We start from the raw sequence: 230,686 nt of genomic DNA on the forward strand, positions 1-230,686 counted from the left end.
GGTTGTTGCGGGAGGTGAGAGTGGAGGGGTGGTCCTCGCCCAGCACCCGCACGGAGGCGGTGAGGGTCTGTTCGTACAGCGGGATGGCCCGCCCGAGGTCCCCCGCCCCCTGGTACGCACCCGCGAGATTGCTGCGGGAGGTGAGAGTGGAGGGGTGGTCCTCGCCCAGCACCCGCACGGAGGCGGTGAGGGTCTGTTCGTACAGCGGGATGGCCCGCCCGAGGTCCCCCGCCGACATATAGGCGCCGGCGAGGTTGTTGCGGGAGGTGAGCGTGTCGGGGTGGTCCTCGCCCAGCACCCGCACTCGGTCACTGAGGGTCTGTTCGTACAGCGGGATGGCCCGCCCGAGGTCCCCCACCCCCTGGTACGCACCCGCGAGATTGTTGCGGGAGGTGAATGTTTCGGGGTGGTCCTCGCCCAGCACCCGCACGGAGGCGGTGAGGGTCTGTTCAAACAAAGGAAAGGCCTTTTCCAGCTCACCGAGCGTGCTATAAGCACCCGCAAGATTGCTTCGCGCGGCGAGGGTATCCGGGTGATCGGAGCCGAGAAATTGCTCGCAGCCGGCCAGTGTGCTCTGATAAAGCTGGATGGCCTGTGTTAGATCACCTTTCATTTCGTAGGCGTACGCCAAATTATTCAAGGACGTCAAGGTGTCAGGGTGGTCGCTGCCGAGGATCCGTTGCCGGTCGGTCAGCGTTTCCTCCAACAACGGAAGCGCACCGTTAACGTCGCCTAGCGAAAGACGGGCATAGGCGAGGCTGTTGCATGACGCGAGAGTGTCTGGATGGTCGCTACCAAGAATCCGCTCCCGTGTCGCCAGATTCTGCTCTAGAAGCTGTACTGCGTTCCCAGCCCGGTTCACAAAATGAAGGGAGGTTGCGAGATTATGACGGGAAGCCAAGGTATCGAGGTGTTGATCACCCAGTACCTGTTCCCGCTTAGATAGAGCTTGCTCGAACAACGGAATAGATTGCTCTATATTTCCGGCCACCTGGTGTGCGTATGCCAGGTTGTTTAGAGAAGTCAGAGTATCGGGATGCAGGTCGCCCAGTACGCGTTCGCGGTCGGTCAGCGTTTGTTCATACAATGGAATGGCAGCATCCAGGTCGCCAGATGCCAGGTATGCGCCTGCTAGATCATTCCGAGTACTCAGGACAACAGGGTCTTCATGCCCGAGTGACTGTTCGCACTCAGCGAGAGTTTGCTCGTACAGAGAGAGAGCTTTTTCGAGATTACCCGCTGCTTGGTAAGCGCCAGCCAGATTCCCGAGAGCTGCCAGCGTATCGCGGTGAAGGCGCCCATAATGACGAGAATACGCGGCGTGGGAACGCATGTGATATGGAATGGCGTCGGTTGGATCACCTTGCTCGTTTAGGAAAAGGCCCGCCTGATTGAATAGGTGAGCCGACACGGCAGTATCGGATTCTGACGTCGCACGGTCAGCAAGGGTCGTAATGTGCGGAATAAGACGTTGCCAAAGAGGCCAACCCTTGGGTTCGTACACTTGCGGGAGGGCTGCATCCAGCAACTCCGTTGACTGCCGCAGCCCAGTCGTGATGTCGACCGGCAGGCGATAGGGATCCTGAGGGTCAACGGTCCGGACAAACGTCTGCAACAATCGATGCATGGAGATTGAAGTTGCATCGGCATCAAGCAATCCGTGGGCCGCGAGCTTCATCAAGGTCTGCTGCAACGTTTGCTGATCAACTGATAAAGTCAAGTTATCAAGCAAGCTGCGCGGAATTCCTTCATGGGCATACCAGGAAAGAATGCGTAGTAGAGGCAGCGCGAATGGCGCATCTGTGAGCTGCTCGAAACTGGCATGAAATGTTCGATTAAGCGGGCTCCGGGCAGGTGAAGAATCGTCTAAATCGAGAATATCCGACTCAAAATTGGAGAGTCGGTGAAGGTACTCTGCTGCATCAATATGGGTCGCTGAGATGTACTTGGCGGCTGCCCGGATAGCGAGCGGAAGCCCTCCTAGGCGCGAGACTAGATCCGCCCTTTGATAGAGATCTGGTTCTCCAGTTGGTTCGCCAGATTGTACGGTCCGCGTAAATAGTTCGAGGGCTTCATGGCGAGGAAGGGGGCCCACTTGAATCATTGTGGCATTGATGCGGTGCCAGCGTGAACTAAGGCGGCTCGTCACAATGATGTGACCACAATTCAGGCGATTAATTAGCGATGCAATATCTGCTGAATCTGTCACATCATCTAGAATGAGGAGCCAGTCATCATGAGTGCTCAACCACTGGGTTGCGCGTTCAGCTGATTCATCCATAGGCCAGGCTTGGGACAATTCCGGTTGCAGAGTAAAAATCAAACGTGCGAGGCCGGCCTCAAGTCCAGCAGAATTATTCGCAGTGATCCACCAGATTGGATTGTAGGTCCTCACGCGCCGTGACGCATAGTGTGCGGCAAGTGTGCTCTTCCCTACCCCTCCTAGTCCACTCAAGACCGCTACACTGCCCGGCGCGGCGAGGCTATCTTCCATATGCGAGATTTCAGAAGTGCGACCTACAAGGAGATCCCCTCTGGGAGGTAGATTTACAAGGTCGCTGGGAGCATCTACGTTCGAAACAGGGCGCAAAGACTGGCTAGATAGAGCAGTCTCATGAATGTACTGGTCACGTCCAGCTTGGTAAATTCGACCGTGTCCAGATGCAGCGGCCGAGATATTCAGTTCACCTCGTTCATTCACTGGAGTTTCCTCCTTGTTGTGATCGAAGAAATTGCAACAATACGCGCTCACTCCGAATCTCGATCCCCTTGTATGTGCCTACGACCGGAGGGAGTCCACGGTCCGGCGGCTGTAGCGATGCGGGGGCGGCTGCCAGAGTATTCAGGGGGTAGGAATCGGCCATGTCGATCGGCACTTCATTTTCGTTTATCGCCGCGGTAAATGCGCGGTTGCGTGCTAATACAATATCGGCACCATGGCCCCGGGTACCGAATTGAGGTTCCGGCACACCCTGGCGATTAGCCAAGCGGTCGGATACTGCATCGTAAATCATGGTCATATCGAGGAACTCGCCGCTCCCGGAAACTCCATTGCACAGGACATGGATAAGCTCACCTGTGAAAGCCGTAAATTTTTCCCCGATGGGAGCTAAAGCTTTTCGAGTGGCGGCGGAGGCCGTTAATACGCAAACGCCCTCGATATCTGCCTTTTGAGCGACCACTCTTTGTAGATCCGGTACAGTGCAAGGAGATTCTGGGCTCATTTCGCCAAGCGCCTTGCCGCTATAACAGCAGTCCAGGATAACTACAGTGCGACGAGCCCGTATTCCTGCTTGTCGCAGTCTGGCGCGAAGCTTAGAGTAACTGAGGCAATCGTCATCCCATTTAACGCCACTCAGGGCCAGGTGGAGATCTTGCTCTTCCCCAACGAGTAGTCCATGTCCGGCGTAATACAACAGGAGCGTGTCGGTAGCCTCGGCGGCTGCCCGTTCGACTTCTGTCAGCACCTCATGAGGGTAGGTGGGTTCTGGAATGTAGAGGCAGTGCTCATCAGGAAGACCCCAAACGGTACCGTCAGTCAAGACTCGCCGGAGTTCTGCGAGATTCTTTTCAACGGCAGGCAGCTCTCCGAGCCCGAGGGCGTCCGCGGAGGAGTGAACGCCGATCAAAACAGCGCGGGAACCAGCGGGATCCGGGGTGGTCATGATGCGTTGGAGTTATCACCGCCGCGGGGCTGTTCCGTCCGCTTCAAGGTGTCAATAATCTCCTGGACTTTGGCTGGGTCGCTGGTGTTGATGGTCACTACGGCACCATTGCACTCGATTCTCACGCCAGAGCCCGTTCCTGGCGAACGTGCAGTACGTCTGGCGTCCCACCATGCCGCTGTTGAAATGACCAGGCCACCGATCGCAGTAGCGTTGTCGACTACTGCCTGGACGATTTCGGCGGCACCCATTCCATCGTCGTCCGATGCTGCTGGTGCGGCTGACAGCTTGGCGTGCGCGGCCACGGGATCGCTCTTCAGCCAACGCAGTAGGTCAGGGCCGTCCCCGTCCTTGCCCGCCTGGATCAGTACGAGCACATCCATCCCTTTTCCTCCCCTACCCCCGTAAGACCTCAGTTCGAGTCTTCCGGTTGGATGGACCAAGCCGATTGGCGGCGTCGGAACGCAGCGTAGCTGGTGCTACCCAGATGGATGCCGCTCATCACCGAACTAGCACCCTCGTATGTCTAGTTGCCAGTGCTCAACCGGCGCACACCAGCTTGATGACGTGTCTGATACATACCTCCTCAAGCCTCCTGAACAGCGAAGTTATTACTGCATCAACAGGGACTTGACCGAGGGTTTCGAAGGGGCAGTCAGTTGACTGACCTGGCCTCCCACGGCTGAGGTGGCTTTCCGATCTCTCGTTTCCACCACTGTCCATCTGCGTCCCGAAACCCAAAGACGATCACCAGGCTGGCGTCAGGGGCTGGGCGGACTGGCTCACTGAGTGGATCAATCAGTTGCACTCTCGCCGTCAGCTCCTCCTGTGGTTGAAGGATGCATGCGATCTTTACGTTCGGTCTGATGTTGGGGTTTAAGCGCCAACTCACTGCGCCTTGTGAAGGAGCCTGCCGAACGTCCAGGATCTCGACGTCACCGATCGGGCTTGTACCTCCGTTGGCGATGCAAACGTCAAGGGTCGTACTGCTGGACCACGGCACTGAGGCGGTCACCAAGGAGGCTCGGCCCTGGGCCGCCTTAGCCACTCGATCCGTGTCTTCTTGATCAGCCCTTACGGCCCGTCGGTGCGGTATCCACATCGACGCGACAGCAACGCCCACACCGCCAGCTGCACTCACGGTGCTCACCACGTTCCAAAAATCTGCCATGAACCCACCCCATATGCGGCTATGTCGGGAGGATCGCAGAAGTCTCGGTTACTCCTCAACAGTCGCGATGCCTATCGGGCACCAGGCCCCGGAGCTGGCCGCCCATCAAGCATGCCGAGCGGTAAGACTATTACCGCATGAACCTTGCTTGACCGACGATTCCCTGAGCGCCGCCACCGGGGCGAGTTCCGCCCGGGTCTGCGCCCACAGCACGAGGCCGTACGCCGTCACGGACAGCGCGCCGCCGAGCAGCCCGACTGCGGCGAACGGCCGTACCGTCGCAAGGAATTGGCCCCGCCACCGGTACAGCGCGTAGGCGGGGACGGCGATGCCCTCCAGGGCCATCAGCCAGGCGATGTAGGAGAGCGCGGAGCCCGAGGCCCGTACGCCCAGACCGTCGACGACGGTGTACGCGGCGATGGACAGCCCTGTCGCCAACGCGGCCCCGATCGCCGCCCAGTTGGGCCGCCGCCCGCGCATCCCCCACAGCGCGACCCCGGTAAGTCCCGCACAGGACACGACGATTCCGGCCGCCGCCCAGCCGTTGGGCACCTCGTGGGCGAACACGGCGGCGAGCACGGTGACGACGAGGGGCGCGGTACCGCGCGCGATCGGATACGCCTGCCCGAAGTCGCCGAGCCTGAACGACCGCATGAGCAGCACGTAGTACGCGATGTGGATGAGGGCAGACGCGACGAGATACGGCCACGCCCCGGCAGCGGGAAGCGGCAGGAACGGCACGGCGACCAGCCCGATCAGCATTCCGCCGCCCGCGATGAGCGTGAACCCGACCAGCTTGTCGATGATGCGGTGCGCGAGCGCGTTCCAGCAGGCGTGGGTGACGGCGGCGAGCAGTACGGCGGCGGTGACTGTCGGGGTCACGGAGCCGCCGACTCGCGTACGTCCACGAGAGTCGCGCCGGCGTGGGCGATCAGGGCCTTCGGCTCCATGGGAAACACCGTGTACGGGGTACCGGCGGCGGCCCAGACGACGTCGTGCTCCAGCAGCGAACGGTCCGCGAGGACACGGGTTCTGGTCCGGTGCCCGAAGGGCGGCACACCCCCGATGGCGTACCCGGTGGTCTCGCGTACGACGTCCACCTTGGCGCGGGTGACCTTCGCGGCCATGAGTTCGCGCCGGACGAGCTCGACGTCGACGCGAGAGGCGCCGTCCATGAGGACGAGCACCGGCACCCCGTCGGCGGAGAAGATCAGCGACTTGCAGATCTGGCTCAGCTCACACCCGATCGCGGCGGCGGCCTCGGCGGCGGTACGGGTCTCGTCCGGAAACCGGCGAATACGGGAGTGGAGTTCGCTGAGGCCCAGCTCATCGAGGGCCTCGGCGAATCGGGAGGACGTGGTCATGCCCGGCACGTTAGCTGCCGGACAGATGCACCACGAACGAATTCCAGGTGGTGGGATCGAGGGTGAGGTGCGGGGTGTGGGTGGGGCTGGGGGTCTTGGAGTCCCGGACGTGGATGGTGTGCGGGGTGGTGGCTACTTCCACACAGTCGCCGGGTTCGCTGCTGTCGCTGTAGCTGCTCTTGAACCAGCGGAGTTCCGAGGTGCTCATAACGCTCCAAGCGCTCGCTCGATGAAGGCCAGCGACTCCCCAGGCGGGAGAGCCTGCGCCCGGATCATCCCATAACGGAGTTCAAGGACCCCAAGATCCCTGGGACTTGAGATCGGACGGGCATTGAACGCACCTTCGCAACGCCCGACCGCCGAGCCATCGGCGAACTTCAGCACCTGGATCAGGCCCTGCATGCTGGCGTGATCCTCACGGTCGGTCGGCATGACCTGGATCATGACGTTCCGCAACTCGCCTACCTCCAGCAGGTGTTCGAGCTGTCGACGTAGCACCATTTTCCCTCCGATGGGTCGCTCAAGCGTCACCTGCTCCTGGATGAAGCTGAACGAAGGTGTGGGCTCCCGGTCGAAGACCGACTTACGGGCGACGCGCGCGGCAACTTCCCGTTCCACCTCGCCGGAAGAGAGCGGCGGCTGCCGTGTCTCGAACAATGCCTTCGCGTACTCCGGTGTCTGCAGCAGGCCGTGGATGTTGTGGTTGCCGTACAACAACAACTCGACCGCCCGCCCCTCCAACTCCTTAAGTGCCCGCACCTTCTTCGGGTACTGCGCGTCCTCCACGTACTTCCGCATGGCGGTAATCGCGCCCCGCGCGTTCACCAACTCATCCGCGCTGTAAAGGAATTCGACCCGGGGAATCCGTGCCCCGCGTTCGACCTTCCGGATCAGGTCCTCGCCGTACCGCATGGCCGCCCCGAAGTCGGCCACCGACATTCCGGCGGCCTCCCTGTGGAACTTGATCACGCCGCCCACGACCTCGATCATCGGCGCCATCTCGTCGCCGGGCTCGATCGCCCAGCCCACCTCGTCCACGTCCTCGCTCATACCCACCTCCAACGGCGACCCGTACCCGAACGGCACTGTCGACAGCCGGGACAGGCGGGACAAACACCGGAAAGGGGCACCCCGCAGCGCGGGATGCCCCTTCTCAGCTTGCTCGCGGCCGACTCAGACCTGTACGAGCTCCCGGTCCTCGTCCTGCGGACGGTTGTCGTCGTCCAGGGTCCGCAGGCTCTCGCCCTCCACGTCGACGTTGGGGAGTACGCGGTCCAGCCACTTCGGGAGCCACCAGGCCCGCTTGCCCAGCAGGGCCAGCACGGCCGGGACGATCGCCATGCGGACCACGAACGCGTCGAAGAAGACCGCGATCGCCAGGCCGAAGCCGAAGAGCTTGATCATCGACTCGCTGGAGCTGATGAAGCCGCCGAAGACGGCCATCATGATGATCGCGGCGGCGACCACGACCCGGGCGCTGTGCTTGAACCCGGTCACCACGGCGTTGGACGGCGACTCGCCGTGGACGTACGCCTCCCGCATGCGGGTCACGAGGAACACCTCGTAGTCCATCGCGAGACCGAAGACCACGCCGACCATGAAGATCGGCACCATGGACATGATCGGGCCGGTCTCGTCGACGCCGAGCAGGCCGCTCAGCCAGCCCCACTGGAAGACCGCGACCACGGCACCGAGCGCGGCGAGGACGCTGAGCAGGAAGCCCAGGGCCGCCTTGAGGGGGACCAGGATGGAGCGGAAGACCAGGATCAGGAGGAGGAAGGCGAGGCCGACCACCAGGCCCAGATACGGGATCAGGGCGTCGTTGAGCTTCTGCGAGAAGTCGATGTTCATCGCGGTGGTGCCCGTGACCAGCACCGTCGCGCCCGTCTCGGCCTTGACGTCGGCGCTCTGGTCGCGGATCGCGTGCACCAGGCCCTCGGTCTGCGTCGAGGACGGCTTGGAGTCCGGGATCACGGCGATCGTCGCGGTGTCGCCGGCCTTGTTGAACTGAGCCGGGGCGACCGTGACGACGTCCTTGAGGCCCTTGATCCGGTCGGCCAGCTTGTCGACGCCGGCCTGGGGGTCGGCGGTGCCCCGGGCGTCGTAGACGACCATCAGGGGACCGTTGAAGCCGGGGCCGAAGCCCTCGGACAGCAGGTCGTACGCCCTGCGCTGGGTCGTGGACGTGGGCTGCGAGCCGTCGTCGGGCAGGCCCAGTTCCAGCTGGGTGACCGGGAGCGCGATCGCGCCCAGACCGAGCACACTGAACATCAGTACGGCGACCGGCCGGCGGATGACGAAGCGCGCCCACCGGGTGCCCATGTTGGGCCCGGCGACCGGCTTGACCTGCTCGTTCGTCTCGCTCTCGGTCTCGCTCTCGCTCGTGCCCTTCTTCGCCTTCTTGCTCTTCTTGTCCTTCTTCTGGCCCGCCGGCTGGACCTTCCGGCCCGCGTATCCGAGCAGTGCCGGGATCAGGGTCAGCGCGATGAGTACGGCGACCACGACCGTGCCGGACGCCGCGAGGCCCATCTTGGTCAGCATCGGGACGTTGACGACCGCGAGGCCCGCCAGGGCGATCACGACGGTGAGGCCCGCGAAGACCACCGCCGAGCCGGCGGTGCCGGTGGCGCGGCCGACCGCTTCCTCGCGGTCACGGCCGTCGGCCAGCTCACCGCGGTAACGGGAGACGATGAACAGCGCGTAGTCGATGCCGACCGCGAGACCGATCATCAGCGCGAGCGTGGACGTGCTGTCGCCGAGGTCGAGCGCGTTGGCCAGGGAGGTGATGGTGGCGCCGGCGATACCGACGCCGATGATCGCCGTCAGCAGCGGCAGTCCGGCCGCGACCAGCGAACCCAGGGTGATGACGAGGACGATCGCGGCGATGGCGATGCCGACGGCCTCACCGATCGCGCCCGGCTCGGACTCCGCCTGCAGCGCGTCGCCCCCGACGTCGACGGTCAGCCCGGTGGCCCGGGCCTGGTCGCCGGCCTTCTCCAGGGCGTCCTTGGTCGAGTCCGCGAGCTCCATGCCGGGCAGCGTGTACTTCACCGACGTGTAGGCGACCGTCCCGTCCTTGCTGACGGCGCCCGTCGTGAACGGGTCGGAGACGGCGACGACTTCGGAACCGTCGCCCAGTTGCTTGACCGTCTTCGTCACGGTCGCCTTGTTGGCGGCGTCCGTCATCTTCTGGCCCTCGGGCGCCTTGAAGACCATGCGCCCGGTCGCTCCGTCGGCGCTGGCGCCGGGGAAACGCTGTTCCAGCAGGTCGAAGGCCTTCTGGGCCTCCGTACCCGGAATGGAGAAGGAGGTGGTGCCGGCGGCGGGCGCGCTGGCCGCGCCGACTCCCGCGAGCGTCAGCAGCGCCACCCATATCAGGGCGACGAAATGCCGTCGCCTGAAGGCGAGCCGGCCGAGTTTGTAGAGGAACGTGGCCACGAGGGGCGTACTCCCGGTCAGGTCGTTGAACAGCAACAGGGCAGGGTTGATCGGCCTGTTGGGGCGCAGGAGTGATCAGCCCGACGACGTGAGCGGTCGCGTCAGGTACGAGTCAGGTACGAGTCAGGTACGAGTCAGGTGCAAGGTGGGGTAACAAGTGGGGTTGTTCAAGGGCTGGTTCGGGCTGATTCGGAGACAGGCTGCCCTACGGAACCGACACGCCGAGGGCGGGGAGCACCACGGCGTCGATGTAGTCACGCAAGTAGGCCTGGGTCGGGGGCCGTTCGTCGATGAGCGAGCGCGCGATGAAGCCGCCGATCATCATGTGCAGCACATAACCCATCGCCGGGTTGTCCGCGCTGACCTCACCCCGGTCGACAGCCCGCTCCAGCACCTTGCGGAACTCGGCCATCTCAGGCTCGATGAGCAGTTCCCGAAGTGCTTTGAGGAGATCGGGGTTTCCGTGGACCGCCATGCCCAGAGCCCGCATCAGCGCGGAGGTCTGTTCCATGGCGCAGTCGTTCTCGCGGAGCAGCAGGTCGTGGAAGTCGCCGCGCAGGGACCCGGTGTCGACGTCCGCGATGGCGGTGCCACCCGGCTTGAAGTGCCGCATGGCCCTGACGACCAGTTCGGCCTTGCCACCCCACTGGCGGTAGAGCGTGGCCTTGCTGGACTTCGTACGGGCGGCGACGGCGTCCATGGTGAGGGCCTCGTAGCCGACTTCCCGGAGCAGGTCGAGCGTGGCGCCGTACAGCTCGGCCTCACGCTCGGGCGTGATCCGACTACGACGCGCCGTTGCGACCTCGGTCATGTCACTCACCCTTTCCTGTTCCGGTTTCGGACGACACCGTTTCGTACAGCTCCGCCCTACGTCAATGAACATACCCCGAGAATCATAGAAACGAAACCGTTTCGTACGTGCCCTCGCTCACGGGCCTCACCCACTCGTATCCACGTTCCCGATATTTCACAAGTTGCCCGGGCCCGTTTCCCGGAAAAGCATGGGGAGGTGAGCTATCTGCGCCTGCCCCACCTCAGCGGTGACCTGCTGTGCTTCGTCGCCGAGGACGATCTCTGGCTCGCCCGCCTCGACGGAGACGGAGACAGAGACGGAGACAGAGATGGAAACGGAGATGGAGCCGGAAGGTCGGGGTCTTCAGGGGCCGACGGCCGTGCCTGGCGGCTCACCGTCGACCGTACGAAGGTCGGGCACCCGCGGTTCTCGCCCGACGGCCGGCACATCGCGTACACGAGCTGGCGCAGCCTCGTGCCCGAGATCAACCGGGTGCCGGTGGACGGCGGCCCCGCGCAGCGGCTCACCTACTGGGGCAGTGCCGACACCCAGGTCTGCGGCTGGTCCCCGGACGGCGACATCCTCGCCGTCGCCTCCCACGGCCAGCCCTTCTCCTACTTCACCTGGGCCTACAGCGTCCCGACTGGCGGCGGCCCCGGCGGGCGGCTCCCCTGGGGTCCCGTCTCCGACATCCAGGTCGCGGACATCGGAGGGGAACGGAAGACCCTCCTCCTCACGGGCACCCCGCCCCACGAACCGGCCGCCTGGAAGCGTTACCGGGGCGGTGCGACCGGCCGCCTCTGGCTGCACGGCGAGCGTCTGCTGCCCGACCTCGACGGCCACCTCCACTCCCCCATGTTCGTCGGCGACCGCATCGCCTTCCTCTCCGACCACGAGGGCGTCGGCAACCTGTACTCGTGCGCGTACGACGGTTCCGGCCTGCGCCGCCACACCGACCACGACGCCTTCTACGCCCGGCACGCCTCCAGTGACGGCACCCGGGTCGTGTACCAGTGCGCCGGCGACCTGTGGATCGTCGACGACCTCGCCGCCGACTCCGTCCCCCGCCGCCTCGACGTACGGCTCGGCGGGCCGCGCGCGGGCCGTCGTACGTACCAGGTACCCGCCGCGCAGCACGTCGACGGCATCTCGGTCGACGAGACGGGCCGCGCGAGCGCCGTCGTCGTACGCGGCAGCCTGTACTGGCTGACCCATCGGGACGGCCCGGCGAGGACGATCACGGACACACCCGGCGTACGGGTCCGGCTGCCCGAGATGCTCGGCTCGGGCGGGCAGGTCGCCTACGTCACGGACGCCGAGGGCGAGGACGCGATCGAGATCGCCTACCTGCCGAGGGCCAGCGGGGAGCGGGAGCCGAGACGGCTGGCGTCCGGGCGGCTGGGCCGGGTACTGGAACTGGTGCCCGACCCGGCGGGCGAACGCCTCGCCATCGCCGCCCACGACGGCCGACTTCTGCTGATCGACGCCTCGGAGGAGCCGAACGAGGAGCCGGACGAAAAGTCGCACGGGGAGGTGACCGGGGAGGTGACCGAGCTGATCTGCTCCCTCAACGGGCCGGTCACGGACCTCGCCTTCTCCCCGGACGGCGCCTGGCTGACCTGGTCGCACCCGGGCATCGGACGCTCCCTGCGCCAGATCAAGATGGCGCGCATAAAGGACCGTCTGATCGTCGACGTCACCAACGGCCGCTTCGAGGACGAGAACCCGGTCTTCACCAGGGACGGCCGCTATCTGGCCTTCCTGTCGTGGCGGGGCTTCGACCCGGTGTACGACGTCCACACCGGCGACCTCTCCTTCCCGCTCGGCTGCCGCCCGTACCTCGTCCCCCTCTCCTCCGCCACGCCCTCCCCCTTCGCCCTCTCCCCCGACGGGCGACCGGCCGCCGGTGGCCTGGACCCCGGCGAGGACGAGGGCGCCGACGGTACGGACGGCACAGTGATCGTCGAGGCCGAGGGTCTGGAGAGCCGGGTGACGCCCTTCCCGGTCGCCGCCTCCAAGTACTCGGCGCTGTACCCGGTCGCGGGCGGCGGACTGGTGTGGCTGCGCTGGCCGATCTCGGGCGCGCTGGGCGAGACGTTCGCGAACCCGGCCGACACGAGCGGCCGGCCCACGCTCGAACACTTCAACCTCAGCAAGGGCAAGAAGGCCGAACTCGTCGACCACCTCGACTGGTTCGCGGTGAGCGGCGACGCCTCACGGCTGGTCGTCGTCGACGAGGACGAGCTGCGCGCGGTGCCCTCCACCGACCCGGGCGACGGCGACACGACCGTCTGGATCGACCTGCGCCGGGTCCTGCACGAGGTCGACCCCCCGGCGGAATGGCGCCAGTCGTACGAGGAGGCCGGCCGCCTGATCCGGGCCTACTTCTGGGAACCCCGGATGTGCGGCATCGACTGGGACGCAGTGCTGGAGCAGTACCGCCCGCTCGTCGAACGGGTCGCGTCCCCCGACGAGTTCGCGGACCTGCTCCGGGAGGTCCTGGGCGAGCTGGGCACGTCCCACGCGTACGTGACAGCCGCCCGCCGCAACGAGGGCCCGCCCCACTACCAGCGCCGACAGGGCCTGCTGGGCGCCAACTTCGTGCGCAGGGAAGGCGGTTGGATGCTGGACCGGATCCTCCCCGGCGACTCGTCCGACTCCAAGGCCCGCTCCCCGCTGGCCGGTTCGGGAATCCGGGAGGGCGCGCTGCTCACGCATGTGGACGGGCGCCCGGTGGACCCGGTGACGGGCCCGTTCCCGTTGCTCGCGGGAGCGGGCGGTACGACGGTGGAGCTGACGTTCACCGCGTCAGACTCCGCTTCGACCGACGCTGGTTCGACCGGCGCTGCTTCGACCGACGCCGCTCAGGCCGAGGGCGCGGGCAGGGCGCGGAGGGTCGCGGTGGTCCCCCTCATCGACGAACGTCCGTTGCGGTATCAGGACTGGGTGGCCAAACGCCGAGAAGTGGTGCGGGAGTTGAGCGGCGGGCGGTGCGGTTACCTGCACATCCCCGACATGGGCGGCTCGGGCTGGGCCCAGTTCAACCGCGACCTGCGCATGGAGGTGTCGAGGCCCGCCCTCATCGTCGACGTGCGCGGCAACGCGGGCGGCCACATCAGCGAACTGGTGGTGGAGAAGCTGACGCGCACGATCCTGGGCTGGGACCTGACGCGCAACGCCCAGGCGGTCTCGTACGCCTCGAACGCCCCCCGGGGGCCGGTGGTCGCCCTCGCCGACGAGGCGACGTCCTCCGACGGCGACATGATCACGGCCGCCTTCAAACTCCTGGAACTCGGCCCGGTGGTGGGTCAACGGACCTGGGGCGGAGTGGTCGGCATGACCGGCCGCCACCGCCTGGGCGACGGCACGGTGATCACGGTCCCGATGAACGCGGCATGGTTCAACGCGTATGGCTGGACAGTCGAGAACCAGGGCGTCGCCCCCGACCTGGAGGTCCTGCGCACCCCCCTCGACTGGGCAGAGGGCCGCCACGTCGAAACGGACGACGCCATCAAACTGGCCCTGGCCCTACTGGAAACCCACCCGGCGGCAACTCCACCGGACTACACCGAGGTCCCGAACAGGGCCAGGCCAACACTTCCCCCGCGTTCGTGAACCAGCACTCCGGCCCGCATTCTTGACGAGCGCTGGGGTCACCCGCCCAGGGGCGCGGGGAACTGCGCGACAAGCCCCCACGGCCCCGCACCCGACAGCGCACCCCAACACCCCAGACAAAAACGCAGGGTGCCCTCGAAAAACAGAGGGCACCCCACGTCGAAGCTCGCTCAAACAGGACTACGCGTCGTAGTCCCGATTGATCCGCTCCGCTTCCTCCCGCATCGCCCGCTCCGTCTCCTCATCACGAGGACGCCCGCGCTCCGGAGTCTCCTGACCCTGCTTACCGGGCCGGTCCTCCTGGCCCTGCTGACGCTGGCCCTGCTGACCCTTCCGGGCCTGCTCCATCTTCTCCTTGGCCTGGCGGGCCTTGTCCTGCATCTCGTCCTTCATGCCCATGTGGGTTCACTCCCGTAAGTGGGTGAGGGGATGGGGGCTCGACCAGATTTGCACGCCAGGACAACGCACGCATTTCGATCAGTCACGTTCAGTCACTGACCGCGTCCGGCCCCCGCCCTGCCCCCGCGCCGCGGGCTTCCTCGTCGGCCGCGCCACCCGCGCCCACCAGCCCGGTGCCCATCCCCTGCAACCGCCCCGAGTACCGCCCGACCTCGCGCTGCCCCACCGCACCGATCAGCCCCGGCAGATATCCCCGTATGCCCTGCATCCCGCGCAGCCACCCCTGCCCGTACACATGGCTGGACCGCCGCTCGATCCCCGCCACGAGCCGGTCGACGGCGGGCCCCAGCGGATACGTCTTGCCGGCCGGCCACGGCAGCCGCTGCCGCAACTCCCGCATGACGTCGTCCTGGTCGGCCCCGCGCACCATGTCGGTGTCGGTCCACGACAGATACGCGACCCCCACCCGGACGCCCTTGTAACCGACTTCGGCCCGCAGACAGTGCGCGTACGCCTCGACGCCGGCCTTGGACGCGCAGTACGCGGTCATCATCGGCGCCGGAGTGAGGGCGGCCAGGGACGCGATCTGGAGGAGATACCCCCGGCTCTCCATCAGCACCGGCAGGAACGCCCGAGCCGTAACCGCCGACCCGATCAGGTTGACCTCGATGACCCGCCGCCACGACTCCGGATCGGAGTCGACGAAGGGCCCGCCGCTGGCGACCCCGGCGTTGGCGACGACGATGTCGACCTTCCCGAACCGCTCCTTGACCTCCTCCGCCACCCGGGACATCGCCTCGTGATCGGTGACGTCGGCGTACCAGTACGCACTGTCGGTGTGCAGCCGTTCCGAGACCTGCTTGAGCTCGTCGGCCTCCAGCCCGACCAGCGCGACCCTCGCCCCGCGGGCGGAGAGCTTGCGCGCGAGCAGCTCACCGACCCCCCGAGCGGCCCCCGTGACGACAGCGACCTGCCCGTCCAGACTGACCTTGCTCATGCGCTCTCCTCGATGGGTACGCTGCTGTCGACCTGAGTGCCGTGCGGCCCCAACTGCCCGTACGCCGCGACGAGTTCACGGATCGCCCCGGTCACCGCCCCCGGCCCCTCGACCGGCGTCATGTGCCCGAGCCCGGGCAGCTCGGTCACACCGTGACACTGGGGCAGTGCTGCGGCCAGTGCGCGTGCGTGAACGGGCGGGGTCATCCGATCCGCCGTACCGACGACGACAGCGGCCGGAACAGTCAACTCCCCTATCTGCGAGTCGAGTTGCACCCCGTCCAGGACTCGCGCCCACGCGTACCGCACCTTGCGCGGGCACGCGTGCACGATCCGGGCGCACGCCTCGACCATCGCGGGCGTCGAACCGGCGCCCATCGTCGCGTACTTGAGGATGCGCCGGGAGACCGGCGTGACCGGCCCCATCGGGGCGCGGGAGCTGAGGCCCCGCCGGGTGAGCCAGGTGCGCAGCCGCCCGGCACGCATCGGAACGACCAGCGATTCGGCGACGAGCCGCGAACTGCCGGTACTGCACAGCAGTACGGCCGCCGCATGCTCCCGGAACCCCGGCCGCGCGGACGCTGCCAGCACCGTCATCCCGCCCATGGAGTGTCCCACGACCACGGCCTTCTCGCCGGGCGCGAGGGTGGCCGCGAGGACGGCCTCCAGGTCGTCGGCGAGTACGTCGGTACTGCAGACGGGGCTCGCCGGGCTGCGTCCGTGGCCGCGCTGGTCGTAGGCGACGACCCGGTGATCGGGGGCGAGTTCGCGGATCTGGGCGGCCCAGAAGGCGGTGGAGCAGGTCCAGCCGTGCGCGAGGACGACCACGGGCCCGTCGGCCGCACCGTGCACCTCGACATGCAGCCGGGCCCCGTCCGCCGAAACGGCGGTGAGCTCACGGACAGGGACGGGCGGGGTGTACGGACCGTCCGCCACGGACATCAGCCGGCTCATGCGTCCACCCCTACGGTCGAGTTGATGTCACCGATGCCGGCGCCGGTGCCGCTGCCAGTGCTGTTGCTGCTACCGGTGCTGCTATCGGCGCTGTTGCTGCCGGTCGCCCGCAGGACCTCGTACTCGGCGAGATCCACGCTCCGCGTCGCCCGCCGGAACTCGGACGTCGTACCGGGCCAGACGGTGGTGTTGCGCCCGTTCGCGTCGAGGTACCAGCTACTGCACCCGCCCGTGCTCCACACCGTGCGCCGCATCCGCTCCTGGACCCGGTCGTTCCACGCGTCGACGGCTGTGGGCCGGGCGTCAAGCGCCACCCGCCCCCCGAGCACACCCAACTGCCGTACGTAGTCGGCGAGATAGTTCAGCTGGGACTCGATCATCAGGATCATGGAGGAGTTCCCGAGGCCGGTGTTGGGCCCGATGATCGTCATCCAGTTGGGGAACCCGGCGGCCGAGGCCCCGCGCAGCGCCCGCATCCCGCTGTCCGCCCAGGCCTCGGCGAGCGTACGCCCGTCGGCACCGACGACCCGGTCGGCGATGGGCATGTCCGTGACGTGGAACCCCGTACCGAAGACGATGGCGTCGACCTCGGCCGTACTCCCGTCGGCGCCGACGACGGTGGAGCCCCGTACCTCGCTCAGCCCGCTCGCCACGACATCCACGTTGGGCCGGGTGAGCGCCGGATAGTAGGCGCTCGACAGCAGGATGCGCTTGCAGCCGATGCGGTAGTCGGGGGTGAGTTTGGCACGCAGGGCCGGATCCTTGATGGCACGGTGCATGTTGCGCTTGGCCAGCGCCTCCACCGCCCCGAGCTCGCCCGGATGCTTGGTGAACGCCTGCACCTGCAACTCCCGTACGCCCCACGAGAGTCCGCGCCGCAGCCGGGTGGTGAAGGGCAGCGCGCGGTGCACGGCTCGCTCGGCGTTGCCGATGGCCCGGTCGATGCGGGGCATCACCCACGGCGGGGTGCGCTGGAAGAGGGTGAGGCGGGAGACGTCGGGCTGGATGGCGGGCACGATCTGGATGGCGGAGGCCCCGGTGCCGACCATCGCGACCCGCTTGCCGCGCAGGTCGTAGTCGTGGTCCCAGCGGGCGGAGTGGAAGACCTTGCCGGGGAAGGTGTCGAGCCCCGGGACGTCCGGCACCTTGGGATCGGAGAGGGGCCCGGTGGCGGAGACGACGAGATCGGCGAGCAGGGTCCCGCTGCTGGTCTCGATGACCCACGCCAACCGGTCACCGTCCCAAGTCATCTTCTTCACCTCGGAGTTGAGGCGGAGATGGGGCCGCAGCCCGAAGACGTCGGTGACGTGCTCCAGGTAGGCACGGATGTGTTCCTGCCCGGAGAAGGCGCGCGGCCAGTCGGGATTCGGTGCGAAGGAGAACGAGTAGAGGTGGGACGGCACGTCACAGGCGCATCCCGGATAGCTGTTGTCGCGCCAGGTGCCGCCGACGCTGCCGGCCCGCTCCAGGACGACGAAGTCGGTGACACCTTCGCGGCGCAGCCGCACAGCGGCCCCGAGCCCCCCGAACCCGGACCCGATCACCGCCACCCGCACATGCTCGTGTTCGGCTTCCTGTTCGGCCATACCGCTGCCTCCGACCCTCACCCACGACTCCGCCAGTGAACACTGGCGCAATGGGGAGAGTAGATGAGGTCCGTACCGATGGGTAGGGTCCGAAGCAAGGAAAGTTACCGCCGGTACGACTTAGGGTTCCGACGTGGCAGACGCAGAGAACGCCGAACAGCGTGAGTACCGGATGGAGGAGCTGGCCGGGCTGGCCGGCATCACCGTCCGCACCCTGCGCTTCTATCGCGAACGCAAACTGATCCCGCCACCCCGCCGCGAGGGCCGCATCGCCTGGTACGACGGCCACCACCTGGCCCGCCTGCGCACGATCTCGGCACTGCTGGAACGCGGGCACACCCTCAACGGCATCGCGGAACTCGCCGAGGCCTTCGACAACGGCCGCGACGTCGCCGACCTGCTCGGCCTCGGCGCCCCCACCGAGGAGACCCCGGTCCGCCTCACCCCCGAGGAACTCGCCGACCGCTTCGGCCCGGACGCCACCCCCGAGAACCTCGCGGCCTCGCTGGACCTCGGCTACCTGGGCACCGACGGCGAACAGATCGTCCACATCAGCCGCAGCCTCCTGGACGCCTCGTCGGCGCTGGTCCAGGAGGGCATCCCACTCTCAGCCGTCCTGGCGGCGGGCAAACGGGTACGCGACCACGCGGACGCACTGGCCGAGATCTTCACGAACGTGATCCTCACCCACGCCCCACAAGCGGACCCGGCACGCCTGCGACCACTGGCACAACGGGTGGTGGAGGCGGAACTGTCACTGGCGCTGGACCGCCGGATGCGCCAGGACACCTGAAGCTCCTGAGGCCCTGAATTCTGATGTGCGGCGACTCAGAGGTCGTAGACGACTGTGACAGGCGCGTGGTCCGACCAGCGCTCCTCATGCGTCGCCGCGCGTTCGACGTACCCCTTGACCGCCTTGGCGGCGAGCCCCGGCGTCGAGATCTCGTAGTCAATTCTCCAACCTGAATCGTTATCGAACGCCCGCCCCCGGTAAGACCACCACGAGTACGGCCCCTCGACCTCCGGATGCAGCGCCCGCACCACATCAACGAACCCCCCGTCCCCCTCGTCGAGCACTCGCCCGAGCCACTCCCGCTCCTCCGGCAGGAACCCTGAACTCTTCTGGTTGGCGCGCCAGTTCTTGAGGTCGGCGGGCTGGTGGGCGATGTTCCAGTCGCCACAGACGACGACCTCGCGCCCGTCGGCGGCGGCCCGCTCCCGCAGGCCCTTGAGATAGGCGAGGAATTCACCCATGAAGCGGATCTTCTCGTCCTGCCGCGTGGTACCCACCTCGCCGGACGGCAGATACAGGCTGGCGACGGTGACGCCGGGCAGGTCGGCCTCGACGTACCGGCCGCTGCCGTCGAACTCGGCGGAGCCGAAGCCGATCTGGACGCGGTCGGGCTCGCGGCGGGTGTAGAGGGAGACGCCGGCGCGGCCCTTGGCGGCGGCGGGCGCGTGCGTGACGTACCAGCCCTCGGGCGCGCGGACCTCCTCCGGCAGCTGCTGCGGTTCGGCGCGCACCTCCTGGAGGCACAGCACGTCGGCGGAGGTTCCGGCGAGCCACTCCACGAAGCCCTTCTTCGCGGCGGCGCGGAGTCCGTTCACATTCACAGAGGTCACAGTCAGCACGCGGGCACGATACCGGCAGAACGCAAACATCTGGCGGCAAGGACATGCATACATGTACCGTGTATGGAATGAATATCCGCCGGGTCTCCTTCGACCACCCCGACGCCGTCAAGCTCAACGACCAGGTCCAGGCCGAGTACGCCGCCCGCTACGAGGACGAGGGCGACGCCACCCACCTCGACCCGGCGATGTTCGACCCGCCGTCCGGCCTGTACCTGATCGCGTACGACGAGCAGGGCCGCCCCGTCGCCACTGGCGGCTGGCGCGGCCACGACGACGACAACGCGAACGACGAAGGGTATCTGACCGGCGACGCCGAGCTGAAGCGGATGTACGTCGTCGCGGAGGCGCGCGGACTCGGCCTGGCCCGCCGCATACTCGCCGCCCTGGAGGAGGACGCCCGCGCCGCCGGCCGCACCCGTATGGTCCTGGAGACGGGCGACAGGCAGCCGGAGGCCATCGCCCTGTACACCTCAAGCGGCTACGAACCCTCCGCGAAGTTCGGCTACTACCGCCACTACGAGGCCAGCCGCTGCTTCGCCAAGAGCCTGTAGGACCCGGTTTCCCGATATCCCAACAGGGAACCGGTTGCTCACGCCCGCAGAAACGCCAGCACCGCCAGCACCCGGCGATGTGTCTCGTCCGCCGGAGGCAGGTCCAGCTTGGCGAGAATGCCGCCGACGTGCTTGCCGACAGCCGCCTCGGAGACGACCAGCTCACGGGCTATCGAACCGTTGGACCGGCCCTCCGCCATCAGCGCCAGCACCTCGCGCTCACGCGGGGTCAGCCGCTCCAGCGGGTCGCGACGCCGGCGCAGCAACTGCCGTACGACCTCGGGGTCGACGACCGTGCCGCCGTCCGCGACGCGTCGCAGCGCGTCGACGAACTCCTCGACCTGCCCGATCCGGTCCTTGAGCAGATAGCCGACGCCCGTGCCGTCGCCGGAGTCGAGCAGTTCGGCTGCGTAGGCCCGCTGGACGTACTGGCTGAGGACCAGCACGGGCAGCCCCGGCCGCGCCTCGCGCAGCTTCACCGCCGCGTGCAGCCCTTCGTCCTGGAAACCGGGCGGCATGCGTACGTCCGTCACCACGATGTCCGGTTCCTGCTCGGCGACCGCCGTGAGCAGCGCATCCGCGTCCCCGACGGCTGCCACGACCTCGTGGCCGACCCGGGTGAGCAGCCCGATCAGCCCCTCCCGCAGCAGCACGCTGTCCTCGGCGAGGACTATGCGGAGCGATGGGCGCGATCCGTCGACCGGCTCAACTGGCTCAACTGGCTCAACTGGCTCAACTGGCAAGGAATCTCCACCCGCAGCAACGTCGGTCCGCCCGGCGGGCTGGACAGGGAAAGTCTGCCATCGAGCACTGACACCCGGTCCGCGAGCCCGGTGAGCCCGCTGCCGCCCCCGGCGTCCGCGCCGCCCCGCCCGTCGTCCCGCACGGTGACGAACAGCCGTCCGTCACGGTGTCCGCCGCCGACCTCGGCCCGGCCGGCCCTGCTGTGCCGGTCGACGTTGGCGAGCGCCTCGCAGACCACGAAGTACGCGGCGGACTCCACCGCTGGGAGAAGGCGGCCGGGCAGGTCGAAGGTGACGTCCACGGGCACCGCCGTACGGTCGGCCGCGTCGGCCATTGCCGCCTGGAGCCCGTAGTCGGCCAGGACCTGGGGATGGATCCCGTGGATCAGCTCGCGCAGTTCCTCCAGCGCGCGCCCCGCCTCCCTCTGCGCCTTGGCCAGTTGCTCGGCGAGCGGCCCAGGCGGTGCGTCCAGTCGGGCCAGCCCGAGTGTCACTGACAGTGCTACCAGGCGCTGTTGGGCCCCGTCGTGCAGATCACGCTCGATCCGCCGCCGCTCCGCCTCGAAGGCGTCCACCAACCGGACCCGGGACCGGGCGAGTTCGACGACCCGCTGCCCCAACTCGACGTCCCTGGCGGCGATCAGCAGCCGCGTCAGCCCGGCTCGCGCACCGGCGGCGACCCCGACCGCGTATGCGCCCAGGGCCAGCAGAACCAGCCCGCCGACCGAGCAGCCGAAGGCGGTCGGCCAGTCGGTGACCGTCCACTGCTTGAGCACCTTCACCTCCTGCCCGTTGCCAACGGTGGCCAGCAGTAAGGGAGTTGCCATCAAGGACGCCGGAACGAACAGCGCGGCGGCGACGACCAGGGCATCCACGGGCCACAGCAGGCCCACGAACAGCAGCATGTACCCGAACTCCCGCCAGGTCGCCGCCTCCCGCAGCCGGACCGTCAGCCAGGGCCGCAGACCGGGCACGACCGGCTCCCGGTGCGGATCGGGCACCAGTTCCTGATCGACCAGCCGCAGCCTGAGCCGCTCGACGCGGGCCACGGGAAGCCCGGCCAGGGTGAGGGCGACCAGCAGCGGCAGCCCCACGAGCACGACGGCGAGGACTCCGCCGACCACCGCCAGGAGCACGACCGAGACGAGGACGAGGAAGCCGGTCGCCACACCGCTGACGAGATAGCCGGCCGACCGCCAGGGCCACCACGACAACAGATAGCCCGGCCGGGTCATGGCCTGCCACACGTTCCTCGGATGCATAGGGATCACGGTAGGAGGCAGCCGCCCGCGGGGACCATCGGTCCAGCCGGCGAATCGAGGGTATGCCTGGCCCTACCCCAACTCTCGCCCCTGCCGCACTGCTTCGGCGCACCACGCACGGTTGCCTTGAGCCCATGAACAGCGACGCGATTCAACTCCGCTCCGTCACAAGGAAGTTCGGCACCGGCGGAAGGGCCGGGAGTGCGGTGACAGCCCTCGACTCGATCACCCTCGCCTTCCCCCAGGGAACCTTCACCGCCGTCATGGGCCCGTCCGGCTCGGGCAAGTCGACGCTGCTGCAGTGCGCGGCGGGGCTGGACCGTCCCACGTCCGGCTCGGTCACGTTGGGCGGCACCGAGCTGACCTCCCTGAACGAACGGAAGTTGACCCTGCTGCGGCGCGACCGCGTCGGCTTCGTCTTCCAGGCCTTCAACCTGATCCCTTCCCTGACCGCCGAGCAGAACGTGGCTCTCCCTCTTCGTCTGGCCCGCCGCCGCCCCGCCAAGTCGCAGGTACGACAAGTTCTGACGCAGGTGGGCCTCGCCGACCGGGCCTGTCACCGCCCACCGGAACTGTCCGGCGGACAGCAGCAACGAGTGGCCCTGGCCCGCGCGTTGATCACCCGTCCCGAGGTCCTGTTCGCCGACGAGCCGACCGGCGCTCTGGACTCCCGGTCGGGCCACGAGGTACTCCGGCTGCTGCGCGCGATGGTCGACGCGGACGGCCGTACGGTCGTCATGGTCACGCACGACCCGGTTGCGGCGTCGTACGCGGACCGTGTGGTCCTCCTCGTCGACGGCAGGCTGCACGACGAGATGACGGCCCCGTCGGCACAGACCGTCGCCGCCCGCATGGCGACCCTGGAGTCCGCGCAGGCCACTCGTCCGGAGACCGCCCGCCCGGAGACAGCCCCATGCCGATGACGACGACCACCCTCCGTACTCGCTGGACGGCTTTCACCGGCAGCTTCGTCGCGCTCTCCCTCGGCGTCGCCCTGATCGCCGTCATGGGCCTGGCCCTGGCCGCCACCCTGGACGCCCCCGCCCGCGGCCCCGAACGGTTCGCCGCCGCACCGCTGGTCGTACGAGGCGCGGACACCCTCCGCGTACGGACCCCGAACGGCCCCAAGACACAGCAACTCGCCCATCCACGACCCGTACCGAAGGAAGTCATCGCTCAACTACGCATCTTGGGAAGGGTCGTTGAGGACAGAGCATTCGCCGTACGAGCAGACACGAGCACCGCCCCCGACGACCTGCTGGCCCACCCCTGGTCGACCGCCGCCTTCGCCCCGTACACACTCACCGAAGGCCGGCCCCCGAGAACCGCCGGGGAGGCGGTCGTGACCGGCGACTGGGCGAAACCCGGCGACCGTGTGCCCACCGCCTACGGCACGGTACGGATCGTCGGCACGGTCAGCCCCCCGGGCACTGCGCCCGGCTTCGAGGACGCCATGTTCCTGACGGACGCCCGGGCCGCCGAACTCGCCCCGTACAGCGCCCAGTTGGTGGTGGACACCGATGACGTGACGGCCGTACGGGAGGCAGTGCGCGGGGTCGACGGCGTCACGGTCCTGACCGGCGGCGCCCGACGCCTCGCCGACGCGGACCCCGGCCGGGACAGGGAAGCGCTCACCGCCCTGAACGCCTTGTTCGGCACGGCGGGCGGGGTCACCGGCTTCGTGTCGGTGTTCGTCGTGGCGTCGACGTTCGCATTCACGGTGGCCCAACGGCAACGTGAGTTCGGCCTGTTGCGCACCGCCGGAGCGACTCCGGGACAGCTCCGCCGCATGGTCCTCGCGGAGGCCCTGGCCGTCGGTGTCCTCGCCTCGGCCACCGGCTGCGCACTCGGCGCGTACGGTGCGCCGCGTCTCGTCGAGTGGACGGTCAAGGCCGGTGTCGCACCGCGCTGGTTCGTGCTCGGCGATCAGGTGTGGCCGTACCATCTGGCCTTCTGGACAGGGCTGTTGGTGGCTCTGTGCGGTGTGGTGAGCGCGTCGTGGCGCGCGGGCCGCATCGCCCCGACGGAAGCGCTGCGAGAGGCCGCGCCGCACACCCGCCCGCTGCCCCGCACCCGCCTCCTGATCGGCGCGGCCCTTCTGCTCACAGCCGTACTGACCCTCGCCATCTCCCTGTTCACGGACCCCGGCGATCTGCTGCACCGCAAGACGTACACCAGCCGCCCCCTGCTCCTGATCACCGCGACCGCACTCCTCGCACCGGTCCTGATCCGGCCCCTGATCAGCCTCCTCACCCGGCCGCTGGCCCGACTCCCGGGCGCCACAGTGCTGCTGGCCCGCGCGAACACCACCGCGAACGTCCGCCGCACCGCCGCGATCGCGGCCCCCGTCCTGGTCACCGTGGCCCTCACGGGCTCCCTCCTGGGCGCCACCGCGACTCTCACCGGGGCGAGGGCGACCGAGCTGCGCCACGCGACGACAGCCGACCTCGTCGCCACCGCACCCCCTGGCGCGGCCTTCGACACACAACTGGCGACCCGTCTTCGCACCCTGCCCGGAGTGGCCGAGGTCTCCGCGACCGCGCCGACCGCCGTGTACGTCCTGGAGGAGGGCGTGGCCCTCGTCAAGTCCGAGGCCCGCACGGCCGATCCGGTACCCCTCTCCGCGACGGCCGACCTGCCGGTGACCTCGGGCCGGGTGACCGACCTCGACGACGACTCGATCATCGTCAACGAGGAGTGGGAACGGCACACGGTGGGCGAGCGGGTGACGGTGTGGCTGGGCGACGGCACGAAGCGGTCACTGCGGATCGCCGCGACCATGGCCACCGGTACGGGAGACAACGGCGCGTACGTCACCCCTGCCAACGCCCGGGGAGCACGGCCCGACCGGCTGGACGTGACCCTGGCGGCCGACGCGGACACACCGTCGACGACAGCGAACCTGCGCAGGGCCCTCAAGGGAACGGGCGGCCGGCTGCTCACCAACCCCCAATGGATGAGCGCCAGTTCCCCGCCCTCCGCCGCCAACCCCGCAACCCGCGTCGGCCTCTTCCTGGTGCTCGGCATCGCCCTCGCCTACACGGGCATCTCCCTCGCCAGCACCATGACCATGGCAACCTCCGACCGAGCCCGCGAACTGGCCGCACTGCGCCTGGCCGGCGCGACCCGCAGGCAGGTACTGGGAGTGGTCGGTGCGGAGGCGCTCCTGATGGTGACGGTGGGCGCGGTCCTCGGCCTGCTGGTCGCCGCGCTGAACCTGCTGGGCATGTGGAGCGCGCTCCGCGTCCTGTCCGTACGGACCTCGCTCGAACTCCCGTGGCCGGCACTCGCCACGACGACAATGGCCTGCGCGGCACTGGCTGTGGCCTCGGCCCTGGCCCCGGCGGCGCTGTCACTGCGGCGAAGGCCGGTGGACCTGGCGGGAATCCGGGAATGACAGCCCCGAACATGTCGAAGCCCGGACGACCGCTGGAACTCAAGCCAGAACTCAAGAACCCGCCGGGGCTTCAAGTCGTGTGTGACCTCTCATGGTCGAGGTTCCTCCGGCCCGGGCACACGGGGCAGCCGGGCCTTGGCGAACGCTCCACTCCGAACCTGAAGCACCCCACCAAGGACGACGAGCCCCAGAGCCACCGTGGAAAGAACCAGCGCCACGCCGGCAGAGAAACCGAGGAGTTTGGGTCCTCCGTCCAAGACGAAGCCGACGCCTACCGCTATCCAACCCCAACCAGCCCTGGGCGGCCGCGTGTACGCCGCAGCTCCCCGCCCGGTCAAGGTCAACACGCCCAGCACTACGAGAAAGCAGCCGGAACCCAACATGATCCACGCGGACATGGCACCCCTGTCGCGGGAAGGCTACTTCACGGCGGAACGGCTTTGGGCAATGGCCAGGCGCCGCCGTAGAGCACCAGCTCGGAAGATGCCGTATCGGACGGCTCCTGACTGACGAGACGTTGACCTGAGGACCCTCCGCCCTCTGCCCTCTGCCCTCTGCCCTCTGCCCGAGGTTCCCCGTGAGTCACCGCTGTGTCCCCTCGGAGGCGACTCACCGAGCGCTGCGCAAGCTGGGCACGCGCCTTGAGCAGCAAGATCGGAAGTAGCAGTCGCTGCACTTCGCTGCCGTACGACGCCAAAAAAAGCCCCAGCCGGATCTCTCCGACTGGGGCTCTGAGCTGCGGTGGACCTGTGGGGATTTGAACCCCAGACCCCCTCGATGCGAACGAGGTGCGCTACCAGACTGCGCCACAGGCCCTTGCAACGAGTGAAACTCTAGCATCCCGGTCCGGGTGCTCGGAAATCCGTTCCGCGCCGGTCGACCGAGGCCGCCGCATGCTCTCCCACCTGCTGGTACCGCTCACTACTCGTTCGCCGCGCGAGGCCGCTCGCCGTCCTCGTACTGGTCGAACAGCGGCGTACGGCCCCGTTCCCGGGCCCGCCGGGCGGAGGCCGCGCGACGTGCGTCGGTACGACCGTCCGAGTCCTCCAGGTCCAGCTCCGAGTCGGACTCCGGCCCCTCCGACAGGTCAGGCCGCTCCGCCTCCGTCGCGTCCCCCGTCGTCGACGGCTCGTCCGCCGACGACTCCGACTCGCGGCCCACCGTGCTGGAGCGCGCCGAGCTCCAGGCGTCCGGTGCACCGAGGTCCACCTCGGACGTGGCGCGGGGGGCGACCGGTGCGGTCACGTACGTCGGCAGCGGTACCGGGACCGGGTCCCAGCTGTCGCCGTGGCCGGGGCGGCGCTGGCGTTCGCGCTGCTGGTCGACCCACTCCGCGTGGTCGGTCTGCTCGACGAGCGCACGCCTGTCGGCGGCGAGCGCGGACAGGCCGGGGTCGGTCACCGGCTCCGGGTGCTCGTCCTGCTCTTCGCCCCCGGGGTCGGTGGACGGCCGCCGCCGGGGCTGGCGCTCGCGCAGTCGCTGCGCGGCGAGCTCGGCCTGGCGCCGGTCCATCTGGTAGGTGAAACGGCGCCGTTCCTGCGTACGCAGATAGGCGATGTATCCGCTCAGCAGGGCCGCCGGGACTGCGGGGGCCCAGAGGAGGGCGAGTCCGCCGACCGCCGCGACGATCGTGCCGAGCGTGAAGGCGAAGAACAACATCACCGTCGTACGCCGTCGGCGCGCGAGCACCTTCGAGCGCCGGGCGCGCGCGGCGGCTTCTGCCGATGCGCTCGCGCTCCGACGAGCCGCCGGTACGCGCGCACGCTCCCGTTCCCTGACCGGAGCCGGAGCGGACGCCTGTGCGTGCTGCTCCCGCTTCGGCGCCCTCGGCTGTTCGTGCGCCTGGGCCGGCGACTGCTCCTGGTGCGCCTGTTCCTGTGCCTGTACCTGGACCTTCGCCTTGGGGCGGGTCGGGGGCGCGGCGAAGGCCCGGACGTCCACCGAGTCGGTGACACCCTCCGGGTCTCCGGCGCTGTGCTCCCCCTCGTCGGTGGAGCGCGCCCGCAGGTCCTTGGCGTACCGGCGCTCCATGCCCGCCCGTCCGGACAGGAGCCGGATGGCGGTGCTGAAGCGTTCCGTCGGACGAGCTTCGTTCAGCTCGTCCTGCCTACGGAGCCACATCGGCACCAAGTAGGCGGCCCAGGCCCCGACAATGACTGCGTAGATGAGGCCGCTGCTGCTCACGCCTCACACGGTAGAGGGGTTTGTGTGAGGCCATCTGCCAATTGAGCCGGTGTGTCGCACGATCTGGCTGATATTTCGAGCTTTTTTTGTGATCGATGCGATCAGCGGGTCATCGAGGGCGCGAATTTGGCACCCCAAGTCGATCGCCACTCGGTCGCCACTCAGTCATCCACCGATCACTTTCGAACACTTATTCAATTTACGCCGGATTCCGTGGCGTGTTCCGGGAGCGTGCCCGCTGCCAGCGGCTGAGCAGCCCTTCCGGTACCTCTTCCGCTGTCAGCGCGAAGACGAGATGGTCGCGCCAGGCCCCGTCGATGTGGAGATAGCGGGGCCTGAGCCCCTCGTCGCGGAATCCGAGTTTCTCCACGACCCGGCGGCTGGGCCCGTTCTCCGGGCGAATGCAGACTTCGACGCGGTGCAGTCCGACCGTACGGAAACAGTGGTCGACCGCCATGGCGACCGCCGTCGGCATGACGCCCCGGCCTGCCACCGCCTCGTCCACCCAGTAGCCGACGTGTCCCGAACACATCGAGCCCCAGGTGATGCCGGCGACCGTCAACTGGCCTACCAACTGCCCCTGGTACTCAATGGCGAAGGGCAGCATCCGGCCCGCGTTCGCCTCCGCGCGCAGATGGCGGATCATCTGACGGTAGGTCGGCCGGTGGGCGATCGGGCCGCTGGGCGTCGGCGGCGGGATCGTCGCCTCCCAGGGCCGCAGCCAGTCCCGGTTGCGCCGGTTGATCTCGCGCCAGATCCGCTGGTCGCGCAGCCTGACGGGCCGGAGGACGACATCGCCGTCCACCAGCTCGACCGGCCAGGACGGGCTGTTCAGCTCGCACCCCCACTGCTGGCCCCGGGTCTGGGGTGATCGCCGCCCCGGATCTGGTCGACGGCGTGTTTCAACAAGGGCTCCAGGACGGCCAGTCCGTCCTTCACCCCGCCGGTGGATCCCGGCAGATTGACGATCAGTGTCCCGGCCGCGACGCCGGCGAGGCCGCGCGACAGCGCCGACGTCGGCACCTTCTCGCGGCCGAACGCCCGGATGGCCTCGGCGATGCCGGGCACCTCCTGGTCGAGCACCGCGCGGGTCGCCTCCGGGGTTCGGTCGGTGGGCGATACGCCGGTGCCTCCGGTGGTGACGATGACGTCGTACCCGGCCTCGACACCGGCCCGCAGGGCGTTTTCCACCGGGTCTCCGTCGGGCACGACCCACGGTCCGTCGACGGCGAAGCCGAACTTCTCCAGCCCGGCCGCGATCAGGGGGCCGCCCTTGTCCTCGTAGACGCCCGCCGCCGCGCGGTTGGAGGCGGTCACGACCAAGGCGGAGTAGGGCGTGAGCAGCGGATCCCCGAACCCGGTAGGCAGCGTCGATGTCATGCCCGACTCCAGTCGCCCGACTTCCCGCCGGTTTTCTCCTCCACCCGGACGTCCGTGATGACCGCCCCCTTGTCGACCGCCTTGACCATGTCGATCACGGTCAGCGCGGCGATCGAGACCGCGGTGAGGGCCTCCATCTCGACGCCCGTGCGGTCCGTCGTCCTCACGGTGGCCAGGATCTCGACGGCGTCGTCCGCGACCGACAGATCCAGTTTCACGCCCGACACCGACAACGGGTGGCAGAGCGGGATGAGGTCCGGGGTCCGCTTGGCGCCCATGATGCCCGCGATCCGCGCGGTGGCCAGGGCGTCCCCCTTGGGGACCCCTTCCCCGCGCAGCAGTTCGATCACGCGCGGCGAGACAAGGACACGACCGCTGGCGCGGGCGGTGCGCGCGGTCACGTCCTTGGCGGATACGTCGACCATGCGGGCGGCGCCCGCCTCGTCGATGTGCGTCAGTCGGTCGTCCTGCGTGCTCATGTGCTGCGGCGCTCCCGGTCGGGCCTGTTGTGCGCGACACGGTACTCCCAACCGGCGCCCTTCAGCCGCCCGCGCCCACCGGTCAGCCGAGCAGGACGACCTCTACCTCGGCGCCGGGCTCCACGGACTCCTGCTCCTCGGGTACGACGATCAGCGCGTCGGCGTGGGCCAGGGCAGCGATCAGGTGCGATCCGGCGCCGCCGACCGGCGTCACCCGGCCGTCCGCGTACGTGCCGCGCAGGAACTGGCGGCGCCCGGCCGGCGAGGTCAGCGCCTTGTCCGTCACCAGGACCGCTTTGGTCGTGGGCCGGTGGATGTCCGTCACCCCCATCAGGGCACGGATCGCGGGCCGCACGAACAGTTCGAAGGAGACGTACGACGACACCGGGTTGCCCGGCAGGGCGAGCAGCGGGGTGTGGTCGGGGCCGACGGTGCCGAAGCCCTGGGGCTTGCCGGGCTGCATGGCGAGCTTGCGGAAGTCGACGCCGGCGCCGGGTTCGTCCTCGTCGGCGACATGCGCGAGGGCCTCCTTGACCACGTCGTACGCGCCCACGCTGACGCCTCCGGTGGTGACGACGAGGTCGGCGCGGACGAGCTGGTCCTCGATGGCGGAGCGGAGGGTCTCGGCGTCGTCGGCGACCGCACCCACGCGGTAGGCGATCGCCCCGGCGTCCCGGGCGGCGGCGGTGAGGGCGAAGCTGTTGGAGTCGTAGATCTGGCCGTGCGCGAGCTTCTGGTCGGGCTGGATCAGCTCGCTGCCGGTCGACATGACGACCACGCGCGGGCGCGGGCGTACACGTACGGTGCCGCGGCCGATCGCGGCGAGGAGGGCGATCTGCGGCGGGCCGAGGACGGTGCCCTCCGCGAGGGCGCGGTCGCCGGCCCGGACGTCGCTGCCCTGTGCGCGCACGTGCGCGCGTGCCGGTGCCGGGCGGTGCACGCGCACCTGGCCGTAGGCACCGTCGGGGTCGGTGCTGCGGGCACGCATCCCGGTGACGGGGCCCTCACCGAGGCCGCCGTCGGTCCACTCCACGGGGACGACGGTCTCGGCGCCGGGCGGCAGCGGGGCGCCGGTCATGATGCGGGCGGCCTGGCCGGGACCCACGTGGAGCAGTCCGTCCTGGCCGGCCGCGACGTCCCCGATCACCGTCAGGGCGGCCGGGTACTCCTCGCTCGCGCCCGCGACATCGGCGACCCGGACCGCGTACCCGTCCATGGAGCTGTTGTCGAACGGCGGCAGGGAGATCTGCACCGTGACGTCCTCGACCAGGACGCAGCCCTGGGCGTCGAGGAGTTGCAGCTCGATGGGTTCGAGGGGGCGGACGGTCGCGAGGATGTCCTCCAGGTGCTCGTCCACCGACCACAGGTGGTCCTGGCCGGCGGTGCGGGGCGCGGCGCTGCTCAACGTTGCTACATCTCCTCGGCTACGTAACTGCGAAGCCAGGTCCGGAAGTCCGGGCCCAGGTCCTCACGTTCGCATGCGAGTCTGACAATGGCACGCAGGTAGTCGCCGCGGTCCCCGGTGTCATAGCGGCGACCCTTGAAGACCACGCCGTGCACGGGGCCGCCGACCTTCTCGTCCTGGGCGAGCTGCTGGAGGGCGTCGGTGAGCTGGATCTCGCCGCCGCGGCCGGGCTCGGTCTCGCGGAGTATGCCGAAGATGTGCGGGTCGAGGACGTAACGGCCGATGACCGCGTAGTTCGAGGGGGCGTCCGCGGCGTCCGGCTTCTCGACCAGGCCGGTGACCTTGACGACGTCGCCGTCGGCGGTGGTCTCGACGGCCGCGCAGCCGTACATGTGGATCTGCTCGGGGGCGACCTCCATGAGGGCGATCACGCTGCCGCCGTGTTGCTCCTGGACCTCGATCATGCGCTTGAGCAGAGGGTCGCGGGGGTCGATGAGGTCGTCGCCGAGGAGGACGGCGAAGGGCTCGTGGCCGACGTGCGGGGCCGCGCACAGGACGGCGTGGCCGAGGCCCTTGGGGTCGCCCTGGCGGACGTAGTGCATGGTCGCGAGGTCGCTGGACTCCTGGACCTTGGCGAGTCGCGCGGCGTCGCCCTTCTTCTGAAGGGCGGACTCCAGCTCGTAGTTGCGGTCGAAGTGGTCCTCGAGGGGGCGCTTGTTGCGTCCCGTGATCATGAGGACGTCGTCGAGGCCCGCGGACGCGGCCTCCTCGACCACGTACTGGATCGCGGGCTTGTCGACGACCGGCAGCATCTCCTTGGGAGTGGCCTTGGTGGCCGGCAGGAACCGGGTGCCGAGGCCTGCTGCGGGGATGACAGCCTTGCTGATCCTGGGGTGCGACTCAGTCATGCGGCAACCTTATCCGCAGCCTTTGTGCCGATTCCGTGGCACCGATTAACTAACACTCATATCTACATATGAAGCACATGAGAACACTGGCCGCGATAGTGGGAGAGCCATGGGGGCAGAGCCTGACAAGCGAACGTTGCGACGGGACCTCCTCGCGGTGAGAAGCGGGTTGACGGCCGTCGACGTCGAGGCGGCGGGGGCCGCCCTGGCCTCCCGCGCGCTCGGCCTGCCCGAGCTCGCGCACGCGCGCGTGGTGGCCGCGTACGTCTCCGTCGGCACCGAACCCGGCACCCGGGCGCTGCTCGACGCCCTCCACGCGCGCGGGGTACAGGTCCTGCTGCCGGTCCTCCTCCCGGACAACGACCTCGACTGGGGCACGTACGCCGGGGAGGGGTCCCTGGTGGAGGTGCGGCACGGCGGCCGGATGGCCCTCCTGGAGCCGGCCGGCGACCGCCTCGGAGCGGACGCCGTGACGGGCGCCGACGCCGTCCTGCTGCCCGGCCTGGCCGTGGACGGCCTCGGGCTGCGCCTGGGGCGAGGCGGAGGCTCGTACGACCGCGTGCTGGCCCGGCTGGAGCGCTCGGGCGCCGATCCTGCCCTGGTGGTGCTGCTGTACGACTCCGAGGTCACCGCCCGGGTCCCGGCCGAGCCGCACGACCGTCCGGTGCACGCCGTGGTCACTCCGTCGGGAGTACGCCGCTTCCCCGGCCCCTCCTGAAGCGGAACGGCGCTGAACAGAAAGGCCCTCCACGCGCGTGGAGGGCCTTTCCGGATTACCGCGTGCTCACGGTTTCAGCAGCAGCGTGTCGCTCGTGCTGTCGTCGACCGCCTTGTCCGTGAAGGACCAGTCCAGCAGTTCGCCGTTGACCCACTTGCCCGTCTGGTCGGTGTAGTGGTCGCTGAAGGCGTGCCCGGAGGCTCCCGTCAGGTTGATCCACTTCGACTTGTCGAGGTCGCCGAGGTTGACCACCATCCGCATCGACGGCACCCAGACGACGCCGTAGCCGCCGGCCGCGTTCCAGCCGGTCGCGTCGACCGCCGCCTCGCCGCCGCCGAGCCTCCAGGGGCCGCGGTTGAGGATGTACTGCACGAATTCGGGGCCCTCGGTGCCCAGGGTCTGGTTCTTCAGGAACAGGCGGTGCAGCCGGCCCCAGCTCCAGGTGTCGATGTCCTTGCCGAGCTTGGCGGTCAGCTCCCAGCGGGCGTCCGACAGGGCGCGCCCGAACAGCTGGTCGCGGTTGGTCGCGGCCTTCTCGGTGCGGGTCCTCGGCGTGCTCCACCAGTCGTTGTCCTGGTCGTTGATGAGCCTGCGGACCACCTCGAACCAGCGGTCGCCACCGTCCGGCTGCGCCTGGTCCGCATCCCGCTGACCGCATTCGAGCACCGGCTGGTCCGCGTCGGCGGGGCTGGTGGTGCTGACCGGCTTGACGTACAGGCACTGGCCCTTGACCCGTACCTCCTTGGGCAGCTTGTTGCCGAAGGCGAGCTTCAGGATGTTGCGCCAGACCGAGTTGAAGTAGGCCGCCGCGGCCGAGTCGGCGTCCTGGGTGTAGTCCCAGCCCACGAGGAGCTTCTGCGCCTCACGGACGTACTTGTCCTTGACGTCGATCGCCAGCAGCTTGGGCACCAGCAGCTTGGCGATCTCGCTGCTGTTGTCCAGCTGCATCTGACGCATGTCGTCGGTGGAGATCTTGCCGCCGCCCTTGATCTTCGAGGCGATCAGGTCGGCGATGCGCTGGCTGCGGGTGCCGTAGCCCCAGTCCGTGGTGAGCGTGTACGGGTACTTGGCCTTGTCGACGACTGCCTGGTTGGCGGTCACGATGTAGCCGCGCTTCGGGTTGTACTCGAAGGGCAGCTCGGCCTGCTTGAGGTAACCGGTCCAGCGGTACTTGGAGTCCCAGCCGGGGACCGGCAGCGAGCCGTCGTCGCCCGCCGCGCGCGTGGGGATGCGTCCCGGCAGCTGGTAGCCGATGTTGCCCGCGGTGTCCGCGTAGACGAGGTTCTGCGAGGGCACGTCGAAGGAGGCCGCGCCCGCGCGGAACTCGGTCCAGTTCGAGGCCTTGTCGATCAGGAAGACGGCGTCCATGGAGGTGCCGGGGTCCAGTGCGGTCCAGCGCAGCGCGAGGCCGTAGCCGTCACCGCGGTCGGGGGCCGCGGCGTCGACGGTGGCCTTCTGGCCGACCTTGACGAGCTCGTCGTCGCGGTCGGACAGCAGGGGCCCGTTCTCGGTCTCGCGGACGACGATCTTCTTGGACGCGCCGCCGGCGACCTCGATGGTCTCCTCGCGCGTGGTGAACGGCTTCGTCTTCCCGTCGTACAGGTAGCCGTCGCCGGAGAGCTTCTCCAGGTAGAGGTCGGTGACGTCGGCGCCCGAGTTGGTCATGCCCCAGGCGATGTCGCCGTTGTGGCCGATGACCACGCCGGGCATGCCCGCGAAGGTGTACCCGGAGACGTCGTACTGGCACTTGCTGGAGACGCTGCGGCAGTGCAGGCCCATCTGGTACCAGACGGACGGCAGCGACGGCGACAGGTGCGGGTCGTTGGCCAGCAGCGGCTTGCCGGTGATGGTGTGGTCGCCCGCGACGACCCAGGAGTTCGAGCCGATGCCGTTGCCGTTCACCCCGACGGCCGCCGGGACGTCGTCGAGAACCCGGTAGAGGCCCGCCAGCTGGCTCTGGAAGGCCGCGGAGTCGGCGGCCGACGTTCCGGACGTACCCGAGGACGCGGACTCCGTGCTCGCGGCGCTGCCGCCCTGCACGTACGTCTGCGTCGCGGCGTCGTACGCGCCTTCCTGCACGATCGGCTTGTTCCGGCTGTACGGGTACTCCGGGTACAGGTCGGCGATCTGCTGCGGGCCGAGGCGGCTGGTCAGCAGGGAGCGGTCGATCTCGTCCTGCATGTTGCCGCGCAGGTCCCAGGCCATCGCCTTCAGCCACGCGACCGAGTCGACCGGGGTCCACTCCTGCGGCTTGTAGTCGTTCTCGAACCCGAGGGCCGCGTATTCCAGGGAGATGTCCGCGCCGTCCTTGCCCTTCAGGTAGTCGTTGACTCCCTTGGCGTAGGCCTGGAGGTACTTCTTGGTGGCGGCCGACAGGGTCTTGTCGTACTCCTCCTTGGCCACCCGGTCCCAGCCCAGGGTGCGCAGGAACTCGTCGTTCTCGACCTGCCCCTTGCCGAACATCTCGGAGAGCCGGCCCGACGTCATGTGCCGGCGTACGTCCATCTCGTAGAACCGGTCCTGCGCCTGGACATAGCCCTGCGCCATGAACAGGTCCTCGTCGGAGGAGGCGTAGATCTGCGGGATGCCGTAGCTGTCGCGCTTGACGTCGACGGGTCCGGAGAGGCCTTCGAGGGAGATTGAGCCCTTGGTCTGCGGGAAGGAGGCCCGGACGGTACTGACGGACCAGTAGGCGCCGAAGGCGATGCCTCCGACGATGGCCAGAACCAGGACGATCACGAACAGTCGGGCTTTGCGCCCCTTCTTCCTGCCGGACTTGCCGGACTTGTGGCCGGAAGAGCTGGTGGTGGTGGGGGGCATCGCTGTCCTTGCTGTCCTAACGCGAGCGGCAGGCGGTACTGGAGTGCTGGAGCAACCATAGGCGCAGGGCCCGACGCGACTTGACGCGGAGTCGGGTACGCGAACGAGCAGGCGTTCGATCATGCCCGTGGAAGTGTCAAGAAATCGTCAAGAGTTAGGTAAGGTAACGAAGTACTTGGGTGCGCGGTGACTTCACCTCGTGTCCGATGTACGTGAGCCCCCGCGCGTGCCGCGCCCGGGCCAGGGAAGGGAACGGCCACTGACTGTCCACCACCTCAACCAGCTCCTGCTCGTCTGCTCGCTCGTCCTCCTCATCGCTGTGGCAGCGGTCCGGATCTCCTCGCGCAGCGGGCTCCCCAGCCTGCTCGTGTACCTGGGGATCGGCGTCGCCATGGGCCAGGACGGCATCGGCGACATCCACTTCGACAACGCCGAACTGACCCAGGTCATCGGGTACGCGGCCCTGGTCGTGATCCTGGCCGAGGGCGGACTCGCCACGAAGTGGAAGGAGATCAGACCCGCTCTCCCGGCCGCCTCCGCGCTGGCGCTGGCGGGGGTCGCGGTGAGCGTCGGGGTCACGGCGACGGCCGCGCACCACCTGATCGGTCTCGAGTGGCGGCAGGCGTTCATCATCGGCGCGGTGGTGTCCTCGACGGACGCGGCGGCGGTCTTCTCCGTCCTGCGGAAAATTCCCCTCCCCGCGCGCGTGACGGGCACCCTGGAGGCCGAGTCGGGCTTCAACGACGCCCCGGTGGTCATCCTGGTCGTCTCGCTGTCCACGGCGGGCCCGGTCGAGCACTGGTACACGCTGCTGGGCGTCATCGTCCTGGAGCTGGCCATCGGCGCGGCCATCGGCATCGCGGTCGGCTGGCTCGGCTCCTGGGGCCTGCGGCACGTGGCCCTGCCCGCGTCCGGCCTCTATCCCATCGCCGTGATGGCGATCGCGGTCACCGCGTACGCCGCCGGCGCCCTGGCCCACGGCAGCGGTTTCCTCGCGGTCTACCTGGCCGCCATGGTCCTCGGCAACGCCAAGCTGCCGCACTGGCCGGCCACCCGAGGCTTCGCCGACGGACTCGGCTGGATCGCCCAGATCGGCATGTTCGTCCTGCTCGGCCTGCAGGTGACCCCGCACGAGATGGGCGACGACATCTGGCCCGCACTCGTCATAGGCCTGGCCCTGACCATGGTCGCGCGCCCGCTGAGCGTGATCGTCAGCCTGACGCCGTTCCGGGTCCCGTGGCAGGAGCAGACCCTGATGTCCTGGGCCGGGCTGCGCGGCGCGGTGCCCATCATCCTGGCGACGATCCCCATGGTGAGCGGCGTCGAGGACAGCCGTCGCATCTTCAACATCGTCTTCGTCCTGGTCGTCGTCTACACCCTCGTCCAGGGCCCGACACTCCCCTGGCTGGCCCGCAAACTGCACCTCGACAAGAGTGCGGAGGCCGCCGACCTCGGCATCGAATCAGCACCCCTGGAGCGGCTGCGCGGGCATCTGCTGTCCGTCGCGATACCCGACGGCTCCAAGATGCACGGCGTGGAGGTGGGCGAGCTGAGGCTGCCTCCGGGCGCCGCGGTCACCCTCGTCGTCCGCGATGAAAAATCGTTCGTTCCGCTGCCGACGACCATCCTGCACCGCGGCGACGAACTCCTCGTGGTGACCACCGACCCGGTCCGCGACGCGACCGAACGCCGGCTGCGCGCGGTCGGACAGGGCGGCAAGCTGGCGCAGTGGCTGGGGACGGGCGGGAACGGAGCAGAGGCGTGACGTACCCCGCTTCTTGCTTTCAGAGGCCTATGGGCCCGCTTCCCCTGTACAGTGAAGGCGCACCCTGATCGAACCAACTCTGTCTGAAGCAGAGCTGGCGCGACCGTATGGCGGCCGGGACATCCTCTGCGGGGGCGTCGGCATCTACCGCAGTCCGCGCAAGAGGACAGCTCTCGGCGCCGCCTCACGCAAGGGGGCCGCGCTACCAGGCGGCAGAAAGGCACGGCCGTGGCATCCACGGTCACCTACGGACAGCTGCTCCGCACCCCCGGCGCCTGGACGTTCCTGCTCCCCGGTTTCGCCGCGCGACAGCCGTTCGCGATGCTCACCATCTCCATCGTGCTGCTCGTCCAGCACACCAGCGGCTCGTACGGGACCGCCGGCGCCGTGGCCGCCGTCACCGGCGTCTCCATGGCCCTGTGCGCGCCCTACGGGGGCCGCCTCGCCGACCGCCACGGACAGCGCGCGGTCCTCGTCCCCGGCGTCGTCCTGCACACCCTGTCCGGCCTCACCCTGACGGCGCTGGCGCTGACCGGCGCCCCCCTGTGGACGCTGTTCGCCGCCGCCGTCCTGACCGGCGCCTCCACGCCCCAGGTCGGCCCCATGGTCCGTGCCCGCTGGGCGGCGAAGCTCCAGGACTCGCCCCTGACGCCGACGGCTGCGGCCTTCGAGTCCGTCACCGACGAGCTGACCTTCGTCTTCGGCCCGCTGCTCGCCACCGCCCTGTGCACAGCCGTCGACCCGGCGGCCGGCCTGGTCACCGAGGCCGCGCTGACCCTCCTCGGCGGCCTGCTGTTCGCCGCGCAGAAGAGCACCCAGCCGCGGGCCCTCACCGACAGCCCGCCGGGCGGGCCGCACACGCGCGTGGAGCGCGTTTCCGCACTGGGCATCCCCGGGGTCCGCGTCCTGATCGTCGCCTTCCTGGGCATCGGGGCCGTCTTCGGCGGCATGCAGGTCTCGCTCGCCGCGTTCAGCGAGTCCATCGGCAACCCCGGCCTGAACGGCGTCCTGTACGGGGTCTTCGCCGCCGGCAACATGCTCTCCGGCGTGGTCTGCGGAGCCGTCGCCTGGCGCATGGCCCCGCAACGGCGCCTGGTCGCCGGATACGCGGCCCTCGCGGTCACCGCCTCCGGCCTGTGGACGGCGGAGTCCGTGCTGACGCTGGCCGGGCTCGGCCTCCTCGTCGGCATGTGCATCGCGCCCGCGCTGATCACCGGCTACACCCTGGTCGACAGCCTGGTCCCGGCCGGCGCCCGTACCGAGGCGTTCACCTGGCTGACCGGCGCGGTCGCCCTCGGCCAGGCGGCGGCCGTCACCGTCGCCGGCCAACTGGAGGACCGCCTCTGGGACGGCGCCGGATTCCTGGTCCCCATGGGCGGCACACTGCTGGCCCTCGCGACCCTCGTGACCCTGCGTTCACGGCTCGCGCCGAAGGCGAGAATCCGCCCGGCGAGCCGGACTCTCGCACGTGGCGTCGGTCACCGCGTGCCGGTGACAGTGGACTGATCCTCGGGAATACGTCACACTGGACCGTCGTTAGCACTCATCGAGTGAGAGTGCCAGGAGGAAGACAAGTGCCGACCTACCAGTACCAGTGCACAGAGTGCGCTGAGGGCCTCGAAGCGGTGCAGAAGTTCACCGATGACGCCCTGACCGAGTGCCCCAGCTGCGGTGGCCGCCTGAAGAAGGTGTTCTCCGCCGTCGGCATCGTCTTCAAGGGCTCCGGTTTCTACCGCAACGACAGCCGCGGCTCGTCGTCGAGCAGCGCGCCCGCGGCGAAGCCGTCGACGTCCTCCGCCACGACGTCGTCCTCCTCGGACTCGTCGTCGAGTTCGTCGAGCTCCTCGTCGTCCGGCTCGTCCTCGTCGTCCAGCTCCTCGTCGGGCTCCAGCAGCTCGTCGAGCACCAGTTCGGCCGCGTAAGCACCGCCTCTTGGCCCACGCCTACGGGACCCTGTCGTCGTACGACGACAGGGTTTTCGGTGTTCTCGCTCGCTCAAGTCCGCTTGCTGACGAGGTTTCTCCGCGCCGGGCTAGGGTGCGTGCATGGTGAATCAGGATCAGGCGAGTCCCGCGGGTGCCGAGATCGGCGTGATCGGTGGCTCCGGCTTCTACTCCTTCCTCGACGACGTGACCGAGGTACAGGTCGACACGCCGTACGGATCCCCCAGTGACTCTCTGTTCCTCGGCGAGGTCGCCGGTCGCCGGGTGGCCTTCCTGCCCCGGCACGGACGCGGCCACCATCTTCCGCCGCACCGCATCAACTACCGCGCCAACCTGTGGGCGTTGCGCTCCGTCGGCGTACGCCAGGTGCTCGCCCCGTGCGCGGTGGGCGGGCTGCGGCCCGAGTACGGCCCGGGCACGCTGCTCGTGCCGGACCAGCTGGTCGACCGTACGAAGTCCAGGGTGGGGACGTTCTTCGACGGCCTGCCGCTGCCCGGCGGCGCCGTCCCCAACGTGGTGCACGTGTCCCTCGCCGACCCCTACTGCCCGGTCGGCCGTGAGGTCGCTCTGGCGGCGGCACGTGGGCGCGACTGGGAGCCGGTGGACGGCGGCACGCTGACCGTGATCGAGGGGCCACGGTTCTCCACCCGCGCCGAATCCCTCTGGCACCGGGCGCAGGGCTGGTCGGTGGTGGGCATGACGGGCCATCCCGAGGCGGCGCTCGCCCGTGAACTGGAGCTCTGCTACACGGCGTTGGCTCTCGTCACCGACCTCGACGCGGGCGCGGAGACCGGCGAGGGCGTCTCGCACGAGGAGGTGCTCCAGGTGTTCGCGGCGAACGTGGACCGGATGCGAGGCGTCCTGTTCGACGCGGTGGCCGCGCTGCCCGCGGGCGAGACGCGGGACTGCCTGTGCACGAAGGCGCTGGGCGGGATGGACCCGGGGTTCGAGCTGCCCTGACGGGGCCGGGTAAGGGGTAGGGGGAGCGAGGTACGAGGGTCTGCGGGGGCGGAACCTCCCGTTCGGGTGAGCGAGTTGTCCACAACCGGCGAGTAGCACACAGGCCTCAGCAGGGTTCGCCGAGAAGCCTCATCGTGGGAGCGCAAGCAGCTCCCTCGTCACAGGTGGTGGTCCCCGTGTCCGTGTCCTCCGTACGTCCCGCGTCTTCCGTACTTCCCGTGTCCTCCGCGCATCCCGTACGTTCCGTGCGTTCCGTTCCGCTCGTTCCCGCGCCCTGCGAGGTGCCGCACTTCGCCCCCGTGCGGGTGCGCGGCGGGCGGTACCGACTGCGGCGCCTGGTACGGCACCGGAGGCGGGCGCTGGCCGTCGGCCTTGCCGTCACGGCGGTGGCGATCATTGCTGCGGGCCCACGCCAGGCGGCGGGGCCACCGCCCGATGCCGGCCGGGTCCGGGGCCACCCCGTGGTGGATCCCGTACGGGCGCGGCCGACGGTGCAGATGGTGACAGCGCCGGTACGGATCGCCGACGCGGCCACGGTCCGGCTGCTGCGGCCCGGTGACCGGGTCGACGTCATCGCGGCCGAGGAGTCGCCGACGGGCACCGACGCCCGGGTGGTCGCGCGCCGGGCACTCGTGACGCAGGTGCCGCAGGTCCCGGCGTCCCAGGACGGCATGGCCGAGGGCGGGGCCCTGGTCGTGCTCTCGGTGCCGCATTCCACGGCGTCCCGGCTGGCCGGCGCGGGTGCGACGGCACGGCTGGCGGTGACACTGTGGTGAGCCGTAGCGTGATTGCCTCGAACCGTCAGACGTCAAGTCCCTCGTTGGAGTTACCCAATTGGACATGCCTGCCGGGCGTTGACGTAGGTTGCGGAACTGTTTGTTCCACCAGTTGCGTGTACGAGGAGAGGTCCCGCCGTGAGCGAGAAGAAGCAACCGAGCGTCCTGGACGGTTTCAAAACCTTCCTGACGCGCGGAAACGTCGTCGATCTGGCGGTCGCGGTAGTCATCGGTACCGCCTTCACCAACGTCGTCAACTCGGTGGTGAAGGGCATGATCAACCCCATGGTGGGGGCGTTCGGGACCAAGAACCTGGACAACTACAGCTCCTGCATCAAGGACCCCTGCACCGGCACGGGCGACACCGCGACCGGCGTCCGCGTCATGTGGGGTTCGGTCCTGGGCTCCACGCTGACCTTCCTGATCACCGCGGCCGTCGTCTACTTCCTGATGGTCCTGCCGATGTCGAAGTACCTGGCCCGAGCGGCCGCACGCCAGAAGGCGAAGGAGGGCGCGCAGGAGGTCATCGAGGTGAGCGAGCTGGAGGTCCTCAAGGAGATCCGCGACGCGCTGGTGACCCAGCGGGGCGCCGGGCACAACGAGGCCCTGGTGGCCCAGCGGGACTCCGAGCACAAGGAGCGGTAGGCGGCGCGCTCGGCGGCCTCGCACAGAGGCCGTTCGGTGTGGTTCAGATGTGGTGGGGCGGCTTCTCGTCGAGGAAACGCCTCAGGTCGGCCGCGCTGTCGCCGCCGCCCTCGCCCAGGCGTTCGCCCCACCCCCGGTCCGTGTCGTCCGACGACTGCTGGTCCAGCGGGTCGTCGAAGACCAGCGCGGGCTTCGGGTCGCGCGGTTCGGGGGCGGCGGGGCTGCTCATGACTCCAGGGTACGTCCCACCTGCCGGGCCCGGTCCGGGGCGTGGGGCGCCCGCCGGATCACACTCCGGCGGCGCCCTTCGGCCTGCCAGCGGTGGGTGGCACGTTGCCGTGACGCCTTGGCGTCGGCTTCCTCTTCGACCTCTGCTTCTTGACGTCCTCTCCGTCATCAAGGACGGAAGACACGGAAGCGGTGAGGTAGGCGGAAGGAGCAGGACAGGCGGTGCTGGACAACACTGGGCGTCATGACAGTTGACGCTCTGACAGATGTCGCCGGCCTGCGGGTGGGGCACGCGACCCGGATCGGCGACGGGTGGCTCACCGGGACGACGGTCGTGCTCGCACCGGAGGGCGGAGCCGTGGCGGCCGTGGACGTGCGGGGCGGCGGACCCGGCACCAAGGAGACCGACGCCCTGGATCCGCGCAACGTCGTGCGGAGCGTCGAGGCGGTGGTGCTGACGGGCGGCAGCGCGTACGGGCTGGACTCGGCGTCGGGCGTGATGGCCTGGCTGGAGGAGCGAGGGCGCGGGGTGCGGGTCGGGCCCGGTCCCGGGCACGTCGTGCCGGTGGTGCCCGCCGCCTGCGTCTTCGACCTGGGCCGGGGTGGCGACTTCCGGGCCCGGCCGGACGCGGCCACCGGTCGGGCGGCGGTCGAGGCGGCCGCCGCGAGCGAGCCGGGCGCGCCCGTGCCGGAGGGGTGCGTGGGCGCCGGTACGGGGGCCGTGATCGGGTTCCTCAAGGGCGGGGTCGGCACCGCGAGCACCGTGCTGCCGTCGGGGATCACGGTGGCGGTGCTGGTGGTGGCCAACGCGGCGGGGTTCTCGGTGGATCCGGAAACGGGGGTGCTGTACGGGGAGTTGTTCGAGGGGCGGCGGGTCGCCTATCCGGAGTCCGGTGTGCACGAGGTGGCGCAGCAACGACTGGCCGAGGTCGCCGCGCAGACTCCCCTGCCACCGCTGAACACCACGCTCGCGGTGGTCGCGACCGACGCGGCACTGTCGAAGGCGCAGGCGCAGAAGGTGGCCGGCACGGCGCACGACGGCATCGCGCGTGCCGTACGACCGGTGCATCTGCTCACCGACGGGGACACGGTGTTCACGTTGGCGACAGGGGTGCGTCCGCTGGACGGGGACGACCCGCTCGCGCTGAACGAGATCCTCGCGGCGGGCGCGGACCTGGTGACCCGGGCGATCGTCCGGGCGGTGCGGGCAGCGGAGTCGGTGGCGGGGCCTGGCGGGGCGTGGCCGTCGTACGGGGAGCTGTATGGAGAACTGCGCGGGGAGCGGTACAGGGAACCGTACGGGGAGCGGTAACTCCAGGCGTTTTCTTCTTGGTTGAGGTGCGATTGTCGCGGTTCTGTCACGTGATGGACGTGAGCATGATCGGTGGGAACCCGGGCCGGGGGTGTTCCCCTCTTTCCTCACGCAGTGGAGCGGATCACCCACATCACACAAAACTGGAGCAGCCCGTGACAACGCCGAACACAACAGCTCGGCGCGCACTGGGGGTATGTGCCGTCCTGATGGTCGGCGCGCTGTCCCTCACCGCGTGCGGTGGCAACAACAGCGGAGGCGACGACGGCAAGGGAGGCAAGGACGGCAGCGGTAGCAGCAGCGGCAAGGGCGGTAGCGGCTCCGTCGCGACGTCGGCCGTGCGGATCGCGATCTCCGCGAAGGACGGCTCGGCGGGCGCGTCGATCAACACGACCGGTGTGAAGGTCAGCGGTGGCACGCTGACCGACGTGCGGATGACCGTCGCGGGGACGGGGGCCGCCGTGGCGGGGGCGATATCGGCGGACGGGCAAAGCTGGCTGCCGGGGCAGCAGCTGGAGCGTGGGACGCGGTATCGAATAGCGGCGACCGCGAAGGACGCCGACGGGCAGGCCCAGGCCGCCGACTCGACCTTCACCACGGTCACCAAGGCGAACAGCTTCATCGGGTCGTACACGCCGGACAACGGGACGACGGTCGGGGTGGGGATGCCCGTGTCGTTCACCTTCGACAAGGCCATCAGCGACCAGGCGGCCGTGCGGTCGCACATCACGGTCACGTCGAGCAGCGGGCAGCAGGTGGTGGGGCACTGGTTCGGGGCACAGCGGCTCGACTTCCGGCCCGAGGAGTACTGGAAGGCCGGCTCCAAGGTCACCATGAAGATCGACCTGGACGGGGTCAAGGGCGCCAACGGCGCGGTCGGGGTGCAGAAGAAGACCGTGAGCTTCACGATCGGGCGCTCGCAGGTGTCCACGGTCGACGTCAACACGCAGACCATGACGGTCGTACGGGACGGGCAGACCCGCAAGAACATCCCGATCTCGGCCGGCAGCCCGGAGTTCGCCACGTACAACGGTCAGATGGTCATCTCCGAGAAGCTGCGGGAGACGGAGATGGACAGCCGTACGGTCGATCTGGCCAACGCGTACGACATCAAGGACGTACCGAACGCGATGCGGTTGACCACGTCCGGGACCTTCATTCACGGCAACTACTGGTACGAGCCCAAGAGCAACCCGCCCTTCGGGCGCACGGGTACCAGTCACGGCTGTGTGGGGCTGCGGGATGTACAGGGGGCCCAAGGGGACACGCCCGCCAAGTGGTTCTTCGACAACTCGATGATCGGGGACGTCGTCATCGTCAGGAACTCCGCCGACAAGCAGGTCGCGCCGGACAACGGTCTCAACGGCTGGAACCTGCCGTGGAGCGAGTGGACCGCCGGGAGCGTCTCCTGAACTACCTTCCAAGCAGGGCGTGTTGACGGATCATCGACGGTTTTCGGGGCCGTGCGGGAACTTTTCGCGCGGCCCGGGCGTCTTCTGGACGTATGTTTTCTCGGTTCGCGGACATGATGTCCGACCGAGGGGCTACGGTATGCACCCACAAGGTGACATGCAGCAACGCCGGGAGAAGCCTTGAGCGTTCCGTACGAGACGGCAGCGTACGAACCACCCGAGTCGCCCGAGTCTCCGGAGGAGCACCTCGAGCGACTCCTGGGCCGTGCGCTGAACTCCTTCGAACTGCCCGATGAAGCGATACGCCGGCTCGACTGCGCGCTGGCGCACGACAGTTCGCTGCACTCCGCGCACCACAGCGCGGGGCTGCACCGCGAGACGTACCGGCACACCTGGCTGCTCGCCGACGGCTCGGCGCTCACCCTCTGGGAGCTGGTGCACAACACGGCGCCCGGGTCGGGTCCACAGGCCGAGGTGTACGTGGACGAGGAGGAGCTGCGCGCCGCGACGGCCCGGCTCCCGCTGCCGGCGGACGCCCCGGACTTCGAGCTGCCGGTGACGGTGCAGCTCGCCGCGGTGGTCCAGCCGCGGCACAGGTACGTTCCGGACGACAACTCGGCTGACCACGCGCGCCGGTTACTGAGGCGTGCGGAGAACACCGACCGGCCGGGGGCGGAGATCGCCGACCTGCTGCGTACGGCGTTCGCGCACCGGATCACCCAGGCGTTCGGGCGCCCGTGCCGCGCCGGCCGGGCCGGTATCGGCTTCTCGCTCTACGAGCACGCCTTCCTGTTGCCCGGTGGTGAGGAGATCTCCCTCTGGGAGATCGAGCACACGGCCACACCCGACGGACGGCACATGTGCGAGGTGTATCCGACGGAGGACGGGGCGCGGGACGCGATGGAGCGCCGGGCGGCACGGACGTAACCGAGCTGGTCGTACGACGCGGGAACCCGACCCGGACGTAGCAGTGCGGACGTAGCAGCGCGGAAGGCCGCCGCGGCTCTTGGCCGCGGCGGCCTTCCGTCTGTCCGGTCCGGGGAACGGAACTCCCCCGCTCCGGTGCGGTGTTACGCCGCCACCGGCTCCTTCTTCCCGGCCGCCTGCGCGGCGCCCTCCGGCGACTCGGCGGCCGTGGCCCCCGGTGCCTGCTTGCGCATGCTCTTGAGGAGGATCACCAGCGCCGTCGTCACGCAGGTGCCGACCGCGATGGCGATCAGGTAGAGGAACGGGCTGCCGATCAGCGGGACCACGAAGATGCCGCCGTGCGGGGCGCGCAGCGTGGCGCCGAAGGCCATCGACAGTGCGCCGGTGACCGCGCCGCCCGCCATCGAGGCAGGGATGACGCGCAGCGGGTCCGCCGCCGCGAACGGGATCGCGCCCTCGGAGATGAAGGACGCGCCCAGTACCCAGGCGGCCTTGCCGTTCTCGCGCTCGGCCGGGGTGAAGAGCTTCCTGCGGACGACGGTGGCCAGCGCCATGCCCAGCGGCGGAACCATACCCGCGGCCATCACCGCGGCCATGACCTTCATCGCGGCGTCGCTCGGGTCCTCGACGGCGATACCGGCGGTGGCGAAGGCGTACGCGACCTTGTTGACGGGGCCGCCCAGGTCGAAGCACATCATCAGGCCGAGCAGGATGCCGAGCAGGATCGCGTTGGTGCCGGAGAGGCCGGAGAGCCAGTCCGTCATGCCCTTCTGGGCCTCGGCGATGGGCTTGCCGACCACGACGAACATCAGGAAGCCGACGATCAGCGAGGAGATCAGCGGGATCACCACGACCGGCATGATGCCGCGCAGTGCCGTAGGGATCTTGATGCGCTGGATCGCCAGGACGATCCCACCGGCCAGCAGACCGGCGACCAGGCCGCCGAGGAAGCCGGCGTTGATGTTGAACGCGATCATGCCGCCGACGAAGCCGGGGACGAGACCCGGCCGGTCCGCCATGCCGTAGGCGATGTAACCGGCCAGCACCGGGACGAGGAAGCCGAAGGCGACCCCGCCGATCTGGAACAGCAGCGCGCCCCAGCTGTCGACCTGGGTCCAGGAGAAGTGCTCCATGACCGAGGGCGCCTTGTCGATCTCCCAGCCGCCGATCGCGAAGCCGAGGGCGAGCAGCAGACCGCCCGCGGCGACGAACGGGACCATGTAACTCACGCCGGTCATCAGCCACTTGCGCAGCTTGGTGCCGTAGTTGTCACCGGACTCGCCGGCCCGCTCGACGGGCGTACCGCCGCCCTGGGCACTCGCGGTGACCTCGCCACGCTCGGCCTTGCCGCGTACGTCGGCGATGAGCTGGGCGGGCTTGTTGATGCCTGCCTTGACGCCGACGTCGACGGTCGGCTTCCCGGCGAAGCGTTCCTTCTCCCGTACGGGCACGTCGTGGGCGAAGATCACGCCGTCCGCATCGGCGATGGCCACCGGGTCGAGGCGGGTGAACCCGGCCGAACCCTGCGTCTCGACGACGAGCTCGACGCCCGCCTCGCGGCCCGCGTTCTCCAGCGACTCGGCCGCCATGTACGTGTGCGCGATACCGGTCGGACAGGAGGTGACGGCGACGATACGGAACGGACGCTCGCCCCCGCCCCCATCCGCACTGGTACCCGCGGCGGTTTCGGCGGAGGCCGCCGCCGAAACCGCCGCGGAGTCATCGGCGTCGGCGGTGCCGACGGTCGGCGCCTCGTCGCCGCGGATCAGCGCGGCGGCGCTCGCCGCGTCGCCCACCGACCGCAGCGCCGCTGTGAACTCGTCGTTCATCAGCTGGCGGGCCAGCGACGAGAGGATCGTCAGGTGGGCGTCGTCGGCGCCGGCCGGGGCCGCGATCAGGAAGATCAGGTCGGCGGGTCCGTCCGCCGCCCCGAAGTCGATCCCGGCGGCACTGCGCCCGAAGGCGAGGGTCGGCTCGGTCACGTGTTCGCTTCGGCAGTGCGGGATGCCGATGCCGCCGTCGAGGCCGGTCGGCATCTGCGCCTCGCGGGCGGCCACGTCGGCGAGGAAGCCGTCGAGGTCGGTAACCCGCCCCTTCGCCACCATGCGCTCGGCGAGGGCACGGGCAGCCGCGTCCTTGGTCTGGGCGGACAGGTCGAGATCGAGATCGACCAGGTCCGCGGTGATCATCTCGCTCATCGCGGGCTCCTTCGCACGAGTTGCGCCCTGGGCGTGGGGTGGGCGGGGCTGGGGACGGGGTTGGTACGGGTACTGCGATGGGGGTTCCTGGGGGTGGCTGCGGCGGGGCCGGGGGAGCCCCGCCGCGTCAGGGCCGGTTCAGGGGGGACGCGCGGTGGGGAACCCATGACGCGGGCTCCCTCAGCGGCATCACACTGCCGGGCAGCCGGACGGCTGCGGCGTGCTCGAAGACAGCGGGCCGGATCAGGGAGGGCGGACAACCGGGAGCTCATGACACCGGCTCCCTCAGTACGCGGTCCACGGGTACCTCGCTCGTCACCGTCACGGCAGACAGGTCGAGGTCGGCCGGCGTCGGCATCACGCTGCCGGGCAGCTGGACGGCTGCGGCGCCGTGCGCGACGGCGGAGGCAAGGGCTTCGGGTCCGCTGCCGCCTGCGATCAGGAAACCGGCGAGCGAGGAGTCACCGGCGCCCACATTGCTGCGTACGGTGTCGACGCGCGCGCTGCCGAACCAGGTGCCGGAGCCGTTGACGAGCAGCTGCCCGTCGGCGCCGAGGCTGGCGAGGACGGCGCCCGCGCCGAGTTCGCGCAGTTCCTCGGCGGCCTTGACGGCGTCGCCGATCGTGGCGAGGGGACGGCCGACCGCTTCGGCGAGCTCCTCGGCGTTCGGCTTGACGACGTCGGGCCGCTCGCGGAGGGCCGCCAGCAGGGCCGGTCCCGAGGTGTCGAGGGCGATCCGCGCGCCCGCGGCGTGCGTACGGGCGACGAGGTCGGCGTACCAGGAGGGGGCGAGACCGCGCGGCAGGCTGCCGCAGCAGGCGATCCAGTCTGCCTCGGCCGACTGCCGGCGCACGGTCTCCAGGAGCAACTCCTGCTCGGCGGCGGAGAGTTCGGGACCCGGTGCGTTGATCTTCGTCAGCACACCGTCGGCTTCGGCGAGCGCGATGTTGGAGCGGGTGGCCCCGGAGATCGGCACCGGCGCGACCTCGATGCCCTGGGCGTCGAGCAGGGCGGCGACGAGCGCTCCGGGCGCGCCGCCCAGCGGCAGCACGGCCACGGTGCGCTGCCCGGCGGCGGCGACGGCCCGCGAGACGTTGACGCCCTTGCCGCCCGGGTCCATGCGTTCGCCGGTGGCCCGGATGACCTCGCCGCGGTCGAGCGACGGCACCTCGTACGTACGGTCGAGGGACGGGTTGGGGGTGACGGTGAGGATCATGCGCACTCGTTTCTAGACACAGAGCACTTCCGTGCCGCCGCTGTGCTCGAGGCTGGTGACGTCCTCGGGGCTCAGCCCGCTGTCGGTGATCAGCAGGTCCACGTCGCCCAGGTCGCCGAAGCGGGCGAAGTGCTCCTGGCCGTGCTTCGTCGAGTCGGCGAGGAGCACCACTCGGCGGGCGGCCTCCACGGCGGCCCGCTTCACGGCGGCCTCGGCGAGGTCGGGCGTGGTCAGCCCGCGCTCGGCGGAGAACCCGTTGGCGGCCACGAACGCGACGTCGGCGCGGATCTCGCCGTACGCCCGCAGCGCCCAGGCGTCCACGGCGGCGCGGGTACGGTGCCGGACGCGCCCTCCGACGAGGTGCAGCTGGATGCCGGGGTGGTCGGCGAGGCGGGCCGCGATCGGGAGGCTGTGCGTGACGACGGTGAGCGTCGCGTCCAGCGGGATGGCGGCGGCGAGGCGTGCGACCGTCGAGCCGGCGTCGAGGATCAGGGTGCCCTCGGCGGGCAGCTCGGCGAGGGCGGCCTTGGCGATGCGGTCCTTCTCGTCGGCGTGGGTCGACTCGCGCTCGGTGAGGTCCGGCTCGAAGTCGAGGCGGCCGGCCGGTATGGCCCCGCCGTGCACACGCCGTAGGAGTCCCGCGCGGTCCAGCGCCTTCAGGTCCCGCCGGACGGTCTCCGCGGTGACCTGGAACTGCTCGGCGAGGGACAGCACGTCCACCCGCCCGCCGTCACGGGCGAGCCGCAGGATCTCCTGCTGCCGCTCCGGTGCGTACATGTCCGTTTACCTCCGGCCGATGCCCACTGATGCCCGAACTTGTGGATTCATTCGGAGGCTACGCCCGGATTTCCGGAAAGTAAACAGATTCGGGCGTGATGCGGACACAATCAGGCTTCTGTGGAGATACTGGGCTGGATACGCGCAGCGGAAAGGGCCCGGCACCTGGTGCCGGGCCCCGCTCCACCGCTCTTGGTCGGTTCTGCTCGCTCAGCCGACGAGCACCTTCCCCCGCTCCTCCCCGGCCCCGGCCTCCGCCGCGTCCGGCCCGTCCGGCCCGTCCGCCACCACGCCCCGCGCCGGCAGCGCGAACATCACCAGGAAGATCACGCCCATCAGCCCGGCCACCCACCCCAGCGCGTTCTGGAAGGCGTCCACGAACGCCGGCCCCACCTCGCTCGGCGCGAGCCGGTCCCCCATCGCCCCGAAGAACACCACCGACACCAGCCCGAGCCCGAGCGCATAACCCACCTGCTGCACGGTGTTGATCAGCCCGGACGCCGACCCGGCGTGCTCCTTCGGCACCTCCGAGAGCACCGCGTCCGTCAGCGGGGCGACGATCAGGCCCATGCCGGCACCCATGACGACCAGCGGGAGCGCCATCTGCCAGGAGGCGATGGCCAGGCCGTAGCGGCCGGACTCCCAGATGTAGATCAGTACGCCGAGGCCCATCACCAGGGCGCCCGCCTGGAGCACCTTGCGGCCGAAGTGCGGGACCAGTTTCTGGACGGACATCCCGGCCGCCACCGACACCGCGATCGAGAAGGGCACGCCGGTCAGCCCGGCCCGCAGGGCGCTCCAGCCGAGCCCGATCTGCATGTACAGCGTCCACACCAGGAAGAAGATGCCCAGGCCGACCCCGAAGACGGTCTGCACGGCGATGCCCGCGGCGAAGCTCTTCACCCTGAACAGCGACAGCTCGACCAGCGGCGAACCGTCGATCCGCGTCTTGCGCTTCTCGTACGCCACCAGCGCGCCGAAGACACCGAGCGAGCCCGCCATCGACAGATACCCCCACAGCGGCCAGCCCAGCTCGCTCCCGCGGATCAGCGGGTAGAGCAGCATCAGCAGGCCCAGGGTCACGAGGGCGACGCCGACGAGGTCCAGCTTCATGGCCCGCGGGGCCTTCGACTCCGTGATGAAACGGTGGCCCAGGATCAGTCCCGCGATGCCGACCGGCAGGTTGATCAGGAAGATCGGCCGCCAGCCGAGGCCGAACAGGTCCCACTCCGTCAGCAGCGCGCCCAGCAGCGGACCGGTCACCGCGCCCAGGCCGACGATCGCGCCGAAGAGGCCGAACACCTTGCCGCGCTCGTGCGCCGGGAAGGTCGCGTGGACGATCGACAGGACCTGCGGCACCATCATCGCCGCCATACCGCCCTGGAGGATGCGGGAGGCGACCAGCATCTCCGGGTTCACGGCGAAGCCGCAGAGGGCGGAGGCGAGGGTGAAGCCGCCGATACCGACGAGGAACAGCCGCTTGCGGCCGTGGATGTCGCCGAGCCGTCCGCCGGTGACGAGGCCGGCGGCGAAGGCGAGCGCGTAGCCGGCCGTGATCCACTGGATCTGGCTGAAGGAGGCACCGGCCTCGCGCTGGATGGACGGGATCGCGACGTTGACGATCGTGACGTCGACGAGGTCCATGAAGGCCGCGGTCATCACGATGGCGAGGGCGAACCAGCGTCGCCGGTCCGGCACGACAGCGAGGCCGGGCGGTGTTTCGGTGGAGGTCATGTGTTCAACCTAGAACCCCATTAGGTCAGATCATGTCCTAGTGGTGCGGCATCCTCGAACCCATGACGACGGACACACCGGCCCGGCTCCTTCAGCTCCTCTCACTCCTCCAGACGCCCCGCGAGTGGCCGGGCAGCGAGCTCTCCGACCGGCTCGGGGTGTCCCGGCGCACCGTGCGGCGGGACATCGACCGGCTGCGTGAACTCGGTTATCCCGTGCAGGCGACCAAGGGTTCCGACGGCGGGTACCGGCTCGTCGCGGGCAAGGCGATGCCCCCACTGGTGCTCGACGACGAGGAGGCGGTGGCGATCGCCGTCGGGCTGCGGGCGGGCGCCGGGCACGCGGTCGAAGGGCTGGACGAGGCCTCCGTACGGGCGCTGGCCAAGCTGGAGCAGGTCCTGCCGTCCCGACTGCGCCGCCGCGTGTCCACCCTCCAGGCCGCGACCACTCCGCTGACCAGCGGAGACGGTGCGGTCATCGCGCCCGAGACACTGACCGTGATGGCATCGGCGGTGGCCGGTCAGGAGCGGCTGCGGTTCGCCTACCGTGCCAAGGACGGCACCCCCACCAAGCGCCTGACCGAGCCCTTCCGGCTCGTGTCGACCGGCCGCCGCTGGTATCTCGTCGCCTACGACCTCGACCGCGCCGACTGGCGCACCTTCCGCGTCGACCGGGTCAGCGACCCGGTGGCGACGGGCGCCCGCTTCACCCCGCGCGAGCTGCCGACGGGCGACGCGGCGGAGTATCTGCGCCGCTCGATGTACGTACGGCAGGAGGCCTACGTGTTCGAGGCGACGTTCGCCGCCCCGGCCGCGTATGTCGCCGCCCGCATCCCGGTCTGGATCGGCACCCCCGAACCCGTCGACGAGCGCAGCTGCCGCATCCGTTCCTCGGTCAGCGACCCGGTGGAGTGGCTGGCGGTGCGGCTCGCGTCGGCCGACTGCGAGTTCACGGTCCGGGAACCGGCCGAACTGGTCGAGCGGGTGAGGGATCTGGGGGCCCGGATGACCCGGGCGGCGGGCAGCTGACCGGCAGCCCATGGGAACTCGTGCCTCAGGAGCTCGCGCCGCTCCACGGGAAGTCCCGCAGTGTCCCCAGGTTGCGCACCGCCAGTGCCGCCGGGCCGGTCGGACCGTCCGCCGGGGCGTCCCCGGCCGACCAGGACTCGAAAGCGACGCGTACGGCGGCACTGGCGACGGCGGCGGTGAAGCGCGTCTCGGGCGAGCCGGCCGGACCCAGGCCCCGGGAGGCCAGCGCCTGGGCCAGCGCACGTTCCGACGTGAGGCACCGCTCCGCCCACACCCGCAGCAGACCGGGGCTCTCCTCTGCCAGCCTGAGCAGGGTGCGGGCCCGGTCCAGGGCGCCCAGCGACACCCCGGCGCCGGGCGTCAGCACCTGCCGTGCCCCGTGCTCCAGGGCCTGCGGTACGGACAGCGCGGCCGGGGCCTCGCGCACCGCCTTGGCCCAGCGCTCCGTGCCCGCGCCGAACAGGGGGCCGATGGCCTCTTCCTTGGTGGCGAAGTAGCGGTAGAAGGTGCGCGGAGCGACTCCGGCGGCCTGGGCGATGTCCTCGGCGCGGGTTGCCCGCAGCCCGTGCGTCACGAAGAGCCGCCCCGCCACCAGGGCGATCTCCATCCGGGTCTCGTGCTTTCGCCGTTCGGTGAGGGAGCTTGGGTGGGACACGGACGTCACGTTATGCCGCTGTGGCACAATCTGCCATTCGGCGGGCCACCCCGGGGTTCAGGTACGGGGTGCCCCGCCCTTGGACCGACTGTCGGGCACCTCAAGCGATCCACCAGGCAGCAGAGAGCGCAAAAGAGAGCCGGGCCCCGGCACCTGGGGGGGGTAGGTGCCGAAGCCCGGCTCGGGGAGAGCCCCGACGCTGGGGGGGGTTGCGTCGGGACTCGGCTCAGGGGGTCCGAGGCGTCACCGCCCGGACCCGAGTCCTGGGCCCTGAGGTCTTGTGCCCCGGACCCGGTGGTTTGAAGCAGCCTTGCACCGCTGTCTTTGCGCGGCCTTCCGCCACCCCGCGCACGCGACCACCAACAGTCGTACGCCTCCCGGCGCGCGAAGCCCCCGAATGCGCCCCCTGAGGGGTGCGGGGAACTACGCCACCGCGTCGAACCCGGTGTCCCGGGCCAGCTTCTTCAGCTCCATCAGCGCGTGCTTCTCGATCTGCCGGATCCGCTCACGGGTCAGCCCGTGCTCCTTGCCGACCTCCGTCAGCGTCCGCTCCCGGCCGTCGACGATGCCGTACCGCATCTTGATGATGGAGGCCGTGCGCTGGTCGAGGCGTCCGATCAGGTCGTCCAGTTCCTCGCTGCGCAGCAGGGTCAGCACGGACTGCTCGGGCGACACCGCCGACGTGTCCTCCAGGAGGTCGCCGAACTGGGTCTCACCCTCGTCGTCCACCGGCATGTTCAGCGAGACCGGGTCGCGGGCCCAGTCCAGGACGTCGACCACGCGCGCCGCGTTCGTGTCCAGTTCGGCGGCGATCTCCGCGGGTTCCGGGTCACGCCCGTGCTTGCGGTTGAACTCGCGCTGCACGCGACGGATCCGGCCCAGCTCCTCCACCAGGTGGACGGGGAGGCGGATCGTGCGCGACTGGTCGGCTATGGAACGGGTGATGGCCTGCCGGATCCACCAGGTGGCGTACGTCGAGAACTTGAAGCCCTTGCGGTAGTCGAACTTCTCGACCGCGCGCACCAGGCCGGCGTTGCCCTCCTGGATCAGGTCGAGAAGGGGCAGGCCGCTGCGGGGGTAGCGGCGCGCCACGGCGACGACCAGCCGCAGGTTGGAGCGGATGAAGACGTCCTTGGCCCGCTCGCTGTCGGCGACGAGCGCCTCCAGCTCCGGGGCGGTGGCTTCGGCGTCGGCCTCTGTCTCGCCGTCGAGGATCTGACGCGCGAACACACCGGCCTCGATGGTCTGCGACAGCTCGACCTCCTTCGCGGCGTCGAGCAGCGGGGTCCGGGCTATCTCGTCCAAGTACATGCCGACCAGGTCGCGGTCGGCGATCTCGCCGCCATGGGCGCGAACACTGCGTGCGCCGCCGACGGTCCCGCCGGTGGCGGACGACGTACGACGGGCGACGGCACGGGTTGCCATGCTTGCTCCCTTGCGATGGTGGGCCAGCGGGTGGTCCTGGGTATCTCTGTTGATTACTGAACGCTCAGCACACTCCTCGCGTGCCCAGCTTCTGAACAAAACAACGACTGGAATCAGGACAGAATTCCCAACCCGTCCCCATGTTTTTCTGATCTTGCAGTATCCTGCGCCGCCACAGAGGAGGTCCAATGTCGCCGGAACGCACAAAAGTGCAGGTCAGGCCGGGTGTCGAGGATGATCTCGTCGCCCTCACCGATCTCTACAACCACTACGTGCGGGAGACACCCACCACTTTCGACATCAAAATCTTCACACCTCAGGAGCGTCGCCCTTGGCTGCTCTCCTACCCTGAAGACGGCCCGCACCGCCTGATGGTTGCCACAGATGTGGACTCACAGCGGATTCTGGGGTATGCCACATCCGGCCCCTTCCGCGCGAAGCCGGCCTACGGCACCACCGTCGAGGTCACCGTCTATCTCGCCCCGGACGCGGGCGGGCGCGGTGTCGGCACCCTGCTCTACGAGGCTCTCTTCGAGGCCCTGTCCGGCGAGGACGTGCATCGCGCTCTGGCGGGGGTCGTGCCACCGAACGAAGCGTCCGTGCGGCTGCACGAACGCTTCGGGTTCCGGTACGTCGGCACGTACCGCGAGGTGGGCCGCAAGTTCGGCCGTTACTGGGATGTGGCCTGGTACGAGAAGGAGCTCTGATGCCCCTTCCCGCACCCGATCCGGTGGCCCTTCCGGCCGCCGGGCACCTGCCCGAAGGGGCAGACCGCCGGCCCGCAGGGGTCAGCCGAACTGGACCGACCGCTTGGCCATTCCCAGCCAGAAGCCGTCGATGACCGACTTCTGGGAGTCCAGCTCGCCGGCCAGGTCGGCGGCGCCCATCGTCACGAAGAGCGGGGCGAAGTGCTCGGTGCGCGGGTGGGCGTACCGGCCCGCGGGAGCCTTGTTCAGGAAGTCCAGCAGGCCGTCCACGTCGCGTGTCTCCAGCGCACGACGGCCCCAGTCGTCGAACTCGCTCGACCAGGTGGGCACTCCGGGGCCCGAGTGCCGCAGGGCGGCCAGATTGTGGGTGAAGAAGCCGGATCCGACGATCAGCACGCCCTCGTCACGCAGTGGGGCGAGTTTGCGGCCGATGTCCATCAGTTTCACCGGGTCGAGGGTCGGCATCGAGATCTGGAGGACAGGAATGTCCGCCTCGGGGAACATCTCCACCAGCGGGACGTACGCGCCGTGGTCGAGACCGCGGTCCGGGACGTCCTGGACGGGCATACCGGGGGCCCGCAGCAGCTTGCGTACGGACTCGGCGAGTTCGGGGGCGCCCGGGGCGGCGTACTCGACCTGGTAGTAGTGCTCGGGGAAGCCCCAGAAGTCGTAGACGAGGGGGATCGTTTCGATGGCACCGAGGGCGAGCGGGGCCTCTTCCCAGTGTGCGGAGACCATCAGGATCGCCTTGGGGCGGGGCAGGTCGGCCGACCAGGCGGCGAGTTCGCCGGGCCAGATCGGGTCGTCCGCCAGCGGAGGGGCGCCGTGACTGATGTAGAGCGCGGGCATGCGCTCCTGGATGTCGGCGGACATGTCGACTGCTCCCTTCCCGGGACCTTTACCGTTCCCACTTCAAGTCTGCATCTTGAAGTCTCAAGCTTCTCGCATACTGAACATACATCGTTTTGGTTTAAAATTCAAGGACGGGGAACGTAGAGTGGAGTACATGAATACGGCATCTACATCTGACGAGGAGCCCCGCTGGCTCACCGACGAGGAGCAGCGCACGTGGCGCGCCTACATGCACGCAGTCACCCTTCTCGAGGACCATCTCGACCGCCAGCTCCAGCGTGACGCGGGCATGCCGCACGTCTACTACGGCCTGCTGGTCGGCCTCGGCGAACAGGCGGACGGACGGCTGCGCATGACCGAGCTGGCGATGAAGGCCAAGATCACCCGCTCCCGTCTCTCGCACGCCATCGCCCGGCTGGAGAAGAACGGCTGGGTGCGCCGCGAGGACTGTCCCTCGGACAAGCGCGGCCAGTTCGCGGTCCTGACCGACCAGGGCCAGGAGGTGCTCCGGCGCACCGCGCCCGGCCATGTGAGCGCCGTACGGCAGGCCCTGTTCGACCGGATCAGCGACGAGCAGCGCAAGACACTCCACGACGTCATGGACATCGTTGCCCAGGGCCTCCAGCCGAAGGACGCGAACGCGGATCTGCCCTGGCTCCGTTGAGCGGAACCAGGGCAGATCCTGGGGTCGTACGTCACGAGGTGTCCCCACCCCGCGTGACGTACGCAGTGGCCCGAAGGGTACGACGGGGACGGCGGCCGGGGTCAGTGGGCGACCACCGGAACCTTCAGCTCCTCCTCGGCGCCCTCACCGCTGACCGAACTCATGTCCGGGGCACCGGCGGTGATGAAGGTGAACGCGATGGCCGAGGCGGCGACCAGGATGCCGACGGCGAACCAGATGGCGCTGGTGTAGCCCTCGACCATGGCTTCGAGCTGGACCAGCTGCTGCTGGGAGCGGGAGGTCGCGTTGCCGATGTGGTCGGCGAGGTACGACGTGGTGGCGGAGGCGGCGATCGTGTTCAGCAGGGCCGTACCGATCGCGCCGCCCACCTGCTGCGAGGTGTTGACCATCGCGGAGGCGACACCGGAGTCACGCGGCTCGACGCCCAGCGTGGCCAGGGACATGGCCGGCATGAACGCCGTACCCATGCCGAGGCCGAGCAGGAGCATGGCCGGCAGGAGCAGGGCCGCGTACGAGGAGCCGATCTCCATCTGGGTCAGCAGCAGCATGCCGAGCGCGGCGACCAGGAAGCCGGGGCCCATCAGCAGCCGCGCCGGGACGCGGGTCATCAGTCGGGCACCGATCTGGGTGGAGCCCGTGATCATGCCCGCGATCATCGGCAGGAAGGCGAAGCCGGTCTTGACCGGCGTGTAGCCCTTCACGATCTGCAGGTAGTAGGTCAGGAAGAGGAACAGGCCGAACATCGAGATGATCGCGAGGCCGAGCGAGAGGTAGACACCGGCGCGGTTGCGTTCGGTGATGACACGCAGGGGCAGCAGCGGGGCCTTGACCTTGGACTCGACGAACACGAAGGTCGCGAGGAGGACTGCCGAGGCGACGAACAGGCCGATCGTCAGGGAGTCGCTCCAGCCCTCGGACTCGGCCCGCGTGAAGCCGTAGACGAGGGAGACCAGACCGAGGGTGGACAGGACGACACCCGGGATGTCGAGCGGCGAGCGGTTGCGGCTGCCGGACGGCTCACGGATGACGAAGTACGCACCGAGGGCGGCGACGATCGCGAACGGGATGTTCACGAAGAACGTCCAGCGCCAGTTCAGGTACTCGGTGAGGAAGCCGCCGAGGATCAGGCCCACGGCGCCACCGCCACCGGCGATCGCACCGTAGATGCCGAACGCCTTGGCGCGTTCCTTGGCGTCGGTGAACATCACGGCGAGCAGGGAGAGCGCGGCGGGCGCCAGCAGCGCGCCGAAGGCACCCTGCAGTGCGCGGGAGCCGAGCAGCATCGCCTCGTTCGTCGCGGCGCCGCCCAGGGCGGAGGCCGCGGCGAAGCCGATCAGACCGGTGACGAAGGTGTTCTTGCGGCCCCAGATGTCGGCGATCCGGCCGCCGAAGAGCAGCAGTCCGCCGAAGGCCAGGGCGTAGGCCGTGATGACCCACTGGCGGTTGCCGTCCGATATCCCCAGGTCCTGCTGGGCGGAGGGAAGCGCGATGTTCACGATGGTCGCGTCGAGCACGACCATCAGCTGGGCGAGCGCGATAAAGGTGAGCGCTTTCCAGCGGTTGGAGTCGGGAGCCGACGCCTTGGCGGCGACAGCCTGGGCTGTTTCGGACATGGAGATACCCACTTCGGGACTTCGTGAGGAAAAAGGACGTGAAAGGGATCAGTACGTCGACGTTGACGACTGGAAGCTTGGCGTGAGGGGCGACTCGGGTGATGCGCTGGACTAATCGGTCAGGAGCCGCGCAGGTCCTCCATCGTCACGGTCGTGCCGGGCAGTACGGAGGGCGCCGGGGACCGCAGCCCGTCCAGGAAGATCTGCAGGTGCCGGTGCACGAAGCCGTCGATGTTTGTGCACGCCGTGCCCGCCGGAGGGCGGCTGAGCTGGGACACGACGACCATCACGTCGCCCACGCCCACGTCGGTGCGGAGCCGGCCGGCCGCCTTGGCGCGGTCCATGATCTCCCCGGTGAGCTGTTCGACCCGCTCCCGCGCGGCCTCCAGGTCCGGGTGGTGCTGGTCGAAGGTGCTGGACATCATCGGGCAGAGCGCGCCGATCCGCTCGTCGGCGGTGACGTGCACGAAGCGCTCCAGCGCCGCGAAGGCGTCGCCGGTCTCGGCGAGCGCCAGCTCCGCCGCCTCGGACGTACGGTCCATGACCGAGCAGACGACCTCCCGCACGAGGGCCTCCCGGTCCGGGAAGTTGCGGTACACCGTGGCATTGCCGACCCCGGCCCGGCGGGCGATCTCGTCGATCGGCACCTCGGCGCCGAACTCGACGAACATCTCGCGGGCGGCGGTGACGATCCGCTCCCGGTTGCGCAGGGCGTCGGCGCGGGGCCGGGTCACCTTCTGCACGGGGATCGCGGTCTGCACGGCGTACTCCTTCATGAATGGTGTTCGTGAACGTTGTTCGTGAACCCTGTGTTGCGATCCGGGGAAACAGTCCCCGTTTCGCTCGGACACATGGCTAAACGGGGAATCGGTCCCCGGTTATTTCCCGGATCGGAAGAGATTCCATGTGACCTGGGTCACATGCGCTTCGGCGAGAAACCCACGATCGGTCTCCTCCAGCGCGCGCCCGCGCCGACCTCGACACAGGGTGATCAAAAGGGTGCAGTCCGAGACCGGCGGCTGCCGTGGCGCGAGGGGTCCGTGCATGCAGCAGCCGTCCAGCCGTCGTCGGATACGCCCGCCGGGTCCCCTGCGCCCCCGCCGGGCAGCGGCCCTGGTGTCCGTGGCCGCGCTGACCCTCGCGGTCAGCACCTCGGCCGGCACCGGGCACCTCACCAGGGGGTCCACGACGGCCGCGGGCTCCGTCGCGCTGGCCCGCACCTCCCCGATCGGCCCCTGCGCGATCCGGGGCGGCCTCGGCGTCCAGATGTCCGAGGGACTGCCCACCCCGGCCGGCTACTCCCGCTCCACCGGCACCGTCCGCGCGCTGAACCTGATGGTCGACTTCTCCGACGCCCCCGGCCAGGGCAGCGCCCTCGACCGGCTCTCGGAGTTCTTCCCGCAGACCCGGGACTGGTTCACCACCAGTTCGTACGGCCGCCTCGACTACCGCCCCGAGGCCCCCATCGCCGGCTGGCTGCGGATGCCCCGGACCTTCCGCTCGTACGGCATAGAGCGCGGCGCGCCCTTCGACCCCGGCTACCGCAGACTCGTCCACGACATCGTGGCCGCCGCCGACCCGACGGTCGACTTCCGCTCGTACGACCTGCTGAACGTGCTGGTCACCCCGAACGCGGGCCCCTCCGCCCTGGACACCGTCCTGTCCGTCACCTTCGCCGGGAACAGGGAGGCGCCGGTCGCGGACGGGGTGCCCGTCGCCAACGCGTCCTTCGTCTACTCCCGGCAGGACGACGGCTCCGGTTCGTACGACACCACGGGCTACCGCGTCCTCCCGCACGAGAACGGCCATGTGTTCGGGCTGCCCGACCTGTACACGCAGGCCGGCGGGGGCGCGGTCGGCCACTGGGACATCATGAGCGAGGACTGGGGGGCCAACAACGACCTGCTCGGCTGGCACAAGTGGAAGCTCGGCTGGCTGGACCCCTCGCAGGTCGGCTGCGCGGTGACGGCCGGGACGACGGAGTACATCCTCACCCCGCTGGCCCGTCCCGGCGGCGCGAAACTGGTCTTCGTCCCGGTCAACTCCCGTACGGGGTACGCCCTTGAGCTGCGTACGCGCGAGGGCAACGACGAGACGGTGTGCCGGCCGGGCGTGCTGATCTACCGGGTCGACGCGAACGTCGACACCGGCCGCGGCCCGGTCACGGTGTACGACTCCCACCGGGGCAGCGGCGGCTGCACGCGCAGCCCGAACGTCCACGCGGAGCTCTCCGACGCGCCCTTCGCACCCGGCGAGACCTTCAAGGACCCGAGGCGCGGCATCCAGATCGCCGTGACGAGCGCGGACCTCGACGGGAACTACCGGGTGACGATCACCCGGCGGTGAGCCGGGAGCAGGTCGGGGGTGCCGGGCGTACGCCTCAGGGGTCTCCGTGCGGGCATTACGGTGTGCCCATGGTTGCCCCCGCCACGAATGTCCCACCGGTCCTGGACGGTCCCGTGCCCACCGAGGCCGTCGCCCCGCTGATGCGCGGGATCGCCGTGCTGCGGCGACTGACCGAGGCGGGCGGGACGCTGAGCCTGAGCGGTCTTGAGCGCGCGACCGGCCTGGCCCGTTCCACGGTGGACCGGATCACGGCGACGCTCGCCCGCATGGGGTACGTCCGTCTCGACGGCCGGGACGCGGTTCTCACCCCTCGGCTGATGGAACTCGGCAACGCCTATCTGGCTGCCCTCCGGTTGCCCGCCCTTCTCGACGCGCACGCGGACGCCCTCGCCGACGAGCTGGACGAGTCGGTGTCGCTCGCGGTCGGCGACCGGGACGGCATCCGGTTCATCCACCAGGCCACCCGCCGCCGCGCGATGTCCCTCAGCTTCCGCATCGGCGACCTGCTCCCCGCCGAACGCACCGCCCCCGGCCCGCTGTTCGCCACCGAGTGGACGGCCGCCGACTGGGACCACTGGCGCGAACGCCGGTCGGCGGACCCGGGCGACCACGGCTTCCCCGCCGTTCCGCCCCGCCCCTCCGACTCGGGCGCCGTCTCGGGCGCCGACTTCGAGGCGTCCGTCGAGCGGGCCCGCGTCGCCGGCTGGGCACTGGACGACCAGCTGATCGAGCCGGGGCTGGTCGCCGTCTCCGTACCCGTACGGGACCCCCGTACGGGCCGGGTGGCCTGTGTCGCGAGCGTCGTCAGCCACACGAGCCGCCGTACGGCGACCGATCTGCGCGACGACCTGCTGCCGCGCCTTCGCGCGACGGTGGCCGCGATGGAGGCCGAGCTGCGGGTGCGCCCGCCGGCCGGGACACCGGCGCCCCCCTCCGGCCTGGCCGCCTGGACCGGAGCCTCGAAGCAGGAACTGGGCCGGGAGTTCGTCGAGTCCCTGGCCAGGGGCCTCACCGTCCTGACGGCCTTCGGCGAGTCCCGCGCCGAGCTGACCCTGACCGAGGTCGCGCGGGCCACGGGCCTGGCGAGGGCGACCGCACGCCGGTCCCTGATCACCTACGAGCACCTGGGGTACGTCGAGGCCCACGGCCGCACCTTCACCCTCACCCCCCGGGTCCTGTCCCTGGGCTTCCCGCCCCTCTCCCACACCTCCCTGCCCGAGATCGCCGCCCCTTACCTGGCCGAACTCGCGGGGCGCGTCGAGGAGTCGGCGTCACTGGCGGTCCTGTCGGGGGATGCGGGGGCGGGTTCCGGGGCGGATTCCGGGGCGGGTTCCGGGGCGGATTCGAGGGCGGGTTCGGGGGCGGAGATCCAGTACACGGCGAGGGTGGCGACGAGGCGCATCATGAGCGCCAACATCACCGTCGGGACGCGGCTTCCGGCGTACCCGACCTCGATGGGCCGGGTACTGCTGGCCGACATACCGGAGGCGGAGCGACCGGTGCGGGACCTGGCCCCGCTCACTCCGCACACCGTGACGGACCCGGTGGCCTTCGCACGGGTGCTGGCGGAGGTGCGGGAGCAGGGATACGCCCTGGTGAGCGAGGAGTTGGAGGAGGGACTGCGGTCGATCGCGGTCCCGGTGCGGGACCGTACGGGACGGGTCGTCGCGGCGGTGAACGTCGCGATGCACACGACCCGGCGTACGGCGGAGCAGTGTGTGTCGGAGGTACTGCCGGAGCTGTACGGGACCGCTTCGCGGATCGAGGGGGAACTGCGGACGGCGGGAAGGTTCACCCGGGTGCCGTTGGCGTAGCCGCCCCTCCCGTTGCCCCCGCTCGTTCACTCATTTAGTCTCTATCTACATACATGGACAGCATCCACATACGCAGTCTGCGCGCAAGGATTTCGATGACCATGAGTACGCGTACGAGTACCGGCACGAGCCCGCCGACCGTCACCTCCTTCTCCGTCTATCCGGTCGCGGGCCGGGACAGCATGGAGCTGAATCTCTCCGGCGCCCACGGCCCCTGGTTCACGCGCAACATCGTGATCCTCACCGACTCGGAGGGCCGTACGGGACTCGGTGAGGTCCCGGGCGGCGAGCAGATCACGCGGACGCTGCGCGACGCCGAGTCCCTGGTCGTCGGGGCGAAGGTGGGCGACTACAAGCGCGTCCTGGCGGAGATCGGGGCCCGGTTCGCCGACCGCGACTCGGGCGGACGCGGCGCCCAGACCTTCGACCTGCGCACCACCGTGCACGCGGTGACGGCCGTCGAGTCGGCCCTCCTCGACCTCCTCGGCCAGCACCTGGACGTACCGGTCGCAGCCTTGCTCGGCGACGGCCAACAGCGTGATTCCGTACGGGTGTTGGGCTATCTCTTCTACGTCGGCGACCCGGACCGGACCGACCTGGACTACGTCCGCGAGCCGGACTCGGACGTCGACTGGTACCGCGTCCGGCACGAGGAAGCCCTGACCCCGGAGGCGATCGTCCGCCAGGCCGAGGCCACCCACGCCCGCTACGGCTTCCGCGACTTCAAGCTCAAGGGCGGTGTCCTGGAGGGCGCGGAGGAGGTCAAGGCCGTACGGGCGCTGAAGGACCGCTTCCCGGAAGCCCGGATCACCCTCGACCCGAACGGCGCGTGGTCGCTGCGCGAGGCGATCGAGCTGTGCACACCCCTGAACGGCACGCTGGCCTACGCCGAGGACCCCTGCGGCGCGGAGGACGGCTACTCCGGGCGCGAGATCCTCGCCGAGTTCCGCCGGGCGACCGGCCTGCCCACGGCGACCAACATGATCGCCACGGACTGGCGGCAACTGACCCACGCCCTGGCCCTCCAGTCGGTCTCCATCCCGCTGGCCGACCCGCACTTCTGGACCATGCAGGGCTCGGTACGCGTGGCCCAGCTGTGCAACGCGATGGGCCTGACCTGGGGCTGCCACTCCAACAACCACTTCGACATCTCCCTGGCCATGGTCACCCACTGCGGCGCGGCGGCCCCCGGCGAGTACAACGCCCTCGACACCCACTGGATCTGGCAGGAGGGCCTGGAACGCCTCACGGTCGCTCCACCGCAGATCGTCGGCGGCGAGATCGCGGTGCCGGACGCGCCGGGGCTGGGCGTCCAGGTGGACATGGAGCGGGTGCTCGCGGCACATGAGCTGTACCGGGAGAAGGCACTGGGGGCGCGGGACGACGCACTCGGGATGCGGTATCTGGTACCGGGGTGGGAGTTCGACGGGAAACGGCCCTGCCTGGTCCGGTAGGGACACGGCCCCGGTGGGAGGTCAGGGGGCCGCGAGCTGCTGGCGCCCCCGACGAGAACCTCACCGGGCTCTCCCTCCGGCCGTCGGCGGCGGCTCCGGCCCGAGGCGGGTTCAGCCCTTGAGCGTGAAGGTGAAGTCGCCGGAGAGCCTACCGCCCAGCCGGACTGCCGAGACGAGACTCCCCTCCGCGACCAGTCTCTCGACCTCGGACCGCGAAAGACCGCACCCTTCAGCGATCAGCCGCACCGGCCGGACAGGGATCCGCGCCGCGAAGCGGACCGAGACGTCGAGCACCTCGCGGTCCGCGCGGTCCAGTCGGTCCGGGTGGCCCGGTCCGCCGGTGTCGAGGCACCAGGCGCCGTCCCAGTCGAGGGCGATGCGATTACGGCGCCTTACGACCGGATCCTGGAGCAACTCAGCTGCTAGGCCGGGGTCGTTGTCATGCAGCCGGTCCAGCAGCTCAGGTCGTACGGAGCGCACGTTCATCCGCTCCAGGACCGTGAGCTTCGCGGTGTCCCCGCACGCCGTACAGAGCACGAGGAGCCAGGCGTCGATGAGCTTGTGGTGGGCGTTGACGCGGAATTTGCCGCTTGCCCGGAAGCGCTCCGACGCGCACACGTGACAACGGCGGAGAACGAGAGGCAGGCAGGTGGGCGTGACCACCCAGTTTTCGAGCACAGAAGTACACCGGTTCCAGTGAGAAGTCCGCAGCAAAAAGCAGCACGGCGCACATACGCGACGCGCGACGAATCAGCACTCGGGAGGTCTCACACGGTGTACAACGGCACGTCCTTGCCCAGACGACTTGGTCCGGCAGCACGGTAACGGCGCACAGCGGCGCCGCTCCACTGGTTTTCACGCGGTCCCGGGGCCGGGACCTGCACTGGGACTATGACTTCGGGTACGGCTGTCCGCGCGCGGGCGCGGTTGGGCTCCGTCCCGGTCGGAGTGTTCGCCGTCAGGACGCTCGGTACCACCGTCGCCGCGACCGGTGACGCAGTCACAGAGGACGTGCACGTGATCGACAGTGCTCTACCAGTGGGCCAGGTCGAACACTTTTGAGCAGTACGGGTCCACGGCGTCCGAAGGGTTGTACCGCAACTGGTCGTCGGCGACGAGAGAGGGCAGGGCCGCGGCCAGGCCCGTGACACCCACGGCCACGGTTCCTGCCTCGTCGCGAAGTGACACGTCGAGGCCGACCACGTCGACCAGCCCCTCGCCGGTCATGTAGAGACGCGCGCTGTACCGGTCGAGGAGAAGAAAGCCGAGCAGACACAGCTCCCCGGCGGATTCGCACCCTCCGGACGGGGCGATTCCCGCGGCTGCCCCGTGGAGGGCGTCCGTGAGGTCGAACTCCGGGCCGTCCTCCAGGAGCAGCCCGATGTTCTCCGCGGCCACGACGGGGATGCCGTGCCCGTCACGGTCGTGCCCCGCTCCCGACGCTGTCCGTTGAGCGCCGGGCGCCTGCCACCCGCGCACTGCCTGCCGCAGAGCAGCAGCCAGATCGCAAACAGGGATGTTGTCACCGTGACGGTCGAGCAGAGGCAGGTCGTACGCCACCGAGGTCCCGAGGTCGTGGCCGTCCCAGACGACCACCCTCCCCACGCCTCGCCCGTCCGGGCCCGGAAGCACGCCCCGGACGACAGAGCCGTCCCCCAGGGATGCCGCCGTGAATCGGAGCATGTCCCGCACGAGAGCGGCTTGCAGCCGCGCCAGCCCTTCCTTCTCCCACCGCTGCACGGGCGCGGGCTCCTGACTGCCGCCGGGGAGTGGAGATGTCATGTCCCGTCCCCCACATCGGACACTTGTTGCGCGTAACCCGCTCACGGTACTCGGCGATCGTTCCGTGGCTGTGGCTGTGGCGTTGGTTGTGGCGGTAGTTGTGGCGAGGTCGTGGTCTTGGTGCTGCACCGGGGCGATCACCTGGATCCGGGTCAGAGGCCCTCTGACCCGCCGTTCCGCTCCGCAGCCCCCTATACGGCGGACACTCGTAGGCGCACATCCGCTAAGGTTTCCTATTAGCCCCGCCTTCGTCGCCTTCGTGGGCCTTGCGGAAAATTACTAAGCCGCAGGTCAGGGGCTCGTCTCGATTGACCCTGGGAACGCTCCTCATTGATTTCGGGAACGCGTGGGGCGTCTTCGCAGGTCAGGCCTGTTGCTCTGGGGCACTGGGAAATACGTCTTCTCGGTCGGCTCCTGTTCCGTGTGATGGCTCGGACGGGACGGCCACTCGATGCCCCCGCTTACGACTTGGCCGTCCCACGCTGCCATGACGTCTTCTACCTGATGGTGCTGCTCGGGCGGCTCACTCGGTGTTGCCGCCAGGTCGGATCGGCGAAGGCACGTCCCCCGTCCCGCGAGCCAGTTGCCCGGAGCGTGCGGGTCGTCACCGGTGTACAGGTCGATGGTGGCCTGCCGGAACTCGTCCCGGCCGATGGCCCCGTCGCCGTCCTGGTCGGTCCGGCCGAAGGCCTCCTGCGCGGCGTCCGGGGGCAGATGGAAGCCGCCCATCATCCGGGCGAACTCCTTCTGGTCCAACTGCCCGTCGCCGTCGAGATCGAAGATCGCGTCGGAGGTGGCACTCACTCCGCGGACGATGACGTCCGGGTGCAGTTCCACGGCGTCGACGAACTCCACGAGGTTCAGCCGGCCGTCGCCGTCGGTGTCCGTCTGCGCCAGCTCTCACCAAACGTTCCGCAGTGCGGTCTCGGCGAGCCGAGCCTGGCTGGGGCGCGTCCGCTGCCCGGCCGATCGCCGCGGCCATTCTGGCGACGGCGAGTACGTAGTCGGGCTCGTCGACGTAGCCGTCGCTGTCCGGGTCGAGCCGACTGAACCGGAGTTCGAGCTTGGCTCGCTGAAGATCGGTCAGCATTCCCGGTCGTGTTCCCCTGAACGTGGTTGATCGGGATGCCCTGACGGGCATGCCGCTGATGTGGCCGCGCGGTCAGGCTGAGCGGGTGATGACTGCTGAACGAGGATGTTCGGTGAGGTCGCGCACAGCACCTCTGCGGTGAGAAAGGGATCAGTCATGTTCCCAGGCTCGGCGGCGCCTCACCCGTGCGCGAGTTGACCGTGCCAATGGAGTGCTGCCGCGCGCTCCACCAGCGAGCGGGCGGCGCTGTGCCTGTGATAGGGGTTCAGACGGCGGAGCATCCGCTCGGCTCGCAGCAGGACCTGGCGGGACGCTATCTGCGGAGCCTCATGGAGAAAGCTCTCCCAGTGCGCGCAGGCCATGTCCAACTCGCCGCCGGCGCAGTGGAGTTCCGCCGCACGGGCCCGTGCCAGGGCCCGGCCCCGGCTGGGTGCCGGGCCACGGCCGTTCAGGGCCGCGTGAAGGGCGGTCACGGCCCCGGTCCGGTCACCGAGGGCCGCCAGCGTCTCGGCCTTCTGGTAGGCGAAGGCGGAGGGAGAGTACGTGGTGAAGGGCTCTGCCGTGGCGTCGGACGACCATGCCCGCAGTACGTGGCGCTCCGCGCGTGACAGTGTGTGGACGGCGCCCCGCCGGTCCCCGCTCCAGGCCCTGACCACTGACAGTTGCGCCAGCAGGAAGGCCCGTACTGCCGCCGGGCCCTGGTACTCGGCGGCGGACTCGGCCAGGTTCCGGGCGAGTCCGAGATGGCCGAGGCGCAGTGCCTGCACGCTCAGCGCCCGCAGGCCGAGCGCACGGGTGACGGGATCGCCCGCACGGTCGGCCAGCCGCACGGCGATGTGGTGGTAGCGCTGGGCGAGTCCCTCGGAGCCGGCGTCGGCGTGCATCTGGGCGAGGACATGAGTCAGCCTGGCCGTCGCGACGGCCAGCGCGGGAAACGCGGCCGTGTCCGCGGCATCGCCCAGCCAGGCCGAGGCGTGTTCCGAAAGCAGGACGGCGACGGAAGTCCGGCCCACCGCCCCACCGAGAGCGTCCATGTCGCGGAAGGACGCGTGGGCGAGGCTCTGGAGGAAGCCCGTACGGGCCGACCAATCGGTTTCCCTGGCCGCTCTGTCCGGGCCAACCAGGATGATGTCCGGGCCGGACGGGCTGGGCACGGAGGCGCCCACATCGTGAGGCAGACCGCGCAGGGACGCACGCATCGTCAGGTCACTCTCGGCGCCGGACAGGTCGCAGAGCAGGGCGACCGGGTCGCTGGCCGCAGTGGCCCGGTGAGGGTCCGTCGGCGGCCCGAACCCCGCAGCGAACGCCGACACGGGCCGGCCGAGGCGATCGCTCAGCGCCCCGAGGATCAGTTGCCTGGCCGGGTGACGGGGCAACGACCCGGCAAGCCAGCGCGCCACCGTCGCCCGGCTGTAGGTCGAGGGCATGCCGCGCAGGGTGGCCAGCCGGTTGACGGACCGGGCCAGCACCTCGTGGGTCCAGCCCGCCTCTGCGAGCAGGGCCCGTAGCCGGAGATTGGGTCCGCGTGAGGTACCGGGACCGTGTGGGGCGAAGGGCGTCGTGTCGTCGGCGTGAAAAGGGGCCCGGTGTTGTGGGACGGGGGCAGGAGCAGAGTCCTCAGCCACTTTGTGCGTTCCTTCACAAGCTGTCGGCATGTGCAGCAGGCATGGAGCTGTGAGGCGGTTCCCTGAAAAGTATCTTGTGGACTCTCATGGACACACAGGGTCCAGGTGTCCGGGCGGCGCGTGAAAGGGCGCACGGGCGCCTGGATGAACTAATGAGCAAAAAAGAGCGTCGGGGAGGCGGTCTGCATGACGATGTCCACGCAGCACGAGAGGAAGCCCTGGTCTGCCAGGACACGCGAGACGCGTGACGTACTCGACTGGCGTCGGCTGCACGCGCTGGAGGCGCTGTGGAACCCCGGCACGCTTGCGCTACTGGACCGGCTGGGCATCGGACCGGGCTGGCGATGTCTGGAGGCCGGTGCGGGCATCGGGTCGGTGGCGCACTGGCTGGCCGACCGGTGCCCGCGCGGCCTGGTCGTGGCGACCGACATCGATGTCCGTTATATGTCGGGGGAGCCCCGTCCCAATCTCGACTTCCTGTTCCACGATCTCGTCGACGGAGCGGACTTCCCGGAGGCGCACTTCGACCTGATCCACTGCCGGGCGGTGCTCGCCCATGTCCCGGAACGGGAACACGTCCTCGAGCGGGCGGTCCGCTGGCTTCGGCCCGGTGGCTGGCTGGTGGTGGAGGAACCCGCGCTGTTCCCCGTCGACTCCTCACCCCACCCGCTCTTCAGGACCTGCGTGGAGGCGCACGCCCGTCTCATGGAGGAGTCGATCGGAACCGATCTCCGCTGGGCGCGCACCCTGCCCGCGGCACTGGGCAGGGCGGGGCTCCACTGCGCCGGGATGACCGCGCAGGCCGTCGCCGTCGGCGACGGAGGACCGGGCGATGAGTTCTGGCAGGTGAGCTTCGAGCAGTTGGGCCCCGCGATGGTGGACGCCGGAATGGTGGACACCGCCGACCTGGAGCAGGTGCGCGCCTCGCTCGACGGCTCCGAGATCCACGACCTCTCCTGGGCACTGGTGGCGGCATGGGCCCGCACGGTGTAGCCGACCGGCTCGCCGGCGCCCAACGAGATGTGCTGGAGCGGACGCTGTACCGCATGTGGGCATCGGCGGACGGCCCCGGACTTCCCGTCGAGGCCGGTCCCCTCGTACAGGCCCTGATCTGCCTGCGCCGCATGGGGCACGACGTCTATCGGCCGGCCGCCCATCGCACACTGCTGGGTGCCGAGTCCCCGTTCCTCTCCCCGAACCTGGCTGCCCAGGTCAGTTACGTGGCATTCCCGGTCGGCAGCCGGGTCCAGGTTCTCGGCGCGACCGGGAGCGGGGTCGTCGTCGCCTGGTTCGTGGGCTACAGTCCCGGGGATTCCTGCCCGGCACCCTGGTACGCAGTCTGTGACGCCCGGCTGACGCGCTGCCGGGCCCACGGCGCCGACGAGATCGAGGCCATGGCGATCTGCTGAACCATGCCACGGTCAGGGCTCGGGCCAGCCTGTGGCGGTGAGTCCTGCGGGGCCGTGCGGATCGCGTTCCATGACGTTGCGGGCCGGCCCGCTCAGCGTCTCGGGTAGTGCGCGCAACGGCCACCAGCGCACCGCCGCACACTTGGCCGGCTCCCGATTGCGGGCCTGCCCCACGGCCTGCCGGGCGAACAGGAACAGGTGGAGCCGGACTCTCCCGTCGCCTTCGTAGCGCTCGTGCAGGACGTGCAGGAGTGTCAGGGACTCCACCCGCAGGCCGGTTTCCTCAGCGGTCTCGCGCACAGCTGCGGTCCGTACGCTCTCCCCCGGCTCCAGGCGCCCCGCCGGCGGATGCCAGAAGCCGTCCCACCAGCCGGTGTCCCGCCGCAGCAGGAGAAGGACATGCGCGTCGCGGATGACGAACACGTGCAGGCCGACGGCGGCCAGCGGCGCACCCGGACTGTCGGTCCCCGCAGATGGCACGGCGTCCCCCGTCTCCGCTCTCTCCACGCTGGTTCCCCTCTCCCCATTACCTTCTTGGTGGCCCCGCAACGGGGCGCCCGGCCTCCGGAGTTGGCATGACTTTCTCCCTGTCGATCGCATGTCTTGGATCGGCGCCCTGCCGCTCGCGGTGGCCAGGGACATGGGCTGCCAGGTCGCCTATCTGCCCGGGCTGACGATGCGGCGCATCGCCGACCTCTATCCCGGCGAGGCCAAGACCGATGCCCGCGACGCCTTCGCCATCGCGGACGCGGCCCGCGTCATGCCGCACACGCTCCGCTCCGTCGACCTCCAGGACGAGACCATCGCCGAGCTGGAGATGACCGTCGGCTTCGACGACGACCTCGCCGGCGAAGCAACCCGCGTCTCCAACCGGCTGCGCGGCCTGCTCACGCAGATCCACCCGCGCCTGGAGCGTGTCCTGGGCCCACGCATCCAGCACCCGGCCGTGCTCACCCTGCTCGAGCGGTTCGGATCCCCGGCCCAGATCCGCAAGGCCGGACGCCGACGGCTGGTGACCCTGCTGCGGCCGAAGGCCCCGCGGATGGCCGAGCGACTGGTCGATGACATCTTCACCGCCCTGGACGAGCAGACCGTCGTCGTCCCGGGAACAGATGCGGCCGCACTGATCGTCCCGAGCCTGGCCATCTCGCTGACCACCGTCCTCGACCAGCGGAAACTGCTCGCCGGACGGATCCAGGAACTGCTGGAGGCCCACCCTCTTTCGAAGGTCCTGACGTCGATGCCGGGCATCGGCGTCAGGACCGGAGCCAGGATCCTCATCGACGTCGGCGACGGCAGCAGTTTCCCCTCCGCCCCTCACCTCGCCGCCTATGCCGGTCTCGCCCCTGCGACCCGCAGTTCGGGGTCGTCGATCCGTGGCGAGCAACCCTCCCGGCGGGGAAACAAGCAGCTCAAACGGGCCTTCTTCCTGTCCGCTTTCGCCGCTCTGGCCGACCCGGCATCCCACACCTACTACGACAAGAAGATCGCCCAGGGCAAACACCACACCCAAGCCCTCCTCTGCCTCGCAAGACGCCGAGCCGACGTCCTCTTCGCGATGCTCCGCGACGGCACCTTCTACGATCCCCAACCCGCCCCTGCGGGTTGACGAAACCCATAGGGGCACCCTCCCCCACACCCGCCACGGACAGCGCACAGATGCGCCCGCTGACGGGAGGGGGACGGCTGACTCAGTGCACACTTCGTACCCGGCGTGATGCGGCAGGACCTGGGCGCGTCGCGCTGTCAGGAGCAATTGGGGAGCCCGCAGCTGATCCGCTGACCGGCGCCGACCCGCGCAACGCGTCCAAGGCCGCTTCCCCTTCTTTGCCAGCATGACCAAACCCGGCGACCTTTTTCAGGAGCTCGTTGGTCTGCTGCCGTCCACATCGGCTGAACTCATCACGCACTGCCGCAACCGGTGTCAGACAGCGCGAGGCTCTCACCCGATCAGGCAGATCTGCGGGGGCCAGAGCACACGGTCTGCCATGAGGAGCGACGGTCCCAGGTGCACCGGGCAGACGAGCAGCGCGGAGTGGTCGTGCCTGACGATCTCGAACCGGGCGACGTCCGGACAGCTCATGCCAGGGTCTTCCTGACGGCCGCCGTACGGGCCCTGGCACGGCACGCCCCGATCGGAAGAGGACGGACGGCCAGTGGGGGGAGAGTGGTTCATGGTGATGCCTCGCTGATGGTGGGGGCAGCACGCCGGGCGCCGGATGGGGGGCGTGGGCGTGGTCCGGGTGACGCGGCCTTGCACGGGACGGCGTGGTTGGTGCTTGCACCGGTGACGTCCGTGGCCCTCCGTTCCGCCGGTGCACAGTTCAGGCAATGTGTCTTTACCGCCGAGAAAGCGCATTCATGCCCTCAATACCTCCCATTTTTCGCTCCTCGGGCGGAGCTGGAGACGATGACGAACGGCAAGGGAGCACCGTGATCCTGCGTTCCGCCCAGGATCGGATTGTGGTACGCCGACGGAATGCCGAGCCGCGTCGACTTGATGCCCAGGGCCACAGCGGCATCCTCGATGCGGACCAGGCCCTCGTCGAGGCCGGAGATCACGACCTGCCGGGGGCCGTTGTCCACGGCGATCGTGAGCGTCTGGTCGTCGGCCGCTGCGCACAGGGCGCGCACCCGGTCCACCGGGGCCTCCAGAGCGACCATGCCGCTGCCTGGCAGGCCGCTGGAGTCGACCGCCTTGGTGCGCAGACACAGCACTTGGGCCGCGTCATGGACCGTCATCGCGCCGGCCACCACCAGGGCGCTGACCTCGCCGCCCGAGTGGCCGACCAGGATGTCGCGGGGTGTGCCGGCTTCGGCCAGTACGTCCGCGAGCACCAGGGACGTGGCGAAGAAACCCAGCCACAGATGGCCCTCGTACTGCTCGACCGTGCCGTCGCGGGCCTCCAGGAGCAGCGGCGAGAGGGTCTATCAGGATTCATGACACTCCCCCCTCCGGAGTCCGCGCGTCGGGTCCGCTACTAGAGATAGTCGCCCCGCAAATGCCCAGGAGTCCGATCGGCTCCTGCGCGGGCACCAGTGGGATATCGGCCGACCGCGGGCGATCCGGGTGGCGAGTGAGAGGCGCCGCGGTCGGAGAGCGGCGGTGAACCACCGGGCACCGGTGGGATCGGCGTGGTCCAGACGGCCTCCGGCAGGCCCGCCGGATCAGCGGGGCTCAACGCGGAAGTCGAAGGCGGCCGTGCCCGGGGCGAGGGTGGTGGCGCCGGCGTCGACGGTCAGGGGGGCGCCGTTGACGAAGGACGCGGCTTCGATCTCGTCGGCTCCGTGGGCGCGGCATACACGCCACAGGGGTGCGGCAACGACGTACCAGACTGCGGGGTATGGGCTGTCGTTGTCCTGCCCGATGAGGGTGTGCGTGATGATCCCGGTGTGGGCTTCGCCCAGCACCCACACCGGTGTGCCTGTCGGGAAGGCCATCCGCCGGGCTGCCTCTGCGGTGCGTGCGACCAGCAAGTGCCGCTCCTGGGCCGCGCTCCGGGTGTGGTCTCGTGCGTCGTATTGCGTGCGGTTGGTTCGTCGCATGTAGACCAGCGCGTTCGCTATCGCTGTGCCGGCAAGCGAGTTGAGCTGGGTGGTGTCAGCTCGGTGCCACAGAAGGAACAGCTGCCGCTGGAGGGCGGGCAAGTGGGCTCGGTCCAAGGATCGCTGCGCGTGGGCCTCGTCCGTGACGCTGTTTGCGGATCGATCGGCGGCACGGCTGGGCTCTGCCCTCACAGCGGCCATCTCCGGCCTCCCTACGGTGTGGCGGGTTTGGGTGGTTTAGCGTGTATGCCTTACTCGTTGGTGGTCGTGATGAGGTAGTAGCAGGTGTTGCTGAGCGAGTAGGACCCGTCGCCGCGGCGGTAGGGTGCGATCGACTGGGTGATGGTGTCGGTGACCTGGGTCCGTCCCGAGTGGTTGATCGCTTGCGCTGCCGGCCCGGTGGACAGCAGGCCGCGTAGCGCGGTGCTCAGGTCGGGGTACTCCCAGGGGCAGTGCACCTTCCGCCACGGCGAGGTGGGACCGGCCGTGGCCATGAGGGCTCTGAACGCGCCGAGGTCGGTGGGGTCGAGTGAGGTTTGTGGGCCCCGCGGTTTTTGCGGCATCAGTGAGCCGAGGTCGAGCAGGTAGGTGATGGCGTCGCATTCGGAGGGCGGGCCCCACGTCGCGACCACGATGCTGCCTCCGGGATGAGTGACCCGCTTGGCCTCCGTGATGGTGCGTGCGGGGTTGCGGGCGAAGTGGAGGCTGTTGAAAGCGGTCACGACGCTGAAGCGGTGGTCGGGGAAGGGGAGGTGCTGCATGTCGCCGACACGGAATGTACTGGTGGGGTTTCGTCTCTGGGCGATCTCGATCAGTGCGGCGGAGGCGTCCAGTCCGCTGACGTTCGCGCCCAGCGCGCTGGCCATGCCGGCGAAGTCACCGGCGCCGCAGCCGAGGTCCAGCACAGTCCGCCCCTGCCAGGCGCCGAGTTCGCCGAGGACGGTGCCGGAGAGCGGCCGGATGGTCGGCTGCTGGACCTCGGCCCAGTCCAGGGCGCGTGCTCCCCAGAGTGCGCCCTCCAGTTCTGCACCGTTCATCGTGGCTCCGTCCGTGAGTCTCAACGGCTCTCATCCGCCGGCGATCGCGGTGAAGAACTCAATTCGGTCGTCCTGGGACAGCGGCATGGTGCCGGGGGGCCGGATGATCAGTTCGTTGTTGAGCAGTACGCGGTGGGCCTGACGGAGCTGTCCGGTGTTGTCCAGCAGGACTCGTTTCATGTGCGGGAACTTCGACGTGAGCTCAGTGAGCGCGGCGCTGAGGGTGGTGGCTGTTATCGGCACCGTGCGCTGGTTGTCGGCCAGCCGCAGCATCATGCCGTTGAATTCGAAGGTCATGGACTTGTCTCCGTTCGTTTCGTGTCACGCGGCCTGTACATGGGGCGGGCTGCGGTCCTGAGGCACCGGTGGCCGGTGGATCACCGGCGTGTGCTTCCGGACGTAAGTCCCGTGCGCCGGCCGGTCGCCGTGTCGGCGGTACGCGGATTCGGTGTGCCGGCTGCGCTCGATCTGACGAGTTGTGTGTGGTCGTGGTCTTCTGCTGCGGTCGGGCTGAGCCTGTCGGACCAACGCGCCATCGCCTGTGGATTCTCCGGCTCCTGGGCGATCTCGTGGGCCGAGTGCTGCCCACGGGGGATGTAGGGATCCAGGGCTCCTGGGCGGGAGGGTGCCGCTCGCCGCCTGGGGTTTGTCCTCGCGGCACCGGATACGGCTACGCGGGCAGCTTGCCCGCTCGTGCCACTACTCCCGCACCCAGGTTGACTTCGAGGATGTCCTGGGTCCCCGCTAGGAGGGAGAGTCCGGAGAAGTCGCGCATGTACCTTCCCATGTGCGGGGTGCCGTAGAAGGCGTGGCCGCCCAGTAGACCCAGCGCCCGCTCGAGTACGAACCGGACCTGCTCCACAGCGAAGTACTTGGCGGCTGCAACCACCGGATCGAATACCAGCTCCGCGCGGCCGGCCGCGACGCGGCCAAGAGCGTGGTAGAGCACGGCCCGAGCCGATTCGACCGCCACATACATACGCCCGAGGGACGCTTCCACGTTCTTCAGGTCGGCGACGGATTCGCCGTAGCGCTCACTTGCGGCCAACCGTGTCGCGCAGTCCTCCAGGACCGCCTGGGCACGGCCGAGCGGCGCGCAGGCGGTCCACAGCCGCTGGTAGCCGAGGAAGCGCTGAGCGTGCGTCAGCCCGTCCGTCGCCACAAGGATCCGGCCGGCCGGCAGCGGAACATCCTCGAAGGTGACCGCGGCCGCGCCCGCCGTCCGCATGGCCACGGGCTCGGCAGCCGTCACGCTCACGCCGGGATCATCCCGCTGCACCATGCAGGCCTGCATGTCCCCGGCTTCGTCCAGCGCATAGGTGAGGAAGAACTCGCTGATCAGCGCACCGGTCACATAGGTCTTGTGGCCGGACAGAACGTAGTCATCGCCTTTGCGGCGGAGCACCGTGCGGAACGAGAAGGCGTCCGCATCCTCTGTATACGCGATCCCCGCACCGCAGCGGCCCTGGGCAACCGGGATCACATACGCCTCGATCAGATCGGAACGGCCCGACTCACACACGAGCTGCGCGATATCGATCTGATGATTGATGATCAGGGGAAACGCGGAATCCGCACAAAGATAGCCCACCTGCTCAAGCACCATGCCCCAGGTCAGGGCATCGGCGCCCTCCCCGCCCACCTCTCGTGGCAGCGACAGCGCCAGCAGTCCCGTCGAGCCCGCCCGGGCGATCAGCTCCAGTGGCGCCGGCAGTCGCGCTTCATCCCGTGCGACCGCCGTGCTGCCGATCTCGGCCAGCAGATCCCCCCAGCGCTCACCGACGAACCCGACCACCTCGGCCCGACGATCCATGACATCGACCACGTTTCATACCTCCCTCGGTGCACGCACGCCGTACGCCCACCTGGATTCCCGCATCCATCAGAACCTGCCGGTCCACCAGCGGACGAAGAGCACACCAGGGCTGCCTTTCGCCTGCCGAACCCCGCCGCACCACGCCTGCTGGAAGATCCACTGCTGCTCGTTCAGCCCCCTCACCGGGTTGGTGCCGCTCGCACCGCCTCAGGACCGCCCGGCCCGGATCGGCTCGGGGGTGCGCCGCGGCAGCCGTCGGACCGCGGCGCCGTGGCCCGGGGCAGACGTGACCTGAACTGGCCCCACCGCACCGCGCTCCCTGCTGGAGGCGGCACGGGATGGGTACCACCAGTGCACCGCCGATGGTCCGGGCCGTACAGGGGCCCGAGGCGGTGGATACGTTGCAACCGATGCAATATTGCGCGTTTGTGAAATGTGGGCGGGGTCCGGCTGACCGGAGCCAGGGAGGGGAAGACGTGTCCCGAACACCTAACACTCATCTGCGGGCACTGCTTGAGGAGGCGGGTTGGAACGGTGCCCAACTCGCCGCGGCCCTACGGCATATAGCCACGGAGTACGGGCAGCAGCTGGTCTGTGACCGGTCGGTGGTCTCGCGCTGGCTGTCGGGCACCACGCCCCGGCCACCCGTGCCGGCCTTACTGCTGGAAGTGCTCTCCCGCAGGCTGCAGCGGCCCCTCGGCGCGGTGGAGGCGGGCCTGTCCCGCGCCCCGTCCGCCATGTTCGATCTGTCTGGGGAGGCTGACCCGTTGCGCCGACTGTCCCAACTCACCCGCGCCGACCTCGACCCCAGCCGCCGCCACCTGCTGGGCGCCGGCATGTACAGCCTGGCCGCCTTGACCGTGCCCGACGCCTGGTCGCCACGCGAGAACCCGCCAACCGGGCCACCCCCGGACTTACCCCGCACGAAGGGCCGGGCGGGGCAGGCGGAGGTGGAGCAGATGCAGACCATGGCCCGCGTCTTCGCCGAGGCCGCCGAGGCCCACGGGCCCGGCCATGTACGGACCGCGCTGGCCGCCTACCTCGGTCATGACGTGACGGGATACCTGCAAAGCCGCGCCACCGAGGACCTACGCCGCCGTCTGCTGTCCGGGGCCGCTCAGCTGACCGTGCTGCTCGGCACCATGTGCGCCGGCAGCGGCGCGGACGCCCTCGCCCAGCACTACCACCACACCGCCGCCCAGCTCGCGGTCGAAGCCGGCGATGCGGCCACCTTCGCCATCACGTTGCGGACCATGTCCGCCCACGCCCACGACCTGGGCCACCACACCCCCGCCGTCCTCAACCTCGCACAGCGCGCAGCCGACGCCACCCGCTCCGCAGCCCCGATCGTCGCCGCCTACGCCCACGCTCATCTGGCCGTCATACAGGCCCACCACGACAAACACGCCGCCCTCACCACCCTCGCGGACTCCGAACGCCTCTACGAACAAGCCAACAACACTGCCCCCGGCCCGTTCACCCGCTACCCGGCCGGCGCCCTGCACTACCAGCGCGCCCAGACCCTGGCCACCCTCGGCGACACGGCCGGCGCCACCGGCGCGCTGACCGCCTCCCTGCGCCTACGCACCCCCGCCGAACACCAGGCCCGCACCCTCACCCGCGCCCGCCTCGCCGAAACCCTCCTCACCCAAGGCCACCTCGACGCCGCCCTCACCCACTGGCAGACCTTCCTCGACGACTACCCCACCCTGCACTCCACCCGCACCACCCGCCGCCTTGAGGCCATGCGCCGCCTCCTCAACCCCCACCGACGCCACCGCACCACAGCCCACATCCTCACCCAAGCCGCCTCCATCCACTGAGACCGCGGACGGCACGGTGTCACCGTCGTCGGTGCCTGCGAGTCGGGCGGCAACCTGCCCAGCAGTCGCAGCGGGCAACAGCGCCACGAGAGCGTGATCGAATGGATCCTGCATGATCGAAAAGATGCCCGTCCTTTGGGACCTGGTGGAGTGGGCTCGCCGATCCGGATTGCACGTTCATGCAAATGGAAGCAAATCCATGCGGCAGGCCGTGACCGTGGCCATCGGCCCCGGTGCCGCCCACGGCGGGGGGGTGGCCGGACCCCGGCCGCCGCGCGCAGCCGACCAGCCGGGCTGATCTCCACCCGGAGCCGGGCGACAGCAGCGTCGATGTAGCGAGCCGCCCAGAGAACGACCGCATTCAGAACGAGACCCAGCGAGCCCAACAGGTCTTATCCATCCCGTCCCGGTATGCCTGGCCCGCAGGCGTCCGGTGCGGATGGTGGCGTCCGCCGGTAGGGCCGTCGTCGTTCTCATCGCGGCCGGCCGTGCGGGGGCATCGTCCTGGGCGGGTGCGGCCGGCGTCTCCGGGGGGTTGGAGGCGCCGGCCGCGGTCGGTGTGGGGTTATGCCCAGTTCTGGCGCTGGAGCCACAGATCCTTGGCGTCGCCGGAGCCCTGGGTGAACACGTAGAGGAGCCCTTCGCTGTTGGCGATGACCGGGCTGACGTCGACCGCGCCGATGGCGCCGCCCAGTGACTGGAACGCGCCGTAGGCGGTGGCGTTCTCCTCGTTCTCCACGTCCACCCACAGGGCGTTGTCGGTGCCCTTGACCGTGACGTTGACGCGTCCGTCCTGGCCGAGGGCGGCTGTCGGCCGGTCGATGACACCGCTGTTGATCTTCGCGGGAGTGTTGAAGTTCTCGTAGTCGTTGCTCTGCCCGATCCACCAGGCGGCCTGGTCGCTGCCCCGGTAGAAGATCTGTACGCGTCCGGCGGCATCCAGCAGGGCTGTCGGTTTGCTGGTCACGCCGCCGGTGTTGGACTGCCACGGCTCCCAGGAGTCGGTGGAGTTGGAGGCGTTCTGCTGGATGGTGTAGAGGGTGTCGCTCGCGCCCTTGACCGCCACCACCACGCGCCCTGTCCCGTCCAGGACCGGCGAGGGAGAGGCGAAGATGGCCCCGCCCAGCGACGTCAGGGTGCCGTACGTCTCGTACTTCAGGTCCTGGTTCCTGACGTACCACAGCGCTCCGTCGCTGCCCCGGAAGAACACCTGGATGCGGCCGTCGGCGTTCAGTACCGCTACCGGGTCGCCGCCGGCGGTGGACACGAGGGACTGCGGTGCGCTGAAGCCGCCGTTGATGACGCTCTGGGTGATGACCTCGATGCCGTTGCCGGGGGTGCGGTAGAACACCCGGACCTTGCCGTCCCTGCCGCGGATGGCGCTGGGGACGCCCGCGATGCGGGACCCCTGGTGGTGGATCCACTGCGACCAGGTGCGGTCCCGCAGTTCCCCGCGGCTCCACAGGGTGTCGCCGCCGCCCCGCACGAAGACCCACACCCGGTTGTCCGCGTTCAGGACCGGTGCCGGTTCGGCGTAGATGTCGCCTTCCAGGTTGATCCAGGTTCCCCAGTCGGCGCCGGGCGTGGTCGAAACCACCATGTGCTTCTCCTCGGGTTCGAGCAACTGCTCTATTACGGTGCGTAGTTGATCCGTTATGGAGAGTAGCCATTGGTAGGGTGCCGGAACCCCGTACGGGATAACTTGACCTGATATCAACGGGCAAGCCGGAAACGTGCCCTTGACACACGGATCCGCCGGTCCCGGTCAGGGTCGGCGCCGTCAGTCGTAGAGCAGGGCCGCCGAGGGTGTGGTGGCGGTTCGCCGGCCGGGTGTGGTGTAGGCGAAGTTGAGGACGACGCGCCGTACGCCGGGCCGCCGCAGGGGTGTGGCGCGGTGTGCGGTGGTGTCGCTGCGCAGCAGGTAGGCGTCGCCGGGCGCGTGGTGGGCGCGGCGGGCGAGGGAGGTGTCCAGCTGGTCGAGGCCGGCCGCGCGGGGTACGTACTCCAGCAGCCCTCCGTCATGGGGTGGTCCGGGTGCCTCGGTGAACACGACCAGGGCCAGCGGGTAGTCGTCCAGGTGTGCTCCGTGGGTGTCGCTCTGCTGGTGCAGGACGTTGATGACCGACCTGGGCTACGAAAACGCCGGCACCGGCTTCCGACACCCGGTCAAGAAACCCCAGGGCCGCGAACTCACCATCAGGCAGGAGACGATCAACAAGGTCATCCGTGGCGTCCACAGCGTCGCCGAACGAGCCAACGCCCTGCTCAAGGTTACCTTCAAGGCCCTGCGCCGGGTCAGCCTCGACCCCGGCAGCATCACCCGCATCGCCCACGTGTCCCTCGTTCTGCTCCAGCTGGAAACCGGACGCACCACCTGAACGAAGATCACAAACCGGCACCAGACATTACCGAGAAGGGCTCGGTAACGGTGCTTGCAGGCGCCGCTGCGTCGAGCCTCTGGGCTGGTTTCCTCAGGCCGAGTGATCGGGCGCGGCCTTCTCCAGCCGGCGCGGTGGTCGCAGCCGGCCTGTCAGTGAGGTGGGCACTCTGGGCAGCCACCAGTTGGCCCGGCCAGCCAGGCACATCGCGGCGGGGACCAGGATGCCCCGGACCAGTGTGGCGTCCACCAGGACGGCGAGAGCCAGGCCGAAGCCGAGGATCTTCAGAGAGGTGATCCCGGACAGCATCAGGGCGCCCATGCTGATGGCGACGATCAGGGCAGAGCTGGTGACCAGACGTCCGGTACGGGCGAGGCCGAAGACCACGGCACTGCGGTTGTCTCCGTGGGTGGTGTAGTGCTCCTTGATCCGGGAGAGCAGGAGGAGTTCGTAGTCGATGGAGAGCCCGAAGGCGAGGCAGAACAGCAGCGGGGGGATGCTGTTTTCCAGGGTCGAGGTTGGGGTGAAGTCGCCGACCAGCCACTTCGCGTGGTTGTCCTGGAAGACCAGTACGACGGTGCCGAAGCTCGCAGTCAGGCTCAGCAGCCCGACCAGGATGGCCTTGACCGGTAGCAGCAGTGATCGTGTGAAGAGAAGCAGTAGTGCGAAAGTACTGATGAGAATGGCCAGTCCGGCCCGCGGGAGAGCGTGTGCCATGGCGTGTGTGGTGTCCGCCGAGAGGGCGGCGGGGCCGCCGACCAGCACGGGCCCTGGTGCTGGCAGCGCACGCACGGCGGTGACGAGGCGCTCGGCGGCCGGGCTGCCGGGTACCTGGGGTGCGGTGAGGGTCAGCAGGATCGCATTCCGGCCGTGGTAGGCGGCTGATGCGGGGCTCGCGGGAGCGGTCCGATGTCCGTCGCGGTAGGTGCCTGCGGGCGAGCGCACGGCGGTGACGCCGGGGAGTTCGGAGAGCCGTTGTGCGTAGCGGGCCGTGACAGCGTCTCCCGTGCGCTCGCCGGGAGCGGCCGGAGTCAGCACGAGCTTCAGGCCCCGATGGGGTGCGGATGCGAAGTCGGCGAGAACATGGCCGGCCGTCGCGTGCGAGGAGGCCGACGCGGGCAGGTTTCGTTCATCCACGAGGCTGAACCTGGCATGGCCGAAGGGCAGTGCCAGTATGGCGAGCAGCAGGCAGCATCCGCCGCCGAACAGTACGGGCCTGCGTGCTACGGCCAGTGCGACGCGCCGCCATCCGGGGCTCTCGGCGGACGGTTCACCGGCCCGTCGCCGGATACCGCGCCACAGGTCACCGCGGTCCAAGTACGGGCCCAGCACGGTGAGCAGAGCCGGCACCACGCCCAGCGCGACCGCCGCGGACAGGGTCACGACGGTGATCCCGGCCCACACCAGGGAGGTCAGGAAAGGCATTGGCAGGAGCAGCAGCGCACCGAGCGCCAGCGCAATGGTGAGCGCGGAGAAGAGCACGGTGTGCCCTGCGGTGCGGGCGGCCTCGGCGACCGCCTGCTGTTCGGACATCCCAGAGGTGATGCCCTCGCGGTAGCGCGCCACGAGGAACAGTCCGTAGTCGACGGCGAGGGCGAAGCCGAGCGCGGTGGTGATGTTGGCTGCGAACGCCGAGACTTCCGTCAACTCGCTGAGGAGCCGCAGCGAGGCAAGCCCTCCGGTTACCGACAGCAGGCCGATGGCCATCGGCACGATGATGGCCACGAGCGAGCCGTAGGCCGCCGCGAGCACCAGCAGCACCAGAGGGGCCGCGAACAGTTCGGCGCGCATGAGGTCGGTCCGGCTCTGCCGGACGGCTTCGTGCTTGGCCCATGCCGGGCCTGTGGCTGACACCTCGAATGTCCCTCGGCTGCCGGTGAGCTGGGGCACGATGCGGGCCGCCGTACGTACGCGGTCGGACTCGGTGCCTCGCAATTCGGCGACGACGAGGGCGGATCGCCCGTTGCGCGACCGTAGCGCGGGGTCGCCCGTGGTCCAGTACGACGCGCTCCGGTGTACGCCCTCCATACGGGCGACGCGTTCAGTGAAGGCCGCTCCGGCTGTGCGGGTACGGGAGTCGTCCGCCGACGCCCGGGTGCGGACCAGGAGGACGACGTCGCCGACCGGCACGGTGAACTGGCGAGCCAGTGCTTGCTCGGCGTGTTCGGCCTCGGTGTTCCCCGGGGTGTAGCCGCCCTGCCCCAGTCGGTCGAAGGAGCCCTCGGCGAGGAGCGCGCAGACCGCGGCGAACAGGGCGGCGACGCTCAGCACCCACCAGACGGAGCGCGATCGCCGGTCCTTTCGCTCAACCTGCGGCTCCTGGATCCGTAGCTTTCCCTGCATGCTCGGTGACTCCATTGGATCTCTTCGACTCGGCATCCACGCTGCGTCACGTGATAGCTAAAAGTAACTTTACAATTACTCTATGTAAATTCTGTGTTCGTTCGCCGCCACGTCGATGCGAGAGAAGAATCGTCTATGCCCCTGGAGCCTCCTCTCACGGACCTCAAGTCGAATCCTCCACTTCCCTCGCCCACGGACCAGTTCCTGTATCGGTCCGCGAGGGAGGCCCACGACCAGGCCGAATATCTGGGCTATCTCCTGTTGTTCCAGGGCACTCCGCCGTCCGTCGAACGGGTCCGTGACCATGTGGCCGCCGCCGCGCCTCGCGTTCCGGCGTGGGCGTACCGTCTTGCCGGACGGCATGGTCGTCTGGCCTGGGAGGCTGTCGCCGATCTCGATCCGCGTGGTCATGTCCATGAACTGCGGCTGGCGCCGGGCCCGGACCCTGTCGGGCGGATGGCGGACGAGCTGCACCGGCTCCCGTTCCCCGAGGACGCCCCGGACTGGGGTATCTGGCTGGTCCGTGGCTGGGCGCCGGACAGCTACGCCCTCTGTTACCGGGTCCATCACGCCCTGCAGGACGGCATGGGCGCCGCGGCCGTGATCGGCGCGCTATTCGGTCCCGGCGAGCATCGGTTGCCGCTGACCGTGCCGCCCCAAGTCGAACCGCCCCTGAAACCAGGCGAATTGGCGGCCATGCTCGCGGCCGACATTCCTGCGGCAGCACGCCGCACCGCTCGCTGGACTCCTGGTCTGCGCCCGCCCGGCGCACACCAGACGGTGCATCACACCCACGTCGAGGTGGAGCGGCTGCGCAGGCTCAGCAAGAGCGCCGGGGTCACTCTCAACCAGGTCTACCTCGCCGTCACCGCCGGGGCTCTGCGGGCTTGGAGCCCGGCCGACTGGAGTACGGGAAAGCGCCCACTGCATGTCTGCACGCCGTTGGACACCCGCCCCGCCGGGTACGAACAAGCCACACTCGGCAATCACATGGCGATGCTGCGCATCCCCTTGCCCTGCGCGGAGCCCGATCCCCGGCGCCGGCTGGAGTCCGTGGTCCGCGCCGCCCGGGTGTCCCCCGAGCGGCGCATGGCCACCCGAGCGGGGCTACGGGTACTGCCCCGCACCGGCGCCGCACTGATCCGGTATTTCCTCGGTCCCCGGCGCACGGCCCTGACGGTCACCAACGTTCGCGCCCCCAACGGGCTGTCCTTCGGCGCCGACCCGGTGATCGCCTGCGTCGGACTGCCCGCCCTCCTCCTGGGCCACGCCCTGATCGTCTGCCTGGCCAGTTACGGTCCCGAAGCCAGCGTGGTCTTCGTCTCCGACCGTACCGACCCTGATCCGGCCGTTCTGCCCGGTCTGTGGCACACCGCGCTGGCCGAACTCGAACAGGCTTACTCATGCTGACCGTGTTCACCGGTGCCACCGGATTCCTCGGTTCCCATCTGCTCGTACGGCTCCTGCGGCATCCGGGGCAGGTCACGGCGCTCGTGCGGCAGGACGGCGAGGAGGGCTGGCAACGACTGGAACGGGCGCTGCTTGCCACCGGTCAGCCGATGCCCGATGAACTGCGCAAGAGGGTGCGGCTGGAACGCGCCGACATCGCCGAACCGCTCCTGGGCCTCAGCCCCGAACGGCACCGGGAGCTGGCACAGCAGGCGGATGCCATCTGGCACAGCGCCGCCGCCATCGAACTCGTCGCGCCGGTGGAACACCTGACACGGGTGAACGTCGAGGGTACCCGCCGTGTCCTCGACCTGGCAGCGGCCGCCCGAGGCCGACGCCCCCGAGTCGTCCTCGTCAGCAGCGCCTATGTGGCCGGCGGACGGCTGGAAGGCACCGTACGCGAGGACGAACTCGATATCCGGCACGGCTTCCTCACCCCGTACGAGGCATCCAAGTACGCGGCCGAGCAGGTGGCCCGCGCGTGGGCCCACGCGCACGACCATCCCGTGACGGTGCTACGACCGGGCGTCCTGCTGACCGACCGCCAACTGCCCGCCGGGGCGCCACGACATCCACTCGCCGACGTGGGCGCCCGGTTGTCCGTACTCGCCCGCCACGATCCCTCCCGGTTGTTTCCCGGCACGGCGCCCGGCGGCTCGCTGCGATGGAAGATCCCCGGCCGCGACGACGCCGTACTGAATCTTCTTCCGATCGAGTACGCGGCCCGGGCAGCAGCGCACATCGCGTTGCGTGAACCAGCCCGGCTCGTCGAGACGTTCCACCTCACCCACCCTTACGACACGCCGGTACGGGACTGCCTGGACGTCATGCGCGGCATCTGCCCCTGGTTGGACGTGCGCATCGATTCGCAGGCGACGCCAGGCTCTTTGGATCCCGCCGGGCAGCGGCTGGCCGGGCTGCTGGGCGGCGTCCACGCCCACACCCGCGCACGTCGCCACTACGACAGGACCGCGCTGCTGGACGCGCTCGCCGGGGCAGTCCCTGACCCGGTTCCGCTGGACACACGCTATCTGAACGCCGCTTTCGCGTCGGCAGCGCCTTCCGCCGAGTCCGCCACCGGTTAACGGAGATCAGCATGTCTGCAAGCTACGGCCAGATCGTCGGTATCCTCACCGACTCGCTCGGGCGCTCTCGTGCGGCACTGCGGCCGGAGAGCACCTTCGCCGGCCTGGGCCTCGACTCGCTCGCCCTCCTCGAACTGGGTGTCATCGTCGAGGAGCGCACCGGCGCCCGGCTGGAGGGCGTCGACGCCCGCTCCACGCTGGCAGAGACCGCCACCGCGCTCGACCATGCCCTCGCATCGAGACCCGCTGACTGCGCTGCCCACGGGCTCCCGCCGTCGCCAACCGAGCCCAGTGAGCAGGTCCTGCCGACGACGGTGGAACCCAGCCGATGAGGCACGACGACATCGCAGTCACCGGTACCGGCCTGGTCACCCCGGCCGGCATCGGTATCGACGCGACCTGGCAGGGACTGGTGGCCGGCCGTCCGACAGCGTCCACGGATCCCGAACTCACCCATCTGGACGTCGACTTCACCTGCCGGGTCCCCGACTTCGACGCGGGCCGGCTGTTGGGCCGCTCGCTCTCCTGGCGGCTGGACCGCTGCACCCAGCTGGCACTCGTCGCAGCACGGGAGGCGGTCGCCGACGCCGGACTCGACATCGGCGAATGGGATCCGACGCGTGTGGCCGTGATCCTCGGCGTCGGCAGCAACAGCCTGGAGCGGTATCCGCAGGAATTCGGCCGGTACAACGATGGCCGGGCAAACAGGATGTCACCGCTGGCCATCGTCCGCAGCGTCCCCAGCATGGTTCCCGCCGAGGTCACACTCGACCTCGGGACTCGCGGTCCGAGCCTGTCCGTGGCCACCGCCTGCGCCTCCGGCACGACCGCGCTGGGCATCGCCCGGGATCTGCTGCGCGGCGGCGCCTGCGACATCGCCGTCACCGGCGGCGCCGAATCAGGCTGTCACCCCGGAGTGGTCGCCTGCTTCCAGCAAATGCGCGCGCTGTCCAGGCGTACGCACGACCCCGCCGGAGCCTCCAGGCCCTTCGATCGGGACCGGGACGGCTTCGTCCTAGGGGAAGGGGCCGGCATTCTCGTCCTCGAACGCGCCGCACACGCGGCCGCCCGCAGCGCCCGCCCCCGAGCCGTACTGGCCGGCTTCGGAGCCTCCAGCGACGCCCACGACATCTCAGCCCCACACCCCCAGGGCCGCGGCGCCGCCGACGCGATGCGAGCGGCCCTGCGCGACGCCGGGCTGAGCCCCGCCGACATCGACCACGTCAACGCGCACGGAACCTCGACCCTGCTCAACGACACCGCCGAATCCCATGCCCTGCACACGGTCTTCGGCACACCCCCGTCCGTCACCGCGAACAAGAGCGTCCTGGGCCATGCCCTGGGTGCGTCGGGCGGCATCGAAGCGGCGGTGACCGTACTCACCCTCCAGCACCAGACCATCCCACCCACCGCCAATCTCCACACGCCCGATCCGAACATCGACTTGGACGTCGTACGCAAATCCCCTCGCCCATCGCCGATCCGGGCCGCCCTCAGCAACTCCTTCGGCTTCGGCGGCCAGAACGCAGTCTCCCTGTTCACCACAACGACCTCGTGACCATAACGCCTGACCGACAACCCAAACACCCGGCGGCCCACCGTGCCCACCGGGCACCCAGGCCTGCCCACACCCGCCCTGGCCAGGCCCTTTTTACGCGTCAGAGCTGCGGGCGAAGCCGGCCCGGGTCGGCCACGTTCAGGGCCTCCTGGGGGCGGGTGTGCTGCGCGCTGCCGTTGCGCCAGGTGTTCCAGGAGAGATTCCAGTCGCCGAAGCCGTTGCCGAACGGCGGCATCGCCGCGCCGTGGCTGTGGACGACCTGGACGATGTCTCCCTGTCGTACGACGCCGTAGAATCAGGCCGCGTTGCCGGTGCTCATACCGACGCAGCCGTGGCTGACGTTGGCGTGTCCTTGCGATCCCTCGGACCACGGGGCCGCGTGCACGTACTCGCCACTGCGCGTCAGGCGGACGGCGTGGCGCACCAGTTGGTCGAACGAGTCGGGGCTGCCCGCGGGGATGCCGATACTGGTGCTGCGCATCCGCACCACACGTTCGCGGGCGAGTACCACCTTGATGCCGTTGCGGGTGGGGAAGCCGGGCCTGCCGGTGGTGACCGGCAGGTTCCTGATGACCTGGCCGTTGCGGAGGACCGTCATGACATGGGACGCGGCGTCGATCACGCTCTCCACCCGGTCGCCGGTGGCAAATCCCCATGCCCCGGCGACGCCGCCGTACAGGCCGTGCGCGATCCTCACATCCCCCAGCTCGCTGCGGACGCGGACGGTGGCGCGGGCGGGCCAGTACAGCCGGGGCCGGTAGTGCAGGGTCCTGTCGTCGACCCAGTGCCAGGCGCCTTCGGCCGGCGGGGTCGACTCGACCTTGAGAGCATCCTCGACGGTCCTCCGGGCCGGCAGGTCCCTGATGGGCGCGTCCAGTTCGGCCGTGACCGGCTGGCCGGGACGGAGCCACATACCCGGTCGGTTGACTGGACACTCCTTGACGATCTGTCGGCAGAGAGGCACCGGAACATGACCGGACAACCGCCGTACCAGACTCAGCAGGCACCTTGGAATCCGTTCGCCACCCTGGAACAGGTCGGTGTGCTCGCGCTGGGGTCCGTCGATCTCGCACTCGATGTTGCACGCCTTCCGCCCGGCACCGGCCGGTTCACCACCGCTCGCCTGATGCGGACCCTCCCGATCCGGTTTCCGGTCTCATCGGTTCACTGACGACGGTGCCTGAACAAGTCCGGGGCACCGGCTGCCCCCGCGACGGCTGCCGCCCTGCTACTGCAAAGCCGGGGGCGGAAAGGGCTCCCGCGCCTCTTCCCCCAGCGCGCTGTCGAGCGCGAAGTGACTCTGCGCGCCGCTGCCAACCGGGTGAGGCATTCAGCCGTCGGTTACATGGGGCGGCCACACTGAACCACAACGACCGCCATGTTCCTTCCTCCCTCAACGGCCAGGTACAACGACGCGGCTCGGCGTCCTGTATGCGTGTCCTTCCCGCCGCGGGTCCGGCCGCACCCGATGAGTCACTCCGTTCTCCTTCCCTCACATCTCGGACACGTTCCGAACCAAGGGAGACGCCATGCCCACCGTCCGTGATGCCGTACTGGACCTGCTGCGCAACCACGGGATGACCACGCTGTTCGGCAACCCCGGCAGTACCGAGATCCCGTTCCTGGCCGACCTGCCACCCGACTTCTCCTACGTCCTGAGCCTGAACGAGGCCACCGCGACCGCCATGGCCGACGGCTACGCCCAGGCCTCCCGGCGCCCGGCCCTGGTCAACCTGCACAGCGCGGTCGGGCTGGGCAACGGGATGGGCTCACTGGTCAACGCCGCCGCCTCGCACAGCCCCGTCGTCGCGCTGGTGGGCCAGCAGGCCCGCCCGCTGCTGGCGACCCCGGCCGCACTGGCCAACCAGCATCCGACCCTGCTGCCGTTGGGCACCGTGAAGTTCGCGGCTGAGCCGACGCGTGCCGAGGACGTTCCAGCGATCCTGGCCCAGGCCATCCATCTGGCCACCCAGCCGCCGGCCGGACCGGTATGCGTATCGGTACCGATGGACGACTGGGATCGAGAATGCGATCCGGCGCACTACCGTCCCACCGTTTCGAGAGGCGTCGTAGGCGGAGGCGTACTGGGCGCGCAGGCCGTCGAGGATCTGTGTGACCTGGTCGCAGCCGCCCGCACCCCGGTCCTGGTCGTCGGGCACGAACTGGACACCACACATGGCTTCGACCACGTGGCCCGGCTCGCCGAGCATCTCGCGGCACCGGTCTGGCTATCCGGGTTCTCCCCCCGCTGCGGATATCCCACCGGCCATCGCGCCTTCCGCGGCACGCTGCCCATGGACGCCCGCTCGGTCCGCTCCGCCCTGAACGGTCACGACCTCGTGATCGCTCTGGGCTGCCCGGTGTTCACCTACTACCCCCACGACCCCGCGCCCGCTCTGCCCGAAGGCACCGAACTCGTCTCGGTCACCGCCGACCCGCACACCGCGGCGCGAGCCGTGGCCGGCGACACCTATATCGGTGCCCCCGACGCGGCAGTCCACACCCTGCTCGCCCAGGTACCGCCCAGCGGCCGCGTCCTGCCCGAGCGTCCGGTTCTTCCCGCTCCCCGGAAGGCCACGGTACCCGGTCGGCTGAGCACCGAGGAGATCTTCGACGTCGTCGCCCGCGCCCTTCCCGCCGAAACCATCGTCGTCAACGAGGCCATCCGCCAACTACCGCAGTTCTGGGCCCGCGTTCCAGTACGCCGCCCTGGCGGCTTCCACATGGCCGGTGCCATCGGGCTCGGCTTCGGCCTGCCCGGCGCCATCGGGGTCCAGCTGGCCTGCCCCGACCGGCCCGTGCTGGCCATCCTGGGTGACGGCTCCCTCCAGTACACAGTGCAGGCCCTGTGGACCGCCGCACAGCGGCGCATCCCTCTGACGGTCGTGGTCCTGAACAACAACGAGTACGCGATTCTCAAGGACTGGGGCAACCGTCTGGGCACCGGGCACATCCCCGGCCTTGACCTCCCCGGCATCGACATCACCGCTCTCGCCCGCGGCTACGGTATCTCCACCACCCGCGCAGAAACCACTGATCAACTCCGCCAGGCCCTGGACCATTCCCTGGCCGATGCCCATCCCCATCTCATCGAAGCCGCCCTCGCCCCCTCGCCCTACCGCTGGAACAGCGACGGCGCCACACCTTCCAGCACCACGGCAACCAAATCGAGTCTGAACTCGGCGGAGCGAGGGTGAACCGTGTCGACCGGCGCAGAGGGCCACAACCACGAGGAGACCCGCGTGGTGCGGCTCCTGACCGTCGACGGCCTCGACTTTCCGCTTTCCCTTCCCCCGCTCGGCCGCCCGGGTCAACCTGCCCGGTACGCACCTGAGGTTCCCAGCCTGTCCCTGGGGACCTGACTCGCAATCTCAGCGTGCACGTCCCACGCAGCGCGCGGTTCAGCAGGACAGACCACCACACGGCCCTGGACTTCCGGGCAAAGGGAGCACGCGTGAGCGAAACCGACTACCAGGCACCCTCCGAGCCCGCCGACGGCGGCCGGACCGATCCTCTCGTCCAGCTGTCCCTGCAGCAGCTGCGGCAGCGCACCAGCATGAAGTGGCGGGCGCACCCCGCAGACGTCCTCCCCCTCTGGGTGGCGGAGATGGACGTCCCCCTCGCACCCGCCATCGCCGACGCCCTGCAACGGGCCGTCACGCTCGGAGACACCGGATACCCCTACGGCACCGCCTATGCCGAATCCCTTGCCTCCTTCGCCGCCAGGCGATGGCAGTGGGACGGTCTGCGCGTGGAGAACACCGCGATCGTCCCCGACGTCATGATGGGCATCGTCGAAATCCTCCGCCTCATCACCAGCCCCGGCGACGCGGTCGTCGTCTGCTCCCCCGTGTACCCCCCGTTCTACGCGTTCGTCTCCCACGACGGCCGGCACATCATCGAGGCCGGCCTCGGCTCCGACCTCCGAATCGACCTCGGCGCACTCGAAGACGCCTTCGTACGCGCCCGGCGCCACGGCCGCCGCGCCGCCTTCCTGATGAGCAACCCGCACAACCCGACCGGCGTCGTCCACACGCGCACCGAACTCGAAGCGGTCACCGCGCTCGCTCTCAGCCACGGCGTCCGGGTGGTGTCCGACGAAATCCATGCCCCGCTGGCCCTGCACGGGGCCCACTTCACCCCTTTCCTCAGCGTTCCCGGCTCCGAGAACGGCTTCACCGTCACCTCCGCGTCCAAGGCATGGAACCTGGCCGGTCTCAAGGCCGCCGTAGCCATCGCCGGAACCGACGCCGCGGAGGATCTCCGGCGTATGCCCGAAGAGGTCAGCCACGGCCCCAGCCACCTGGGGGTCCTCGCCCACACCGTGGCGTTCCGTGACGCCACCGACTGGCTCGACGAACTCCTCGTCGGACTCGACGCCAACCGCAGCCTGCTGGGCAAACTGATCGAGGAACACCTCCCGGACGTGCGGTACACCCCGCCCCAGGGCACCTATCTCGCCTGGCTGGACTGCACCCGCCTCGGACTGCACGACGACAACCCCTCCAGCGGCCCCGGAATCGTCAGCGACCTGGCGGGGCCGGCCAGGATGTTCTTCGACGAAGCCCGCGTCGCCGTCAGCTCAGGCCATGTCTTCGGCGCCGGCGGCGCCGGCTGCGTACGCCTCAACTTCGCCACCACACCCGCCATCCTGCGCCAGGCACTCACCAGGATGGGACGTGCCACCAAGCGGACTGATCCGCCCGGCCGGACCTGAGAGGTCACACCCGGAGCCGGCCGAGGGTGCGGGCGCGGTGTCCGGCAGGGCTGAAGGTGCGGTTCATTCGTTGGAAGCGCCAGGTGTAGTCCGGCCACAGGGTGGTGTTGGTGCCGGTGCGTGGGTCCAGATACCAGCTGCTGCAGCCGCCGGTGGTCCACACGGAGTCGGACATCCGCCGCTGCAGGCGCGCGTTGTACGCCGCCTCGGTCTGCGGCAGTACCTCGATGTCGGCGATCGAGTGGTCGCGCATCTGGGCGATGCAGTCGACGGCATAGCGGATCTGTGCCTCGATGACGAGGGTCATCGAGGAGTGCGGCAGACCGCTGTTCGGGCCGATGGTGAAGAACAGGTTGGGAAAACCGGAGACCATCACCCCCTGGTGGGCCCGCATGCCCTTGGCCCATGCCTCGGAGAGCCGCTGCCCGCCGCGTCCGCTGATGCCGTGCGCCATGGGCGGGTCGGTGGTGCGGAAACCGGTGCACAGCACGATGGCGTCGGTACGGCGTTCCGTGCCGTCCCGGGAGACCACGGTGTCCGCCCCGACCTCGGCGATGCCGTCGGTGATCAGGCCGACATTGGCTGCGGCGACCGCCGGGTAGTAGTCGTTGGAGAGCAGGACGCGCTTGCAGCCGAAGGCGAAGTCGGGAGTGAGTCGCTCGCGCAGTTCCGGATCGGCCACGCTGCGGCTCAGATGCCGCAGTGCCAGCGCCTGAAGCGCCTTCCGGATGCGGACGTGCCCCCCGACGAAGCCGAGGACATAGCTCTCCCGGCTCCAGAACAGGGCCTGCCGGACCAGCTGTTGGAGTGCCGGAAGCCGGGAGTAGAGCTCGTGCTCGGTCCGGGTGAGCGTACGGTCGTGCCGCGAAATCACCCAGGGCGGGGTCCGCTGGTAGAGATCGAGCCGGGCCACCTGCGGCTGGATCGCGGGCACGACCTGGATCGCGGAGGCGCCGGTGCCGATCACTGCGACTTTCCGGCCCGCGAGGTCGAACTCGTGGTTCCACCGCGAGGAGTGGAAGACCGGTCCCCGGAACTCGGCGAGGCCGGGGAGGTCCGGCACGGCCGGGAGGCTGAGCGGCCCGGTCGCGGAGACGAGGAAGCGCGCCCGGTAGACCGTGTCGCCAAGGGGCGAGGTGACCCGTATCTTCCAGCGGGCCGCCGACTCGTCCCAGGCGGCTTCGCGCACCTTGTGACGCAGCCTCAGATGGGGACCGAGCCCGAAGACGTCGACGCTGCGCCGCAGGTAGTCGTGGATCTCCGGTTGGGTGGAGAAGGAACGGCTCCACCTGGGGTTGGGGAAGAACGAGAAGGAGTACAGGATGGAGGGGATGTCGCAGGTGGCGCCGGGATAGCTGTTGTCCCGCCAGGTCCCGCCGACGTCCATGGCCCGCTCCAGGAGCACGAAGTCGTCGATTCCCGCTTGCTTGAGCCGTGCTCCCATGCCCAGGCCGGAGAATCCCGCCCCCACGACGGCGACCTCGACCGTGTGCACCGTGTCCTCCGCCTTGGGCGCGTTGTCGTCCATGCTTCTCTCCCGGGGGCGTCAAGTGCGCTGGAATTACGTGAAGTCGATCCACGAACCGATCATTTGGTGTGCGTGCTAGCGTCGTTGGACATGGACCTTTTCTTTGCTGAGCGGTTCGCCAGGGAATGGGCCGAGGCGTGGAACTCCCACGATCTGGAGCGCATCCTGGCTCACTACACCGATGACGTCGTCTTCGCCTCGCCCGGCATTGTCCGGTTACTTGGCGATCCGTCGGGAGAAGTGCACGGAAAGGACGCCCTGCGCGCGTACTGGGCCGCCGCGTTGAGATATCTGCCCGGGCTTCGTTTCACCGTCGAGGACGTCCGGATCTCCGTCGGTACCGTGGTCATCAACTACCGCAACGAGCGGGGCCAGGCGGTCTCGGAGGTGCTGGCCTTCCGGGAGGGCCTGATCTGTCGGGGGCTTGGTGCCTATGGGGACGAGGACTGGGATGTGAGGCCCGAGGTCGGTGGATCGAATTCTGGCCGGAGGCCTGCGGGTGGTTCTGGTTCATAGGTTTCCACCGCGGTCCGCCATGACTGGGGGACGGCGATGGAGCACGCTTCGACGACGTTGTAAGCGATCATGGACGACTCGCCCTCGGCAGCCGGAATTCCGTTTCCTTCATGCCACATGGCGTACTCGAAGGTGAACGACTTGCCCCCGATCCGGGAGATCCTGACACCCACGCAGACGGGATCGCGGAAATGCAGTGGCTGCGCGTAGGAAAGGGATATCCGGCCCACCACGAATCCGCGTGGGCCGTCCACGTCCTCCTTGAGCACATCGCCCTGGTAGACCGCACGGGCGCTCTCCGCCCAGCGTAGATAGGCGACACTGTTGACGTGGCCCAGCATGTCCACGTCGTGGAAGGGCACTTCGAAGCGCTGCACGCAGCGGAAGCGGGAGTGGTCGGGGCTGTTCGGGGCTGGCGCCAAGGCCGTCCTCCGTCGTGGGTCGGGATGGGTCAGGCGGAGGCTGTGCCCTCCGCGGGCGGGGCGGCCCCCACGACCATGGTTTCGTGCACCTGGGCCCTGCGCAGGGCGAGTTCACGCTGTTCTCGGTCGGCGGCGAGCGCCGCATCCTCGTCGCCGGCCATGAGCGTGTCCAGGTCGTGTTTCGCGTACCGCATGACGCCCAGCTTCTCGTAGGCCGATGCCACCCGTTCGTCCCACAGCCCGATGTCCCGCAGCGTGGGCACCACACGGGTGAACAGCAGGCTGCGGAACGCCCTCATCGACGGCGATTTCTCGACGGTCTCGACGCAGTCGGCATGGTCGAGCCCCAGCACCTGCCATATCTCGTCGCCGCGGAACCTGCGGAACAGCAGCCTGGAGCCCTCGATGATGAATTCCTGGCGGTCCCTTCGTTCTGTGTCGGACAGTTCCGAGTAGAGCTGCCGCAGGGCCAGTCGGCCGAAGGCGACATGCCGTGCCTCGTCCTGCATGACGTAGGCCAGGAGGGCGTGTGGCAGCGGCGCGACGCCGTTGGCGGTGGTGTCGCGGAGGAGGCCGAAGGATGCCAGTCCCAGGCCTTCGATCAGTACCTGCATGCCGAGAAAGGGCAGGTCCCACCGGGAGTCCGCCAGGATCTGCTCCAGGAGGGTGCGCAGCGCGTCGTTGACCGGGTACAGGAGACCCAGCTTCTCGCGGACGAATCGGCCGTACGCCTCCAGGTGCCGGGCCTCGTCGATGACCTGGGTGCTGGCGTAGAACTTCGACTCCAGGTCCGGGACGGTCTCCACGATCCGCGCGGCGCACACCAGGGCACCCTGCTCACCGTGCAGGAACTGACTGAACTGCCAGGCGGTGGTGTGCAGGAAGAGCTGGGCGACGAACCGCCGGTCATGGCCGAAGCGCTCCCAGGCCCGCGAGCCATGGATCGGGATCAGTTCCTCGGGCTGGCCCAGGGGGTTGTCGCGGTCGACGTCGAGTTCCCAGGGAATGCGGGTGGCCGCGTCCCACTGCCGGTCCTTGCCTCGCTGGTAGAGCGTCATCAGCCGTTGGTCACTCAGGTCGTACTCCCAGGTCATCCGGGCGTCGCCGGACGCCGGTACGTGGAAGCCGGAACCCAGGTCAGTGCCGGTGTCCACGAGCTGCAGGGGAGGGGCGGTGTCCGCCTCGTCGGGCGGGCTCGCATCGGTCGTCGTGTGCATCGTCAGCCTTCGCTCCGGTGGTTGTCATCAGCTGGCTGCGCAGGGCGTCGAGGTACGGGCCCGGGTGGTCGCGGAAGCAGAAGTGGCCACCCGGTACCGCTCGCAGGACGAAGCGGGAGCGGGTCCAGCGAGCCCAGGCCGCCATGGTCCGGCCGGGCTGGAGAGGGTCGTCGGTTCCGCACAGGCCGGCGACCGGGATGTCGAGCAGGGGTGGTTCCCCCTTCGGGCCGTGCCGCAGCAGCGCCAAATCCCTTCGGCCGAACTCGACACTGGCATCACGTACCCGGCCCGGTCCGGGCCCGGCACCCGGGCGGACGGTGTCACGCAGGGCGCGGGCTGCCACCTCCAGCAGTACGTCCGCACTGCCGTCCAAATGTCCGATCAGATGCGGAGGCGGGCAGTTGGAGACCACCAGTACGGCCGGGGGAACGTCGTGGCCCGCACTCAACTCGGCCGCGAGGAGGTGCGCGAGAAGAGCCCCGAAGCTGTGCCCGAACAGGCCGTAGCGCGACGAAGGCGGCTTCGTCCTCAGCTCTGCCCGCACCTGCCCGGCCAGTGCGGCCACCGCCTCGGCCGACGTGTGGGCGGGCGGCACGCCGCGCCGCGTGCCCCGGCCCGGCAGGTCGAGTCCGGCGAGGCGCGGTGTGTCCTTGGCGCGGTGGTTGAGGCGGGCGTAGGCCTGGCCCGTCCCGCCCGCGTAGGGCACGCAGTAGAGGGTGGCGATGACGTCCGTGGTCATACCCGTTCCGCGGGAAGTTCGGAGGGAAGCGCGGAGGGAAGTTCGGCGGCGATGCGTTCGGCGAGCTGGGTGAGGGTCGGCTGGTCCGCGAGGGTCTCAGCGGTGAGGACGACCCCGGTGTCGTTCTGGACGCGGTCGCCGATCTCCAGGGCGAGCAGGGAGTCCACTCCGAGGTCACCGATGGGCAGGTCGTCCGGCACGCTTTCCTGCTCGTCGAGGTCCAGGCCTTCGCGGATCAGTGCGACGAGATAGCCGAGAGCGGCACGCGAGGCAGGTCCGTTGTCCGGTCCGCTCTCCGGAGTACGGGACTGGGCCAGGAGTTCCTGCAGGTCGGTGTCCGGTGTACTGGGGGCGGTCATGGCGTCCTCCGTCGTCCTGCGTCGATCCAGTAACGGCGTTTCTCGAAGGGATAGGCGGGCAGTCGGACCCGTCGGGTCGCGGGGCCGTTGACCGCGGCGAGGTCGAGATCGCCGCCGAGCGCGTAGTGCGTGCACGCGGTGGTGAACAGCGCTTCGAGGTCCACCAGGTCCACCGGCACCGGGCGTTCGCCGTCCCGGCCGGCGAGGAAGTGGGCCCGGGCGGCCGTTGCCGAGGTGCCGCCGGCTGCCTTCGCCAAGTCCTCCACGACGGGGACACCCCAGGAACGCAGGGTCGAGGCGGCGGTCTGGAACCCGAGCGTCCGCTTGCCGTCCGGGGCCGGGCAGGCGGTGAGCCGCACGGGCGGTGGCGGGATCACGGAGGCGGCCGGCATCGGCGCTGTGAGCCACTTGTCGAGCTTTTCCAGCAGTTCTGGCAGGGTGGCGCCGTGGAAGGCCGCGCGACGGGGGAAGCGCGTACGATGCCCGCTCAGGGTCGCCGCGACAGCGGGCAGGTCCGGTTCGGTGCCGGCCAGGGCGGCAGCCAGCCTGACGACGGACTCGCGCAACGCGGCCTCGGTCCTGGCGGACACCGGGACGATCACCCGGCGCCACGACGGCACCGCCGGCGCGGGGCGCTCGGCTTCCTCCAGGACGACGTGGACGTTCGTACCGCTGAAGCCGAAGGAACTCACGGCCGCCGTCCGGGGCCGGGCCGCGGCCGGCCAGGGCAGAGGCTCCGCGGCCGTGGACAGGCGGGTGCCGGCCCAGTCGGCCTTCCGGTTGGGGCCGTGCCTGAGCGGGAGGGCGGGGAACTCGGCGTGTTCGAGCGCCAGCACGGTCCTGATCAGTCCGGCGATACCGGCCGCCGCTTCCAGGTGCCCGACGGACGCCTTCACCGAGCCGATCCGCACCGGTTCGCCTTCCGCTTCTCCGGCCGCCCGGTCGGCGCCGTAGACCGCGCCGATCGAGTCGAGTTCGATGGCGTCGCCGACCGGTGTGGCGGAGCCGTGTGCTTCCACGTAATCGATCTGACGAGGTATCAGTCCGGCATCGCGCAGCGCCTCGGCCATCACCGCTCGCTGCGCGGATCCGGAGGGTGCCGTGATGCCGTTGCCGGCCCCGTTGTGGTTGACCGCACTGCCCCGGATCAACGCGCGGACCGGCATGCCCCGGCGCCGGGCCGTGGACAGGGGCATGAGCACCGCGACCCCGCACCCCTCACCGCGTACATAGCCGTCGGCGCTCTCGTCGAAGGGACGGCAGCGGCCGCTCGGTGAGAGCACCCCGAGCCGGGTCAGTGCCTCGGTGGGCCCGGTCGCCAGGACCAGGTTCACCCCTGCGGCCACAGCCAGTTCGCACTCGCCGCGGCGCAGTGCCTGAACCGCGAGATGAACCGCGGTCAGCGAGGACGAGCACGCCGTGTCGACGGAGAGACTGGGGCCGCGCAGGCCCAGGTGGTACGAGATACGGCCGGCCGCGGACGCCGGACTGACGCCGACTCCGGTGAAGCGGGAGAGCCTGCCGCCCTCGGAAACGCGCGCGTAGTCCGCCGAGGAGATCCCCACGAAGACGCCGGTACGGGAGTCACGCAGCGAGCGTGGGTCCACCCCGGACTCCTCCAGCGCCGCCCACGCGGTCTCCAGCAGCAGCCGGTGCTGGGGATCCATGGCGTTCGCGTCCGGGGCGCTGACCTCCAGCAACGGCGCGTCGAAGTACTCGATCCCACCGAGCACCCCGAGCCGGCCGAAGGCATGGTCGTCGGACGGAAGTCCCAGCAGACGGCGGCGTTCGGCGGGCAGGCCGCTGGTCAGGTCGTTGCCGCGCCGTACCAGGTTCCAGAAGGCATCGCTGTCGTCGGCTCCGCCCGGCATACGGCAGGCGATGCCCACGACGGCGACGGATTCGGCCGCGGCCTTGTCCTCCGGTGCGTCCTGCGGTGCGGCCTCCTGCGCGGCCGCCGTGTCCTGCCGTAGGGCGTTCGCGAGGTCGTCGACCGTCGGACGGTCGAAGAACACGCCGATCGGGATGGTCCGGCCGGTCCGCCTCTGCAGGGCCGCGGCGACCTCCGCCAGACCCAGCGAGTCCAGACCGAGTTCGGACCAGGTGCGCCGGCGGTCCACCTCGTCCACGGGTACGGCGAGTACCGCGGCCACGGTCTCGGCGATGACATCGGCCGACGCCGCGTCCGCTGCCGTGACGTCCGCCGCCACGGCAGCGGCTGCCGGGGTCCCTGCCACGGTGTCGCGTGCCGTGCGGCCCTCGGCCCGGAGGCCGTTCTCGGTGGGTCCGGATGCGAAGTCCGTGCGGTGCAGTTCGTCCAGCGCGGCGCGGTGCAGCAGATCGCGGCAGAGCGAGCGGCGTACCTTGCCGCTGCTGGTCTTCGGCACCGTGCCCGCGGGCACGAGCACGGTGAGACGCAGGCTCACCCCGCAGGCCGCGGTGACCGCGGCCCGTGTCCGGCGGCCGACCGAGGCGAGTTGCTCGGCAGAAAGTTCCCGGTCGCGGACCTCCGCGACCAGCGCCGCCTCCTCGCCGTGCACGCCGTCGAGGGCGAAGGCCGCCGCGCAGCCGGGGCGGAGTTCGGGAACGGCGTGCCAGGCCGCCTCCTCCATCTGGGCGGGCGCGACATTGCGCCCGCGCACGATGATCAGGTCCTTGATCCGGCCGATCACCACCACCTGCCCGTCCCGCAGACAGCCCAGGTCGCCGGTACGCAGGTACGGACCGTCGCCGTTCGCGAGCCGGGCACCGAAGGCGGCCTCGCTCTCCTGCGGCCGTCCCCAGTAGCCGGCGGCCACGCTCGGTCCACGGAGCCAGATCTCACCCTCCTCGCCGTCGGGCACTACCGTCCGGTCGCCGGGAGAGACGATCCGCAGCTCCAGACCGCACGGCTCCCCGCTGGCCACCGCCTTCCGCTCGGTGACGACCAGGGGCTCGCGGCGCAGTGCGGTTCCGGCGGCCATCAGGGTGCACTCCGCCATCCCGTAGCAGGCGAGGAAGGCGCTGCGACGGAAACCGGCCGGGGCGAAGACGTCCGTGAACGCGTCCAGGGTCTGAGGGCGGAGCATCTCGGCACCGTTGAACGCGACGCTCCAGCGGCTCAGGTCCAGCTCCGCGACGTCTTCCGGCCGGGCCCGGCGCGCGCACAGGGCGTAGGCGAAGTCGGGGCCGCCGCTGGTGGTGGCGCCCACGGCGGTGACCAGCCGCAGCCAGGACAGCGGGTCCTGCAGGAAGGCCAGCGGCGAGCTGAGATGGACCGGGAATCCCTGGTGCAGCGGGGTCAGAATGCCGCCGATCAGCCCCATGTCGTGGTACGGCGGCAGCCAGATGACGCCGGTGGAGTCGCCGGTGTGGCCGAAGGCCGACTCGATCACCTCCAGGTTGGCCAGCAGGTTCTCGTGCCGGACGATCACCCCCTTGGGGTGCCCCGTGCTGCCCGAGGTGTACTGGAGGAAGGCCGGATCCCCGGCGTCCGGCCGGGCGACGTCCTGCGGCGCCATCGGCTCGGTGTGCGCGTCGGTGGCGACCACACGCAGATGGCCGGCACCCGCAGCCGCCAGCCCCTCCGTGACGCCGTCGACCAGGTCCCGCGTGGTGCAGACCAGTTCCGCGCGGCAGTCGCGGGCGATGGCGCTCAGTCCGGTCCACTGGTCGGCGCTGAGCGGGGGATAGGCCGGTACGGGCAGTACACCGGCGTACAGACAGCCGATGAAGGCGGCGATGTACTCGGCGGACGGCGGCGGATACAACAGGACCGCGGCCCGGTGCCCGACACGCCTGCCGGGCGGGCGGCCGCCGTCGGTGACCAGGGCCGCCGCCACGCAGCGGGCCCGCGCATCGAGCCGGCCGTACGTCAGCTGCTGAATCGACTCGCCGCCGTCGGCCCCGGGCAGGTGCAGATGGAAGCCGACAGCGGTGGGAGCCGAGCGGGCACGTGCGCCCACCATGTCCACCAGGCTGTTCACCGGCATACGCCCGTCAGCCGGGCGGTCCGGGATGCTCCAGCCCGACCGTGTCACCGTTGCCCCGCACGGGCCGGGTGGAAGGGAGACCAGTAGAACTGGCTCCAGTAGCTCTCGGCGAGCTTCACCCACGTCCACAGGAGTTCGGGGGAGTCGGCGAAGCGGTGCGGGCTGACCATCAGCCAGCTGAACACCGCCTGGCTGTCCCGGCAGGACTCGCAGTGTCCGCTGGTGCAGCAGAACTGGACGGTCTCCAGGTCCGCCGCCCAGGTGTTGAACTTCGGCAGCACCGGGTTTCCGTTGCGCGCACGGTCATGGTGGGCCGGGAGACCGGAACTGATGCTGGGGCAGACGTCGTAGCCGAACTCCCCCCAGTGGCTCCGGCCGGTGATCATGACCTCGATGGAGTACGGGTGACTGATCACCGTCTCCGGGTAGGCGGCCTGCACCCGCAGCGCCTCGACGAGCAGCTCCCGGGTGCGTTCGGCGTAGAGCGGATCGTCGGTGTCGTAGCTGCTGTAGAAGTTGAAATGGACCCGGCTGCCATGGGCGCGGATACGGCGGACGGTGTCCTCGATGTAGTCGATGCCCTTCTCTGTGAGGGCGTAGATGTAACCGGCCCGCGGGTCGTCGCGGTAGTTCTCCAGCGCGGTCTCGAACAGGTCGGTGAAACGCCTGCCGCCCGGGCGGATGGCGCGCAGTTCGTCGTCGAGGGGCCCGCCACCGAACAGCGAGATGGCCACGGTCAGGTCCTCGAACCCCTCCAGCGGCAGAGGTTTGAGACCGTTGGTGGAGATCGTCACGTAGTCCATGGCGTCGCGGTAGACGGCGATCCGGTCCATGACGAGAGTCGGTTCGCCGCCGATCAGCAGCGCCGTGTTGACACCGCGGCCGACCTCGGCTCTCACGAACGCCCTGAGGTCGTCGAGGCTGGTGTTCTCCTTCGTGGACTTCTCGAACTCGTAGGTGAAGAACCAGCAGCCCTTGCAGCGGAGGTTGCACGCGTTCGTCAGGTGGTATTCGGAGGAGCGGATGCCGGCCGAGAACTGGCGTACAGCGTTGAAGCGGGCCTCAAGTTCGGGATCCGCGGCGAGCGACTCCCGCAGGCGCTGCCCCCAACCGGTCAGTCCGGGGGCAGCGTTCCCGCGCGCCGAGGGCAGGGTGATCGTCACGTCCTGCTTCACAGCTGCGCCGGGTCTTCCGCCGCCGCGTTCTCGGGTGATGCCGATGTCGCGAGGGCGCCGGGAATGGTCAGCCCCATCCTCGCGAGTTCGGGCCGGATCCGGGCCACGAACACATCACGGGCCTCGGCGTTGGTGCGCTGCCGCAGCCCCCAGCGCAGGTACTGCTCGGTGCGCGTGGAGTTCTCGCTGCCGAACAGGCTGAGCACGAACGGCCACATACGCGTCAGCGTCTGCTGCACCTCCTCCCGCCCGGCCTCGTCCTTGATCAGCTCGCGGACGATCCGGCGGCCGTGCCCGACGTGGACGTGCTCGTCCCTGATGACCTTCCCGAAGGAGTTCGCCCAGGGCCGGTAACTGGAGTGGGCCATCTCCTCGATGTGGTCCAGGACCGCGTTCTCCCCGATGTACGAGAACAGGGCACGCTGGGGCCAGGTCTTGATGTTGTGGATGGCGGGCGAGGCATAGAGTCCGCGGTCCAGGAGTTTCTGGTGCAGCATGTACGTGGTGTCGATGTCGAGACCCTCGAGCACCTCCGCCCCGATCATGTAGTGGTCGATCTCCTCCGCGGCCCGCTCGCAGCACACCTTGCGTTCGTAGGCGTTGGGCGCGATCGGAAGGAAGACCTGAAGGTAGTCGTCCGCGCCGGAGAGTTCGCCCTCGGTATGGACCATCATCTGGTGGGTGGCCAGCTCCTGGTACTCCTCCGGCATCCGGCGGAAGTCCTCGGGGGTCTCCACCACCGGCACGGGTCCGGCCGTCTTGTGCGGCATGTTCGGTCCTCTCCTTGGCGCTCAGCGGGCAACGGTGCCCGTCGGGGCGTCGGCCGGAACTTCCTGCGGGGTATCGCCTTCGGAATCGGCGAGCGCCTCCTCGATGCTCTGGTGGAACCAGGCGATGGCCTTCTCGTAACGGCCGAAGGTGAGCGCGGAATTACCGCCCGAATTCATGCCTTGCTGGATGGAGAGGAACCGCGCGGCATCCTCCCGCTTGACCTTCTGGATGACCTTGAGGCTCTTCTGCCATTTCTCCGCCTCCGCCTCCGCCTCATAGAGCCGGCGGGCGAGGAGCGCATAGAAATTCATCGTCGAGTGGTCCACGCCGTCGGGGTATACGTGCCACACGGCCGCATGCTCGGGGAGTACGGCGATCATCGTGTTCGGCCAGACGACGTACAGCAGCGTCGACTGCTCCACCAGGTCCCATTTGGCTTCGTCGATGTGCCGCAGTTCGGTGATCTCACGACGGGGCAGCACACAGCGGATGTGCGAGCCGAACGAGTCGAATTTTCCGACGTTCGAAAGGAACACCGGATAGATCGTGGTGCGGTGGGTGAACTTGGTGTGGTAGTTCTCCAGGAAGATGTCGAACGGCAGCTTCCAGTTCACCGGATGACGAACCGTCGACGGTTCGAGGGCCACGTACTCCGCGAGGCCCAGGTCCTGGAGGTCCTTGCCGACCTCGTCGAGCCAGTCCACCAGCTCCCGCTCGGGGGCGTTGCCGTCGGCCTGCACATAGACGAACCCCGCGTGCACCTGGGACCAGAGTTCCCGAAGGCCGAACCGCCCCTTGTCGGACGCCACCTCGGGGAAGCCGAAATCGTCCGGGACATGGCGCAGTGCCCCGTCCGCTCCGTAGGTCCACGCGTGGTAAGGGCAGGCGAACGTGTTGGCGTGCCCGGTCTCCCGTTCCTCGAGCACGGTTCCGCGGTGTCGGCAGACGTTCACGAACGCGCGGATCCTGTCGTCCTTGCCGCGGACGACGAGGATGGGGACCTTGCCGACCTGGACGGTCTTGAAATCTCCGGCCTTCGGGAATTCGGCGACGTGCCCGACGGACAGGGGCCTGCGGTACCAGATCTGCTTCAGCTCTGCGGACAAGCGCTCGGGATCGGTGTACACGGTGACGGGATTGAAGTACTCGCTCTCCTGGCCCGCCATGTCCGTGGTGCGCTGCTCGTTGAATTCCAACAGTTTCTGGATGATCCCGACCTGGGTGCTGTGATCCATCTGTGCCCCTCTCGCGACGACAGTGTGGTACCGAGGAGGAAGGGTGAGAAAAGGTGATGAGGGAGCAAGTGGCGGCGCCGGTCGATTCTCGTGTATCCGCCGGACCGATTTGTGATTCCTGAGTCGGGCGGGAACTCGGAGAGCGCGATTCAAACTGGTTCCATGATTTTGCCGAAACGGTTACTCGCGCGTCAAGTTTGGGAGCGCGAGCAGTCAGTGGGTTCCGGCCGTAAGCCTGGTGTGAAAGTGATCTCGGAATGCGGCTGGTCGAATGCCTCTCACGAGGGACGGACGGATCTGGACCATGTCGGACGCCCGGACAGGCGGAGGTGCCGGACGGTCGCACTCCTCGCCCCTTTGGCCCCAATCCGCAGCTCGGCCCTGCCGAACAAAGAATATCGGGAATCACCCTTCGAGATCACTCGACTATGTCTTGAAACGCGAGGATGCCGAGGCTCTGCGAAGAAATCAGCTCACCCACCAGCCACCGTGTCCACAACTGCCCGCAAAGCCCCACATCACAGGGCCGGTGACCGAGGACCACCTGACGCACCGCGGCCTGCCCCGCCTCCCCCGGCACCTGGTGCATCCCCACCGGCTTGCCGTGAGGCCGCATCGCCGGCGCCCGGCCGTGTGCTGCCCGCTGCCCGACGGCTCCTGCCTCACCGCAGTCCTGCGGCGGCGGTAAGTGCAGCTCGACCTCGTCGGGATGGGCGACCCGCGACCAGGCCGAACTCGTCGCCGAGACCCGCCGCTTTTTCCTCCGGCGCCAGCGTCAGCCCCACATCGTCCGCGGCTACTTCCACGGCCCGCACGTCCGCTACATCCTGGACGAGAACCCCATGCCCAGGTCGAGCACATGAGCGAGGGGTACGGGTTCTTGGGGTTCCACGTCCAGTGGCGCCGCAAGCCAGGCACGAAGGATAAATGGCACGTCTGCACCTTCATCGCTGCCCGGCCCGTCCGGCAGTTGAAGGACAAGATCCGTGACCTGACCCCCAGAACGTCACAGACCAACCCCAGGGACCTGCTGTTCAGGATCAACCAGATCCTGAACGGCTGGGCCAACAAGTTCAAGCACGCGGTGGCCAAGCACACCTTCAGGATGCTGGCGAACTTTCGTCTGGCGACGGGTCGTCAAACGGACCGGGGGAAACCCCGGCACCGCGTCTCAGGCTGACTCACCGACCGTGACCCACCGCGTCCCACTGCCGAGGGCCACAACGGAGTCGACGGCTGCGGTGTCGACGCGCCCGGCTGGTAACTTGCGTTCCATGGAGCCGAGATCCCGCACTCTCTGGTTGCGCACCGAACCCCTCCACGCCGTCATCTACTTCGACGACCAGTGTCGCGCGCTGGGCAGGTCACTGGGGCTCAAAGGCTTCTGGATGGGCTACTTCGCGATCCGTACCGCCCCCATGGGGGCGGTCGGGCAGGGCGCGGCCACCGCCGCCCTTGCCGTGTTCGCCCCGGGCATGGTCGGCCGTGCCCTGCCTTCGGCGTGGCGGACCGTCACCCCGGAACAGGCCGTGGAAGCCCGCGCCCGCGCCGCCGCCCGGGTTCTGCGCCGGGTCGCCCCTGGCATCGAGGAGCGCGCGGCCGCCCTCGCCGACCCACTGACGGCCATGGTAGAAGACGCCCCCGCCCTTGCCCGGCCATTGTTCGCGGCCAACCGTCCGCTGTGCGACCGGGCCGACCCGGTGGAGCGGCTGTGGCAACTCGTCACGGCGTTGCGCGAGTTCCGCGGTGACGCCCACGCCGCAACCCTTGCCGACCATGACCTGGACGCGCCGGAGGCGCTCGCCCTGACCGCCGGTACGGGCAGGGTGCCCCACGAGAGCATGCGGGCGGACCGGGGCTGGAGCGAGGCCGAATGGGCGGGGGCCGTGGACCGGCTGCGCTCCCGCGGACTGTTGGACGCCGAGGAGAACGCCACCGACCGGGGCCGCGCGGAACGTGACCGGATCGAGCACGCCACCGACCGCCTGGCCGCCCGGCTGCTGCGCCCACTCGCCACTCCTCGGGCGGACGCCCTGCTCGCGGCCCTGAAGGAACCGGCCTGGCACGTGCTGCAGGCGAACCTGCTCCCTTTCCCGAACCCCCTCGGCCTGCCGGACGAGACGGACCGGGGGCCGGGACCGACCGATGAAGGGACCTCGGCCGCCGGCTGACGACGACTGTCCGGCCGTACCTCTGGGTTTGCACTACGGGTGATCGGAGGTCATGCGAGTCAAGGACAGTCCCGTTTCCCGGATCCTGGCAGGCGCCCCGCACCGCCGGGGTTCCCTCGGGCTCATGCGTCTGGTGCTGGGCGCGGGCATCTCGGTGCAGTTCAGCCGGACCCCCGGGTCAGAAAATCACGTAGGCATGCTTGATGCTTTTTGGGGCCGCTGCCATACTCCTCCCCATGTTCGATCCGACGCCCGTCATCGACGACCTGCGTGACGAGGGCGAGGAACTCGACCAACTGGTAGTCGAGTTGGGGGCCGAACAGTGGACCCTCGCCACCCCCGCCCCCCGCTGGACGATCGCCCATCAGATCGCCCATCTGCACTGGACCGACCACGCGGCGCTGATCGCCGTCACGGACGAGGACGGTGCCCACGCGCTGACCGAGAAGGTGCTCGCGGCTCCCGGCTCCTTTGCCGACGAAGGAGCCGAAGCGGGCGCTCAACTCCCGCCCGGTGAGTTGCTGTCCAGGTGGCGTGAGGGACGGGCCGCGCTCGATCGGGCGCTTCGGGACGCGGTGCCCGGCAGCCGCTTTCCCTGGTTCGGGCTGTATCTGTCCGTCGGCTACATGGCCACCGGCCGACTGATGGAGACCTGGGCCCACGGCCAGGACATCGTCGATGCCCTGGGTGCCGTCCGCACCCCTACGGACCGCCTCAAACATGTGGTCGGCCTCGGTGTGCGCGCAAGGGACCTCGCCTTCATGGCGCAGGGGCTCGCCGCACCCACCGAGGTGTTCCGGGTGGAAATCACCGGCCCGGCCGGCGAATTGTGGACATACGGCCCCGAAGACGCCCCGCAGCGCGTCACCGGCCCCGCCCTCGACTTCTGCCTCCTCGTCACCCAGCGAGCCCACCGCGCCGACCTCGCCGTATGCGCCGAGGGCCGCGACGCCGACCGCTGGCTCGGCATCGCCCAGGCCTTCGCGGGCCCGTCCGGCCGCGGTCGACCGCCCAGGGAAGCGGCTGAATGACCCTCCAGATCGGCAATGCCTCCAGCTTGCACGGTGGCTTCGACCCGATGCGCGAGATGTCACCAGCGGTGAACTGGACGTCCTGACTGGCGACTACCTCGCCGAGCTGACCATGCTCATCCTGGGCCGTGACCGGCTCAAGGACCCCGCCGCCGGCTACGCCCGCATCGTTCAGCACGACCTGCAGCGGGAGTTGACCTACGACGGGCTGCGGGCCGCCGAGGCGAAGGGCAACAAGGGGGGCGACGCGCAGCCATCAAGGCCGAGACTACCGACGCCGTGCGCACCGCGTACCTGGACGGCCAGACCATCGCCGGCCTCGCCCGCGAACACGACGTCAGTCGCGGCGCCGTCCGCACCACCATCGCCGACCTCATGCCCGAGCACACTGTCAGCCACCAGGACACTCCGGCCCCGGGTTCACTACCCCCGACTCGCTCGGTGGGACGTGGGAAACCGGGACGGCGCTCGGGGATGCCGTCTCGGCCATCGCGGCCGCCCGAGGGGCGGCCGCGATGAAGCGGTCTTCGAAGCACACAGTGTCGCGGTGGGAGTTGGCTGGCCGGGCGATAGCGGGCCGGTTTCTGGCCTGCTACTACCCGGACTGGTGTCAATCCCTTCTCATGACGAGGACCGCGTTCTGTCCTCCGAACCCGAATGACGTGCTCAGTGCGGTGGTCATGTGGGTGGGGCGTGGGCACTTGGTCACGATGTCGAGTTCCAGATCGGAGTTCTGGAGGGCTAGGTTCGCGGTCGGTGGGATCACTCCGTGTTCCAGGCTGAGCAGTGTGAGGGCGGCCTCGATCGCTCCGGCGGCGCCCAGGGCGTGGCCAAGGACACTCTTGTTGGCGGTGACCGGTGGTGCCGATGGGAAAATCCTGCGCAGCAGCCGGGCTTCGGCCTCGTCGTTCAACAGGGTTGAGGTGCCGTGCGCGTTGATGTGGTCGATGTCGGAGGCATCGCAGCCGGCGTCCGCGAGTGCTGCCCGGATCGTGGCTTCCGCTCCGCAGCCCCGTGGGTCGGGGGCGGTGGGGTGGAATGCGTCGACCCCGGCGCCATAGCCGGCCAGGAGACCCCGTACTCGGGCGCGGCGGCGGTGCGCGTCCTGGGCACGTTCGAGAACCATCACGGCGGCTCCCTCGCCGAGAACAAATCCGTCCCGGTCCGCGTCGAAAGGGCGTGATGCCGCTGCCGGATCGATCCGGCGCGAGGACAGGGCGCCCATCCGGGAGAAGCACGCGGCGGTCATCCGGCTTCGGGCGGATTCGCTTCCGCCTGCCAGTACGACGTCGCACCGGCCTGAGCGGAGCAGATCCATCGCGGTACCGAGCGCAGTGGCACCGGAGGCACAGGCACTGCTCGTAGTAAAGGTGACGCCCCTCACCCCGAGGTCAAGGGCGACCTCGCCGGCGGCCATGCTCGGAACGCTGCGCGGGATGGCGAATGGGGAGAGATGAGAGGCACGGTCTTGGTCAAGGAGGCGGAAGGGCTCCTCGTACGTGTGGAGGCTGTTGCTGCCAACTCCGAGGACAACGCCCACGCGCTCGGCTCTCCACTGGCCAGGGTCGAGGTCGGCGTCGGCCACGGCCTGGCGTGCCGCGACGACCGCGAACTGTCCGAAGGCGTCGAGTCGGCGCGCGAGTCGGTGACCGAGCAGGTTCTCGGCCCGGAAGTCCTGCACCGCGCAGGAGAAATCCGTTCGCAGACCGATCAGCCGCGGGTCCGTAACGGCGAGTGAATTTCCCTCACACAGTCGGTGCCAGTTGTCTTCGCATCCGATGCCGGCCGGCGAGATCAGTCCCATGCCCGTGACCGCGATGTCCCGCGTCTCCATCTGCGTGTCTCCTTCGCCTCCGGCCGCTCCACCGGCCCAGCCCGGTCCGGCAGGCTAACTTCGGGGCCCCTCAACCCGCCAGCCGGAGCTACACCACAAGAGTGAATGTGCATGGGTAAGCGTCCGTTCGGCGCCACCGCCACGTGATCGGATGCCTCCCGCGCTGGTAGACACCCCTGCCATGACGCCACCGCTCAGCCTCCTGCACCGGCTCCTCGTCGAGGAATGCGACGTCGACCCAGCCCTTGTCCAAGCGCAGACCGAGCCGGAAGACCTGCGCCTTGGCCTACTCCTGGCGGGCAAGCTCCTGGTGGCCCTGGAGCGGCGATACCACCTCGTGCTGTCCGAGGCGCAGCAAGCTTCCGTACGGTCAGCGGGCACACTGGGAGAGGTCGCGGAGCTTCTCCAAGGCATGCCTTACGTGCAACTACTGGACCTGATCGTCGAGCAGTGCGGCATTCCGACGGAAAAGCTGACGCCCGAGGCCGACTTCACCGCTCTGGACATCGACTCTCTGCATCTGGTGGAGCTGATGGTCATGGCGGAGCAGCGGTTGGACACGCGGCTCCCCGATTACGGAGCGGCCCTGCACCGCGGCATGACACTCAGGGAATCGGCTGCCCTGTTCGAGACCGCGCGGGATACCTCTGGCGACATGCCCGCGGTACCCGCGACCACTTCGGCCGGCTGACATGACACGGCCGCCGGACACGCGCCGTGCCGATCACCATCGCATCGACTATGAGGGGCTCACCCTCGAATGCCGTGTCGACACGTGCGACCGTCCGCAAGCCCGAACGGTACTGCTCATCGGTGGCATGCTGAACACGCTTGAGATGTCCCAGGAACAAGCGGCCCGTGTCAGCGCCTACGCGACAGCCCTGCGGCTGGCGATTCCGGGTGTACACCTGCCCGGCCGGCTGCCCGCCCACTTCACCTTCGACTTCCTGGCGGACGCCGTCCGTCATGTGCTGGACGAACTCGGACACCAGCGGGTCAGCATTCACGGCATCTCGTACGGCGGCAACATCGCCTACCACTTCGCCGCCCGCTACCCCGATGCCGTCGAGCGGCTGCTGCTGACCGGCACGGCCGGGCCCGGCGGGCTCGCCCTCTACGACCCCGCGCTCTGGGAGAGCCTGGCTCTCCGGTGGCGTACCAGCCCGCGCGAAGAGTTCGCGGAGGAGATGACCGCTCTGCTCACGGGAACCGACTGGGGACTTGCCGCCGAAGCGCTCCAGCCCATGCGGCGGATGGTCCAGATCTGGGCGCGTCGCCTCACCGAGGACAGCATGCAGTTGGGGATCGACTGCGGGCTTCGGATGGAGTCGCTGACCACCGCCACCGTTCCCGTGCCCGCACTGGCGGTCACCGGTGAACACGACGCATGGACCCCTCCCGAGGCATGTCGGCAGCTCGTCTCCGCCTGGCCGGACGCCCGATTCACCACGATCAGGCAGAGCGACCACTTCGTGCCCATGACCCGTCCCGCCGAGCATGCAGACCTGGCCCGCAGGTTCTTTCTGGGCAAGCTGGATGACATGGATGAACAGGAGGAGACGGTGGGCGACTTCTCGTACTGCACGGCATGGGAACGGTTCCAGCACTCGACCTCCTGGCAAAGCAGGAGCCCCGTATGACTGCCTCCGTTGCAGAGACCGGCCGATCGGCGCCGTCCGTCACCGGACGGCGCCGATCGGCCGGTCTCGCCGTGGTGTGCACCGGCATGCTCCTGCTGGGGCTGGACAACAGCATCCTGAACGTCGCACTGCCCTCGCTCCAGCAGGATCCGCACCTCGGCATCGACACAGCGGGACTGCAATGGGTCACCGACGCCTATCCGCTGGCCCTCGCGGGGCTGGTACTGGCCTGCGGGCGCTGGGGCGACCGGTACGGGCGACGGCGGGCCTTCATGCTCGGCATGGCCGTCTGCGGCGTGGCGTCCGTGTTCGGGGCCGCCGGCGTCACGCCCACCCAGTTGACGGCGGCACGAGCGGGTATGGGATTGGGCGGCGCGCTCATCATGCCGGCCACCTTGTCCCTCACCGTCGACCTGTTCCGTGGCCACCCCCGCTCGCGTACCGCTCTCGCCACCTGGACCGCATCGGCGAGCATCGGGCTCGTCCTGGGACCGGCCCTGGGCGGCTGGCTACTGGAGCACTTCTCCTGGCGCTCCGGATTCTGGATCAACGTACCGGTGTGCGCCGTCGCCCTGCTGTTCGCCCGGCCGCTGCTGCCGGACTCCAAGGACCGCGGCGGACGGCCGCTGGACCCGGCCGGTACCGTCCTGGGAATCCTGGCCCTCACCACCGCCGTCTACGGAATCATCACCGCACCGCACCGGGGCTGGGCCAGCACCGGGACCGTGTCCGTACTGCTCCTGGGTGCGCTGCTGTTCGCGCTGTACGCCCGACGCGAGCGACGGCTGCCGGTTCCCTCCCTGCCCCTGGACCTGCTGCGCGGACGCCACTACGCGGGAGCGGTGGTAGTCCTCGTCCTGCTCTTCTTCACGCTGGCCGGCATGGGTTTCGTGGTGGTGCTGTATCTGCAGGGCGTCCTTGGATACACACCGCTCCAGGCAGGGCTGCGTATGCTGCCGTGCGCGGCCGCCGCGATCGTGGGGTCCGGCTGCGCTCTGCTGCTGCCGGGCCGGTTCGGGCCCAGAGTTCCCGTCGTCTCCGGGGGAGGTCTCGCCTTCCTCGGATATGTGGTGCTGACGACCACCGACGCGGGCTCCGGCTACGGCCGGGCACTCACTGCCCTGACCCTGGTCGGACTCGGACTCGGACTCGCCTCACTACCCTGCACCGAGATCGTCATGAACGCGGCACACCCCAACCACGCAGGAACAGCCGCCGCCATGAACGACACCACCCGCGCGGTCGGCTCCTCCCTTGGGATCGCCGTACTCGGTTCCGTGGTCAACTCCGTCTACACCGGCCGCATGACCGAGCGCGGACCTCACTTCCCTCCCGGCACCCCAGGCACCACCTCCGAGCAGACGATCGGCGCACTGCCCGCCGTATCCACCCTTCCTCCGGAACAAGCCGCCCCTCTGATCGCCGCGGCACGGGACGCCTTCGTCCACGCGATGACCGTCGCTGCCGTACCGGCGGCCGGAGTCGCCGCAACGGCAGGACTGACTGCCTGGTTCCTCCTCCGTTCCGCCGACCCCATGGTCGCTGCGGCAAACCAGCGAGAACCGCTGGCAGACAGCGACCGGATAAGGGCCGTCCACTCAGCGAAGGAGCCCGCCGTATGAGTACGCATCCTCTCCCGGCACCAGCCGCTGCTCCCGTTCCTCCGGAGCACGAACGCCAGGCATACGTAGAGCAGGTCCGCGCGGACGGCACGGACTACGATCTGCTCAACATCGGGGGCCTGGACATGTGGTCGGCCACCGGATACCAGCAAGCCAAGCAGCTGCTCACCGACCCACGCGTGGTGAACTCCCCGTCGCCGGTGACCGGGCGCGAAAACGACGTGGACCTCTTCGCACTCGGCCCGACCCTGACGGGCAGGCATGTCCTACGAGCCGACGGGACCGCACACGCCCGGCTGCGTGCCACGATCGCACCCGCCTTCAGCCGCGCGGCCGTGCTGCGCCGACGCGCCTTCATCACGCGTACGGTGGAACGGCTGCTGGACGGCCTACCGGGCACGGACGAGACCGATCTTGTCGAGTCGTTCGCCCGCCCCCTGGTGAACCATGTGCTCGGCCACGCCATGGGCCTGACAGAGGACCAGACACGCCGGCACGCCGTCCTGCAACGACGGAACTCCGACGCCACCGACGCCACGACCCAGCGCCGTACCGCCTTCGCTCTCAGCATCCTGCTGCAGCGCGTGCTGAGCGGCTCCGAGGGCGCCATCCCCCAAGACAGCCTCATGGCGTCAATGCTCCGGCCACCACGCGCGATCACCCCCCTGTCCTATGCCGAAGCCGTGGAGAACCTGATCGCGGTCTACCGCGCCGGCCTCATCCCCACCATCAGCGCACTGGCCTTCGGCGCCGCTCGACTAGCCCAGGAACAGTCACCGCAAGCCATGACGGCCCTTCAGGACCCTGGACGCACCGAGATCCTGATCGAGGAACTGCTGAGGCTTCAGCCGCCACACGCCGTAACGACGCCGCGAGTGACGGCCGAACCGATCGAGACCGACAACGGGATCATCCCCCGCGGATCGACGGTCACAGCCTGTCTCGTCACCGCCAACCGCGACCGCGTCCAGTACACCGCCCCGGACGAGATGCGGCTGGACAGAACCCGCCCACCCAAACACCTGGCCTTCGGCTGGGGCCCTCACAGCTGTGTCGGGGCCGTCCTGGCCCGCCAGATCCTGCACCTGGCCCTGCCGGCCCTCTTCGGGCGGTATCCACGGCTGCGGCTCACCCTGCCACTCGAAGAGATCCGCTTCCACGGCTCGTACTCCGACCGAATCCCCATCGCACTGCCCGTGGTTCTTGACACCCCGGCCCAGCCCAGCCCAGCGCTCGCCGCAGCCAGCTCCGGCCTCGTCACCATCGCCACGCTCGGCCCTGCGGTGGGCCACACCCCTTCAGCCGCTGAACGCGATCTCGGCGCTGTGCGCAGCGTCCAGACCCGGACTTCGCAAGTCGCCCAATCGTGAAGATCAAGGGGCCGTAACTGATCGCTTGCCGATCGGAACCGCCGCGACGATAGCCGTCGCGGTCCGGCCCGGTCGAGATCGGACACCGTGAGGTCACTTCGGAGAACCTCTTCGCGACCTGCGAAGTCCGGGTCGGGTGTCGCGCTCGTGGCCGGTGCGCCGCAGGTGGACGAGGGCCTGCGCCAGCGCTTTGCTCTCGGTGACGATGTCGGGGCGGTGCCGTGTGGCGTAGAGGAGGAACTGGAGAGTGGGGCCGTCCAGGCCATCCACACCGTGTCCGAGCCTCAAGAGGCTCGGACACGGTGTGGATGTTGGCGGTGTCGTGGGGCGGCAAGGTGTGCGGCCGCGGCCAAGGAACACACCGGCTGTGCGACATCCTGGCGTCTCCGTCAACCACTTTGAACAGTGAAGGTTTCAGTCCGGTCGGAACCCCTGATCCTCTGTGCGGCCGCTCCCGTGACTTCTTCGGGGGTGAACTCACGGAACAGGGTGTTCAGTTGGCACTCAAGCCGTGCGCGGCGCGTGGAACGGTCACGGGCCAGCGCCTGGGCGACTGCGTCCCGGAGGCAACCCTCCGGGGTCTTGCCCTCTGTCACCGCTTGGTGGCGCAGTCGGCGCAGGGCGTCCACGCTCATCGGGATGCTCATGCGGTACATGCCGTCAGGGCCGGGGAAGAGACTGCAGAGCACATCGATGGGCAACGCGTCCGCGAGCCGCTTCCAGACCTTCCGTACGGCTGCCGGCTCGCTCTTCGCCGAGACGAGTACGACAAGGCGTTTCAGGTCGCCCGAGGCTGCCAGTGGCAGCCCGGATTCGTGTTGTGCGGCGTTCAGCTCGACCGCCCCGACGGCGCGGGTCAGCATGATCTCGATGGCATGCACGGTCATGGTTTCCCTCCTGTGGTCCTGTCTCGTCTTGTGACGCTTCCCATGCCGGCGGGCGGAGCCCGGTGATGCCGGTGGATGGGACTGCGGGCAGCGGCGCGTGATCCGCGTGGGCCCCGACGCGCGAGCCCGCGTCCGGCTGCGGCCCGACGCGTATCCCGTGTCCATGCCCTGCCTCCTTTGCTGCCGGATGTTTGCCGGCTGACACCGCTGAACTCGGCTACGGCTGACCGCGTGGGGTGGGAGTCATCCGAGCGTGATCCATCCGTCCGGGATCCAGCCCTGCAGGTAGCCCTGGAGGAAGAGATCGAGGTCTGCGATCGCCAGGTGTGCCAGCTGCGCGGCCGCGTCGCCGTGGGGAAGCCACGCCAGCTGCGTACCGTCCCACGGTGCGTGCAGGACATCAGGTGAGGAGACATGCGCGGTGAACAGGCGGCGTTCTGCCCGCCTGCGCGCCGGGGCGCACTGCGCGGCAGCGGGGATCCGGCCGGTGACCCTGCCCAGGCGGAGCACACCGGCCGGGGTCATCGTCCGGGCGAGGCGGACGGCCGCCCGCCGGTAGGGCTCACCCGTCCGGCGTTCGGTGGCGGGCAAGGACAGCCGCTGACCGTCGCCGGGCGCTTCGGGACGGATCAGCGCGATGCGGCGCGCTGCATCGAAGCAGGCCAGGAGGACGTCGCGGTCACAGCACCTTTCCGGTGCATACATGCACATAGCGTGAGCGTAGGGGCATCTCCCGCAACCGCGCGCGCCCGGACGGGCAGACGAGGGACGCGGCACACTTTCGGCAGCGGAGGGCTCTCAGTCGGCGGGGGCCGAGTGGGGCAGCGCCGCGAGGCCGGGCCAGATCTGGAAGCCGAGGGCGGCCTCCAGGCGGGCGAGGGTGCCGAGGTCGGGCAGCACGCGGCCGTTGACGACCCGGCTGATGGTCGAGTGCGTGATTCCCGTGGCCTCGGCCAGCGTCCGCAGGCTCTGCCCGGTGGAGGCGAGGGCGCGTTCGATGTTGCGGGCGAGTGCCTGGCCGTAGTGGGCGCTGACGGGGGCGTCGGGGGCGAGAGCGGCCTGCGGCCAGATACCTGAGGCGACGTAGTCGCGCGGCACCTTGTCGTTACTGCTCCGGGGCATACATGGATCATCCCACGCGCCCATGTGCCGCCGGTCCTTGCTGTAGGGCGCCGGGGCGCCCGCCTTCATCGTTCGGTGCATACATACACCACTTACACCATTCACGGCAGGATGGCACTCACCAGCACCGGCACGTCACCTCCTTCGCACCATTGAGCGGCCACCGGGCGCCGACAAGCCCCCGCGCCGGGCCGCAGGCGAGGGGATGGCCCCGGCCTCTTTCTGCTTTGCGGGGTCTTTTCACTCCTGTGCGCCCCCTCCCGTTCTGCGCGCAGGTCACTGACGCTGGGTAACTGAGGTCTCGGAAAGTAAGTGCAGGCCAAGGAGTGTGGGACGTGTGGGGTATTACTGAATGCCGATGACCGAGTTCCTCTTTTCGGATTCCGTTCGAATTCATCCCCCTCTTTTCTCTGTGGCTGTGGCGGGGGTATTTCGGGAGGAGCCCTACCGGGCTGAGGTGTTGCTGGATACGCTCATTGCGGATTCCGGATCCGGGAATTGAGGGGAGGTTCTTTCGTGCAGTCACGTGGAGCGCGGGCCGTCCTGACCGAGCTGAGGTCGCTGGCGACCGATGACGAGGAGCGGCTTACCGCGGCGAAGGACCGCCTCGCCCGGGCCGAGGAGGAAGTGGCGGCGGCCCGGGGTGCGTTCGACTCGGCGAGCACGCGGGCGGAGGTGTCCCAGCGGGTGGCGCGCGGCGCCGAGGAACTGCTGGCCGACGCCGCGCAGATGCCCGATGACGTGCCGGAACCGCCCTCCGCCCCGGATGCCGAGCGCTCCCCGGACTCGGGCCGGGCACGGCCGACGCTCTCCCAGGAGCTCCTCGCCTTCGCGCGAGGCCAGGAGCGCGGCGTGCAGAGGTCGGAGATCGCGGCGCACCTGAGCGCCGTGCGCCCGGACATCAAGCTCAGCGGGCTGGGCCCGGAGCTGACCGAACTGGTGCGGGCGGGAGCGCTGGCCAGAGTCTCACGCGGCGTGTACGGGATCCCGCCGGCCACCGAAGGCGGTGATATCTAGCGGACGCCATATCCAACGCAACGCGTTAAAGGTACACGCGCAAGTGCCGCCGAGGTCCTAGTTCGGCGGCACCGGGACGCGCATTTTTCTGGGCTCACGCACGCATCACGTTCACTCTATGCGCCTTTCGGCGCGCGCGCGAGAGCCCAGAGCGAATTCGACCCGCCTTGGGTCAGGAAATGGGCTCACCGTGTCTTTCTTTTCGCATCCGAATTCCCGTACGACCTGGCACGCGGGCAAGGGGGAGCCCGGCCGGCAGGACGGGCAGCCGGACCCGGGCGCCGCGCCGCCGCGCCGGACGCTGCCCAGCGGCCGCTCCAGCCCTGCCCAGCAGATCAACATCGTTCTCGGGCTCGCCTTCCTGACCGAGCACGCGGACGACGTGCAGCGCAACCGGCTGGCGCAGCACGCCGGACGCAGCCCGGCTACCGTCGGCGACTGCATGGGCTTCCTGTCGGACGTGGGGCTGGTACGGGCCGGGCGGGGCCGGTACGCGGTCACCGACCACGGGCGGGCGTTTGCCCAGCTGTGGCCCAAGGACTCCGCCCGGGCGCGGCTGGTCCTGCGCCCGATGCTGCAAGCGCACTGGTCCACCGAGGCGGCCGACCGGCTCCTGGCTGACGGGCCCCTGCCGCAGGAGCAGCTGGCGAAGCGGCTGCGCGCGGGCCTGCCCGGGGTGCCGCTGCGCGGCATGTACCTGGTGGAGTGGCTCGTGATCGGCCTGGTCCTGGTCCGTGACGAGCAACTGCGCATGCACCTCGCGCCCCCCGACGGCGTACTACCCGCGGCCGGTCCCGGCTCCGGGCCAGGCAAGGACACGGCGCCGGAAGCGGAACCGGAGCCACCTGCGACACCGCCGCCGGACGAGCACCAGCACCCGCGGGCGCGGGCGCGGGGTGAGGATCTGGCCGAAGGCGCCGCGGGCACCACCCTGCTCGGCTTGACCCGACAGGAAGTGCAGGCCCTGCCCGACGCCCGGTACGCGGCCTTCCTCGAAGGCGTCCTGCTCAGCCTGCGCGGCGCCCTCGCACCCCCCGCCTGACAGCCGGTGCCACCCAGCAACAGCGGTGCGCCGTCCCGGCGTGGCCGGGACGGCGCACCCGGGGGGTGGCGGCTGGTGTCCGCGTATGGCCTCTGGACCCGCACGCGGAGGGTTCGATCCCCTCGCCATCCACCCCGCACCCGCCAGCATGACATCCGACCCTCGAAGGGAACCAGCACCCATGCCCAACACCCCGCTGCGCCCAGCACGCTGAGGAGACGTCAGGGCGGACACCGAACGGACGAGCCTTTCACCACTTGGGCGCCCTCGCGTTGCGGGCACTCGCAACCCTCCCCACCGTGGTGCATGTTCGCACCGCTCGCGTGGAGGTGGAAGCATGCCCGGCATCCCAGACCCACCCGCCCCGCCGCGGCTGCCGCGGCCTGGGCCCGGCTCGATGGCCGCACCGACGGCGGGTGTCGGTCATGGCCGGTGAGATCACCCTCACGGCCGCCGTCAGCCAGGTCCTGACGGCTTGGCAGGACCTGGTCGCGCGCGGCGAGATGTCCGAGCAGACCCTCGGCCGGTTCGGCCAACTCCTGCACCGCTGCGAGGCGTTCGCCACCGCGCGCGGCGCCCCGCTGCTCACCGACCTCGATGCGGTCCTGGCCACGCAGTTCGTCGACGCGCACGGCCGTACCCGGCACGGGCACATCGCACCGGCCTCCCTGTCCACCCGGCATCTGCGCCGCAGCGTTCTACGGATGTGCTTCACCACCGCCCGACGGCTCGGCCTGACCGACACCGACCCCACCCGGGACATCGACCTGCCGGCGCGCACCGTCGGCGCAACCCGCTCCCTGGACGAGGCCGAGACGGTCGAACTGCGCCTGGCGGCGGAGTTCACCGACCGCCCCACCCGCCACGCCGCCGCCGTGGCACTGGCCCTGGCGGGCGGCTTCAGCGGCGAGATCGGCCACATCACCCCCGCCGACCTCGACCTCACCATGGCCCGGGTATGGATGCACGGCTCGACGAAGACCCGCCCCCGCTGGTGCCCGCTGGACGCCTGGGGCATCCAGGTCCTGGCCGCCCGCACCCACCACGTCCAGAACGCCGCAGCACCCGGCCAGGACATCCGCCGCCTGCGGCTGGCGGTGTCGTCCCGCAACGGCACCGACGAACAGATCCAGGCCCGCGTCTGCGTCGCCCTGCGCGACCTGATCAACCGCATCGGCCTCGGCGCCGACCCGGCCGTACGCCCCGCCTCCATCACCGCGTACGCGGGCTGGGAGACCTTCACCCGCACCCACCGCATCGAAGCCGCGGCCCGCCACCTCGGCATGACCTCCCTCGACAGCACCGCCACCCTCATCGGCCACGACTGGCAGCACACCACCGACCCGGACACCGCACCGAACGGAGACAACCCGGATGCCTGATGACCTCTTCGGCGACCGCGTACCGCGCACCCAGCGCAAGAAGACCGCCCGCCGGGCCTGCGAATCCGACCTGCGCACCGCCTCCCGCCGCGTCAAGGACGTAGCATGCTTCGAAGACCTCTACCACCTCGCCGCCATCCTCGAACAAGAACCCGGACCCCGCCGGGGCCGACCGCCCGAGTACCCGCCCTACGTCTACGTCCTCTTCCTCGCCCTGCGCGGCATCCACGGCTCCGCCCGCTACTGCGCCGGCGACCTGCAGGACACGACCGTCTGGAAGAAGATCCGCAAAGGGGTCGCCCACCACCTGGGCAAGGACGAGGCCAAACGCCTGCCCAGGACCGGACCCTCCCGCCACCAGTGGCAGCACGCCCAGCGCAAGCTCCTCGTCCCCCGCCTGGAAGAACTCAACGCCACCTTCAGCGACCTCGCCCTGACCCAGGCCCTGCGCCAGGGCCTGCTGCCCGGCGACGAACGGCGCTGCTGGAGCGGACCGCAGCGCCACCAGCTCATCGCCGGCGACGGCACCGTCGCCAAATCACCCACCCTGTCCACCCAGCCCTACAGCGTCGACACGACCACCGGCGAGATCCGCCGCCACCGCGTCGACCCCGCCTCCTCCTGGCAGAAGGAAGGCGGCGCCGACCGCACCGACGCCGGGGACACCCCGGACCAGACACCGGCACAAGACGGCTCCGGCCAGAACACGGACGGCAGCGGGAGCCAGGACGCGATGGTCCTGGGCACCAAGTTCGTCGTCTTCTCCACCCGCCACCGCGGCTACTTCCGCCGCGTCTTCCTCAACTACGCCCACGTCCCCCACGACCAGGAGGGTGGCGAGGCCGCCGTCGCCCTCGACCTGGCCTGCACCATCCTGGACGCCGCCGACGGCTGCATGGGCGTCCTGTACGACGGCGCCTTCCGCGGCATGCACCGTGACGTGATCGCCCGCCGCGGCCGTCTGCTGATCAACAAGCAGCACAAGGGTGCCAAGCCCCGTTACATCCGCACCCTCAGCTACGGTCGCTGCCGCCACGAACTGTGGTCCCAAGGCGGCCGTGTTCACGAACGCGCCTTCCTCGACGACGGCACCAGCACCCTCGTCCCCCTGCCCGTCCGCAGACTCGAACGCCGAGCCAGCGCCCACACCCACCGCTGGTACCACCTGCTCACCGTCCTGTGCCCCCGAGGCCCTCACGAACACCGCGAACCCGTCGGCGTCACCACCACCCCCGGCGAACGCGACGAAGGACAGAGTGACGCCGAGACCGGCTTCCACCGCGCCGAGCACCTCCTGCAGATCCCCGACAACACCGCCGTCCACCAGATCCTCTACGGCGGCCGCGAAGACACCGAAGCCGGCTTCTCCCAGTTCGACCGCTCCCTGTGGAACCGCCGAATGATCGCCTTCGGCGCCGAAGCCCAGAGCCTCGTCGTCCTCGGCTTCCTCATCGCCCAGAACGCCACCAGCTCCGCCCGCTACCAAGAAGACCCCACCTACACCGACGCAGGCACCGAGACCACCGACCTCAGCAACGGTGACCGCAAACCCGGCCGATCATGAACCCAGCTGAGGCATCAGCCCCAGCCCACCACCCCGCCCCGATCCGATACCCTGTCAAGGACCGCCACCTCAGTGGCGGTCCCCCCTTGCCGATACCGGGGCGAATAGTCACTCAGAGTATTCAGCCACGTTTCACGCAAGGCCCCGCCTTCGTAGCTCAGGGGATAGAGCACGGCTCTCCTAAAGCCGGTGTCGCAGGTTCGAATCCTGCCGAGGGCACAGGACAGCGAGGCCGAAGGCCCGGGTTCCGGCAGATCTGCCGGAACCCGGGCCTTCGGCCTGTGCGGCCAGAGGATCAGCAGAGGCTTGTGCGGCGTGCGGCGACCACCTGTCCGCGCCCGCCGCAGCCCGGACAGCGCGGCAAGCGGATCGGCGCGTGACATTTATGCCACTGGGCCACCGCCATCGCCATCGAGTCTTTCGGCTTCCCTGCGCAGGTGGTGCCGGCGGTGGACGTGGTGGCCGGAGCGTGCCGCGGCTATCCGGCTGCCAGGGGTGCCGAGTGGAGCTGGCGTACGAGTTGTGGGGTGAGCAGTTCGCCGGCTCGGTCGGCGAGGACGGACATCTCGTAGCCGACCAGGCCCACGTCGCAGCCCTCGGCGGCGAGGACGCCGAGGCAGCTGCCGTCGCGGATGCGGCCGACCATGAGGAAGCCGCCGAACATCTCGATCATGACGAGCTTCATGCCGCGGAAGCCGTGGGTCGTCGCCGCGTTCTGGGCGAGGCTGGTGATGCCGGAGACGATGGCGGCGAGATGGTCGGCGCGGTCCCGGCCGAGGCTGTCGGAGGCTGCCATGAGGAGGCCGTCCGAGGAGACGGCGACGGCGTCGGTGACGCCGTCGGCGGCGCGTACGAACTCCGAGATGAGCCAGCCGAAACTCTGGACTGCGGTGGTCACGATGACGCTCCTTGGTTGCTTCGGGCCTCGGCTCGGGCGACACCTGCTCGGAAGCCGTTGAGCAGGGAGGAGACAGCGGGTGGGGTAGTGCGTGGGGTGGTGGGTGCAGTGGTGGGTGGGGGTGGGAGCGGTGTGGTGGGGAGGATCTGGGCGGGGGCCAGCAGGCGGTCGGGCAGGACGAGGAGGGCGGACAGACCGCCGCCCGGGGTGTCGAAGAGGTGGACCTTCGCGCCTTCGCCCAGGCGGTGGACGAGCCGGCCGACGACGAGGTGGCCGAGGAAGCGGGTGGGCGCGGCGAGGAAGGCGTCCTCGTCCGAGCCGGAGAGGCGGGCGCTCGCGCGTTCCTTGTCGGCCGCGGACATGCCGACACCGTGGTCGACGACGGCGAAGCTGTATGTGCCGTCCTCGGTGTCGTACCAGCCGTGCACCTCGACCCGTTCGTTCGGTGGCGAGAACGTCAGCCCGTTCTCGATGAGTTCGGCGAGGAGGTGGGCGACATCGGCGACGGCGTGCCCGCGTACGCGCACCGGTTCCACGGCCGAGATCAGGACCCTGCGGTACTGCTCGACCTCGGCGACGGCGGACTGGACGACTTCCAGGCCGCCGGCGGGTTGAGCCGTGGCCCGGGGCGGATTCTGTCCGGCCAGGACCAGCAGGCTTTCGGCGTTGCGCCGCATACGGGTGGCGAGGTGGTCGAGCTCGAAGAGCTCGGCGAGGGCGTCCGGGTCGAGTTCCTGCCGTTCCAGGCGGGTGATGAGGCCGAGCTGGCGGCGTACGAGATTCTGGTTGCGGCGGCCCAGGTTGGCGAGCGATTCGGTGGTGTTGCGGCGCAGGCCGGCCTGCTGGGCGGCCAGTTGGAGGGCGGTGTGTTCCACCTGGCGCAGGGACTCCGCGACTTCGGCGATCTCGGCCGCGCCGCCCAGGATTTGTGCCTCGGGGAACTCCACCTGGTCCTGCGGGGACTGCTGGATGCGGGCGACGGTGGCGGGCAGCCGGTGCCGGGCCACGTCGTGGGCGGCTTCGGCGAGTGCGCCGAGGGGGCGGGTGAGGGAACGCGAGGCGAAAGCGGCGAGGGCCGCGACGAGGGCGGCCATGAGCGTTCCCCCGACGAGGTAGGCGGCGAGGGCCAGTTCGGCATCGTGACTGAGGCGGTCGGCGCGGGCGCGTACGTCGTCACCGACCGTCTGCTGGACCGCGTAGAGGTCGTCCACGAGTACGGTCATCGCGTCCCACCAGGTGCCGGGGTCGACGCGCAGCGCGGAGCCGTCGGGGGCGCTCTCCGCCCGGGCCTCGTAGGTGGTGGCGCTCTCGGCGTCCTTGGTGCCGAACGCGCGCTTCAGGGCGGCCAGTTGGGGAGCGGTGGCGACCTGGTTGAAGCGGTCGAGGGCGGCGACGCGGGTGGCGCGCACCTCGGTGAAGGTGAGGTACTCGCGGTCGTGGAAGGCACCCTCGGCGAACACACCGTTGAGGAAGCCGCGTTCGAGGGCGACGGACTCCTTGGCCGCGGCCAGTTCCCGCAACGCCGCCAGGCCGTCGCGCAGTTGGCGGTCGTCGCGCGTCGCGGTGTCCGCCACCGGGTCGACCGCGTTGAGGGCGTCGACGGCGGTCGTGTAGAAGGTGAGGGTGGCTGTGCGGTCGGCGGTGCCCCCGCCAGAAACAGAACTGGCAGCGGTGCCCTTGTCTGCTGCGGTGCGGATGGCCGCGAGGCGGCGCAGGTGTTTCTGGATGACCTGCTCGACGGCGCGTTCGGGACGCATGGCCTCCAGTGCCGTGTCGACGCGCAGGCGAGTGGCGGCGAGCGGGGTGCGGTAGCTCTTCTCGCCGCCCAACAGGCCGTTCGTCAGACCGCGTTCACGTTGCAGCTGGTGCACCAGCGCCTGCACCCGCAGGCTGAGGCCGACCTCGGTACGGGTCGTCCGGGCGTCGCCGAGGGCCTCCGCCCGGCCGTACACGGCCAGACCGGCCACCGTCAGCAACAGGCAGATGGGGACGGTGATGACCACCGCCACCCGGCCTCTGATGCTGCGCCAGCCGGGCGGCGGCCGGCGGCCCGGAGGCGTTCGGTCATCGTGGTGGCGCGCTGAACTACCTTTGCCCGTACCGCCGTTGCCGACAACACGCTTGCCGGCTGCGCCGAGTCTGCCGAGCCTGTCGAGCCTGTCGAGCCTGTCGAGCAGCGGCCGTAGTGGCGTCCACACCCTCATGTCACGAAGTTAGTGCGCCCGCCGCGGCGGGCGGTTTCCGAACTGTTAGAGCCCGTGGGAACTTGGGTTGCGTCACCCTCACACCGCAGGCCGGGGGCTGTGACCGATACCCCGGTACTGAGCGCGGAGAAAAGTGACCTGTGAGGCTCCTGTGAATATTGAACTTTCAGGCTTCCTGTTGTGCTGGGCGCCCTGAGAGGTTTGAGGCGCACAACTCGACTGCTCCATGCGGTCGTTCGACCTCACCCCCCACGAGGCGCACCATGGCGAAAGCCCCCTTCTCGCGCAGAACACGCGCGACCATATTCACCGCGACGGCCGGCCTTTCGCTGGCCGTCGCTCTGCTGCCCGGCGGCGCGAACGCGGCCCCGGGCGATCCGGTGGGCCGCCCCGCGGCCGACTCCCCGACAGACACCCCGGCGGGCTCCCCGGCGGGCTCCCCGGCGGCCGACGGTCTGGCGCCCATACCCTCGCAGCAGTCGCTCGCGCGGAACGACGCCCGGCTGACGCAGGCCGAACAGCGGCCTGGCGTACGGCAGTTGCGCAAGCAGCTCGGGGCGCAGGGTGTGCTCGAACTTGACCCGGCCACCGGTACCGCACGTCAAGTGGCCCGGCTCGACGGGTACTTGACGTCGGCCAGTGGCGCAGATCCGGAGGACATCGCCCGGCAGTATCTTCGGGCGCATCCCGATGTGTTCGGGCTCTCCGCCGACCAGGTCCGCGGACTCACCCTGCGCAAGCAGTACACCGATGTCGCCGGGATACGGCATCTTTCCTTCGTCCAGTCGGTCGACGGTGTCCCGGTGTTCGGCAACGGTGTCAAGGCCAACGTCGCCCGCGACGGACGGCTGATCAGCGTGCTCGGCGCCCCGGTGCGGGGGCTGCCGTCCGCGCTGGCACCCGCCAGGATCACCGGAACCCAGGCCCGGCGCACCGCGGTTCGCGACATCGCGGGCGGCGGGGCCGTGAGCCTCGGCGCCTCGGACACCGCCAAGCAGGTGGTGTACACGGTGCCGGGCGGCGGCACGGCCCGACGTGCGTGGCGGACGGTCACCGCGCCGGACGGCCAGGGCATGTGGCTGCACGTGGTCGACGCGGGCACCGGCCGGGTCCTGTACCGGCAGAACCTGTCCTCCGACCTGACGCCCGAGAAGCCCGCGTCCTCGTCCTCGTCCTCGTCCTCGTCCTCGTCCGCCAAGCAGTCCGGCGGTGAGCGGTCCGGCGAGCAGTCCCCGAGCCTGTCCTCGGCGGGCACGCTCCGGCAGACCGGCAAGGTGCTGGTCTGGGACCAGTACCCGGGCGCCCGGTCCGGCGGCAAGCAGCACACCCGTCATCTGACCGCCCGGGGCTGGCTTCCCGAGGGCGCGCAGACCCTCGACGGGTCGGTCGGGCACGTCTACAGCGACGTCAACGACAACAACGAGGTGGACCCGGGCGAGGAGGTCACCCCGGCGGCCGACGGGACGTTCTCCTTCCCGTTCAAGCCCTTCACCGGTGACGGCTGCGGCACCCCGCTGCCCTGCTCGTGGGACCAGAAGACGCCGAACTCCTGGCAGACCAACCGCGAGCAGAACGCAGCGCAGGTCTATTACTTCCTCGGCACCTTCCACGACCACCTGGAAGCCGGTCCGATCGGCTTCACCCGGGCCGCGGGCAACTTCGACACCCGGGACGGCGACGGCGTACAGGCGCAGACGGACGACGGCGCGGCCATCAAGGACGGGCTGCCCGACAGCGACCATCTGAACAACGCGAACATGGGTACGCCGCCGGACGGCCAGGCGCCCACGATGCAGATGTACCTGACCGGCTCCGAGCCGGGCTACACGATTCTGCAGGGCAACTTCGGCGACGACGCGGCCACCGTCTACCACGAGTACACCCACGGCCTGTCCCACCGGCTCGTCACCGACGCCGACGGCGTCCCCGCCCTCAACAGCCAGCAGTCGGGGGCCATGGGCGAGGCGTGGAGCGACTGGTACGCCCTCGACTTCCTCAACAACGAGGGCCTGTTGAAGGACGGTCGGCGTACCGACGGCGACGTGACGCTCGACGCTCCGGGCTGGAGCGACGAACTCCCGGCGCGCTCCCAGGCGTTGGACTGCCCGGTCGGCTCCACGTCGGCCAAGTGCCACGGTACGGCTGGGGCCGGCCCGGGCGGGTACACCTACGGCGACTACGGGAAGATCGCCTCCCGCGGTCCCGAGGTGCACGGCGACGGCGAGATCTGGGGCGAGACGCTCTGGGACCTGCGCGACGCGCTCGGCAGCCGCCTCACCGAGTCGCTCGTCACCCGGGCGATGGAGCTGTCGCCGGTGAACCCGTCCTTCCTCGACCAGCGGAACGCCATTCTGCAGGCCGACACCGTGGTCAACGGCGGGCGTGCCCACGCGCGCGTCTGGCAGGTCTTCGCCCACCGTGGCATGGGCTGGTTCGCCGCCGCTCTCACGGGCGACGACACCCGGCCCGACGAGGACTTCTCGCTGCCGCCCGGCCCGAACACACCGGTGGTCACGCTCACCGGCAAGGTGACCGACGACGAGGCCGGCACCCCGGTGGGCGGGGTCACGGTCAGCATCAGCGGCCACTCCTCCGGCTTCCCCGGCGCCGACCTCTCCGCGGTGAGCGCGGCGGACGGCACGTACGCGATCCGGAACGTCCCCGAGGGCACGTACCGGAAGGTCTACGCGAGCGGCAACGGTTACGAGCCGCAGATCCGCACGCTCACCGTCACCTCGGGCGGAGCCGACTGGACGGTGCGCCGCAACTGGTCGGCCTCCTCCGGCGGCGCCGAGGTCGCGGAGTTCAGCGGCGTCGACTACAGCGACTTCGGCTGCGGACCGGCCGGTCTGATCGACATGTCGGCGAGCGTCTGGGGTTCGGACGCCAAGGGCGGCACCAACGGCACCGGCGTCGACCCGGTTCACAACACCGTACGGCTGCCCGCGGCCGTGGACGTCAGTGACCTGCGCGTCGACCCGACGTCGGGCTGCGGGGACGACCTGACGGCGTCTCTCGGCGACTACCGGATCGAGACGTCCACGGACGGCACCACCTGGGCCACCGCCGCGGAGGGCCACTTCGGGCCCGCCGACACCGGCCGCGAGAACGCCGTGCCGCTCAACACGGGCACCGGGCTGAACGTCCGGTACGTCCGTGTGACGATGCTGGGCAACCAGGCCGTCGACAACGGCGTGAACTGCGCGCAGGACTCCGGCCCTTCGGGCTGCGACTACCTGGACATGACCGAACTCGTCGTCCACGGCAGGCCCCATCAGGGCTGACGGACGGGGTAACCAGCAGGCCAGAGGGCGGCGTTCCGGATACGGGACGCCGCCCTTCGGCGATTGCCACGGATGACGCGGATCAACTCGTCGTGCAGGTGGTGCCGTTGAGGGTGAAGGTGGTCGGCGCCGGGTTCGTCGCCCCCTTCGCTCCGATGAAGCCGACCGAGACCGAGCCGGCGGCCGGGATCGTGGCCGTGTAGGAGGCGGGTACGACGCTCACGTTGGCGCCGCTCTGAGTGGGCGTACCGCCCCACATGTTGTTGATCGTCTGGCCGCCCGCGAAGGCGAAGCCCAGCGTCCAGTTGGTGAGGGCGGTCGTGCCCGTGTTGCGCAGGGTGATGTCACCCTGGAAACCGCCCTGCCACTCACCGACGACGCGGTAGGCGACGGAGCAACTGACTCCGGGGGTGCCGCCGCCCGGGGACGTGGTGACGCTCACAGTGGCCGAGCGGGCCGAACGGTTGCCGGCCGCGTCCCGTGCGTACACGGCGAAGGTGTATGCGGTGGCCCCGGTGAGGCCGGTCACGGTGACCGTGTTGGTGGCGGAGGAGGCGGCTGCCGTCTCCGTGGTGCCGTTGACGCGGACGACGTCGTAGCCGGCGATGCCAACGTTGTCGGTTGCCGCGGTCCAGGTCAGGGTGGTCGACGTGGCGGTGGTCGCGGATGCTGTCGGCGTGCCGGGGGCGGTCGGGGCCTGGGTGTCGGTGCCCGTGCCGCCGCCGTAGATCGTGGCCTCCTTGGAGGTCTGGGCGATGCCGTTGGCGCCGTTGAAGATGCGCTGGCCCCAGGTGCTGAGCTGCTTCGGGTCGAAGCCGATCGACAGGTCGAGGATCGGGTCCGTGTTGCCGCTCCACGACCAGGCCAGATAGCCCAGCTTCAACTGCTGGGCGGTCGCCATCATGGTGTCCTCGTCCGGATCGCCCCACTGGTCGGCCGGGCCGCCGAACTCACCGATCAGGATGGGGAGTTTGGCCGTGACGAAGGCGTTGAGGTAGTCCGTGATCTCCGCCGCCGTGTCGAAGACGCTGTACATGTGGATCGAGAAGATCAGGTTGCCGGTGGTGTCGGCGTCGTACACGGACTGGGCGTTGGCGCGCATGACGCCCTGCCAGTCCTGGCCCCAGTTGGGCGCGTCCACCATGATCGTGTGCTGGAAGCCGGCGGCGCGCAGTTTCTGTACGGCGGCGACGGTGGGGGCCGTCCAGCCGGCCGGATCGGTGTTGCCCCAGGGCTCGTTGCCGATGTTGATGATGACGTAGTTCTCTTGACCGGCGAGCACGCTCTTGAGGCCGATCCAGTAGTCGGCCGCCTCGTCGAGTGTCCCGGCGGCGGTGTCCTCGCCGTAGCCGGTGGTGTCGTGCACCTCCAGTACGCAGATCAGGCGGTTGGCCTTGCACTGCGCGACGACGGCGGCCACGTCGTCGGCGGTGTTCTTGGTCCAGCGGTGCCCGTCGGCGAGGACGACGCGGACGGTGTTGGCGCCCAACGCCTTGACGTCCCTGAGGGATTGGGTCTGGGTCGGGTACCAGGTGTGGGCATGGTTGACGCCCCGCATCACGAAGTCGTTGCCGTTGCCTTCGAGGAGACGGCCCCCCGAGATGTGCAGGCCGGTGGCTAAGGCGGCGGGCCGCTGCTCGGCCTGGGCGGCGCCCGGGGCAAGCACCAGGAGGCCGAGGATCGTGGCGAGCCCGGTCAGCAGGACGGTTATGGGGTTCTTTCGCGTGGTGCCTCTTGTCGTGCTTCGTGTCGTGCTTCGTGTCGTGCCTTTTGTCGTGCTTCTCGTTGTTCTCACTGCGACTCCAGGGAGTGAGCGCGAAGAAACTTCAGCATCAGAAGGAACGCGGGAGGGGAAATGTGGGAGCGCTCCCATAAACCCACCGCGACAGGGACACGTCAAGGTGTCGCGCATCATCCCGCGCTGGAGCGCGAGTTGCGGAAGGTACGGCGGTACGCGTCCGGGGGCACGCCGATCGTGCGGTTGAAGTGGCGGCGCAGTGTCGTGGCGGTGCCCATGCCGACGGCCTCCGCGATGGCGTCGACACTGTCACCGGTGGCTTCCAGCAGCTCCTGGGCGCGCCGGATCCGCTGGGTGAGCAGCCATTGCAGCGGGGTGGTGCCGGTGACCGTACGGAAGTGGCGGCCGAGGTGGCGCGAGCTCATGTTCGCCCGGCGGGCCAGGTCCTCCACGGTCAGCGGGCGGTCGAGCCTTTCGATCGCCCAGGGGAACAGGTCGGCGAGCGGATGGTCGTCCTGGGCGGGCACCGGCGCGGTGACGAACTGCGCCTGCCCGCCTGCCCGGTGCGGGGGTACGACGAGGCGGCGGGCGACGGTGTTGGCGATCGCCGAGCCGTGGTCGAGGCGTACGAGGTGCAGGCACAAATCCATCGAGGCCGCCTTGCCGGCGGAGGTGAGGACACGGCCGTTGTCGCTGCCGTTGTCGACGTAGAGGACGTCCGGATCGACCTCCACCCCAGGGTGACGGGCGGCCAGGACATCGGTGTGCGCCCAGTGCGTGGTCGCGCGCCGCCCGTCCAGCAGTCCGGCGGCGGCCAGCACGAACGCGCCCGTGCACAGCGAGGCGACGCGTGCTCCCGCCTCGTGGGCCGCGCGCACCGCGTCGACCAGCTCGGCGGGCGGCGTCTGGTCGACGTCGGCCCAGCCGGGGACGATCACCGTGTCGGCGTACGGGAGACGGTCGAGGCCGGAGTCGGGTTCCAGGAGGAATCTGCCGGCGCGGATCGGGCCGGGGCCGCAGAGGGCGACGTCGTACCAGGGGTCGACCAAGTGGGAGAGATCGGAGCCGAAGACCTCGTAGGCGATGCCGAGTTCGAAGTGGAGCATGCCGTCGGTGACGGCGATCGCGACTGTCCTCGTACCCATCCCCGCGCCCATCCCCGCGCCCGTCCCCATACCCATTTCCATGTCCGGAATTGTACGTGGCATGTCGTTCCGGACACTCGTGCGGATCGGGCGTCGCGGTCAGGATGGCAACAGTTGAAACGCGACGGGGAGAAGACATGGGATCGGTATCGGGGCAGGCAGTTGTGGTGTTCGGCGCGTACGGGCACACCGGGCGTTTCGTGGTCGCGGAGCTGCTGGAGCGTGGGTACGTCCCGATCCTCGCCGGGCGGGACCCGGATCAACTAGGCAATCTGGCACAGGAGTTGACCGTGTTCCGCCCGGGGCTCGATGTACGACCGGCGTCGGTCGACGACCCGGGGGCGCTGGACCGCGCGCTGGCCGGAGCGGCGGCCGCGATCAACTGCGCCGGGCCCTTCGCGGCGACGGCGGCGCCGGTGATCGAGGCGGCGCTGCGGGCCGGGATCCCGTATGTGGACGTGGCGGCCGAGATCGAGGCCAACCTCGACACGTTCACGCACTTCGCGGAGCGTGCCCGTGCCGCGAACGCCCTGGTGATCCCCGCGATGGCCTTCTTCGGCGGCCTCAGCGACCTGCTGGTCACCGCGGCGATGGGCGACTGGACGTCGGCCGACGAGGCGCACATCGCGTACGGGCTGAGCAGCTGGCACCCCACCGCCGGGACGCGCACCGCGGGCGCGGTCTCCCGGGACCGCAGGAACGGCCGCCGGGTCCGCTACAGCGGAGGGCGCCTGGAGTACCACGACGACGCGCTGCCGACCCTGAAGTGGTCCTTCCCGGACCCGATGGGGCCCCGGGAGGTGATCGGCGAGTTCTCCATGGCCGACGTCGTCACCGTCCCCAGCCACCTGACCATTCCCGAGGTACGCGGCTACATGGCGGCGGACGCGGCCAGGGAACTGTCGGCCCCGGACACCCCGGCACCGGTCGCGGTCGACGAGGACGGGCGGTCCGCGCAGACGTTCGTCGTGGACGTCGTCGTACGGGCCGGGGGCGTGGAACGGCGTGCGGTGGCGCGCGGGCGGGACATCTACGCGGTCAGCGCGCCGCTGGCGGTGGAGGCGGTGGAGCGGGTACTGACGGGACGTACGCGGACGGTCGGTGTCGCGTCCGCCGGGGCGGCCTTCGACGCGGTCGACTTTCTGGGCGCTCTGTCCGAGTCCAAGCACATCTCGCTCGAACTGTTCCGGTAGGCGGCAGGAGCCCGTGTCAGGTCCTGCGCCAGGCGCCGAGCAGTTCCTCGGGCCCGTATGCCGCCTGGAGCCCGGAACAGCTGACCCCGTTGCGGGAGACCGCGACGAGCGGTACGGGCTCGCCGGTGATCGCCGCCCGGTGCTTCTGCAGCGCGGCCAGGTCGTGGTTGTCGAACGCGGAGTTCTCCAGCCACTTGACCGAGCCGAGGAAGAGCAACTGCTTGGCCACCGGCTGCCGGTCGGCACCCACGAGGTCGATCTCGATGTCGTTGCTGCGGGTCCAGTACCCGCCGATCGCCGGGGCAGCGGGCAGGGGCCCGTCCGGGAGGAGGCGGGCGAGGGATTCCCGGACCAGGGGCTCGATCGCGCGGCCCCGCCAGCTCGTCCACTGTTCCTCGATCCGGCCAAGGGTGAGATCCCCTCTCATCCGCTCGATCTCCGCCATGTGCGGATCCAGGAACGCGAGCCAGAACCGCAGGTAGGGGTCGGCCACTCGGTAGCGGCGTTCCTTCGACGGCCTCAGCGAGAGGGGCAGTTCGGCTGCCACGACCCGTTTCTCGGTCAGGACGTCCGTGGCCCGGGTGAGGGTGGTGTGGGAGATGCCGCCGGCGGCGCGCGCGATGTTGGTGAAGGTTCGCTCGCCGGTCCCGATCGCCCGTAGGACTTCCCCGCTCATCGCTTGTGGTGGAAACTCCGCGGCCAGTGAGCGCTCGGCGGAGACCAGCAGCGCGGAGATCGGATTGTCGAGGGAGTCTCGGAGGAACTCCACATATCCGCTCCGGGCCGCCATTCCGCACAGATCAGCGGGAGGCCGCCGGTGATCAGGGTGGCGTCGAAGGCGGCAGCGGGTTCGAGGCCGAGCATCTCGCCGATGTCGGCCGGGTTCAGCGGCCCCACGACCATCTCCCTCCCCCGCTGATGGAAGGGACGGTCGTAGCTGTTCAGCGCCTCCATCATCGACAGGTCGGATCCGACGAGGAGGAGAAGCACCGGCTTGCGGCTGAGCAGACGGTCCCACGCCCGCTGCAGCATGCCCTCGAAGGCGTCGATGCGGTCCATGAGATACGGCACCTCGTCGATGACGACCACGCTCGGGCGGTCGTCGGGCAGAACCTCGGCAAGCAACCTGAAGGCCGCGTTCCACTGCACCGGGATCTCCTCCGCGAACAGCTCCCGCCCAGGCAGGGTGGACCGGGCGACGCCGTCGAGAAGCTCCGTCAGCTCGTCCTCCGCCGTACCGCCCGCCGCGGTGAAGAAGAGGTACGGCGTCTCGGTGCGCCGGAGAAACTCCTCGACGAGGCTGGACTTGCCGACCCGGCGCCTGCCCCGCATGAGAATGCACTGGCCTGGTTTGGCCGACCCGGCGGCGTCCCGAACGGACTGAAGGGCAGTGCGGAGCACGGCCAGCTCGCGGTCCCTGCTGATGAAGCGACGCATGAGAAGACCCCCGTAGGCGATAGTATCGGTAGCGATACTATCGCCATCAATACCATTGCCTACGGGGCATGCTCGACTTGTTCTACGCCGTTCGAGGCGGCCCTAACGAGCCCAAGGCGGTGTGATGGTGCTGCCGTCGGCCAGTTCGGAGCCCGCCGAAGCCACCGCCGCGTCGCCGACGCCGAGTTCGGCGCTCTCGCCGCCGATGGTGAGCCGGAGGCGACCGGAGAGGACGTAGAACGTTTCCTCGTGACTGATCGTATGGGCCGGGCCCACCATTCCGGCCGGGACCTCGGTGCGCCAGGCGGCGAGGTCCCGGCTGCCCGTGTCCGGACGGACGTAGGAGACGAAGCGGCCACCGTGGATCTCGTGCGCGACGGCCTCGGTGCTGCGGATGAAAGGCATGTCAGCCCCTTTTTTAGACAAGTAGCTTGTCCATAAAGACAAGCAGCTTGCCGAGTTATAGTCAAGCCATGGATGACGCTCTCGCCTTCTCCGCACTGGTGCTGGCACTCTCCGGACAGTTGGTGCAGGAGATCCACGCCGGCGTGTCCGAGCAGGGATTCGAGGATTTGCGGCCCGCGCACGGCTTCGCGTTCGTCCGCATCTCCCTGGGCGGTGCCACCACGGCCGCGCTGGCCGAACATCTGGGGGTGACCAAGCAGGCCGCCGCCCAACTGGTCGAGGAGCTGGTCCGCAAGGGGTACGTGGTGCGGCATCCGCACCCCCACGATGCCCGCGCCCGGCTCCTGGAACTGACCGAGGCCGGCTGGGCCGCCACTCGCGCCGCCGATCAGGCGGCCCGGGCTGCCGTCGCACCCTGGCGAGAGGCGCTGGGCGAGGCACGCTTCAGCGAACTCGTCGCCGACCTGACCCGGCTCACGCCACCGGGGCCGATCCGCCCCGCCTGGTGAGCCGGCCGGCCACCTGCCTGGACTGTCGCAGGGGGCCCAGGCTCTCGTTCGTCACCCACCGATCCTGGACAGCCTCTCCTCACTCGCGGGATGTGCCGCTCCGCCGGTCACCGATCAGCCGGGGCCAGAATCCTGGCCCGGGAAGAAGTCGGCGCTTTGGACGTACTCCATCGCCTTGGTGAACTCCGGGTCGCCGAGGCGGCTTTCCATGTCCTGCGGGCTCAGCTCCTCCACGCGGGTCTGGATCCAGTACAGGTTGCCCAACGGATCGCGCACCCGGCCGACCCGGTCTCCGAAGAACAGATGAGTGACCTCGGTGACCGAGGTGCCGCCGGCCGCGACCGCCTGACGGTGCACGGCGTCGGCGTCCTCGACGTAGAGGCGGAGGAAGCCAGGGGTCGGCGGCCACTCCGGCCGCGCGTCGAACATCATCACCACCGAGTCACCGATCCGCACCTCCGCATGCTCGATGCTGCCGTCCTTGCCGGCCAGACACGCGAGCTCCTCCGCGCCGAACGCCCTCTTCATGAAGTCGATGAGCCGCACCGTGTCGCGAGAGATGATCCATGGCGTCACGGTGGCATAGCCCTGGGGAACCGGGTTCACGGACATCTGACCGCCTCCTGAAGTGCGTGCGAGTGCCTCGACGTGACGACGACGCTAGCTCTCAAGTAGGTCAGAAGCTGTCCTAGAACACGCGTGACGGGTGGCAGCGCACAGCACCCTCATGAATGCCGTTGAATTCCATCCAGAACGAGTGCGCCGCTCACCCGCCCACAGCGTCGTTCGTCATGGTCGTCCGCCTCTACTCCTGGAAGGTGGACAACCCCCCATGAAGCAAATCGCCAAACAGGCGGTCCTGGCCGCGCTTACGTTCGTCGCGGTGACGGCCTCACTCACCGTAGGCGCGACGAGCGCGTTCGCGATCAACGAAGGCACGTGCAGCCGGACCGACTTCCTGCAGATCACCATCCACCGGCCCGGCGAGGACTCACAGATGCGGTGTTACGCCAACGCCGGAGAGGCCAACCTGATCTCCACGAACTGGTGGGTCACCCGGATCTCGACCGGCAACAACCGCGTCCAGTGGCTCGGGGACGGAAGCTGGCAGCCAGCTGCGGGGATCGACAAGTGGACCGTCATGACCTGGCCGAACCACCCCGGCGGGGTCAGCATCAACAAGGTCAGGATCCTCCGAGGGCACCGGCTAGCCGTATGGCCGGCCGGGGACGGCGATCCTGCCGGTCGCCGTCCCGCCGGTTTGGCCACCTTGCCGCAGCCCCCGGACCGACGAACCGCAGTGCCGCCGGTGATTCAGGCCGACCGCACACGGTGAGCCGCCCACGCCTCGGCGGCCGTATGGACGCTACGGGTCCAGGAGTTGGGCGACTCCTCGGCGATCTCGGCCCAGACGCTTTCGTTGGCCGCCGCGAACGCGTTCAGCCCGTCCTCCGGAGCCTCTCGGAAGGCGGGGATACGAGAAGCCCATTGCTCGGCGCTCTCGGGTGAGTGACCGCCCTCGGCGATCAGCCAGACGAGCCAGTACCCGGCGTCCAGCCACGGGGCTCCTCGGGTGGCCCATGCCCAGTCGACGAGCCACACCCGTCTCTGACCGACCATGACGTTGGCGGGGTTCGGGTCGGTGTGGCAGAGGGCGTCTCCGGTGAAGTGCGCGAGGGATGCGGCAGGCGCGTGCTCACGCAACCGGTGTCCGGCGTCCTTGAGTTCTACGCCGTCCGGCGCGCACAGGCCGGACAACCGTTCCAGAGTCGCGGCGACGAGCGGGAGATCGTCCGAGCCGGGTGCGTAGTGGGCGTGGCGGCCGTCGAGCGCATCGAAGGCGACAAGGTCCCATCCGCCAGCCTGAAGGTGCCACCGCACACGCGGAGAAACGCCGCTCACGTACGGGCCGACGACCGCCTCTCGCTGCTGCGTCCATACGCGGGGGTGATCTGCGGGCAACCCCTTGACATACACCTCACCCTGCTTGGTCGTCAGTCGCGCGGAGATGGCTGAGTTGAAGCCGGACGACACGGTTTCGACGCTCAGGAGCGGACCAGTGCGGGCGAGTACGGAGCCCTGCACATCGTCGGGCAGATCGGCGAAGTCGATGCGATCGGTCGGCATGGGTGCACTGTTGCAGAGATGGGAGGAGGTGGTCCCGCACAGCACTACGAAAGGGTCCACCGGAAATTGTCCGGCAGGCCATTTTGTCGCCGAAACCGGCTAATCGCTCATCTGCGAAATGCTTCCATTAGGCGCGCCAAGTCTTTCCGGAGCAACTCCCGTGACGAGATGCTCCAGGGCAGAATCCCCCGAACTCACTCTGAGAACCCAGGCTGCAAGGAGATAGACGACACCTTCTTCGTCGATTGCCAGGAAGAACTCTCCCTGACCTATCTCCCCCAACGGAAAGAAGCTGCGGCCGAACAACTCGGAAAGCTCCGCAAATCTACCCTCTTCCCCGATGGCAAGTTCCGGGTCGAACTCGAACGGCTCTCGCGCGCACGTGATGCCGGAGCCGCTGATGTCCACTCGGATGCCTCCGAACTCCTGAAGGAATTCCTCAGCGGCCGCATGCCAAAGAAAACCTGACATCGAGGACTTCCAAGGAGCAAGGTCAAACCGGCGGTCCGGGAGCCAGCCGGCCCGTCGAAGAACGCTCTCCACCTCGGAGGTGAATCGAGACATCCGGTCACCCCAACTGCAAGTCGATATCGAAGTACTCCACAAGTGCCTTGCAACTGTCGCACGGTCCAATGAGATTATTGAAGTTCTCGTTCGCTCTGGCCCGCCCCACAGTGGCCGCAGCAGTGGTCCCAGTACTACAGCCGTGACTCGTGATCTCGTTTGTCGCGGGTGGCGTAGTGGCAGCGTTGTGCGCGTGCCTGGTGGGTGCGGCGCCAGTGTGACTGCTTGATCACGGTTGCCGGTGGTGGGGGTGCGGTGGCCCAGAGGAGTCGGTTGAGCAGGCGGCGGATCTCTTCGGCCGTGTAGCGGATCAGCTTTTCAACAGCCCTGAATGTTCCCCCTTTTCGGGTGTCCGGGCCGGATCGGCCGGCGTGGGCGACTCGGCAGTGCTGTCGGGTTCTGGGAGGTCGCGGGTGCGGGTGCCGGTGATGGTCAGGAAGGCGAGGGCGGCCATGGACAGGGTGATGTGGCGGTGCCAGGCGTCCCAGGTGCGGACTTCGTAGTGGTCCAGGCCGCAGTCGGACTTCGCGGTCTCGAAGCAGTCCTCGATGCTCCAGCGCAGGCCCATCACGCGCACGATCTCGCCGATCGGGGTGCCGGCCTTGGCGTGGACGGCGAAGTAGGCGATCCGGGTGGGGTCGGTGATCGAGCGCCGCACCAGCAGCAGGTGGAGGTGGCCGCGGCGGGGGCCGCCCTCGGCACCGCCGGGCCAGGTGACCTCGGCCAGCGCCCAGTCGTAGGAGCGCAGCCCTTTGGCGCCGGCCCCGCAGGAGCGGCGTTCGAAGAGCAGCGGGACAGTGGCTGCGAACGCATCCACGCGCAGGTTTCCGGTGCCGTGGGTGTGTACGGCCTCGTCGACCGGGACGGCCATGACATAGGGGATGCGGCGGCGTTCGAGTGCGGCACGGAGCTTGCGGTCCTGCCCGTAAGCACTGTCGGCGGCCACCCATCCGAACGGGACCTTGGCCCGGCGGCACCGTTCGACCATGCGCCGCCCCAGTTCGGGCTTGGTGACCACGGCCTTCGCACGGGGGCGGGGAATGCGCTGGACCTGGCAGCGATCGGAGTCCTCGCACCAGGCGGCGGGCAGGTACAACTCGCGGTCGATCAACGCTCTGCCGGTGTCGGTGGCGTAGGCGCAGAACACCGCGACCTGGCAGTTCTCGATCTGGCCGGTGATCCCGGCGTACTGCGGGGCCACCCCGGCCGACATCCGGCCCTTCTTCAAGAACGCCGTCTCATCCAGCACCAGCACCCCGTCCGGCCGGGCCAGGAACTGCACCACGAGCAACCGCAGAGCATCGCGGAGCTGATCCGCGCACCAGGTCGAGCGGGCCAGGAACCACTGCACCCGGTCCGGCGTCGCGTGCCCGACGTGCTCAGCGATCTGCCAGCCGTTTTTCCGCTCGACCGGCGCGATCAACGCCTTCACATACGACATCGCCATCCGTCGCGGCTCGACCCGCCCGAAGACCCCCGCCAAAGAGGCGAAGAAGTCATCGAACCAGCCCGCCCAGACCTGTACAGCCCGTTCCGTATCCACGAACCGGACAACGCGTCACACACCGACCGGACACGGTAACGAGTCACGGCTGTAGTACCAGTCGGATCGAGATCGGCGTCCAGGACTTGGGTCAGACACTCCACCAGCCCACAACCTCCATGATTGTTGCCCCGATTGTCGACCGAGGTGGCATCGAGGACCGCCTGGACGTCCGGATGCACACGCCGGTTGCCCACCCCTCCATCGCTGTGAGCCAGGACGGGATCCCGTCCCCGCCGGAGACCCTCGGACCTCCGCGAACGGCTGAGGGGCCCTTCCGTCCGGTACCGGACGGAAGGGCCCCTCAGTCGTGGGAAGGCAGGCGTGAGGCCGACGTACGTCAGGCCGCCGGTTTCACCGTCGCCGGCGCGGTCGTCGCCGACGCCTCGCCCTTCGCCAGGGGCCACTCCTTGTGGAGCTCTCCCAGCGGGATGCGGGTCTGGAAGATCGGCGTGCCGAAGATGGTCAGCTGGATCTGGAGGGCCCCGGAGAGGTCGAGGCCTCCGTACAGGGCCCAGGTGCCGCTCGCCGAGCCCGTGCCATTGCTCGATCCTCCCGCCGCCGCGTCCGCCTCCACGCGGAGGTACGGGGCGAGGTCGGCGCTGACGCCTACGGTGCCGTACAGGCCGATCGAGGCCTCGGCGCCCAGGGACGCCTTGACGTCGCCCGTCGCCGTGACGTTGACGTCCAGCGGCGTGCCGGTCATCTCGGACTCGCTGACCGACTGCCAGCCCTTGCTCCAGGAGAAGCTGCCGCCGACACGGAAGTCGCCCTTGAGGTCCTGCTCGACGTCGACGGTCACCTTGCCGTCGGCGTCGATCTGGAAGTAGCAGACCAGGTCGAGGTTGACGACGATCGGGACCGGGCCCGCGTAGATGACGGGGTCGGAGTGGAGCTTCGCGAAGGGGATGCGCAGGGGCTTGCCGTCGGTCGTGGTGGTACCGGCCGCGCGGCCCTTCAGGGACCACTTCGAGGCCCAGTCACCGGTCAGGCCGAGGAACGCGCCGCCGGGCGACGAGCCCGTCCCGCTGCCGGAACCGTCGTACGAGAAGGCGACCTCGGGCGCGAGTTGCACGAAGCCCTGCACCGAGGCCGACGCCGAGGCAGGAGCGCCCTCGGCCGTGGCGATGGCGGCGCCCACGTCGATACGCAGGCTGCCCAGCGGGAGCCTGGCGCCCTCGGGGCCGAAGGTCAGGTCACCGGTCTTCGCCCAGGAGACCTTCACGCCCTCGACGAGCGGATCGACCTCGATGGCCGACGGGTCGACCGGAACATCGCCCTCGGCCTTGCTCTCACCGAGTACGGAGCTGAGTTCGGCGGACTTGGTGACCACCTCCGTACCGCCGTCCGCGGCGTCACCGACGACCTCGGTCACCTCGGCCAGCAGACCGTCGGGGGCACCGGGCGCGGGGGCGCTGGCGATGACGTCACCGACGGCAACAGGCGCTGCGGGGGCGGCAGTTGTCTCCGTCGCGGAGGGCGAGGCGGAGGAGGGAGCGGAGGACGCGGGGGAGGCGGACGGGGTCTTCGTGCCGTCGGCGGGCGCGGTCACCGACTTCGCGGTGATGACCGCCCGGCCGCTCTTCTTGTCGTACGAGGCGACCTTGAGCGACGACTTCCGCGCTCCGGCACCATCCTCGGCCGCGTTCTGCGTTGCCACGGCTGTGGGGGCCGCGTTGCCCAACGGGGCTTGTACGACGGCGAGTTGATCCGGCGTGTTGGCGGCAGCGGGTATCTCGGCCGCAGCCGCACCCGCGCTGTCCGCCTCGGTCGACGAGCTTGCGGAGCAGCCTGTGGTGAGCAGGGCCGCGACGGTGACCGATGCCAGCAGGGCATGTCTGGTGAGCTTGTGCACGCGTGGGGGTCCTCGGAATCGAGTTGATCGAATGACGGGACGGGGCACGGGGGTTGAGCCAGGGGTTGAGCTCGAACGATTACCCCTCAGTAGCCACGCATGAGCATGCCAGCCCCACGCACCCCGATGGCACGCTTCCTTTACTTTCTTTACATCATGATCTTGTGATGTGGATCACTACCTGGTTTACGGCCCGGTTTGGGACCCGGCTCACTGTTCGTCGTCCAGCCGGTACTGCTCCGACTGCACGAGGTACATCCGCCGGAAAAGCCCCGGTCCGTCACCGTCGGGCCTCAACAGGTCCTCGAACGTGCCGTGTTCGGCGACCCGGCCCCGTTCCAGGACGTAGATCTCGTCCGCGTGCCGGACGCTGTGCAGGCGATGCGTGATCAGGATGATCGTCTGGCCCGCCGCTGCCAGGCTGCGGATCTGGTCGAAGACGCGCTGCTCGGTCTCCGCGTCCAGCGCGCTGGTCGGTTCGTCGACGACGAGGATACGGGCGTCGCGGTGCCGGGCGCGGGCGATGCCGAGGCGCTGCCACTGGCCGCCGGAGATCTGGTGCCCTCCCTTGTAGCCGCGGGCTAGGAGAGTGTCCCACCGTTGCTTTGATCATCAAGTGCTCTCAGCAATCCCGGCGTTTCTGCCGGAATGGTCCGTAACGGTTTCACCAGAGCGCGAGTTGCGTCCTGGTGGCCTGTTGACGGTCTCCCGTTTCCTTCCCGGCCCGGGGGCTGGGGATTGTGCCACCTGCCCGCCCCGCCTGGGCCTTGCGGCTCGGGCGGGTGGTGCGGGTCTTGCGGTCGGCTCCACGGGGCTTCGACTCCGCCTCGACGGCGTTGTCCAGGTCTCCGGCCACTCCGGTACCTGTCGTGCGGGCCGCGAGGGCGACCAGGTTGTGTCCGGCGTTCGCGTCCCGGTCCAGGACGAGTCCACAGTTGTCGCACTCGAAGACGCGCGTACTGAGGGGCAGTTTGGCTTTCACCACACCGCAGCGGGAGCAGGTCTTCGAGGAAGGGAAGAAGCGGTCGGCGACGATGAGGCGTGTGCCGTGCCGACGGGTCTTGTAGGTGAGCTGGCGTCGGATCTCGCCGAACGCGGCATCCGCAATGCGGCGGGACAGGCGCCGGTTGCGGCCCATTCCGGCGACGTTGAGGTCTTCGACGACGATCGTGCCGTACTCGCGGGCGAGACGGGTCGTCATCTTGTGGAGGGTGTCCTCGCGGAGGTTCGCGACCCGGTGATGGACCTTGTTCCGCACCCGGTTCGCCTTCTCCCAGCGCTTCGACGCCTGCTGCCCAGTGCGCCGGTCCGGCCCCTGTCTGCGCGAGACGACACGGCTGGCGCAGCGCAGCTGTTTGTGTGCGCGGTCGAGGTGGCGTGGGTTGGGTTCCTCGCCACGGACACCGTCGCTGTCCGCGAGGACCGCGAGGGTCTTGATGCCGAGGTCGATGCCGACCGCCGTGTCCGGGCGGGCTACTTTCACCAGTTGGTGCTTCTGTTCGACCTGGAGGGACACGAACCAGCGGCCCCGGTCGAGGCATGCGGTTGCGGACAGGATCCGCAGGTGCCCCGCGTCGATGAGGGCTCGCAGGTCGGTCCGGTTCTCGTGGAGGCGGAGGCGGCCGATCCTGGGCAGGGTGATGTGCCTGCCGTCATGCTCGATACGGATCGTGCCGGTGGTGAACCGGCACGTCAGGCGCGCTTTCCGTTTCGCCTTGAAGCGGGGGATGCCCATCCTTGGGCCCTTGCGCTTACCGCTCTTCGACTTCGCGTAGTTGTCGAACGCCGCTGCCGCGCCTGCCAGGCCGGTGTTGTAGGCCTCCTTGGAGTTCTCCTCCCACCAGCCGGCGAAACGCGCGTTGGTGCGCTTGTCCTCGTTGAACGCCTTCCGCAGTGAGGGCAGCGACCACGACCGCCACGGCGTCAGCTCGTCTTCGGGGATGCCGTACGACTGCTCTGCCTTGCGCTGCCACCACACGGCGGTGACGTAGGCGACCGCCCAGTTGTACGCCGCCCGCGCGGCACCTGCGTGCGAGTGCAGGCGGCGGGTGGTCGTGGCGTTCGGGTCCAGTGCGAGCTTGTGCGCAAGGACGGTGAAACCCGGCAGCGGCTTGAACTTCTTCATCCGGCAGCCTCCGGGCCGGTCGCGGCGGCGACGGCCCGGGCGGCGCGATTCTGCGCCGAGCGGCGGCCGTACAGACGGGCGCACATCGAGGTCAGGACCTCGGTGATGTCCCGTACGAGGTCGTCGGCGGTCTCTGTCGGGTCGAGGACGACCAGGCGCCGTCCCGTGGCAGAGAGAGCGGCTTCCAGGTGCTCGACGCCGAACCGGGCGAGGCGGTCCCGGTGCTCGACCACGATCGTTCCCACACCCGGATCGGCGAGCATCCGGTGCAGCTTGCGGCGGCGCCCGGCCGCCCCCGAGCCGATCTCCGTCACCACATCAGCGACCGCAAGCCCCTGGGCCGTTGCCCCCTGCACGGTACGGGCGACCTGCCGTTCCAGGTCCGCTTTCTGGTCACCGGACGAGACACGGCAGTAGGCCACGACCCGCCCAGCGGCCTGAGGGGCGGGCTCGGTCACCAGCCATGTACCGGACGGCGTCTGGACGACCGGGACCGGCATACGGCCCTCTCTCGCCCATGTCCACGCAGTCTGGTAGTGCACGCCGTTGCGTACTGCCCACTCGGAAAGCTTCACGACATCAGGCTATTCACTGAGAATACTGGATATCCACTGAAAAAAATGGGAACTGTTGTCCACCCCTTAGCAGGCCGGTCGAGCCGCGCATGTCCTGCCCAGTTCTTCCCGCGCGCGGAATTCCTCACCCGGTCCGGGGACCGCCAGGGGTTACGAGCCGGAGCGCGACCGCTCCGCCGGGCTCGAATACGCGCCCTCGCTTCCACCCCGGCCGCGCCCCTCCCGCCGCCCCGCCGCCACCAGCCCCACCGTCGCGCACACCGACCCCGCCGCCATCATCGTCATCGCCGCGCCGGGGGAGGTGAGTTGGGCGATCGTGCCGGCCAGGGCCGCGCTCACGCCCTGCATCGTGAGCATCCCGGCGGAGTGCAACCCGAGGGCGTGGCCGGAGAGTTCGGGCGGAGTGAGGGACATCAGGTGTTCCTGCTGGACCAGGGTGGCGCCGTAACCGACCGAGGCCACGCAGACCGTCACGGCCGCCACCCACACCCCGGGGCCCAGGGCGAACACCAGGTTCGGCACCGCGAGCAACAGGAGCAGCGGCACGGCCAGTCGGCGGCGCAGCCGGGGTGACACGAACCGGCCGATCGTCATGTCCCCGATGAGCATGCCGAGGGCCGCGCAGGCGAAGAGGGTGCCCGCGGAGCCGGGGTCGTAGGACACGTAGAGGGATTCGATGCCGACGACCAGGCCGTTGGGGATCCAGAGGCCCAGGTAGGTGAGGCGGCGGGGGCGGGCCGACCACAACTCGGCGTTCGTACGCCAGGTCTGGCCGATGGACGGGCGGCCGGAGAGGCGGGGCGGACGGCGGGTCAGGCCCAGGCGGGTCATCAGCGCGCCCGCCAGGTAGAGGGCCGCCGAGGTGAGGAGTGTGGTGCGGGGGGAGAGGGTCGCCACCATGACCCCGCCGGTCGCGAAACCCGCGATCTGCATCAGCCCGTTCGACATGTTGAAGACCGAACGCCCCAGCAGATAGCCCTCCTTCGGCAGGATCTCGTTGAGCAGGCCCCAGCCGACCCCCGCCCCCAGCGATGCGATCAGCCCCAGGACGAACAGCACGGCGAAAACCGCCCCGATCGGCAGACCCGGGGTCGCCATCGCCGCCGTACCGAGCGCGAAGGCCAGCGCGATGCCCGTCAGGGTCGCGCGCGGGGGCAGGCGGTCGGAGGCCGAGAGAAGGGTCGTCGCGCCCACCACCTGGGCGAGCTGGGGGCCGAACATGCTCAGGGCGGAGAGCAGGGGCGAGCCGGTGGCACGGTAGGTGAGGGTGGCGAGGGCCAGACCGCCGATCGTCGAGGCGGCCGATCTCAGCGACGTGGAGAGGAAGAGCGGTGTGAACTCACGGGTGCGGAAGAGGGCGGAGTAGCTGCGCATCCGGGGAGTCTGCGAGAGGCACCCGCTCCTCGTTATTGTTTCGCGCACACGCGAAACGTCAGGAAACGTCAGGCGCGCTCCACACCGACGGACGACAGAGGGCAGAGGACGGAGGTACGGGCATGGGCTGGTGGCAGGTGAACGCCGACACCCTCGCCCGCAGCCGGTTCGTCATCTCGCCCCTCGCCGAGACCTTCGCGAGCCTCCGGCTGCTGCACACCGGGGCTGCCACGCACCCCGGCGAGCGCGCCTGGCTGACCGCCCACCTGCCCGCGTACCGTCACCGTCTCGCGCAGGACCCGACCGCCGCCCTCCTCGTCCGTGTCGGCCTCGGCCGTGACTGGATCGCCGACTTCCTGACCCCCACTCCCCGGTACGGCGAGACGTTCGAGGAGGCCGTCGCGCGCGTCCGGGCGGTCGCCCCCGCCCTGGCCCGCGACCACCTCGTCCGCTCCCGCCCCGGCCCGCTCCCCGCCGCCCTCGCCGACCGGGACGACCTCCCGGAACGCGCCGCCGACCTCCTCACGTACGTGTGGGAGGAGGCCGTACGCCCGTACTGGGACCGGCGCCGACGCGTCCTCGAAGCCGATGTGGTCGCCCGGACCGCGCAGGTCGGCCAAGGCGGCTGGGCCGCGGTGCTGGACGCTCTGCGGCCGGGGACACGCTGGCTCGGGGACAACCGGCTCCAGGTCAATCTCCACGAGTACCCGCCCCGAGAGATCTCCGGGGCCGAGCTGGTCTTCGTACCCGTGACGCCGAAGGCGGGTTGGGTGGCCTGGGAGGATCCGGAGCGGTACGCCGTCATCTACCCGTGCGCGGGTGTGCTGGCCGAGCACCGCGGTGGGCGTAGCGCGTCCGCCGCCCTCGGGGCGCTCCTCGGACCTGCGCGGGCCGTCGTGCTCGTACTCCTCGACTCGCCGCACAGCACCACCCAGCTGACCGCCGTGACCGGGCAGACGCTCGGCTCGGTCGGGCGGCATCTGCGGGTGCTGCTGGACGCGGGGCTGGTGGAGCGGCGGCGGGCGGGGCGGTCGGTGCTGTACTCCCGTACGGCGGCCGGTGAGGTCTTGGTCACGGCTTCGGGGGCGGGAGCCGGGCCCGACACCTACCGGAGTTAGCATCCGCTTATGACCACAGATGCCACTTCCTCCCCCGTCGACTCCCCCCTCAACGTCGAGATCGGCGCCCTCACGGGTGGTTCCGCGGACCTCGCCCAGTACGCGGGCAAGGCCGTCCTCATCGTCAACGTCGCCTCCAAGTGCGGGCTCACCCCGCAGTACGCGGGGCTGGAGAAGCTCCAGGCGCGGTACGCCGAGAAGGGCTTCACCGTCCTCGGGGTGCCCTGCAACCAGTTCCTCGGCCAGGAGCCCGGCAGCTCCGAGGAGATCGCCGAGTTCTGCTCGGCGACGTACGGCGTGACCTTCCCGATGACCGAGAAGGTCGAGGTCAACGGGGACGCCCGGCACACCCTGTACGACCGTCTGGTGGGCTTCGCCGACGGCGAGGGCCACACCGGTGACATCCGCTGGAACTTCGAGAAGTTCCTCATCGGCCGCGACGGCCAGGTCGTCGCCCGCTTCTCCCCGCAGACCGAGCCGGAGACGGACGAGCTGGTGGGCGCGGTGGAGAAGGCCATCGGCTGACCTGTCCGGTTCTCTGCCCCGGTTCCGTGGGTTGACCTTGCCCCTGGGGCAAGGGTGAGCGTCCTTGTCACCGGGCCGACCGTGCCCGGTGACGGAGGATGTCGGGGTGGACGGCTACGGGTACGGCAACGGGAACGACGGCCTGCTCACCATCGGCGCGTTCGCCGCGCGGGCCCGGCTCTCGCCCAAGGCCCTGCGGCTGTACGACCGGCTCGGGCTGCTCGCCCCGGCGCACGTCGACGGGACGAGCGGCTACCGCTACTACCGCGCCGAGCAGGCCGAACGCGCCCGCCTGGTGGCCCTGCTGCGCCGGCTCGACATGCCACTCGCCCTCATCGGCGAGCTGGTGGCCCTGGTCGAGCTGGACGGGACGGCCGCCGCCGAGCGGCTCGCCGCCTACTGGGCGGACGTCGAGGCGCGGATCGCGGGCCAGCGGACACTCGCCGACTACCTCCGTGGACGACTGTCAGGGAGGAGCTCCGAGATGGAAGAGCTGTACGGGAAGTTCGTGGTCGAGACCGTGGACGTACCCGAGCGGGTGGTGCTGACGGAGACACGGCACACCCTCGCGGATGAGTTGCCCGCGTGGATCGGGGCGTCACTGGGACGCCTGGAAGCCGGGGCCCGGGAGTGCGGGGGCGTGACGGCGGCGCCGTTCGTCGTCTACCACGCCGAGGTGTCCATGGAGAGCGACGGTCCGGCCGAGTCGTGCGTCCCGGTCGCCGACGAGGCCGCCGCGCGGGCCTGGGCGAAGGCGCACGGGCGGGCCTGGGAGACGGCGGTACGGGTGGAACCGGCCCGGCGGCTCGCGTACACGCGGATCACCAAGGCGCAGGTGGCCCATCCGCAGATCATCGCCGCTTTCGAGGCGGTGGAACGGTGGCTGGCCGGGCAGGGGATCGAGCCGGCGGGGCCGTGCCGCGAGGTGTACTTCGCGGACTGGGAGGCGGCGGGGCCGGACGACGCGGTGTGCGACATCGCGTTCCCCATCGCACTGCCCGTCGCGTTGCCCACTCCGCTCCCCGTCGGTTCGTGAAAATGCTCCGGGGGCACCCGTAGGGGACCCTGGAGAGTGCCTGAGGGTGCTTGAAGAGCACCTGAAGAGCGCTTGAAGGGCGCCCGAGATGTGTCCGGAAGGGTGCGGCCGGAATTATCCGGTCGCGCCCGTCCGGGAACCATCTCAAGCTGATGGGGCTCTTTTCCGTCATGCCCCGGTCACCGCCTGGTCACATGGGGCCCGGTAAACCAACGCTCGGGGTGCGATTAGCGTCTACCCCGGAGACACCTCCACAGGACGGACACCCGCCAGCCGTCCGCGCGCGCCCGAGCCGAAGCGAAACGGAAGTTGCAGTGGCCTTTGCCGAGCTGACCCCACGCACACCTGTCATGCGCGCCGACAAGCCCACGCAGGCACGTGAGGTGTGGCACGAGCGCCACCGGGTGGCACTGACGGTGACCGTCTGCGCGGTGCCGCTGTACTTCATCTGGTGGGCGGTGTTCGCGACCGGCGGCGGCGACCTGGCCGCCCAGGTGGCATGGGCCGAGTTCGCGAAGATGTATCCGGGCTCCGCGTACAACCTGTTCTGGTACGGCGGACTGCACGCGGCCAACTACAGCCTGATGTCCCCGTACCTGATGGCCGCCATCGGTGTCGTCGCGACCACCATGCTCTCCGGGGTCGCGGCCACGGTGCTCGGCGCGGAACTCGTCGCCCGCACAGGTGTGCGCAAGCCGCTGTGGCCGGCCCTGGCGGTGGGGTTCTCGCTGTGGTGCCAGGTGATCTCGGGGCGCTCGACGTTCGTGCTGGGCACCGCCTTCGCGATGGCGGCCGTACTGGCCGTGGTGAGCGGGCGCAGCGCACGGCACCTCGGCATCGCCGCCCTGTGCGCGACCCTGGCCACCACCGGCAGCCCGGTCGCCGGTCTCTTCGTACTCGTCGTCGGCGCCGCCTACCTGCTGTCGCGCGACTGGGGCCGGGCCGCGGCCCTGCTGGTGCCCCCGGTGGCCGTCGTGGGCGTCACGACGCTGCTCTTCCCGTTCGAGGGCGAGCAGCCGATGCCGTTCGCCCGTATATGGCCGCCCGTCATTCTCTGCGCGATCGTCGTCCTGACGGCCCCGAGCGCCTGGCGCACACTGCGTCTGGGTTCCGCGGTGTACGCGGCCGGCGTGGTCCTCTGCTACCTGATCCCGACCCCGATCGGTACGAACGTCGAGCGGCTCTCGGAGCTGGCGGCCCCGGCGACGCTGCTCGCGATCATGATGTACCGGACCGGGTGGGGGGAGGCCGAGCAGCGGGACGGGGCGCAGGACGGGGACATCGCCCGGGTGACCCCTTCCCGGCTGCCCCTCCCCCTCCCCTGGTTCACGCCCCGGCGGCGCATCGTGGCTCTCGGGCTCGCGATGGCCATCTCCGTGAGCTGGCTGTCCGGCAAGACGATCGCCGACATCGTCACCAACACCACGGTGCCCGAGTGGGCCGTCAAGACGGACGGCGTCGTGAACGAGCTGAAGCGGCTGGGCGCCGAGCAGACGCGCGTCGAGGTCGTACCGGCCCGCGACCACCGCGAGGCCGCCATCCTCGCCCCGTACATCAACATGGCCCGCGGCTGGAACCGGCAGGCCGACGTCGAGCGGGGCCGGCTCTTCTACGAGGGCCACGGCGGCACCGCGGAGCCCGAGGGCGGCTTCTCCCCCACGGCCTACAAGGCGTGGCTGTCCCAGTGGGCGGTGGGCTTCGTCGTCCTCGTCAACGGCGAACCGGACGGCCCGGCGAAGCTGGAGCACGCCCTGGTGACCAGCGGGCCGAGCTATCTCCAGCCCGTCTGGGAGGACGCCAACTGGAAGATCTACCGGGTCAAGAACGCGACCCCGCTGGTCGACAGGCCCGCCTCCGTGGTCAGCGCGGACGGCGCCAACCTCGTCGTCCGGATGCCGAAGGCGGGCGAGGTGACCGTACGGATCGCGTACTCGCCCTGGCTGTGGGCGGAGAACGGCTGCCTGACGGACGAGGGCGAGTTCACCAAGCTGACCGTCGAGGAGCCCGGCGACATCCGGATCAGCTCCACGTACGGCGGGCCGTCCCAGGAGACGGCCCTGCAGTGCGAGAAGGAAGCGGAGAAGAACAAGTAGGACAAGGAACGGGCACGGAGTACGAGGACGCGGGATGTGAGGAAGCGCCCGCCCCGATCGGGGCGGGCGCTTCCTCACATCCCGCGTCCTGTCTTCCTACGTCCTGTCTCCCTGCGTCCTGTCTTCCTACGTCCTGTCTCCCTGCGTCCTGTCTTCCTACCGGTCAGCCGACCCGCGTCAGCTTCTTGTCGAAGCCGGGCTCGACCAGGTCCTGCTGGAGCTGTACGGGGACCTTCACCGCGCCGCCCTTGCCGTCTCCCACGGTGAGGGAGCCCACCGCGGTGCCCGCCTTGGCGGAGTGCGGCAGATCGGCGGCGGCGGCGAACGACAGCTCGACCTTCCGCCCGGCCCAGCCGACCGCCGTGACGTCCTTCGACAGCACGACCGGCGTGTGCCCGCCGAGCCCGTCGTCGACGTACCCGACGACGTCGCCCTTCTTCAGGATCTTCGACGAGAGCAGTTCGTCCCGGGCGGCGATCATCGCCGTCTTGCTGACCGCGTTGACGGTGTCGATGATCGGCGCCGTGTGCTGGCCGAGGATCGCGCCGACGACGATGGCCGTCTCACCGCCGACCTCCTTGGTGGCGGCGAAGAGCAGGTTGCCGCCGGCCGCGGTGGTGGTGCCGGTCTTGATGCCGATGGCGCCGTTGTAGGGGACGAGACGGTTGTAGTTGATCCACTTCTTGCCCGTGGGGTCGTACCATTCCGGCAGCTTGGTGATGTCCATCAGGGCCGGGATCTTCACCAGCGCGTTGCCCAGCTTCACCTGGTCCTCGGCTGTGGAGACGGTGGTCTCCTTCAGGCCGGAGGCGTCGGTGTAGGTGGTGTTCTTCATCCCGAGAGCCTTGGCCGTGTCGTTCATCTTCTTGATGAACGCCGCCTCGGTCCCCGAGTCCCAACGGGCCAGCAGCCGCGCGATGTTGTTCGCCGACGGGATCATGATGGCCGAGATCGCCTGCTGCTCGGTGAGGACGTCGCCCTTCTTGACGGTGGTGAGGGTCGACTCACCGTCCTTCCAGTAGCCGGCCTCCTTCTCCGCCAGCGCGTCCACGGTGATCTTCGGGCCCGCCTGGCCGGACTTCAGCGGGTGGTCCTTCAGGACGATGTACGCGGTCATGGCCTTGGCGACAGACCCGATGGCGACCGGCTTCTGCTCGCCGAAGTTCCCCATGGTTCCGACGCCGTTGACGTCCATCCAGCCCTGTCCCTCGGACGGCCACGGCAGCGCGGCGGCCGTCCCGTCGAAGGTGTAGGAGTCCTCGGCGGTCAGCGTCAGCTCGGGGCTCGGCAGTGGACGCAGTACCTGTACGACCGCAAAGACGATCACCAGCAGGACGGCCACCGGCGTCCAGATCTTGACGCGCCGCGCGATCGTCCGCACGGCGGTGTCCCGTGGCGGCGGCGTGTTCGTCAGCTCGGCCAGCAGATCCAGCGGCGGCATGGGCGGCAACGGCTGCTGCGTCGTCCGCTCCGGCCCGACCTGCGGGACCACGGCGGTGGCCTCTGCAGCGGGCGCCTTCGGCGACTGTACGGCGGGTGTCCCCGACGGCTGGGCGGCGGGCGCCCTGGGGGGTCCGGCAGCGGGCGGCGGCTTGCGGGTGGAGGGGTCGTCCAGCTGCCTCAGGGCTACGAATTTACTGGTTCGCTCCGAAACGGACTCGGCGTTGGCATCCGCATCGGTACCGGTCTTGGCGTCCGCGTCGATGTCTGCCTTGGCGTCCGCTTCGCTGTCCGCGTCACGCTTGTCGCCCTTGGGCTTCACGGCCGCGAGGTCGCCCAGCTTGAGCATCGTCGTCGGCTGGTCGACAGGGGGTGCGGCGGGGGGACGTACGGCTTTGAAGACGGCGGTGGGCTGGTCGACGAAGGGCTTGCGGGCCGCGTCGTCGGCGTCCGCGCCGGGAGTGGGGGCGGAGGCGGCGTCCGCGCCAACCTCAGCCTCCGCGTCCGGCTCTGGCCGCGAATCGGGCGTGCTCTCGGACTCAGTCTTGGCACCGGACTCGGTACCGGACTTGACCCCGGCCCCGGCCTCGGACTCGGTGTCGGCGCCGGCCTCGGGCTCGGGCTCGGGCTTCGGCGCGGTACCGGACTTGGCCTCGGACTCGGCGCCGGACTTCGTATCGGGCGCACCCTCGGCCCCGGACTCAGGCTCGGGCTTCGGCGCGGTGCCGGACTTCAAGTCGGCCCTGGACTCCGGAGCGGACTTCGAACCGGCCACGCCCACGGCTTCGGCATCAGGCTTGGCCCCGGATTCGGTGCCGGTGCCCGACTTCGACTCGGCCCTGGACTCCGTGCCTGCCTTCGACCCGGCCGCACTCTCCGCCCCAGCGCCGGACTCAACCTCGCTACCGGAGTCGATGCCGGACTTGATCTCGGCCTCGGACTCGGTGTCGGCGCCGGACTTCGAACCGGCCGCGCTCACGGCATCGGCATCGGGCTCAGCCTCGGTGCCGGCATTCGACTCCGCGCCGGACTCGGTGCCGGTGCCGGGCTCAGCGCCAGTCTTTGGCTCCCGATCCCGCTCCGGTTCGCTCTCCTGGGCGCTCTCCGGCCCAGGGGCATCCTCGCCGGAATCGCTGGATGCCCCGCCGGCGGCCTCAGGGGCCTCGCCGACGGCCCTGGAGGGCTTGTCGGGTCCGGCATCGTCGGTGGCGTCCGCCGAAGGCTCCTCGGTGCCCTCAGGGGCTTCGGTCGGGGCGTCCGCCTCCGGGCCCGTGTCGGGGCCGCGTTCCTCGGCGGCACCCTCGACGCCTTCGGACTCCCCCTCGCCCTCGTCCGCGCTGGCGACCCACGCGGCCACAGCCGCACGCAACCGGGTGCTGCCCGTCCCGTCGGTGCCGTCAGCGGGAGCCTCGGGCTCGCTCGGAGCCTCCGCGGCCGCGTCCGACGTACTCGCGTCGGAGTCGACCTCGGCGTCCGCGTCCGCGGCATCCGCATCCGCCGGAAGCTGCGGGCGCTGGAACACCCGTGTCGCCGTGTCGACGCCGCCGCGCACCGTGGAATCCCGTTCCCGGGCCACCGCGAGCCGTGGGTCGCGTACCCCGGCGCCGGATTCACCCCTGGCCCCGGGAACCGGGCCCGCGCTCCCCGACGTCGGTTCTTCCGACGACTCGCGCTGCTTCGACCTGTCGGGGGACTCGCCCGCCACCGATGCCTCCTTCTCGCGCCGCACGCTCACCGTGCGTCTACCGAACCGTGACCCGTGAACCGTCATGCGCCGCCCGAACGACACTGTCCGAACTGCCTACCAGTGTCCTGTGCGCAGCCTTGACTCCAGCGGTAGACGAGAACGACATACCTACTGGTTCCACAACGAAGCGGTCACGCCCTCTCGACAGATGAATGTGAGAGGGGTCACCCTGTCATTCATCCACGCGGGGAGGCATGGATGGGCAGGAGCCGCAGATCAATTCCGGAAGAGCTTCTTCTGCTGGCGCTGGACCCGGCCACGGGTACCACCGCACAGCCGCAGTCGCTCGACCTCGGTCTGGCCGGAGCACAGCTAGTGGAGCTGGCGATGGCCGGACGGATAGCCCCAGATGGGGATCGTATCGCCGTGGTCGTACCACGGCCGACTGGAGATCCAACACTTGACTGTGCGTTGGAACTGCTTCGCCGACGCGGAGCACCCGTACGCGCAGTGAACTGGATTGGCGGGCCCCGCCTGGGGCTGCGTCAGACCTACCTCTCGCATCTCGAGCGGTGCGGCATGGTGCATGCCGTGGCGGGACAGATGTGCGGGGTGCTGCCGACGACTCGCTATCAAGCGACGGACACGGAGATCAGCCGGGAGATCAGAGCCCGACTGGACACCGCCATCCGCACCGGCGTCCCGCCGGACCCGCGGACGGCAGCGCTCGCCGCGCTGGCCCATGCGGTCGGTCTCGGCAAGCACCTGTATCCGGGTAACGAGGGACGTTCGTCCCGCTCCCGGCTACGGGACCTGATCCGGCACGACCCCATGGGTGGCCTGGTGGCTCACGCTGTCATGGACGTGCAGAACGGCGTCGCGGTCCAGCCGCGTCGCAGCCCGGCACCGGTCGGCCGTCAGGCCGCCCCCGGAGCCAGGCCCGCACCGGAGCCCGCACGCGGCGTTCCGATGCAGCCGCACCGCGGATCCATGGCGCGCGCCGTGGCTCACTGAGCCGCAGTCCCACGGCGAACGCACGATCAGCGAGGCACCCGCACGACCCCGCTCCACCCCGTTTGACGCGCACGCGCACCACGCAGGACCTCAACAGCGCCGCACCGCAGTCCCCAAGACCGGTTCGGGAGCCGCTGGCCCGCGCGGGGTGGTGAGGGACCGTAAGGACGTCCGCAAGGACTCCGGACCGGCCCTCGCCGCCTCGCGCGGCTGCATGTCCGGGGCCGGGCACCCGCCCTCACCCTTCGCCGCTCACCCGTCGGCACATGTCCCCCGGCAGGCGGCGTCCGGCACATGCGCGTGCGGAGCCCGCCGGGAGCGGACCCGGATGGTAAGCGGAATCCGCCGAACTGGCGTGTACCGGGCGCATATCTCCCGCCTCGGCACCGCATATCCGCAGTTTCCCAGCGGTAGCGCGCACCTTGGTGGCAGTCTGCTCAACAGCAGATACGGAAAGTGGCAAGTACAGGTATGCAGCCGGAGGTGCACGTCCCATGGCGTCCAATGTGAATCCCACCGTCAGGCGACGCCGGTTGGGCCAGGAGTTGCGCAGGCTCCGCGAACAGAAGGGCATGACGGCCGAAGAGGTCGCGGAGCGACTGCTGGTCTCCCAGTCGAAGATCAGCAGGCTGGAGAACGGCCGCCGCAGCATCAGCCAGCGCGACGTCCGCGACCTGTGCGGGGTGTACGAGGTCGAGGACCAGCGGATGGTCGACTCCCTGATGGAGATGGCCAAGGACTCCCGCCAGCAGGGCTGGTGGCACGCGTTCGGAGATGTCCCGTACAGCGTGTACATCGGCCTGGAGACGGACGCGGCGTCGCTGCGGGCCTTCGAGTCGCAGATCATCCCGGGCCTCCTGCAGACCCGCCCCTACGCCGAGGCCCTCATCCAGGGGGCGTTGCCCGAGACGTCGACGGACGACGTCGAGAAGCGCGTCCAGGTGCGACTGCGCAGGCAGGAACGCGTCTCCACCGATGACAATCCGCTGCGACTGTGGGCCGTCATCGACGAGGCGGCGCTACATCGCGTCGTGAGCAACCGACTGGTGATGCGCGAGCAGTTGGAACACCTGGCCGAGATGTCCCAGCTGCCCCACGTCACCGTCCAGGTGCTGCCGTACGAGGTGGGCGCGCACCCGGGCCTGAACGGCCAGTACGCGATCCTGGAGTTCCCCGACGCGGCGGATTCGAGCGTCGTCTACATCGAAGGCGTCACCAGCGACCTCTATCTGGAGAAGGCGCCCGACGTGCAGAAATACAGCGTGATGTACGAACACCTTCGGGCACAGGCGCTGAATGTGGACCAATCACGCCAGTTCATCCTGAACGTTGCGAAAGAGTACGCGCGCTGACGGTCCCGATTCCCCCTGCACCCCCTCCAGACTCCCTCAGCCCGAAGAAGCGCCGCACGATACACCGCCGCCACTCAGGACCGGAAGACCCCAGTGGAATATGCCATCCGGAAGAGTGAACGGTCGCTTCAGACAGAGCAGTTGGCGAGTAGCGTCGATCACGCCATCGAGTAACAAACGTTGGCGCAAACCGAACCACGAGTTCCGCATCGAACCCGCAGTCCGGTGACAGCAATTCGACAACTGGTCCACTGGAGCAAAAATGGCAATTCTGCAAGGCGTCACGGGAACCTGGACGAAGTCCTCCTACTCCGCCGGAAACGGCGCGTGCGTCGAGGTCAGGTCCACCGTGGCGACCGCTCTCGCCGTACGTGACTCCAAGGTCACGGCCGGCCCGACGCTGGCGTTCCCCTCGGACTCATGGAACACGTTCGTGACCGAGGTCGGCCGGGGAACTCTCAACCCCGCCTGACACACCGTGACGACCGACAATTTCATAAGCACCACCGAAAGAGCCCTCTCGACTGGCCCGCCGTCCTAGCCGAGGGGGCTCGGCCATGCTCACACTGCGGACTCTTCGAGCAATCGGTCGAGCAGACCCATGGAGTCCTCCACCGACAGGGCGACATCCCCTGCCAACGTCTCCATCGCAGCTCGATAGACGGCCACTTCGGCAGGATCGTTGGTCATGACGCTGGAGGTGAGAAGTTCGTTGTAGACGGTTGCCTCGCCCCCGCCGTACGTCAGGATCGTGAAGTCACCGTTGGAGCCGGGATGGGACGACCGGCGCAGCGGCACGACCTGGATGGTGATGTTCGGGCGCGTGGCGAGTTCCCTGAGCCGTCGGCGCTGTTCGCGCATGATGTGCGGCTGCCCGTCGAACTCATGCAGGAGAACTGACTCCTGCATCACCACATGCAGGTCGAAGGGTGATGCCAGCCGGGTGAGGATCGACTGGCGGGCGGCATTCATGTCCGCCACCACGTCCGCCTTGCGAGCTGTCCCGTCCGGAGCCCCCTGTGTGAGAACCACGGCTCGTCGGTACTCGGCCGTCTGCAACAGGCCGGGCACCACCATCGTATGAAAGACGAACTCCCGCACCGCCTGAGACTCCAGCTCGATGAAGTCGCGGAAACCATGTGAGATCACGTCTCCATAGCGGGTCCACCAGCCGGCCTCATCGGCATCACGGCACAACCGCTCGAAGTACACCCGGCTATCCGCGTCCACCCGATACAGGTCCGCGAGCCTGGAGTACGTGTCCAGCGACACCTTCGTACTACCCGTCTCCCATCGGCTCGCCGTCGCCAGGCTGACCTCCAGCCGGTCCGCGACCTCCTGAAGCGTCAGCCCCTCGCCAACGCGCCACTGACGGAGCTGCGCGCCAACTCGTCGCCTGCGGGCGGATGTTCCCTCACTCATGCAGACCTCCTGTCGGAAGTCTGACACTTGCAGCTCTCGCTCCGCATCACCTCCAAGAGTGAAAGTTTTCAGATCTTCCGGAATTACTTGCACACTTGCCCGAGAGGCGAGCAGACTCCGAGTCACCGCCCGTCACACTCGGCCGTCCACGGCATGCGCCCGTCGACGAGGGGAAGAGCCATGCACCAGCCGCGACCGGACAGAGCAGTCGTCGCCTATCTCTGCACCACCGTGCACACGGACCCACAACCGCTCCTGCACGCCTGCGACGTCTACGCTCGCCGCAAGGGCTGGCGAGTCGTCGACGTGCAGCACGACACCACCGGCCAGAGCGATCCGACCAATCCCCACCAACGCCCCGCCCTGGCCCGCGCCATCGAGACCCTCAGCACCACCGAGGCGTCCGCCCTGCTGACCGTCTCAGCCGAGATGATCTCGCCGCTCTCGACGGAGCGCGCACAGGTCACCAGCCGCGTGAAACACGCCGGCGGTTTCATCCACGCCATGGGCTGGGCCGAGGTCCGGTCCGCCAACAGAAGATCCCCATGAGCAGGCCACACCGAGTCGGTCCCTGGGACCGTCGCGCCGGGCCACCCGCTCCACGGCGAGCGCCTGGCGGTAATCACGGTCCGCACGAATCTCCACCTGGGCGACGGAGTTCAGGATCCAGAACGCAGTCCCAGAGCGCTGTGCTCCACCACACCCGCGGGAAGATCGCTCTTCCCCGAAGCCCGAGCAGTCAGCTCCACGAGTCCGGCCCGGAGGTCGGCAGCCGACTCGCCAAGGACGATCGCACTGATGATCAGCTCCATCATCAAACAGTCGTACTCGTCGCCCATCTTCCGAACGCGCTCCCCATCGGCCTCCACCACAGCAGAGGTGATCCTCCTGCCACCGGCCACGGGGGCAAGGGACACCTCGTAGACGCCGCGACCGGTCCAACTCCGGTGCATGAAAACGACATCGGCTTCGACGAAGACGTTCCACTTCTCATCCATGTCCCGGGCTCGATATCCGCGCCGGATCCGGTCCCAGTCCCCGTCGGTCCAGACACGACCGGGCAACTGAGACACCGGCCTCGGCGCGTTCATCGGATGAAGGCGCCGAAACGACTCTCGGGTGAGCGGGGCATCAGAAGTCATGGCGTGATCCTACGGATGCACCATTTCAACAGGGCAGCACATTACCTCCAACTGAGCAGAGGGTGACCCCAACAGTGCGCACAGCACGCACAGTTGGACGGCTCCGTGTCCGCGAGCCGTCCCATACGGCAACGCTCCCAAATCACGCCGACCGCCACCTCACTCGCGAGGCTCCCGGTCAACGCAGCTCGGCGACGTACAGGTCCGTCCCCGGCACCGTCGGAATGAACGGCGCCACCAACTCCACCCGCCCCAGGCCGACTTCGCCGACCGCCTCCCCCAGCCCCGTGAAGTGCCGCTCCCAGCAGTCCCGTGGGTCCGCCTGCAGGAACCACAGCAGCGTCAGCCGTACGTCCACACCCTCGACCTGCTTCACATACGTCATACGGTCGCCGGGCAGCGGGGTCGGGTGGAAGACGGTGACCATCGCGGCGGGCGACCCGGCGAGCCGCTCGGGCAGATGCCGGGTGCGCAGCCACTCCAGCAACTCCGCCCGCGCTTGTGGGCTTTCGGCGTCGATGACCTGCAACACCAGGCCCGCGTACGGGTGGTCAAGGGCGTGGAAGTCACGGGGGCCGGCGGCGCCGTCCCGGTAGACCGTCGTCTCGTGGTCCTGGAACGCGGTGAAGACGTGGGTACGGTCCTGGTAGACGCGTGCGTCGCGGTTGAGGCGTTTGTTGATGCCCACGGTCCAGCGCATGTGGTCGGCGTAGCGGCCCTCGGTGATCCAGTACGTGGAGAGGTAGCAGCCCGCGGTGACCGGCTGCGCCAGCGCCGACTTCTCGGGGTAGCGCAGGAGTTGGAGGTCCCGGGTCGCGACCCAGCGGCGGCCGGAGAACATCCAGGGCATGGCCATCGCGCCGGCGTAGTAGTGGTCGTCCTCGTACCAGCGGTTGTACGCGTACTCGTGGCCCGGGTGCGGTTCGACCATGGTGATGAGCGCGTGCCCCGGGTGTACGCCGTACGGGCCGAGAGCCGCCAGTTCGGCGTACACCTCACTGCGGGTCCCCTCGCCCGCTTCCCGTTCGCCCGCTTCCCGTTCGCCCGTTCCCCGTTCGCCCGCTCTCCGTTCTCCTGCTTCCCGTTCAGTCATTCCCTTCGCCTCCCCTTCTCTTTCTCTCCTCTTCCTTCCTCCTTCGGACGCCCATACTCTGACGCTCCGTCAGATAATCCGCCAGAGTCGGGGAGGGCTTCGATGTCGCTGCTCACAGGGAAGACCGTGGTGGTCTCCGGCGTCGGCGCCGGGCTCGGGCGTCAGGTCGCCGCCGCTGTCGTGCGGGACGGGGGCAACGCCGTGCTCGGGGCGCGCACCGAGGCGCACCTCGCGAAGACCGCCGACGAGCTCGACCCGGACGGGGCGCGTACGGCGTACCGCGCGACCGACATCACCGACGAGGAGCAGTGCCGGGCACTGGCCGCGCTGGCGTGCGAGCGGTTCGGGCGGATCGACGGGGTCGTCCATGTCGCCGCCTGGGACAGCTACTTCGGAGGGATCGAGGACGCGGACTTCGAGAGCTGGGCGGGCGTCGTCGACGTGAACCTGCTGGGCACGCTGCGGATGACGCGGGCCTGTCTGCCCGCGCTGAAGGAGCGGGGCGGGAGTGTGGTGTTCATCGGTACGCAGTCCGCCGTGGCCGCGCCCTCACAGGTGCGGCAGGCCGCGTACGCCGCCTCGAAGGGGGCGCTGACGAGCGCGATGTACTCGCTGGCGCGGGAACTCGGGCCCCATCGGATCCGGGTCAACACGGTGCTGCCGGGGTGGATGTGGGGGCCGCCGGTGGAGGCGTACGTGCGGTTCACGGCGCAGGGGGACGGGGTGCCGGAGGCCGAGGTGCGGCGGCGGCTCGCGGAGCGGATGGCGTTGCCTGAGCTGGCCACGGACGGGGATGTCGCGGACGCTGTGGTGTTTCTGGCGTCGGAGCGGGCGAGGGCCATCACCGGACAGTCTTTGCTGGTGAACGCGGGTGAGTTGATGCGGTAGCTGATATTCCGCCAATCTTTCAGTGGTCGCCCTGAGTTCATGGACGTGAACCGAGGTCAGTGCGACGAACTTCTTTACTCCCTCTTGACTGTTCGAGCTGTTGTCGTTGCCATGCCATCGAATCGACGATGAGCGGGCGCTCGACAGCCCCGCTCGACTTGCTCGATGCCCCTGGGAGGGAGCACATGAACGGCCTCGACTGGACCGTGCTCATCGCGTACTTCGGTGTGATGGTCGCCATCGGTGTCTGGTCCCACAAACGGGTCGACAACGTCAGCGACTTCTTCACCGCGGGCGGGAAGATGCCCTGGTGGCTGTCCGGCATCTCCCACCACATGTCCGGCTACAGCGCGGTGATGTTCACCGGTTACGCCGGTATCGCCTACACGTACGGCGTCACGTCGTTCGTCACCTGGTCCTTCCCGATCGCGCTGGGCATCGCCATCGGCTCCAAGCTGTTCGCGCCGCGCATCAACCGGCTGCGGTCACGGCTCCATGTGGCGTCACCGCTGGAGTACCTGAAGAACCGCTACGACCTGAAGACGCAGCAGGCGCTGGCGTGGTCCGGGATGCTGCTGAAGATCGTGGACGTGGGCGCCAAGTGGGCCGCGATCGCGACCCTGTTGTCCGTCTTCACCGGCATGTCCCTCAACCAGGGCATCCTCATCACCGGTGCGATCACCGCCGTGTACTGCACGATCGGCGGCCTGTGGGCCGACGCTCTCACCGAGTTGGGGCAGTTCGTCATCCAACTCCTTGCGGGCATCGCGATGTTCATCGCTGTCGTCGCCAAACTCGACGACCACGGAGGGTTCTTCGGAGTCTGGGACGAACCCGCGTTGCAGGGGCACGGGAAGCCGCTGGTGGGCCCGTACGGCACGGTGTTCCTGCTCGCGTTCCTCTTCATCAAGCTGTTCGAGTACAACGGCGGCATGCTCAACCAGGCGCAGCGGTACATGGCCACGGCCAGTCCTCGGGACGCCGAGCGGTCGGCACGGCTGTCGGCGGTGCTGTGGCTGGTCTGGCCGCTGGTGCTGTTCTTCCCGATGTGGATGTCTCCGCTGCTGGTCCAGGCACAGAAGCCGGACGGGTCCGACTCCTACGCCCTGATGACCGAACAGCTGCTGCCGCACGGCCTGTTGGGGCTCGTGATCGTCGGCTTCTTCTCCCACACCATGGCCATGTGCTCGTCCGACGCGAACGCCATCGCCGCCGTCTTCACCCGGGACGTCGCGCCGGTGGTCTGGAAGCGGGCACGGACGTGGACGGACTCGTCGGGGCTCGTCGCGGCGCGGGTGACGACCGTGGTGTTCCTCGGCCTGTCCATGGCGGCGGCCACGCAGATCAACTCGCCCGCGTTCAAGGACATCATCACCGTCGTCATCAAGTGGGTGGCCGGGCTGATGGGTCCGATGGCGATCCCGATGATGCTGGGTCTGCTGCGGCCGTTCAGGCGGTCGGGGCCGACGGCGGCGCTGGGCAGCTGGTCGATGGGGCTGCTCGCCTTCTGGCTGGTGAACTATCCGATCAACTGGAGCGTGGAGGGCGGGGTGCCGCTCCAGTACCAGGTGTCGATCCCGCTGGCTGTCTCGCTGGTGCTGTACATCCTGATCGGCTTCCTGCGGCCCGAGGACACGCCGGAGCGGTTGGCGATCATCGAGACCGTGAACACGGACGGGGACGACAGCGGGAGCGCGGCGGTGCGGGTGCCTGTTCCGCAGCAGGCTGCGGATGCGGCGCCGGTCAAGGACTGAGGGTGCGGGTGGGGTGGGGAGGGGGTGGCTGTGGGAGGGTTTCGCCCCCGCCGCCCCTACCCGTCCCATCCTGTTCCTGGGGGCTGCGCCCCCAGACCGGCTGAAATGACCTTCACGCCCGTGGGTACCTGGTGAGCCAGCCCGGGGAGGATCCCGCCGGGCCGTGCAGGGCGGGGCCCTGGGTCATCTCCATCGCGAAGTCGTCCGCCAGGACCAGCATCGTCGGCCGGCCCTCCAGTTCCGCCAGCCAGGCGGGCGGGAGGGCCGTCTCGCCGTGCAGGGCGCCCAGCAGGCCGCCGGTCAGGGCGCCGGTGGCAGCCGACGGGCCGCCGTGGTTGACCGACAGGGACAGACCGTGGCGGACGTCCTCGCCGACCAGGGCGCAGTAGACCGCCACAGCCAGGAGGCCCTCCGCCGTGCCGGCGCCGGCCAGGTCCGCGACCCGGGCGGGGGACGGGATGCCCTGGCGTACGGCGCCCAGGGCCCGCTGGAGGGCCTCCGCCACCTGCTGGTGGCCGGGTCTGGCCGCCAGCAGGGCCAGCGCCCTCTGAACCGCCGTGTCGAGGCTCTCGCCGCGCGCCAGGCCGTGCACGATCACGGCGTACGCGCCCGCCGCCAGGTAGCCCGTCGGGTGACCGTGGGTCTGCGCGGCGCACTCCACCGCCAGTTGCATCACGAGCTGCGGCTCCCAGCCGACCAGGAGCCCGAAGGGGCCCGAGCGGGCCGCCGCCTCCGCCCCCGCCTCGCCGGGGTTCTTGGGCGCGTCCAGGGTGCCCATGGTCTCGTCGCCGAGGCCGAGCAGACAGGCGAGGGCCGGGTCGCGGCGGGCGTACAGCCACTCCTCGCGGGCCAGCCAGCCGTCCTCCTTGCGGCGCTCGTCGGGCCCCCAGTCGCTCTGGGTGGCCCGCCAGCGGCGGTAGGCGCGGTGCAGGTCGGTCGGCGGGTGCCAGGCGCCGGTGTCGCGGCGCACCTGGGCGCGGATCAGGCCGTCCAGGGTGAAGAGGGTGAGCTGGGTGAGATCGGTGATCGCGCCGCGCCTGCCGTACGCGAAGGCCAGATCGGTGAGTCCGTCCGCGCCGTACGCCTCGTTGATGGAGTCGAGGGTGAGTCCGTCGAGCGGGGCGCCCAGGGCGTCGCCGAGGGCCGCGCCGAGCAGGGTGCCGCGGACCCGGCTGCGGAAGTCCTGCTGCTCGGAGCGCCCCCAGATGGCGCCGGACGCGGCACCGGTCACGCCACCGGATGTCATCACACCCACCTCGGACCTCCCTCACAGCATCGTTCGTACGATTGACAGCTCAGCACTGTAATCGACCGGGAACGGTCCGTTCAGGGCCTGTATTGGTATGCGGAAAGTGACATGAGAGGGCATGAGAGAGCATGAGAAGGCACGAGTAGGCATGAGTGATCCCGGCTGGTCACCAATCGGGAGCCTCAGACACTCCCCTTCGTCTTCGTCATTCCGCGTACCGCCTACTGATCGCCTCCCGCGCCTCCCGCACCCGGTCCAGTCGTACGGCGATCCGCTCCCGCTCCTCCGGCGGGCCGCCCGGCGCCCCCGCCAGCTCGCTCAGCAGGTCGGCGAGCCATGCCACGTCCACCCACTCCCTCGTCCCCGTGAGCAGGTCGGCGAGGTGTTCGTCCAGGCCCGCCCAGTCGCCGCGGCCCGCCGCGATCACCGCGTGCAGGAAGCCGGGGGCGCCCTCGGCCAGGTCCCAGCCGGAGGCCAGCCGGTCCGCCTCGCGCCAGACCGGGCGGGCGCCGTCCCGGCCCCGCTCCCCGGCGACCGCGAGGGCGAGGCAGAAGACGCCGCCGGGCCCGTGCAGGCCGCGCATCCGGTCCGCCGTCTCCCGGGCGGCCCTCCACTCCCCCGCCTTGCGCTGGGCGCGAGCCAGCTCCTCCAGGCCGGCCGGCTCCGTGAGCCCGTGCCGTGCTGCCTCCGCGAGCGCCGTCGACGCGTCCTCCGCACGGCCGTCCAGGAGGTGGATCTGCGCGAGGGTGTGGTGCGCCCAGGCCCGGTCGTCGCCGATCACCAGATAGCGGTGCAGGTCGGTGCGGGCGTCCTCGGGGCGGCCCACCGCCAGCAGGGTCATGATCCGGCGCATCAGATGCCAGGCCCCGTCCGGGTCTAGCGCGACAGTCCGGTCCAGATCCGCCAACGCGTCTCCGTACAGCCGTAGTTCGTGGAGTACCGCGCCCCGGCAGCCGATCGCCCACACACTGTCCGGGGCCAGCGCCAGCGCCCGGTCGAGGTCCGCGCGCGCCTCCTCGAACCGGCCCAGGCAGCGCAGCGCCTCACCCCGGTTCCACAGCGCCCACGCGCTCTCCGGCTCCAACTCGACCGCCCGGTGGGCGTCTTCGTACGACGCCTCGTATCCGTCGGCCCGCCGGTGTACGACAGAACGCTGCACCAGCGCCCAGGCGTACGCCGGATACAGCTCCAGTGCCTTGTCCAGGTCGGCCAACGCCTTGTCGTGGCAGCCGAGTCGGCTGTGGGAGACGCCCCGGCTGGCGTACGCCGACGAGTAGGCGGGGTCGAGTTCGAGGGCGCGGTCGTAGTCGTCGAGTGCGTCCGCGTCGCGGTCGGCGGCCCGGAGCGCGTCGCCTCGCTCGCACGCGACCCAGGCCAGCTCGGGGCCGAGGGCCACCGCCCGGTCCAGGTCGGCGAGTTGACCGGCCCGCTCCCCGCGCGAGCGGTGCACCCGGGCCCGGCGGACCAGCGCCCACACGTGTTCGGGGTCCAGTTCGAGGGCACGGTCGAGGTCGGCGAGGGCGTGTTCGGTGTCGCCTGTGCCGTGCCGGGTGACGCCTCGGGAGGCCCAGGCGCCGGCCAGGTCGGGGCCGAGGGCGATGGCACGGTCCAGGTCACGGACGGCTTCCTCGTGGTGGCCGAGGATGCGGTGGTAGTCGCCGCGCACGAAGAGGACGCGGGCGGTGTCGGGGGCCAGTTCGTCGGCGCGGTCGAGGTCGGCGATGGCGGCGGCGTAGTCGCGCTGTTCGGCGTGGACGACACCCCGGCCGTAGTAGGCGCGCTCCAGCCCGGGATCGAGGGCGACGGCCTGTTCGTACTCGCCGAGGGCCTTCCCGTACTCGCCGCTCATCCGCAGTTCGCGCCCGCGCAGCATGCGTGCGACGGCCTGTCCACGCGCGTCGAGCCCGGCGCGGCCCAGCAACAGCGCGAGCGCGCCGAGCACCCCGCCCTCCTTTCTCTGCCCTCCGCGGCCCTCCCCGTGCCCTCCGTCGTCGGCGTCGGCGTCGGCGAGCGCGTCGAGGAGGTCGCGTCCCCAACTCCGCACCGCCGGTGCCTCGTTGTCGTCACCCGCCTCCACCAGGACGCGCGCCCACCGCCGGGCGACCACCTCCCCTTGGTCGCAGGCGTGGACGACGTCGCGCAGGACGACGGGCAGCGCGGTACGGGGGGACGCGCACAGCAGGTGGTACGACTCCGCGAGCCGCAGCTCCCGCCACTCTTCCGTCGCCCACAACTCATCGGCTGGGAGCGGTACTTCGACCTCGGCGCGCCAGCCGGCGAAGGTGTCGGCGAGGCCGGTGTGCTGTTCGGCCCAGCGGCGCGGGGAGCGGTGGCGCTGGAGGCGGAGCATGGGGGCGCGTACGACGTCGTGGTACTGGATGCGGTCGCCGCGGTCGCTCACGAACGGCAGCGCCCTCAACCACCCGAACAGCAGGTCGAGTTCGGCGTCGTCCCGCGCCTGCCCGGAAGCGGAAGCCGGGAGGGCGGCGCGGAAGATGTCCGCGTCCAGGCGCCGGGGAAGAGCGCAGGCGAGGGCGGCGGCCTGGCGTGCGGGGTCGGTCTCCCACTTCAGGAACCGCCCTACGGCGGTGGCGCTCGGGTCGCCGATGTCGTCCGGGTCGGTGGGGCGGGCCTCGGCGAGGGTCGACACCAGCACCGGCAGCCCGCCGGTGAGCCGCAGCACCTCCTCGACGACCGGCTCGTCCGTCACACCCTTGTCGGCGAGCAGTCCGCGCGCCTCGGCCTCCGTGAACGGGCCGAGCGGCACCTCGGTGACGAAGTCGGCGAAGCCGCCCCAGCGGCCGGTGTCGAAGGGACGCTGACCTGCGGTGACGAGGACGAGGTTGGCGGGGAAGGAGAGGTCGCCGTAGCGGTCGGTGGTCATGATGTCGTGCAGCCAGCCGTCGAGGAAGGGGCCGGTGCGCTCGTACGTGTCGAGGAACAGGACGATCCAGGGCACGGCGGCGCAGATGTCGTCCAGCTCGGTGAGCAGCACCGGCGTGAGGACGCGCTCGGGCGCGAGGACGAGCTGTACGTCGTCCTGGTTGCGCAGCCGGGCGGCGATCCCGGCCCGGACCCGGTCGGCGCCCTGGGCGATCCGGTCGGCGTCGAGGGCGCCGGCGAACGGTCCGACGACCGGGATGAGTCCGGCACCGGCGAGCCCGATCCGGGCGACCGTCAGACTGCCGGCCGAGGGACTGCCGACCGGGGAATTCTCGGGCTGCGATTCGAGGCTCGCGACGGCGGACTCGGCCTCGTGCCGCCGCTCCCGATGGGCCGCGAGCAGCCGCTCGAGCTCCTTGAACCGCCGCCCCTGGGACGCGAACTGACGGCACATCACCGTCAGCGCCTCGGGAACACTGCCGACGCCCTCGTCGACGTACGCGGTGAGCGCGCCGCGCTCCTTGGCCTGCTGCTCCAACTCCCTTACCAGGAAGGTCTTTCCGACGCCGGCGTTGCCGTGCACATGGAAGCGGAAGCGGTGACGTTCGTCGTCCGGCGGCAGGTCGAAGTTGGCCCGGAACGCGGCCCGTTCGGCACCCCGGCCGACAAACCCGGCGCGTCTGCGCTGCTGGATCAGCTGGCGCATCGACGGGCGCGGGGCCTGGGGCATCCGTACGTCTCCTCGTGTCGGGGCAGGTGTCCTGGGTCATCCACCAGTTTGGCCCAACTCATGGACAGGGACGGGGAGACGGCGCCCGAACCAATCCATAGGGTTACTCCATGACCACAACAGGTACCCCCCACCCCACCCGTACCGTCCACCCCCCACACACCCCACTCACCCTCGCCGCGACCCTGCTGACGGCGACGGTCGCGCTCTACATAGCTCTCGTGGCGCTCGGCAACATCACCGACTTCGACTCGAACCAGCAGTTCGTGCGCCATGTCCTCGCCATGGACACCACGTTCAAGGACGACGACCTGATGTGGAGAGCCATCACGTCAAAGGGCCTCCAGGACACGGCGTACGTGGCGATCATCGTGTGGGAGACGCTCGCCGCGTTCGTCCTCATCGCCGCCACCTGGCTGTGGATCCGCCGCGACCTCGAACAGGCGCGGCGCATCTCGACGTACGGCCTGCTGATGCTGATGCTGCTGTTCGGCGCCGGTTTCATCGCGATCGGCGGCGAGTGGTTCGCCATGTGGCAGTCGGGCGACTGGAACGGACTGGACGCGGCGACACGCGTGTTCACGCTGAGCGGGGTGGTGCTGCTGGTGATCCACCTGCCGGTGGGCGCGCCCTCGGCATCCGCCTCCGCCGCGAAGTCCACCGACTGACGCACCGGCACGCGGGAGGGCAGCGGCAAGGGCCCTCCCGTACAGGGCCCCGTGACGTGAGGGTCGCGGGTACCGGCTCGCGGCCCTCCCCGGGCTCGTTCCCGTTCCCGTTCCCGTTTCCGCAACCCGGTGGGGGCAGTTGCTTCTTCTCGGTGCAACAACTCACCACGGGGATCCCGGCAGTCGTCGTCAACCCCGGCAGGCGTTGGTAGCCATCGGCTGTCGTTGCCGTCGGCTATTCGACCACCGAGACCGTGGTCCCCGCGGAACCGAAGGCCCAGACGGCGTCCCCGTCCGCGACCCGCATGCGGATACCGCCGGTCTGTATCCCCGACACCGGCGGAGGCGATGAGCCGTCCAGCGCGTTGGAGAACGCGACGTTCACCCCGGACTTGGCGGCGAAATACACGACGTGCTCGATCTGTACGCCGTCCGATCCGGTGAGGGCGTCGGTGCGCTTGGACACCGAGTACGTCCCGGGGTCCGGGCTCACCGAGCCCGGCCACACCGCGAACGTACGGCGGGACTGGTCGCTCGCGTCGACCAGCCAGACCCGCTTCTGCCCGAGCGAGTAGACGACCCGCCGCCCGGTCCCAGACCCGTCCGGCACAGCCGCCTCGACGGCCTGGCTGGGCTTGGCGGAGGGCTTCGCCGAGGCGGACGCGGTGGGCCTGGCGGCGGCGGTGGCATGGGGCTGCGGACCCCGCTCGGCCTTCACCGCCAGTACGGCGACCGCGGCGACCGCGCCCAAGGTCAGACCGGTGACCCAGACCGATGAGGGAAGCCGTCGGGCAGCCACGGTCACGCATCTCCTCAGCAACAGAACCCGCCGCCGGGTCCTCCGCCGGGGGTCGGATCATCGTACTCCGAGACGCGCTCCGTCCCCGGACGGTCGGGGGCCGGAGAGAGCGTCGAGTGGGTGCCGACCTCAGTCCTGGTGGACGACGTTCCTGCCGGGGCCGCCGCTGAGGGTGTCCCTGCCTGGACCGCCGTAGACCTTGTCGTTCCCGGCGTTCCCGTAGATCGTGTCGTTGCCGCTGTTGCCGTAGAGGACGTCGTTGCCCGGGTCGCCAGAGATCCAGTCGTCTCCGGCGCCGCCGCGGATCGTGTCGTTGCCCTTGTCGATGCCACCGGTCAGAACCTGGTGGCCCGCACTCCCATAGATGAAGTCGTTGCCCGTGCCCCCGTCGGCCTTGCTGTCGACGCCGTCGGCATAGAGCCTGTCGACACCTTTCTGGCCCGTCACGATGGACCTGTCGCCGACATGGACCGTGTCGTTGCCGTCCTGGGCCTCGACAATCGCGTCGGAGCCCACCGTGACGTTGTCGTCTCCCTTTCCGGCCTGGATGTAGTTGCCGTCAGCGCTGCCGATGTCGGTCGCCCTGTCATTGCCGGAGCCCAGTTCGATCGAAGCCTGATAGCCGGTCTGGCCAGTGGTGTTGTTGTAGGTGATCGTGTCGTTGCCGTCGCCGAGATCCATCCGCAGCCCGGAGCCTCCGTACTCGTGGCTGTTCGTGCAGGAGACCTTGGTGAGGTCCGCGCTGTCGGGACGGGTGCAGCGAGGGTCGTCGTTCACGTGGAGGTCGATGGGGACCACGTCATCGATGACATAGGTGAAAATCTTGCCGTCGGTCCACGACGTGGTGACGCTCAGCTTGTTGGTCTGACCGGGTGCGGCCGTGTAGTCGAACGTCCGACCGCCCTCGCCGATCACCAGCCTTGCCGCCGTTGCCGCGGCGTCGGCGGTGGTGGGCAGGGCGACCAAGGCGGTCAGTCCGGTGGTGACGGCCAGCGCCAGGGCCGAGGCCGCGCGGAGCGATCTGCGGCTGCCGAGGTAAGGGGACATTGCGCAACCTCCATGAGGGGCAAGCGATTTCAACACCCCCAGGTGACTCACAGCGGATACGGATGGTTGTGCACAAAGAATCCCCACAGCCTTGCAAGAGTGATTGACGAGCAGGGTGGGGCGATCTACCTTCTGATCGACTTTCCGAACCTGGTTCGAAATTTCGGCCAATTCGCTTGCCTGGCTGCGTGTTCCACGTCCCCGTTCACCCTCCTCCCCCTCCCCCCACACACACGAGTCGCGCAGCCGCTCACTCCACTCCTGGACCCGCATCCGCCCCCGCCAGCACCCGCTTGGAGACAACGATGAGCGCAAGTCCCCAGCCGTCCCGCCGTCTCTTCCTCGGCATGGCCGCCACCGCTCCCCTCGCCATGTCCGGTGTGATGACGCTGGGCGCCGGCACCGCCCACGCGGCCGACTCGGCGTACGCGATGGTCTACTTCACCGAGTCGACGAGCCTCGGGCTGGGCACCGACTACGGCCTCCACCTCGCCGTCAGCCCGGACTCGCTCAACTGGACGCCGCTGAACCAGAACGACCCCGTGGTCACCCCCACCGCGGGCGCCCTCGGACTGCGCGACCCGTTCCTCATGCGCAAGCAGGACGGCACGTTCGTCGTCCTCGCCACCGACCTCAAGGGCACGGACTGGTCGTACAACAGCCAGTACATCCACGTCTGGGACTCCGCCGACCTGCGCACCTTCACCGGCTACCGGCGCCTGAAACTCCACGACATGACCACGCACAGCTGGGCACCCGAGGCGTTCTGGGACGCGAGCCGGGGCCAGTACGCGGTGATCTACTCCTCCGTGAACTCCACCGGCCACAACGTGATCATGGTCAACTACACCAGCGACTTCGTCACGGCGTCGAGCCCGCAGGTCTTCTTCGACCCCGGGTACGAGGTGATCGACGGGGACATGGCGGTCGGGGTCAACGGCTACAACTACCTGTTCTTCAAGAAGAACCAGACGCTCGTGTCCGCGCGCTCCACGTCCCTCGACCCGGGCAGCTTCACCGAGTACAGCGCGGGCGTGGCACACGGCGGCACCGAGGCCCCGACTGTCTTCAAGTCGCTCTCGTCGAACACCTGGTACCTCTGGGGCGACACGTACACGCCGAACGGCGTCTTCTACGCCTGGCAGACCTCCGACCTGGCCTCCGGCACCTGGACCGCGCTCGACCAGAAGACGTACACCCAGCCGGTCAACTCCAAGCACTGCGGCATCGCGACGATCACGACGGCCGAGTACAACAACCTGCTCACCAAGTGGGGCTCCCCGGCCTGGAACCGCCTCAAGTCGTACAACTACCCGGCGCGTTACATCCGCCACGCCGACTACAAGGCCCGGATCGACGAGTACCCCTTCGACCTCTACACCGACTCGGAGTGGAAACTCGTCCCGGGCCTGGCCGACAGCACCGGCGTCTCCTTCCAGTCGGTCAACTACCCCACCCGCTACCTCCGGCACTACAACTACGTCCTCCAACTCGACGTCAACGACGGCACGTCGACATTCGCGGGCGACGCGACGTTCTACCGGACGGCGGGCCTGGCGGACAGTTCGTGGGCGTCCTTCCGGTCGTACAACAACCCGACGCGGTACATCCGCCACTCGAACTACGTGCTGCGGATCGACCCGATCTCCACGACTGCTGGGCAGCAGGACGCCACGTTCCGGGTGGGTTACTGAGGCGAGGTTCGCCCCAACTGCCTGAGCAGGTGGGGTTCGTCAACTGCCTGAGCTGAGCGGGCCTTCGGGGCCCTGTCTCGCTGCCGGTGCACGGGCCATGCCCTTGCACCGGCAGCGACCTCGGCAGTCCGTCGGACACGGTGGCTCTCAACGAAGGATGCTCCCGATGCCCTCGCAGAGGTGCCCTTCGTCCGAGCCTCGGCTGCCGGCGGAATCGATCGATCTCGCTGACACGCATCGCGCTCGTCGACCCCGGCATGCCGGGCGTCCGACCCGGGGGAGCCGCCATTGGCTCCTCGGCATACCCAGGCATTGCCCGGAGTTCCCTGGACCGGTCTGGGTGATGACAGCGCGGGACCGCTTCCGCAAGTGCTACGGACCGACCAGCAGAGCGGCCAACTCTCCTCGGCTGCACGACGCGTGCAGGTCACTGACCTGGCCGTCACCGACTTCGACGACTCGCCACACCCCGTCCGAGCGGAGGGCCACGTCGGTGGTGACGAACCGGCATCCCAGGCGCTGCACCGCAGGCCCGATACGGCCGAGGTCGGGTATCAGCACATGCTCGAACGGGCTGTCCGGGTGGGGTGTGAGCAACCTGGGTTCGCCATCCAGCCACCACACACGCACTTCAGCCGCAACGGACTCCGGCTTCGAGAACGTCTCGAAGCCGCGCAGAACGACCCCACCGGCAAGAAAGTCCTCCTGCAGCTCCACGAAGCGCCGCACGACCCGTGTCAACCCCGCCGCGTCGGCGAGATCGGGGATGAAGCACGCCTGCTCCCACTCGTGCTTGCGGGATTTGACGTAGTCCTTCACGATTCCCGAGCCCGGCGGCAACGGCTCGGCGAGAACAGCCAGGTCTTCGGCGGCCAGGATCTCACCGGGCTCTGTGGGACGCCACACGCTCGCGGGCGTGCTGTCGACGAACATCGGATACCAGCCCGGCAGTTCGTGAGCGGCCCGGTATTGCTCCGGAGCGACGAGCAAGGGGGTACCGCGTCGGCTCAGCGCCTCGGCCAACGCGGCGTACCGATCGCCCGGAATCATCCAACCCCGGTACCAGACACTCCCCAGCCCAGTCGGTACGTGTGCAACAGCCTGTTCTGCGTCACCCTGCAGCAACGCATCATGGTCGACCAACCCCACCACCCCGCCACAGGCGCGCACCCTCTGTGCTTCCTGCGCGAAGTGTTGGTCCACGCGTCGTGGATTCAACGGATCACGGCAGTACAGGACAGGGGTCGGCATGACTGACACGCTACGGAGTCTCCAGAACCTCGGGCCACTGATTTCGTGCTGCCAGGCGCGGCGACTTGCGAGGCGCGGAGAAACACCCGGTGTCACCCCGGCAAGACGGCACACCCGGAAGGAGATCCCGGTGCGAACGCCTGCGCAGTCACCTTCAGGCCCTCAGCACCCCGCCAGACGAGGCCGAGCCACCAGCAAGGTCTCCAGCAGGCCCGGGAGCCTACGTCCGAAGTCCGCAGGGAAGTCGTGCCCCAGGCCCGGGATGGTCTCCAGGGTGACGTCCGCGCCCGCGTCGACGAGCACCGCATGGGCGTCGTACACCTCGGGGGTGACTTCGTCGTCCTGCTCCCCCACGAGCATCCGGCCGCGCACCGCACCCTGCGCGGCCCTCACGCGCCGGGCCTCGTCGAGGTGCGCCGGAGTGAGTGCCGGTCCCACCGCCAGGAATCCGGAGGGCCGTACCGCGACGTCGGATACGTCGGACAGCGCCCACAACAAGGCCACGCGACCACCCGCCGAGAAGCCCGCCGCCAGGAGTGGCAGGGAGGCGTCGGCCTCGTCCAGCTCTGCGAGGGCGGCGGTGATGTCCCGGATGCCGACGCCGATGTCGGGCCAGCTGCGGTAGAGCGGGGTCGAGCGCTGGGAGGAGTCGACGGCGACGAGGACGAAGCCCGCTTCCACCGCCGCCGCCCACTGTTCAGCTGCCAAGGCCGCGTCCTGATCGGCGCCGTGCAGGACGACCAGAACACCTCGGGGGGCGCCTTGCGGCCGTCGTACGACAGGAGGAAGAGGGACACCCGTGGCCGTCGCGTGCCGGGCCGTGGACTCGCGGAGCAGCGGGGCGAACCCCTCAAGGTCACGAACGTCGGCCAGGTCGTCGTCATCGACGAGGATCGCGGGACTCCACCAGGCGCCGTCGTCAAGAGCGGTGCGCAGCGCCGCCAGCGCGTCCTCGGCGCGCCCGGTGAGCGTCAGCAGGCAGGCCGCCAAGTGCGCGGTGTCCGCACGACGCGAAGGGATCCGGGGTGCCGCATCCTCCACTGCTTTCAGGGCATCGGCCAACCGCCCTTCGGCGTACAGCCGTGACACCGTCTCGTCGAGTGCGCGGTACAGCGCCTCCTGGGCCGCACGTGCTTGACCGTCCATCGACACATCGAATCACAGCGTCGAGCGAGTGGTCGTCGGGCGAGGACAGGCACCCGCATTCCCTCGGCTTTCGGCCCCTCCAGCAGAGGCGACTCGGTCTCGCCCGGTTGGTGAACAGCGGGACGCTACATTCCAGATGGGCTATTGACCCGGGGTCCACCAACCAGGAAAGGGCAGTCGGCCATGGTGCTCAAGGTGCGAGGCGTCGTGCTGCCCGAGCGGGAGCAGCGGACCTTCTGGATCGACCGGGGCCGGTTGTGGAACAAGCCGGTCCAGGGCGCGAGTTCGAATGGGGGTACGGAACTCGTCGTCGACGGGGGCTGGTTGCTGCCCGGCCTCGTCGATGCGCACACCCATCCTGGTGCGGAAGGCGTCGAGGACGCGTTCAGTGACGAGACGCTACGTCGGCACCTGACCGATCACCGGGACGCCGGCGTGCTCCTTGTGCGCACGCCGGGGTCCGCCGCCCGTGTCCCGGCCTGGGCGGACGACGACCCGGAGCTGCCGCGAGTTCGCTCGGCCGGGCGGTGGCTGGCCACGCCCGGCCGGTTCTTCCCCGGTTTCGGGCGGGACGTGAGCGAGGCGGGCCTGGTGGACGCCGCCGTCGAGGAGGTCAAGGCGTCCTCGGGGTGGTGCAAGGTCATCGGGGACTGGAAGTACAACGAGGCGGCGCTTCCGCTGGAGATCCTCACCGCCGTCGTGGAGGCCGTGCACGCCGTCGGCGGCCGGGTCGCCGCGCACTGCCAGACCGCCGACGGTTGCCGCAACGCTGTGCTGGCCGGTGTCGACAGTCTGGAGCACGGGATGCATCTCGACCCCGTCCTGATCGACCGGATGGCGGCCCAAGGAACCGCGCTCGTCCCGACGTTGAGCGTTTTCGGCGCCGGTGCCGAGCGGCGTCGGGCCGCCGAGCCGAGCGCCGCCCGGGACTGGTGGCTGGCCGGATGGGAGGGCATGCTGCCCAGCGTCCGAGCGGCGTACGAAGCCGGTGTCACCGTCCTGGCCGGCACCGACAGCTTCCCGTGCGGGACCGTTGCCTCGGAGGTCGAGTGGCTGGTCCGGGCCGGCCTGCCGCCCGAAGCCGCGCTGGGCTCGGCATCGTGGTCGGCCCGCTCCTGGCTCGGACTGCCCGGCCTCACCGACGGAGCCTCCGCCGACCTCGTCGCCTACGACACCGACCCGACGCGGGACGCTTCCGCACTGGCGCACCCGAGCCGGATCATCTTGCGGGGTCGGGTCGTCGTCTGACGGACCGCGAACAGGCGTGAGCGGGAATGGGAGGCAGACCACCTCGGTCGTGACTGCTGGTCAGCGGGTGACGCGGATCATCACCGCGAGAACCGGCGAGGCCGCAGAAGGCCGGCTCTGCCCGATGTCCTCGTACCCCCACGACCGGTAGAGCGCTTGTACCTTCCCGTCTCCGGCCGCCGGGTTGACCATGAGCGTCACTTGCAGTTCGTCGCGTGTGGCAAGGAAGGCGTCATGGATGCGCCGCGCGGTCCCCGTTCCCCGCCACTGGGCGCGTACGCCGATCTCCTTCAGAGCCACGACCGGACGCTCCGTGTACTGAGCCATCGGCCCTGGGACGGTTCGCTGCCAGTACCGGTCCCCGTGCTCGATCGTGTTGCCGTAGACGTAGCCGATCGGGTGCCCGCCCGCATAGGCGAGCACAGCCCCGAAACCTGGCTCGGCGGCGTGCCGGTCCAAACGCTCGCCGAACGCGGTGACCGCATAGTTCGGCAGGTGGAGCAACGGGGCACGCACGTCGGCGTACACGTCGAGGAGATCACCGCGGACGGTGTCGAGGGTGGTGAAGGTGCGCAGTTCGATGGCGGGCGCCGTGGTCATGCAGCCATCTTCCAGTCGGCGGCGTGCTCGGTCCAGGTCTGCATAGTGGTGGTGCCCGGCGCGGTTGCGCGTAGCGCGGCCCCGAACTCTTGCAACATGCGTGCCACCCGGGCGTGTTGGGTGGCGGCATCAGCGGGGACCCTCATCGCGGTGGCCGTGGCGGCGTCGACATCACCCTGGGCAAGCTGGGCGTGAGCGAGCCGGGTGGTCGTGATGGCCCGGGAGCGGACCATGTGGGGCCTGAGGGCGGACAGGCAGCGGTGGGCGTGGAACTCGGCGGTCGGGTAGTCACCGAGCACCAAGTGCGCCGACAGTGCCAACGAATCCAGCTCGGCCTGGTCGTAGAAGGCGAGCATCCACACCGGCCGGTAGTCGGACGGGTCTGCGCGCAGCATGGCGTCCTGCGCCTGCTCGAACGCCCGGCGGGTGCCGGTGCGGTCCTGCGACGCCCCGTGAATAGCCGCCTGGCGAGCCAGACCCAGGGACGCAAACAGCGGGTCGCGACGCGTGATGTGCAGGTTGCGGGCAACATCGTTGGCGGCGAACGCCTCGGCAGGCCGCCCCATGTGTCGGTACATCGTCCCCGCGTGACTCCAGATCCGGAATTTGATCGCCTGATCGCCGGACATCTCAGCAAGGGCCTGAGCCTCGCGCATGTGCGTCTTCGCGTCGCCGTAGCGGCGACCGTCGATCGCCGCCCACATGGCCGAGGAGCGGAACGCCGCAGCGGAGGCGTAGAGGCTGCTGCGTACGCGCTGGCTGGCGCTGCCGGCGTTCTGGAGGTTCAGCGCCTCGTCGGCAAGTGCGGCGGCACGCTGCTCAATGCCGAGCTGTCCGCCGTGGCGGTGGTCGCTCGCGATGATCTCGCCGAATCGCTGCTGTAGGCGGTCGACGTCCCCCATGCCGATACGGCGAGGTGCTCCGGTGCCGGGCGCGGCTGCTGCGGCGGCGGCAGCGGCAGCGGCGATGCCACCTACGAGGGTACGGCGGTTCATGTCCAGGTCCTCCTGCGATGCGGCGGGGATGCACCGGGTCCGGCCCCGTGGCACGAACCCTAAAGCCGTGGCGTGCAGGCCGGTGACGTCCTCAAGCGCCTTGCGAGTAGCCGACTTGGGCCACCGCACCCGGCCTGCCTTCCAGGAACGGATCGATGATCCGTCGAGGCCGCCGGTCCGCCCGGTCAGCCGCTCCACGGCCGTATTAACCGCGTCAGCAAGGGAGTTGGAGCTGTAACCGTGCTCGTTCATCCACGCCTCAAGAGCGGTGTTCCGCGTGATGCCCATCTACGCACCGTAGCCTCACGGCCCACCACTCACCAGGCAAAGACAAGGTCAAATCACCCTAGGCTTCTCCGTCGGTCGCTCACCTGACCACCCTAACCGGCTTGCTACGAACGGCAGTTGTCTGGTTACTGGCTGCTCCACCCCGAGTGTGGGCAGCTGTTGACGGCCCGGTCCGCCGCTGATTCCGCCGAGGAAGCGAACCGGGCGCCGTGACAACGACAAAGGCTCCGCCAATGACGAGTCTCCCGACGCCAGTTCAGGCCGCCCCGACCGGGCACCCGGCCTACAGCCAGACCTTCCCGTGCGAGCCGGCGACTGCCGCGATAGGCCGCAGGCTCGTCCGTGACGCCCTCGCCGTATGGCACCTGACCGACTTCGCAGACCCCGCCGAGCTGATCATCTCGGAGCTGATCGCGAACGCCGCCAGGCACACCCCCTGCCAGTCGATTCGTCTCCTCGTCCAACGGCCGACTACGACACGGGTGCGCGTCGGCGTGGTGGACCGGGCGCCCTCGCGCCTGCCGGTGCTCGGCTCGGTCGATGTCGGCGGCGAGTCCGGCCGCGGCCTGCTCCTGATCGAGGGGCTCGCGGACCGCTGGGGTTACGACCTGCGGGGCTCCGGCAGACGCCCATGGGGCAAAGAGGTGTGGGCCGAATTCCGCACCGGGGCCGGCCAGTGACCGTGCAACGCCCGTTCAGGCCGCGGCATGGTCCCGCACCCAGGAGGGCCGTGACGAGCCCCCCCACCGTCACCAGGGTGGTTGCCCGTCTCTGACCAGGGCGCCTACCAACCCAGAAATGCGACTACGGAAGGAGCACCACTTCATGACCATTCCGCTGCCGAAGACCGAGGTGGACTGGACCGCGCTGCGGAACTTCGCCATGCTGCGCGGTCAGCTCAGGGTCTCCCTGACCCCGGCATGCAATGAGCAGTGCTGGTTCTGCCACAACGAGGGGGATGTCCCTCCACCCTTCACGCGCCTGTACCGCGATGTACTTCCCCGCAAGCGGGAGATGACAGCCGAGGACTTCCTGAACGTCCTGGGCGGCCTGATGGGTGCGGGGCTCAAGCGGGTGTATTTCACCGGCGGGGAGCCTCTCATGTCGCCCCTGGCCCAGCCGGTCCTCACCCAACTCCCCGAGCATGGCCCGGACACGACGTACACCTTGATCACGAACGGAACCCTTGTCCGCAGGCATCAGAAATGGCTCTCCATGACCGCCCTGGACAAGGTGAAGGTCTCCCTCCACTACTTCTCGGACGAGTCGCTGAAGGCAATCGCGAATACCCGGATCGGTATCGCGACCATCGTCGACGGGATCGAGGCGGCCCGCGAGATGTTCGATCGAGTAGAGCTGAACACGCTCGTACAGCGGGAGAACGAACACGAGCTACGCGAGATCCTGGCCTTCGCTCTCGACCGGCGCATGCCCGTGCAGTTCATCGAGCTGGTGGACACTGACTTCAACGTCGGCCGGAAGGGCTCCGCGATCGGTGCCCGGGGCATCATCGATCACCTGCGTACCCTGACCAGCGACGAAGAGGTCGAGATCTCCGGCGTCGGGCAGGGGCGGCGGATCTTTCGCATCGACGGCATCGAGATCGACGTCATCCACCGCGAGCTCGGGCGCCATCACGTCGGCCAGTGCGGCACCTGCCCCGTCAAGCCCAAGTGCGTGGAAGGGTTCTGGTCCCTTCGTGTCGACCACGCCGGCGGAATCCAACCCTGCCTGCTGCGGGACGACCTCCGCATGGACATCCGGCCCCTGCTGGCTGATCCGGGGCAGATCCCCGCGACCGTGGCCCGGCACATCTCCGCGTTCACCGAGGGCACCCTGTGACCGCCGCCCTGCGCACCCCGTACACGCCCGGGACTGAGCGACGCCAGGGACCTTTCCTGGTCCTGGAAGGCGTTTCAGGGGTCGGGAAGTCGACGCTCGCCCGTCTGTTGGTCAAGCGGCTCGGCGCCACGGCGATCCACACCCTCACCGATCCGCACACCGGGTGGTCCGGCACGGTCAACCGGGAGCTTCGGCCGCTTCCGCAGTTCGCCTTCTACCTCTCCGGTCTCCTGCATGTCTCCGACGTCGTACGGCAGTCCCTCAGCGTGGGGCCCGTGGTCGCGGACCGGTACGTCGTCTCGGTCATGGCCTGCCACGCCGCCGTCAACCGCGTCGGCCTGGGCCAGGTGAGAGAACTGATCGCCCCGTTCCTGCCATACCTCGTGGCGCCTGACGCCACCTTCCACCTGATCAGCTCCGACAACTCGTTGAAGGAGCGAATGGGCACCAAGAAGGACGTAAAACAGGACGACACCGACCTGTTCGACGTCCCCGGACGCCTTGCCAGGCTCCGGGAGAACTTCCACGCCGTCGCCGACGAGGAACCCAGCGCGGTCACTCTCACCACGGATGGTCGCAGCCCGGACGACCTGGCCGGGATCATCGTCGAGTACCTGGAGGACAGGCGTGCTTAATCCGATCGACAGCGACGCCGTCATCCGTGACGGCCGTATCGCCGGTGCGTTCCCGGGAGAGATCCACGAGGGTGTGGCCTGGTGGATCGCCGCCTGTTTCGTCGTGATCAGCCGGGCCCGTCAGTTGGCCGTGGCCCACGACGACCATCCCGCCACGGCCGAGTTCCATCGGCGGTTCTGCCAGGGGGCCATCAATGCCGAGCACTGGGCTTGCCAGGTATCCAGCCTCGGTGCAGCCGACGAAGCCCAGCTCCTGCACGCCATGAAGGAACTCGGGGGTGTACCCGGAGCCCTGCTGACCACGGCCGACAACGACGGCCGGCAGACGGTCACGATCCGCCTCTACGACGGGGACGGTCAGCCCGTCGTAGAGGACACCGGTCTGGCCAGGCTGCGAAAGATGATCGCCTCCGACCGGATTCCCATTCCGGTGAATGACCAGGCCAAGGGGCGAATCACCGAACGCCACGACCTGGTGGAGGCGCTGTGATCGACGCCGCCGAGGTCATCCGGAGCCAAACCAGCATTCTGTTCGTCACTCTGGACTCGCTGCGCCATGACGTCGCCCGCGCAGCGTTGCACGCCGGTCAGACACCGCACCTGGCCAAGATCCTTCCGGGCGGGGCGTGGGAGGAACGGCGTACGCCCGGCACCTTCACTCTCCCCGCGCACATCGCCTTCTTCTCCGGCTTCCTTCCCAAGCTCCCCCAGCCCGTACAGCCGCCACGGCTGTGGGAGTGCCGCCCTCCCGCGTTCAAGACCGTTGATCCGAGCACGTTCGTCTTCGACGCGCCGAACCTCCTCACTGGGCTCTCCCAGTACGGATACCGCACCGTGTGCATCGGCGGCGTCACCTACTTCTCGAGGGAGACACCGCTCGGATCGGTGCTGCCCGACATGTTCGACGAGGACCACTGGCGGCCCGAGTTCTGCTCCCCGGAGCCCGACTCCACCCGCCACCAGGTCGACCACGCCCTGACCACCGCCGAGCAATACGCCAACCGTCCCCTGTTCCTGTTCGTCAACGTCTCAGCCACCCATGTCCCTCACGGTCACCACACCGGCGAAAGTGTCGACTCCTGGCAGTCCCAGGCCGCTGCGCTCGCGTACGCGGACGAACACCTCGGCCGCTTGGTCGACGGCCTCACCAGCAAGAAGAAATGGCTGATCATCATGTGCGCCGACCACGGCGACGCATTCGGTGAAGACGGCTACCACGGCCGCGGCATCGCTCACCCAACGGTCCTGAACGTGCCGTTCGCGGTCTGGCTGTCACAGTAGGCCGCTACGCTCCCGGGCCATGACCGACACATCCCGCAGGGAGGCTGTGCGCGACGCCTCCGTGATCGTGGCCCGCGACACGGACGGCACGGTCGCCGTCCTGGCCGCCGAATTCCCCCGGCACGGCGGCGAGTACGTGTTCCTGCCGGGGGGACGGAGGGAGCCCGGCGAGACGCTGGAAGAGTGCGCGCGGCGCGAGTTGCGCGAGGAGGCCGGCGTCACCGCCCAGGCCTGGCGGTCCCTCGGCTCGTACGCCATCACCCTGGACTCAGCTGCCCGCATCCATCTTTTCCTGGCCGAAGAAATCACCTGCGGCCCACAGCAACTCACGCCCAGCGAAGAGAACTTCAAGCTCATGTGGTGGCCGATGCCTGACGCGATCCGGGCCGCCACCGAGGGACGTTTCCTGCTTCAAGGGGGCCCGCTGGCTCTGCTGCTGGCCCAGCAGATCACCACAGAGTGACTGAACCCGAACACACCTGATCCCGCAGACCGGGCTGCTGCCGATCGACCCGGTCCTCGCCGCCGACCGGCCCATCGGCTCGGCCAAGGACAAGAAGCACGGGATGAACGTCCAGGTCATCGCCGCCCCGTTCAGCCGGATGACCTCGGCTCTACCGGTTCACCCAACGCGCGGGTAGGGCCGACCTCAATCTCAGCAAGGGAGCGCGCTGACCATGGCGAACGTCAGAGTCACCTACGACAGGACGGCGAATGCCGCGTATGTGCACCTCACAGAACCACAAGCCCGCGCGGAGGCGGCGCGCATGTATCCCTGTGATCCGGTAAAGGTCGACGGCATGATCAACCTCGACTTCGACAAGGAGGACCGCCTCATCGGTATCGAGGTGCTAGCGGCCAGCTCGAAGCTGCCGAAGCACCTGCTCGAGTCGGCGGAGCGTCTGGACGCCGACGGCGCATGAGGCGGTCCGTCACGCGAAGTCGACCTCCAGACGCTCTGCGAGCCGCCGCAGCCGGGACAGACCTCCACCTCGCCATGCCGAGCAAACCGGTCACTCCAGCACAGGCAGCAACTCCGGCAGATGCCCGTCCGACAGAGCCGCCGCCCGCTGCCGCTCCTCCGTAACCTCGCCGTAGAGGGTGGTCCGGGGCCTGGCCGGGCGTCCTGCCGCCTCCGCCACCGCGATCAGGTCCTTGACCGACTTGTACGAGCCGTACGACGACCCCGCCATCCGCGAGATCGTCTCCTCCATCAGCGTGCCGCCCAGGTCGTTCGCGCCCGAGCGGAGCATCTCCGCCGCGCCCTCCGTGCCCAACTTCACCCAGCTCGTCTGGATGTTGGGGATGTGGGTGTGCAGGAGAAGCCGGGCCATGGCGATGACCGCCCGGTTGTCGCGCATCGTCGGTCCGGGGCGGGCGATGCCCGCGAGGTACACCGGGGCGTTGGTGTGGATGAAGGGGAGGGTGACGAACTCCGTGAAGCCGCCCGTCTGTTGCTGGATGCGGGCCAGGGTGCGGAAGTGGCCGAGCCAGTGGCGGGGCTGGTCGACGTGGCCGTACATCATCGTCGAGGACGAGCGGATGCCCAGTTCGTGGGCCGTCGTCACCACCTCGATCCAGGTCGCCGTCGGCAGCTTGCCCTTGGTCAGGACCCAGCGGACCTCGTCGTCGAGGATCTCCGCCGCCGTGCCGGGGATCGTGTCGAGGCCGGCTTCCTTCGCGGCGGTCAGCCACTCGCGGATCGACATCCCGGTGCGGGTCGCGCCGTTCACCACCTCCATGGGTGAGAAGGCGTGTACGTGCATGCCGGGCACCCTCTCCTTCACCGCGCGCGCGATGTCGAAGTAGGCGGTGCCCGGCAGGTCGGGGTGGATGCCGCCCTGCATGCAGACCTCGACCGCCCCCACCTCCCAGGCCTGTTGGGCGCGGTCGGCCACCTGGTCCAGGGACAGCGTGTAGGCGTCGGCGTCCGTGCGGCGCTGGGCGAAGGCGCAGAAACGGCAGCCGGTGTAGCAGACGTTGGTGAAGTTGATGTTCCGGGTGACGATGTAGGTGACGTCGTCCCCGACCGCCGACTTCCGTACGTCGTCGGCCACTTGGCACAGTGCGTCGAGGGCCGCGCCGTCCGCGTGGAACAACGCCAGCGCCTCGTCGTCGGTGAGCCGCGTCGGGTCGTCGGCCGCCGTGCGCAGCGCCTGCCGTACGTCCGTGTCGATGCGCTCCGGCACCATCCCGGGCGCCGCCGCCTCCCGCAGGGCGCCCCAGTCGCCGTACACCTCGTCGAAGTCGTCGCGCCGGTCGGACGTACGGCCGGCGGTGTCGATCGTGGTGTGCAGGTCCGTACGGCCGGACGACACGAACGCCTCCTCCGGCTCCTGCCACGGGTGCCCCTCGACGACCGCGTCCTCGCGCGCGAGGCCCGTCTCCGGGTCGGCAAGTGCCCGTACGTGCGGGAGGAGGCGCGGGTCGAGCCAGGGCTCGCCTCGCTGCACGAACTCCGGGTAGACACAGAGGCGTTCGCGCATCGTGAAGCCAACTGCCTCCGACTTGGCGGCCAGTTCCTCGATCTGGGGCCAGGGGCGTTCCGGGTTGACGTGGTCGATGGTGAGCGGGGAGACCCCGCCCCAGTCGTCGATACCGGCGCCGATCAGCCGCTCGTACTCGGAGTCGACGAGGTTGGGCGGGGCCTGGAGGCAGGCGCTCGGGCCCATGATGTGCCGCGCCACCGCCACCGTCGCGACGAGCTCGTCCAGTTCCGCGTCCGGCATTCCGCGCATCGCGGTGTCCGGCTTGGCGCGGAAGTTCTGGATGATCAACTCCTGGATGGAGTGGTAGGCGCGGGAGATCTTGCGGAGGGCGAAGAGCGACTCCGCCCGCTCCTCGTACGTCTCGCCGATCCCGATCAGCAGACCCGAGGTGAAGGGGACGGACGACCGGCCCGCGTCCTCCAACACCCTCAGCCGTACGGCGGGTTCCTTGTCCGGGGAGCCGTAGTGCGGGCCGCCCGGCTCGGACCAGAGACGGGTGGCCGTCGTCTCCAGCATCATGCCCATGGACGGAGCGACGGGCTTCAGTCGCTGGAAGTCCGTCCACGACATCACGCCCGGGTTGAGGTGGGGCAGCAGACCCGTCTCCTCCAGGATGCGGATGGAGATGGCGCGGACGTACGCGATCGTGTCGTCGTAACCGTGCGCGTCGAGCCACTCGCGCGCCTCGGGCCAGCGGTCCTCGGGCTTGTCGCCGAGGGTGATCAGCGCTTCCTTGCAGCCGAGGGCGGCGCCGCGCCGGGCGATGTCGAGGACCTCGTCCGGGGACATGAACATGCCGTGCCCGGCGCGGCGGAGCTTACCCGGGACGGTCACGAAGGTGCAGTAGTGGCATTTGTCCCGGCAGAGGCGGGTCAGGGGGATGAAGACGCTCTTCGAGTACGTGATGACGCCGGGGCGGCCCGCCGCCTCCAGACCGGCGTCGCGGACGCGGGCCGCGGACGCGGTGAGGTCGTCGAGGGCCTCGCCGCGGGCCTGGAGCAGCACCGCGGCCTCACCGACGTCGAGGGCGACACCGTCCCGGGCGCGTTTGAGGGCGCGACGCATGGAGTTCTCGGTCGGGCCGGTGGCGCCTCCGGGGCGCTCGGTGGGGCCGGTTCCGGAGGTCTCGGGAGTCGTCATCCTTCGAGCATACGATCGATGCGATCAGGTCCCGCAGGGACCACCCTGTCCGTTCGGGCAGCCGAACGTTACAGGGCGGCACTGGCGGCCATCACCTGCGGAGCCATCGCGGGGCCTGCGCGGAGCCATCGCAGAGCCTGCGTGGAGCCCGCTGGAACCCGCGGAACCCGTGCGGCCTGCCGAGCTACAGGTAAGGGGCGTACCCGTCCAGCAGGCCCAGTACTTCCGCCTCGCCGGCCGGCGGCAGCTGCACCACGGCCTCCTCGATGCCCAGCTCGGCGTAGTGGGCGAGCTTGCCCGGCGTGGGCTGGACGGCGTACGGGACGACCTGGAGGGCGGCCGGGTCGCGGCCGGCGTCCGCCCATACCGACCGCAGCACGGGCAGCGACTCGGACAGGCCGCGCCCGCCGATCGGCAGCCAGCCGTCGGCGTACTCGCTGATGTGGGCGAACAGTTTCGGCCCCGCCCCGCCACCGATGAGGGTGCGGGGTCCGACGACCGGCCCACGTGGCTTCTGTACCGGCTTGGGGTACACGGTGCTCGCCCGCACACTCCCGAACTCGCCCTCGTACACGGTCGGTTCGTCCGCCCACAGGGCGCGCATCAGCGCCATCCGGTCCCGGGTCAGCTCACGCCGCGTACGCCATTCCACCCCGTGGTCGGCGGCTTCCTCGACGTTCCAGCCGTAGCCGAGGCCGAGGGTGAAGCGTCCGCCGGAGAGGTGGTCGAGGGTCGCGATCTGCTTGGCGAGGTCGATCGGGTCGTGCTGGGCGACGAGCGTGATGCCCGTGCCGAGGGCGAGCCGCTCGGTGACGGCGGCGGCCTGGCCGAGCGCGACGAAGGGGTCGAGCGTACGGCCGTACTCGGGCGGCAGGTCGCCGCCCGCCGGGTACGGGGTGGTCCGCTCGACCGGTATGTGTGTGTGCTCGGGCAGGTACAGCCCGGCGAACCCGCGCTGTTCCAGCTCACGGGCGAGTCGGGTCGGGGTGATCGTCTCGTCGGTGAGGAAGATCGTGACGGCTAGGCGCATGCCCATATCTGTACCGGGCGGTGTCTCGTCTGTCCATACCGACTGGTCGGGATTTGTCGAACATCACTCGGGGCACGCGGTCTTGTCACGGCGATCCCCCTGTCTTGTACGGGCGTTCACTCCCGGGCACGAGAGTGGCTATGAAAGTGGTACGCGCCACCAGCACCGTCACTGCGTCACCCACGTCACACCCCGACACCCTGGGAGCAGCAGCATGTGCGATGACGACCACGGAACCGACACCGGCCTCGGCAGACGCGCCCTGTTCGTGACGGGAGCCGCCGCCGCGCTTACGTTGGGAAGCGTGACCTTCTCCCACGGCACGCCTGCTTCGGCGGCCCCTGGCACGGAGACGAAGACGGTACGGGGCACGCTGCCCACCGGCTCCCCCGACTTCGTCTATCTGCCCGTCGAAATCCCGGACGGCGTACGGGAGTTGAGGGTCGCGTACAGCTATGACCGCCCCTCCGTCCCAGTCGGCACCGCGGGCAACGCGCTCGACATCGGTGTCTTCGACCAGCGCGGCACCGAACTGGGCGGCAAGGGCTTCCGGGGCTGGTCGGGCGGGGCCCGCACGGAGTTCTTCGTCCGCGCGGACGACGCCACACCCGGCTACATCCCCGGCCCGGTGAAGGCGGGCACCTGGCACATCGCACTGGGCCCGTACACGGTCTCCCCGCAGGGCCTCTCGTACGAGATCACCATCACGCTGGCCTACGGCGAGCCCGGCGACGTCGTCGACCCGGTCTACCCGCCGGAGCGCGCGAAGGGGCGGGGCCGAGCCTGGTACCGGGGCGACTGCCACCTCCACACCTGGTACTCGGACGGCCGCCGCACCCCGGCCGAGATCGCGGCCCTGGCGCGGGCGGCGGGCCTGGACTTCATCAACAGCTCGGACCACAACACCCATTCATCGCACGCCCATTGGGCCTCGGAGGCAGGCGACGACCTCCTCATCATGGTGGGCGAGGAGGTGACGACCCGCAACGGCCATGTGGTCGCGCTCGGCACCGATCCGGGGACGTTCGTCGACTGGCGCTACCGGGCCCGCGACAACCGCTTCGGCAAGTACGCGCGCCAGATCCGCCGCGCCGGCGGCCTGGTCGTCCCGGCCCACCCGCACGCCACCTGCGTCGGCTGCAACTGGAAGTTCGGCTTCGCGGAGGCGGACGCGGTGGAGGTCTGGAACGGCGCCTACTCGCCCGAGGACGAGGTGGCGCTCGCGGACTGGGACGGCATGCTGGTGGCGTCGGTGAGAGAGGGTGCCTCGGGCGGGCGCGGGTGGATTCCGGCCATGGGCAACAGCGACGCCCACCGCGACCCCGACCCGGTGGGCGTCCCGCAGACGGTGGTCCTGGCCGACGACCTGACCCGGGAGTCGATCCAGGCGGGCCTGAAGGCAGGCCGCTCCTACGTCGCCGAGTCCAGGTCGGTCTCCCTCACCTTCACGGCGTCCGGCCCGAAGGGCGAACACGCGGACATCGGGGGCCGGTTGAAGGTGTCCAAGGACGCCCCGGTGACGATCCGCCTGGAGGTGACGGGCGCCCCGCGCTGCACGGTCCGCCTCGTCACGGACCAGGGCGTGCTGTTCACGAGCGCGGTCCTGCCGGTGGCGGGCACAGGGGTCGTGGAGTGGCGTACGACGGCCCAGTACGCGGCGTACGTCCGGGCGGAGCTGCGGCACGAGGCCGTACTCGCGCTGCTGCCCGGGGCGTTGGCGGCGTTCACGAACCCGATCTTCCTCGGGCGGTAACGGAGACCGGCCGATCGGATCAGAGGTCAGGTCAGGTCAGGAAGCGTCCGTGCCGTCGGTACCGGACTTGCGGCGCCGTACGACGTACACGGCACCGGCCCCGAGGACCACGGCCGCGCCGCCCACACCGGCGATCACCGGGAGCGCGGAGGAAGAGCCGGTGTGGGCGAGGTCGCCGGTGGGGGTGGTGGATGCGGGGGTAGGGGTGACCGGTGCGGTGCTGCCGGTCTGAGGGGTGGGCTCACTGCTGCTCGGCGGCGGGGTGGTGGCGCCGCCGTCTCCGGGGTCCGTACCGGCCTTGAGGACGTTCACGGACCAGAGGTTTCCGTACGAGCACACGTCCGGGTCGCTGGGGCCGGGCGAGTAGGGCCCGACGTAACCCCATCCGATGGTGTCGTTGTCGGGGTCGACAGAGCCAGGACGGGCAAAATCAGCTTCGGCGTTCAAGCGGATCGGAAAGGTCCGGGTCTCGTGGGGAGCCAGGTCGACAGTGTCCAGCAGACCATTCGTCTCGGACTCGTCCCACGGGATGTCGGCCCACGTACGGGACTTCGCGTCCCACTGCTGAAGGTTGACGTACTTCTGGCGTTCTATGTACGCGTCGCTCCCCTCCTCGTACACCAATTTCGCCAACCCGACGTTGACGCCCTTCAGCGCGATGTCCGTGTGGTTCTCCACCTTGAGCGTGGCGGTTTGCCAGGCACCGCCCGCGACGAGCGTGTTGTGCTCACCACTCACGGCGAGGAACACGTACTCGTCGGCGTCCTTCTGCTCGCTGGAGCACTGCGTACCGCTGGGCGACGGGGACACGGAAGCTGACGCCGACGGAGAAACGCTTGCCGAAGGCGAGGGAGATGCGGACGCGGAGTCGGAGGACGACGGAGACGGAGACAGAGACAGAGACGGAGACGCGGAAGGCGGCGCCGATTCGCCCGACTCCGAGGCCGACGGGCTCGGCGATTCCGTGGCGTACGCGGCGGTCGCGACCGTTCCGGACAGCAGCGCCGCCGGGATCAGCGCGGCGGCCAGCGCGAGGGCAGGACGTGCCAAGGCACGGCGAGAATTCATGAAATGGCCCCCGGTAAAAGGAAGTTGGCAGCGCGAAACGTACGTCTCACGCAGGTTCCGCAGACACCTGTGTGACCGCTGTGGCGCCCCGATGGTTGTAGCCGGACGCGACTCGCAGTTCAGCTCAGCTCAACCCGCACAGCTCGGCTCACGCAGTTCCGTCTCAGGCGGACGCCAGATCCGCCACCACCGCCGCGTGATCGGACGGCCAGACGCCCTCCACGGGCCCGTGCCCCGCCCGTTCCACCTTGCGCACATGCCCGAGACCCCCCGGCCACGGCAGCCCCACATGGATGTAGTCGATTCGCGAGCTGGGGCCGAACCCTGCCGCGACATACGGGTTGGCGGCGTCCCAAGTAGCCGACGGAGCCGCCGGATCGGCCAACTCCCAGGCGTCCATGAAGACTTGGCCGGGAACGGGCGGGGCCGTCCGGTGACCGCCGAACAGGCGGATCTCGTCGGAGTCGGGCCATGCGTTGAAGTCGCCGGTGATGACGGGCGGGAAGTCGGTGCCGCCGTCACGGTGCTTCGCCACGAACTCGGCGAGGGCGGTGACCTGTTGGCACCGGACCGCCGAGGCGTAGGGCACGGAGGTGAGGTGCGTGGTGAAGAAGGGCACGTGGTGGCCGGGGGCGGCGAGCCGGGCGTACAGGGCAAGACGTCCGTCGTCCAACTCATCGGGCACCGGCAGCCGCATCGCCTCGCTCTCGACGACGGGCCAGCGACTCAGCACCGCGTTGCCGACGTTGACCTTCGCGCTGCCCCCGCCCCCACCCTCGATACGCCGCTGCCAGCGCTCGGGGGCCTCGGACGCTGCCCAGGTCCAGTGCAGCCCGAGTTCACCGGCAAGCCAGGCCGCGAGGTTCTCGCCGTCGCACTCCCAGACCTCCTGGAGCCCGACCACATCCGGCCGCAGGTCCCGCAGCACTGAGAGGATCGCCTGCCGCCGCGCTTCCCAGGGCCCGAACCGCCACCACAGGTTCCAGGTCACCACGCGCATACCCGCCACCGCCCACCCGCTCGCCCCGCTGTCGTCTCTCTGGGACACCATTCAAGAACACAACCAACAGCAGCGGCACGAACACAGGAGGCACAAGAACAACATGTCCGGCTTCGCCGAGTTCACCGCCGCCCGATGAGGACACCGCGTTCAGCCGAGGAAGCGCAGTACCTCTCGGCACAGTTTGTCGAACGAGGGTGCTGCGTTGCGGGCCGCGTCGAGGTCGAAGTGCTGGACGAAGGACGGTTGGTGAGCGGGAGGCCGATAGGTGCTGCCCGCCGGCATGCGCTCGGACAGCCACTCCTTGGCTCCACGGATCGCCTCCGGATCGGGCGGAGGCGTGAGGTCGTGAGGCAGTCCCATGTGCCCGGCCAGTCCGGCGGCTCCGGCCAGGAACCATGCCTCGAACTCCCGCACGGCCACAACCGCGGTCAGAGGAACGTGCCCGTGGCTGATCCGCGCCAGATCGCGCACCTGAGCGGCCAGGTCGACAGCGCAGTCGTCGTCCGCGTCCAGGAGGACGAGCACGGCGGTGGGCCGGGGATGGCGTGCGGTGACGACGGTGAGAGCCCGCGCGAGCGGTTCGGGCTTGAGCATCCGGTCACGCGGGAGCCGGTGGGGAGGCCGGACTTCGACGTATTCGGCGTAGGCGTCTTCGCGAAGGTGGTGGACGAGGCGGTAGAGCAGGCTCTGGAGGGCCCGTTCCTCCCCGTGGCCTTCCACCACGGACGTGATCACCGGGTGGGTACCGCTCACTCGGGACCGCCTTCCAACAGGTTGTGCGGCACGCCGCTCTCTGGGCGCATCTCGCCACTGCGCAGGAGTTCGGGAAGGGTCAGCACGCCGTCGGCGAGGAGGCTGCGGCCGGTCTCGTCGATCGGGCCGATGGTGCTGCCGTGGCCGTCGTCGCGGACGACCAGCAGGTGGCCCGGGTCGGCGGCGGAGCTGTCCAGCAGATCGGCGCTCTGGGTGGTCACCATCACCTGCGTGTTGTCCGATGCGCCCACCAGCGCGTCGTAGAGAGCCCCCAGCATCGGCGGGTGCAGGGAGATCTCGGGCTCCTCGATCCCGACGAAGGGGATCGACCCGTTCAGCACGCGGGACTGGAAGAGCGCGGCCAGGACACCGGCCAGACGCAGGGTGCCGTCGGACAGCGACCTGCGGTCGACCTGCCTGTGGCTGCCGTCCTCGCTGCCGTCTTCAACGAAGCGGCCGACGACGTAGGCCAGATCTGCCTCCTCGAACTCCTTGCCGTCCAGCCCCGCCGCGTTCTCGATCATGGTGGAGATGTAGCCGTCGACGGTGTCCTTGACCCAGGGCCTGTGCCGGGCCAGAGAGCTCAGGACTCGCGCCAGGGACTCCCCCCGTTCACCGAGCACGGCGTCACCGCGTTTGCTCCGTGTCTGGTCGATGTCCCGCAGCACCGGCGTGTGCAGCTCGTAGAAACGCATGGAGTGCAGGCTGCGGGCGACCGCGTAGACCTCACGGTTCGTGCGGGAGACCTTGGACAGGAGCAGGTCGTCCCGCCAGCCGTCGGAGCGGACGTGCCGCTCGGACTCCGGCAGGGCGAACAGGGCGGGCCTGTCGGGCAGGTCGGGGAGCCTCAGCTCTTCCCACCTGACGCCGGGCCTGCCGTCCGCCCCGGGGTCGGGATCGGCACCCACTTCCATCAGGTACGAAGCGTCCAGCACCCCGCGCTCACGGCCCGGCTCGCTGCCCTGCTCGGGGGCAGGCACGGTGACGTCCAGCCGGATGCGGAAGGAGTCGGACCGCGTGCCCGCCGGAGACCTGTGGAGGATCTCTTCAAGACCGCCGCGCGGCTCCAGAGCCTGTCCCGGCGACGTGCGCAGGGCGTCCCGGACGAAGCGCAGCGCGTCCAGAAAGTTCGACTTGCCAGCCGCGTTCGGGCCCGCGAGGACTGTCAGCGGCCCGAGCCGAACGTCACACGCAGCGATCGACCGGAAGTTCTCGATCCGGACACGCGTCAGGAACATGGCCGCACACCGCACCCACAGAAGACGCCACGCGTTGTGCGGCGGCCTGGCGGATCGCCAAGGCCCGGCAGTCCGGGCACCGTCGCAGGACCGCTGCTGTTCACGTGTGTCCCCAATCCCTCGTCCGTCATCGACTGCGCCGGCCTCCATCCTTCACCAGCGGGGTGTAACGGCATGTTCGCCCACCTCTTGTCCCACTGGGAGACCATTCAAGAGCACACGACAGCAGCGGCACGAACACAGGAGGCACAAGAACAACATGTCCCGCTTCACGGAGTTCAGATTCAAGGCCGCCACCACCTTCCAGCGCCGCATCGGCAACCCTGTCACCCGCCGCCTCCCGTTCCACACTCTCCTGGAGACCACAGGCCGCACGTCCGGACTCCCCCGCGTCACCCCGCTCGGCGGACGCCGCATCGGCAACGAGTTCTGGCTGGTCTCGGAGTTCGGCGAGAAGTCGCAGTACGTACGGAACATCAAGGCGAACCCGACGGTGCGTGTGCGGGTCGGGGGGCGGTGGCACGTGGGCACGGCCCACCTCCTCCCCGACGACGACCCGATCGCCCGCCTGCGGACCCTACCGAAGGTCAACAGCACGGGCGTACGAACCCTGGGGACGAATCTGCTGACGGTGCGGGTCGATCTGGAGGGCTGAACCTACGTCGGCCCGCACTCGGCCCACAGCAACTTGCCGCCCGCCGAGGCGCCTGGCTCCCGCAGCATCGTCACGCCCCATGTATCCGCGCACGCTCGTACGAGGTGCAACCCTCGTCCGCCTTCGGCGTCTTCCGGGGCTACGCCGACGGGGGCGCCCCTCTCCGATACCGAGAAGCCGGGCGGGACCCGGGGGTCGGTGTCCCAGACGGCTACTCGGAGCCGGTCGGGTTCGCTGGAGAGGAGGCGGAGCATGTACGGGCCCTTGGTGTGGAGATGGGCGTTGGTGAGCAACTCGGAGGCGAGGAGTTCGGCCGTGGGGGTGAGGTGGGCGAGGTCGTGGGCGGCCAGAACGGTACGCAGGGTGGCGCGGGCGATCCCGGGTGCGCGGGGATCGTGCGGGAGCTGGAGGGCGTAGCTCCAAGAGGGGGATGACGGCGATACGGTGGCCATCGGAAGTCTCCGATCACGGAGGGGAGTTGGGTGGTGTCGGTACGTTGCGTTGAGTTGTGCTGCGTTGCGTTGCCCAGTGACCGTGGCCGCTCCGTCGAGCGGGGTACTTCTGGGCGAGGCGCTTACGAAGGAAGATAGAGGCTGGCAAATGTAATTTGCCAGTAATCGAGATACTTACGGTCACGATTCCCTCGTGTGAGTGACCCCCCTACGGAACATGTGTGCAAGAGGAGTTCACGTGCCCGCAAGACCCCACCTGACGGCCCGCCGACTGCGGCTCGCCGTGGAGCTGCGCAAGATGCGCGAGCGCGCGGGCATGACGGCGACCGAGGCCGCACGGGCGCTCGGCACCAGCCAGGGGCAGCTCAGCAATGTGGAGTCGGCGCGGTTCGGGGTGAGTCCCGAGCGCGTCAGGGCGCTGGCCGGCATCTACTCATGCCCCGACCAGGTGTTCGTCGAGTGCCTGGTCGCCGTGGCGACCGACAAGACGTTCGGCTGGTGGGAGTCGTACCGCGAAGTGCTTCCGTCCGGGCTCCTCGACCTCGCCGAACTGGAGCACCACGCCGCCGCCGTACGCACCGCCTACACCTCGCACATGCCCGGCCTGCTTCAGACCGCCGACCACGCCCGCGAGATCTTCCGCCATGTCATCCCCGCAACCACCCCGCCCGAGGTGGAGCATCGCGTCTCTCACCGGGTCAAACGGCAGGGCGTGTTGTACGGAGCGAACCCGACCCCGTATCGGACCGTCGTCCACGAAGCGGCCCTGCGCATGCGCGTCGGCGGCCGGGACGTGGCCCGCACCCAGCTCCGGCATCTGATGGACATGAGCGAGCGGGACCACATCACCGTCCGCGTACTGCCCTTCGACGTGGGCGCCTTCCCGGGATCGGGCCAGTCCATCAACTACCTGCATGGTCCGGTCCCCCAACTGGACACCGCCCAGCTGGACCAGTTCCACGGTCCCGTCCTCCTGGACGCCGAAGCCCACCTGGAGAAGTACCGACTCCTCCTGGACACCGTCGAGGCCACCGCCCTCACCCCGGAGAAGTCCCGGGACCTCATCCTTGCCATCACCCAGGACCTGTAGAGGAGCCCCCCGTGTCCCAGCACATCTGGCGGAAGTCGTCCCGCTGCCAGGAAGGCGACGCCTGCGTCCACATATTCGTCACCAGAGAAACGATCCTCCTCGCGGATTCGGCAACACCGGACCCCTCATCCATCATCTCGGCCGGACGCGACGCCTTCACCAACCTCATCCAAATGCTCAAGGCCGACGAATGGACCTGTGTAGATGACCGGCGGGATCAACTCCCATGCCTCGTCCGGCAGCTCACGGGGTGCAGCTCGCGCTCATCCACGCCTTCAATAAAAGGACCTTGAACTCGATGTCCGCAAACTCCCGCACCCGCCAAAATATTTCCATGTCGACAGAATTCCAGGCCGCGCCGAATGCAATACTCACCCCTCATAAATCTGAACGATGCACATATCGCCACGACTGGCCGTCTCATAAATTTTCCACAGGTCAATCAAAGTGCTTTTCAGGTCATCCAGGTAACCTTCGGGAATCCTACCCCGAATCACGCCTTCCAGAACTTCAGGAGCAGCTCCCATGACCTGCCGCAAATCCAGATAGGACAGCAATTCACTAACCTCACGCACCTGACTCACTGTCAGGTACGAGCAGACCATCCCAAACCCATCGTCACCCAGGAGAGCTCCGCCCGATACGGCCAGTTTCGCAACATCGCCCGCCTCGATCCTCGCAAAGAAGCTCTCAACGATACCGCTATCCTCACCAAGGTCGCAGACCTCAGCTGACTCATCCTGCCTCAAGGCCTGAAATCGAGAAACAACCCAACCGAACCCGGACAGAACTTCTTGTACAGGCAGGGGGAACAATGAGACGTTCACCAAAAATCAGCCTCCGTTCAACATGGAATCAAAAGGCTAGCAGAGGCATCCACCCAGCAATCACCGAAGAATCAATCGACCCTCATGCACTTACTGCTTCCGAGATATCTCGCAGTCATCTTTTGTAACCTTGAGGGCCGCAATTCCATTAATATCCATTACGCCTCCGTGCGAACCAGAATAGTCAACGACGAGGAGATTCCACCCTTCCCTGGCGAGTAGCACTTGCGGCACTCCATCTACAGTAGCGCAGGCGCCACCAGTCCACCCACGGGTGCGGAACCGATCAAGCACTCCGTGAATATCCTTTTCTGCACCGCCTTCTCTTGGCTGAGCCATGTAATATGCGACGCAGTCACTCTCCTTTATTTTTTGTGGATTGAACGGCTTCATCTTTGCAGCGGTGGCTGCCTCGGGAATTTCCCTTTGGACGCCGTCAGCGGTAAGCTGATCCGATACGGGAACCTGAGGCGAATTCCGGGTACCGCATGCCGTAGCTACCGTGATAGAGCGAGCGTCCCGCAGAGTGCGTGTAGGAGATTCATCAGCCGTCCTGAAAAATGGGCGCAGATATGCGTCTGGAATAAATTTCCTGGGAATCTCAGGCTGAAGCCATCCGTAACTACCGCAGCAATCCCGCATCCTGAGCCACAAAGCGCGCATGCGGATGCGCTGGATCAGGTTGAGGCGCACCCGCAGGAAGGACTGGAGCCAGAGCCTCGAAGACCTTCTGCATGACTTCATCAGAATACCCCGGCAGCGTCTCTGACGCCTGCAACAATGCCCCACCTGCCAGCAGTGAAATTACTCGATAAAAAGCATTGGACGCAACTAGCGCTTCGCATCCACCCAGCCGTTCAATCAATTCCTGTGGACACACCGTCACCCAGGCATAACCCCGCAGGTGATCACGACTTTCCCGCAGCGATCTCCTTAGTCGACGGTGAAGTGCGATGTCGAGGTTGGCACGTTCAAAGGAGAGATCTTGCTCAATCCGCCCGAACGCCGGATTCACCTCGTCGAGCGCCACGCGAAGAAACTCTACCAAGGTGGCACAATATGTGCCGTTCGCGCGTTTCTCGGCACCCAACAACAGCCCGACGACGGCATTACAGTATCCCTCATATGTTGATTGAACACTTCTCGCCCAACCCAGAGTGACATCTCCAGTGACGTAGTCGAGGTCCGCCCACCATGGAAATGGTGTCAGTTGCACCTCAAATTTTTTCCAGTTCTTTCCCACCTGACCGACCCTCAGGGAAGGGCCATCCATGTCAGCGGCCACCGACGCTCTGGAGAAGATTTCTCCTTTGTCTGTCGTCTCCGAATCCGCTATGACAGAGAAGAATCGGGTCTGCGCCTCGCGGAACCACCGGGCCAGCACCTCCCCTTGGCCCACTCGAGCCAACTGATCGAACGTAACCTCCATATAGACGTCCACGCTGGATCCATGCCTTCCTGTTGGCGCGCTTCGGGTCTGATGGAGCCTGAGGACACTCTCTACCGAACCCGGAAAGGTTTAGCCTAACAGGATTACCTGGTAGGATTTCTGATTTGCACTCACGACACTAGAAACCGGGTAGCGCTACCGCAGCGTCAATTGCATGCCGAAACTATGTCAGAACACCCGATCAGAGACCCTTCTCAGATCTATCTGCTGGGCGCACAGAGATCACGATCAAAGAGCTTGCAGTTACTATTGTGAACGAGTACCGGCGTGCGTCCCGCCACCACATAGTACGTGTGCTACGCAGCCCCTCCTTATCTGCGTTTTCGCAGATAGGCGGCGGTTTCGGGTTCCGCTGGTGTCCGTGGCTGTGCCCTGGAGTCCGTGCTTGTTGCCGTCAGCGCTGGCGTCAGAGTTATAGACCGCTGGTCGGGCTACGGCAGGAGTGTCAGCGCGGGGACGTGCGCGGGCTTGACGACGCTGAAGTGCCGCCGGTCGAGGGTGGCTACCCGGTCCACGTCGAAGCGCTCGGCCACCGCGATGACCGAGGCGTCGACCCCGCCGAGCGGGAAGTCGGCGTACTGGAGAACCAGCTCACCCATGCGCGTCAGGTCGGTGGGAGTGAGGTGGACCAGCTCGAATGTTCCTCGTGCGACCTCGGCGAGGAACGCCGCTTCGACCTTGGGCCAGCGCTCCAGCAGCCAGCAGACCTCGGTCATGACCGGACTGGGCAGCAGACGGCGTCCGGTCAGTGACGTCAGCAGGGAGGCGCACTCCGGGTGACGCCGGTCGGCCGCGTTGAACGCCGCAGCCAGGGGTCCGGTGTCCAGGACCGTGGCGATCACGCCGAGTCGCCGAAGCGCTCGCGCATCCGCTCGCGGATGTAGTCGTCGTGCCGTTCAGCCAGATCCTCTGGGCCGTTCACGCTGCCGATCAGGGCCAGCAGCCCGGCCGGGATCGACTCCTCGCCCTCGTTCGCGTCGACTGCCGGCAGTGACTGGGCAACCTGGGACAGTTCCTCATCCTGGATGACGAGCAGGCGCAGGCGTCGCACCTGGGTCGGGGAGAGCCGGTCCACCAGGTGGTGCATGTCCTCGTAGTCGAATGCAGCGGTCACGCCAGCAGTGTAGGACGGCCCCGCGGCCTCGGACAGCTGGATCCGCAGAGGTTCACCCCCGCTGGCGTGCGGGCAGTCGCCCGAGGATTGCCATGAACTTGGTCGTTGTCCCCGTGTGTGCCCTGTCTGGTACTTCCCCCGGCGGCTCGTTCGCCGGGGAGGGCGGCCCTCAGACGTCGGGGCGATGCTGGTGCCCCCGCCGGTGCGGCAGCGCGGAGGCTGGGTGGGGAGGGATCCGCCGAGAGGAGGTATCGCTCCCCACTGGAGGCGGTGCCGGCCACCGCCCTCGGTGAGCCTGCGCGACGCACGTGAAGGGTCGGCCCCCTGGTCGGCCCTGTGCCTGCGATCCGGCCGTAGGACGGTCGTTGGCGACAACTTGCTCTGTCAGGAGCCCGACTCTGGTCAGCCCGACAAGCTGGCTGGTTGCCGCTCCCTCAGCCCTGGGTCATGCCCCGGCTGCCGGGGCGGCTCGCCGCCTGCAGCGCCGCTGACCTTCCGAGCGAACGGCGGACTTGTCGGCGACGGCGGCCAGCTCCGGCGGGCGGGGCCCGCCTTGAACCTCGTAGAGAAATCTGAACGCACCGCCCTGACCCGACAGGCATCACCTGAGACCCGACAGGCCTGACCAGGGTCCCGGCACGGCGGGTCAGTGGCCCCGCTTGCCGCTGCCCGTCTCCAGGGCCTCGACGCGGCCACGAAGGTCGGCAATCTGCTGAGCGGCCTCGGCCAGCGCACGTTCCAACGCCTCGACGCGGGCTGTCGCCCCGTTGGCGGGTGCGGTCGCCTCCGGGCCGTCGAGGTCATCAGCGTTGTCGGCGGGGTGGTCGTGGTGGGCTACGAAGGCTCCCTTGCCGGGGCGGGAGACCGCCCACCCCTCCTGCTTGAGCAGGGTCATGGCCTTCTGCACGGTCAGGCTCGCCGCCCCGAACTCCCGCATCAACACGGCCTGCGTCGGCAACGGATCCCCCGCGCCAAGTCCGCCGGAGCGGATCCGCTCGCGCAGGGTCTCGGCGATCACCTCGAACGTCAACGGCACCCCGCTACCCGCCGGCCTCCGCCCGCGCCTCGCCACCACCACCCCGGCCACCCCCGCTCTCCACGCCCTCTACCAGCACAATCCGGCCCGTCCAAACCGGGAAACCGGCCCCACACTACCCGCGTCCACCACCCACAAGAAAGGAATCAGGAGGGATGCACTTGAATGCACTGGTGAGGCGATGTTAACGTCCCACACCCGCCGGTGATCACCACCGCGCCCCGCCGACCAGACCCCTGGCCCGGCCCCCGCGCCCAACTCCGAGGCGCCCCCGTTCCCCTGTGAGCCGATCACTTCGGCCTGCCCACGCCACCCCGCGCCCTACCACTTCCGCGCTCCCGCCGAAAGGCCCCTCCCCGCATGCCCACACACCTCCAACTCCCGTACCCCGCAGCCGTTCCAGCCACCTCGCGTCCCTCGTCGTCGGCGTTCACGATGCCGGCCTGCCCGGCGCACGTCACCACCTCGACGGCAGGGCGGTCGGCTCTGGAGCGGCGCGCCAGGCTCACCGCCAAGCTGGCGAAACTCGCCGCCACCGGCCAACTCGCACCCCTCACACGACAGATAGCCGGACTCGGTGGATGCGCGCACCCGATCCACCTCACCGGGCACCGCACCCGACTCGACAGCACGACCGGTGAGATCCTTGACCACTTCGACTCCGGTCAGCTCCCGGCGGGCGAACTGCTGGTCCGCTGCGGCAACCGCCGCGCCACCCGCTGCCCCGCCTGCTCCACCGTCTACCGCTACGACACCTACCAACTCATCGCCGCCGGACTCCGCGGCGGCAAAACAGTCCCCACCAGCGTCGCCGCACACCCGCGCGTGTTCGCCACCCTCACCGCCCCCGGCTTCGGCCCCGTCCACAACCAGCCCGACACCGGCCGCTGCCACTGCGGCCACACCCACCCCGACAACGACCGGTTGCTGGGCACCCCGCTCGACCCCGACCACTACGACTACGCCGGCGCGGTGCTGTGGAACGCGCACGCCCCGGCCCTGTGGGCCCGCTTCACCACCCACCTACGCCGCGAGATCGCCAAAGCCGCCGGCCTCACCCAGCGCACGCTGCGCCACCACGCCACGCTCTCGTACGCCAAGGTCGCCGAGTACCAAAAACGCGGCCAGGTCCACTTCCACGCCGTCATCCGCCTCGACGGACCCACCGGCCCCACCGGCCCCACCAGCACCCCACCCGCCTGGGCCACCACCCAACTCCTCAACCACGCCGTCCGCGCCGCCACCACACGCACCCGCTTCGCGCATGAAGGCCAGCCCCAGCACGCCGGGCACACGCCCAGGGCCGGGACCGGGACCGGGACCGGGGCCGGGGCCGGAGCCGGAGCCGGGGCCGGAGCCGGAGCCGGGGCCGGAGCCGGAGCCGGGTCCGGAGCCGGAGCCGGGTCCGGGGAGGCCGGCCAGGGCAATCGGACGGTGTTCCGGTTCGGGCGGCAGATCGACGTCCGCGCGATCCGCAGCACGGACTTCACCGGTGGCAGCCCGGTAACCGAGCGGCACGTCGCCGCCTACATCGCCAAGTACGCCACCAAGGGCGCCGAGACCACCACCGGCACCCTCAACCGCCGACTCCGCCTCCTCGCCGAACTCGCCACCCACGACATCACCGACCACGCCCGCCACATGATCCACACCGCCTGGCACCTCGCCACCAAACGCGCGCACGCCCACCTCCGCCTACGCCAATGGGCCCACATGCTCGGCTTCCGCGGCCACTTCTCCACCCGCACCCGCCACTACTCCACCACCCTCACCCACCTCCGAGCCGAACGCACCGCCTGGCGAACCAGCCGAGCCGACACCCAGACCCCAGCCCCAGCGTCGGCTGAAACGCAGGTCCGCCAGAAGGACGGCAGTCCGGTCGAGGACCGCACCGGACACCCCACCGACCTGGCCCCCGGTCACCACAACAGCGCCCGTCAACGCGTGGACTCGGACACGACGCTGGTCATCTCCCACTGGCAGTACGCCGGAACCGGCCTCCTACCCGAACACGAACACCTCGCCGACCTCCTGACCGCAACACAGCAGACCCGACCCGAGCAACCAACCCGAACCCGACGCTCGGAGCACTCCGATGGTCGCGCCGGTCACCCGGTCGGTCACTCCACCGATCGGCTGCCCCGTGCTGTCCGGGCGGGGGCCGTCGCATGACCGCCAGCACCGAACTCCTCACCGTCCCCCAGGTCATGGAACGCCTCCAACTCGGCCGCACCGCCGTCTACGACCTACTCCGCACCCACCAACTCCCCTCCCTCACCCTCGGCCGCGCCCGCCGCATCCCCACCCACGCCCTCACCGACTTCATCCGCACCCGCCTCGACCAGGAAGCCGCATGACGACCACAGCCCGCCCCGGTTCGCCCCGCCGCTCCCGCACCCGTGCGAACGGAGACGGGACCGTCTACCAGCGCAAGGACGGACGCTGGGAAGCCGCCGGATACGTACTGGCCCCCGGCAACACCCGCAAGCGCGTCCGCGTCTACGGCACCACCCGTAAAGACGCGATGACCAAGCTCACCGAGAAGATCGCCAACAGCAACCGCGGCCTCCCCATCGCCGCAGCCGACAGCACCGTGAGCGCCTACCTCACGTACTGGCTGGACGGCGTCGCCGTTCACCACCTGCGGGAGAACACCCACACCCGCTACGCGGCCTCCATCCGTCTCCACCTCAATCCCGGCCTCGGCGTCAAGAAGCTCGCCCGGCTCACCACTCGCGACGTGCGCACCTTCCTCGACGGGCTGCGCACCGCCTGCCAGTGCTGCGCCCAGGACCGGGACTCCGTTCGGCGGTCCTGCTGCGCCATCGGCCAGTGCTGCGGAAAGCGGCTCTCACCGCTGACCGTGACGTACGTCCACGCGGTCCTCAAGTCCGCCCTGGAACACGCCGTCCGCGAGGACGAACTGCCGCGCAACGTCGCCCGGAACGTCAAAACGACCACGCCCCGCCCCAGGCGTTTCCAGCCCCTCACCGCCGCCGAAGCCCGGCAACTCCTCCATGCGGCCAACGGCGACCGGCTTCACGCCCTGTACGAACTCGCCCTGCGCACCGGACTCCGCAAAGGCGAACTCCTCGGCCTCCACTGGGAAGACCTCGACCTCGACGACGGCACCGCCACCATCCACCGCTCCCTCCAGCGCACCCGCACCCAGGGTCTGACCGTCCTGAACACCAAAACCCTGGCCTCCGAGCGCCGCATCGCCCTCCCCACCGAATGCATCAACTCCCTCAAGATCCACCAGGAACAGCAGCAGGAAGAACGCCAGGCGGCCGGAACGGGCTGGACGAACAACGGCCTCATCTTCACCACCCTCAAGGGCCAGCCGCTCGACCCCACCAACCTCACCCGCCGCTTCCGCCGCCTCCTCCACAGCGCAGAACTCCGGACCATCCGCTTCCACGACCTCCGACACTCGACCGCCACCCTGCTCCTGGAACAGGGCGTCGACCTCGTCGTCATCAAGGAGCTGCTCGGTCACGCCCACATCGGAGTCACCGCCGGCGTCTACGCCCACGTCCGCCTCCGCCTCCAGCGCCAGGCCATCGACACCCTCGGCAACGTCCTCGGCCCGACCGACGCCCCCGACGACCCACCCACCGCAGCCGTCGTCCGCTGACGTTGCCGTCACCGTTGCCGTCAAACGGCACGAGAGCCCCGCCGATTTCACATCGGCGGGGCTCTCGCGTTGACCTCAGCGAACGCTCAGGAACGTCCTACATTGGGGTAATCGAAAGCGAATTATATTCGCCACCAATCACCGCCCAAAAGTTCCCTGCTAATCGCCGACTTCCTGGCTCCAGGACTGCTCCAGATCCGACTTCGCCACCCTCGACGCCGCCCGCACATCTTCCCATTCAGCGGCCTCTTTGAGGGCACCCTCGGTCCAAATCTCCCCAGAGCCCGCGCTTACGGAATTGACGCTTTCGTTGACCGCCTGAAGCAAGAGGTAATCTTCGTCATTCAACGAACCGTCAGCTACTCTGGCGCGAGCCACGTGCAGCACGTCGTCGAATTGAAGCAATACTTCATCTGGCCCCACGCCTGACGCCCGCAAGTACTCCACTTGCCTTTCGGGCCCCGTACTGAGTAGGCCCAGCACGGCGAGGGTCCACCGCCGAAAGTCCGCCAACTTCCGATCACCGGTCATCGAATGATTCCTCCCAGATCCCCTTCAGGACCCACGACTCTCCAGTAAGCACCCTCACCATGATGGCCGCCCCCAGGATTCCACCTGAGCATCCTCCCAGTCGGGTCTCCGCGACCCGTATATTCGCGAATTACCCAACCGCCACCAGCGTTCTTCCCTCTGCCTAGGCCCTCTTCGACCCATCCATTCCGGCCTGCAAAGAATGGGCGAACCTGGTCCGGTGTGACACCACCCCTAAGGGCAGAGGGGGTGTCGAAGATGTCATCCGCCGAACGAATCCCTGGAAGCTGGCCAGCCTCCTCTGCGAGCTGCCTGCGCAAACGCTCACCATCGGCGGCACTTGTGGGGCAACTGGAATTGTGAACGAGGACCGGAGTCTTGCCCGCCAGCACATAGTACGTGTGCAGGCCAGGCCGCTCCTACCTGCAAGTTTGCTGGTCAGCGGGCGATTTGGCAGTCGCCGGATGTTCGTGCTCGTGCGCTGGAGTCTGCTGGTGTTGCCGTCACTACTGCCGTCAGTGGTCTACACCGCCTGGGGAATTCCAGGAATTCCGAATGCGTGTCAAGCGGCTTTATCGTGCGGGGTGAGGCTGATGGTCAGGTCGGCGCCGAGAGCCTGAGCCAGACGGCGCAGGAGGGGAAGCGTGGGCACGGTCCCGCCGCCTTCGAAGCGGGAGATCTGCGGCTGCTTCATCCCGCACCGCTCGGCCAGCTCGGCCTGGGACAGCCCGAGCTCGATGCGCCGGTCGTGGACGAGTTGCCCGAGCTCACGGGCGAGCGCGGAAGGCGGGTCCTGCATGGTTCCTCCCCGCCTCAGGCCGCTGGGGCGACGATGGTGACGGTGGGCTCGTCTCCGCCGGCGAGGTGCACGTCCACCGTGAGGTCCAGTGCGCGGGCCAGGCGCATGATGACCGCGATGGGCGGCAGCTCGGTGGCCGTCTCGATGCCTTCGATGTCATCGATGTCGACGTGCATGCGCTCGGCGAGATCGGCCTCGCTCAGACCCAGCTGCCTACGCCGGTCGTAGACGGCCTTGCCCAACGTCATGGCGAGGCCGGCCTCTTCGTAGACCCGGTCGTACTCGGGGTCAGCGTCCAGGTGTTCGCCCAGCAGCTGGCGGTGGCGACGGGTCCTCCATTCGCTGTGGTTCATCGGTTCTCCTTGAGGTTGCGGCTGTAGAGGTCATGCTCGGCGGCGGCTTCATGCTCTGCCTCGCACAATCGCTGTGCGGCGTGGGCGCGGTCCACTTCGGCCTGCTCGCGCATCTTGGTCTTGCGGAACACGGTGAGCAGCACGACACGTCGGCCGGGCGCCAGCCAGTAGGTGATCCGCTGATGGGCATCGCCCAGGCGGAAGCGCAGCTCGCGGAGCTTGCCGCCCAGGTGGCGGGAGTGCGGTTCGTCGAGCGTGGTGGGCTGCTCGGCGAGCAGGTCGGCGACGCGTTCGGCCTGCTTGTAGTGATGAGCGGGAATGTTCGCCAGCCACAGCCGCACCTCCGGCTCGATCTCGATCGAGTACCGCCTACTGTCCATAGCACCGATGATATATGGCACGGGCGCGAGAGCGCGACTTCGTAACTCAGGTCGTGTGCCGTCGCCGCGACCGCAGCCACTCCAGCGTCGCACACCCCCCGTACTCCCCCCCCCTTCGTCCTGACGCCACGGCGCCGCCCGCAAACCAGCGGCAGCCTGCCGAGGCGGCGCAGGGTCGGCTTCTTTCGGCAGGATCGGGCCCGAGCGGGAGAGGCAGCGTACGGCCGGGCTGGTGCGTCGCCCAGTCTGGCGGAGCGGGGCCGGGGCGGGAGAAGTCGGCCCCCGACGGGCGGCCGGAAGCTTCGCTCCCCGCCGGAGGCAACGCCGACCACCGCCCTCGGCGAGTCCGGCGGCGGGCGTGAGGGTCGGCCCCCTGGTCGGCCATGTGCCTGCGATCCGGCCGTAGGACGGTCGTTGGCGACAACTTGCTGTGCGACGCGCAAGGACTCCACGCCCACAACTTGCTCCCGACGGTGCCAAGTTGAGCCCCGCTCGCGCCATGGTCCGGCCGCCCGCTGGCACCCAGGACGGGCGTCGGCTGCTTGCCCGACGGGTGGGTCGGTCGGCGATGTTCGGCCGGTTCAGACGGGCGGGGCCCGCCTTGAACCTCGTAGAGAAAATCTGAACGCACCGCCCTTACCAGCCCTTACCAGCGTCCCTGCACGGCGGGTCAGTGGCCCCGCTCGCCGCTGCCCGTCTCCAGGGCCTCGACACGGCCACGAAGGTCGGCAATCCGCTGAGCGGCCTCGGCCAGCGCACGTTCCAACGCCTCGACGCGGGCCGTCGTCCCGTTGGCGGGTGCGGTCGCCTCCGGGCCATCGAGGTCATCGGCCCCGTCGGGGTGGTCGTGGTGGGCGACGAAGGCTCCCTTGCCAGGGCGGGAGACCGCCCACCCCTCCTGCTTCAACAGGGCCATGGCCTTCTGCACGGTCAGGCTCGCCGCCCCGAACTCCCGCATCAACACGGCCTGCGTCGGCAACGCGTCCCCCGCGCCAAGTCCGCCGGAGCGGATCCGCTCGCGCAGGGTCTCGGCGATGACCTCAAACGTCAGCGGCACCCCGCTGCCCGCCGGCCTCCGCCCGCGCCGCCCCACCACCACGCCCGGTCACCCCCGCTTTCCCATGCCCTCTACCAGCAAATTCCGGCCTGTCCAAACCGGGAAACCGGCCCCACACTACCCGCGTCCCACCACCCACAAGAAAGGAATCAGGAGGGATGCACTTGAATGCGCCGGTGAGGCGATGTTAACGTCCCACACCCGCCGGTGATCACCACCGCGCCCCACCGACCAAACCCCCACTGGTCCGGCCCCCGCGCCCCACTTCGAGGCGCCCCCGTTCCCCTGTGAGCCGATCACTTCGGCCTGCCCACGCCACCCCGCGCCGTACCGCTTCCGCGCTCCCGCCGAAAGGCCCCCTCCCGCATGCCCGCACACCTCCAACTCCCCTACCCCGCAGCCGTTCCAGCCGCCTCGCGTCCCTCCTCGTCGGCGTTGACGACGCCGACCTGCCCGGCGGACGTCACCACCTCGGCGGCGACAGGGCGGTCGGCGCTGGAGCGCCGCGCCAGGCTCACCGCCAAGCTGGCGAAACTCGCCGCCACCGGCCAACTCGCACCCCTCGCACGGCAGATAACCTCCCTCGGCGGCTGCGCGCACCCGATCCGCCTCACCGGACACCGAACCCACCTCCACACCGCGACCGGCGAGATCCTCGACCACTTCGACTCCGGCCGGCTCCCGGCGGGCGAACTGCTGGTCCGCTGCGGCAACCGCCGTGCCACCCGCTGCCCTGCCTGCTCCACCGTCTACCGCTACGACACCTACCAGCTCATCGCCGCCGGACTCCGCGGCGGCAAGACCGTCCCCACCAGCGTGGCCGCCCACCCGCGCGTGTTCGCCACCCTCACCGCCCCCGGCTTCGGCCCCGTCCACAACCAACCCGACACCCGCCGCTGCCACTGCGGCCAGGCCCACCCCGACAACGACCCGCTGCTGGGCACGCCGCTCGCCCCCGACCAGTACGACTACACGGGCGCGGTCTTGTGGAACGCGCACGCCCCGGCCCTGTGGGCATGCTTCACCACACACCTGCGGCGGGAGATCGCCAAGACGGCGGGGCTCACGCAGCGGGCCCTGCGCGATCACGCCACGCTCTCCTACGCCAAGGTCGCCGAGTACCAAAAGCGCGGCCAGGTCCACTTCCACGCCGTCATCCGACTCGACGGACCCACCGGCCCAGGCAGCACCCCACCCGCCTGGGCCACCGTCCAGCTCCTCGACCACGCCGTCCGAGCCGCCGCCACACGCACCCGCGTCCACCACGAGGGCGAACCGCCGAAGCAACCGCGCCCCGCCGGGGACATCCCCGCGTCCCCGCCTCAAGTCTCAGATCGGGCGGGGCGGTTGGTGTTCCGGTTCGGGCGGCAGATCGACGTCCGGGCGATCCGCGGCACCGACTTCACCGGTGGCAGCCCGGTAACCGAGCGGCACGTCGCCGCCTACATCGCCAAGTACGCCACCAAGGGCGCCGAGACCACCACCGGCACCCTCAACCGCCGACTCCGCCTCCTCGCCGAACTCGCCACCCACGACATCACCGACCACGCCCGCCACATGATCCACACCGCCTGGCACCTCGCCACCAAACGCGCGCACGCCCACCTCCGCCTACGCCAATGGGCCCACATGCTCGGCTTCCGCGGCCACTTCTCCACCCGCACCCGCCACTACTCCACCACCCTCACCCACCTCCGAGCCGAACGCACCGCCTGGCGAACCAGCCGAGCCGACACCCAGACCCCAGCCCCAGCGTCGGCTGAAACGCAGGTCCGCCAGAAGGACGGCAGTCCGGTCGAGGACCGCACCGGACACCCCACCGACCTGGCCCCCGGTCACCACAACAGCGCCCGTCAACGCGTGGACTCGGACACGACGCTGGTCATCTCCCACTGGCAGTACGCCGGAACCGGCCTCCTACCCGAACACGAACACCTCGCCGACCTCCTGACCGCAACACAGCAGACCCGACCCGAGCAACCAACCCGAACCCGACGCTCGGAGCACTCCGATGGTCGCGCCGGTCACCCGGTCGGTCACTCCACCGATCGGCTGCCCCGTGCTGTCCGGGCGGGGGCCGTCGCATGACCGCCAGCACCGAACTCCTCACCGTCCCCCAGGTCATGGAACGCCTCCAACTCGGCCGCACCGCCGTCTACGACCTACTCCGCACCCACCAACTCCCCTCCCTCACCCTCGGCCGCGCCCGCCGCATCCCCACCCACGCCCTCACCGACTTCATCCGCACCCGCCTCGACCAGGAAGCCGCATGACGACCACAGCCCGCCCCGGTTCGCCCCGCCGCTCCCGCACCCGTGCGAACGGAGACGGGACCGTCTACCAGCGCAAGGACGGACGCTGGGAAGCCGCCGGATACGTACTGGCCCCCGGCAACACCCGCAAGCGCGTCCGCGTCTACGGCACCACCCGTAAAGACGCGATGACCAAGCTCACCGAGAAGATCGCCAACAGCAACCGCGGCCTCCCCATCGCCGCAGCCGACAGCACCGTGAGCGCCTACCTCACGTACTGGCTGGACGGCGTCGCCGTTCACCACCTGCGGGAGAACACCCACACCCGCTACGCGGCCTCCATCCGTCTCCACCTCAATCCCGGCCTCGGCGTCAAGAAGCTCGCCCGGCTCACCACTCGCGACGTGCGCACCTTCCTCGACGGGCTGCGCACCGCCTGCCAGTGCTGCGCCCAGGACCGGGACTCCGTTCGGCGGTCCTGCTGCGCCATCGGCCAGTGCTGCGGAAAGCGGCTCTCACCGCTGACCGTGACGTACGTCCACGCGGTCCTCAAGTCCGCCCTGGAACACGCCGTCCGCGAGGACGAACTGCCGCGCAACGTCGCCCGGAACGTCAAAACGACCACGCCCCGCCCCAGGCGTTTCCAGCCCCTCACCGCCGCCGAAGCCCGGCAACTCCTCCATGCGGCCAACGGCGACCGGCTTCACGCCCTGTACGAACTCGCCCTGCGCACCGGACTCCGCAAAGGCGAACTCCTCGGCCTCCACTGGGAAGACCTCGACCTCGACGACGGCACCGCCACCATCCACCGCTCCCTCCAGCGCACCCGCACCCAGGGTCTGACCGTCCTGAACACCAAAACCCTGGCCTCCGAGCGCCGCATCGCCCTAACCACCGAATGCATCAGCTCCCTCAAGATCCACCAGGAACAGCAGCAGGAAGAACGCCAGACGGCCGGAACGGGCTGGACGAACAACGGCCTCGTCTTCACCACCCCGAACGGCCAGCCGCTCGACCCCACCAACCTCACCCGCCGCTTCCGCCGCCTCCTCCACAGCGCAGGACTCCGGACCATCCGCTTCCACGACCTCCGACACTCGACCGCCACCCTGCTCCTGGAACAAGGCGTCGATCTCGTCGTCATCAAGGAACTCCTCGGCCACGCCCACATCGGAGTCACCGCCGGCGTCTACGCCCACGTCCGCCTCCGCCTCCAACGCCAGGCCATCGACACCCTGAGCGATGTACTGGCTGAGGGCGGCGACTCCGAAGAGCCGCTGCCCTCAGCGGTGGTCGTCCGCTGACGTTGCCGTCAGCGTTGCCGTCAAGCACGGCAGAAGCCCCGTGGAGCGACCTGAACGAAAATCTTCGTCAGAGCCGTTCCGCGGGGCCTCAAAACCTCACGCTTGAGCTATAGCGGAAATTCGCATTTCCACGGCGCGTCCAGCTCTTCAGGATCGACACCTGCCCGGATAACAGCATCGTCGACATCATCAATCGATGAGACCGTCTCGTCATGAACGATGGACATATTCCCATCGTAGATGTCGTTATCGTCGGCCAGTAGATCGCGAAGCACTTCAAATGCTCGGACTCTAAAGTCTCCAGACTGGAGTGGGATAACCCAGATCCAAGACTCGCTATCTGCGGAACTAGAAGCCCTCCGGGCAGCGATATCCGATTTGGACATCAGAAGCCTGTTCTTCGCTTGAACTTGCATGTCAGCCGCCCCAGAAGATTCGAACAATTGGGCCGTCGAAAGTATGCACTTGCAAGTGAGGGAGATCCCCATCGCGGTTCCCGGCGCCGTGCCCAAGAACTCGACCATCCTCCCCAAGTTGGTCATCCCAGTGGTACGTCCCGCGCTTAGTCCCGTAGTACTGCTTCGTTCCAACTCCGTCCATTCCGGACGCGTTTCTGTAGCCAGCCCCTTGATATGTCCGGAGGAACAGCTCCTCCGCCTCGGAGCGACTCTTTACCGTGACGCTCGTCGCGCCATCGGTCAGAGATTTGGACGCCCTTGAAACACTTCCACTTGACCACGGAATGCAACCGCCGGAATTGTGTACAAGCACCGGCGTCTGCCCCGCCAGCACATAGTACGTGTGAAGGTCATCGACCGTCAGGTTGTACGTGCGAGCGTGCTTCGAGAAGGGCCTGTTTGCGGTGACCGTGACGGTTGAGCCGTCCGGCTTGCGTAGGTGCATGCCGTTCGCGAGGTCGTGTGCCGCCACCCACTGGCCGAGTTCAGGTACCCAGAAGGGATGCTCGTGGGTGGCCGTGAGCTTCTCGATGCCGTCCTCTGTAGCAATGGACAGCTCGTTGAATTTCTTATCGCTCTCGGTGACGATGAGACGGGTTACTTTTCTGGAGCCGGACTCTCCGGTTTCGGGGTCGGTGGCTTGGACCTCGTCGCCGAGTTCGATGTCCTCGATGTCCTCGGTGGTGCCGTCGGCCAGGAGGACGTCGGTACCTGCCAGGAAGCACTTGCAGGCGTTCTTTGCCGCCTTCATCGCGTCGAGGATGTTATCTACCTGCTTGGGAGCCTTGACGACGTCTCCCAGAGGCAAGAAGCCGATGACCCCAGTGACAACCCCGACCGCGTCACCCTCGTTCCACGAGCGTTTGAGGTCATACAGGTCGCAACCAGCCCCGAGGAATGGAACCCAACCGCACGCGGCAATAGCTACTTCCTTTGCCACCGGGTCCAAAGCCGGCGCCGTGTTGGTCCAGTTCTTCAGTTCCTCGTCACTGAAGTTGGGGTTGACGAAAGGATCGCCACCAATAGGGGTCCCGACGAGGCCACACACGCAACTGCTGTCGTTGCCCTGGGTCGTCCCGGTGCTGCCGGTGCTTCCATTGCGTAGCTTGCCGTCAGGGTTGTTCTTGATGTGCTCTGGCTTGCTACCGACATTGCAGGTCCCTATGGCTCCGCAGTCGCCGGCACCGTCGATCATGAGACCGCTTGGGTCGGACCTGCTGATCGGGCTGTTGTTGGAGTAGGCGTACCCGTTCATCTGGAGCGGGTCCGCCAAGTCGATGATCGGGTCAGCGGAGATGAACCGTCCAACATTCTGGTCGTATTCCCGCGCCCCGACATGGGTGAGCCCAGTCGTAGCCCCATCGTCGATGCCCACGCCGAGGTACGTGTGGCGGTCGGGCCAGGCCGCAGTCGGGGTTCCTCGGGATTCGCCGTAGGGCTTGAAGGCTCGGCGGGTCAGGGGCTGGCCCACGGATTCCTCGACGGCGGTGGTTGCCGTGCCAAGGGGGTCGTTGAGCAGGACCGTGAGTTTGTGGCCGGTAGCCGTGCCTGCGGTCGTGCGGACGACCGTCGGGGCGCCCGGGTGGGCGTAGGCGCGGACCGCGCGGGTGATCGTGCCGGCGGTGTTGGCCGTTACCTCGGTTTCGCCGAGGAAGAGCGTGGCGCCGGACTTGGTCCGCTCCAGGAGGCGGTTGCCGCTCGCGTCGTAGACGTAGTCGGTGCGGTCGGTGAGGGTCCAGCGCTGGTCGGTGGAGCTGGCGCAGGTGGCGATCTGGAGAGCGGTGCCGGAAACCGGGCTGGAGCCGGGGATGTCCAGGCAGCGGGCGGAGGCCGTGTTCTTGAGGCTGCCGTTCGCGCCGAGCGTCCACTTCTGGGCGTCGGAGCTGTTGCAGGTCGAGAGCTGGACCGCGCCACCGTCGGCCGTTCCGACGGCGGTGGCGCACTTGCCCAGGGCCTTGAGCTGGCCGTTGAGGGCCAGCGTCCATTTCTGGGCGTCGGCGCTGTTGCAGGTGGAGATCTGGATGACCGTGCCGTCGGCCGTGGCCGCGTTGCGGACGTCGAGGCAGAAGCCGCCCAGGCCGGTGATGGCGGCGGGGTTCTCGTTACCGTCGGAGGCGGTGGCGAGCTTGCCCTGGGCCGTCCAGGTGAGGGACTGACCACTGGTGCCGCCGGGTCGGACCGTGGTGTTGCCTGCGGCGTCGTAGGCGTAGCTGCTGGTGACGGGGGTGACGTTGGGCTTGGTGACCGTGCGCGAGGTGAGGAGGTGGGGACGCGTGGTCGTGTTGGTGGTGTCGTGTGTGTAGGCCGTGGTCGCCGTCGCGGCCGTCGCGCCGAGTGCGTGCTCGGTCAGCGACGTGCGGTTGCCGGTGACGTCGAACGTGTAGGCGTCCCAGTAAGCCGTGGAGCCGGTGGAGACCGTGCCCGAAGCAGGGGCCGTCCTGGAAAGAGACGTCGTGAGGTCGCTGTCCGGGGCCGTGGTGTCCGTCGCGGAGTCCGCGGCCTCGGCGACGGGACCGGTGGAGATCTGACCGTCCGTGCGGTAGCCCCAGTTGGTGCCGGAGGCGGACTTGCAGCCAGTGCCGCCGGTGGCCACCGGGTCGAAGTTGAGGTTGGAGGTCCAGGCGTGGACGAGTTCGCCGAGCTGGTCGTAGGTGAAGCACTGGTTGTCGGTCGTGCCGACCGTGCCGTCCATCTGCTGGCGGGCCGCGGAGGTGACGTTGCCCGCCCGGTCGTAGGAGAAGTAGGCGTCGGTGATGCGGTGGGAGGCGTCGGTCTCGCGGTCCCAGACGCTGCGCTGGACGCGGCCGGTGTGCTCGTCGACGAAGTTGGTCGTCCACACGCGGTAGGGCTGGGGACCGCTGACCGTACGCAGGACCTCGCCGTACGGGGAGTAGGTTACGTCGGACGTGTACCAGCTGAGGCCGGAGGTGGACTCGGCCAGGCCGTCGCTGTCGTAGCGGGTGACGACCTTCTCCTGAGCCAGCCCGCCGACCGCCGGGAGTGTGGTCGTCAGCGGCTTGCCGGTGGGGGTGTACGTGTAGGCATACGCGTACTTGCGGGCCAGACCCGCAGTCGCGGCACCCTCCGGGATGGTGACTTCGCGGCCCGTGGGGCGGTAATCGGTGTCGTAGCCGGTGATCCGGTCCACGAAGTCGCCGGTCCGGTCATGCCGGGTCGTGGACGAGAGCAGGCCCAGCGCACCCGCCGGGTCGTACGCGTATTCGATGATCGGGGACGCTGTCGCCGATCCCTCCCGGACCGCCTTGACCCGGCCGGTCGTGTCGTACTCCGTGAAGGTGGTGAGGTTGCGGGAGTCCGTGGCGCTGATGCGGCGGTCGAGGTCGTCGTAGGTGAAGGACGACGTGCCGACGTCGGGGTCGGTGGAGTCGGTCATCCGGCCGCGCGAGTCGTAGTTGTACGTCCACAGGTTGCCGGCCGGGTCCTTGACCTGGCGGCGGTTGCCACGGGAGTCGTAGGAGTACGAGGTCGTGCGCCAGTGGCTGAGGGCACTGTCGGTGTAGTGCTGGACGAGGCTGACACGGCCGAGAGCGTCGGTCGAGGTCTTGACGGGGGGTGTGGCGCCGCCGGCCGGGCTGGTGAGCGTCCAGTCGTCGCCGTAGGTGGCTGAGCTGGAGTAGACCGCCTTGCCGCTGTGGAGCGTCGTCGTCCTGATCGCGCGCTCCAGACCGTCGTACACGGTCCGGGTCATGGTGGGCACCGGCGAGTCGGACTTGCGCTTGAACTGCGTGGCCTGCGGTTCGCCCTGGACCAGGTAGCCGCCGGTCTGCTCCCTGACCAGGCCGTGGTCGTCGTAGCGGGTGTCGGTGATGACGCGGCCCCGGCCGTGGGCTTCGGCCTGGGTCTGGAAGGGGCGCCCGAGTCCGTCGTAGATGGTGGTCTGCTTGGCGTAGGTGCCGTTGTCCTTGAGGGTCTCGACGGTCACCGTGCTGGGCTTGGTCACGTTGTCGGTGGCCTTGGCCATCTGGTACGTGATCTTGACGTTCGGGGTCTGACTGCCCGAGGAACGGGAGGCCGACCAGCCGTTCACCAGACGGCCGAGCGCGTCGTACTCGGTGCGGGTGACGCGGTTGTTGGTGTCCGTGACGGTGAGCGGAAGGCCACGGCCCGGGTCGAAGGTGGTGAGGGTGGTGTGGCCTGCCGGGTTGATCGTCTTGACGGCGGTCACCGGACCACCGGAAGCGGGGGTGTACTGCGTCTCGGTCTTGACCACACCGACGGAGCTGGGGGCGGTCGCGGTGCGGATTCGGCCCAGGTCGTCGTACGTGGAGGTGGTGACGACGGAGTAGCCGGAGCCCGAGGCGGGGTTGGTCGCCACGCTGGTGGGTCGACCTCTGACCGGCACGGCACCGTATGTGAGGGAGTCGTAGCTGATCTGAGTGGCGCTGATCAGCTGGGTCGCGAGGTTGGCTGAGTCGTGGGCAGCGCAGGAAGTCGCCGTCGTACGGACCTGCTTGGGCAGGCCGATGATGTTGGCGGCCGTCGCGTTGTGGGCGTACTCGGTCTTGGTACAGCGGTATTCGCTGAAGGTGTCCGCGCCGCCGGACCCGGGCTTGACCACGGATGTCTGCACCTGGACGGGAAGTCCGTGGTCGGGGTCGACGTCGGTCTCGGTGCGTACCGCCTGCCAGCTGTCGGTGCCAAGCTTCTGGATGGCGTCGGTGCGCTGGACGCCGGTCCGGTGGGCGAGCAGGGGTGAGGTGTCGTTGTCGCGGGTGCGGGAGGCGGTCTGTTTGGACCAGGGGTAGTTGAGGGTCCGCTTGACGACGGGGCCGTCGCTGCCGGGCACAGGTTCAAAGCTGCCCGTGTAACTGATGGTCTCCGCGACCATGCCCGCGTACTGGGGTGCGTCGTCGGCGAGGAGCGTCACTTCGCTCTTGGAGTCCTTGACGGCACCGCCCGCGCCACGGAAGTAGCGGACGACCGAGTAGGACTGGGTCTGGGTGGATGTGCCGCCGCTCTTCTTCCCCTCGGCCGTGGCCACCTGTTGGTAGCCACGCCACACACCGTAGGTACGCAGGGACGGCTTGGAGAACTCGTCGTCGTCCTTGCCCCAGGCCGGCTCCGTGTAGCTGTACTTGGTGACAACTACTTCGGAGACCCCTGAAATCCTGTCGGTCTCGGTCACCGTGTCGACGACGTACTTGTTGAACCAGGCGATCTTCGGGGTCTCCACCTCACCGTCCGGGGACCACCGGACCGGATAGCAGGTGCCGTGGTTGTCCTCGGGAGAGACCGTCGGCTGGGTCCGGCAGCCACCGTCGTACGTCACCGCGATGGAGCCGCCCTGCTCAGTTGCGACACTGCCGATGCGGGGGCGGATGAAGCCCGGACGCGCGTCGTTCTTGCTGCGGGGGACGAGGTTGGGGAGTTGGTTGTCGGCGTAGTAGCCGCTCAGCGGCTCGCCCTTCGAGGCGGGGGTGTAAGGGGCGAAGCTCACACCGTCCGCTGACATCACGGTGCCGGAGGTGTCGCCGGGGGCGAAGCCGGTACGGGTGATGGCGTTGAGCCAGAGGGCCGGCGAGGTGTCGTACCAATCACGCGGGAAAGACTGGCGGAGCGTGTACGTGTCGACCTTGGTCAGCCCGGAGGTGCCGGGGCGGGCGGCCTCGGTGGTCACGGACGCCAGGCGCATCCGGGTCCAGAAGGAGGGGAAGGCCGGGCAGAGCTTGGAGGTTGACTTGCAGTTGAGGTTGCCGGGGCTGTCCCACCAGGGTTGGTACGAGGCCGGGTCGTCTGTGACGTCGAACTTCGTCGGGGCGCAGGAACTGTCGGTCTCCAGGCACCTTTGCTGGGCGTCGAAAACGACCCTTGCGGAGGGCGAGTTGAGGTCGTTGGTGCGCAGGCCGTACTCGATGGAGAGCGGGTAGCCGCCTCGGTCGTACGACACCGGGTTCTTGAACTTCTTGTTGGCCGCGTAGTAGTTCGCGTCCCGCTTCCAGTTGACGATCATCGCGTTGTCGTTGACATCCACGACCTTGTCCAGACCCCAGTGCCAGGCCTGGTCGCAGCGGGAGTCGGCGAAGGCAGCCTGGTGGCAGGGCTCACCGGGGTGGTTCCCGTAGACGGGAACGGTGAAGACGGAGTCGGTGGCAGCGTGCGAGCCGCCCACCTTGTTCTGGCCGAAGTAGTACTTCGTGCCGTCGGGTGTGGTGACGAGCCAGTACTCGTCGTTGTTGTCCTTGTTGTCGCCGTCGGTCCTCAACTCGACGCGGGTTCCGTCGTCGTTCTGGGGACGGTAGATCTCGGAGGTGGAGCTGACGCGCACCAGCTCGACCGTCCGGCCGCCGAGTGACATGACCGCGTTGTACGAGACCCAGCACAGGTCCGAGGTCTTGTACTTCTTCTCCTTGTTGTTGGCCACCCCGTCGGTGACGTCGTCGCGGTCGTCCTTGCAGGTGCGGTAGCGGCGCTCGATGTGGCCCGGGTCGTAGTCCCAGCCCTCGCCGATCCAGGACACCTGCGGGGATGAGGTGGCGGTCTTGCCGTCCACGGTCTGCGAGTTGTAGTCGAAGGAGATCTGCGGTGCGGGACCGGCGGGCGCGGGCGGGACCGTGATCGGGTAGGACCAGGTGAACGCGCCCGACGAACTGCCCGCCGCCCATTTGCCGCTGGAGGCCAGGGGGGTCGCCTTGAACGAACCGCCCGCGCTCCCACCGGAGTCCACGGCGCCGATGACCGCCTTGTCGCCGGTGGCGGCTGCTGCCGGTCGGGCCCGGGTGTACGAGGCCTGGATGACACCGGAGGAGTCGGCGGGGGCGGGGGCCACGGCCGCGGAACTGGAGACGGTGCCGTCGGCGGCGGTGTCGACGGTGGCGGTGATGGTCTTGGCGCTGGTGTCGTTGTCCGTGTCCAGCTCGGTGTACGCCTGGCACTCCTCCACGTCGGGGGTGGAGAGGTAGCACTCAGGGAACTGGACGAAGTGCAGGCGGGAGGCCCAGTCGGCCCCGTAGAGATTCTCGAACGTCTTGTAGCTGAGCTGGACGGAGATCGGCACCGAGCCGGTGGCGGGCGCGGTCACCGAGACCACCGCGCCGTCGACGCCGGTCGACACGGACGCCGTACGGGAGGAGACGGTGACCGACCAGGAGCCGGTCGGCGCGGCGGCATCCGGGGCCTGGCCCAGCTTCACCGGCAGGTTGCCGGCGGGCTTGTAGGCGGCCTGGGTCACAGCGGAGCTGGTCCGCAGCGCGGCCGTTGACGTGGCGCTCCCGAATTCGACCGGTTGGGTGCCGGAGGTGGCCGGGGTGGTGGTACCGGCCGGGGCTTCGTCCCGGTTGACCAGAGCGGACAGCCCGATCTTGCCGAGCCTGGCGTTGGCGTCCGTACCGGTGACCAGTTGTTCGTCGGGGAGTTCCTCCAACGGGACGTCATCGCGGGGCACTTCCGCGCTCGCCGGATCCGGCGGCGTGGCCAGGGCCTGCGTCGGCAGCATGGCGATCGACAGTGTCAGCACCGCGGTGGAGAGCAGGACGGACCGACGGCCTCTGAAGCGCGCGGACGAAAAGAATGACACTGCTGGTCCCCCCGGACGGCATGAAGCGGCCGCCTGGGAAGGCCGCACGCAGGTAAAACCACGTCAAAGAACGTGGAGATTCTTTGTCTCAGTTGTAAGGAAAGCCAGAGTTCCCTGTGGGTTAGTGGCAATGATCACATCATGTACAGGTCAATCACTCCCAAAGCATTTCTTTAGGGCCCGCCAAGAGACCGCAGTCCACTTGTCGTCGAAAAACGGCGCGTGACGGCAGCCGCGCATTGGGCCATGCTCTGGTCCCGTTGTCCCAGGGGGGAAGGAAACTCGCGCATGTCGAGCACACGGCCGAGCAGATGGCGCCGCAGACCCGGACGCCGGATCATCGCGGCGGCCGTCGTGGCTGTCATCGCGGCCTCCGGCCTGACGTACGCCGGGTTGAGTGACGGCGGGGAGCGGTCACAGCCCGGGGAACAGGCCCGGAACAACGCGCCGTTGAGTCAGGCCGAGGCTGCGGCGAAGGCGGCGCGGACCGGGAAACCGGTCGAGGTCACAGGGTTGCGTACGGCGTACGAGACCACGTGGGCACGGCCGGACGGCCTGTCACAGCGGCGGATCCACGCGACGCCCATCCGGGCCAAGGTGGACGGGACCTGGCGGGCGATCGACACCTCGCTCGGGCAGACCGAGGACGGCTGGTCTCCCAGGGCGACGAACGTACGGATGACTTTCTCGCCGGGTACGAATGCCCGTGAGCAGGACGACCGGGCCGATCGCGGAGCGGGCTCGCTCCGTGTCCCCCTGCTGGCGCAGGCGGACACCGCGGCGACGACTGGCAATGCGCTCGTCACCCTGAGCACCGGCGGCCACGACATCGTCCTGACCTGGCCCTATGACATTCCGACGCCCATCATCGATGGCTCGCGAGCGCTCTACCCGGAGATCCTGCCCGGCGCCGACCTGGTGCTGACGGCGGATGACGGGGGCTTCGCGCAGTTGCTCGTCCTGAAGACCCGTGCGGCGGCGGCCGATTCGCGTGTGGCGCAGCTGTCGTACGGTCTGTCCTCCCCCGATCTCAGCTTCTCCCTGGACCCGACCACGGGCATCATCAGCGCCGAGGACGGCGACGGCGAGGAGGTGGCGGTCTCCCCCACCCCCTTGATGTGGGACAGCTCGGGTACCCCGGCGCTCACCGACGGCCAAGCCGGCAGCAGCGCTTCGCCGACCGCCTCGGAGTCGTTGTCCGAGGACGAGTCGAGCGCACCCGACGACTCCGAATCCCCGACGGAGTCCCCCGAACCGAGCGACACCTCCGACTACGTCGACTCGGGGGACACGGCCGCCGAGGTACTCCCGGACGCCACCGACGAGGCCCCGGACCCGTCCGCTTCGGAAGGTGAGGGCGCCAATCCCTCCGTACCGGCGGAGGCTTCGCCTGATCCGACACATTCCGGTGCGGGCGCGACGCTCGATCTGCCGTCGTTGGCCGGCCCGCAGCCGGACTCGAAGGGCACGCTCATCGAGACCGACCTGAACGGCTCGACCTGGACGCTGACGCCTGATCAGGAGTTCCTCGACGAGGCGGACACGGTGTACCCGGTCTTCGTCGACCCGTCGATCCGCAAACACCACAACCATTGGACGACGGCCTACAGCCGTCACCCCAACGCGAACTTCTACGACGGCCGGAACTTCAACCAGGGGACGAGCGAGGCGCGGGTCGGCTTCGAGTCGGACACCTGGGGGACGTCCCGGTCCTTCTTCACCATGGCCTGGAACCCTGACCTGAAGGGCTCCACCGTCACGACCGCGAAGCTGCACATTCTGGAGACGTACTCCTGGTCGTGCAGCGCGCGCAGCGTGAACGTGTACGTCACCGGGCCGATCAGCAACAAGACGACCTGGCGGAACGCGCCCAGCATGACGGCCGGCAACAAGCTGGCGAGCAAGAGCTTCGCCCACGGATACAAGGCGGCGACCTGCCCGGACGCGTACGAGGAGTTCGACGTCAAACGGGCCGCCCAGAAGGCGCTTTCGGACGGCGCCGACTCCCTGACCCTCGGTCTGCGCGCGGGTGACGAGGGCTCCGCGTACTCCTGGAAGAAGTTCGCGGCCGACAAGGACAACGGCCCGTACATCGAGCTGGTCTATAACCGCCCGCCGAGCGCGCCCACCCGGCTGGACCTCGATCCCGACCTGTCGTGCGACACCATCGCGCCGTACGTCAACGTGGGCGCCTCCTCAATCACCTTCTGGGCGAGCACGACCGACAAGGACAACAACCTGGCCTCGCTGCGCTTCGAACTGTGGCTGAAGGACGGCAGTGGCAATCTGCTGGGATCCAAGGGCACGGTACCGATCGACGGCCAGTCCGGTTCGACCCGGGAACACACCGAGCCGTTCTCCACCAGCGGGTTGACGAACGGGGCCACTTACTCCTGGCGGGTTCGCGCCGTGGACAAGGCGGGGGCCACCTCCGCGTTCACGCCCTCGAAGTCACCGTACTGCCGCTTCGTCTTCGACAGTTCACGGCCGACGCCACCCGTCGTCACCTCGGTCCAGTTTCCCGACGGGGACAGCAACAGGAACGGTTTGCACAACGAGGCCGCTGACGGGATCTGGAGCAAGGTCAAGTTCGGCACGGCGGGGTCTTTCGTCTTCAGGGCCACTCAGACGGATGTGGTGAAGTACGAGTTCGCCTTCAACACGCCCACGTACACGGCTTCCCTCCCCCGTCTGAACGGCGCCACGACTTCGACCACGACCACCTGGAACGGCGCCAAACCGCCACTCGCCGGGCCGAATGTGCTGTACGTACGGGCAGTTGACGACGTGGGCCATGTGTCGGAACCCCGGAAGTACTTCTTCTACGTCACCCCCAGGGACAAGGCCGACGCGGCGGGCGACCTCACCGGTGACGAGTTCGCGGACCTGATGGTGGTGACCGCCAGTGGAGAACTCTGGATGTATCCCAGCAGGGGCAACTCCGACCTGACCAAGGGGACCGGTACGTTCGGGCCGGCGATGTCCGGCTCCTACCGGGAGAACCCGGAGAAGGACCCGAACGGGAACGTGGCCGACGGCAAACCGTTGTACGTCGGGCCGGACTCGGGTTACTGGAAGAACACGATGTTCGCGCACCTCGGCGACATCTACGGGGGCGACGGCCTCCAGGACCTCGTCGCCGTGCGCGAGGGCAAACTGTGGGTCTACCCGGGCGACGGCTACGGCGCGGTCAACATCGACAAACGACAGGAGATCCTGCTCCCGGCAGGCGGGCCAAATCTCGCGGCCGTCACCCAGATCGTGTCGTCCGGTGACGCCACGGGGGACGGCAAGCCCGACTTCTTCCTCACCGTGAAGGACAGCGACACCGTGGAGACGGTGTGGGCCCTCACCGGCTACAACGGGGCCACCGTCGAGGCGATCAGGGCTCTGAACACCGGCCCGGCGTGGGCGACCCGTGACCTGGTCAGCCTCCAGGACATCACCGGGGACGGAGTCACGGACATGCTCTACCGGGTCATCAGCAGTGGCCGTCTCGCACTGCGTACCGGGATCAAGGACAGTGCGACCGGCGGCGTCAACCTCGACTCGCTTTCCACTTCGGGGAGTTCGGCCGGCGGCGTGGACAACACCGACTACGCGACGTCCGGCTGGACCAGCACCGACATCAAACTGCTGTACGGCACAGCCGATGGCAACGGTGACGCCATCCCGGACATCTGGGCGGTCACGGCAACCGGTTCCGTCCGCTTCTACCCGGGCGGCCGTTCAGCCCTCGGGGCCTTTACAGCGGTACCCAGTGGTGGCTGGTCGGGCATGCTGGCCCTCGGCTGAGGCCTCCTGGGGCAGATTCACAGGGCTGCGATGCCCCCGGCGCCATACGCAATGCGTGGCGCCGGGGGCATCCGGCGGCAGGATCGGCACACGCCCGTACGAGATGCGGCCCGCGCGCCTTGCGATGCCACTTCGAATGCCTGGCTCCCCCTCCCCTGGCACAGATCACCTCCAGTCGGCATGACGGTGAGTATGATGTCCGCATGACAGTGAACATGACGATGAGCCTGCCCGACGAGGTGGCCGCCTTCGTGAAGGCCAAGGGAAACTCCTCCGCCTACACCGCGCGGATACTGCGCCGCGAGATGCTCTCGGAGGAGTTGGAAAAATCCGCGCGGGTGCGGGCCGAGGCCGGAATCGTGATCACTGCTGCCGAGCCTGCCGAAACCGAGGACGCCACCTTGAAGCGCTGGGCGCGGGTGGCGGGCCGATGAAGCGTGGGAACGTCTACCAGCTTTCCTTCGCCGGCGGCCCCGCGCATGTCCTGGTGATCTCGTCCGACGCCCTGAACTCGCAGAACAAAACCGCCACGTGCGTACTGATCTACCCGCAGCAGGTGCGAGAGGCGACACTCGTCGACATTCCTGTCAGCGCTCCCTCTTCAGGCACCATCGTGCTGGGCGAGTTCCGTACCCTGTCCGGCGCGCGCTTCACCGAGGAACTGGGGCAGGTGGACGAACGGATCATGGAAGCCGTCGAAATCGGGCTGCGCGCCGTCTTCGACCTGTAGCAACGGACAGGTTGCCCCCGCCTGCATCCACATGTCCGTCACTGCCGAAAAGGCCCTGCTCGTCAGGGCGTCCGCCGCTGCTGCCGCCGCACCGCGTCCCGTAGCGCCGTTCGCACGGGCTCGGGCGGAGGCGGGCCGCCGGTGCTCGCCGTGACGATCGCCCCGGCGACGTCCCGGAGTTTGGTGTTCGTGTGCTGGGAGGCGTCGCGCAGGGCGTTCCAGGCCTGGTCGGCGGTGCACGCTTCGACGGCCATGAGGATTCCGCGGGCCTGGTCGATGACCGGGCGGGTCTCGATGGCCTGCTGCAACTGCTGGACCTCCGCCTGGAGTCGCCGCACCTGTTCCGCGCGTTCCGCGGCCACTGCGGAGAGTCCCTGGTCGGAGCCCAGCAGGGCGACCAGGTGATGAGTGTCCGGGGGCAGCCACCCGGAGGTGGAACCTGCGGGGTCGGACGCGGCGGCAGGGACCGACAGGCCGGTGATCTCCAGGATGCGGCGGGGCTGGCCGTTCCAGTTGACGGTCCACAACGGGATGCCGGCGGCTGCTCCGAAGTCCTCCAGTCGCTCCAGGAACTGGAGTCCGGCCGTGTCCATGAAGGTGACCTCGGTCATGTCCAGGACCAGCCCGTCCGTATCGCCGGGGAGCTTGCCCAGGGCAGGGTCGAGCATCGTTGTGCAGCCGTGGACGATCTCCCCGCTCGGTGTCAGGACCACCGTGGTGCCCCACATCTCGGTGCGGATGGTCAGCGGCCCGGTGGCGACCGATGCCGACGATGGAGAAGTGGGGACGACAGACATGTACTCACCTCGGGTCTGGGGTCCGGATGTGCCGTCGGGGTCCGCGCCACGCTGCACGCGGCTCTGACGTAGCCCGCGGCCGTTGTGCTGTCGCGTCTTCCCCGTCCGGGAGGGCCTATTCCGGAACCGGCGTGGAGATATGGGGATCGTTTTGCGACCCTGCGTCGGCTCGGCCCCGCTGTGCGTAAGACGCTGCGCGTCAGGCACTGAGCGTCAGGCGCTGCGCGAAGAGCCGCGCATGCATCTGAGGTTGCGGGGCAGGGGGAAGTGGCAACATCGTGCCGGTCGTGCCGGAGGTGCGCGTCAGCGTCTCCCTCCGCCTACCGCACGCCGAACGGATACTGGGGTGCGACCGGCACACGGGGGTGGGGCGTGGGCAGTTTGCGACGGGCGGATGCCTCGGCGTCGGTGGCGGCTTCGTCGGGAAGCGAGTTGCGGCTGCGGCCGCTGCGGGACCGGGCGGGGTGGCGGGCGGTCGGCGAGATCACTTCGGCCACGTGTCCGGCCTGGGAGCGGGCGCTGGAGGAACTGTCCCTTCGTATGACCCTGCGTGAGGAGATCGTGTGCCATCTGGAGATGTCCGCCGTGACGTTCGTCGATGTCGCCGGTGCCTCTGCCCTGGCGGTGGCCGCTCAGGGCCTTTCGCCGGAGCGGCGTATCGTGGTCGAACGGCCGCCCGCCGCTCTGCCACGGCTGCTTGAGATGTTCTGGCCCGACCTGTCCGTGATCGAGGTGGTGGCACGATGACGGCCACGACGACCGCTGGGTCGACCGACGAGTCGACCGACGAGCCGTTCGTGCATCCCGCCCTCTTCTACCGGGGCGAGGAGGAGTACCTGGACGGCACGGTGCCCTTCATCCGCGAGGGGCTGCGAGCCGGGCATCCGGTGGCGGTCGCCGTGCCCGGCCCGAACCTGAACCTTCTCAAGGACAGCCTCGGCGGGGATGCCGCGGCCGTGCGCTTCCTCGACATGACCGACGCGGGCCGCAACCCGGGCCGGATCATCCCGAGGGTGCTGCGCGCCTTCGCCGATGGCCACCCTCAGACACATGTGCGGATCATCGGGGAGCCGATCTGGGCCGGCCGCAGCAGCGTCGAGTACCCGGCGTGCGTGCAGCACGAGGCGCTGATCAACCCTGCCTTCGAGGGCCGGGACGTGACCATCCTGTGCCCGTACGACGCCGAGCTCCTCGACGAGAAGGTGCTCGCCGACGCCTACGCCACCCACCCGGTGATCGTCTCCGGCGGCAGTCGGCGGCCCAGCCCGTCCTACGCGCCCGGGCAGGTCGTCGCGCACTACAACCAGCCCCTCGCTCCGGCCCCCGCGGCGGCCGGGCCCCAGCACTTCGGCACCGCCGAACTGCCGGTCGTCAGGCGTTTCGCCGTCGCGTGGGGCGCACGGCTGGGCCTGTCCGGCGTACGCCTGGACGACCTCGCTCTGGCGGTCGCCGAGCTGACCACCAACAGCGTGGTGCACGGCGGCGGCTCCGGCAGCCTGCGGATCTGGGCGGAGGACTCCCAGCTGGTGTGCGAGGTCCGCGACCGCGGGCAGCTGACCGACCCGCTCGTCGGCCGCCGCCCGGCCACCCGGGACCAGCGCGGCGGACGCGGCCTGCTCCTGGTGCACGCCGTCGCGGACCTGGTCCGGGTTCACACCGACCTGAACGGTACGACCATCCGGTTCTACCTCGGCTGCTAGGCAGGCCTGGCGGACGGCTTGCGGGGGGCCGCCAGGGACTGCAGGGCCTTGCGGTCCAGCTTGCCGGAGCCGGTGAGCGGGAGCGCGGGGACGGGCTGGTAGCGGTCGGGAACCATGTAGCGCGGGAGGACGGTCATGGCGTGGGCGCGCAGGACACCCGCGGGCTTGGCAGGGGCGTCGTCGGTCAGTACGACGCACGCGACGAAGAACTGAGCTCCGGCCGCGGTGGTGACCACGGTGACGGCGACGTCCTTGACGTGTTCGTGGGTACGCAGTGCGGCCTCCACCTCGCCCAGTTCGATGCGGTAGCCGCGCAGCTTGATCTGCTGGTCGTTGCGTCCGAGGTATTCGAAGGAGCCGTCCGGGAGCCTGCGGGCCAGGTCGCCGGTGCGGTAGTAGCGGCGCGGGCCGTCCGGACCGTCAAGGGTGACGAACCGTTCGGCGGTGAGGTCGGGGCGGTTGAGGTAGCCCTCGGCGACACCGGTGCCCGCGACCAGGAGTTCGCCGCACTCGCCGTCGGGGAGCGGTTCGAGGTCGTTGCCGCGGATCTCCAGGTCCAGGTGCGGCAGGGCGGTGCCGATGGGTGAGCGGACCGCGCCGTCGAAATCCGCCTGGGTGAGCACGCGGTGGGTGGCGTACACCGTGGTCTCGGTGGGCCCGTACATGTTCACGGCGGTCGGCGCGGCACCGGGGTATGCCTTGAGGAATCCGCTCACCACGTCCAGATCCACGCTCTCTCCGGCGAACACCAGGTAGCGCAGGGCGAGTTCGGGGCGGCCTGCTTCCTCGTGGGCCATCTCGAGCGAGCGGAAGACCGAGGGGACCTGGCCGAGGACCGTGATCCGCTGTTCCTGGAGGTGGGCCAGGAAGTCGGCCGGGGACTGAGCGATCCGCAGCGGCACGGTCACGGCTGTGGCACCGATGGCCATCGGCGCCCAGAGCTCCCACACCGACACGTCGAAGCTGAAGGAGTGGAACAGCGCGAAGCGGTCGTCCGGACCCACCTGGAACAGCGGCAGCCCGGCCCGCAGCAGTTCCAGCACATTGCGGTGGGTGACCACGCAGCCCTTGGGGTTGCCGGTCGAACCGGAGGTGTAGATCACGTAGGCCGGTTCGCCGCCGTCGAGTGCGGGCGTGGGTACCGGGGCGGCCGTCGCGCCGTCGTCGGAGAAGTCGGACGGGGCGACCACGCGGACCTCGGTGAGACCGCGGTCCCTGGCCTGCTCCGCGGCTCCGACGACCGTCGTCACGCCGGCGTCCCTCACCATGTAGCGCAGGCGTTCGGCAGGGTAGGTGGGATCGAGAGGCACGTAGGCGGCGCCGGTTTTCAGTACGGCGAGGATGGCGACGGGGATGTCCGCGGACCGCTCCAGCAGCAGGCCCACCAGTTCACCCGGGCGCACCCCCTCGCCGGCGAGCCGGGCTGCCAGCCGGTCCGAGGCCTCGTCGAGTTCGGCGTACGTGAGGGTCCGGCCGTCGTCGCACACGGCGGGAGCAGCGGGGCGGGCGGCGGCAACCGCGCGGAACAGTCCGGGCAGCGAGGAGGCGGCGCCGAGGGCGGTCGGGAAGACGTTCGTCATGGGAGGTCTCACAAGTCTCTGGATGCGAAGGTGCGGAGGCCGGGAATCAGGAGGCGCCGGTCGTACGGACCAGATCGGAGAACGTCTTGGCCAGGCTCCGTACGAAGTCGCCGGACACGGCGCCGGCGTCGGCGTTGAGCACGATGCGCAGGGCCTCGCCGTCCGGCCAGACCTCGGCCTGGATCTCGGTGGGGATTCCCAGGTAGGGCAACCGGCGGAAGGCCGTACGGGCATCGCGCAGTGCCAGGCGGGCGGGGGTGTTGTCCTGGTAGGCGAAGATCGTCTGGAAGAGCGGTGAACGGGACGTACGAGGCGGGTTGACGAGGCGTACGGCCTCGGCGATGCCGACGTCCTGGCAGGCGAACGCCTCTCGCACCAGACGTCCGGTCGCCGCTGTGGCGGCACGGTCGGCGGTCAGCGCGGGACCGCGCATGCGCAGGCAGACCATGCCGATGTGGCAGCCGACGGCCTCTTCGAGCCGGGTGTCGGTGCGTTGGGCCAGGGGGACACCGATACCGAAGTCGTCCTGGCCGGTGAGCTCGGCCAGCGCGGCCGCGTACCGCGAGAGCAGTACGGCGAACCGGGTGAGGCCGGTGGCCGCGGCTTCGCGGTTCACCCCTGCGGTCTCGCGGGCCGTCAGCGGTACCTCGACGCGCAGCACGCCCGTGCCTCCACCGGCTGCCGGGAGACGCAGATCGGGCACGCCCCGGAGGACGGCCTTCAACCGCTCCCGCTGGCCGGGCAGGTCGGCCGCCGCCAGATGGGCCTCACGCAGGGCCCAGGTCCGGGGCGCCGACGGCAGGACGGGGCGGTCCGGGACATCGCCGACGAGACGCGCGTTGTACGCCGCCGCGAGGTCGCCGGCCAGGACCGATTCCGACCAGCCGTCGAAGGCGATGTGATGCACCACGTACCCGAACACGGCCCTGCGACCGCCGTCGACCGGCGCCAGGGCGGCCCGCCAGACCTGGCCCTCGGCCAGGTCCAGCGGCTCCGCGAGGGCGGTACGCACCGCGGTGAACGCGGCCTCCTCCGCCGGGGCCGTGGGCAGCGCCACGATGCCAGGAGCCGTTGCGCTGTCCGGAACGGCATAGGTCCTGCCCCGGCCCATCACGTACGCGGAGCGCAGCGCGGGATGCCTCTCGTGCACATCCGCCACGGCCTGGCGAAGGGCGGCCAGGTCGAGGGGGCCGTCGATCGTCCACGCGGCCAGGCAGTGCCCCGCGCGGTCGTCCGGGACCAGGAGATGGCGGGTGAGGAAGCCCTCCTGGACCGGGCCGAGCGGTATCTCGGCGTCGGGGAGCGGCTTGGGGAGCGATTCGGCGGGGAAGCCGGTGCCGGTCTCCCCGCTGCTGCGCAGCCGCTCTCCGAGCGCGTTCGCCGACGGGTGCTGGAAGAGCAGGGAAACGGGCACCGGACGCTCCAGCCGCGCCGACAGCCGGGCGCAGACCCGGCCGGCGGCCAGGGACGTACCGCCCAGGGCGGTGAAGTCGGCGTCCACCGGTATTTCCGTAAGCCCCAGCACTTCCCCGAAAACCGCCGCGACGAGGGCGACGACAGGATCCCCGGGTGCCGATGCGGCCTCCGCTGCCGGCGCGGGCGGTGCCGGTGGCCCCGGGGCGGGCAGCAGGCCCAGCATCGCCCGCTCGTCCAGCTTGCCGTTGCCGGTGAGCGGGAACCGCTCGATGCTCATCAGCGCCTCGGGCACGTGGTGGCGCACCAGCGCCGACCGCAGCGTGTCGAGGGCTCCGTCCAGCGTGTCGCCGGGGCGGTGCGGTACGCAGAAGGCGGCCAGGGACAGGCAGGTGCCGGTGTCCTCGTCGCGCCGGGCGACCACCGCGCAGTGCCGTACGCCCGGCAGGAGTTGCTCGATCTGACGCTCGACCTCGGCCGGTTCGATCCGGTGGCCGCGGATCTTGACCTGGCGGTCGGCTCGGCCGCCGTAGTGCAGCAGCCCGTCCTTGTCCCAGTGCGCGACGTCCCCGGTGCGGTAGACGCGCAGCCGCAGGCCGTCGACCGCGACCTGGGTGAACTTCTCGGCTGTCAGTTCCGGTCGGCCGAGGTAACGCAGCGCCAGGCCGTCACCGGCGACGCACAGTTCACCGGGTTCGCCGATCGCACAGAGCCGGTCGCCGTCGAGTACGTACACCTGGGTGTCGGGTACCGGGCGGCCGATCGGGATACCGGCCGGGCGGTCGCAGTCCGCGGGGCTGATCCGGTGGGTGGTCGCGAAGACGGTGCTCTCCACCGGGCCATAACCGTTGATCAGGGCGATGCCGGGGTGCCGTGCGAGGAACCGCCGCACATGCGGGGCCGAGAGCCGCTCACCGCCGATCATGACCTGGGTCATGCCGTCGAACGCGGCGAGGTCCTCGTCCACGATCATGTTGAAGAGGCTGCTGGTCAGCCACGCCGTGCCGACGCCGTGCCGGGCCACGCCGGCCCGCAGACCCTGCGGGCTCAGATACGGCTCGTCCACGACGAGCGACGTCCCCCCGTTGAGGAGCACGGACCACAGTTCCAGCGAGTAGCCGTCCCACGGCACCGGAGCCGCCTGGGGCATGACCGTGCCGGGTCCGAAGCGGGCGAAGCCTCCGGGGCCGGGCCGGAAGAGCCTCACGGTGGCCCGGTGCGGCGTCAGCACGCCCTTGGGTGAACCTGTCGTCCCCGAGGTGAAGAACACGCACGCCGGATCTCCGCCCGCGGCGGCCACCGGCTCGAAATCCGGATCGGCGTCCCCGGCGGCAGCCGTCAGGCCGCCCGGTGGCGGACACCAGCGTGCCACCGGAGAAGATTCGGGCAGTTCTCCCCCGGGGGCGTCGATCAGTACCTTCGCGTCCAGCTGGACCAGTACGTCGGCGACCCGGGAGCGGGGCCAGCCGCCGTCCAGCAGGGCGTAGGCGGCACCGAGCTTGAGTACGGCCAGCACGGCCGCCGCCAGCTCGGCACCGCGCGGCAGCCGCACGGGTACCAGGTCGCCGCGGCCGACGCCGAGAGCCGCCAGCTGTACGGCGTACGCGTCGGACGCCCGGTCCAGCAGGCCGTATGTCACGGTCCGTGTCCCGTGGACCAGCGCGAGGGCGTCGGGACGGGTCCGTGCGTGGGCGCGGACGATGCCATGGAGGCTGTCACCGTCGGGATAGGTCCGGGCGGTCCGGTTCCAGGTCGGGTCGGGCTGCATACGGGTTCTCATCCTCGGGGTGGGAAGGGGGCCTGCGGTCAGCGCGCCGGTTCGGTTCGCGCCGGAGCGGTGGCAAGGGCGGCCTCGGCGGCTCTGGTCAGCGGAGGGCAGGCCAGTCCGGCGAGCAGGAGCAGCACGGCGAGGACGGCCCAGCCCACCCGGCCCTGGCCGACCGCCAGGGCCGTCACCAGAAATGGGCCCGCTGTCTGCTGGAGGCCTCGGCCCAGGGCGAAGACTCCCTGGTACTCGCCCTGCTTGCCGGGCGGCGGCAGGTGCAGCGACAGCCCCCAGGAGCCGGCCGACTGGCTCAGCTCGCCCAGCACGAGCACCACGGTGCCGAGCACGAGCAGCGGCACCGCGACCAGCGCCGACGCGTCCTGGGTCAGCGCGAACACCAGGCAGCAGCCGGCCAGCAGCAGCCCGGAACGCCGCAGCATCCTGGCAGCCCCGGGCGCGGTCTCGGCGCCCCGGCTGGCCGCCACCTGGAACGCGATCACGAGCACCGTGTCCAGGACGAGCAGTCCGGCGTTGACCGAACCGGGTGCCTGCGTACGGCCGATGATCCACAACGGCAGGGCGACCGTCAGGATGGGCTGGTAGAGCTCCAGGATCCCGCACAGCAGCGCGAGCGACACGAACCGCACGTCGCGCAGGCCCGACTTGGGCTTCGCCTCGAGGGTGGTGGTCGCCGGGGTTCCCGCCCGGCCGGGCAGCCGCCAGGTGATCAGCGCGCAGCAGGTGTGCGCCGCCGCCGTGAGCAGGATGACCGCGTAGAACGCGGCCCTGCCGTCGACCGCGAGCGCGCCGGCCGCGACGGCCGCGCCCAGCATGAAGCCGAGGTTGAACAGGCTGCGCATCTGCGCGCTGACGCGCACCCGTTCGTCGGGCGGGAACACTTCATGGGTGAGGGTCATGCGCAGCGGGTTGGAGGCGGTCTCGCAGACCGATATCAGCGCCGCGACGACGACGAATCCCGTGAAGCCCGTGACTCCGCAGTAGCCGGTGAACAGCACCGCCAGCGCCACGTACGCGCCGAGCAGCGGCAGCCGGGCCCCGTACCGGTCGGCGAGACGGCCGATCGGCACCGTGCACAGCATTCCGGCCAGTCCGGCTACGGAGAGCCCGAGGCCGACCTGCTGGGCCGACAGGCCTATCGTGCGCCGGAAGAAGATGGCGCTGGAACTGAGGAAGAGGCCGAATCCGGTGGACTGCACCACCGTCAGGACGGCGAGCCTGCGGGCCGGACCGGGAGCGGGCACCAGTTGGGCCGCCCAGGACCGGACAGCGCCCGGGATCCGGCTTCCGGCTGTGTTCTCTTTGCTTGCCACGGTGATGTACCTCGGGATCGTCGTGTGCGGCTCAGCGGCTCAGCCGCTGAAGGAGGCCAGCTTCTTGGCCAGAGCCTCGGCGAACGCGGCCTCGCGCAGCAGCGGCAGGGTGCCCGCGGACTCGTAGGTGTGGGTCTCGGTGACGGCTGCCAGCCGGCCCCAGTCGGCGTCCTCGCGGGCCGCGTTCTCGGCCAGTTGGAAGACGGTGACCTCACCGCCGTACGGGCGCGGCTCGTAGTGCTCCTGGGCGAAGATCCCGGCGGCCCAGACGGCCTGCCGCCAGTGCAGGTCGGCGGGGTCCACATCCTCGTCCAGCCAGGCGATCTCCACCATGCCGCGCATCACCCGCTCCTGGTCGGTGAGCAGGTCGGGCACCTCGAAACGGCTGCGCAGCGAGTTGATCCGGAAGTCGTACAGCTCGCGCAGCCCCCAGGAGGGGTCCAGTTCCGTGGTGCCGGGCGGCATGGTGTTGACGACCGCGAGGACGGCGGCGCTCTCGCCGTTCTCCTCCAGCAGACGGGCGATCTCGTACGCTATCCGGCCGCCGGCGCACGGTCCGACGAACAGATAGGGGCCCTGAGGCTGGACAGTGCGGATCTCTCGCAGATACCGGGTGGCCATCTCGGCGATCGACAGGACCGGGCGTTCGCGGCTCCACATACCGGCCATCTCCAGGCCGTACGCGGGGCGCTCGCCGCGGAAGCTGTCCACCAGGTCGCGCATGAAGCGAACGTTGCCGGTACCCCAGTGGAAGCAGAAGACGGGGGTACCGGAGCCTTCGGGGGCCAGGGGGACGAGCGTGGCAGCCGGTTCGGTCTCCAGCGGGCTCAGGCCGGTCTCCCAGACGCTGCCGAAGTCGGGGTCGTTCGCGGTGGGTACGGTGGCGGACTCGCCGTCGGGGCTCAGGGCGACGGCGATCGCGGCCGGAGTCTTGTGCGCGTAGATGTCGTTGGCCTCCAGCCGCAGGCCTCGCTTGCGGGCCTCGGCGACCACGTTCACGACGAGCAGCGAGTAGCCGCCCAGGTCGAAGAAGTCGTCGTCCGGATCGACTTCGACGGCGAGCAGGTCCTCCCAGATCTCACTGAGGATCTGCACGGTCTCGCTGCGGTCCAACGCCATGGTGGCGTCCTCTCTGGTGGCTCTTGGGTGTGGTGGTGGGTCGGCCGGGCCTGGGGCAGGTCAGCCCAGCGCGGGTTCGGGGAGGTGGCTGGTCACCCCGGTGAGGATTCCGCCGAGTTCGAAGCTTTCGGGGGAGCCGGGCCGGGTGAAGGCGCCGACCAGCAGGTCGATGACGGCTCGCGGCCGCACCAGCGCGATGCCCTTGCGGGTGAGTTCGTCGAGTTCGGGGCGGCGCAGATGGGAGTAGTAGCCGGCCTGCCCCGGGTCCTGCGGCCGGTCGTCCCAAACGCCTTCCCCGGCCGCCTGCTCGATGGCACGGACCAGCAGACCGGCTGCTTCGCCGCGCTGCCGGCACATGTTCTCCAGCACCGACCGGGTGTAGTCCAGCGGTCCGGCACTGACGGAGATGACACCTCCGGCGTCCCACTCCTCGTTGACCCGGTGGAGTGTGAACCCGGCCTCTGCCTCGCCGTGCAACATGGAACGGGCGAATGTGAGCACGCCCCGGTATCCCGGCAGCAGCCCGGGGTGAAGGTTCGCGAAGAGCGGCGAGGCCCCGGCCGCCGGACGGAAATGGTCGATGAGCGGCGCCCGGAACTTCTGGTAACAGCGGACCGAAAAGCCCGCGCGGATGTCTTCCTGCGCCAGATAGTCCAGGAAGGCGGGGTCGTTCACATCCTCGACGACGCGGACGACGACGCTTCCCCGGTGCAGCTTCGCGATGCCCGCGGGGGAGAGGAAGCTGCTGTGCAGGGGGGCGGGGAGGCTGTCGAGGTACGGGTAGACGTAGGTGTTGAGCAGCGTCCGCTCGTACCGGAAGAGTTCGCGGAGCTCGGGCTCGGCCCGGGGGTTGGGCGGCTGCTGGGTGTAACAGACGTACGGGGTGTGACCTGCCCGGACGATGTCGTCGAGCACCTGGTCGACGATGAGGTGGGAGGTTATGTCGTTGCCGACGAAGAACGCTACCCGCATGGCGATGCCTTCTTGAGAAGCGCGGTGACCGTCTCGACGGCGGTGTGCGCGTTGGCGAGGTTGGTCTCGAACGAGTTGGTGTAGAAGTGGACGCCGCGGGTCAGCGGTCCGATGTACAGGACCCGGCCGGACAAGGAGCCGTCGCGTCGCGCCACCCGCATGGTGTCGAACTCGACGTCGATGCCGCCGAGCTGATGTGGCCTGATGTCGCCGCGCATGAGCATGTTCTGGATCAGTGACGAGTCGCTGCGTTCCAGGGAGAAGCCCGTGCCGGTGGCGTTGACCAGCCATTGGACCTCGCGGGAGAAGCTGCGCCCGTCCTGTCCGCCGTCGAGGCGGAATCGCTCGGATTCCTCGTCGTACGCCACCGAGGCAAGTCCGCTGAGGGCCTCGAAGGCGCCCTCCTCGGCCATCGCCAGCAGCCGCCGCGCGTTGTCCAGCGGCATGCAGTGACGGAACATCGACCAGATGGAGAGGTGGTCGCGGATGAAGGCCTCTCGGGCGCCGGTCGACATGGACCGCCAGACCTGGGGAATGACCTCCGATGTCGCGTCGAGGATCGAGTACCACAGTGTCTGACCGTTCTCGGCCAGTTCGATGTCCTTGGCGAGGGTGCCGGCGTAGGCGGCGGACGGCTGGGACAGCACGCGGGGCCAGTCCACGGCCAGCCCCAGGCCGTCCTCCAGCTCACGCTGGAAGAGCGCCGCGATCTCGCTGAACTCCAGTTCCCTCGTGAAGTCCTCGGTGAGCTCCCGCAGATTTTCCGGGGTCACATGACGCAGGGTGTAACGGACTCTGGGCCCCTGCACCTTCGGCAGCGAACGGCGCCGCGAGAAGCAGGTGATGGCGCCCCGGTGCCCGCTGCCCCGCAGCAGAAGCAGGGCGTCCACAGCGGTCAGACTGGTGCCGATGATTCCCACGGTGGCATCCGGGCCGATGGCCTCCAGCCCGGCACCGTGCCACATCGAATGGATGTAGTTGGGGACCTTGGTGAACTCCAGGTACTCCGTCGACGGCAGGTCGCCCAGGCACAGGAAGGCGTAGTCGTAGACGAACTGGTCGAGCCCGGCGACCAGACGCACCCCGTGGGCGTCCTCGCGGCAGTCGCTCACCATCGCCTGGTGGGTGAGCACTTTCACGCCTTCTCTGCGGGCCAGGCCGAGCGACTCCTCGAAGTACTCCTGGAGATATGCCGCGAACAGCCGACGGGGTACGTAGTCGGTGGCCCCGGCGGCTGCCGCGGCCGGGTCCTCGTGGGAGCCCAGCCAGCGCACGAAGTGCCCGGGATCATCGGCGTGGACGCTCATGGTGGCGGACCGCATGTTGAGCAGGTGACAGTCGTGTGGCGTGCTGTAGGCGACACCGGCGCCGAGCCGCTGCCCGGTTTCGAATATGTCGATCTCGGCGCCCTGCGCGCGTCCGCTGCCGATCAGGGAGCGCACCAGAGCGACGAAAACGCCCACGCCCGTCGCTCCCATGCCGGCAACCGCGAATCTCGGCGGGCGGCCTGGGAGCACGCTTACGTCGCTTTCGGCTGGCATCGGTCTTGGCCGGACCTTTCGTTGTGAGCTCTGTCGTGGTGGAGGGGCATCGCGTCGCCGGCTCAGCGCGCCCCGGGTCCCCGGTCGATCAGCTGATCGCGCTCGGGTCCTACCGACACGTATCTGACCGGAGCACCGACGAGTTCCTCGATCCGCAGTACGTAGCGGGCCGCGGCTGCGGGCAGGTCCGCGAAATCCCGGATCCCGGTGAGGTCCTCGTCCCAGCCGGGCAGATCCTCGTAGACCGGCCGGGCACGCGTGAGCCGGTGGGTCATCGGGAAGTCGGCGCTGCGCGTGCCGTCGGTCTCGTACGCCGTGCAGATCCGCAGAACGGGCTGCCCGCTGAGGCTGTCCAGCTTGGTGAGCGCGATCTCGTCGGCACCCTGGAGGAGGGTTCCGTAGCGCGATGCCACGGCGTCGAAGTGCCCGATACGGC

190 protein-coding genes, 2 tRNA genes and 9 pseudogenes (1 of these 201 cut by a window edge) are annotated in these 230,686 nt (G+C 69.2%); 85 read left to right on the forward strand and 116 right to left on the reverse strand.

Annotation, left to right across the window (positions count from 1 at the left end):
* From fxsT to G3I71_RS10935, 9 genes are all read right to left on the reverse strand, one after another.
* Nucleotides 1-2,494: FxSxx-COOH system tetratricopeptide repeat protein (gene fxsT / locus G3I71_RS10895; RefSeq protein WP_164313786.1), on the reverse strand; the 2,494-nt coding region annotated here is incomplete at its 3' end.
* Nucleotides 2,495-2,693: 199 nt separating this feature from the next.
* On the reverse strand, nucleotides 2,694-3,665 hold the full coding sequence (locus tag G3I71_RS10900; RefSeq protein ID WP_164313787.1) for a caspase family protein: 972 nt from the start codon (nucleotides 3,663-3,665) through the stop codon (nucleotides 2,694-2,696).
* The gene (locus tag G3I71_RS10905) at nucleotides 3,662-4,048 is read right to left on the reverse strand and encodes a hypothetical protein (RefSeq protein ID WP_164313788.1); all 387 of its coding nucleotides are present in this window, start codon (nucleotides 4,046-4,048) and stop codon (nucleotides 3,662-3,664) included. The genes G3I71_RS10900 and G3I71_RS10905 overlap by 4 nt, the downstream gene beginning before the upstream one ends.
* Before the next feature lie 893 nt (nucleotides 4,049-4,941).
* On the reverse strand, nucleotides 4,942-5,718 hold the full coding sequence (locus G3I71_RS10910) for a DMT family transporter (RefSeq protein WP_164313789.1): 777 nt from the start codon (nucleotides 5,716-5,718) through the stop codon (nucleotides 4,942-4,944).
* The gene (locus tag G3I71_RS10915) at nucleotides 5,715-6,200 is read right to left on the reverse strand and encodes a YbaK/EbsC family protein (protein ID WP_164313790.1); all 486 of its coding nucleotides are present in this window, start codon (nucleotides 6,198-6,200) and stop codon (nucleotides 5,715-5,717) included. The genes G3I71_RS10910 and G3I71_RS10915 overlap by 4 nt, the downstream gene beginning before the upstream one ends.
* A 10-nt stretch (nucleotides 6,201-6,210) precedes the next feature.
* Nucleotides 6,211-6,408 (reverse strand): DUF397 domain-containing protein, encoded by a 198-nt coding sequence (locus tag G3I71_RS10920; protein WP_164313791.1) that lies wholly within the window; start codon nucleotides 6,406-6,408, stop codon nucleotides 6,211-6,213.
* Nucleotides 6,405-7,250, reverse strand: a complete 846-nt coding sequence (locus G3I71_RS10925; RefSeq protein ID WP_164313792.1) for a helix-turn-helix transcriptional regulator — start codon at nucleotides 7,248-7,250, stop codon at nucleotides 6,405-6,407. Before G3I71_RS10925 ends, G3I71_RS10920 begins: the two co-directional genes overlap by 4 nt.
* Before the next feature lie 123 nt (nucleotides 7,251-7,373).
* On the reverse strand, nucleotides 7,374-9,638 hold the full coding sequence (locus G3I71_RS10930; protein WP_164313992.1) for an MMPL family transporter: 2,265 nt from the start codon (nucleotides 9,636-9,638) through the stop codon (nucleotides 7,374-7,376).
* Nucleotides 9,639-9,843: 205 nt separating this feature from the next.
* Nucleotides 9,844-10,449, reverse strand: coding sequence for a TetR/AcrR family transcriptional regulator (locus tag G3I71_RS10935; protein ID WP_164313793.1), 606 nt, complete (start codon nucleotides 10,447-10,449; stop codon nucleotides 9,844-9,846).
* A gap of 198 nt (nucleotides 10,450-10,647) precedes the next feature.
* On the opposite strand from G3I71_RS10935, the gene G3I71_RS10940 reads away from it, so the two are divergent.
* Nucleotides 10,648-14,046 (forward strand): S41 family peptidase, encoded by a 3,399-nt coding sequence (locus G3I71_RS10940; RefSeq protein ID WP_164313794.1) that lies wholly within the window; start codon nucleotides 10,648-10,650, stop codon nucleotides 14,044-14,046.
* Nucleotides 14,047-14,226: 180 nt separating this feature from the next.
* On the opposite strand, the gene G3I71_RS10945 is transcribed toward G3I71_RS10940, so the two are convergent.
* From G3I71_RS10945 to G3I71_RS10960, 4 genes are all read right to left on the reverse strand, one after another.
* Nucleotides 14,227-14,445, reverse strand: coding sequence for a hypothetical protein (locus G3I71_RS10945; protein ID WP_164313795.1), 219 nt, complete (start codon nucleotides 14,443-14,445; stop codon nucleotides 14,227-14,229).
* 88 nt (nucleotides 14,446-14,533) lie between these two features.
* Complete coding sequence (locus tag G3I71_RS10950) at nucleotides 14,534-15,442, reverse strand: SDR family oxidoreductase (RefSeq protein ID WP_164313796.1); 909 nt, start codon at nucleotides 15,440-15,442, stop codon at nucleotides 14,534-14,536.
* On the reverse strand, nucleotides 15,439-16,395 hold the full coding sequence (locus tag G3I71_RS10955) for an alpha/beta fold hydrolase (protein ID WP_164313797.1): 957 nt from the start codon (nucleotides 16,393-16,395) through the stop codon (nucleotides 15,439-15,441). The genes G3I71_RS10950 and G3I71_RS10955 overlap by 4 nt, the downstream gene beginning before the upstream one ends.
* The gene (locus G3I71_RS10960) at nucleotides 16,392-17,981 is read right to left on the reverse strand and encodes an NAD(P)/FAD-dependent oxidoreductase (protein WP_164313798.1); all 1,590 of its coding nucleotides are present in this window, start codon (nucleotides 17,979-17,981) and stop codon (nucleotides 16,392-16,394) included. Before G3I71_RS10960 ends, G3I71_RS10955 begins: the two co-directional genes overlap by 4 nt.
* A gap of 172 nt (nucleotides 17,982-18,153) precedes the next feature.
* Between G3I71_RS10960 and G3I71_RS10965 the strand changes: the two genes are divergently transcribed.
* Nucleotides 18,154-18,774, forward strand: coding sequence for a MerR family transcriptional regulator (locus G3I71_RS10965; protein WP_164313993.1), 621 nt, complete (start codon nucleotides 18,154-18,156; stop codon nucleotides 18,772-18,774).
* A 35-nt stretch (nucleotides 18,775-18,809) separates the two neighbouring features.
* On the opposite strand, the gene G3I71_RS10970 is transcribed toward G3I71_RS10965, so the two are convergent.
* Nucleotides 18,810-19,613: an exodeoxyribonuclease III gene (locus tag G3I71_RS10970; protein ID WP_343242915.1), complete on the reverse strand. Its 804-nt coding sequence runs from the start codon at nucleotides 19,611-19,613 to the stop codon at nucleotides 18,810-18,812.
* A gap of 68 nt (nucleotides 19,614-19,681) precedes the next feature.
* Here G3I71_RS10970 and G3I71_RS10975 point away from each other — a divergent pair, with 68 nt between their 5' ends.
* Complete coding sequence (locus tag G3I71_RS10975) at nucleotides 19,682-20,167, forward strand: GNAT family N-acetyltransferase (protein ID WP_164313800.1); 486 nt, start codon at nucleotides 19,682-19,684, stop codon at nucleotides 20,165-20,167.
* Nucleotides 20,168-20,205: 38 nt separating this feature from the next.
* On the opposite strand, the gene G3I71_RS10980 is transcribed toward G3I71_RS10975, so the two are convergent.
* Both G3I71_RS10980 and G3I71_RS10985 read right to left on the reverse strand, forming a co-directional pair.
* Nucleotides 20,206-20,820, reverse strand: a complete 615-nt coding sequence (locus G3I71_RS10980) for a response regulator transcription factor (protein WP_343242916.1) — start codon at nucleotides 20,818-20,820, stop codon at nucleotides 20,206-20,208.
* Between the two features lie 17 nt (nucleotides 20,821-20,837).
* Complete coding sequence (locus tag G3I71_RS10985) at nucleotides 20,838-22,172, reverse strand: sensor histidine kinase (RefSeq protein ID WP_239149080.1); 1,335 nt, start codon at nucleotides 22,170-22,172, stop codon at nucleotides 20,838-20,840.
* Nucleotides 22,173-22,306: 134 nt separating this feature from the next.
* Between G3I71_RS10985 and G3I71_RS10990 the strand changes: the two genes are divergently transcribed.
* Nucleotides 22,307-23,095: an ABC transporter ATP-binding protein gene (locus G3I71_RS10990; RefSeq protein WP_164313801.1), complete on the forward strand. Its 789-nt coding sequence runs from the start codon at nucleotides 22,307-22,309 to the stop codon at nucleotides 23,093-23,095.
* Nucleotides 23,092-25,569, forward strand: a complete 2,478-nt coding sequence (locus tag G3I71_RS10995; RefSeq protein ID WP_164313802.1) for an FtsX-like permease family protein — start codon at nucleotides 23,092-23,094, stop codon at nucleotides 25,567-25,569. The genes G3I71_RS10990 and G3I71_RS10995 overlap by 4 nt, the downstream gene beginning before the upstream one ends.
* A 742-nt stretch (nucleotides 25,570-26,311) precedes the next feature.
* Here G3I71_RS10995 and G3I71_RS11000 read toward each other — a convergent pair.
* The 7 genes from G3I71_RS11000 to galU all read right to left on the reverse strand — a co-directional run bounded on the left by G3I71_RS11000 (nucleotide 26,312) and on the right by galU (nucleotide 31,925).
* A tRNA-Ala gene (locus G3I71_RS11000) sits at nucleotides 26,312-26,385 on the reverse strand.
* 105 nt (nucleotides 26,386-26,490) lie between these two features.
* Entirely contained in the window at nucleotides 26,491-27,753 is a 1,263-nt protein-coding gene (gene glpR, locus G3I71_RS11005; RefSeq protein ID WP_164313803.1) for a gephyrin-like molybdotransferase receptor GlpR, read from the reverse strand.
* Between the two features lie 199 nt (nucleotides 27,754-27,952).
* Nucleotides 27,953-28,558: a GNAT family N-acetyltransferase gene (locus G3I71_RS11010; RefSeq protein ID WP_164313804.1), complete on the reverse strand. Its 606-nt coding sequence runs from the start codon at nucleotides 28,556-28,558 to the stop codon at nucleotides 27,953-27,955.
* Between the two features lie 26 nt (nucleotides 28,559-28,584).
* A complete protein-coding gene (locus G3I71_RS11015) occupies nucleotides 28,585-29,133 on the reverse strand; it encodes a molybdenum cofactor biosynthesis protein B (protein WP_164313805.1) in 549 nt (182 codons plus the stop codon).
* Nucleotides 29,130-29,612, reverse strand: coding sequence for a cyclic pyranopterin monophosphate synthase MoaC (moaC, locus tag G3I71_RS11020; protein ID WP_164313806.1), 483 nt, complete (start codon nucleotides 29,610-29,612; stop codon nucleotides 29,130-29,132). Before moaC ends, G3I71_RS11015 begins: the two co-directional genes overlap by 4 nt.
* A gap of 82 nt (nucleotides 29,613-29,694) precedes the next feature.
* Complete coding sequence (gene glp / locus G3I71_RS11025) at nucleotides 29,695-31,017, reverse strand: gephyrin-like molybdotransferase Glp (protein ID WP_164313807.1); 1,323 nt, start codon at nucleotides 31,015-31,017, stop codon at nucleotides 29,695-29,697.
* Between the two features lie 5 nt (nucleotides 31,018-31,022).
* Nucleotides 31,023-31,925: a UTP--glucose-1-phosphate uridylyltransferase GalU gene (galU, locus tag G3I71_RS11030; protein WP_164313808.1), complete on the reverse strand. Its 903-nt coding sequence runs from the start codon at nucleotides 31,923-31,925 to the stop codon at nucleotides 31,023-31,025.
* 109 nt (nucleotides 31,926-32,034) lie between these two features.
* On the opposite strand from galU, the gene G3I71_RS11035 reads away from it, so the two are divergent.
* Nucleotides 32,035-32,643, forward strand: coding sequence for a 5-formyltetrahydrofolate cyclo-ligase (locus G3I71_RS11035; RefSeq protein WP_164313809.1), 609 nt, complete (start codon nucleotides 32,035-32,037; stop codon nucleotides 32,641-32,643).
* A gap of 66 nt (nucleotides 32,644-32,709) precedes the next feature.
* Here G3I71_RS11035 and G3I71_RS11040 read toward each other — a convergent pair whose 3' ends face one another.
* Nucleotides 32,710-35,463 (reverse strand): penicillin acylase family protein, encoded by a 2,754-nt coding sequence (locus tag G3I71_RS11040; RefSeq protein WP_164313810.1) that lies wholly within the window; start codon nucleotides 35,461-35,463, stop codon nucleotides 32,710-32,712.
* A gap of 199 nt (nucleotides 35,464-35,662) precedes the next feature.
* Between G3I71_RS11040 and G3I71_RS11045 the strand changes: the two genes are divergently transcribed.
* The 6 genes from G3I71_RS11045 to G3I71_RS11070 all read left to right on the forward strand — a co-directional run bounded on the left by G3I71_RS11045 (nucleotide 35,663) and on the right by G3I71_RS11070 (nucleotide 41,552).
* Nucleotides 35,663-37,228 (forward strand): potassium/proton antiporter, encoded by a 1,566-nt coding sequence (locus tag G3I71_RS11045; RefSeq protein WP_343242917.1) that lies wholly within the window; start codon nucleotides 35,663-35,665, stop codon nucleotides 37,226-37,228.
* Nucleotides 37,229-37,456: 228 nt separating this feature from the next.
* Nucleotides 37,457-38,734 (forward strand): MFS transporter, encoded by a 1,278-nt coding sequence (locus G3I71_RS11050; RefSeq protein WP_164313811.1) that lies wholly within the window; start codon nucleotides 37,457-37,459, stop codon nucleotides 38,732-38,734.
* 68 nt (nucleotides 38,735-38,802) lie between these two features.
* Entirely contained in the window at nucleotides 38,803-39,150 is a 348-nt protein-coding gene (locus tag G3I71_RS11055; RefSeq protein WP_164313812.1) for an FmdB family zinc ribbon protein, read from the forward strand.
* Between the two features lie 123 nt (nucleotides 39,151-39,273).
* Nucleotides 39,274-40,131 (forward strand): S-methyl-5'-thioadenosine phosphorylase, encoded by an 858-nt coding sequence (locus G3I71_RS11060; RefSeq protein WP_164313813.1) that lies wholly within the window; start codon nucleotides 39,274-39,276, stop codon nucleotides 40,129-40,131.
* 245 nt (nucleotides 40,132-40,376) lie between these two features.
* Nucleotides 40,377-40,907 (forward strand): RcpC/CpaB family pilus assembly protein, encoded by a 531-nt coding sequence (locus G3I71_RS11065; RefSeq protein ID WP_343242918.1) that lies wholly within the window; start codon nucleotides 40,377-40,379, stop codon nucleotides 40,905-40,907.
* 138 nt (nucleotides 40,908-41,045) lie between these two features.
* A complete protein-coding gene (locus G3I71_RS11070; protein WP_164313814.1) occupies nucleotides 41,046-41,552 on the forward strand; it encodes an MscL family protein in 507 nt (168 codons plus the stop codon).
* 43 nt (nucleotides 41,553-41,595) lie between these two features.
* Here the strand turns inward: G3I71_RS11070 and G3I71_RS11075 are convergent, their stop codons facing one another.
* Entirely contained in the window at nucleotides 41,596-41,781 is a 186-nt protein-coding gene (locus G3I71_RS11075) for a hypothetical protein (protein ID WP_164313815.1), read from the reverse strand.
* Between the two features lie 243 nt (nucleotides 41,782-42,024).
* On the opposite strand from G3I71_RS11075, the gene G3I71_RS11080 reads away from it, so the two are divergent.
* From G3I71_RS11080 to G3I71_RS11090, 3 genes are all read left to right on the forward strand, one after another.
* Nucleotides 42,025-43,092, forward strand: coding sequence for a P1 family peptidase (locus G3I71_RS11080; protein WP_164313816.1), 1,068 nt, complete (start codon nucleotides 42,025-42,027; stop codon nucleotides 43,090-43,092).
* 155 nt (nucleotides 43,093-43,247) lie between these two features.
* Entirely contained in the window at nucleotides 43,248-44,504 is a 1,257-nt protein-coding gene (locus tag G3I71_RS11085) for an Ig-like domain-containing protein (protein WP_164313817.1), read from the forward strand.
* A gap of 180 nt (nucleotides 44,505-44,684) precedes the next feature.
* Nucleotides 44,685-45,431: a DUF6227 family protein gene (locus G3I71_RS11090; RefSeq protein WP_164313818.1), complete on the forward strand. Its 747-nt coding sequence runs from the start codon at nucleotides 44,685-44,687 to the stop codon at nucleotides 45,429-45,431.
* 143 nt (nucleotides 45,432-45,574) lie between these two features.
* Here G3I71_RS11090 and G3I71_RS11095 read toward each other — a convergent pair whose 3' ends face one another.
* From G3I71_RS11095 to G3I71_RS11110, 4 genes are all read right to left on the reverse strand, one after another.
* A complete protein-coding gene (locus tag G3I71_RS11095) occupies nucleotides 45,575-47,629 on the reverse strand; it encodes a fructose-specific PTS transporter subunit EIIC (protein ID WP_164313819.1) in 2,055 nt (684 codons plus the stop codon).
* A 268-nt stretch (nucleotides 47,630-47,897) separates the two neighbouring features.
* A complete protein-coding gene (gene pfkB / locus G3I71_RS11100) occupies nucleotides 47,898-48,845 on the reverse strand; it encodes a 1-phosphofructokinase (RefSeq protein ID WP_164313820.1) in 948 nt (315 codons plus the stop codon).
* A gap of 12 nt (nucleotides 48,846-48,857) precedes the next feature.
* Complete coding sequence (locus G3I71_RS11105; protein WP_164313821.1) at nucleotides 48,858-49,622, reverse strand: DeoR/GlpR family DNA-binding transcription regulator; 765 nt, start codon at nucleotides 49,620-49,622, stop codon at nucleotides 48,858-48,860.
* Nucleotides 49,623-49,832: 210 nt separating this feature from the next.
* Nucleotides 49,833-51,356 carry an MFS transporter gene (locus G3I71_RS11110; protein ID WP_164313822.1) on the reverse strand — a complete coding sequence of 508 codons (1,524 nt, stop codon included), beginning with the start codon at nucleotides 51,354-51,356 and terminating at the stop codon, nucleotides 49,833-49,835.
* A 62-nt stretch (nucleotides 51,357-51,418) separates the two neighbouring features.
* Between G3I71_RS11110 and G3I71_RS11115 the strand changes: the two genes are divergently transcribed.
* Nucleotides 51,419-52,384 carry a YafY family protein gene (locus tag G3I71_RS11115; RefSeq protein WP_164313823.1) on the forward strand — a complete coding sequence of 322 codons (966 nt, stop codon included), beginning with the start codon at nucleotides 51,419-51,421 and terminating at the stop codon, nucleotides 52,382-52,384.
* A 25-nt stretch (nucleotides 52,385-52,409) separates the two neighbouring features.
* Here G3I71_RS11115 and G3I71_RS11120 read toward each other — a convergent pair whose 3' ends face one another.
* Both G3I71_RS11120 and G3I71_RS11125 read right to left on the reverse strand, forming a co-directional pair.
* A complete protein-coding gene (locus tag G3I71_RS11120; protein ID WP_164313998.1) occupies nucleotides 52,410-52,991 on the reverse strand; it encodes a TetR/AcrR family transcriptional regulator in 582 nt (193 codons plus the stop codon).
* Nucleotides 52,992-53,462: 471 nt separating this feature from the next.
* A complete protein-coding gene (locus G3I71_RS11125; RefSeq protein ID WP_164313824.1) occupies nucleotides 53,463-54,464 on the reverse strand; it encodes an RNA polymerase sigma factor RpoD/SigA in 1,002 nt (333 codons plus the stop codon).
* A 188-nt stretch (nucleotides 54,465-54,652) separates the two neighbouring features.
* On the opposite strand from G3I71_RS11125, the gene G3I71_RS11130 reads away from it, so the two are divergent.
* Nucleotides 54,653-55,171: a GNAT family N-acetyltransferase gene (locus G3I71_RS11130; RefSeq protein WP_164313825.1), complete on the forward strand. Its 519-nt coding sequence runs from the start codon at nucleotides 54,653-54,655 to the stop codon at nucleotides 55,169-55,171.
* An 81-nt stretch (nucleotides 55,172-55,252) separates the two neighbouring features.
* Here G3I71_RS11130 and G3I71_RS11135 read toward each other — a convergent pair whose 3' ends face one another.
* On the reverse strand, nucleotides 55,253-56,044 hold the full coding sequence (locus G3I71_RS11135; RefSeq protein ID WP_164313826.1) for a dioxygenase: 792 nt from the start codon (nucleotides 56,042-56,044) through the stop codon (nucleotides 55,253-55,255).
* A 133-nt stretch (nucleotides 56,045-56,177) separates the two neighbouring features.
* Between G3I71_RS11135 and G3I71_RS11140 the strand changes: the two genes are divergently transcribed.
* Complete coding sequence (locus tag G3I71_RS11140; protein WP_164313827.1) at nucleotides 56,178-56,687, forward strand: MarR family winged helix-turn-helix transcriptional regulator; 510 nt, start codon at nucleotides 56,178-56,180, stop codon at nucleotides 56,685-56,687.
* A 101-nt stretch (nucleotides 56,688-56,788) separates the two neighbouring features.
* On the opposite strand, the gene G3I71_RS11145 is transcribed toward G3I71_RS11140, so the two are convergent.
* Together G3I71_RS11145 and G3I71_RS11150 are read right to left on the reverse strand one after the other, a co-directional pair.
* Complete coding sequence (locus G3I71_RS11145; protein WP_164313828.1) at nucleotides 56,789-58,321, reverse strand: MFS transporter; 1,533 nt, start codon at nucleotides 58,319-58,321, stop codon at nucleotides 56,789-56,791.
* 119 nt (nucleotides 58,322-58,440) lie between these two features.
* Nucleotides 58,441-59,082 (reverse strand): TetR/AcrR family transcriptional regulator, encoded by a 642-nt coding sequence (locus G3I71_RS11150; RefSeq protein ID WP_343242919.1) that lies wholly within the window; start codon nucleotides 59,080-59,082, stop codon nucleotides 58,441-58,443.
* A 283-nt stretch (nucleotides 59,083-59,365) separates the two neighbouring features.
* Here G3I71_RS11150 and G3I71_RS11155 point away from each other — a divergent pair, with 283 nt between their 5' ends.
* The 3 genes from G3I71_RS11155 (at nucleotide 59,366) to G3I71_RS11165 (ending at nucleotide 63,935) form a co-directional block, all read left to right on the forward strand.
* Nucleotides 59,366-60,667: a M6 family metalloprotease domain-containing protein gene (locus G3I71_RS11155; RefSeq protein ID WP_164313830.1), complete on the forward strand. Its 1,302-nt coding sequence runs from the start codon at nucleotides 59,366-59,368 to the stop codon at nucleotides 60,665-60,667.
* Nucleotides 60,668-60,735: 68 nt separating this feature from the next.
* Entirely contained in the window at nucleotides 60,736-62,481 is a 1,746-nt protein-coding gene (locus G3I71_RS11160) for an IclR family transcriptional regulator C-terminal domain-containing protein (protein ID WP_164313831.1), read from the forward strand.
* Between the two features lie 101 nt (nucleotides 62,482-62,582).
* Nucleotides 62,583-63,935 carry an enolase C-terminal domain-like protein gene (locus G3I71_RS11165; protein ID WP_164313832.1) on the forward strand — a complete coding sequence of 451 codons (1,353 nt, stop codon included), beginning with the start codon at nucleotides 62,583-62,585 and terminating at the stop codon, nucleotides 63,933-63,935.
* Nucleotides 63,936-64,046: 111 nt separating this feature from the next.
* Here G3I71_RS11165 and G3I71_RS11170 read toward each other — a convergent pair whose 3' ends face one another.
* From G3I71_RS11170 to G3I71_RS11185, 4 genes are all read right to left on the reverse strand, one after another.
* The gene (locus G3I71_RS11170) at nucleotides 64,047-64,613 is read right to left on the reverse strand and encodes a DUF1062 domain-containing protein (RefSeq protein ID WP_164313833.1); all 567 of its coding nucleotides are present in this window, start codon (nucleotides 64,611-64,613) and stop codon (nucleotides 64,047-64,049) included.
* Nucleotides 64,614-64,967: 354 nt separating this feature from the next.
* Nucleotides 64,968-65,717, reverse strand: a complete 750-nt coding sequence (locus G3I71_RS11175; RefSeq protein ID WP_164313834.1) for a hypothetical protein — start codon at nucleotides 65,715-65,717, stop codon at nucleotides 64,968-64,970.
* Nucleotides 65,718-66,044: 327 nt separating this feature from the next.
* Entirely contained in the window at nucleotides 66,045-66,572 is a 528-nt protein-coding gene (locus G3I71_RS11180; RefSeq protein WP_164313835.1) for an EF-hand domain-containing protein, read from the reverse strand.
* Nucleotides 66,573-66,986: 414 nt separating this feature from the next.
* A complete protein-coding gene (locus G3I71_RS11185) occupies nucleotides 66,987-68,432 on the reverse strand; it encodes a hypothetical protein (RefSeq protein WP_164313836.1) in 1,446 nt (481 codons plus the stop codon).
* A gap of 186 nt (nucleotides 68,433-68,618) precedes the next feature.
* Here G3I71_RS11185 and G3I71_RS11190 point away from each other — a divergent pair, with 186 nt between their 5' ends.
* Together G3I71_RS11190 and G3I71_RS11195 are read left to right on the forward strand one after the other, a co-directional pair.
* The gene (locus G3I71_RS11190; protein WP_164313837.1) at nucleotides 68,619-69,425 is read left to right on the forward strand and encodes a bifunctional 2-polyprenyl-6-hydroxyphenol methylase/3-demethylubiquinol 3-O-methyltransferase UbiG; all 807 of its coding nucleotides are present in this window, start codon (nucleotides 68,619-68,621) and stop codon (nucleotides 69,423-69,425) included.
* Entirely contained in the window at nucleotides 69,407-69,841 is a 435-nt protein-coding gene (locus G3I71_RS11195; RefSeq protein WP_164313838.1) for a hypothetical protein, read from the forward strand. Before G3I71_RS11190 ends, G3I71_RS11195 begins: the two co-directional genes overlap by 19 nt.
* Before the next feature lie 12 nt (nucleotides 69,842-69,853).
* Here G3I71_RS11195 and G3I71_RS11200 read toward each other — a convergent pair whose 3' ends face one another.
* On the reverse strand, nucleotides 69,854-70,348 hold the full coding sequence (locus G3I71_RS11200; RefSeq protein WP_343242920.1) for an NUDIX domain-containing protein: 495 nt from the start codon (nucleotides 70,346-70,348) through the stop codon (nucleotides 69,854-69,856).
* 82 nt (nucleotides 70,349-70,430) lie between these two features.
* Between G3I71_RS11200 and G3I71_RS11205 the strand changes: the two are divergent.
* Nucleotides 70,431-71,450 (forward strand): annotated as a pseudogene (locus tag G3I71_RS11205) (IS110 family transposase); the annotation flags it as partial.
* Between the two features lie 333 nt (nucleotides 71,451-71,783).
* Here G3I71_RS11205 and G3I71_RS51015 read toward each other — a convergent pair.
* The 6 genes from G3I71_RS51015 to G3I71_RS11235 all read right to left on the reverse strand — a co-directional run bounded on the left by G3I71_RS51015 (nucleotide 71,784) and on the right by G3I71_RS11235 (nucleotide 76,249).
* Complete coding sequence (locus G3I71_RS51015; RefSeq protein WP_239149082.1) at nucleotides 71,784-71,924, reverse strand: hypothetical protein; 141 nt, start codon at nucleotides 71,922-71,924, stop codon at nucleotides 71,784-71,786.
* A 284-nt stretch (nucleotides 71,925-72,208) separates the two neighbouring features.
* Nucleotides 72,209-72,757, reverse strand: coding sequence for an acyltransferase domain-containing protein (locus tag G3I71_RS11215; protein WP_164313999.1), 549 nt, complete (start codon nucleotides 72,755-72,757; stop codon nucleotides 72,209-72,211).
* A 252-nt stretch (nucleotides 72,758-73,009) separates the two neighbouring features.
* The gene (locus tag G3I71_RS52265) at nucleotides 73,010-73,489 is read right to left on the reverse strand and encodes a hypothetical protein (protein ID WP_275409193.1); all 480 of its coding nucleotides are present in this window, start codon (nucleotides 73,487-73,489) and stop codon (nucleotides 73,010-73,012) included.
* Nucleotides 73,490-73,638: 149 nt separating this feature from the next.
* Nucleotides 73,639-74,424 carry a class I SAM-dependent methyltransferase gene (locus G3I71_RS11225; RefSeq protein WP_164313841.1) on the reverse strand — a complete coding sequence of 262 codons (786 nt, stop codon included), beginning with the start codon at nucleotides 74,422-74,424 and terminating at the stop codon, nucleotides 73,639-73,641.
* Nucleotides 74,425-74,454: 30 nt separating this feature from the next.
* Entirely contained in the window at nucleotides 74,455-74,721 is a 267-nt protein-coding gene (locus G3I71_RS11230; RefSeq protein ID WP_164313842.1) for a MoaD/ThiS family protein, read from the reverse strand.
* A 373-nt stretch (nucleotides 74,722-75,094) separates the two neighbouring features.
* Nucleotides 75,095-76,249: an acyl-CoA dehydrogenase family protein gene (locus G3I71_RS11235; protein WP_164313843.1), complete on the reverse strand. Its 1,155-nt coding sequence runs from the start codon at nucleotides 76,247-76,249 to the stop codon at nucleotides 75,095-75,097.
* Between the two features lie 467 nt (nucleotides 76,250-76,716).
* Between G3I71_RS11235 and G3I71_RS11240 the strand changes: the two genes are divergently transcribed.
* Nucleotides 76,717-78,063: a hypothetical protein gene (locus G3I71_RS11240; protein WP_164313844.1), complete on the forward strand. Its 1,347-nt coding sequence runs from the start codon at nucleotides 76,717-76,719 to the stop codon at nucleotides 78,061-78,063.
* A 565-nt stretch (nucleotides 78,064-78,628) separates the two neighbouring features.
* On the opposite strand, the gene G3I71_RS11245 is transcribed toward G3I71_RS11240, so the two are convergent.
* Both G3I71_RS11245 and G3I71_RS11250 read right to left on the reverse strand, forming a co-directional pair.
* Nucleotides 78,629-79,663 (reverse strand): hypothetical protein, encoded by a 1,035-nt coding sequence (locus G3I71_RS11245; protein ID WP_164313845.1) that lies wholly within the window; start codon nucleotides 79,661-79,663, stop codon nucleotides 78,629-78,631.
* Nucleotides 79,664-79,843: 180 nt separating this feature from the next.
* Nucleotides 79,844-80,113, reverse strand: a complete 270-nt coding sequence (locus G3I71_RS11250; RefSeq protein WP_164313846.1) for a hypothetical protein — start codon at nucleotides 80,111-80,113, stop codon at nucleotides 79,844-79,846.
* Nucleotides 80,114-80,180: 67 nt separating this feature from the next.
* Between G3I71_RS11250 and G3I71_RS11255 the strand changes: the two are divergent.
* Nucleotides 80,181-80,441: pseudogene (locus G3I71_RS11255) on the forward strand (transposase family protein); the annotation flags it as partial.
* A gap of 93 nt (nucleotides 80,442-80,534) precedes the next feature.
* Here the strand turns inward: G3I71_RS11255 and G3I71_RS11260 are convergent.
* Complete coding sequence (locus G3I71_RS11260) at nucleotides 80,535-82,784, reverse strand: MMPL family transporter (protein WP_164313847.1); 2,250 nt, start codon at nucleotides 82,782-82,784, stop codon at nucleotides 80,535-80,537.
* 135 nt (nucleotides 82,785-82,919) lie between these two features.
* Between G3I71_RS11260 and G3I71_RS11265 the strand changes: the two genes are divergently transcribed.
* The 4 genes from G3I71_RS11265 to G3I71_RS11280 are packed head-to-tail and all read left to right on the forward strand — an operon-like array spanning nucleotide 82,920 to nucleotide 86,876.
* Nucleotides 82,920-84,194, forward strand: coding sequence for a wax ester/triacylglycerol synthase domain-containing protein (locus G3I71_RS11265; RefSeq protein WP_164313848.1), 1,275 nt, complete (start codon nucleotides 82,920-82,922; stop codon nucleotides 84,192-84,194).
* Nucleotides 84,188-85,318, forward strand: a complete 1,131-nt coding sequence (locus G3I71_RS11270; RefSeq protein WP_164313849.1) for an SDR family oxidoreductase — start codon at nucleotides 84,188-84,190, stop codon at nucleotides 85,316-85,318. The genes G3I71_RS11265 and G3I71_RS11270 overlap by 7 nt, the downstream gene beginning before the upstream one ends.
* 11 nt (nucleotides 85,319-85,329) lie before the next feature.
* Nucleotides 85,330-85,650: an acyl carrier protein gene (locus G3I71_RS11275; RefSeq protein WP_164313850.1), complete on the forward strand. Its 321-nt coding sequence runs from the start codon at nucleotides 85,330-85,332 to the stop codon at nucleotides 85,648-85,650.
* The gene (locus G3I71_RS11280) at nucleotides 85,647-86,876 is read left to right on the forward strand and encodes a beta-ketoacyl synthase (protein ID WP_164313851.1); all 1,230 of its coding nucleotides are present in this window, start codon (nucleotides 85,647-85,649) and stop codon (nucleotides 86,874-86,876) included. The genes G3I71_RS11275 and G3I71_RS11280 overlap by 4 nt, the downstream gene beginning before the upstream one ends.
* A 100-nt stretch (nucleotides 86,877-86,976) precedes the next feature.
* Here G3I71_RS11280 and G3I71_RS11285 read toward each other — a convergent pair.
* A pseudogene (locus tag G3I71_RS11285) lies at nucleotides 86,977-87,774 on the reverse strand (L,D-transpeptidase); the annotation flags it as partial.
* 631 nt (nucleotides 87,775-88,405) lie between these two features.
* On the opposite strand from G3I71_RS11285, the gene mdlC reads away from it, so the two are divergent.
* Nucleotides 88,406-90,073, forward strand: a complete 1,668-nt coding sequence (gene mdlC / locus G3I71_RS11290; protein ID WP_164313852.1) for a benzoylformate decarboxylase — start codon at nucleotides 88,406-88,408, stop codon at nucleotides 90,071-90,073.
* 257 nt (nucleotides 90,074-90,330) lie between these two features.
* Nucleotides 90,331-91,593 carry a MalY/PatB family protein gene (locus G3I71_RS11295; protein WP_343242921.1) on the forward strand — a complete coding sequence of 421 codons (1,263 nt, stop codon included), beginning with the start codon at nucleotides 90,331-90,333 and terminating at the stop codon, nucleotides 91,591-91,593.
* A 4-nt stretch (nucleotides 91,594-91,597) separates the two neighbouring features.
* Here the strand turns inward: G3I71_RS11295 and G3I71_RS11300 are convergent, their stop codons facing one another.
* Entirely contained in the window at nucleotides 91,598-93,121 is a 1,524-nt protein-coding gene (locus tag G3I71_RS11300) for an NAD(P)/FAD-dependent oxidoreductase (RefSeq protein ID WP_164313853.1), read from the reverse strand.
* Nucleotides 93,122-93,211: 90 nt separating this feature from the next.
* Here G3I71_RS11300 and G3I71_RS11305 point away from each other — a divergent pair, with 90 nt between their 5' ends.
* A complete protein-coding gene (locus G3I71_RS11305; RefSeq protein ID WP_164313854.1) occupies nucleotides 93,212-93,637 on the forward strand; it encodes a nuclear transport factor 2 family protein in 426 nt (141 codons plus the stop codon).
* Here G3I71_RS11305 and G3I71_RS52910 read toward each other — a convergent pair.
* The 8 genes from G3I71_RS52910 to G3I71_RS11345 all read right to left on the reverse strand — a co-directional run bounded on the left by G3I71_RS52910 (nucleotide 93,553) and on the right by G3I71_RS11345 (nucleotide 103,526).
* Nucleotides 93,553-94,014: an acyl-CoA thioesterase gene (locus G3I71_RS52910; RefSeq protein ID WP_369335568.1), complete on the reverse strand. Its 462-nt coding sequence runs from the start codon at nucleotides 94,012-94,014 to the stop codon at nucleotides 93,553-93,555. The genes G3I71_RS11305 and G3I71_RS52910 overlap by 85 nt on opposite strands.
* Nucleotides 94,015-94,088: 74 nt before the next feature.
* Complete coding sequence (locus tag G3I71_RS11315) at nucleotides 94,089-95,276, reverse strand: ferritin-like domain-containing protein (protein WP_164313856.1); 1,188 nt, start codon at nucleotides 95,274-95,276, stop codon at nucleotides 94,089-94,091.
* Nucleotides 95,197-96,015, reverse strand: coding sequence for a thioesterase II family protein (locus G3I71_RS11320; RefSeq protein ID WP_164313857.1), 819 nt, complete (start codon nucleotides 96,013-96,015; stop codon nucleotides 95,197-95,199). Before G3I71_RS11320 ends, G3I71_RS11315 begins: the two co-directional genes overlap by 80 nt.
* The gene (locus G3I71_RS11325; protein ID WP_164313858.1) at nucleotides 96,012-96,374 is read right to left on the reverse strand and encodes an acyl carrier protein; all 363 of its coding nucleotides are present in this window, start codon (nucleotides 96,372-96,374) and stop codon (nucleotides 96,012-96,014) included. Before G3I71_RS11325 ends, G3I71_RS11320 begins: the two co-directional genes overlap by 4 nt.
* Nucleotides 96,371-100,321 (reverse strand): beta-ketoacyl synthase N-terminal-like domain-containing protein, encoded by a 3,951-nt coding sequence (locus G3I71_RS11330; RefSeq protein ID WP_164313859.1) that lies wholly within the window; start codon nucleotides 100,319-100,321, stop codon nucleotides 96,371-96,373. Before G3I71_RS11330 ends, G3I71_RS11325 begins: the two co-directional genes overlap by 4 nt.
* Before the next feature lie 68 nt (nucleotides 100,322-100,389).
* Nucleotides 100,390-101,508 carry a radical SAM protein gene (locus G3I71_RS11335; protein ID WP_343242923.1) on the reverse strand — a complete coding sequence of 373 codons (1,119 nt, stop codon included), beginning with the start codon at nucleotides 101,506-101,508 and terminating at the stop codon, nucleotides 100,390-100,392.
* A gap of 8 nt (nucleotides 101,509-101,516) precedes the next feature.
* On the reverse strand, nucleotides 101,517-102,290 hold the full coding sequence (locus G3I71_RS11340) for a Phenylacetic acid catabolic protein (protein ID WP_239149083.1): 774 nt from the start codon (nucleotides 102,288-102,290) through the stop codon (nucleotides 101,517-101,519).
* Between the two features lie 21 nt (nucleotides 102,291-102,311).
* Entirely contained in the window at nucleotides 102,312-103,526 is a 1,215-nt protein-coding gene (locus G3I71_RS11345) for an aromatic ring-hydroxylating dioxygenase subunit alpha (protein ID WP_164313860.1), read from the reverse strand.
* A gap of 859 nt (nucleotides 103,527-104,385) precedes the next feature.
* Here G3I71_RS11345 and G3I71_RS11350 point away from each other — a divergent pair.
* From G3I71_RS11350 to G3I71_RS11365, 4 genes and pseudogenes are all read left to right on the forward strand, one after another.
* The gene (locus G3I71_RS11350; protein WP_203729964.1) at nucleotides 104,386-104,706 is read left to right on the forward strand and encodes a group II intron maturase-specific domain-containing protein; all 321 of its coding nucleotides are present in this window, start codon (nucleotides 104,386-104,388) and stop codon (nucleotides 104,704-104,706) included.
* A 94-nt stretch (nucleotides 104,707-104,800) separates the two neighbouring features.
* Nucleotides 104,801-105,697: a hypothetical protein gene (locus G3I71_RS11355; RefSeq protein ID WP_164313861.1), complete on the forward strand. Its 897-nt coding sequence runs from the start codon at nucleotides 104,801-104,803 to the stop codon at nucleotides 105,695-105,697.
* A 236-nt stretch (nucleotides 105,698-105,933) separates the two neighbouring features.
* A complete protein-coding gene (locus G3I71_RS11360) occupies nucleotides 105,934-106,728 on the forward strand; it encodes a TIGR03084 family metal-binding protein (protein WP_164313862.1) in 795 nt (264 codons plus the stop codon).
* Nucleotides 106,725-106,894, forward strand: a pseudogene (locus tag G3I71_RS11365) (acyclic terpene utilization AtuA family protein); the annotation flags it as partial. The gene G3I71_RS11360 and the pseudogene G3I71_RS11365, both read left to right, overlap by 4 nt.
* A 32-nt stretch (nucleotides 106,895-106,926) precedes the next feature.
* Here the strand turns inward: G3I71_RS11365 and G3I71_RS52680 are convergent.
* Entirely contained in the window at nucleotides 106,927-107,127 is a 201-nt protein-coding gene (locus tag G3I71_RS52680) for a hypothetical protein (protein ID WP_164313785.1), read from the reverse strand.
* A 211-nt stretch (nucleotides 107,128-107,338) separates the two neighbouring features.
* Nucleotides 107,339-108,562 carry a beta-ketoacyl synthase gene (locus tag G3I71_RS11375; RefSeq protein WP_164313863.1) on the reverse strand — a complete coding sequence of 408 codons (1,224 nt, stop codon included), beginning with the start codon at nucleotides 108,560-108,562 and terminating at the stop codon, nucleotides 107,339-107,341.
* Nucleotides 108,563-108,743: 181 nt separating this feature from the next.
* Here G3I71_RS11375 and G3I71_RS11380 point away from each other — a divergent pair, with 181 nt between their 5' ends.
* The 4 genes from G3I71_RS11380 (at nucleotide 108,744) to G3I71_RS11395 (ending at nucleotide 113,194) form a co-directional block, all read left to right on the forward strand.
* A complete protein-coding gene (locus tag G3I71_RS11380; RefSeq protein WP_164313864.1) occupies nucleotides 108,744-109,253 on the forward strand; it encodes a phosphopantetheine-binding protein in 510 nt (169 codons plus the stop codon).
* A 127-nt stretch (nucleotides 109,254-109,380) separates the two neighbouring features.
* Nucleotides 109,381-110,202 carry an alpha/beta fold hydrolase gene (locus tag G3I71_RS11385; RefSeq protein WP_164313865.1) on the forward strand — a complete coding sequence of 274 codons (822 nt, stop codon included), beginning with the start codon at nucleotides 109,381-109,383 and terminating at the stop codon, nucleotides 110,200-110,202.
* Nucleotides 110,199-111,824, forward strand: coding sequence for an MFS transporter (locus tag G3I71_RS11390; RefSeq protein WP_164313866.1), 1,626 nt, complete (start codon nucleotides 110,199-110,201; stop codon nucleotides 111,822-111,824). Before G3I71_RS11385 ends, G3I71_RS11390 begins: the two co-directional genes overlap by 4 nt.
* Complete coding sequence (locus tag G3I71_RS11395) at nucleotides 111,821-113,194, forward strand: cytochrome P450 (RefSeq protein ID WP_164313867.1); 1,374 nt, start codon at nucleotides 111,821-111,823, stop codon at nucleotides 113,192-113,194. Before G3I71_RS11390 ends, G3I71_RS11395 begins: the two co-directional genes overlap by 4 nt.
* Before the next feature lie 389 nt (nucleotides 113,195-113,583).
* Here G3I71_RS11395 and G3I71_RS11400 read toward each other — a convergent pair whose 3' ends face one another.
* The 3 genes from G3I71_RS11400 to G3I71_RS11410 all read right to left on the reverse strand — a co-directional run bounded on the left by G3I71_RS11400 (nucleotide 113,584) and on the right by G3I71_RS11410 (nucleotide 115,203).
* Complete coding sequence (locus G3I71_RS11400) at nucleotides 113,584-114,081, reverse strand: hypothetical protein (RefSeq protein ID WP_164313868.1); 498 nt, start codon at nucleotides 114,079-114,081, stop codon at nucleotides 113,584-113,586.
* Nucleotides 114,082-114,324: 243 nt separating this feature from the next.
* Entirely contained in the window at nucleotides 114,325-114,786 is a 462-nt protein-coding gene (locus G3I71_RS11405; protein ID WP_164313869.1) for a hypothetical protein, read from the reverse strand.
* A gap of 93 nt (nucleotides 114,787-114,879) precedes the next feature.
* Nucleotides 114,880-115,203: a helix-turn-helix transcriptional regulator gene (locus tag G3I71_RS11410; protein WP_164313870.1), complete on the reverse strand. Its 324-nt coding sequence runs from the start codon at nucleotides 115,201-115,203 to the stop codon at nucleotides 114,880-114,882.
* A 516-nt stretch (nucleotides 115,204-115,719) separates the two neighbouring features.
* Between G3I71_RS11410 and G3I71_RS11415 the strand changes: the two genes are divergently transcribed.
* The 5 genes from G3I71_RS11415 to G3I71_RS11435 all read left to right on the forward strand — a co-directional run bounded on the left by G3I71_RS11415 (nucleotide 115,720) and on the right by G3I71_RS11435 (nucleotide 120,427).
* Complete coding sequence (locus G3I71_RS11415) at nucleotides 115,720-116,220, forward strand: hypothetical protein (RefSeq protein ID WP_164313871.1); 501 nt, start codon at nucleotides 115,720-115,722, stop codon at nucleotides 116,218-116,220.
* 190 nt (nucleotides 116,221-116,410) lie between these two features.
* Entirely contained in the window at nucleotides 116,411-117,262 is an 852-nt protein-coding gene (locus tag G3I71_RS11420) for a hypothetical protein (protein WP_164313872.1), read from the forward strand.
* 425 nt (nucleotides 117,263-117,687) lie between these two features.
* Nucleotides 117,688-118,644 carry an integrase gene (locus G3I71_RS11425; RefSeq protein WP_164313873.1) on the forward strand — a complete coding sequence of 319 codons (957 nt, stop codon included), beginning with the start codon at nucleotides 117,688-117,690 and terminating at the stop codon, nucleotides 118,642-118,644.
* Nucleotides 118,637-120,208 carry a hypothetical protein gene (locus G3I71_RS11430; RefSeq protein ID WP_164313874.1) on the forward strand — a complete coding sequence of 524 codons (1,572 nt, stop codon included), beginning with the start codon at nucleotides 118,637-118,639 and terminating at the stop codon, nucleotides 120,206-120,208. Before G3I71_RS11425 ends, G3I71_RS11430 begins: the two co-directional genes overlap by 8 nt.
* Before the next feature lie 146 nt (nucleotides 120,209-120,354).
* Nucleotides 120,355-120,427, forward strand: a tRNA-Arg gene (locus G3I71_RS11435).
* Nucleotides 120,428-120,686: 259 nt separating this feature from the next.
* On the opposite strand, the gene G3I71_RS11440 is transcribed toward G3I71_RS11435, so the two are convergent.
* Nucleotides 120,687-121,106, reverse strand: a complete 420-nt coding sequence (locus tag G3I71_RS11440; RefSeq protein ID WP_164313875.1) for a roadblock/LC7 domain-containing protein — start codon at nucleotides 121,104-121,106, stop codon at nucleotides 120,687-120,689.
* The gene (locus tag G3I71_RS11445; RefSeq protein WP_164313876.1) at nucleotides 121,103-123,310 is read right to left on the reverse strand and encodes a nitrate- and nitrite sensing domain-containing protein; all 2,208 of its coding nucleotides are present in this window, start codon (nucleotides 123,308-123,310) and stop codon (nucleotides 121,103-121,105) included. Before G3I71_RS11445 ends, G3I71_RS11440 begins: the two co-directional genes overlap by 4 nt.
* A 263-nt stretch (nucleotides 123,311-123,573) precedes the next feature.
* On the opposite strand from G3I71_RS11445, the gene G3I71_RS11450 reads away from it, so the two are divergent.
* A complete protein-coding gene (locus G3I71_RS11450) occupies nucleotides 123,574-126,594 on the forward strand; it encodes a M36 family metallopeptidase (protein WP_164313877.1) in 3,021 nt (1,006 codons plus the stop codon).
* Between the two features lie 82 nt (nucleotides 126,595-126,676).
* Here G3I71_RS11450 and G3I71_RS11455 read toward each other — a convergent pair whose 3' ends face one another.
* Nucleotides 126,677-128,293: a cellulase family glycosylhydrolase gene (locus G3I71_RS11455; RefSeq protein WP_164314004.1), complete on the reverse strand. Its 1,617-nt coding sequence runs from the start codon at nucleotides 128,291-128,293 to the stop codon at nucleotides 126,677-126,679.
* A 212-nt stretch (nucleotides 128,294-128,505) separates the two neighbouring features.
* Nucleotides 128,506-129,477 carry a helix-turn-helix domain-containing protein gene (locus tag G3I71_RS11460; protein WP_164314005.1) on the reverse strand — a complete coding sequence of 324 codons (972 nt, stop codon included), beginning with the start codon at nucleotides 129,475-129,477 and terminating at the stop codon, nucleotides 128,506-128,508.
* 137 nt (nucleotides 129,478-129,614) lie between these two features.
* On the opposite strand from G3I71_RS11460, the gene G3I71_RS11465 reads away from it, so the two are divergent.
* Nucleotides 129,615-130,670 carry a trans-acting enoyl reductase family protein gene (locus G3I71_RS11465; protein ID WP_164313878.1) on the forward strand — a complete coding sequence of 352 codons (1,056 nt, stop codon included), beginning with the start codon at nucleotides 129,615-129,617 and terminating at the stop codon, nucleotides 130,668-130,670.
* A gap of 16 nt (nucleotides 130,671-130,686) precedes the next feature.
* Here the strand turns inward: G3I71_RS11465 and G3I71_RS11470 are convergent.
* Nucleotides 130,687-132,107, reverse strand: a pseudogene (locus G3I71_RS11470) (ATP-binding protein).
* A gap of 102 nt (nucleotides 132,108-132,209) precedes the next feature.
* On the reverse strand, nucleotides 132,210-132,512 hold the full coding sequence (locus G3I71_RS11475) for a cupin domain-containing protein (RefSeq protein WP_164313879.1): 303 nt from the start codon (nucleotides 132,510-132,512) through the stop codon (nucleotides 132,210-132,212).
* Nucleotides 132,513-132,580: 68 nt separating this feature from the next.
* Here G3I71_RS11475 and G3I71_RS11480 point away from each other — a divergent pair, with 68 nt between their 5' ends.
* Entirely contained in the window at nucleotides 132,581-133,021 is a 441-nt protein-coding gene (locus G3I71_RS11480; RefSeq protein WP_164313880.1) for a MarR family winged helix-turn-helix transcriptional regulator, read from the forward strand.
* A gap of 114 nt (nucleotides 133,022-133,135) precedes the next feature.
* Here G3I71_RS11480 and G3I71_RS11485 read toward each other — a convergent pair whose 3' ends face one another.
* Nucleotides 133,136-133,633: a VOC family protein gene (locus tag G3I71_RS11485; protein WP_164313881.1), complete on the reverse strand. Its 498-nt coding sequence runs from the start codon at nucleotides 133,631-133,633 to the stop codon at nucleotides 133,136-133,138.
* 220 nt (nucleotides 133,634-133,853) lie between these two features.
* Here G3I71_RS11485 and G3I71_RS11490 point away from each other — a divergent pair, with 220 nt between their 5' ends.
* A complete protein-coding gene (locus G3I71_RS11490; RefSeq protein ID WP_164313882.1) occupies nucleotides 133,854-134,357 on the forward strand; it encodes a beta/gamma crystallin domain-containing protein in 504 nt (167 codons plus the stop codon).
* Here the strand turns inward: G3I71_RS11490 and G3I71_RS11495 are convergent.
* The 8 genes and pseudogenes from G3I71_RS11495 to G3I71_RS11530 form a co-directional block, all read right to left on the reverse strand.
* On the reverse strand, nucleotides 134,336-135,148 hold the full coding sequence (locus tag G3I71_RS11495) for a phosphotransferase family protein (RefSeq protein ID WP_164313883.1): 813 nt from the start codon (nucleotides 135,146-135,148) through the stop codon (nucleotides 134,336-134,338). The two genes, G3I71_RS11490 and G3I71_RS11495, sit on opposite strands and share 22 nt — an antisense overlap.
* Nucleotides 135,149-135,247: 99 nt before the next feature.
* On the reverse strand, nucleotides 135,248-135,712 hold the full coding sequence (locus tag G3I71_RS11500; protein ID WP_164313884.1) for an SUKH-3 domain-containing protein: 465 nt from the start codon (nucleotides 135,710-135,712) through the stop codon (nucleotides 135,248-135,250).
* Between the two features lie 412 nt (nucleotides 135,713-136,124).
* Nucleotides 136,125-137,195, reverse strand: a pseudogene (locus tag G3I71_RS11505) (IS701 family transposase); the annotation flags it as partial.
* A 400-nt stretch (nucleotides 137,196-137,595) separates the two neighbouring features.
* Complete coding sequence (locus G3I71_RS11510; RefSeq protein ID WP_164313885.1) at nucleotides 137,596-139,110, reverse strand: hypothetical protein; 1,515 nt, start codon at nucleotides 139,108-139,110, stop codon at nucleotides 137,596-137,598.
* Nucleotides 139,111-139,320: 210 nt separating this feature from the next.
* Nucleotides 139,321-139,707: pseudogene (locus G3I71_RS11515) on the reverse strand (ATP-binding cassette domain-containing protein); the annotation flags it as partial.
* Between the two features lie 67 nt (nucleotides 139,708-139,774).
* Nucleotides 139,775-141,235 carry an IS607 family element RNA-guided endonuclease TnpB gene (gene tnpB / locus G3I71_RS11520; RefSeq protein ID WP_164313886.1) on the reverse strand — a complete coding sequence of 487 codons (1,461 nt, stop codon included), beginning with the start codon at nucleotides 141,233-141,235 and terminating at the stop codon, nucleotides 139,775-139,777.
* Complete coding sequence (locus G3I71_RS11525) at nucleotides 141,232-141,810, reverse strand: IS607 family transposase (RefSeq protein ID WP_164313887.1); 579 nt, start codon at nucleotides 141,808-141,810, stop codon at nucleotides 141,232-141,234. Before G3I71_RS11525 ends, tnpB begins: the two co-directional genes overlap by 4 nt.
* 150 nt (nucleotides 141,811-141,960) lie before the next feature.
* The gene (locus G3I71_RS11530; RefSeq protein ID WP_164313888.1) at nucleotides 141,961-143,184 is read right to left on the reverse strand and encodes an MFS transporter; all 1,224 of its coding nucleotides are present in this window, start codon (nucleotides 143,182-143,184) and stop codon (nucleotides 141,961-141,963) included.
* A gap of 122 nt (nucleotides 143,185-143,306) precedes the next feature.
* On the opposite strand from G3I71_RS11530, the gene G3I71_RS11535 reads away from it, so the two are divergent.
* From G3I71_RS11535 to G3I71_RS11550, 4 genes are all read left to right on the forward strand, one after another.
* Complete coding sequence (locus G3I71_RS11535; protein ID WP_164313889.1) at nucleotides 143,307-144,302, forward strand: helix-turn-helix domain-containing protein; 996 nt, start codon at nucleotides 143,307-143,309, stop codon at nucleotides 144,300-144,302.
* A gap of 9 nt (nucleotides 144,303-144,311) precedes the next feature.
* Nucleotides 144,312-144,827: a glutathione peroxidase gene (locus G3I71_RS11540; RefSeq protein ID WP_164313890.1), complete on the forward strand. Its 516-nt coding sequence runs from the start codon at nucleotides 144,312-144,314 to the stop codon at nucleotides 144,825-144,827.
* 88 nt (nucleotides 144,828-144,915) lie between these two features.
* Nucleotides 144,916-145,863 carry a MerR family transcriptional regulator gene (locus G3I71_RS11545; RefSeq protein ID WP_343242924.1) on the forward strand — a complete coding sequence of 316 codons (948 nt, stop codon included), beginning with the start codon at nucleotides 144,916-144,918 and terminating at the stop codon, nucleotides 145,861-145,863.
* Nucleotides 145,864-146,213: 350 nt separating this feature from the next.
* A complete protein-coding gene (locus tag G3I71_RS11550; RefSeq protein ID WP_203729968.1) occupies nucleotides 146,214-147,956 on the forward strand; it encodes a hypothetical protein in 1,743 nt (580 codons plus the stop codon).
* Between the two features lie 163 nt (nucleotides 147,957-148,119).
* Here the strand turns inward: G3I71_RS11550 and G3I71_RS11555 are convergent, their stop codons facing one another.
* Entirely contained in the window at nucleotides 148,120-151,101 is a 2,982-nt protein-coding gene (locus G3I71_RS11555; RefSeq protein WP_343242926.1) for a D-alanyl-D-alanine carboxypeptidase, read from the reverse strand.
* Between the two features lie 240 nt (nucleotides 151,102-151,341).
* On the opposite strand from G3I71_RS11555, the gene G3I71_RS11560 reads away from it, so the two are divergent.
* The 3 genes from G3I71_RS11560 to G3I71_RS11570 all read left to right on the forward strand — a co-directional run bounded on the left by G3I71_RS11560 (nucleotide 151,342) and on the right by G3I71_RS11570 (nucleotide 153,921).
* Nucleotides 151,342-152,097 carry a GPP34 family phosphoprotein gene (locus G3I71_RS11560; protein ID WP_164313892.1) on the forward strand — a complete coding sequence of 252 codons (756 nt, stop codon included), beginning with the start codon at nucleotides 151,342-151,344 and terminating at the stop codon, nucleotides 152,095-152,097.
* A 494-nt stretch (nucleotides 152,098-152,591) separates the two neighbouring features.
* Entirely contained in the window at nucleotides 152,592-153,449 is an 858-nt protein-coding gene (locus tag G3I71_RS11565) for a helix-turn-helix transcriptional regulator (RefSeq protein ID WP_164313893.1), read from the forward strand.
* 262 nt (nucleotides 153,450-153,711) lie between these two features.
* Nucleotides 153,712-153,921: a DUF397 domain-containing protein gene (locus G3I71_RS11570; protein WP_164313894.1), complete on the forward strand. Its 210-nt coding sequence runs from the start codon at nucleotides 153,712-153,714 to the stop codon at nucleotides 153,919-153,921.
* 89 nt (nucleotides 153,922-154,010) lie between these two features.
* Here the strand turns inward: G3I71_RS11570 and G3I71_RS11575 are convergent, their stop codons facing one another.
* Nucleotides 154,011-154,871, reverse strand: coding sequence for a helix-turn-helix transcriptional regulator (locus tag G3I71_RS11575; RefSeq protein WP_164313895.1), 861 nt, complete (start codon nucleotides 154,869-154,871; stop codon nucleotides 154,011-154,013).
* Between the two features lie 180 nt (nucleotides 154,872-155,051).
* Here G3I71_RS11575 and G3I71_RS11580 point away from each other — a divergent pair, with 180 nt between their 5' ends.
* Nucleotides 155,052-155,420 (forward strand): hypothetical protein, encoded by a 369-nt coding sequence (locus G3I71_RS11580; RefSeq protein ID WP_164313896.1) that lies wholly within the window; start codon nucleotides 155,052-155,054, stop codon nucleotides 155,418-155,420.
* 110 nt (nucleotides 155,421-155,530) lie between these two features.
* On the opposite strand, the gene G3I71_RS11585 is transcribed toward G3I71_RS11580, so the two are convergent.
* Complete coding sequence (locus G3I71_RS11585) at nucleotides 155,531-155,869, reverse strand: hypothetical protein (RefSeq protein WP_343242927.1); 339 nt, start codon at nucleotides 155,867-155,869, stop codon at nucleotides 155,531-155,533.
* 322 nt (nucleotides 155,870-156,191) lie between these two features.
* Nucleotides 156,192-157,106 (reverse strand): hypothetical protein, encoded by a 915-nt coding sequence (locus G3I71_RS11590; protein WP_239149084.1) that lies wholly within the window; start codon nucleotides 157,104-157,106, stop codon nucleotides 156,192-156,194.
* 102 nt (nucleotides 157,107-157,208) lie between these two features.
* On the opposite strand from G3I71_RS11590, the gene G3I71_RS11595 reads away from it, so the two are divergent.
* On the forward strand, nucleotides 157,209-157,994 hold the full coding sequence (locus tag G3I71_RS11595) for an SDR family oxidoreductase (RefSeq protein WP_164313898.1): 786 nt from the start codon (nucleotides 157,209-157,211) through the stop codon (nucleotides 157,992-157,994).
* A 185-nt stretch (nucleotides 157,995-158,179) separates the two neighbouring features.
* Nucleotides 158,180-159,748 carry a sodium:solute symporter family protein gene (locus G3I71_RS11600; protein WP_164313899.1) on the forward strand — a complete coding sequence of 523 codons (1,569 nt, stop codon included), beginning with the start codon at nucleotides 158,180-158,182 and terminating at the stop codon, nucleotides 159,746-159,748.
* A 112-nt stretch (nucleotides 159,749-159,860) separates the two neighbouring features.
* Here the strand turns inward: G3I71_RS11600 and G3I71_RS11605 are convergent, their stop codons facing one another.
* Both G3I71_RS11605 and G3I71_RS11610 read right to left on the reverse strand, forming a co-directional pair.
* Complete coding sequence (locus G3I71_RS11605; RefSeq protein ID WP_164313900.1) at nucleotides 159,861-160,994, reverse strand: ADP-ribosylglycohydrolase family protein; 1,134 nt, start codon at nucleotides 160,992-160,994, stop codon at nucleotides 159,861-159,863.
* 208 nt (nucleotides 160,995-161,202) lie between these two features.
* Nucleotides 161,203-164,610 carry a tetratricopeptide repeat protein gene (locus G3I71_RS11610; RefSeq protein WP_164313901.1) on the reverse strand — a complete coding sequence of 1,136 codons (3,408 nt, stop codon included), beginning with the start codon at nucleotides 164,608-164,610 and terminating at the stop codon, nucleotides 161,203-161,205.
* Between the two features lie 110 nt (nucleotides 164,611-164,720).
* Between G3I71_RS11610 and G3I71_RS11615 the strand changes: the two genes are divergently transcribed.
* Nucleotides 164,721-165,278 carry a DUF2165 domain-containing protein gene (locus G3I71_RS11615; RefSeq protein WP_164313902.1) on the forward strand — a complete coding sequence of 186 codons (558 nt, stop codon included), beginning with the start codon at nucleotides 164,721-164,723 and terminating at the stop codon, nucleotides 165,276-165,278.
* Between the two features lie 235 nt (nucleotides 165,279-165,513).
* On the opposite strand, the gene G3I71_RS11620 is transcribed toward G3I71_RS11615, so the two are convergent.
* Both G3I71_RS11620 and G3I71_RS11625 read right to left on the reverse strand, forming a co-directional pair.
* The gene (locus G3I71_RS11620; protein ID WP_164313903.1) at nucleotides 165,514-166,083 is read right to left on the reverse strand and encodes a hypothetical protein; all 570 of its coding nucleotides are present in this window, start codon (nucleotides 166,081-166,083) and stop codon (nucleotides 165,514-165,516) included.
* A gap of 123 nt (nucleotides 166,084-166,206) precedes the next feature.
* Nucleotides 166,207-167,124: a calcium-binding protein gene (locus G3I71_RS11625; RefSeq protein ID WP_164313904.1), complete on the reverse strand. Its 918-nt coding sequence runs from the start codon at nucleotides 167,122-167,124 to the stop codon at nucleotides 166,207-166,209.
* Between the two features lie 305 nt (nucleotides 167,125-167,429).
* Here G3I71_RS11625 and G3I71_RS11630 point away from each other — a divergent pair, with 305 nt between their 5' ends.
* Entirely contained in the window at nucleotides 167,430-168,818 is a 1,389-nt protein-coding gene (locus G3I71_RS11630; protein ID WP_164313905.1) for a glycoside hydrolase family 43 protein, read from the forward strand.
* Nucleotides 168,819-169,190: 372 nt separating this feature from the next.
* Here G3I71_RS11630 and G3I71_RS11635 read toward each other — a convergent pair whose 3' ends face one another.
* Both G3I71_RS11635 and G3I71_RS11640 read right to left on the reverse strand, forming a co-directional pair.
* Nucleotides 169,191-170,069 (reverse strand): ATP-grasp domain-containing protein, encoded by an 879-nt coding sequence (locus G3I71_RS11635; protein WP_164313906.1) that lies wholly within the window; start codon nucleotides 170,067-170,069, stop codon nucleotides 169,191-169,193.
* A 162-nt stretch (nucleotides 170,070-170,231) separates the two neighbouring features.
* Nucleotides 170,232-171,215: an alpha/beta hydrolase gene (locus tag G3I71_RS11640; protein WP_164313907.1), complete on the reverse strand. Its 984-nt coding sequence runs from the start codon at nucleotides 171,213-171,215 to the stop codon at nucleotides 170,232-170,234.
* 183 nt (nucleotides 171,216-171,398) lie between these two features.
* On the opposite strand from G3I71_RS11640, the gene G3I71_RS11645 reads away from it, so the two are divergent.
* The gene (locus G3I71_RS11645) at nucleotides 171,399-172,463 is read left to right on the forward strand and encodes an amidohydrolase family protein (RefSeq protein ID WP_164313908.1); all 1,065 of its coding nucleotides are present in this window, start codon (nucleotides 171,399-171,401) and stop codon (nucleotides 172,461-172,463) included.
* A gap of 60 nt (nucleotides 172,464-172,523) precedes the next feature.
* On the opposite strand, the gene G3I71_RS11650 is transcribed toward G3I71_RS11645, so the two are convergent.
* Both G3I71_RS11650 and G3I71_RS11655 read right to left on the reverse strand, forming a co-directional pair.
* Nucleotides 172,524-173,063, reverse strand: coding sequence for a GNAT family N-acetyltransferase (locus tag G3I71_RS11650; RefSeq protein ID WP_203729970.1), 540 nt, complete (start codon nucleotides 173,061-173,063; stop codon nucleotides 172,524-172,526).
* On the reverse strand, nucleotides 173,060-174,346 hold the full coding sequence (locus tag G3I71_RS11655) for an XRE family transcriptional regulator (protein WP_203729972.1): 1,287 nt from the start codon (nucleotides 174,344-174,346) through the stop codon (nucleotides 173,060-173,062). The genes G3I71_RS11650 and G3I71_RS11655 overlap by 4 nt, the downstream gene beginning before the upstream one ends.
* A 233-nt stretch (nucleotides 174,347-174,579) precedes the next feature.
* Between G3I71_RS11655 and G3I71_RS11660 the strand changes: the two genes are divergently transcribed.
* The 8 genes and pseudogenes from G3I71_RS11660 (at nucleotide 174,580) to G3I71_RS11695 (ending at nucleotide 179,027) form a co-directional block, all read left to right on the forward strand.
* Nucleotides 174,580-175,026, forward strand: a complete 447-nt coding sequence (locus G3I71_RS11660; RefSeq protein WP_164313909.1) for an ATP-binding protein — start codon at nucleotides 174,580-174,582, stop codon at nucleotides 175,024-175,026.
* Nucleotides 175,027-175,171: 145 nt separating this feature from the next.
* Nucleotides 175,172-176,188: a radical SAM protein gene (locus G3I71_RS11665; RefSeq protein WP_164313910.1), complete on the forward strand. Its 1,017-nt coding sequence runs from the start codon at nucleotides 175,172-175,174 to the stop codon at nucleotides 176,186-176,188.
* Nucleotides 176,185-176,823 carry a thymidylate kinase gene (locus G3I71_RS11670; protein WP_343242928.1) on the forward strand — a complete coding sequence of 213 codons (639 nt, stop codon included), beginning with the start codon at nucleotides 176,185-176,187 and terminating at the stop codon, nucleotides 176,821-176,823. The genes G3I71_RS11665 and G3I71_RS11670 overlap by 4 nt, the downstream gene beginning before the upstream one ends.
* Nucleotides 176,816-177,313 carry a hypothetical protein gene (locus G3I71_RS11675; protein WP_164313911.1) on the forward strand — a complete coding sequence of 166 codons (498 nt, stop codon included), beginning with the start codon at nucleotides 176,816-176,818 and terminating at the stop codon, nucleotides 177,311-177,313. The genes G3I71_RS11670 and G3I71_RS11675 overlap by 8 nt, the downstream gene beginning before the upstream one ends.
* Entirely contained in the window at nucleotides 177,310-178,104 is a 795-nt protein-coding gene (locus G3I71_RS11680) for an STM4013/SEN3800 family hydrolase (protein ID WP_164313912.1), read from the forward strand. Before G3I71_RS11675 ends, G3I71_RS11680 begins: the two co-directional genes overlap by 4 nt.
* 19 nt (nucleotides 178,105-178,123) lie before the next feature.
* Nucleotides 178,124-178,567, forward strand: coding sequence for an NUDIX hydrolase (locus tag G3I71_RS11685; RefSeq protein WP_164313913.1), 444 nt, complete (start codon nucleotides 178,124-178,126; stop codon nucleotides 178,565-178,567).
* Between the two features lie 34 nt (nucleotides 178,568-178,601).
* A pseudogene (locus G3I71_RS11690) lies at nucleotides 178,602-178,688 on the forward strand (IS5/IS1182 family transposase); the annotation flags it as partial.
* A 93-nt stretch (nucleotides 178,689-178,781) separates the two neighbouring features.
* Complete coding sequence (locus tag G3I71_RS11695; protein ID WP_164313914.1) at nucleotides 178,782-179,027, forward strand: DUF2283 domain-containing protein; 246 nt, start codon at nucleotides 178,782-178,784, stop codon at nucleotides 179,025-179,027.
* Nucleotides 179,028-179,117: 90 nt separating this feature from the next.
* Here the strand turns inward: G3I71_RS11695 and G3I71_RS11700 are convergent, their stop codons facing one another.
* Both G3I71_RS11700 and G3I71_RS11705 read right to left on the reverse strand, forming a co-directional pair.
* The gene (locus G3I71_RS11700; RefSeq protein ID WP_164313915.1) at nucleotides 179,118-181,733 is read right to left on the reverse strand and encodes a bifunctional FO biosynthesis protein CofGH; all 2,616 of its coding nucleotides are present in this window, start codon (nucleotides 181,731-181,733) and stop codon (nucleotides 179,118-179,120) included.
* 184 nt (nucleotides 181,734-181,917) lie between these two features.
* Nucleotides 181,918-182,763, reverse strand: a complete 846-nt coding sequence (locus tag G3I71_RS11705; protein ID WP_164313916.1) for an LLM class F420-dependent oxidoreductase — start codon at nucleotides 182,761-182,763, stop codon at nucleotides 181,918-181,920.
* A 214-nt stretch (nucleotides 182,764-182,977) separates the two neighbouring features.
* On the opposite strand from G3I71_RS11705, the gene G3I71_RS11710 reads away from it, so the two are divergent.
* The gene (locus tag G3I71_RS11710; protein ID WP_164313917.1) at nucleotides 182,978-184,516 is read left to right on the forward strand and encodes a CehA/McbA family metallohydrolase; all 1,539 of its coding nucleotides are present in this window, start codon (nucleotides 182,978-182,980) and stop codon (nucleotides 184,514-184,516) included.
* A 36-nt stretch (nucleotides 184,517-184,552) separates the two neighbouring features.
* On the opposite strand, the gene G3I71_RS11715 is transcribed toward G3I71_RS11710, so the two are convergent.
* From G3I71_RS11715 to G3I71_RS11730, 4 genes are all read right to left on the reverse strand, one after another.
* Nucleotides 184,553-185,326: an LAETG motif-containing sortase-dependent surface protein gene (locus tag G3I71_RS11715; protein ID WP_164313918.1), complete on the reverse strand. Its 774-nt coding sequence runs from the start codon at nucleotides 185,324-185,326 to the stop codon at nucleotides 184,553-184,555.
* A gap of 421 nt (nucleotides 185,327-185,747) precedes the next feature.
* The gene (locus tag G3I71_RS11720; protein ID WP_203730023.1) at nucleotides 185,748-186,584 is read right to left on the reverse strand and encodes an endonuclease/exonuclease/phosphatase family protein; all 837 of its coding nucleotides are present in this window, start codon (nucleotides 186,582-186,584) and stop codon (nucleotides 185,748-185,750) included.
* A 150-nt stretch (nucleotides 186,585-186,734) separates the two neighbouring features.
* Nucleotides 186,735-187,340 carry a DUF4276 family protein gene (locus tag G3I71_RS11725; RefSeq protein WP_164313919.1) on the reverse strand — a complete coding sequence of 202 codons (606 nt, stop codon included), beginning with the start codon at nucleotides 187,338-187,340 and terminating at the stop codon, nucleotides 186,735-186,737.
* The gene (locus G3I71_RS11730; protein WP_164313920.1) at nucleotides 187,337-188,578 is read right to left on the reverse strand and encodes an AAA family ATPase; all 1,242 of its coding nucleotides are present in this window, start codon (nucleotides 188,576-188,578) and stop codon (nucleotides 187,337-187,339) included. The genes G3I71_RS11725 and G3I71_RS11730 overlap by 4 nt, the downstream gene beginning before the upstream one ends.
* A 259-nt stretch (nucleotides 188,579-188,837) precedes the next feature.
* Between G3I71_RS11730 and G3I71_RS11735 the strand changes: the two genes are divergently transcribed.
* On the forward strand, nucleotides 188,838-189,233 hold the full coding sequence (locus G3I71_RS11735; protein WP_164313921.1) for a nitroreductase/quinone reductase family protein: 396 nt from the start codon (nucleotides 188,838-188,840) through the stop codon (nucleotides 189,231-189,233).
* A 2-nt stretch (nucleotides 189,234-189,235) separates the two neighbouring features.
* Here the strand turns inward: G3I71_RS11735 and G3I71_RS11740 are convergent, their stop codons facing one another.
* Nucleotides 189,236-189,685 (reverse strand): ATP-binding protein, encoded by a 450-nt coding sequence (locus G3I71_RS11740; RefSeq protein WP_164313922.1) that lies wholly within the window; start codon nucleotides 189,683-189,685, stop codon nucleotides 189,236-189,238.
* A gap of 217 nt (nucleotides 189,686-189,902) precedes the next feature.
* Here G3I71_RS11740 and G3I71_RS11745 point away from each other — a divergent pair, with 217 nt between their 5' ends.
* The gene (locus tag G3I71_RS11745; protein ID WP_164313923.1) at nucleotides 189,903-190,775 is read left to right on the forward strand and encodes a helix-turn-helix transcriptional regulator; all 873 of its coding nucleotides are present in this window, start codon (nucleotides 189,903-189,905) and stop codon (nucleotides 190,773-190,775) included.
* A 371-nt stretch (nucleotides 190,776-191,146) separates the two neighbouring features.
* On the opposite strand, the gene G3I71_RS11755 is transcribed toward G3I71_RS11745, so the two are convergent.
* The 5 genes from G3I71_RS11755 to G3I71_RS11775 all read right to left on the reverse strand — a co-directional run bounded on the left by G3I71_RS11755 (nucleotide 191,147) and on the right by G3I71_RS11775 (nucleotide 195,202).
* Nucleotides 191,147-191,602 (reverse strand): hypothetical protein, encoded by a 456-nt coding sequence (locus G3I71_RS11755; protein WP_164313925.1) that lies wholly within the window; start codon nucleotides 191,600-191,602, stop codon nucleotides 191,147-191,149.
* A 622-nt stretch (nucleotides 191,603-192,224) separates the two neighbouring features.
* Nucleotides 192,225-193,043 carry a DUF3396 domain-containing protein gene (locus tag G3I71_RS11760; protein ID WP_164313926.1) on the reverse strand — a complete coding sequence of 273 codons (819 nt, stop codon included), beginning with the start codon at nucleotides 193,041-193,043 and terminating at the stop codon, nucleotides 192,225-192,227.
* A gap of 440 nt (nucleotides 193,044-193,483) precedes the next feature.
* On the reverse strand, nucleotides 193,484-193,894 hold the full coding sequence (locus G3I71_RS11765) for a PIN domain-containing protein (RefSeq protein WP_164313927.1): 411 nt from the start codon (nucleotides 193,892-193,894) through the stop codon (nucleotides 193,484-193,486).
* The gene (locus G3I71_RS11770) at nucleotides 193,891-194,166 is read right to left on the reverse strand and encodes a hypothetical protein (protein ID WP_343242929.1); all 276 of its coding nucleotides are present in this window, start codon (nucleotides 194,164-194,166) and stop codon (nucleotides 193,891-193,893) included. Before G3I71_RS11770 ends, G3I71_RS11765 begins: the two co-directional genes overlap by 4 nt.
* Before the next feature lie 646 nt (nucleotides 194,167-194,812).
* On the reverse strand, nucleotides 194,813-195,202 hold the full coding sequence (locus tag G3I71_RS11775; protein ID WP_343242930.1) for a winged helix-turn-helix domain-containing protein: 390 nt from the start codon (nucleotides 195,200-195,202) through the stop codon (nucleotides 194,813-194,815).
* Nucleotides 195,203-195,718: 516 nt separating this feature from the next.
* Between G3I71_RS11775 and G3I71_RS50290 the strand changes: the two genes are divergently transcribed.
* From G3I71_RS50290 to G3I71_RS11790, 3 genes are read left to right on the forward strand one after another with little or no spacing between them, the layout of a single operon-like run.
* Nucleotides 195,719-197,374, forward strand: a complete 1,656-nt coding sequence (locus G3I71_RS50290) for a replication initiator (protein WP_343242941.1) — start codon at nucleotides 195,719-195,721, stop codon at nucleotides 197,372-197,374.
* Entirely contained in the window at nucleotides 197,371-197,559 is a 189-nt protein-coding gene (locus G3I71_RS11785) for a helix-turn-helix domain-containing protein (RefSeq protein WP_164313928.1), read from the forward strand. Before G3I71_RS50290 ends, G3I71_RS11785 begins: the two co-directional genes overlap by 4 nt.
* Complete coding sequence (locus G3I71_RS11790) at nucleotides 197,556-198,839, forward strand: tyrosine-type recombinase/integrase (protein WP_164313929.1); 1,284 nt, start codon at nucleotides 197,556-197,558, stop codon at nucleotides 198,837-198,839. Before G3I71_RS11785 ends, G3I71_RS11790 begins: the two co-directional genes overlap by 4 nt.
* 159 nt (nucleotides 198,840-198,998) lie before the next feature.
* Here the strand turns inward: G3I71_RS11790 and G3I71_RS11795 are convergent, their stop codons facing one another.
* The 5 genes and pseudogenes from G3I71_RS11795 to G3I71_RS11815 form a co-directional block, all read right to left on the reverse strand.
* Nucleotides 198,999-199,370, reverse strand: coding sequence for a hypothetical protein (locus G3I71_RS11795; RefSeq protein WP_164313930.1), 372 nt, complete (start codon nucleotides 199,368-199,370; stop codon nucleotides 198,999-199,001).
* Between the two features lie 562 nt (nucleotides 199,371-199,932).
* Nucleotides 199,933-200,154: pseudogene (locus tag G3I71_RS11800) on the reverse strand (helix-turn-helix domain-containing protein); the annotation flags it as partial.
* A gap of 29 nt (nucleotides 200,155-200,183) precedes the next feature.
* Nucleotides 200,184-200,522 (reverse strand): helix-turn-helix domain-containing protein, encoded by a 339-nt coding sequence (locus G3I71_RS11805; protein ID WP_164313932.1) that lies wholly within the window; start codon nucleotides 200,520-200,522, stop codon nucleotides 200,184-200,186.
* Complete coding sequence (locus tag G3I71_RS11810; RefSeq protein WP_164313933.1) at nucleotides 200,519-200,902, reverse strand: type II toxin-antitoxin system RelE/ParE family toxin; 384 nt, start codon at nucleotides 200,900-200,902, stop codon at nucleotides 200,519-200,521. The genes G3I71_RS11805 and G3I71_RS11810 overlap by 4 nt, the downstream gene beginning before the upstream one ends.
* Before the next feature lie 670 nt (nucleotides 200,903-201,572).
* Complete coding sequence (locus tag G3I71_RS11815) at nucleotides 201,573-201,959, reverse strand: winged helix-turn-helix domain-containing protein (protein WP_343242931.1); 387 nt, start codon at nucleotides 201,957-201,959, stop codon at nucleotides 201,573-201,575.
* A 366-nt stretch (nucleotides 201,960-202,325) separates the two neighbouring features.
* Between G3I71_RS11815 and G3I71_RS11820 the strand changes: the two genes are divergently transcribed.
* The 3 genes from G3I71_RS11820 to G3I71_RS11830 are packed head-to-tail and all read left to right on the forward strand — an operon-like array spanning nucleotide 202,326 to nucleotide 205,515.
* A complete protein-coding gene (locus G3I71_RS11820; protein ID WP_164313935.1) occupies nucleotides 202,326-204,047 on the forward strand; it encodes a replication initiator in 1,722 nt (573 codons plus the stop codon).
* Nucleotides 204,044-204,232 (forward strand): helix-turn-helix domain-containing protein, encoded by a 189-nt coding sequence (locus G3I71_RS11825; RefSeq protein ID WP_164313928.1) that lies wholly within the window; start codon nucleotides 204,044-204,046, stop codon nucleotides 204,230-204,232. Before G3I71_RS11820 ends, G3I71_RS11825 begins: the two co-directional genes overlap by 4 nt.
* Complete coding sequence (locus G3I71_RS11830) at nucleotides 204,229-205,515, forward strand: tyrosine-type recombinase/integrase (protein WP_164313936.1); 1,287 nt, start codon at nucleotides 204,229-204,231, stop codon at nucleotides 205,513-205,515. Before G3I71_RS11825 ends, G3I71_RS11830 begins: the two co-directional genes overlap by 4 nt.
* A gap of 417 nt (nucleotides 205,516-205,932) precedes the next feature.
* Here the strand turns inward: G3I71_RS11830 and G3I71_RS11845 are convergent, their stop codons facing one another.
* The gene (locus tag G3I71_RS11845; protein WP_239149103.1) at nucleotides 205,933-213,426 is read right to left on the reverse strand and encodes a ricin-type beta-trefoil lectin domain protein; all 7,494 of its coding nucleotides are present in this window, start codon (nucleotides 213,424-213,426) and stop codon (nucleotides 205,933-205,935) included.
* 369 nt (nucleotides 213,427-213,795) lie between these two features.
* Here G3I71_RS11845 and G3I71_RS11850 point away from each other — a divergent pair, with 369 nt between their 5' ends.
* The 3 genes from G3I71_RS11850 (at nucleotide 213,796) to G3I71_RS11860 (ending at nucleotide 218,032) form a co-directional block, all read left to right on the forward strand.
* A complete protein-coding gene (locus G3I71_RS11850) occupies nucleotides 213,796-217,302 on the forward strand; it encodes a DNRLRE domain-containing protein (RefSeq protein WP_164313937.1) in 3,507 nt (1,168 codons plus the stop codon).
* A 203-nt stretch (nucleotides 217,303-217,505) separates the two neighbouring features.
* Nucleotides 217,506-217,736, forward strand: a complete 231-nt coding sequence (locus G3I71_RS11855; RefSeq protein ID WP_164313938.1) for a hypothetical protein — start codon at nucleotides 217,506-217,508, stop codon at nucleotides 217,734-217,736.
* Nucleotides 217,733-218,032 (forward strand): type II toxin-antitoxin system PemK/MazF family toxin, encoded by a 300-nt coding sequence (locus G3I71_RS11860; protein WP_164313939.1) that lies wholly within the window; start codon nucleotides 217,733-217,735, stop codon nucleotides 218,030-218,032. The genes G3I71_RS11855 and G3I71_RS11860 overlap by 4 nt, the downstream gene beginning before the upstream one ends.
* A gap of 62 nt (nucleotides 218,033-218,094) precedes the next feature.
* Here the strand turns inward: G3I71_RS11860 and G3I71_RS11865 are convergent, their stop codons facing one another.
* The gene (locus tag G3I71_RS11865; RefSeq protein WP_239149085.1) at nucleotides 218,095-218,829 is read right to left on the reverse strand and encodes an ANTAR domain-containing protein; all 735 of its coding nucleotides are present in this window, start codon (nucleotides 218,827-218,829) and stop codon (nucleotides 218,095-218,097) included.
* 381 nt (nucleotides 218,830-219,210) lie between these two features.
* Here G3I71_RS11865 and G3I71_RS11870 point away from each other — a divergent pair, with 381 nt between their 5' ends.
* Nucleotides 219,211-219,576, forward strand: a complete 366-nt coding sequence (locus G3I71_RS11870; protein WP_239149104.1) for an STAS domain-containing protein — start codon at nucleotides 219,211-219,213, stop codon at nucleotides 219,574-219,576.
* Entirely contained in the window at nucleotides 219,573-220,529 is a 957-nt protein-coding gene (locus G3I71_RS11875) for a sensor histidine kinase (RefSeq protein ID WP_164313940.1), read from the forward strand. Before G3I71_RS11870 ends, G3I71_RS11875 begins: the two co-directional genes overlap by 4 nt.
* Here the strand turns inward: G3I71_RS11875 and G3I71_RS11880 are convergent.
* The 7 genes from G3I71_RS11880 to G3I71_RS11910 all read right to left on the reverse strand — a co-directional run.
* Complete coding sequence (locus G3I71_RS11880; RefSeq protein ID WP_164313941.1) at nucleotides 220,526-222,109, reverse strand: amino acid adenylation domain-containing protein; 1,584 nt, start codon at nucleotides 222,107-222,109, stop codon at nucleotides 220,526-220,528. The genes G3I71_RS11875 and G3I71_RS11880 overlap by 4 nt on opposite strands.
* A gap of 46 nt (nucleotides 222,110-222,155) precedes the next feature.
* Complete coding sequence (locus tag G3I71_RS11885; protein ID WP_164313942.1) at nucleotides 222,156-225,290, reverse strand: non-ribosomal peptide synthetase; 3,135 nt, start codon at nucleotides 225,288-225,290, stop codon at nucleotides 222,156-222,158.
* 38 nt (nucleotides 225,291-225,328) lie between these two features.
* Nucleotides 225,329-226,618 carry an MFS transporter gene (locus G3I71_RS11890; RefSeq protein WP_164313943.1) on the reverse strand — a complete coding sequence of 430 codons (1,290 nt, stop codon included), beginning with the start codon at nucleotides 226,616-226,618 and terminating at the stop codon, nucleotides 225,329-225,331.
* Between the two features lie 39 nt (nucleotides 226,619-226,657).
* On the reverse strand, nucleotides 226,658-227,737 hold the full coding sequence (locus G3I71_RS11895; protein ID WP_164313944.1) for a thioesterase domain-containing protein: 1,080 nt from the start codon (nucleotides 227,735-227,737) through the stop codon (nucleotides 226,658-226,660).
* A gap of 60 nt (nucleotides 227,738-227,797) precedes the next feature.
* Nucleotides 227,798-228,709: a formyltransferase family protein gene (locus G3I71_RS11900; RefSeq protein WP_164313945.1), complete on the reverse strand. Its 912-nt coding sequence runs from the start codon at nucleotides 228,707-228,709 to the stop codon at nucleotides 227,798-227,800.
* Nucleotides 228,700-230,250, reverse strand: a complete 1,551-nt coding sequence (locus tag G3I71_RS11905) for an FAD/NAD(P)-binding protein (protein ID WP_343242932.1) — start codon at nucleotides 230,248-230,250, stop codon at nucleotides 228,700-228,702. Before G3I71_RS11905 ends, G3I71_RS11900 begins: the two co-directional genes overlap by 10 nt.
* Before the next feature lie 62 nt (nucleotides 230,251-230,312).
* Nucleotides 230,313-230,686, reverse strand: the end of a protein-coding gene (locus tag G3I71_RS11910) for an adenylosuccinate synthase (protein ID WP_164313947.1). 913 nt of this gene lie beyond the right edge of the window; 374 of the gene's 1,287 nt are visible here — the last part of the coding sequence; its start codon lies off the right edge, out of view; the stop codon is at nucleotides 230,313-230,315.

It is taken from the genome of Streptomyces sp. SID12501, from assembly GCF_010550245.1.
Lineage (GTDB): Bacteria > Actinomycetota > Actinomycetes > Streptomycetales > Streptomycetaceae > Streptomyces.

Coding starts and splice junctions, on each gene's coding strand:
- G3I71_RS11650 (WP_203729970.1), bottom strand. CDS start 173,063: ATGACCACGGCGCCCGCCATCGAACTGCGCACCTTCACCACCCTCGAC.
- G3I71_RS11350 (WP_203729964.1), top strand. CDS start 104,386: ATGAGCGAGGGGTACGGGTTCTTGGGGTTCCACGTCCAGTGGCGCCGC.
- G3I71_RS11345 (WP_164313860.1), bottom strand. CDS start 103,526: ATGGATCACAGCACCCAGGTCGGGATCATCCAGAAACTGTTGGAATTC.
- G3I71_RS11015 (WP_164313805.1), bottom strand. CDS start 29,133: ATGACATCGACGCTGCCTACCGGGTTCGGGGATCCGCTGCTCACGCCC.
- G3I71_RS11560 (WP_164313892.1), top strand. CDS start 151,342: ATGGGCAGGAGCCGCAGATCAATTCCGGAAGAGCTTCTTCTGCTGGCG.
- G3I71_RS11630 (WP_164313905.1), top strand. CDS start 167,430: ATGAGCGCAAGTCCCCAGCCGTCCCGCCGTCTCTTCCTCGGCATGGCC.
- G3I71_RS10950 (WP_164313796.1), bottom strand. CDS start 15,442: ATGAGCAAGGTCAGTCTGGACGGGCAGGTCGCTGTCGTCACGGGGGCC.
- G3I71_RS11550 (WP_203729968.1), top strand. CDS start 146,214: ATGCGCGCCGACAAGCCCACGCAGGCACGTGAGGTGTGGCACGAGCGC.
- G3I71_RS10975 (WP_164313800.1), top strand. CDS start 19,682: ATGAATATCCGCCGGGTCTCCTTCGACCACCCCGACGCCGTCAAGCTC.
- pfkB (WP_164313820.1), bottom strand. CDS start 48,845: ATGATCCTCACCGTCACCCCCAACCCGTCCCTCGACCGTACGTACGAG.
- G3I71_RS11500 (WP_164313884.1), bottom strand. CDS start 135,712: ATGTCTCGATTCACCTCCGAGGTGGAGAGCGTTCTTCGACGGGCCGGC.
- tnpB (WP_164313886.1), bottom strand. CDS start 141,235: ATGAAGAAGTTCAAGCCGCTGCCGGGTTTCACCGTCCTTGCGCACAAG.
- G3I71_RS11665 (WP_164313910.1), top strand. CDS start 175,172: ATGACCATTCCGCTGCCGAAGACCGAGGTGGACTGGACCGCGCTGCGG.
- G3I71_RS11495 (WP_164313883.1), bottom strand. CDS start 135,148: ATGCCGACCGATCGCATCGACTTCGCCGATCTGCCCGACGATGTGCAG.
- G3I71_RS11805 (WP_164313932.1), bottom strand. CDS start 200,522: ATGAACCACAGCGAATGGAGGACCCGTCGCCACCGCCAGCTGCTGGGC.
- G3I71_RS11685 (WP_164313913.1), top strand. CDS start 178,124: ATGACCGACACATCCCGCAGGGAGGCTGTGCGCGACGCCTCCGTGATC.
- G3I71_RS11120 (WP_164313998.1), bottom strand. CDS start 52,991: ATGGAGATCGCCCTGGTGGCGGGGCGGCTCTTCGTGACGCACGGGCTG.
- G3I71_RS11060 (WP_164313813.1), top strand. CDS start 39,274: ATGGTGAATCAGGATCAGGCGAGTCCCGCGGGTGCCGAGATCGGCGTG.
- G3I71_RS10915 (WP_164313790.1), bottom strand. CDS start 6,200: ATGACCACGTCCTCCCGATTCGCCGAGGCCCTCGATGAGCTGGGCCTC.
- G3I71_RS11425 (WP_164313873.1), top strand. CDS start 117,688: ATGGCCGGTGAGATCACCCTCACGGCCGCCGTCAGCCAGGTCCTGACG.
- G3I71_RS11535 (WP_164313889.1), top strand. CDS start 143,307: ATGGGCTGGTGGCAGGTGAACGCCGACACCCTCGCCCGCAGCCGGTTC.
- G3I71_RS11705 (WP_164313916.1), bottom strand. CDS start 182,763: ATGCGCCTAGCCGTCACGATCTTCCTCACCGACGAGACGATCACCCCG.
- G3I71_RS11390 (WP_164313866.1), top strand. CDS start 110,199: ATGACTGCCTCCGTTGCAGAGACCGGCCGATCGGCGCCGTCCGTCACC.
- G3I71_RS11635 (WP_164313906.1), bottom strand. CDS start 170,069: ATGCCGACCCCTGTCCTGTACTGCCGTGATCCGTTGAATCCACGACGC.
- G3I71_RS11695 (WP_164313914.1), top strand. CDS start 178,782: ATGGCGAACGTCAGAGTCACCTACGACAGGACGGCGAATGCCGCGTAT.
- G3I71_RS11895 (WP_164313944.1), bottom strand. CDS start 227,737: ATGGCGTTGGACCGCAGCGAGACCGTGCAGATCCTCAGTGAGATCTGG.
- G3I71_RS10965 (WP_164313993.1), top strand. CDS start 18,154: ATGGAGGAGCTGGCCGGGCTGGCCGGCATCACCGTCCGCACCCTGCGC.
- G3I71_RS11820 (WP_164313935.1), top strand. CDS start 202,326: ATGCCCGCACACCTCCAACTCCCCTACCCCGCAGCCGTTCCAGCCGCC.
- G3I71_RS11315 (WP_164313856.1), bottom strand. CDS start 95,276: ATGCACACGACGACCGATGCGAGCCCGCCCGACGAGGCGGACACCGCC.
- G3I71_RS11900 (WP_164313945.1), bottom strand. CDS start 228,709: ATGCGGGTAGCGTTCTTCGTCGGCAACGACATAACCTCCCACCTCATC.
- G3I71_RS10990 (WP_164313801.1), top strand. CDS start 22,307: ATGAACAGCGACGCGATTCAACTCCGCTCCGTCACAAGGAAGTTCGGC.
- G3I71_RS11260 (WP_164313847.1), bottom strand. CDS start 82,784: ATGCAGGGAAAGCTACGGATCCAGGAGCCGCAGGTTGAGCGAAAGGAC.
- G3I71_RS10935 (WP_164313793.1), bottom strand. CDS start 10,449: ATGACCGAGGTCGCAACGGCGCGTCGTAGTCGGATCACGCCCGAGCGT.
- G3I71_RS11590 (WP_239149084.1), bottom strand. CDS start 157,106: ATGACTGAACGGGAAGCAGGAGAACGGAGAGCGGGCGAACGGGGAACG.
- G3I71_RS11340 (WP_239149083.1), bottom strand. CDS start 102,290: ATGCCGCACAAGACGGCCGGACCCGTGCCGGTGGTGGAGACCCCCGAG.
- G3I71_RS11080 (WP_164313816.1), top strand. CDS start 42,025: ATGACAGTTGACGCTCTGACAGATGTCGCCGGCCTGCGGGTGGGGCAC.
- G3I71_RS11445 (WP_164313876.1), bottom strand. CDS start 123,310: ATGAGGGTGTGGACGCCACTACGGCCGCTGCTCGACAGGCTCGACAGG.
- G3I71_RS11305 (WP_164313854.1), top strand. CDS start 93,212: ATGGACCTTTTCTTTGCTGAGCGGTTCGCCAGGGAATGGGCCGAGGCG.
- G3I71_RS11490 (WP_164313882.1), top strand. CDS start 133,854: ATGAAGCAAATCGCCAAACAGGCGGTCCTGGCCGCGCTTACGTTCGTC.
- G3I71_RS11720 (WP_203730023.1), bottom strand. CDS start 186,584: ATGCGCGTGGTGACCTGGAACCTGTGGTGGCGGTTCGGGCCCTGGGAA.
- G3I71_RS11645 (WP_164313908.1), top strand. CDS start 171,399: ATGGTGCTCAAGGTGCGAGGCGTCGTGCTGCCCGAGCGGGAGCAGCGG.
- G3I71_RS11110 (WP_164313822.1), bottom strand. CDS start 51,356: ATGACCTCCACCGAAACACCGCCCGGCCTCGCTGTCGTGCCGGACCGG.
- G3I71_RS11785 (WP_164313928.1), top strand. CDS start 197,371: ATGACCGCCAGCACCGAACTCCTCACCGTCCCCCAGGTCATGGAACGC.
- G3I71_RS10955 (WP_164313797.1), bottom strand. CDS start 16,395: ATGAGCCGGCTGATGTCCGTGGCGGACGGTCCGTACACCCCGCCCGTC.
- G3I71_RS11245 (WP_164313845.1), bottom strand. CDS start 79,663: ATGGTGGTTTCGACCACGCCCGGCGCCGACTGGGGAACCTGGATCAAC.
- G3I71_RS11395 (WP_164313867.1), top strand. CDS start 111,821: ATGAGTACGCATCCTCTCCCGGCACCAGCCGCTGCTCCCGTTCCTCCG.
- G3I71_RS11300 (WP_164313853.1), bottom strand. CDS start 93,121: ATGGACGACAACGCGCCCAAGGCGGAGGACACGGTGCACACGGTCGAG.
- G3I71_RS11410 (WP_164313870.1), bottom strand. CDS start 115,203: ATGCCCCGGAGCAGTAACGACAAGGTGCCGCGCGACTACGTCGCCTCA.
- G3I71_RS11585 (WP_343242927.1), bottom strand. CDS start 155,869: ATGGATGAGAAGTGGAACGTCTTCGTCGAAGCCGATGTCGTTTTCATG.
- G3I71_RS11155 (WP_164313830.1), top strand. CDS start 59,366: ATGCAGCAGCCGTCCAGCCGTCGTCGGATACGCCCGCCGGGTCCCCTG.
- G3I71_RS11465 (WP_164313878.1), top strand. CDS start 129,615: ATGGGATCGGTATCGGGGCAGGCAGTTGTGGTGTTCGGCGCGTACGGG.
- G3I71_RS11095 (WP_164313819.1), bottom strand. CDS start 47,629: ATGAGCGAGATGATCACCGCGGACCTGGTCGATCTCGATCTCGACCTG.
- G3I71_RS11040 (WP_164313810.1), bottom strand. CDS start 35,463: ATGCCCCCCACCACCACCAGCTCTTCCGGCCACAAGTCCGGCAAGTCC.
- G3I71_RS11160 (WP_164313831.1), top strand. CDS start 60,736: ATGGTTGCCCCCGCCACGAATGTCCCACCGGTCCTGGACGGTCCCGTG.
- G3I71_RS10995 (WP_164313802.1), top strand. CDS start 23,092: ATGACGACGACCACCCTCCGTACTCGCTGGACGGCTTTCACCGGCAGC.
- G3I71_RS11600 (WP_164313899.1), top strand. CDS start 158,180: ATGAACGGCCTCGACTGGACCGTGCTCATCGCGTACTTCGGTGTGATG.
- G3I71_RS51015 (WP_239149082.1), bottom strand. CDS start 71,924: ATGAGCTGTCCGGACGTCGCCCGGTTCGAGATCGTCAGGCACGACCAC.
- G3I71_RS11595 (WP_164313898.1), top strand. CDS start 157,209: ATGTCGCTGCTCACAGGGAAGACCGTGGTGGTCTCCGGCGTCGGCGCC.
- G3I71_RS11190 (WP_164313837.1), top strand. CDS start 68,619: ATGACGATGTCCACGCAGCACGAGAGGAAGCCCTGGTCTGCCAGGACA.
- G3I71_RS11280 (WP_164313851.1), top strand. CDS start 85,647: ATGAGGCACGACGACATCGCAGTCACCGGTACCGGCCTGGTCACCCCG.
- G3I71_RS11485 (WP_164313881.1), bottom strand. CDS start 133,633: ATGTCCGTGAACCCGGTTCCCCAGGGCTATGCCACCGTGACGCCATGG.
- G3I71_RS11660 (WP_164313909.1), top strand. CDS start 174,580: ATGACGAGTCTCCCGACGCCAGTTCAGGCCGCCCCGACCGGGCACCCG.
- G3I71_RS11530 (WP_164313888.1), bottom strand. CDS start 143,184: ATGCGCAGCTACTCCGCCCTCTTCCGCACCCGTGAGTTCACACCGCTC.
- galU (WP_164313808.1), bottom strand. CDS start 31,925: ATGACTGAGTCGCACCCCAGGATCAGCAAGGCTGTCATCCCCGCAGCA.
- G3I71_RS11165 (WP_164313832.1), top strand. CDS start 62,583: ATGAGTACGCGTACGAGTACCGGCACGAGCCCGCCGACCGTCACCTCC.
- G3I71_RS11710 (WP_164313917.1), top strand. CDS start 182,978: ATGTGCGATGACGACCACGGAACCGACACCGGCCTCGGCAGACGCGCC.
- G3I71_RS10925 (WP_164313792.1), bottom strand. CDS start 7,250: ATGAGCGAGGACGTGGACGAGGTGGGCTGGGCGATCGAGCCCGGCGAC.
- G3I71_RS11605 (WP_164313900.1), bottom strand. CDS start 160,994: ATGACATCCGGTGGCGTGACCGGTGCCGCGTCCGGCGCCATCTGGGGG.
- G3I71_RS11855 (WP_164313938.1), top strand. CDS start 217,506: ATGACAGTGAACATGACGATGAGCCTGCCCGACGAGGTGGCCGCCTTC.
- G3I71_RS11570 (WP_164313894.1), top strand. CDS start 153,712: ATGGCAATTCTGCAAGGCGTCACGGGAACCTGGACGAAGTCCTCCTAC.
- G3I71_RS11880 (WP_164313941.1), bottom strand. CDS start 222,109: ATGACGAACGTCTTCCCGACCGCCCTCGGCGCCGCCTCCTCGCTGCCC.
- G3I71_RS11225 (WP_164313841.1), bottom strand. CDS start 74,424: ATGAACGGTGCAGAACTGGAGGGCGCACTCTGGGGAGCACGCGCCCTG.
- moaC (WP_164313806.1), bottom strand. CDS start 29,612: ATGAGCACGCAGGACGACCGACTGACGCACATCGACGAGGCGGGCGCC.
- G3I71_RS11035 (WP_164313809.1), top strand. CDS start 32,035: ATGGGGGCAGAGCCTGACAAGCGAACGTTGCGACGGGACCTCCTCGCG.
- G3I71_RS11475 (WP_164313879.1), bottom strand. CDS start 132,512: ATGCCTTTCATCCGCAGCACCGAGGCCGTCGCGCACGAGATCCACGGT.
- G3I71_RS11830 (WP_164313936.1), top strand. CDS start 204,229: ATGACGACCACAGCCCGCCCCGGTTCGCCCCGCCGCTCCCGCACCCGT.
- G3I71_RS11105 (WP_164313821.1), bottom strand. CDS start 49,622: ATGTACGCACCGGAGCGGCAGCAGGAGATCCTGCGGCTCGCCCGTGAC.
- G3I71_RS11575 (WP_164313895.1), bottom strand. CDS start 154,871: ATGAGTGAGGGAACATCCGCCCGCAGGCGACGAGTTGGCGCGCAGCTC.
- G3I71_RS11400 (WP_164313868.1), bottom strand. CDS start 114,081: ATGACCGTGCATGCCATCGAGATCATGCTGACCCGCGCCGTCGGGGCG.
- G3I71_RS11905 (WP_343242932.1), bottom strand. CDS start 230,250: ATGCCAGCCGAAAGCGACGTAAGCGTGCTCCCAGGCCGCCCGCCGAGA.
- G3I71_RS11075 (WP_164313815.1), bottom strand. CDS start 41,781: ATGAGCAGCCCCGCCGCCCCCGAACCGCGCGACCCGAAGCCCGCGCTG.
- G3I71_RS11115 (WP_164313823.1), top strand. CDS start 51,419: ATGACGACGGACACACCGGCCCGGCTCCTTCAGCTCCTCTCACTCCTC.
- G3I71_RS11270 (WP_164313849.1), top strand. CDS start 84,188: ATGCTGACCGTGTTCACCGGTGCCACCGGATTCCTCGGTTCCCATCTG.
- G3I71_RS11740 (WP_164313922.1), bottom strand. CDS start 189,685: ATGGCCACCGTATCGCCGTCATCCCCCTCTTGGAGCTACGCCCTCCAG.
- G3I71_RS11540 (WP_164313890.1), top strand. CDS start 144,312: ATGACCACAGATGCCACTTCCTCCCCCGTCGACTCCCCCCTCAACGTC.
- G3I71_RS11430 (WP_164313874.1), top strand. CDS start 118,637: ATGCCTGATGACCTCTTCGGCGACCGCGTACCGCGCACCCAGCGCAAG.
- G3I71_RS11460 (WP_164314005.1), bottom strand. CDS start 129,477: ATGGGTACGAGGACAGTCGCGATCGCCGTCACCGACGGCATGCTCCAC.
- G3I71_RS11330 (WP_164313859.1), bottom strand. CDS start 100,321: ATGGTGGGCGCACGTGCCCGCTCGGCTCCCACCGCTGTCGGCTTCCAT.
- G3I71_RS11145 (WP_164313828.1), bottom strand. CDS start 58,321: ATGTCCGAAACAGCCCAGGCTGTCGCCGCCAAGGCGTCGGCTCCCGAC.
- G3I71_RS11175 (WP_164313834.1), bottom strand. CDS start 65,717: ATGACATCTCCACTCCCCGGCGGCAGTCAGGAGCCCGCGCCCGTGCAG.
- G3I71_RS11850 (WP_164313937.1), top strand. CDS start 213,796: ATGTCGAGCACACGGCCGAGCAGATGGCGCCGCAGACCCGGACGCCGG.
- G3I71_RS11565 (WP_164313893.1), top strand. CDS start 152,592: ATGGCGTCCAATGTGAATCCCACCGTCAGGCGACGCCGGTTGGGCCAG.
- G3I71_RS11810 (WP_164313933.1), bottom strand. CDS start 200,902: ATGGACAGTAGGCGGTACTCGATCGAGATCGAGCCGGAGGTGCGGCTG.
- mdlC (WP_164313852.1), top strand. CDS start 88,406: ATGCCCACCGTCCGTGATGCCGTACTGGACCTGCTGCGCAACCACGGG.
- G3I71_RS11405 (WP_164313869.1), bottom strand. CDS start 114,786: ATGTATGCACCGGAAAGGTGCTGTGACCGCGACGTCCTCCTGGCCTGC.
- G3I71_RS11375 (WP_164313863.1), bottom strand. CDS start 108,562: ATGGAGACGCGGGACATCGCGGTCACGGGCATGGGACTGATCTCGCCG.
- G3I71_RS11320 (WP_164313857.1), bottom strand. CDS start 96,015: ATGACCACGGACGTCATCGCCACCCTCTACTGCGTGCCCTACGCGGGC.
- G3I71_RS11610 (WP_164313901.1), bottom strand. CDS start 164,610: ATGCCCCAGGCCCCGCGCCCGTCGATGCGCCAGCTGATCCAGCAGCGC.
- G3I71_RS11615 (WP_164313902.1), top strand. CDS start 164,721: ATGACCACAACAGGTACCCCCCACCCCACCCGTACCGTCCACCCCCCA.
- G3I71_RS11275 (WP_164313850.1), top strand. CDS start 85,330: ATGTCTGCAAGCTACGGCCAGATCGTCGGTATCCTCACCGACTCGCTC.
- G3I71_RS10985 (WP_239149080.1), bottom strand. CDS start 22,172: ATGCATCCGAGGAACGTGTGGCAGGCCATGACCCGGCCGGGCTATCTG.
- G3I71_RS11480 (WP_164313880.1), top strand. CDS start 132,581: ATGGATGACGCTCTCGCCTTCTCCGCACTGGTGCTGGCACTCTCCGGA.
- G3I71_RS11885 (WP_164313942.1), bottom strand. CDS start 225,290: ATGCAGCCCGACCCGACCTGGAACCGGACCGCCCGGACCTATCCCGAC.
- G3I71_RS11640 (WP_164313907.1), bottom strand. CDS start 171,215: ATGGACGGTCAAGCACGTGCGGCCCAGGAGGCGCTGTACCGCGCACTC.
- G3I71_RS11130 (WP_164313825.1), top strand. CDS start 54,653: ATGTCGCCGGAACGCACAAAAGTGCAGGTCAGGCCGGGTGTCGAGGAT.
- G3I71_RS11355 (WP_164313861.1), top strand. CDS start 104,801: ATGGAGCCGAGATCCCGCACTCTCTGGTTGCGCACCGAACCCCTCCAC.
- G3I71_RS11845 (WP_239149103.1), bottom strand. CDS start 213,426: ATGCTGCCGACGCAGGCCCTGGCCACGCCGCCGGATCCGGCGAGCGCG.
- G3I71_RS11140 (WP_164313827.1), top strand. CDS start 56,178: ATGAATACGGCATCTACATCTGACGAGGAGCCCCGCTGGCTCACCGAC.
- G3I71_RS11795 (WP_164313930.1), bottom strand. CDS start 199,370: ATGACCGGTGATCGGAAGTTGGCGGACTTTCGGCGGTGGACCCTCGCC.
- G3I71_RS10920 (WP_164313791.1), bottom strand. CDS start 6,408: ATGAGCACCTCGGAACTCCGCTGGTTCAAGAGCAGCTACAGCGACAGC.
- G3I71_RS11360 (WP_164313862.1), top strand. CDS start 105,934: ATGTTCGATCCGACGCCCGTCATCGACGACCTGCGTGACGAGGGCGAG.
- G3I71_RS11580 (WP_164313896.1), top strand. CDS start 155,052: ATGCACCAGCCGCGACCGGACAGAGCAGTCGTCGCCTATCTCTGCACC.
- G3I71_RS10945 (WP_164313795.1), bottom strand. CDS start 14,445: ATGGGCATGAAGGACGAGATGCAGGACAAGGCCCGCCAGGCCAAGGAG.
- G3I71_RS11735 (WP_164313921.1), top strand. CDS start 188,838: ATGTCCCGCTTCACGGAGTTCAGATTCAAGGCCGCCACCACCTTCCAG.
- G3I71_RS11380 (WP_164313864.1), top strand. CDS start 108,744: ATGACGCCACCGCTCAGCCTCCTGCACCGGCTCCTCGTCGAGGAATGC.
- G3I71_RS10900 (WP_164313787.1), bottom strand. CDS start 3,665: ATGACCACCCCGGATCCCGCTGGTTCCCGCGCTGTTTTGATCGGCGTT.
- G3I71_RS11125 (WP_164313824.1), bottom strand. CDS start 54,464: ATGGCAACCCGTGCCGTCGCCCGTCGTACGTCGTCCGCCACCGGCGGG.
- G3I71_RS10960 (WP_164313798.1), bottom strand. CDS start 17,981: ATGGCCGAACAGGAAGCCGAACACGAGCATGTGCGGGTGGCGGTGATC.
- G3I71_RS11825 (WP_164313928.1), top strand. CDS start 204,044: ATGACCGCCAGCACCGAACTCCTCACCGTCCCCCAGGTCATGGAACGC.
- G3I71_RS11265 (WP_164313848.1), top strand. CDS start 82,920: ATGCCCCTGGAGCCTCCTCTCACGGACCTCAAGTCGAATCCTCCACTT.
- G3I71_RS11385 (WP_164313865.1), top strand. CDS start 109,381: ATGCTGAACACGCTTGAGATGTCCCAGGAACAAGCGGCCCGTGTCAGC.
- G3I71_RS11325 (WP_164313858.1), bottom strand. CDS start 96,374: ATGACCGCCCCCAGTACACCGGACACCGACCTGCAGGAACTCCTGGCC.
- G3I71_RS11230 (WP_164313842.1), bottom strand. CDS start 74,721: ATGACCTTCGAATTCAACGGCATGATGCTGCGGCTGGCCGACAACCAG.
- G3I71_RS11730 (WP_164313920.1), bottom strand. CDS start 188,578: ATGTTCCTGACGCGTGTCCGGATCGAGAACTTCCGGTCGATCGCTGCG.
- G3I71_RS11745 (WP_164313923.1), top strand. CDS start 189,903: ATGTGTGCAAGAGGAGTTCACGTGCCCGCAAGACCCCACCTGACGGCC.
- G3I71_RS11875 (WP_164313940.1), top strand. CDS start 219,573: ATGACGGCCACGACGACCGCTGGGTCGACCGACGAGTCGACCGACGAG.
- G3I71_RS11195 (WP_164313838.1), top strand. CDS start 69,407: ATGGGCCCGCACGGTGTAGCCGACCGGCTCGCCGGCGCCCAACGAGAT.
- G3I71_RS11700 (WP_164313915.1), bottom strand. CDS start 181,733: ATGACGACTCCCGAGACCTCCGGAACCGGCCCCACCGAGCGCCCCGGA.
- G3I71_RS11450 (WP_164313877.1), top strand. CDS start 123,574: ATGGCGAAAGCCCCCTTCTCGCGCAGAACACGCGCGACCATATTCACC.
- G3I71_RS11790 (WP_164313929.1), top strand. CDS start 197,556: ATGACGACCACAGCCCGCCCCGGTTCGCCCCGCCGCTCCCGCACCCGT.
- G3I71_RS11865 (WP_239149085.1), bottom strand. CDS start 218,829: ATGTCTGTCGTCCCCACTTCTCCATCGTCGGCATCGGTCGCCACCGGG.
- G3I71_RS11655 (WP_203729972.1), bottom strand. CDS start 174,346: ATGGGCATCACGCGGAACACCGCTCTTGAGGCGTGGATGAACGAGCAC.
- G3I71_RS11625 (WP_164313904.1), bottom strand. CDS start 167,124: ATGTCCCCTTACCTCGGCAGCCGCAGATCGCTCCGCGCGGCCTCGGCC.
- G3I71_RS10905 (WP_164313788.1), bottom strand. CDS start 4,048: ATGGATGTGCTCGTACTGATCCAGGCGGGCAAGGACGGGGACGGCCCT.
- G3I71_RS11135 (WP_164313826.1), bottom strand. CDS start 56,044: ATGTCCGCCGACATCCAGGAGCGCATGCCCGCGCTCTACATCAGTCAC.
- G3I71_RS11860 (WP_164313939.1), top strand. CDS start 217,733: ATGAAGCGTGGGAACGTCTACCAGCTTTCCTTCGCCGGCGGCCCCGCG.